At 47.0% G+C, this 230,686-nt stretch carries 210 protein-coding genes, 14 tRNA genes, 7 rRNA genes, 1 pseudogene and 1 other annotated feature (2 of these 233 running past the window's edge); of the genes and pseudogenes, 39 read left to right on the forward strand and 193 right to left on the reverse strand.

What is annotated here, in order from left to right:
- The 4 genes from MHB82_RS25830 to MHB82_RS25845 all read right to left on the reverse strand — a co-directional run.
- On the reverse strand, nt 1–199 hold the 5' end (the start) of the coding sequence (locus MHB82_RS25830; RefSeq protein WP_341176175.1) for an amino acid ABC transporter ATP-binding protein. Its footprint begins 548 nt before the window's first position; the window shows 199 of its 747 coding nt (coding positions 1–199); the start codon lies at nt 197–199; the stop codon falls past the left edge of the window.
- Between the two features lie 16 nt (nt 200–215).
- Entirely contained in the window at nt 216–860 is a 645-nt protein-coding gene (locus MHB82_RS25835) for an amino acid ABC transporter permease (protein WP_095361733.1), read from the reverse strand.
- Between the two features lie 30 nt (nt 861–890).
- On the reverse strand, nt 891–1,718 hold the full coding sequence (locus MHB82_RS25840) for a substrate-binding periplasmic protein (protein WP_371264592.1): 828 nt from the start codon (nt 1,716–1,718) through the stop codon (nt 891–893).
- A gap of 131 nt (nt 1,719–1,849) precedes the next feature.
- Nucleotides 1,850–2,482, reverse strand: a complete 633-nt coding sequence (locus MHB82_RS25845) for a TetR/AcrR family transcriptional regulator (protein WP_127539797.1) — start codon at nt 2,480–2,482, stop codon at nt 1,850–1,852.
- 217 nt (nt 2,483–2,699) lie between these two features.
- Between MHB82_RS25845 and bacA the strand changes: the two genes are divergently transcribed.
- A complete protein-coding gene (bacA, locus tag MHB82_RS25850) occupies nt 2,700–3,512 on the forward strand; it encodes an undecaprenyl-diphosphate phosphatase (RefSeq protein WP_095361731.1) in 813 nt (270 codons plus the stop codon).
- Between the two features lie 66 nt (nt 3,513–3,578).
- Here bacA and MHB82_RS25855 read toward each other — a convergent pair whose 3' ends face one another.
- The 5 genes from MHB82_RS25855 to MHB82_RS25875 all read right to left on the reverse strand — a co-directional run bounded on the left by MHB82_RS25855 (nt 3,579) and on the right by MHB82_RS25875 (nt 6,820).
- On the reverse strand, nt 3,579–3,905 hold the full coding sequence (locus MHB82_RS25855; RefSeq protein WP_341176176.1) for a thioredoxin family protein: 327 nt from the start codon (nt 3,903–3,905) through the stop codon (nt 3,579–3,581).
- An 84-nt stretch (nt 3,906–3,989) separates the two neighbouring features.
- A complete protein-coding gene (locus MHB82_RS25860; protein ID WP_341176177.1) occupies nt 3,990–4,898 on the reverse strand; it encodes an aldo/keto reductase in 909 nt (302 codons plus the stop codon).
- A gap of 150 nt (nt 4,899–5,048) precedes the next feature.
- Nucleotides 5,049–5,216, reverse strand: a complete 168-nt coding sequence (locus MHB82_RS25865; protein WP_341176178.1) for a hypothetical protein — start codon at nt 5,214–5,216, stop codon at nt 5,049–5,051.
- 206 nt (nt 5,217–5,422) lie between these two features.
- Complete coding sequence (gene gpmA / locus MHB82_RS25870; RefSeq protein WP_095361729.1) at nt 5,423–6,166, reverse strand: 2,3-diphosphoglycerate-dependent phosphoglycerate mutase; 744 nt, start codon at nt 6,164–6,166, stop codon at nt 5,423–5,425.
- A gap of 69 nt (nt 6,167–6,235) precedes the next feature.
- Nucleotides 6,236–6,820 (reverse strand): DUF420 domain-containing protein, encoded by a 585-nt coding sequence (locus tag MHB82_RS25875; RefSeq protein WP_176476205.1) that lies wholly within the window; start codon nt 6,818–6,820, stop codon nt 6,236–6,238.
- 375 nt (nt 6,821–7,195) lie between these two features.
- On the opposite strand from MHB82_RS25875, the gene MHB82_RS25880 reads away from it, so the two are divergent.
- On the forward strand, nt 7,196–8,386 hold the full coding sequence (locus MHB82_RS25880) for a cation:proton antiporter (RefSeq protein ID WP_341176179.1): 1,191 nt from the start codon (nt 7,196–7,198) through the stop codon (nt 8,384–8,386).
- Nucleotides 8,387–8,690: 304 nt separating this feature from the next.
- On the opposite strand, the gene MHB82_RS25885 is transcribed toward MHB82_RS25880, so the two are convergent.
- The 10 genes from MHB82_RS25885 to MHB82_RS25930 form a co-directional block, all read right to left on the reverse strand.
- Nucleotides 8,691–9,176, reverse strand: coding sequence for a VTT domain-containing protein (locus tag MHB82_RS25885; RefSeq protein ID WP_183526140.1), 486 nt, complete (start codon nt 9,174–9,176; stop codon nt 8,691–8,693).
- A 14-nt stretch (nt 9,177–9,190) separates the two neighbouring features.
- A complete protein-coding gene (gene pssA / locus MHB82_RS25890; RefSeq protein ID WP_095361727.1) occupies nt 9,191–9,736 on the reverse strand; it encodes a CDP-diacylglycerol--serine O-phosphatidyltransferase in 546 nt (181 codons plus the stop codon).
- A gap of 21 nt (nt 9,737–9,757) precedes the next feature.
- Nucleotides 9,758–11,515 carry a sensor histidine kinase gene (locus MHB82_RS25895; protein WP_095292325.1) on the reverse strand — a complete coding sequence of 586 codons (1,758 nt, stop codon included), beginning with the start codon at nt 11,513–11,515 and terminating at the stop codon, nt 9,758–9,760.
- Nucleotides 11,512–12,192 carry a response regulator transcription factor gene (locus MHB82_RS25900; protein ID WP_095361726.1) on the reverse strand — a complete coding sequence of 227 codons (681 nt, stop codon included), beginning with the start codon at nt 12,190–12,192 and terminating at the stop codon, nt 11,512–11,514. The genes MHB82_RS25895 and MHB82_RS25900 overlap by 4 nt, the downstream gene beginning before the upstream one ends.
- Nucleotides 12,193–12,430: 238 nt before the next feature.
- Nucleotides 12,431–13,243 (reverse strand): bifunctional hydroxymethylpyrimidine kinase/phosphomethylpyrimidine kinase, encoded by an 813-nt coding sequence (gene thiD / locus MHB82_RS25905; protein ID WP_095292321.1) that lies wholly within the window; start codon nt 13,241–13,243, stop codon nt 12,431–12,433.
- A 105-nt stretch (nt 13,244–13,348) separates the two neighbouring features.
- Entirely contained in the window at nt 13,349–14,047 is a 699-nt protein-coding gene (locus tag MHB82_RS25910; RefSeq protein ID WP_341176180.1) for an ABC transporter permease, read from the reverse strand.
- Nucleotides 14,040–14,963: an ABC transporter ATP-binding protein gene (locus MHB82_RS25915; RefSeq protein WP_341176181.1), complete on the reverse strand. Its 924-nt coding sequence runs from the start codon at nt 14,961–14,963 to the stop codon at nt 14,040–14,042. The genes MHB82_RS25910 and MHB82_RS25915 overlap by 8 nt, the downstream gene beginning before the upstream one ends.
- Before the next feature lie 119 nt (nt 14,964–15,082).
- Nucleotides 15,083–15,976 (reverse strand): sensor histidine kinase, encoded by an 894-nt coding sequence (locus tag MHB82_RS25920; protein WP_341176699.1) that lies wholly within the window; start codon nt 15,974–15,976, stop codon nt 15,083–15,085.
- 35 nt (nt 15,977–16,011) lie between these two features.
- On the reverse strand, nt 16,012–16,680 hold the full coding sequence (locus tag MHB82_RS25925) for a response regulator transcription factor (protein WP_426643450.1): 669 nt from the start codon (nt 16,678–16,680) through the stop codon (nt 16,012–16,014).
- Nucleotides 16,681–16,895: 215 nt separating this feature from the next.
- On the reverse strand, nt 16,896–17,738 hold the full coding sequence (locus MHB82_RS25930) for a DegV family protein (RefSeq protein WP_095361722.1): 843 nt from the start codon (nt 17,736–17,738) through the stop codon (nt 16,896–16,898).
- Nucleotides 17,739–18,043: 305 nt separating this feature from the next.
- Here MHB82_RS25930 and MHB82_RS25935 point away from each other — a divergent pair, with 305 nt between their 5' ends.
- The 4 genes from MHB82_RS25935 (at nt 18,044) to MHB82_RS25950 (ending at nt 21,378) form a co-directional block, all read left to right on the forward strand.
- A complete protein-coding gene (locus MHB82_RS25935) occupies nt 18,044–18,820 on the forward strand; it encodes an ABC transporter permease (protein WP_110821689.1) in 777 nt (258 codons plus the stop codon).
- Complete coding sequence (locus MHB82_RS25940) at nt 18,817–19,617, forward strand: ABC transporter permease (RefSeq protein WP_095361720.1); 801 nt, start codon at nt 18,817–18,819, stop codon at nt 19,615–19,617. Before MHB82_RS25935 ends, MHB82_RS25940 begins: the two co-directional genes overlap by 4 nt.
- Nucleotides 19,618–19,637: 20 nt before the next feature.
- Nucleotides 19,638–20,606 (forward strand): ABC transporter ATP-binding protein, encoded by a 969-nt coding sequence (locus MHB82_RS25945; RefSeq protein ID WP_341176700.1) that lies wholly within the window; start codon nt 19,638–19,640, stop codon nt 20,604–20,606.
- A 94-nt stretch (nt 20,607–20,700) separates the two neighbouring features.
- On the forward strand, nt 20,701–21,378 hold the full coding sequence (locus tag MHB82_RS25950) for a succinylglutamate desuccinylase/aspartoacylase family protein (RefSeq protein WP_341176183.1): 678 nt from the start codon (nt 20,701–20,703) through the stop codon (nt 21,376–21,378).
- A gap of 49 nt (nt 21,379–21,427) precedes the next feature.
- On the opposite strand, the gene MHB82_RS25955 is transcribed toward MHB82_RS25950, so the two are convergent.
- The 5 genes from MHB82_RS25955 to MHB82_RS25975 form a co-directional block, all read right to left on the reverse strand.
- A complete protein-coding gene (locus MHB82_RS25955) occupies nt 21,428–21,826 on the reverse strand; it encodes a MerR family transcriptional regulator (RefSeq protein ID WP_341176184.1) in 399 nt (132 codons plus the stop codon).
- 22 nt (nt 21,827–21,848) lie between these two features.
- Complete coding sequence (locus MHB82_RS25960; protein WP_341176185.1) at nt 21,849–23,294, reverse strand: alpha/beta hydrolase family protein; 1,446 nt, start codon at nt 23,292–23,294, stop codon at nt 21,849–21,851.
- Between the two features lie 296 nt (nt 23,295–23,590).
- Nucleotides 23,591–24,049 carry a FixH family protein gene (locus tag MHB82_RS25965; RefSeq protein WP_341176186.1) on the reverse strand — a complete coding sequence of 153 codons (459 nt, stop codon included), beginning with the start codon at nt 24,047–24,049 and terminating at the stop codon, nt 23,591–23,593.
- Nucleotides 24,050–24,066: 17 nt separating this feature from the next.
- Nucleotides 24,067–24,519 carry a disulfide oxidoreductase gene (locus MHB82_RS25970; protein ID WP_341176187.1) on the reverse strand — a complete coding sequence of 151 codons (453 nt, stop codon included), beginning with the start codon at nt 24,517–24,519 and terminating at the stop codon, nt 24,067–24,069.
- A 195-nt stretch (nt 24,520–24,714) separates the two neighbouring features.
- On the reverse strand, nt 24,715–26,355 hold the full coding sequence (locus tag MHB82_RS25975; protein WP_341176188.1) for a copper amine oxidase N-terminal domain-containing protein: 1,641 nt from the start codon (nt 26,353–26,355) through the stop codon (nt 24,715–24,717).
- A gap of 332 nt (nt 26,356–26,687) precedes the next feature.
- Here MHB82_RS25975 and MHB82_RS25980 point away from each other — a divergent pair, with 332 nt between their 5' ends.
- From MHB82_RS25980 to MHB82_RS25990, 3 genes are all read left to right on the forward strand, one after another.
- Complete coding sequence (locus tag MHB82_RS25980; protein ID WP_095292370.1) at nt 26,688–26,894, forward strand: hypothetical protein; 207 nt, start codon at nt 26,688–26,690, stop codon at nt 26,892–26,894.
- A gap of 336 nt (nt 26,895–27,230) precedes the next feature.
- Complete coding sequence (locus MHB82_RS25985; protein WP_341176189.1) at nt 27,231–28,337, forward strand: stalk domain-containing protein; 1,107 nt, start codon at nt 27,231–27,233, stop codon at nt 28,335–28,337.
- 203 nt (nt 28,338–28,540) lie between these two features.
- On the forward strand, nt 28,541–28,816 hold the full coding sequence (locus tag MHB82_RS25990) for a WXG100 family type VII secretion target (RefSeq protein WP_095292300.1): 276 nt from the start codon (nt 28,541–28,543) through the stop codon (nt 28,814–28,816).
- An 88-nt stretch (nt 28,817–28,904) separates the two neighbouring features.
- On the opposite strand, the gene MHB82_RS25995 is transcribed toward MHB82_RS25990, so the two are convergent.
- The 9 genes from MHB82_RS25995 to MHB82_RS26035 form a co-directional block, all read right to left on the reverse strand.
- On the reverse strand, nt 28,905–29,171 hold the full coding sequence (locus MHB82_RS25995; protein WP_095361715.1) for a DUF4176 domain-containing protein: 267 nt from the start codon (nt 29,169–29,171) through the stop codon (nt 28,905–28,907).
- 17 nt (nt 29,172–29,188) lie between these two features.
- Nucleotides 29,189–29,926 (reverse strand): hypothetical protein, encoded by a 738-nt coding sequence (locus MHB82_RS26000; protein ID WP_341176190.1) that lies wholly within the window; start codon nt 29,924–29,926, stop codon nt 29,189–29,191.
- Entirely contained in the window at nt 29,927–30,889 is a 963-nt protein-coding gene (locus MHB82_RS26005; protein ID WP_246058541.1) for a hypothetical protein, read from the reverse strand.
- 38 nt (nt 30,890–30,927) lie between these two features.
- Nucleotides 30,928–31,755, reverse strand: a complete 828-nt coding sequence (locus MHB82_RS26010) for a hypothetical protein (RefSeq protein WP_341176191.1) — start codon at nt 31,753–31,755, stop codon at nt 30,928–30,930.
- A 251-nt stretch (nt 31,756–32,006) separates the two neighbouring features.
- Nucleotides 32,007–33,050: a hypothetical protein gene (locus tag MHB82_RS26015; protein WP_341176192.1), complete on the reverse strand. Its 1,044-nt coding sequence runs from the start codon at nt 33,048–33,050 to the stop codon at nt 32,007–32,009.
- Between the two features lie 48 nt (nt 33,051–33,098).
- The gene (locus MHB82_RS26020; RefSeq protein ID WP_341176193.1) at nt 33,099–34,796 is read right to left on the reverse strand and encodes a DUF6138 family protein; all 1,698 of its coding nucleotides are present in this window, start codon (nt 34,794–34,796) and stop codon (nt 33,099–33,101) included.
- A 427-nt stretch (nt 34,797–35,223) separates the two neighbouring features.
- Nucleotides 35,224–36,876: an extracellular solute-binding protein gene (locus tag MHB82_RS26025; RefSeq protein WP_341176194.1), complete on the reverse strand. Its 1,653-nt coding sequence runs from the start codon at nt 36,874–36,876 to the stop codon at nt 35,224–35,226.
- Between the two features lie 142 nt (nt 36,877–37,018).
- The gene (locus MHB82_RS26030; RefSeq protein ID WP_341176195.1) at nt 37,019–38,611 is read right to left on the reverse strand and encodes a response regulator transcription factor; all 1,593 of its coding nucleotides are present in this window, start codon (nt 38,609–38,611) and stop codon (nt 37,019–37,021) included.
- A complete protein-coding gene (locus tag MHB82_RS26035) occupies nt 38,586–40,346 on the reverse strand; it encodes a sensor histidine kinase (RefSeq protein ID WP_341176196.1) in 1,761 nt (586 codons plus the stop codon). The genes MHB82_RS26030 and MHB82_RS26035 overlap by 26 nt, the downstream gene beginning before the upstream one ends.
- A 356-nt stretch (nt 40,347–40,702) precedes the next feature.
- Between MHB82_RS26035 and MHB82_RS26040 the strand changes: the two genes are divergently transcribed.
- Together MHB82_RS26040 and MHB82_RS26045 are read left to right on the forward strand one after the other, a co-directional pair.
- A complete protein-coding gene (locus tag MHB82_RS26040; protein ID WP_167301747.1) occupies nt 40,703–41,560 on the forward strand; it encodes an ABC transporter permease in 858 nt (285 codons plus the stop codon).
- 34 nt (nt 41,561–41,594) lie between these two features.
- On the forward strand, nt 41,595–42,473 hold the full coding sequence (locus MHB82_RS26045; RefSeq protein ID WP_095292286.1) for a carbohydrate ABC transporter permease: 879 nt from the start codon (nt 41,595–41,597) through the stop codon (nt 42,471–42,473).
- Nucleotides 42,474–42,496: 23 nt separating this feature from the next.
- Here the strand turns inward: MHB82_RS26045 and MHB82_RS26050 are convergent, their stop codons facing one another.
- A complete protein-coding gene (locus MHB82_RS26050; protein WP_095292285.1) occupies nt 42,497–42,700 on the reverse strand; it encodes an aspartyl-phosphate phosphatase Spo0E family protein in 204 nt (67 codons plus the stop codon).
- Between the two features lie 209 nt (nt 42,701–42,909).
- Nucleotides 42,910–43,233, reverse strand: coding sequence for an ArsR/SmtB family transcription factor (locus MHB82_RS26055; protein ID WP_110821673.1), 324 nt, complete (start codon nt 43,231–43,233; stop codon nt 42,910–42,912).
- 212 nt (nt 43,234–43,445) lie between these two features.
- Between MHB82_RS26055 and MHB82_RS26060 the strand changes: the two genes are divergently transcribed.
- Nucleotides 43,446–44,825, forward strand: coding sequence for an MFS transporter (locus MHB82_RS26060; RefSeq protein ID WP_110821672.1), 1,380 nt, complete (start codon nt 43,446–43,448; stop codon nt 44,823–44,825).
- Between the two features lie 136 nt (nt 44,826–44,961).
- Here MHB82_RS26060 and MHB82_RS26065 read toward each other — a convergent pair whose 3' ends face one another.
- The 3 genes from MHB82_RS26065 to MHB82_RS26075 form a co-directional block, all read right to left on the reverse strand.
- Nucleotides 44,962–45,411 (reverse strand): nuclear transport factor 2 family protein, encoded by a 450-nt coding sequence (locus MHB82_RS26065; RefSeq protein WP_095361704.1) that lies wholly within the window; start codon nt 45,409–45,411, stop codon nt 44,962–44,964.
- A 247-nt stretch (nt 45,412–45,658) separates the two neighbouring features.
- Nucleotides 45,659–46,063 carry an Rrf2 family transcriptional regulator gene (locus MHB82_RS26070; RefSeq protein ID WP_095292279.1) on the reverse strand — a complete coding sequence of 135 codons (405 nt, stop codon included), beginning with the start codon at nt 46,061–46,063 and terminating at the stop codon, nt 45,659–45,661.
- A gap of 119 nt (nt 46,064–46,182) precedes the next feature.
- Nucleotides 46,183–47,019 (reverse strand): AraC family transcriptional regulator, encoded by an 837-nt coding sequence (locus MHB82_RS26075; RefSeq protein ID WP_095361703.1) that lies wholly within the window; start codon nt 47,017–47,019, stop codon nt 46,183–46,185.
- Nucleotides 47,020–47,137: 118 nt separating this feature from the next.
- Between MHB82_RS26075 and MHB82_RS26080 the strand changes: the two genes are divergently transcribed.
- Nucleotides 47,138–48,142: a Gfo/Idh/MocA family protein gene (locus tag MHB82_RS26080; RefSeq protein ID WP_341176198.1), complete on the forward strand. Its 1,005-nt coding sequence runs from the start codon at nt 47,138–47,140 to the stop codon at nt 48,140–48,142.
- An 18-nt stretch (nt 48,143–48,160) separates the two neighbouring features.
- Complete coding sequence (locus MHB82_RS26085; RefSeq protein ID WP_341176199.1) at nt 48,161–49,108, forward strand: aldo/keto reductase; 948 nt, start codon at nt 48,161–48,163, stop codon at nt 49,106–49,108.
- Nucleotides 49,109–49,294: 186 nt separating this feature from the next.
- Here MHB82_RS26085 and MHB82_RS26090 read toward each other — a convergent pair whose 3' ends face one another.
- Complete coding sequence (locus MHB82_RS26090) at nt 49,295–50,314, reverse strand: Gfo/Idh/MocA family protein (protein ID WP_095361700.1); 1,020 nt, start codon at nt 50,312–50,314, stop codon at nt 49,295–49,297.
- A gap of 65 nt (nt 50,315–50,379) precedes the next feature.
- Nucleotides 50,380–51,156: a sugar phosphate isomerase/epimerase family protein gene (locus MHB82_RS26095; protein WP_095292272.1), complete on the reverse strand. Its 777-nt coding sequence runs from the start codon at nt 51,154–51,156 to the stop codon at nt 50,380–50,382.
- 207 nt (nt 51,157–51,363) lie between these two features.
- Between MHB82_RS26095 and MHB82_RS26100 the strand changes: the two genes are divergently transcribed.
- From MHB82_RS26100 to MHB82_RS26120, 5 genes are all read left to right on the forward strand, one after another.
- Nucleotides 51,364–52,182, forward strand: a complete 819-nt coding sequence (locus MHB82_RS26100) for an AraC family transcriptional regulator (RefSeq protein WP_095361747.1) — start codon at nt 51,364–51,366, stop codon at nt 52,180–52,182.
- 188 nt (nt 52,183–52,370) lie between these two features.
- Nucleotides 52,371–53,066 (forward strand): response regulator transcription factor, encoded by a 696-nt coding sequence (locus tag MHB82_RS26105; protein ID WP_341176200.1) that lies wholly within the window; start codon nt 52,371–52,373, stop codon nt 53,064–53,066.
- Nucleotides 53,067–53,090: 24 nt separating this feature from the next.
- The gene (locus tag MHB82_RS26110; RefSeq protein WP_341176201.1) at nt 53,091–54,530 is read left to right on the forward strand and encodes a sensor histidine kinase; all 1,440 of its coding nucleotides are present in this window, start codon (nt 53,091–53,093) and stop codon (nt 54,528–54,530) included.
- A gap of 119 nt (nt 54,531–54,649) precedes the next feature.
- Nucleotides 54,650–55,408, forward strand: a complete 759-nt coding sequence (locus MHB82_RS26115; RefSeq protein ID WP_181429899.1) for an ABC transporter ATP-binding protein — start codon at nt 54,650–54,652, stop codon at nt 55,406–55,408.
- Between the two features lie 2 nt (nt 55,409–55,410).
- A complete protein-coding gene (locus tag MHB82_RS26120; RefSeq protein ID WP_341176202.1) occupies nt 55,411–57,813 on the forward strand; it encodes an ABC transporter permease in 2,403 nt (800 codons plus the stop codon).
- A 75-nt stretch (nt 57,814–57,888) separates the two neighbouring features.
- Here MHB82_RS26120 and MHB82_RS26125 read toward each other — a convergent pair whose 3' ends face one another.
- From MHB82_RS26125 to MHB82_RS26150, 6 genes are all read right to left on the reverse strand, one after another.
- Entirely contained in the window at nt 57,889–59,091 is a 1,203-nt protein-coding gene (locus MHB82_RS26125; RefSeq protein WP_341176203.1) for a Ger(x)C family spore germination protein, read from the reverse strand.
- Nucleotides 59,088–60,188 carry a GerAB/ArcD/ProY family transporter gene (locus MHB82_RS26130; protein ID WP_095361744.1) on the reverse strand — a complete coding sequence of 367 codons (1,101 nt, stop codon included), beginning with the start codon at nt 60,186–60,188 and terminating at the stop codon, nt 59,088–59,090. Before MHB82_RS26130 ends, MHB82_RS26125 begins: the two co-directional genes overlap by 4 nt.
- A 46-nt stretch (nt 60,189–60,234) precedes the next feature.
- Nucleotides 60,235–61,950 (reverse strand): spore germination protein, encoded by a 1,716-nt coding sequence (locus MHB82_RS26135; RefSeq protein WP_341176204.1) that lies wholly within the window; start codon nt 61,948–61,950, stop codon nt 60,235–60,237.
- Nucleotides 61,951–62,127: 177 nt separating this feature from the next.
- Entirely contained in the window at nt 62,128–62,988 is an 861-nt protein-coding gene (locus MHB82_RS26140; RefSeq protein ID WP_445671272.1) for a methyl-accepting chemotaxis protein, read from the reverse strand.
- A gap of 413 nt (nt 62,989–63,401) precedes the next feature.
- Nucleotides 63,402–63,935, reverse strand: a complete 534-nt coding sequence (locus MHB82_RS26145) for a VOC family protein (protein WP_341176206.1) — start codon at nt 63,933–63,935, stop codon at nt 63,402–63,404.
- Nucleotides 63,936–64,056: 121 nt separating this feature from the next.
- Nucleotides 64,057–64,890: a MurR/RpiR family transcriptional regulator gene (locus MHB82_RS26150; RefSeq protein ID WP_095361694.1), complete on the reverse strand. Its 834-nt coding sequence runs from the start codon at nt 64,888–64,890 to the stop codon at nt 64,057–64,059.
- A 201-nt stretch (nt 64,891–65,091) separates the two neighbouring features.
- Between MHB82_RS26150 and MHB82_RS26155 the strand changes: the two genes are divergently transcribed.
- From MHB82_RS26155 to MHB82_RS26175, 5 genes are read left to right on the forward strand one after another with little or no spacing between them, the layout of a single operon-like run.
- Nucleotides 65,092–65,979 (forward strand): cell division protein FtsQ, encoded by an 888-nt coding sequence (locus tag MHB82_RS26155; protein WP_341176207.1) that lies wholly within the window; start codon nt 65,092–65,094, stop codon nt 65,977–65,979.
- Nucleotides 65,972–67,843, forward strand: coding sequence for an ABC transporter ATP-binding protein (locus MHB82_RS26160; RefSeq protein WP_341176208.1), 1,872 nt, complete (start codon nt 65,972–65,974; stop codon nt 67,841–67,843). Before MHB82_RS26155 ends, MHB82_RS26160 begins: the two co-directional genes overlap by 8 nt.
- Nucleotides 67,818–68,645: an energy-coupling factor transporter transmembrane component T family protein gene (locus MHB82_RS26165; protein WP_341176209.1), complete on the forward strand. Its 828-nt coding sequence runs from the start codon at nt 67,818–67,820 to the stop codon at nt 68,643–68,645. The genes MHB82_RS26160 and MHB82_RS26165 overlap by 26 nt, the downstream gene beginning before the upstream one ends.
- A 43-nt stretch (nt 68,646–68,688) precedes the next feature.
- Nucleotides 68,689–69,468 carry a PHP domain-containing protein gene (locus MHB82_RS26170; RefSeq protein WP_341176210.1) on the forward strand — a complete coding sequence of 260 codons (780 nt, stop codon included), beginning with the start codon at nt 68,689–68,691 and terminating at the stop codon, nt 69,466–69,468.
- Nucleotides 69,469–69,472: 4 nt separating this feature from the next.
- Nucleotides 69,473–70,393: an FAD-dependent oxidoreductase gene (locus tag MHB82_RS26175; protein WP_341176211.1), complete on the forward strand. Its 921-nt coding sequence runs from the start codon at nt 69,473–69,475 to the stop codon at nt 70,391–70,393.
- 136 nt (nt 70,394–70,529) lie between these two features.
- Here MHB82_RS26175 and MHB82_RS26180 read toward each other — a convergent pair whose 3' ends face one another.
- Both MHB82_RS26180 and MHB82_RS26185 read right to left on the reverse strand, forming a co-directional pair.
- Entirely contained in the window at nt 70,530–71,123 is a 594-nt protein-coding gene (locus tag MHB82_RS26180; protein ID WP_341176212.1) for a TetR/AcrR family transcriptional regulator, read from the reverse strand.
- 138 nt (nt 71,124–71,261) lie between these two features.
- The gene (locus MHB82_RS26185; protein ID WP_341176213.1) at nt 71,262–72,101 is read right to left on the reverse strand and encodes an AraC family transcriptional regulator; all 840 of its coding nucleotides are present in this window, start codon (nt 72,099–72,101) and stop codon (nt 71,262–71,264) included.
- 185 nt (nt 72,102–72,286) lie between these two features.
- Here MHB82_RS26185 and MHB82_RS26190 point away from each other — a divergent pair, with 185 nt between their 5' ends.
- Together MHB82_RS26190 and MHB82_RS26195 are read left to right on the forward strand one after the other, a co-directional pair.
- A complete protein-coding gene (locus MHB82_RS26190; protein WP_239304776.1) occupies nt 72,287–72,721 on the forward strand; it encodes a DMT family transporter in 435 nt (144 codons plus the stop codon).
- A gap of 11 nt (nt 72,722–72,732) precedes the next feature.
- Nucleotides 72,733–73,212, forward strand: coding sequence for a DMT family transporter (locus tag MHB82_RS26195; RefSeq protein WP_341176214.1), 480 nt, complete (start codon nt 72,733–72,735; stop codon nt 73,210–73,212).
- A gap of 186 nt (nt 73,213–73,398) precedes the next feature.
- On the opposite strand, the gene MHB82_RS26200 is transcribed toward MHB82_RS26195, so the two are convergent.
- Entirely contained in the window at nt 73,399–73,842 is a 444-nt protein-coding gene (locus tag MHB82_RS26200) for a VOC family protein (protein ID WP_341176215.1), read from the reverse strand.
- Nucleotides 73,843–73,934: 92 nt separating this feature from the next.
- Between MHB82_RS26200 and MHB82_RS26205 the strand changes: the two genes are divergently transcribed.
- Complete coding sequence (locus tag MHB82_RS26205) at nt 73,935–74,912, forward strand: helix-turn-helix transcriptional regulator (protein WP_341176701.1); 978 nt, start codon at nt 73,935–73,937, stop codon at nt 74,910–74,912.
- 11 nt (nt 74,913–74,923) lie between these two features.
- Here the strand turns inward: MHB82_RS26205 and MHB82_RS26210 are convergent, their stop codons facing one another.
- Entirely contained in the window at nt 74,924–75,349 is a 426-nt protein-coding gene (locus tag MHB82_RS26210) for a MerR family transcriptional regulator (RefSeq protein ID WP_341176216.1), read from the reverse strand.
- A gap of 60 nt (nt 75,350–75,409) precedes the next feature.
- Here MHB82_RS26210 and MHB82_RS26215 point away from each other — a divergent pair, with 60 nt between their 5' ends.
- Nucleotides 75,410–76,060: a nitroreductase family protein gene (locus MHB82_RS26215; protein WP_341176217.1), complete on the forward strand. Its 651-nt coding sequence runs from the start codon at nt 75,410–75,412 to the stop codon at nt 76,058–76,060.
- A gap of 297 nt (nt 76,061–76,357) precedes the next feature.
- Here the strand turns inward: MHB82_RS26215 and MHB82_RS26220 are convergent, their stop codons facing one another.
- The 8 genes from MHB82_RS26220 to ppc form a co-directional block, all read right to left on the reverse strand.
- The gene (locus MHB82_RS26220; RefSeq protein WP_341176218.1) at nt 76,358–76,873 is read right to left on the reverse strand and encodes a cysteine hydrolase family protein; all 516 of its coding nucleotides are present in this window, start codon (nt 76,871–76,873) and stop codon (nt 76,358–76,360) included.
- Between the two features lie 200 nt (nt 76,874–77,073).
- The gene (glmS, locus tag MHB82_RS26225) at nt 77,074–78,906 is read right to left on the reverse strand and encodes a glutamine--fructose-6-phosphate transaminase (isomerizing) (RefSeq protein WP_110821615.1); all 1,833 of its coding nucleotides are present in this window, start codon (nt 78,904–78,906) and stop codon (nt 77,074–77,076) included.
- A gap of 739 nt (nt 78,907–79,645) precedes the next feature.
- Nucleotides 79,646–80,986 carry a phosphoglucosamine mutase gene (gene glmM / locus MHB82_RS26230; RefSeq protein WP_341176219.1) on the reverse strand — a complete coding sequence of 447 codons (1,341 nt, stop codon included), beginning with the start codon at nt 80,984–80,986 and terminating at the stop codon, nt 79,646–79,648.
- A gap of 70 nt (nt 80,987–81,056) precedes the next feature.
- The gene (locus tag MHB82_RS26235; RefSeq protein ID WP_341176220.1) at nt 81,057–82,553 is read right to left on the reverse strand and encodes a CdaR family protein; all 1,497 of its coding nucleotides are present in this window, start codon (nt 82,551–82,553) and stop codon (nt 81,057–81,059) included.
- On the reverse strand, nt 82,553–83,386 hold the full coding sequence (gene cdaA / locus MHB82_RS26240; RefSeq protein ID WP_341176221.1) for a diadenylate cyclase CdaA: 834 nt from the start codon (nt 83,384–83,386) through the stop codon (nt 82,553–82,555). The genes MHB82_RS26235 and cdaA overlap by 1 nt, the downstream gene beginning before the upstream one ends.
- A gap of 426 nt (nt 83,387–83,812) precedes the next feature.
- Nucleotides 83,813–84,427 carry a zf-HC2 domain-containing protein gene (locus MHB82_RS26245; RefSeq protein WP_095361676.1) on the reverse strand — a complete coding sequence of 205 codons (615 nt, stop codon included), beginning with the start codon at nt 84,425–84,427 and terminating at the stop codon, nt 83,813–83,815.
- 133 nt (nt 84,428–84,560) lie between these two features.
- Nucleotides 84,561–85,127 carry an RNA polymerase sigma factor SigW gene (gene sigW, locus MHB82_RS26250; protein ID WP_017692117.1) on the reverse strand — a complete coding sequence of 189 codons (567 nt, stop codon included), beginning with the start codon at nt 85,125–85,127 and terminating at the stop codon, nt 84,561–84,563.
- 259 nt (nt 85,128–85,386) lie between these two features.
- Entirely contained in the window at nt 85,387–88,179 is a 2,793-nt protein-coding gene (gene ppc, locus MHB82_RS26255) for a phosphoenolpyruvate carboxylase (RefSeq protein WP_095361675.1), read from the reverse strand.
- A gap of 764 nt (nt 88,180–88,943) precedes the next feature.
- On the opposite strand from ppc, the gene MHB82_RS26260 reads away from it, so the two are divergent.
- The gene (locus MHB82_RS26260; RefSeq protein WP_095361674.1) at nt 88,944–89,225 is read left to right on the forward strand and encodes a WGxxGxxG family protein; all 282 of its coding nucleotides are present in this window, start codon (nt 88,944–88,946) and stop codon (nt 89,223–89,225) included.
- Nucleotides 89,226–89,446: 221 nt separating this feature from the next.
- On the opposite strand, the gene MHB82_RS26265 is transcribed toward MHB82_RS26260, so the two are convergent.
- The 19 genes from MHB82_RS26265 to MHB82_RS26355 form a co-directional block, all read right to left on the reverse strand.
- A tRNA-Gly gene (locus MHB82_RS26265) sits at nt 89,447–89,517 on the reverse strand.
- A 12-nt stretch (nt 89,518–89,529) separates the two neighbouring features.
- A tRNA-Pro gene (locus tag MHB82_RS26270) sits at nt 89,530–89,603 on the reverse strand.
- A gap of 15 nt (nt 89,604–89,618) precedes the next feature.
- Nucleotides 89,619–89,695: transfer RNA gene (locus MHB82_RS26275), tRNA-Arg, on the reverse strand.
- A gap of 8 nt (nt 89,696–89,703) precedes the next feature.
- Nucleotides 89,704–89,778: transfer RNA gene (locus tag MHB82_RS26280), tRNA-Gly, on the reverse strand.
- A 10-nt stretch (nt 89,779–89,788) separates the two neighbouring features.
- Nucleotides 89,789–89,869: transfer RNA gene (locus MHB82_RS26285), tRNA-Leu, on the reverse strand.
- Nucleotides 89,870–89,879: 10 nt separating this feature from the next.
- Nucleotides 89,880–89,952: transfer RNA gene (locus MHB82_RS26290), tRNA-Lys, on the reverse strand.
- Nucleotides 89,953–89,960: 8 nt separating this feature from the next.
- Nucleotides 89,961–90,035: transfer RNA gene (locus MHB82_RS26295), tRNA-Gln, on the reverse strand.
- 10 nt (nt 90,036–90,045) lie between these two features.
- Nucleotides 90,046–90,121 (reverse strand) — tRNA-Val (locus MHB82_RS26300).
- A gap of 6 nt (nt 90,122–90,127) precedes the next feature.
- Nucleotides 90,128–90,199, reverse strand: a tRNA-Glu gene (locus MHB82_RS26305).
- Between the two features lie 10 nt (nt 90,200–90,209).
- A tRNA-Thr gene (locus MHB82_RS26310) sits at nt 90,210–90,282 on the reverse strand.
- 3 nt (nt 90,283–90,285) lie between these two features.
- Nucleotides 90,286–90,361 (reverse strand) — tRNA-Asn (locus tag MHB82_RS26315).
- Between the two features lie 84 nt (nt 90,362–90,445).
- Nucleotides 90,446–90,562: ribosomal RNA gene (gene rrf, locus MHB82_RS26320) — 5S ribosomal RNA — on the reverse strand.
- Between the two features lie 75 nt (nt 90,563–90,637).
- Nucleotides 90,638–93,565 (reverse strand): 23S ribosomal RNA (locus MHB82_RS26325).
- 195 nt (nt 93,566–93,760) lie between these two features.
- Nucleotides 93,761–93,836 (reverse strand) — tRNA-Ala (locus MHB82_RS26330).
- A 23-nt stretch (nt 93,837–93,859) separates the two neighbouring features.
- Nucleotides 93,860–93,936, reverse strand: a tRNA-Ile gene (locus tag MHB82_RS26335).
- Between the two features lie 32 nt (nt 93,937–93,968).
- A 5S ribosomal RNA gene (gene rrf / locus MHB82_RS26340) occupies nt 93,969–94,085 on the reverse strand.
- 132 nt (nt 94,086–94,217) lie between these two features.
- Nucleotides 94,218–95,769: ribosomal RNA gene (locus MHB82_RS26345) — 16S ribosomal RNA — on the reverse strand.
- The 16S, 23S and 5S rRNA genes sit together here with 13 tRNA genes alongside, the layout of an rRNA operon.
- Before the next feature lie 500 nt (nt 95,770–96,269).
- Nucleotides 96,270–96,500: a hypothetical protein gene (locus tag MHB82_RS26350; RefSeq protein WP_095293396.1), complete on the reverse strand. Its 231-nt coding sequence runs from the start codon at nt 96,498–96,500 to the stop codon at nt 96,270–96,272.
- Nucleotides 96,501–96,707: 207 nt separating this feature from the next.
- Nucleotides 96,708–97,325, reverse strand: a complete 618-nt coding sequence (locus MHB82_RS26355) for a stage II sporulation protein M (RefSeq protein ID WP_110756609.1) — start codon at nt 97,323–97,325, stop codon at nt 96,708–96,710.
- A gap of 121 nt (nt 97,326–97,446) precedes the next feature.
- Here MHB82_RS26355 and pdaB point away from each other — a divergent pair, with 121 nt between their 5' ends.
- Nucleotides 97,447–98,223 (forward strand): polysaccharide deacetylase family sporulation protein PdaB, encoded by a 777-nt coding sequence (gene pdaB / locus MHB82_RS26360; RefSeq protein ID WP_110756607.1) that lies wholly within the window; start codon nt 97,447–97,449, stop codon nt 98,221–98,223.
- A 140-nt stretch (nt 98,224–98,363) separates the two neighbouring features.
- On the opposite strand, the gene MHB82_RS26365 is transcribed toward pdaB, so the two are convergent.
- A complete protein-coding gene (locus MHB82_RS26365; protein ID WP_341176222.1) occupies nt 98,364–98,981 on the reverse strand; it encodes a KinB-signaling pathway activation protein in 618 nt (205 codons plus the stop codon).
- A gap of 125 nt (nt 98,982–99,106) precedes the next feature.
- Between MHB82_RS26365 and gerD the strand changes: the two genes are divergently transcribed.
- Nucleotides 99,107–99,877, forward strand: coding sequence for a spore germination lipoprotein GerD (gerD, locus tag MHB82_RS26370; protein WP_341176223.1), 771 nt, complete (start codon nt 99,107–99,109; stop codon nt 99,875–99,877).
- A gap of 129 nt (nt 99,878–100,006) precedes the next feature.
- On the opposite strand, the gene MHB82_RS26375 is transcribed toward gerD, so the two are convergent.
- The 63 genes from MHB82_RS26375 to MHB82_RS26685 form a co-directional block, all read right to left on the reverse strand.
- Entirely contained in the window at nt 100,007–101,107 is a 1,101-nt protein-coding gene (locus MHB82_RS26375; RefSeq protein ID WP_095362275.1) for an Mrp/NBP35 family ATP-binding protein, read from the reverse strand.
- A gap of 79 nt (nt 101,108–101,186) precedes the next feature.
- Nucleotides 101,187–101,942 carry an N-acetylmuramoyl-L-alanine amidase CwlD gene (gene cwlD / locus MHB82_RS26380; protein ID WP_095293402.1) on the reverse strand — a complete coding sequence of 252 codons (756 nt, stop codon included), beginning with the start codon at nt 101,940–101,942 and terminating at the stop codon, nt 101,187–101,189.
- A 315-nt stretch (nt 101,943–102,257) separates the two neighbouring features.
- Nucleotides 102,258–102,950: a phosphoadenylyl-sulfate reductase gene (locus MHB82_RS26385; protein WP_095362276.1), complete on the reverse strand. Its 693-nt coding sequence runs from the start codon at nt 102,948–102,950 to the stop codon at nt 102,258–102,260.
- Nucleotides 102,951–103,573: 623 nt separating this feature from the next.
- The gene (gene rpsI / locus MHB82_RS26390) at nt 103,574–103,966 is read right to left on the reverse strand and encodes a 30S ribosomal protein S9 (protein ID WP_056697740.1); all 393 of its coding nucleotides are present in this window, start codon (nt 103,964–103,966) and stop codon (nt 103,574–103,576) included.
- 19 nt (nt 103,967–103,985) lie between these two features.
- The gene (gene rplM, locus MHB82_RS26395; RefSeq protein WP_095293404.1) at nt 103,986–104,423 is read right to left on the reverse strand and encodes a 50S ribosomal protein L13; all 438 of its coding nucleotides are present in this window, start codon (nt 104,421–104,423) and stop codon (nt 103,986–103,988) included.
- Nucleotides 104,424–104,627: 204 nt separating this feature from the next.
- Nucleotides 104,628–105,401, reverse strand: coding sequence for a tRNA pseudouridine(38-40) synthase TruA (gene truA, locus MHB82_RS26400; RefSeq protein WP_183527021.1), 774 nt, complete (start codon nt 105,399–105,401; stop codon nt 104,628–104,630).
- 158 nt (nt 105,402–105,559) lie between these two features.
- Nucleotides 105,560–105,925 (reverse strand): 50S ribosomal protein L17, encoded by a 366-nt coding sequence (rplQ, locus tag MHB82_RS26405; protein WP_017692102.1) that lies wholly within the window; start codon nt 105,923–105,925, stop codon nt 105,560–105,562.
- Between the two features lie 34 nt (nt 105,926–105,959).
- Complete coding sequence (locus MHB82_RS26410) at nt 105,960–106,904, reverse strand: DNA-directed RNA polymerase subunit alpha (protein ID WP_341176224.1); 945 nt, start codon at nt 106,902–106,904, stop codon at nt 105,960–105,962.
- Nucleotides 106,905–107,040: 136 nt separating this feature from the next.
- Nucleotides 107,041–107,436, reverse strand: a complete 396-nt coding sequence (gene rpsK / locus MHB82_RS26415; protein ID WP_017692100.1) for a 30S ribosomal protein S11 — start codon at nt 107,434–107,436, stop codon at nt 107,041–107,043.
- A gap of 19 nt (nt 107,437–107,455) precedes the next feature.
- Nucleotides 107,456–107,824 carry a 30S ribosomal protein S13 gene (rpsM, locus tag MHB82_RS26420; RefSeq protein ID WP_095293406.1) on the reverse strand — a complete coding sequence of 123 codons (369 nt, stop codon included), beginning with the start codon at nt 107,822–107,824 and terminating at the stop codon, nt 107,456–107,458.
- Between the two features lie 20 nt (nt 107,825–107,844).
- Nucleotides 107,845–107,958, reverse strand: a complete 114-nt coding sequence (rpmJ, locus tag MHB82_RS26425) for a 50S ribosomal protein L36 (RefSeq protein WP_003333770.1) — start codon at nt 107,956–107,958, stop codon at nt 107,845–107,847.
- A gap of 150 nt (nt 107,959–108,108) precedes the next feature.
- Nucleotides 108,109–108,324, reverse strand: coding sequence for a translation initiation factor IF-1 (gene infA / locus MHB82_RS26430; RefSeq protein WP_017692098.1), 216 nt, complete (start codon nt 108,322–108,324; stop codon nt 108,109–108,111).
- A 3-nt stretch (nt 108,325–108,327) separates the two neighbouring features.
- Nucleotides 108,328–108,636: a KOW domain-containing RNA-binding protein gene (locus tag MHB82_RS26435; RefSeq protein ID WP_095362278.1), complete on the reverse strand. Its 309-nt coding sequence runs from the start codon at nt 108,634–108,636 to the stop codon at nt 108,328–108,330.
- A 10-nt stretch (nt 108,637–108,646) separates the two neighbouring features.
- On the reverse strand, nt 108,647–109,399 hold the full coding sequence (gene map / locus MHB82_RS26440; RefSeq protein ID WP_095293408.1) for a type I methionyl aminopeptidase: 753 nt from the start codon (nt 109,397–109,399) through the stop codon (nt 108,647–108,649).
- A gap of 4 nt (nt 109,400–109,403) precedes the next feature.
- Nucleotides 109,404–110,048, reverse strand: a complete 645-nt coding sequence (locus MHB82_RS26445; protein WP_341176225.1) for an adenylate kinase — start codon at nt 110,046–110,048, stop codon at nt 109,404–109,406.
- Nucleotides 110,049–110,138: 90 nt separating this feature from the next.
- On the reverse strand, nt 110,139–111,437 hold the full coding sequence (gene secY, locus MHB82_RS26450; RefSeq protein ID WP_095293410.1) for a preprotein translocase subunit SecY: 1,299 nt from the start codon (nt 111,435–111,437) through the stop codon (nt 110,139–110,141).
- Nucleotides 111,437–111,877 carry a 50S ribosomal protein L15 gene (gene rplO, locus MHB82_RS26455; RefSeq protein ID WP_095293411.1) on the reverse strand — a complete coding sequence of 147 codons (441 nt, stop codon included), beginning with the start codon at nt 111,875–111,877 and terminating at the stop codon, nt 111,437–111,439. Before rplO ends, secY begins: the two co-directional genes overlap by 1 nt.
- 42 nt (nt 111,878–111,919) lie before the next feature.
- Nucleotides 111,920–112,105, reverse strand: coding sequence for a 50S ribosomal protein L30 (gene rpmD / locus MHB82_RS26460; protein WP_017692092.1), 186 nt, complete (start codon nt 112,103–112,105; stop codon nt 111,920–111,922).
- Nucleotides 112,106–112,117: 12 nt separating this feature from the next.
- Nucleotides 112,118–112,615 (reverse strand): 30S ribosomal protein S5, encoded by a 498-nt coding sequence (gene rpsE / locus MHB82_RS26465; protein ID WP_017692091.1) that lies wholly within the window; start codon nt 112,613–112,615, stop codon nt 112,118–112,120.
- Nucleotides 112,616–112,642: 27 nt separating this feature from the next.
- A complete protein-coding gene (rplR, locus tag MHB82_RS26470; RefSeq protein ID WP_095293412.1) occupies nt 112,643–113,011 on the reverse strand; it encodes a 50S ribosomal protein L18 in 369 nt (122 codons plus the stop codon).
- A gap of 117 nt (nt 113,012–113,128) precedes the next feature.
- Nucleotides 113,129–113,671 (reverse strand): 50S ribosomal protein L6, encoded by a 543-nt coding sequence (rplF, locus tag MHB82_RS26475; RefSeq protein WP_017692089.1) that lies wholly within the window; start codon nt 113,669–113,671, stop codon nt 113,129–113,131.
- Nucleotides 113,672–113,701: 30 nt separating this feature from the next.
- Complete coding sequence (gene rpsH, locus MHB82_RS26480) at nt 113,702–114,100, reverse strand: 30S ribosomal protein S8 (protein ID WP_095293413.1); 399 nt, start codon at nt 114,098–114,100, stop codon at nt 113,702–113,704.
- Nucleotides 114,101–114,132: 32 nt separating this feature from the next.
- On the reverse strand, nt 114,133–114,318 hold the full coding sequence (locus MHB82_RS26485; protein ID WP_095362279.1) for a type Z 30S ribosomal protein S14: 186 nt from the start codon (nt 114,316–114,318) through the stop codon (nt 114,133–114,135).
- A gap of 74 nt (nt 114,319–114,392) precedes the next feature.
- Nucleotides 114,393–114,935: a 50S ribosomal protein L5 gene (rplE, locus tag MHB82_RS26490; protein WP_095293414.1), complete on the reverse strand. Its 543-nt coding sequence runs from the start codon at nt 114,933–114,935 to the stop codon at nt 114,393–114,395.
- Nucleotides 114,936–114,967: 32 nt separating this feature from the next.
- On the reverse strand, nt 114,968–115,321 hold the full coding sequence (rplX, locus tag MHB82_RS26495) for a 50S ribosomal protein L24 (RefSeq protein WP_024633578.1): 354 nt from the start codon (nt 115,319–115,321) through the stop codon (nt 114,968–114,970).
- Between the two features lie 41 nt (nt 115,322–115,362).
- Nucleotides 115,363–115,731: a 50S ribosomal protein L14 gene (gene rplN / locus MHB82_RS26500; protein ID WP_090905289.1), complete on the reverse strand. Its 369-nt coding sequence runs from the start codon at nt 115,729–115,731 to the stop codon at nt 115,363–115,365.
- 35 nt (nt 115,732–115,766) lie between these two features.
- Nucleotides 115,767–116,033 (reverse strand): 30S ribosomal protein S17, encoded by a 267-nt coding sequence (gene rpsQ / locus MHB82_RS26505; RefSeq protein WP_056697701.1) that lies wholly within the window; start codon nt 116,031–116,033, stop codon nt 115,767–115,769.
- Nucleotides 116,034–116,081: 48 nt separating this feature from the next.
- On the reverse strand, nt 116,082–116,279 hold the full coding sequence (rpmC, locus tag MHB82_RS26510) for a 50S ribosomal protein L29 (RefSeq protein WP_017692083.1): 198 nt from the start codon (nt 116,277–116,279) through the stop codon (nt 116,082–116,084).
- Nucleotides 116,269–116,703, reverse strand: a complete 435-nt coding sequence (gene rplP, locus MHB82_RS26515) for a 50S ribosomal protein L16 (RefSeq protein ID WP_017692082.1) — start codon at nt 116,701–116,703, stop codon at nt 116,269–116,271. Before rplP ends, rpmC begins: the two co-directional genes overlap by 11 nt.
- 2 nt (nt 116,704–116,705) lie before the next feature.
- Nucleotides 116,706–117,371 (reverse strand): 30S ribosomal protein S3, encoded by a 666-nt coding sequence (gene rpsC, locus MHB82_RS26520; RefSeq protein ID WP_090924673.1) that lies wholly within the window; start codon nt 117,369–117,371, stop codon nt 116,706–116,708.
- 15 nt (nt 117,372–117,386) lie between these two features.
- On the reverse strand, nt 117,387–117,719 hold the full coding sequence (rplV, locus tag MHB82_RS26525) for a 50S ribosomal protein L22 (RefSeq protein ID WP_095293416.1): 333 nt from the start codon (nt 117,717–117,719) through the stop codon (nt 117,387–117,389).
- A 35-nt stretch (nt 117,720–117,754) separates the two neighbouring features.
- A complete protein-coding gene (rpsS, locus tag MHB82_RS26530) occupies nt 117,755–118,033 on the reverse strand; it encodes a 30S ribosomal protein S19 (protein WP_095293417.1) in 279 nt (92 codons plus the stop codon).
- Between the two features lie 71 nt (nt 118,034–118,104).
- Nucleotides 118,105–118,935: a 50S ribosomal protein L2 gene (gene rplB / locus MHB82_RS26535; RefSeq protein WP_095293418.1), complete on the reverse strand. Its 831-nt coding sequence runs from the start codon at nt 118,933–118,935 to the stop codon at nt 118,105–118,107.
- A gap of 31 nt (nt 118,936–118,966) precedes the next feature.
- Nucleotides 118,967–119,257, reverse strand: coding sequence for a 50S ribosomal protein L23 (gene rplW, locus MHB82_RS26540; RefSeq protein ID WP_024633586.1), 291 nt, complete (start codon nt 119,255–119,257; stop codon nt 118,967–118,969).
- Complete coding sequence (rplD, locus tag MHB82_RS26545) at nt 119,257–119,880, reverse strand: 50S ribosomal protein L4 (RefSeq protein WP_095293419.1); 624 nt, start codon at nt 119,878–119,880, stop codon at nt 119,257–119,259. Before rplD ends, rplW begins: the two co-directional genes overlap by 1 nt.
- Nucleotides 119,881–119,905: 25 nt before the next feature.
- Nucleotides 119,906–120,529: a 50S ribosomal protein L3 gene (gene rplC / locus MHB82_RS26550; protein ID WP_095362280.1), complete on the reverse strand. Its 624-nt coding sequence runs from the start codon at nt 120,527–120,529 to the stop codon at nt 119,906–119,908.
- 43 nt (nt 120,530–120,572) lie between these two features.
- Nucleotides 120,573–120,881, reverse strand: a complete 309-nt coding sequence (gene rpsJ, locus MHB82_RS26555) for a 30S ribosomal protein S10 (protein WP_017692074.1) — start codon at nt 120,879–120,881, stop codon at nt 120,573–120,575.
- A 436-nt stretch (nt 120,882–121,317) separates the two neighbouring features.
- Nucleotides 121,318–122,508, reverse strand: a complete 1,191-nt coding sequence (gene tuf, locus MHB82_RS26560; RefSeq protein ID WP_095362281.1) for an elongation factor Tu — start codon at nt 122,506–122,508, stop codon at nt 121,318–121,320.
- A 99-nt stretch (nt 122,509–122,607) separates the two neighbouring features.
- Nucleotides 122,608–124,686, reverse strand: a complete 2,079-nt coding sequence (gene fusA, locus MHB82_RS26565) for an elongation factor G (protein ID WP_095362282.1) — start codon at nt 124,684–124,686, stop codon at nt 122,608–122,610.
- Between the two features lie 47 nt (nt 124,687–124,733).
- Nucleotides 124,734–125,204: a 30S ribosomal protein S7 gene (rpsG, locus tag MHB82_RS26570; RefSeq protein ID WP_056697679.1), complete on the reverse strand. Its 471-nt coding sequence runs from the start codon at nt 125,202–125,204 to the stop codon at nt 124,734–124,736.
- 87 nt (nt 125,205–125,291) lie between these two features.
- Nucleotides 125,292–125,714: a 30S ribosomal protein S12 gene (gene rpsL / locus MHB82_RS26575; protein WP_017692070.1), complete on the reverse strand. Its 423-nt coding sequence runs from the start codon at nt 125,712–125,714 to the stop codon at nt 125,292–125,294.
- Between the two features lie 154 nt (nt 125,715–125,868).
- The gene (locus MHB82_RS26580; RefSeq protein WP_076292165.1) at nt 125,869–126,117 is read right to left on the reverse strand and encodes a ribosomal L7Ae/L30e/S12e/Gadd45 family protein; all 249 of its coding nucleotides are present in this window, start codon (nt 126,115–126,117) and stop codon (nt 125,869–125,871) included.
- Between the two features lie 203 nt (nt 126,118–126,320).
- Complete coding sequence (gene rpoC, locus MHB82_RS26585; protein ID WP_095362283.1) at nt 126,321–129,935, reverse strand: DNA-directed RNA polymerase subunit beta'; 3,615 nt, start codon at nt 129,933–129,935, stop codon at nt 126,321–126,323.
- A gap of 112 nt (nt 129,936–130,047) precedes the next feature.
- The gene (rpoB, locus tag MHB82_RS26590; protein ID WP_095293424.1) at nt 130,048–133,593 is read right to left on the reverse strand and encodes a DNA-directed RNA polymerase subunit beta; all 3,546 of its coding nucleotides are present in this window, start codon (nt 133,591–133,593) and stop codon (nt 130,048–130,050) included.
- A 393-nt stretch (nt 133,594–133,986) separates the two neighbouring features.
- The gene (locus tag MHB82_RS26595; RefSeq protein ID WP_095293425.1) at nt 133,987–134,604 is read right to left on the reverse strand and encodes a class I SAM-dependent methyltransferase; all 618 of its coding nucleotides are present in this window, start codon (nt 134,602–134,604) and stop codon (nt 133,987–133,989) included.
- A 96-nt stretch (nt 134,605–134,700) separates the two neighbouring features.
- Nucleotides 134,701–135,063 (reverse strand): 50S ribosomal protein L7/L12, encoded by a 363-nt coding sequence (rplL, locus tag MHB82_RS26600; protein ID WP_095362284.1) that lies wholly within the window; start codon nt 135,061–135,063, stop codon nt 134,701–134,703.
- A 72-nt stretch (nt 135,064–135,135) separates the two neighbouring features.
- Nucleotides 135,136–135,639 (reverse strand): 50S ribosomal protein L10, encoded by a 504-nt coding sequence (gene rplJ, locus MHB82_RS26605; protein ID WP_095293427.1) that lies wholly within the window; start codon nt 135,637–135,639, stop codon nt 135,136–135,138.
- A gap of 24 nt (nt 135,640–135,663) precedes the next feature.
- Nucleotides 135,664–135,810: a sequence feature (ribosomal protein L10 leader region), on the reverse strand.
- A 67-nt stretch (nt 135,811–135,877) separates the two neighbouring features.
- A complete protein-coding gene (gene rplA / locus MHB82_RS26610) occupies nt 135,878–136,570 on the reverse strand; it encodes a 50S ribosomal protein L1 (RefSeq protein ID WP_095293428.1) in 693 nt (230 codons plus the stop codon).
- 95 nt (nt 136,571–136,665) lie between these two features.
- Complete coding sequence (gene rplK, locus MHB82_RS26615) at nt 136,666–137,091, reverse strand: 50S ribosomal protein L11 (RefSeq protein ID WP_053779217.1); 426 nt, start codon at nt 137,089–137,091, stop codon at nt 136,666–136,668.
- A 68-nt stretch (nt 137,092–137,159) separates the two neighbouring features.
- The gene (gene nusG, locus MHB82_RS26620) at nt 137,160–137,693 is read right to left on the reverse strand and encodes a transcription termination/antitermination protein NusG (RefSeq protein WP_056697652.1); all 534 of its coding nucleotides are present in this window, start codon (nt 137,691–137,693) and stop codon (nt 137,160–137,162) included.
- A gap of 22 nt (nt 137,694–137,715) precedes the next feature.
- Nucleotides 137,716–137,907, reverse strand: coding sequence for a preprotein translocase subunit SecE (gene secE / locus MHB82_RS26625; RefSeq protein WP_024633600.1), 192 nt, complete (start codon nt 137,905–137,907; stop codon nt 137,716–137,718).
- A gap of 21 nt (nt 137,908–137,928) precedes the next feature.
- Complete coding sequence (rpmG, locus tag MHB82_RS26630; RefSeq protein ID WP_072735843.1) at nt 137,929–138,078, reverse strand: 50S ribosomal protein L33; 150 nt, start codon at nt 138,076–138,078, stop codon at nt 137,929–137,931.
- 307 nt (nt 138,079–138,385) lie between these two features.
- On the reverse strand, nt 138,386–139,030 hold the full coding sequence (sigH, locus tag MHB82_RS26635; protein ID WP_024633601.1) for an RNA polymerase sporulation sigma factor SigH: 645 nt from the start codon (nt 139,028–139,030) through the stop codon (nt 138,386–138,388).
- 170 nt (nt 139,031–139,200) lie between these two features.
- Entirely contained in the window at nt 139,201–139,722 is a 522-nt protein-coding gene (locus tag MHB82_RS26640; RefSeq protein WP_095362285.1) for an NYN domain-containing protein, read from the reverse strand.
- A gap of 5 nt (nt 139,723–139,727) precedes the next feature.
- Nucleotides 139,728–140,474 carry a 23S rRNA (guanosine(2251)-2'-O)-methyltransferase RlmB gene (gene rlmB / locus MHB82_RS26645; RefSeq protein ID WP_095362297.1) on the reverse strand — a complete coding sequence of 249 codons (747 nt, stop codon included), beginning with the start codon at nt 140,472–140,474 and terminating at the stop codon, nt 139,728–139,730.
- 79 nt (nt 140,475–140,553) lie between these two features.
- The gene (locus MHB82_RS26650) at nt 140,554–141,078 is read right to left on the reverse strand and encodes a Mini-ribonuclease 3 (RefSeq protein ID WP_095362286.1); all 525 of its coding nucleotides are present in this window, start codon (nt 141,076–141,078) and stop codon (nt 140,554–140,556) included.
- Nucleotides 141,075–142,475 (reverse strand): cysteine--tRNA ligase, encoded by a 1,401-nt coding sequence (cysS, locus tag MHB82_RS26655; RefSeq protein WP_095362287.1) that lies wholly within the window; start codon nt 142,473–142,475, stop codon nt 141,075–141,077. Before cysS ends, MHB82_RS26650 begins: the two co-directional genes overlap by 4 nt.
- Before the next feature lie 27 nt (nt 142,476–142,502).
- Complete coding sequence (gene cysE, locus MHB82_RS26660; protein ID WP_095362298.1) at nt 142,503–143,171, reverse strand: serine O-acetyltransferase; 669 nt, start codon at nt 143,169–143,171, stop codon at nt 142,503–142,505.
- Nucleotides 143,131–143,310: a hypothetical protein gene (locus tag MHB82_RS26665; protein WP_341176226.1), complete on the reverse strand. Its 180-nt coding sequence runs from the start codon at nt 143,308–143,310 to the stop codon at nt 143,131–143,133. Before MHB82_RS26665 ends, cysE begins: the two co-directional genes overlap by 41 nt.
- A gap of 458 nt (nt 143,311–143,768) precedes the next feature.
- Nucleotides 143,769–145,232 carry a glutamate--tRNA ligase gene (gene gltX / locus MHB82_RS26670; RefSeq protein WP_095293432.1) on the reverse strand — a complete coding sequence of 488 codons (1,464 nt, stop codon included), beginning with the start codon at nt 145,230–145,232 and terminating at the stop codon, nt 143,769–143,771.
- Nucleotides 145,233–145,268: 36 nt separating this feature from the next.
- A complete protein-coding gene (gene ispF, locus MHB82_RS26675; RefSeq protein WP_153980067.1) occupies nt 145,269–145,745 on the reverse strand; it encodes a 2-C-methyl-D-erythritol 2,4-cyclodiphosphate synthase in 477 nt (158 codons plus the stop codon).
- Entirely contained in the window at nt 145,742–146,434 is a 693-nt protein-coding gene (gene ispD, locus MHB82_RS26680; RefSeq protein WP_095293434.1) for a 2-C-methyl-D-erythritol 4-phosphate cytidylyltransferase, read from the reverse strand. Before ispD ends, ispF begins: the two co-directional genes overlap by 4 nt.
- Nucleotides 146,435–146,535: 101 nt before the next feature.
- Nucleotides 146,536–147,621, reverse strand: a complete 1,086-nt coding sequence (locus MHB82_RS26685) for a PIN/TRAM domain-containing protein (protein WP_095362290.1) — start codon at nt 147,619–147,621, stop codon at nt 146,536–146,538.
- A gap of 174 nt (nt 147,622–147,795) precedes the next feature.
- On the opposite strand from MHB82_RS26685, the gene MHB82_RS26690 reads away from it, so the two are divergent.
- On the forward strand, nt 147,796–148,191 hold the full coding sequence (locus tag MHB82_RS26690) for a DUF1573 domain-containing protein (RefSeq protein ID WP_095293446.1): 396 nt from the start codon (nt 147,796–147,798) through the stop codon (nt 148,189–148,191).
- Nucleotides 148,192–148,323: 132 nt separating this feature from the next.
- Here the strand turns inward: MHB82_RS26690 and pssA (MHB82_RS26695) are convergent, their stop codons facing one another.
- The 12 genes from pssA (MHB82_RS26695) to MHB82_RS26750 form a co-directional block, all read right to left on the reverse strand.
- Entirely contained in the window at nt 148,324–149,055 is a 732-nt protein-coding gene (pssA, locus tag MHB82_RS26695) for a CDP-diacylglycerol--serine O-phosphatidyltransferase (protein WP_095293436.1), read from the reverse strand.
- Nucleotides 149,056–149,116: 61 nt separating this feature from the next.
- Nucleotides 149,117–150,193, reverse strand: coding sequence for a DNA integrity scanning diadenylate cyclase DisA (gene disA, locus MHB82_RS26700; protein ID WP_095293437.1), 1,077 nt, complete (start codon nt 150,191–150,193; stop codon nt 149,117–149,119).
- Between the two features lie 13 nt (nt 150,194–150,206).
- A complete protein-coding gene (gene radA / locus MHB82_RS26705; protein WP_095293438.1) occupies nt 150,207–151,574 on the reverse strand; it encodes a DNA repair protein RadA in 1,368 nt (455 codons plus the stop codon).
- Nucleotides 151,575–151,808: 234 nt separating this feature from the next.
- A complete protein-coding gene (gene clpC / locus MHB82_RS26710; protein ID WP_341176227.1) occupies nt 151,809–154,271 on the reverse strand; it encodes an ATP-dependent protease ATP-binding subunit ClpC in 2,463 nt (820 codons plus the stop codon).
- Nucleotides 154,272–154,459: 188 nt separating this feature from the next.
- On the reverse strand, nt 154,460–155,530 hold the full coding sequence (locus MHB82_RS26715; protein ID WP_341176228.1) for a protein arginine kinase: 1,071 nt from the start codon (nt 155,528–155,530) through the stop codon (nt 154,460–154,462).
- A 28-nt stretch (nt 155,531–155,558) separates the two neighbouring features.
- Entirely contained in the window at nt 155,559–156,077 is a 519-nt protein-coding gene (locus MHB82_RS26720) for a UvrB/UvrC motif-containing protein (RefSeq protein WP_095362295.1), read from the reverse strand.
- A gap of 32 nt (nt 156,078–156,109) precedes the next feature.
- Nucleotides 156,110–156,571: a CtsR family transcriptional regulator gene (locus MHB82_RS26725; protein WP_095293442.1), complete on the reverse strand. Its 462-nt coding sequence runs from the start codon at nt 156,569–156,571 to the stop codon at nt 156,110–156,112.
- A 486-nt stretch (nt 156,572–157,057) separates the two neighbouring features.
- Complete coding sequence (locus MHB82_RS26730; protein ID WP_341176229.1) at nt 157,058–158,242, reverse strand: GNAT family N-acetyltransferase; 1,185 nt, start codon at nt 158,240–158,242, stop codon at nt 157,058–157,060.
- A gap of 219 nt (nt 158,243–158,461) precedes the next feature.
- A 5S ribosomal RNA gene (rrf, locus tag MHB82_RS26735) occupies nt 158,462–158,578 on the reverse strand.
- Between the two features lie 135 nt (nt 158,579–158,713).
- Nucleotides 158,714–161,641, reverse strand: a 23S ribosomal RNA gene (locus MHB82_RS26740).
- Nucleotides 161,642–161,891: 250 nt separating this feature from the next.
- Nucleotides 161,892–161,967 (reverse strand) — tRNA-Ala (locus MHB82_RS26745).
- A 108-nt stretch (nt 161,968–162,075) separates the two neighbouring features.
- Nucleotides 162,076–163,627, reverse strand: a 16S ribosomal RNA gene (locus tag MHB82_RS26750).
- A 519-nt stretch (nt 163,628–164,146) separates the two neighbouring features.
- Here MHB82_RS26750 and MHB82_RS26755 point away from each other — a divergent pair.
- Nucleotides 164,147–165,508: a molybdopterin-dependent oxidoreductase gene (locus MHB82_RS26755; RefSeq protein WP_341176230.1), complete on the forward strand. Its 1,362-nt coding sequence runs from the start codon at nt 164,147–164,149 to the stop codon at nt 165,506–165,508.
- 120 nt (nt 165,509–165,628) lie between these two features.
- Here the strand turns inward: MHB82_RS26755 and ligA are convergent, their stop codons facing one another.
- The 20 genes from ligA to MHB82_RS26855 form a co-directional block, all read right to left on the reverse strand.
- Entirely contained in the window at nt 165,629–167,647 is a 2,019-nt protein-coding gene (gene ligA / locus MHB82_RS26760) for an NAD-dependent DNA ligase LigA (RefSeq protein WP_341176231.1), read from the reverse strand.
- Between the two features lie 215 nt (nt 167,648–167,862).
- Complete coding sequence (pcrA, locus tag MHB82_RS26765; protein ID WP_341176232.1) at nt 167,863–170,223, reverse strand: DNA helicase PcrA; 2,361 nt, start codon at nt 170,221–170,223, stop codon at nt 167,863–167,865.
- A 293-nt stretch (nt 170,224–170,516) separates the two neighbouring features.
- Nucleotides 170,517–171,212 (reverse strand): heptaprenylglyceryl phosphate synthase, encoded by a 696-nt coding sequence (locus MHB82_RS26770; RefSeq protein ID WP_341176233.1) that lies wholly within the window; start codon nt 171,210–171,212, stop codon nt 170,517–170,519.
- 347 nt (nt 171,213–171,559) lie between these two features.
- Nucleotides 171,560–172,435, reverse strand: a complete 876-nt coding sequence (locus tag MHB82_RS26775; RefSeq protein WP_154894980.1) for a glycerophosphodiester phosphodiesterase family protein — start codon at nt 172,433–172,435, stop codon at nt 171,560–171,562.
- 181 nt (nt 172,436–172,616) lie between these two features.
- The gene (locus tag MHB82_RS26780; protein WP_341176234.1) at nt 172,617–174,017 is read right to left on the reverse strand and encodes an undecaprenyl-phosphate glucose phosphotransferase; all 1,401 of its coding nucleotides are present in this window, start codon (nt 174,015–174,017) and stop codon (nt 172,617–172,619) included.
- Complete coding sequence (locus MHB82_RS26785) at nt 174,014–174,898, reverse strand: glycosyltransferase family 2 protein (protein ID WP_445671273.1); 885 nt, start codon at nt 174,896–174,898, stop codon at nt 174,014–174,016. The genes MHB82_RS26780 and MHB82_RS26785 overlap by 4 nt, the downstream gene beginning before the upstream one ends.
- A 203-nt stretch (nt 174,899–175,101) precedes the next feature.
- On the reverse strand, nt 175,102–176,037 hold the full coding sequence (locus MHB82_RS26790) for a glycosyltransferase family 2 protein (RefSeq protein ID WP_341176236.1): 936 nt from the start codon (nt 176,035–176,037) through the stop codon (nt 175,102–175,104).
- A 93-nt stretch (nt 176,038–176,130) separates the two neighbouring features.
- A complete protein-coding gene (gene rfbD, locus MHB82_RS26795) occupies nt 176,131–176,997 on the reverse strand; it encodes a dTDP-4-dehydrorhamnose reductase (RefSeq protein ID WP_341176237.1) in 867 nt (288 codons plus the stop codon).
- Nucleotides 176,997–178,019, reverse strand: coding sequence for a dTDP-glucose 4,6-dehydratase (gene rfbB / locus MHB82_RS26800; RefSeq protein WP_341176238.1), 1,023 nt, complete (start codon nt 178,017–178,019; stop codon nt 176,997–176,999). The genes rfbD and rfbB overlap by 1 nt, the downstream gene beginning before the upstream one ends.
- Before the next feature lie 18 nt (nt 178,020–178,037).
- The gene (gene rfbC / locus MHB82_RS26805) at nt 178,038–178,598 is read right to left on the reverse strand and encodes a dTDP-4-dehydrorhamnose 3,5-epimerase (protein ID WP_341176239.1); all 561 of its coding nucleotides are present in this window, start codon (nt 178,596–178,598) and stop codon (nt 178,038–178,040) included.
- Between the two features lie 19 nt (nt 178,599–178,617).
- Nucleotides 178,618–179,361 carry a sugar phosphate nucleotidyltransferase gene (locus tag MHB82_RS26810; protein ID WP_341176702.1) on the reverse strand — a complete coding sequence of 248 codons (744 nt, stop codon included), beginning with the start codon at nt 179,359–179,361 and terminating at the stop codon, nt 178,618–178,620.
- A gap of 426 nt (nt 179,362–179,787) precedes the next feature.
- Entirely contained in the window at nt 179,788–182,163 is a 2,376-nt protein-coding gene (locus MHB82_RS26815) for a glycosyltransferase family 4 protein (RefSeq protein ID WP_341176240.1), read from the reverse strand.
- A gap of 9 nt (nt 182,164–182,172) precedes the next feature.
- Nucleotides 182,173–183,372, reverse strand: a complete 1,200-nt coding sequence (locus MHB82_RS26820) for a glycosyltransferase family 4 protein (protein WP_341176241.1) — start codon at nt 183,370–183,372, stop codon at nt 182,173–182,175.
- A 12-nt stretch (nt 183,373–183,384) separates the two neighbouring features.
- The gene (locus MHB82_RS26825) at nt 183,385–184,923 is read right to left on the reverse strand and encodes a class I SAM-dependent methyltransferase (RefSeq protein ID WP_341176242.1); all 1,539 of its coding nucleotides are present in this window, start codon (nt 184,921–184,923) and stop codon (nt 183,385–183,387) included.
- Nucleotides 184,923–186,179, reverse strand: a complete 1,257-nt coding sequence (locus tag MHB82_RS26830; RefSeq protein WP_341176243.1) for an ABC transporter ATP-binding protein — start codon at nt 186,177–186,179, stop codon at nt 184,923–184,925. The genes MHB82_RS26825 and MHB82_RS26830 overlap by 1 nt, the downstream gene beginning before the upstream one ends.
- An 11-nt stretch (nt 186,180–186,190) precedes the next feature.
- Nucleotides 186,191–186,967: an ABC transporter permease gene (locus MHB82_RS26835; RefSeq protein ID WP_341176244.1), complete on the reverse strand. Its 777-nt coding sequence runs from the start codon at nt 186,965–186,967 to the stop codon at nt 186,191–186,193.
- Between the two features lie 13 nt (nt 186,968–186,980).
- Nucleotides 186,981–187,937, reverse strand: coding sequence for a GDP-mannose 4,6-dehydratase (locus MHB82_RS26840; protein ID WP_341176245.1), 957 nt, complete (start codon nt 187,935–187,937; stop codon nt 186,981–186,983).
- A 33-nt stretch (nt 187,938–187,970) separates the two neighbouring features.
- Nucleotides 187,971–188,939, reverse strand: a complete 969-nt coding sequence (gene gmd, locus MHB82_RS26845; RefSeq protein WP_341176246.1) for a GDP-mannose 4,6-dehydratase — start codon at nt 188,937–188,939, stop codon at nt 187,971–187,973.
- 36 nt (nt 188,940–188,975) lie between these two features.
- Nucleotides 188,976–190,052, reverse strand: a complete 1,077-nt coding sequence (locus MHB82_RS26850) for a mannose-1-phosphate guanylyltransferase (RefSeq protein WP_341176247.1) — start codon at nt 190,050–190,052, stop codon at nt 188,976–188,978.
- Between the two features lies 1 nt (nt 190,053).
- Nucleotides 190,054–191,337, reverse strand: a complete 1,284-nt coding sequence (locus MHB82_RS26855) for a glycosyltransferase (protein ID WP_341176248.1) — start codon at nt 191,335–191,337, stop codon at nt 190,054–190,056.
- Between the two features lie 159 nt (nt 191,338–191,496).
- Between MHB82_RS26855 and MHB82_RS26860 the strand changes: the two genes are divergently transcribed.
- The gene (locus tag MHB82_RS26860; RefSeq protein ID WP_341176249.1) at nt 191,497–193,962 is read left to right on the forward strand and encodes an O-antigen ligase family protein; all 2,466 of its coding nucleotides are present in this window, start codon (nt 191,497–191,499) and stop codon (nt 193,960–193,962) included.
- Nucleotides 193,963–194,061: 99 nt separating this feature from the next.
- Here MHB82_RS26860 and galU read toward each other — a convergent pair whose 3' ends face one another.
- The 9 genes and pseudogenes from galU to uvrB form a co-directional block, all read right to left on the reverse strand.
- On the reverse strand, nt 194,062–194,940 hold the full coding sequence (gene galU, locus MHB82_RS26865) for a UTP--glucose-1-phosphate uridylyltransferase GalU (RefSeq protein WP_341176703.1): 879 nt from the start codon (nt 194,938–194,940) through the stop codon (nt 194,062–194,064).
- Between the two features lie 78 nt (nt 194,941–195,018).
- On the reverse strand, nt 195,019–197,880 hold the full coding sequence (locus MHB82_RS26870) for a DEAD/DEAH box helicase (RefSeq protein WP_445671274.1): 2,862 nt from the start codon (nt 197,878–197,880) through the stop codon (nt 195,019–195,021).
- A 666-nt stretch (nt 197,881–198,546) separates the two neighbouring features.
- Nucleotides 198,547–198,789 (reverse strand): annotated as a pseudogene (locus MHB82_RS32110) (SWIM zinc finger family protein); the annotation flags it as partial.
- 189 nt (nt 198,790–198,978) lie between these two features.
- Nucleotides 198,979–201,492: a U32 family peptidase gene (locus MHB82_RS26875; RefSeq protein WP_341176251.1), complete on the reverse strand. Its 2,514-nt coding sequence runs from the start codon at nt 201,490–201,492 to the stop codon at nt 198,979–198,981.
- A 530-nt stretch (nt 201,493–202,022) separates the two neighbouring features.
- Nucleotides 202,023–203,921 carry a stalk domain-containing protein gene (locus MHB82_RS26880; protein WP_341176252.1) on the reverse strand — a complete coding sequence of 633 codons (1,899 nt, stop codon included), beginning with the start codon at nt 203,919–203,921 and terminating at the stop codon, nt 202,023–202,025.
- Between the two features lie 42 nt (nt 203,922–203,963).
- Nucleotides 203,964–205,130, reverse strand: a complete 1,167-nt coding sequence (locus MHB82_RS26885; protein WP_341176253.1) for a S1C family serine protease — start codon at nt 205,128–205,130, stop codon at nt 203,964–203,966.
- A gap of 277 nt (nt 205,131–205,407) precedes the next feature.
- Nucleotides 205,408–205,617: a DUF2759 family protein gene (locus MHB82_RS26890; RefSeq protein ID WP_095291462.1), complete on the reverse strand. Its 210-nt coding sequence runs from the start codon at nt 205,615–205,617 to the stop codon at nt 205,408–205,410.
- 440 nt (nt 205,618–206,057) lie between these two features.
- Entirely contained in the window at nt 206,058–208,916 is a 2,859-nt protein-coding gene (gene uvrA, locus MHB82_RS26895; RefSeq protein ID WP_095359884.1) for an excinuclease ABC subunit UvrA, read from the reverse strand.
- A gap of 553 nt (nt 208,917–209,469) precedes the next feature.
- Entirely contained in the window at nt 209,470–211,461 is a 1,992-nt protein-coding gene (gene uvrB / locus MHB82_RS26900; RefSeq protein WP_183526829.1) for an excinuclease ABC subunit UvrB, read from the reverse strand.
- Nucleotides 211,462–211,630: 169 nt separating this feature from the next.
- Here uvrB and MHB82_RS26905 point away from each other — a divergent pair, with 169 nt between their 5' ends.
- On the forward strand, nt 211,631–212,428 hold the full coding sequence (locus MHB82_RS26905; protein ID WP_095359886.1) for a flagellar motor protein: 798 nt from the start codon (nt 211,631–211,633) through the stop codon (nt 212,426–212,428).
- Entirely contained in the window at nt 212,412–213,221 is an 810-nt protein-coding gene (locus MHB82_RS26910; protein WP_095291452.1) for a flagellar motor protein MotB, read from the forward strand. Before MHB82_RS26905 ends, MHB82_RS26910 begins: the two co-directional genes overlap by 17 nt.
- Before the next feature lie 92 nt (nt 213,222–213,313).
- On the opposite strand, the gene MHB82_RS26915 is transcribed toward MHB82_RS26910, so the two are convergent.
- The 6 genes from MHB82_RS26915 to MHB82_RS26940 form a co-directional block, all read right to left on the reverse strand.
- The gene (locus MHB82_RS26915) at nt 213,314–214,000 is read right to left on the reverse strand and encodes a DUF1266 domain-containing protein (RefSeq protein ID WP_095359887.1); all 687 of its coding nucleotides are present in this window, start codon (nt 213,998–214,000) and stop codon (nt 213,314–213,316) included.
- Nucleotides 214,001–214,017: 17 nt separating this feature from the next.
- On the reverse strand, nt 214,018–216,651 hold the full coding sequence (locus MHB82_RS26920; RefSeq protein WP_341176254.1) for a tetratricopeptide repeat protein: 2,634 nt from the start codon (nt 216,649–216,651) through the stop codon (nt 214,018–214,020).
- Nucleotides 216,652–216,658: 7 nt separating this feature from the next.
- Nucleotides 216,659–218,356: a molecular chaperone HscC gene (locus MHB82_RS26925; protein ID WP_095359889.1), complete on the reverse strand. Its 1,698-nt coding sequence runs from the start codon at nt 218,354–218,356 to the stop codon at nt 216,659–216,661.
- A 349-nt stretch (nt 218,357–218,705) separates the two neighbouring features.
- Entirely contained in the window at nt 218,706–219,890 is a 1,185-nt protein-coding gene (locus MHB82_RS26930) for an ABC transporter permease (RefSeq protein WP_341176255.1), read from the reverse strand.
- Nucleotides 219,883–221,067, reverse strand: coding sequence for an ABC transporter permease (locus MHB82_RS26935; protein WP_341176256.1), 1,185 nt, complete (start codon nt 221,065–221,067; stop codon nt 219,883–219,885). Before MHB82_RS26935 ends, MHB82_RS26930 begins: the two co-directional genes overlap by 8 nt.
- Nucleotides 221,068–221,079: 12 nt before the next feature.
- Nucleotides 221,080–222,015: an ABC transporter ATP-binding protein gene (locus MHB82_RS26940; RefSeq protein WP_341176257.1), complete on the reverse strand. Its 936-nt coding sequence runs from the start codon at nt 222,013–222,015 to the stop codon at nt 221,080–221,082.
- A 207-nt stretch (nt 222,016–222,222) separates the two neighbouring features.
- Here MHB82_RS26940 and MHB82_RS26945 point away from each other — a divergent pair, with 207 nt between their 5' ends.
- Together MHB82_RS26945 and MHB82_RS26950 are read left to right on the forward strand one after the other, a co-directional pair.
- Complete coding sequence (locus tag MHB82_RS26945) at nt 222,223–223,488, forward strand: sensor histidine kinase (protein ID WP_341176258.1); 1,266 nt, start codon at nt 222,223–222,225, stop codon at nt 223,486–223,488.
- A gap of 32 nt (nt 223,489–223,520) precedes the next feature.
- Nucleotides 223,521–224,204 carry a response regulator gene (locus MHB82_RS26950; protein ID WP_445671275.1) on the forward strand — a complete coding sequence of 228 codons (684 nt, stop codon included), beginning with the start codon at nt 223,521–223,523 and terminating at the stop codon, nt 224,202–224,204.
- Between the two features lie 59 nt (nt 224,205–224,263).
- On the opposite strand, the gene MHB82_RS26955 is transcribed toward MHB82_RS26950, so the two are convergent.
- The 5 genes from MHB82_RS26955 to ftsE form a co-directional block, all read right to left on the reverse strand.
- On the reverse strand, nt 224,264–225,589 hold the full coding sequence (locus MHB82_RS26955; RefSeq protein WP_341176260.1) for a PDZ domain-containing protein: 1,326 nt from the start codon (nt 225,587–225,589) through the stop codon (nt 224,264–224,266).
- An 85-nt stretch (nt 225,590–225,674) separates the two neighbouring features.
- Nucleotides 225,675–227,126, reverse strand: a complete 1,452-nt coding sequence (locus MHB82_RS26960; protein WP_110758674.1) for a S41 family peptidase — start codon at nt 227,124–227,126, stop codon at nt 225,675–225,677.
- 133 nt (nt 227,127–227,259) lie between these two features.
- Entirely contained in the window at nt 227,260–228,537 is a 1,278-nt protein-coding gene (locus MHB82_RS26965; RefSeq protein WP_095359897.1) for a murein hydrolase activator EnvC family protein, read from the reverse strand.
- 186 nt (nt 228,538–228,723) lie between these two features.
- The gene (gene ftsX, locus MHB82_RS26970) at nt 228,724–229,641 is read right to left on the reverse strand and encodes a permease-like cell division protein FtsX (RefSeq protein WP_337033140.1); all 918 of its coding nucleotides are present in this window, start codon (nt 229,639–229,641) and stop codon (nt 228,724–228,726) included.
- Complete coding sequence (gene ftsE / locus MHB82_RS26975; protein ID WP_339238086.1) at nt 229,631–230,317, reverse strand: cell division ATP-binding protein FtsE; 687 nt, start codon at nt 230,315–230,317, stop codon at nt 229,631–229,633. The genes ftsX and ftsE overlap by 11 nt, the downstream gene beginning before the upstream one ends.
- A 253-nt stretch (nt 230,318–230,570) precedes the next feature.
- Between ftsE and MHB82_RS26980 the strand changes: the two genes are divergently transcribed.
- On the forward strand, nt 230,571–230,686 hold the 5' end (the start) of the coding sequence (locus MHB82_RS26980) for a VanW family protein (RefSeq protein WP_341176261.1). 1,315 nt of this gene lie beyond the right edge of the window; the window shows 116 of its 1,431 coding nt (coding positions 1–116); it begins with the start codon at nt 230,571–230,573; its stop codon lies off the right edge, out of view.

Raw genomic sequence — 230,686 nt, forward strand, 5'->3', positions numbered from 1 at the left:
TGTCCACGATAATGCCGTTCACTTCGATCTTTCCGCCGGACAGTTCTTCAAGTCCATTCAAACAGCGAAGCAGCGTGCTTTTGCCGGAACCACTTGGTCCTAGCAGGACTACGATATCTTTTTCATTCACGTGCAGGTCAATATTCGTAAGTACTTCATGATTTCCAAAATGTTTCTTCAGTCCAGTTGTTGTAATCATCGGTTCTCTCCCTCCATCAGTAAGCCCGGGCCAACCGGCGCTCCACTTGTTCCAGAATGGCCGAGAAGCCGATACTCATAATCCAGTACATCACACCGATGGCCAGATAAAACGGCATATTTAACGCATATTGGGATACCAGTAACTGTGCTGAACGCAGCAGCTCTGTTACACCGATGGTTGCCACCAGTGATGTTTCCTTCAGCATACCAATAAACGTGTTGCCCATCGGTGGAATGGCAATGCGTACTGCCTGAGGGAATACAATCCGTCTCATCGTCTGAAAAGGAGTCATTCCCGTTGCATAAGCCGCTTCTGTCTGCCCCTTCGGCACAGCCTGAATGGCGCCCCTGAATGTCTCAGACAGGAACGCACCTGCATTCAAACTCAGCCCCAGACAGGCTGCCGTGAGCGATCCCAAGGTTACGCCATAATCGACCAATCCATAATAGATTACGAATAATTGCACCAACAGCGGGGTTCCCCGCATGATGGATACGTAAAACCGTGCGATCATCCGAAGCCATAGTGGGCCTTTCAGTCGGACAACAGCTACAATCACACCGATCAAAAATGCAAAAAACATTGATATTATGGTCACATAAAGCGTGTAATATGCCCCCTTCAAAAAGAAGGGGATATTCTCAAATACCAGTTCCATGGATCAAACTTCCCTTCGCCTTGCCGGTCATTATTGCGCAGGCTCTTCACCAAACCATTTTTTGAAAATGGTATTGTACGTGCCATCATCCTTCATGCCTTGAAGAGCTTCGTTTAGCGCAGCAACAAGTTCCGGATTATTTTTCCGAACAGCAATACCGGCTTGGTCACTCTTGATCGGTTCACCTACAGCCTTAATCTTGAATCCGTTGGAATCAATAATGGGTTTAAGCGCGTAGAGGTTGTTGATTGTTGCATCAATACGTCCTGCATCCAGATCTTTAAGTGATGTGATGACATCGTCATACGTCTTAATGGTGAAGTCTCCCACTTTTGGCAGCACTTCATTACGCAGATAAGTTTCATCATTTGTGCCCAGACCTACACCAATCGTTTTTCCTTTGAAATCTTCGAGTTTGGTAATATCGTTGTTATCGTTTTTCACAATGATTTTGACTTGATTGGTAATATAGCCTTCACTGAAATCCAGCGCCTGTTTCCGTTCATCGGTGATCGTCATCTGGCTGATAATAGCATCAATCTTTTTCGATTGCAGGCTTGGTGTCAGGCCAGAGAACTCTTGGGAGACAAATTCAACTTCAACCCCGAGGCGTTTGGCAACCTCACGTGCGATATCTGCATCAAAACCATCCATCTCCTTGTTGTCATTCAGGAAGTTGTATGGACGGTATGTACCCATCATACCTACTTTCATGGTGCCCGCTGACTTGATCTGTTCCAGTTCATTACTTGCTTGTGCTCCATTACTGCTGCCATTGTCGGTTGTTTTGCTTCCGCATGCACTTACAACCAGTACAACCATAAGCAGAATTGCCGTCAGCATCCAACTTTTGCGCATCTTTTTGCCGTTACTTGGTGTTCCATTATTCATCATGTTAACTTCCTCTCATTCATGTGGTTAATAGTTGTATCCATTATTCCCTGCTTCTGTCTCAATCATGTAAAAAAGCCCTCGGTACAGGCACATCATTACGTGCCCAGCAAACCGTAAAATTCAAAGCTGGATGCTTCCGCAGCAAGCGATTCAGCTGTCTTAGCCGATATGCCCTCATGCAGCTCCGCAGAGCCAAACAGCCAGCGGGAGATCATGCCTTCGATCATGCTCACCAATAGAGCAGCCCGTACAGGCACATCCATCGAAGGTGGCAGCATGCCAAGTTCAATGGCACGTTCCATGTTATGGCGGAACGCTGACTCCACAGCACCGCGTGTCTCCTCAACCAGACGACGTACTGATTCTTCGGTCACGATACCTTTCAGCAGCAGCTCCATAAAGTAACGGTTGTCTGCGGCAAAAGAGAACAAGCTGATGAACAATCGCTCTGACGCCTTGACCATATCCTCAACCGATCCTGCATCCTTGCGATAACCCTGACCGATAGCTTCAAGCAGTTTCTCTCTGCCTGTTAACACAATCTCTTCAGCGATGGCTTCCTTACTCTTGAAATGCCAATAAAACGTCCCTTGAGCTACACCAGCTTCACGAACGATATCCGATATCTTGGTCTGGTGATACCCATGAGTCGCAAATCGCTGCATCGCAATACGTATAATCTGATCCCGGCGTTCTTCTCCGGGTTCCTTATCATTTACTTTGGACATTTCAATACCCTCCCGATTGATCAGTCAGTCAGTTAACTATATCCTATGGGATAACTAGGTTTTTGTCAATATGGTTTTAAACAATCAATTCAATGCATAAGTTGAAGTTGGACACGTTTCTGATCATAATAGATGATAGCCTTGTTCTGCTGAACAAGCATTGTCAGTCAAGCAGAGCAGACCACCTTCTGCATCTGCATTTCAAGGAGGAAGAGCATTGGACATTTTATCATCCATTATTATGGGCATCATCGAAGGTTTGACTGAGTTTTTGCCCGTGTCCTCAACCGGACACATGATTCTGACCGCCCACTTGCTGGGATTATCGGAGGACAACGAGTCAGTCAAAACGTTTGAAGTGGTTGTTCAACTCGGTGCTGTACTTGCTGTCGTTGTGCTCTACTGGAACAAATTCATTGATATGTTCCGTTTCACCGGAGGCAAAAGGAGCTACTCCCAACGTCTGAACCTTGTGCATATCTTTTTGGCGATGGTACCGGCTGTAGTCATTGGGCTTGTTTTCCGCGACTGGATCAAAGCACATCTATTTGGGCCAGAGACCGTATTGTACAGTTTGGTCATCGGTGGGGTCTTGATGATTGTAGCTGAGCGCTGGAGCCGCCGCAGTCACCGAATCACAACACATGATGTGGACGATATTACGTATACACAGGCATTTGTCGTGGGACTTTTTCAGATTTTGGCATTGTGGCCAGGTTTCTCGCGTTCCGGTTCAACGATTTCTGGTGGATTGTTCGCAGGGGTAAGCCGCGTTGCAGCTGCTGAATTTACCTTCCTGGTGTCCGTTCCCATCATGATTGGAGCCACAGGATACGACCTCTACAAGAGTATCGATCATCTGAACGGTAGCGACTTCCCTATCTTTGCGATTGGATTTATCGCTGCATTTATCGTAGCCATGCTTGCCATTAAGACATTCTTGTCCATTTTGAAAAAGCTCAGCCTGACCGTCTTTGCGATCTATCGCTTTGTGCTGGCAGCTGTATTCTTTTTCATTTTGATGATGTAGTTAAAAAAACAATTTAAAAAGGCGACACGCGTTCCAACCGGAACCGGTGTCGCCTTCTTCATATCCTTATACTTTGGATTCCAGCGTCTCCAGGTACTCGGAGATTTGCGTAGGCGTTTTTGCCCATTTGCTATGCAGGTGGGCTATCTTCTTGCCGTTTTGGAACACGAGCAAACTTGGAATGCCGCGTACCGCATTTTCCTCAGCAAGCGGTTGGAATTCCTCCGCATCCATTGCATAGAAGGTTTTGTCCGAGTGCTGATCGATGACTGCGCCAATAAAACGGTCGAGGTTTTTGCAGTCCGGGCACCAGTTTGTATCGAATTTGATGACGGTCAGCCCGTCTGAATTAATGATATCACGGTATTGTTGTTCACTTTGAATTCTTTCCATATGTCTTCTCTCCCTTGTACAATTCTTAATGGTTGACCTCTATTGTACCTCTAATAGTTACAATTGCAATAGGCAGACTGGATGTCAACGGTGCTGCTTGTACTGATTGGCCGGATAATGTTCCCTTATTTCTTGTATTTCCGCATCCGTTAGGGGTGCAGATGCCGAAGCCTCAATATTGTGCAGCAGCTGTGTTCTGGAGCTTGCTCCAGGGACGACGGCAGCTACCGCCGGATGGGATAAGGCGTATCGAATCGCAGTTTGCGCCATGCTCCGCTCGTCCGTAACGAGGCGGCTCAAGCCTTCACGAATGGCAAGCAGCTGATCGGGCGTATAATCCAGATAACCCTTCTCTACCTTGGAAGCACCGGAATCTGCGAGTACTCCGCTGGCAACAGGTCCGCGGGCAATGACGCTGATCCCTTTTTGTTCAAGCAAAGGCAGCACTTCCTCCTCAGCCCGGCGATCCACGACGCTGTATTGATTCATAATACTGGCTATGGATGATCTCCTTACATATTCCCGAATTACATTAGGGCGTATGGACGATATGCCATAATACCGAATCAGTCCTTCCTGCTTCAGCTCCTCGAAGGCTTCAATCGTCTCTTCAATTGGATCATCCAATGTACCGCCATGCAGCTGATACAGGTCGATATAATCCGTTTGCAGGCGTCTGAGGCTGTCATGGACAGCTTGCTTGATATACGCTTTGGACGGATCCCATGACCAGCCCTCTTTCCCTGGCAATCGGCGGTTGCCCACCTTCGTTGCCAGGATTACCTGCTCGCGGCGTCCCTGGATTGCTTTTCCCACGATTTCCTCATTACGTCCTGCATCATACAGGTCAGCTGTATCCAGCAGATTGACGCCGCGATCCAGTGCCTCATGAATCAGATTTATGGCCGGTTCTACTTCGGTTCCGAGCGACATACAGCCCAGTCCTATTTCTCCGACGTACAGTTCAGATGAGCCCAGACGGTTTTTCTTCATGTGTGTACATCCCCTTTCATACGTTCTGCAAGTATCCATTGTATCATTCTTCCTGGTAAAAATCGCATCCGAGGGGGCAATGGGAATAAACACAGAAAAGCCCGGAACTTGAAGTGCTCCGGGCCTAGCTAATGTACTCACAACGTGAGTCTAATTGATGTCTACTCGCTGTACTTTTTTGCTTCCATTTGAAGAATTTGAGCCTTTCATCATGCCGGAAACCGTTGAAAACAGTTTATTTCTGGCCTGCTTGTTCCTCATCAGATAGGTTACGCCAGCACCAATAGCCGTCATTATAATTCCGCTTTTTTTAGACATGTGTTTCTCCTCCTTAAGGGATTGATGTACATCGTGTCTTGCTTGAAATTTACCCTTTGTGAGGAAAACGAAACGGATATGTCACGCCAGTCATATCTCCTTGGGATGATGCAGGAAACTCTCCTGAATGCGAGCTCCCTAATTATTAACATAAAAAAATGACCCCTAAAAATCAGAGGTCACTTCATTATATCTTTAACTTGAGATCAATCCGATGGAGGTGCTACATGGGTCATTTCTTCATGTTTGTACGTCGAACCATCCGCAGTCAGGTAGAAGTGTCCGATGGGATGCAAATTTTCATCCAGCTCGTAAACAAGAGGAATGCCTGTGGGAATGTTGAGAGCCATGACATCAGCTTCCGACATCTCATCCAAATGCATAACGAGTGAACGAAGTGTATTCCCGTGCGCAGAGATCAGTACCCTTTTTCCAGCTGACACCATGGGTTTGATCTCGCTGTTCCAGTACTCCAGCACCCGCTTGGACGTATCCATCAAGTTCTCGGTACGGGGAATGGTACAGCCAAGACGCTTATACTTGTCCACGTCCTGCACATAACGATCATCCGTCTCATCCAGCGGCGGCGGAGATACGCTAACAGAACGTCTCCACTCCATAACCTGGTCTTCTCCGTATTTGACAGCAGTCTGCTGCTTATTCAAACCCTGCAGAGCACCGTAATGACGTTCATTAAGCTTCCATGTCTTTGTGATCGGAATCCACATCCGGTCCATCTCATCAAGCGCAATGTCCAGTGTTCGAATGGAACGTTTGAGTACCGAAGCATAAGCATAGTCAAAATCAAAACCCTGTTCCTTTAAGATTTTGCCAGCTTTGCGGGCTTCACCGTACCCGTCCTTGGTCAGGTCTACATCAGTCCAGCCTGTAAATCGGTTCTCTACATTCCACATACTCTGTCCATGACGAATTAAAACCACTCTGTACATTGCCGTACCTCCTTCCTCGAAATCATTACCCACATGTTCGGCGAGATATGCCTCAGAAAATGAACTACATTAATAGTATGGAGCCATCATCAGGTAAACGACTACCCCTGTGGAACTAACATACAGCCAAATCGGCATCGTCCAGCGAGCAATTTTGCGGTGTTTCTTCAATTGGTTTGTCCAGCCCCAGACGAGAGTGAACAAAGCCAGCGGCACAATAATGGCTGCAAGAACACTGTGAGTGATCAAAATAAAGAAATAGATGGAGCGAACAATGCCCTCCCCGCCGTATTTGGACGTTTCCGGAGAGAGGTAGTGGAACGACAAATACGTGACAAGAAACAGCAATGTTGTTGAGAACGCAGCAAGAATAAACCGTTTATGGAGCTTTACGTTCTTTTTGATAATAGCAATCAGCGCGGCAAGCAGGAAAATGAAAGTAAAACTGTTAAACACCGCATTGAACCGCGGCAGCACCGTGATATCAAAGGCAACATCCCCTTTGTATCCGATCGAAGGTGCGAAGAACAACAATAAAATAATGACATTGGCAAGAATGGAAATGGTAATAATGATACCTGCAAAATTTTTATTACTTGTCGGGGCGGCCGAATTGGATTGAATATTCGAATCCCCTTTGTTATGTTTGCCCAAAGCAAAATCCTCCTCATATGCTAACTTCTATGTTCTATGTCATTATATCTCGCGGCCTGCCCCCTGTTAAGTGACAACACTCTGAACAAAAAGCACGCATACCCGTTTAAAATGCCCTTAACAGCTCGTTTTCATCCAAATGTCAGCAGTCGCCGGTTTACCCAAAACAGAGTTTATGGTATAATTAAATTAAATAATCACATACGCGTTGAAATCGGAGGAGCCTGTCACCAAGGGCCCCTCTTTGTCTTTTTTATGGCATATTAGGGCTGTTATTCTAGCCTTTCTATGCCATTTTTTTGTGTCAGGACAATGGAATCAAGTGCTCTTGGTGAGGAAATCCTATAGACGCTACTGTTGGGGAGGAGTGCACTTATGGAATTTGTTTTGGTACTTGCATTAATTTTGATTTTCACCAAACTTGCTGGGGACCTGTCCGTTAGACTCGGTCAACCATCCGTATTGGGTAAGCTGATTGTAGGTGTTGTTCTTGGACCTGCCATTCTAGGTTGGGTCCAACAAACTGATTTCGTTCATTATATGGCGGAGATTGGTGTACTTCTATTAATGTTCATTGCCGGACTTGAGACGGACCTCGAGCAACTGAAGAAAAACTGGAAGGCAGCTTTCGCTGTTGCCGTCGGAGGTATTATTCTTCCATTTATCGGAGGATACGGTGCTGCTATAGCTTTTGGAATGTCCCAAACTCATGCACTTTTCTTTGGACTTTTATTCTGTGCCACGTCTGTAAGTATTTCCGTCCAGACACTAAAGGACATGGATCAGCTCAGTTCACGTGAGGGTACTACAATTCTCGGTGCAGCTGTAGTCGATGACGTTCTGGTTGTTGTACTGCTTGCTGTCATGATGAGCTTGCTGGGTACGGGTGCAGGCGACACGTCAATCAGTCTGCTTATTGGTAAAAAGTTATTATTCTTTATTATTATTATCGCTGCCGGCTGGTTCCTTGTTCCTCGAATCATGAAGTGGATGGCACCTCTCAAAGTTACAGAGACTGTTATTACTACAGGATTAATCATCTGTTTCGGATTTTCCTATTTCGCAGAATGGATGGGCGTTGCCGGAATTATTGGTGCATTTGCGGCGGGTATTGCCATTTCTCAAACCACTTTCAAACATGAAGTTGAAAGCAAAGTTGAGCCCATTGCCTATAGTATTTTTGTACCGGTATTCTTCGTAAGTATCGGTCTGAATGTTACTTTTGACGGTGTTGGTTCCCAAATCTGGTTTATCATTGCGATCAGTTTAATTGCTATTGTGACGAAGCTGCTGGGCGGTGGAGCCGGCGCACGGCTTACAGGATTCGATCGCGTTTCGTCCCTGGCCATTGGCTCTGGCATGATTTCTCGGGGTGAGGTTGCACTTATCATTGCCTCAACCGGACTTGCTTCTGGTTTGCTTGACCCCGAATATTTTACCAGCGTTGTCATCATGGTTATCGTAACTACGCTCGTTACTCCTCCTTTGCTCAAAATAACCTTTGCTCGCAAAAAAGGAGAAGCTCGTGTTGAACAAGGGATTGAGGAAGCTCATCTAAATGGATAGTATCACCTTTACCGAATGATGACTATTAATAGATAATTGTTCCTCAATAGAACTTCCGGATGAGACGATACTACAATTTCGAATATTGAAATAGTCCGGGTTTTAACGTTATATTTGTCCTTAGTAAAGAAAATTAGGCCTTGAAGCACACGCCGCTTTGACATATTTTTCACCTTTGATCCAAAATGGTTGGAAATGTTCAGAGCGGCTTTTTGTATTTCTTTCAAGCTTCTAGAAAAACAAAAAAAGACCGCTCCATATACAAGAGGTCTTTATCCTCAACCCGAAAACAGGTTGTCCCATTTTAAGTTAACACACCAACGTAGAAACCGATCGTTATAAACACGACGCACCATATGAATGCCCCGATCCCGGAGATCACTACATATTTTCCGATAGCCATGCGGCTGATGCCGGAGAAGCAGCACATCAGATGGCGAATGCCAGGAATAAAGTAGCCGAGGATAATGGACCAGTACCCATACTTCAGGAACCAGCCCTCCACCCTCCCCAGCCGTTTGGGGTTCACCCCTACCCACTTGCCATACTTTACGACGAGGGGTCTGCCCGCCTTCTTGCCAATCGCGTAGCTGAGCAGTCCTCCCGTAAATGCACCACCAAAGCTGACAATGATCGAAACGGAATAATTCAGGACCGAGATGGAGGCGAGATAACCGACAAAGGTCATCATCACCTCATCCGGAATGGGCATGCCGATGACACCCAGAGCGAGCAATCCGTAGATTGCAAAATATCCATATTGACTAATAAACTCTTTAGCAATTTCCATGACTGACTCGCTCCTTATTTCGGTTCCACGATATCCTTCTCATGAGGCGCCAACACCTGTTTCAGAGATGGGAATCGAATTTGGCTGACCATTAAACCGGATAATACAACGATAACAAGATAGGCTACACCGTGGGTGAAATAAGGACTCCAGAGCGCGAAAAAGGACATCAGTCCGCCTGCAAACGTAATCGGCATTCCGACGAAACCTACACTTGCTGTTTTCTGACAGTTGTAACGGGCCAGACGCAAGGCGCCACATACTGGGAACAATGCCGTCAATGCCATACCAAGCACACTTACTTCGTTCATGGAGTTCAGATACAGAATCAGCACCGGGGCTGTTCCGAAGGAAACGACATCAGCCAGAGAATCCAGCGCCTTGCCGAACTCCCCTTCACAATGCAATTTTCGTGCAGCAAAGCCGTCAAACAGATCAAAGAACATGGCAACCCAAATCATCGTCACGGCCAGTGCAAACTCGCCATGAATGGCCATTATGACGGCGAGCATGCCAGAAGTTAAATTGCCCAATGTTAAAATGGACGGTAAAGATTTCATAAGACTTGACTCCCTTTCGTACTAAGCATTAGGAAAAATAATATAAAAGCGGACTCCGTCCGGCGTGTTCTCCACTCCATAACTGCATCCGTGCAGATCAAGAATCTGCTTCGCGATGGCCAGGCCCAGGCCTGTTCCTCCCATTTTGCGATTACGTGATCGTTCTACCCGATAAAATCTCTCCCAGATATACTGGCGTTCAGCTTCCGAGATCCCTTCGCCTTTATTCTCGATGGAGATTCTTACCTGCCCTTCCAGCCTGCTGATCTCTATCATAATATCGGTCTGCGGCAGCGCATGACGTATAGCATTCATCATCATGTTATAGATCACTTGCTCCAGCTTGCTTCGATCTCCTTCAACGGTCTGCTCTGTGGTGGAGACAAGCACGATTTCGAGCCCTTTTTCCTTCAGCTGCGGGCCGAGACGCCCGGCAATCTCCTCGATCATGTCTCCAAGGACAACTGCACCGGTATTCAGCTTGATCGCCTGTGATTCCAACCGAACGAGATCCAGCATTTCTTCAACCATCGTCTCCATTTTGACCGCTTCATCCGCAATGATCTCAATGTAACGCTCCCGCTTGTTCTCACTGACTCCATCCTTCAGCCCTTCGGAATACCCCTTGATGATACTGATAGGCGTTTTGAGTTCATGCGATGCATCGGCAAAAAATTCACGCTGCCGCTGTTCAATCCGCTGCTTCATCTCCATATCGGTCCGCATTTGACGATTCGCCTGTCTGAGTTCCTCCAGCGTCTGCCCCAATGTGGTGGACAGAGCGTTCAGGCTATCGGACAAACTGCCAATTTCATCATTGCGTTTGATTGGTGATTTCACGGAGAAGTCAAGCGTCGACATCTTTTTGGCCACATGGTTCAAAGCCAGTAAGGGTTTTGTGACAATTCTGGACAATAACAGGGAAAGAAACAGAATCAGCACAAATGCACCCATACCAAAATATGCATAGAACAAACGTGTTGCTTCATTCGCTTCCCTCATCTCCTGCAGAGAAGTCAGGGAAAAAATAAGCTGCTGCTGAGGCCCGTTTTTGTGGACCGGAGCAATGGTAATCACATTCCGAACACCACTCCAGCTATCCGTCCATTCTTCATTAAGCATCTTGCCACTCGCCAAACTGAGCTGGTCTTCCGTTGAGAGAGGGAAGCGGCTGTCCAGGGCCTGCACAAGCAATCCCTGTCTCTGACTCCATGTACCCAGATTGGGAAGCACCACTTCGGTCAATACGCCAGACCATTCCTGAACCGGCTCAGAGAGCTCCTGAAAGTCCTCCGTACCTCGCGCGGCAGAGTTGTTGTCCTGGATTTTCAACGGATAGACCATCGGTTCGTTCAGCCCGCTGGCCGGACCTGTGACAGTGAGCTCCTGACCATATTTCAGATGAGTGGCAATCCATCCCGCGTTCTCACTATTGATGAACAAGGATAGGGAAACCTTCACCTGACTACCATCCTCGCGGAGCAGAGTAATGTGAAACGGATCGTTGACCAGTTTGCCCGTACTTGTCAAAATCACCAGATGCGACTGATTCTGACGCATGAACTTCCCGGTTTCCTTGGCCAGTTGTATACTATCCCAATGCCCTCTGGAATACTGCTGTTCAAATTTCGCCAGTTTTTTCTTCATGCTGCTGATCTTCTGATGCTGGTAAAAGTCCGGGAACCAGACCAACTGGGCAGTCACTGATGTTCCATATAAGAGGAGCAGAAAACCAGCCATAACCAGAAATAGCTTCATCGTTACGCCATTACGTCTCATGCCTCAGCCTCGAATCGATATCCCGTGCCAATCACTGTCCGGATACACTTGGCTTCATCCCCTAGTTTGCTGCGCAGCTTCTTGATGTGCGTATCCACAACGCGGGAATCACCATCAAAGTCATATCCCCAGACCCGATTAAGGATTGCATCCCGGGATAAAACGATCCCCTGATTGCGTGCCAGGTAGAGCAGCAGCTCATACTCTTTGGGAGCAAGCTCTACCTCCAGCCCATTCATCTCCAGTCGTCTCGCCCAAGGATCAAGCAACGCGTGACCAAACCGGATCACACCCTGTTCTCTGCTGATTGCACCTTCGACTCGCTTCATTAATGTCTCTGCACGCGCAACCAGCACACGAGGGCTGAACGGCTTCGTTACATAGTCATCGACACCAAGGTTAAATCCGTGGATCTTATCATCATCTTCAGACCTTGCGGTCAGCATTATAATAGGTACGGTGGATTGAGACCGAATATGCTCACAGAGCGTCCATCCATCCATTTCAGGCATCAGCACATCGAGAATGACCAGATCCACTTCATGCAGATCCAGCAGTTGGAGTGCTTCAATTCCATGCTCCGCCTCGATTACATTCCATTGTTCCTTTATAAAATAATCGGCCACAATTTCACGAATGCGGCTTTCGTCTTCCACGAGAAGCACTGTTCTCACCATGGCCGACTCTCCTTTTATCTTTCTTCTGTTAACATACCGATTCCATGTGTCGTTCATGTGTCCATCCATGTTCTGGAATGAACTCCATGTTATATACGATTAATACCCCATATAAGTTACTCAATTCGCAGCAATCCACACAAAAAGGCGGTTGCCAACGAGCCACCTTCGCCCATTGACAACCACCCTTCAGCTGAATCCAAGTTCTCTTTCCAGGTATCGCTTACCGCATCCGCTATTAGCGTTGTTGCTCCAAGCGGTGTGCCGCGTGCAACGTCGGGCCAACAAAACGATTAAGCGGGAATCCGCCAGCAATCGCTTGAGTAATGAAGGCTTTGCCTTCACGTACAGCCTCTTTTACAGACAGACCGCGCGCCAAACCAGCGGTAATCGCTGCAGAGGTTGTACAACCCGCCCCATGCGTATAACCGGAACCAACAACATCGGCTTCATACCATTCGTAGTTTTTGCCATCATAGAGAAGATCCATCGCTTTACCTGGGGTAATGACGCCTCTGTCCTTGATCAGGACATGCTTCGCCCCATGGTTGTGAATTACAGCAGCTGCTGCTTCCATCTGTTCCTTGGAACGGATCGGTCCGCTCTTGGCCAATTGGGAAGCTTCAAACAGGTTTGGAGTAACCAGATCAGCACCCGGCAGCAAAAATTCAATCATTGCTTCCGTATTTTCAGGCTGCAGCACCTCATCTGTACCTTTGCAAACCATTACCGGATCGATTACGATCTGTGGCAGACCGCTGCGGCGAACATGCTTCGCTACCAGTTCAATAATATCTACGGAACCCAGCATTCCCGTCTTCATCGCATCAAAACCAATTCCGTCCAGAACGGTACGAAGCTGTGCTTCCACTACATCCAGAGCCACAGGGAAAACCTGGTGGTCCCATGTTTCAGGCTCCATCGCCACAACCGTCGTCAGAACGGTCATACCGTACACACCAAGCTCCTGGAATGTTTTCAAATCAGCTTGAATTCCTGCGCCGCCGCTTGTATCTGAGCCGGCTATTGTCAATGTTTTTGGAATCGTCATGGTAGTCGCATTCTCCTTCATGTTTCAGTTGACATTATCCTATCCCTTGTACGAGCGGATGTCAATGGCATCTGAAGCCATACGAAGCATGGTTTTTCGAGCATTTCAGTTCACGTCTTTTGTCTCCAGCCGAACCATGGACAGGGAAGCGATCCAAAGGCCGATAACGCCCAAAGTTAATGGAATCACAATAATGGAATTGATAGAAACACTCGGTCCATTCACGCCGGAACACACTACGAGGACCAGGAAAATGGATGACACCATGGTTGCCGTGACCGAGTGCTTTCGCATGCCGAAAAACAGCGGGATCAATGCCATCGCAGCAGCAGACAGCGAACTAATCGTATACTTGATCAGCAATTGAAGTGCTTGATCACCCGTCAGTTCATCCGCAATAAAGGGATAAAAGTGATCTGTTGTCAGCAGGATTGCTCCCATTAGCAAGTTGGTAAACATAATCATGAAAAAGGTAAAGGCAAACACGATAATCAGCTTGGCTCCAATAATTTTGTGACGTTTAATTGGATAGGTGAACATCACATTCATCGTTTTGTTGCTATATTCGCTAATAATCAGCTTCGATAACAAAGCGCCTCCAAAAATAATAAAGGTCGCACGGGCAATTGTATCAATCAACATAAAGGAGAGAGGATACGTGGTGAAGGCATAATCTTCTGCTCCCCAGTCCACCACACCAATCATGATCAGAAACAACAGAATCCCCACATTGGCGATAGCTGCATATCCGAAATTACGAGCAAACCGGTGTTTTCGCATTTCGAGAAAAATAAGTTTAAGCAACGTCCCCATCCCCCTTCACCAGGTTTAGAAAGTGTTCCTCCAGCGAATGGGACCGCTTGATAATCGACTCAATCTCAACACCATGCTGAACCAGAATGCCTGTTAATTGGGATGGAGATACACCTGGGTCATAAATGCGAACTGTACGATCATCAACCAATTTATAATTTTTCAACTCAAGCTGATGCTCAATAACATAAGTCGCCTTGCGGCCATCCATCACCTGCAGCTCGATATATTCGCTCTGAGTTCCACGAATACTCTCCATGGACACTTCCTCGACCAGACGACCGCCACGAATTACCCCTACCGTATCGGCAATTTGCTCAATCTCACCCAGGATATGACTGGAGATCAGGAGAGTAATTCTGTATTCCGTACTGAGGCGTTTGAACAGATCGCGCATTTCTTTAATTCCAACCGGATCAAGCCCGTTGATGGGTTCATCCAGAATGAGGAACTCCGGTGTTGTAATCAGTGCACGTGCAATACCCAGCCTTTGCTTCATTCCCAGAGAGAAGTCCCGTATCGGTTTCTTGCCGGTATCCTTCAGACCTACACTCTCCATCATATCGACGATAACCTTCTTGTTATGAAACCCCATATATTCGCAGTGAAGCTCCAAGTTATCCATGGCGGACAGTTTATCGTAGAAAAAAGGATATTCAATAATGCTACCTATCCGCTTAAGCACTTCATAAGAGTCAGGGGTAAGTTTCTCCCCGAACATTTCAATCTCCCCAACGGTGGGCTTAACCAGATTGGTCAACATTTTCATTATTGTCGTTTTCCCTGCGCCGTTCGGCCCTAAAAATCCGTATATTTCACCTTGCTTGATATTCATATTGACGTTGGATACGACCTCCGTGCCTGCATAGGTTTTGGTCACACCAATCGTGCGTGCAATATATGTCATCGTTTCCTGTTCTCCTTTACGATCCCTGACGGGTTCTTATATCTGTATTGTAAAGAGAAAAGTCTGCTTTTTTATTAATCAAATCTTACAAAAAACTTAAGTTCCTCACAAAAAGGCAACTAACGAGATTTTAGAGAGATTCTAAATGAAGTCCGCTCATAAGGTACACTGCGCAGTTCAATGCGTCCTCCCATCCGCTCGACAAGCCGCTTCGTGATGGTGAGGCCAAGCCCGCTTCCGTGATAGAGACGGTTACGGGAATCCTCCAGCGTATACATGCGTTCAAAAACACGGTCTTGTTCTTTTTCCGGAATGCCCTTACCCTTATCCCAGATTTGCAGCAAGACCTCTCCATGATTCGTTTGTTCAAGCAGCAGGCCCAATACCTTACCGTCCGCCCCATATTGCATTGCATTCGTAATCAGATTATCCAGTACCCGGTCGAGTGCATCCTCATTGCCGGTCACGAAGAGATCACTCTCAGGAATGGACAGCTCCACCTGCAGACCCTGATTCGTTAACATTTCATAAAAGGAGAGCATCTTCACCCGGCACAATTCACTAAGATTTATTCGAGTCAATGCAAGCTCCGTATCCCCTGACTCCAATTTCGCCAGATCAAAGAAGGAATGGATCAGACGCAGCACCTCCTGCGCTTTATCCTGAATCTTGCTGATCATACCTTCCCGTTCCTGATCGGTTAATGAAGAGCTATGGAGCAGCGTTTCACTATAACCCATCACTACCGTGAGAGGAGTTTTCAAATCGTGGGAGATGTTGGAGAGCATATTGCGGATCTCCTTCTCCTGATTGGCATAACGGGCACCCGTTCGGTGTGCGTAATCCAGCAATTCGTTGATATCCCCCAGCAGGCGGCGGATCTGTGTATCGCTGCTAAAGACCAGCAAACGCTCATATGTCCCCTCTTCCAGAATGCCTCCGAGCTTCTGATGAATATATGCCAATTGCCGGCTGCGCTTATTCAGCCTCACAGCAAGTAAAATGACAACCATGAGGAGAGCAACGGTTAAGATGGCCAATAGAATGATCACTTGGGCTCCACCTCCAGCTTATAACCGATCCCCCACAACGTTTTGATATACTGCGGTTTTGATGGATCTGTCTCGATCTTTTCGCGCAGCCTCCGCATGTGTACATTAATGATATTTTCGTCCCCATAATACGGATCGTTCCAGACAGATGCGTAAATCTGTGCCTTTGTAAACACTCTGCCAGGATGCGTAACAAACAACTTTAGAATGCCAAATTCCTTGGATGTCAGTCTTACAGGGATGCCTTCCCGCTCCACTTCATAGGTCTCCATATCCACCACCAGCCCGCCAATTTCGATCCGTTGATCCTTGGCTGGTGCAGAGGTAACCTGTGGTACCGTATAGTTGGCGCGGCGAATTGCCGCCTTGATTCGCGCGGTCAATTCGATGAGGGAGAACGGCTTGCTCAAATAGTCGTCTGCACCGAAACCAAGCCCCAGTGCCTTGTCCACTTCCCCATCCTTTGCAGATAAAATTAAGACGGGGATAAGACTGGCAGCTCTGATGGTCTGCAGCACGTCCATGCCGCTTCGGTGCGGCAGCATGAGGTCCAGAATGACCAGATCAAACGCAGGCTCCGCTTGTTGAAACTTATGCTCTGCCTCTAATCCGTCATATGCGTACGTGACGCTGTAGCCCTCTTTCTCCAGATATGGTCCAACCATCTCACTAATTGAACGATCGTCTTCCACAAGCAACAAACGGTGACTCGACACGTGATTTCCCCCAACTTCTTTGTTTTCTTTTATTACCTCACAGTTCACCTGAATTGGCAATGCGGAAGCGCCACTTCTTCGAACATCACTTAAAATAGGTACAAAAAAGGCAGGAAGCCACCTATATTCAAGGTGACCCCCTACCTTTTCGATTATTAATCCATCTATGTTGTCTCGCTTCGTATCCAGCAGAGACCAATCGTACCCGCGCCTGCATGAATGCCTACCACAGGGATAAAAGGCATGATTTCCGTCTTCAATCGGGGAAGCAGATCAGCAATTTGCTGCTTGATCGTGATGGCTTCTTCCTGATTATCGGCATGCATGATACACACATGTTTTACTTTCTCCATGTCTACCTTTAGCACCTCTAACATGCGCTGTTTGGCTCGTTTGAAGGTACGAATCTTCTCGTTCACGACGACCTTGCCCTCTTCAAATCGCAAGAGCAGGTGAATTTTCAACAATTGGCTGAGTACTAGCTGTGTGCCTGAGACGCGCCCACTGCGGTGAAGATGCTGCAGACAGGCCGGAATGAGATAAAAGGACATGTTGTCCATCATCTGTTCGATGTGAAGCTTGATTTCAGCTACCGTACATCCCTGTTTCTGCATTTCCACGCCTTGCAAAATCATCTCCCGCAGCGGGTAGGCTCCCGCTCTGGAATCAATTGCCGTTATCGATACTCCAGCAATCTCTGCCGCCTGCATTGAAGTATGCAGCGTTCCGCTAAGTGCAGTTGAGCAGTGAATGGTAATAATCTCATCATACTGACCTTTTAGCGATTCATATAGTTCGATAAACTCACCTATAGGCGGCTGAGAGCTGCTTGCCCTTGCTGCCTCTGCAAGCTTCTCATAGAACTGTTCGGATGAGATTTCCTCGGTTTCCCGATAGCATTCCTCTCCAAATACAACGCGCAGCGGTACAATGTATACGTGATTTTGCTCTGCAAACAGCGGATCGAGTGTGCTGGTACTGTCGGTAACCCATGCAATTTTTTTCATTCCAACCTTCTCTCTTGCCGGATTGTTGAAGCTGTATCCTCCATCGTCAGGCACATGCCCGGCGGATTATTTTAAATTTGAATAACACAGATTGTAAACGTTTACGTCATTACTCCTTCATTATAAAGGACCTGGTGAACCGATGTCTTGTGGCGCATTATTGAACAGCCCCGTTTCTTCCGGGATATCCCAAAAAAATGTCTTGCCTGTGAAGGAATATATTGGTATGCTGTTGTCCTTCTCTCTTTTTCGCCTTGACTGAAGTGAACGGGACCGCCGTTCAATCCACTTATCGGAGGTGTCACATGCTTTATCTCACTTTGGCTTCCAAAGCCTACGCCCGGAATCTGCAATATCGCGGGGCACACATGGTACATAACCTGGCAAGCGCCATGTTCGGTTACATGTATGCCTGCCTCTGGATCGGCATCGGGGCTGATCACTCTCTCGGGGAATACGGGACACAGGGGATGGTCAGTTACATTGCGTTTACGCAATCCTCTCTCTGGATCTCGGGTTTTCTAACCAATGGACTCGGAATTCCTCTTACAGTCAGGACAGGGCAGATCGCGCTGGATCTGATGAGGCCGGTGCATCTGTTTACTCACCTTATGGCACGCGAATGGGGACAGATTGCCTACCAGTTCGTGTACAAGAGCATTCCAATCTACCTGCTATTCTCTATCGTTTTTTCCCTGCAATGGCCTACGGAGGTCTCAACCCTGTTATTTGCAGCGCTAAGTCTTGCCGGCGCATCCTACTTATCCATCTGCATGAATTACATCATTGGGGTTACTGCCATCTGGACGACCGAATCATCCTGGCTACACTGGGGCAATCATGCCATGATGAATTTGCTGGCTGGTTTCTTCATTCCACTCGAATGGCTTCCTGACTGGCTCGAACGTCTGGCCTGGTTATCACCCTATCCCTTTCTGCTCTATGTTCCTACCCGAATCTATCTCGGTTTTGAAGATGGCTCCTTGCTCTGGGGAACCTTGCTTTGGTGTGTGCTCATGACCCTGATCTGTCTGGTCATCACCCGTGTGATGCGCCGCAAAGTGGAGGTGCAGGGCGGATGAAGCGAACTTCCTGGTACCAACTATATAAAATACTGATTCGAACGAGCATCCGCAGCCGGATGCAGTACAAGTTCAATTTTATATTGGCATCCGTTCTGGCCGCACTGATTCAGATCTCCGAATTTCTCATGGTTGCGCTGGTGCTGCATCAGTTTGGTGCGATTAAGGGCTGGTCTCTGCATGAGATCGGATATCTGTTCGCAATCATGACGTTATCCAAAACACTTTACCGTACCTTCGGCAATGAGGTTCATCATCTGGAGAAATATTTAGTCGGCGGCGAACTGGATCAACTGTTAACGAGGCCTATGCCCGTATTACTTGCCCTGCTGCCGCAAAATTTCCGCATCATGGTCGGCGAAGTGCTTCAGGGAGGATTTATTCTCTGCTGGTCTCTGGCAGGCATGATGCACAGCGGGCAGATTGGCTGGACGGTCATTCCCCTCTCTCTGCTGATTATTCTGACTGGAGCCATCATCCTCTTCTCCATTGGACTGGCTACAGCGACGCTGGGATTCTGGACCACACGCATTGAGGAACTGCAGACAATCACAGAAGATGCAGCCCGTACGGCTGCCCAATATCCGCTAACGTTATATCCCAAGTGGATGTCCGGCATTCTGCTGACGGTCATTCCGGTTGGATTCGTCAACTACATCCCCTCCCTGTATCTGCTGCGGGGTCAAGGCGGAGCTTGGGTACTTGCAGCGATTGCGGCTGTAGCTGCTTTGTGTCTGGCTGCGAGTCTGCGCTTCTGGAAATACGGTATCACCAAATATCAAAGCACGGGAAGCTAAGGAGGGATCTTACCATGAACATGATTACAGCGAGGCAGCTGCAAAAAGAATTCAAAACGCCTGTCGTTCGGGAAGGCCGGTTCTCCGGACTTCGGATGTTATTTTCACGCGAATACGTGTCCAAAGAGGCTGTACGTGACATCAGTTTTGACATTCCACAAGGGGAGTTCGTTGGATACATCGGGCCGAATGGTGCCGGCAAGTCGACCACTATTAAAATGTTGACGGGCATCCTCCACCCGACCTCGGGGGAAGTCCTGCTAGCCGGCATGAACCCGCATCAGGAAAGGCTGCAAACCGTAAGACGACTGGGGGTAGTATTTGGTCAACGCAGCCAGCTCTGGTGGGATCTGCCCGTGAAGGATTCGTATGATATTCTGGCTGAAATGTACGGTGTACCTGCTGAACTCAAAAGGAAACGGTTGACCCAGTTCGCTGAACTGCTGGACCTTGAATCCTTCTGGGCCACGCCTGTCCGTAAACTCTCACTTGGACAGCGGATGCGTGCAGATCTCGCAGCTTCCATGCTGCATGATCCGGAACTGCTTTTTCTCGATGAACCCACCATTGGACTGGATGTGAACGCCAAACGGAACATACGCCAGTTTTTGCGGACTTTAAATGAAGAGTTTGGCAAAACGATTTTGCTGACGACGCATGATATGGATGATATCGAGCAGTTATGCAGCCGGGTGATGGTTATCAATCACGGCCAGCTTACATATGACGGTACGATCTCCTCTCTGCGGGATACAATCGGTCTGCCCACGATTATCCGGGTGACTTACCGAGGGGAGTTTCATATTCCGGATGCCATACCTCCTGCCATACAGATTACAGGTGTGGACGAACTGGTCGTTACTGTTCAAGTGAACCGGAAAGAATGGAGTACGATGAATATTCTGAAGCTGCTGGAGCAATGGGGCGAGATTATCGATGTGGAGATGCAGGAACCGGATTTTGAAGATATTATCCACCAGGTATACTGATTGGCCCAATTTGGACAGATCTGGATGAGGGCCTGTTCGGACGCCGTTACATGCAAGAAGGACATGACGTACTGTAGTAACGGAGGTGATGTTCATGCTTGTCACTAAACATGTACTGGCAGCGTCCAGCACATACTCTACTCCCTACTACTTGGTGCGTGGTGCAGCGTCTGGCCCCGTAATGGTTGTCACTTCCGGCGTTCATGGAAACGAAACCGCAAGCATGGCTGCTGCTCAAAAACTCGCCGACGATTGCGCAGCAGGACGACTATCCATTCAGCGCGGTCTTCTCATTATTATTCCACGAGTGAACCAGAAGGCTTATGACAAAAAAATCAGAGGCAATCCCGATCTGAACAGATCATTTCCCCGCCGCTTATCTGCCAAAGCGAAGCATCCTCTTGCTTCTGCCGTCTTTCGTCTGGCACGTGAACATGGGCCGGACTGGTGGATTGACCTGCACGAGGCTAACGGATTGTCTCAGCTCAGCTCCCGTGTATTGGGGCAAACCCTAATCACCAATCCCGGGAGTCGTGCCGTTCCGGCATGCAGAAGAATTATTGAACACATGAATCGTTCCATAGCCATTCGTGATCGGCATTTCAACCTGAAGCAGCATGAGCTTCCCGGATCTGCCCGGACAGCTGCCGCCAGAGTGCTCCAGGCCCGTTCCGTTACCGTTGAAACCTGCTGGAGCCTGAAGCGATCCGTACGGATCAAGTACCAGACGAGAATAGTACACCACTTTTTGCGGGAAGCAGGGTTTATATGAAATAAGTAACCTCCCAATTCCATCGTGATGTGGAAGGGAGGTTATGATATTACTCTTCTTTATGGTTACGGAAGGATTGAATGTAGTTATGGATATCCTTTTCCGATGTCATGAGCAGGGCTTCAAGGAACGTTTGCATACGCTGCAGATTCGTGATGTGACTCTCAATGTCTGTGATTCGGTCACGTACCAGGATTTTCAGCTGCTCACTTTCCATATCCTCCTGGCTAAGCAGCTGCAAGTTTTCCTGGATCTCTTTTAGCGAATATCCCAGTGCCTGTGCATCCTGAATAAATTTGATTTTGACCAGATAATCCTCTGTATATATTCGATATCCGTTAGATGCCCGGCGGGGAGCAGGCAGTATGCCACTGTTCTCGTAATAACGGATGGCTGCCATGCTTATTCCTGTTCGTTTCGCCAATTCGCCTCTCGTCATGGTACCCATAAAGCCTGTCCCACCTTTCCTCTTACTGTTGTTTCATCTGTTTATGACCTATGCTTGTATATTGGGTATCGTACGCTGCCTCCGGGAAGCGGTCTGATGGTCCTTCCAACAGCACCTGCTGCTCTCCTTTGAGATAGCGGTCGAAGAATGCCAGCGTATACGATCTCGTGATATCCACATTATGCTCGGGCGTCATCCCCCTGGCAAACATTCGGGGCGAGATCAACGAGATATCGGTGAAGCTCTGGTGGAAAAAACCATCCACAGTCAGGTAATAGGTATCATTTAAGCTATGTGTCATGACATAATCCAAATCCGGTTCAAATTCCGGATAAAACACGTTGTCTTTTTCGGTGGCGTCCGGTGCAAAACTTTTGGCTGTCTCACCTGACATGATATACATAAACGGTTGTTTTAGAGTAACCTTGGACACTTCACCCCAGAAACCGCCTTCCAGACTAAGCCCTGCGCTAAACCGTTCATCCTGAGCCAGAGCCTCCGCTGTGGTTGCCCCGCCGTAAGAGTGACCAAAAATGCCTACACGATCCAGATCCAGCTTGCCTTCGAGCAGCCCGTTCGGATCATGACTATTCCATAATGTAAGTGTATCCAGCACAAAGCTGGCGTCTGCAGCACGAATGCCTACTCCTTGGACATTATACTTGTACAATTCTTCTGACGTATCGAATTCGGGATTAGCTTCATAAGCCACGACATGTCCGTCCGGAAACGTAACTTGTGCTGATGTGTACGGATGGTCTAGCCCCACAACAATGTACCCATGGCTAACCAGTTCTTCAATAGCGGTCATACTTTGAAAACGGGCAGAACGAACCCCTGGCGAGAACAGCAGCACAGGATAACTGCTCTCTGCGGCCGATACCTTTGCACCTGTGACCACATGTGTGGGAATCGTGTCCAGATAGCTAAACACCTGTGGTGGAATACCGAACACGAGGCTGATGGCTTCACCCAGCTCTGCGGGATAATGCTCCAGCGGAAGTCCCTTGGCAGCTTCGTGATCCACTGGATACCAGACATTGATCATAAGTTCTCGCTTGTCTCCTGGCTCAGGCGAATTCGCCTCTTCGCGGGATTCATCCACGAGCTGCTGTTGGAATGTACCTATGGCATACGGGCCGGTTGGCTCAGGCATTGTAAAAGCAGGAAGTAACCAGGTCAGTGCCACTGAACCTGCACTAAGTACCAATACCATGATAGAAGCCAGCGTGGCTTTGATCCATGATCTGTGATTCTTTCGTCGAACAACGATCATAACCAAAAGAACCAGGACCAGAAGATATGTAGGCAGCATTTGCACTCGAAATTGCTCTATTACACCGTGCAGCGCAGTAAACAACACCAAAGCAGATATCATAGCCATCCTCATCCCCCGCCTCGGGCGAACCAGCATCAATATGGCGACCGCAACCGTTACAAGTACTAAAATCCATTCCAATATTCTCATCGTTTAACCTCCAACAGCTCTGTAATAGAACAAGGATAAACCTTGAAGCATACTTCAAGGTCAAGGTTAAACTTTTTGATCATATCATAAAGGGGCTCCTATGATCTCTTCCAGCTCGGGAACGTGCTGGAGGTCTTACACACAAGCAATATCTAGAATATTTAAGCAGAACATATCAGTAGTCATGAAGCGGCTAACAACAGTCAACATTAGAAAACCCGTCATACGCGGTACAGCAGCCCTGATTGGCTTGTACCTCGTCTGGCGGGTTTTCATGTTCAACTGAGCATTCCTTTTTAATTGCCCGAAGCGCTCTCTACAGTTACCTTGGTTCTCGGCATCGCATGCATGGCTCCAGCGGTTACATGGACCTGTACGACATATACGCCTGTTTCCTCGAACGCATAGTTGGCCTCGTAAATTCCATCCCCTGTGGATTGGGCCGTAATCGCTCCCTGAGCTTCAAGATCCTCAGAATTCATTCCTTGATCTACAGCAGGTGCTGCTGGTTCATCTTTTTCATTCCATACCTGAAATTGCACATGGTCTGCATCATCCACGGGCTGACCTCCCTGCGTCAGTTTAATCTGCAGGGCAACATCATCCTGGATGGACACCTTATCCGGTACCATGAGCTGCACCTTAATCATCTCCAGCGTATCCGTACTCTGGGATTGCTCATCGTTGGAGCAGCCCACAGTCGTAAGGAGCAGAATGATAATTAACGGCATGAACCAACGGACTTGTCCACTCATCCATCATCTGTCCTTTCTTATAAAGAAGATTTTGGTGTTTTGCCAATTCCCCACAACATTACAATAATGATGATAAACGCAATCAGGGCCAGCAATGGAATCGTGATGAAACCAAACCAGTTCAAATAGTCGGTATAGCAAGGAATCTGCCCACAAGCGACGGAGTTGCCAGTAGCCGAATAGATTCGCTGAATCGTAACGTGGTATAACGAGACTCCACCGCCGATGAAACTAAGCGGAAGCACATATTTGGTGATCCCTACATCATCCTTGAAGTAGGCGATCCCAAGCACTATGGTCAGTGGATACATAAAAATACGCTGGAACCAGCATAGATCACAAGGGATATATCCCTTAATCTCACTGAAATATAAACTTCCTCCCGTCGCGATGACGGATACGGCCCAAGCAATAAACAGCCGGGTATCCACGTGTCTCGCCGGCCGCTCAGGTTTTGATGATGCACTCATTCATCTGGCCTCCTCTGCATTTTGAAATATCATAATACCTCATTCATGACGCAAGGGCTATTCAAGCCGTTATGTAGGGTGTTACATGATGATCATTATACCAAATATTTGAATAAATTGGTGAAACACAAAAGAGCTGCCTTGCGGGCAGCCCTCCTGCTTCTTTCTGGTTATTCGTTGGTCGACTTCCTACGATTACATCGATTTGGTCAATGTGATGGAACCATCCTTTTGAGCCCATTTTACGTCCCAGTTCAGAAGTTCAGCAATGAAACGCAGTGGTACTTGGGTACGTCCGTCTTTGTTAACAAACACTGTGGAGCCTACGTTCTTCTTCATACCGTTCACTTCCATGACTTTGTTGTTCACCCAGAATACGAGGGTATCATCACCAGCCATAACCGTAACTTCCTGGGCTTTTTTGTCCCATTTCACCGTTGCACCAATTCCTTCACTCAGGAAGCGAAGTGGAATGTACGTCGTGTTTTTCCAGAGCACCGGAGTAGTGTCCATGTTGGTCGTTTTATCGTTAATTTTCAGCATTTTGCTGTTCAGCTTCATCCAAACAGTGGTCATATCCGGAGCTGGCGTTGGTGTTGGGGCGGGTGTCATCGGCTCCTGAAACTTGTCATTGTTCTGAGTCACGATTGCATTACCCAGGGCTTGACCTACACCAAACATCACTTTGAAACCTTCACGATTCGTTGTATACGAAGCATCATAATTGCCGGCTGCATATTGGTCGAGAACTTTCTGTACTTGCTCTTCGTGTGTAGTCAATGCTTCTTGTCCGGCTGCCTTAGGCAGATTGCCTGCTGTTGCCGAATCCAGGAATGCAGCGAATTCTGTGGTGAAACCATCAATACGCTTCTCTACCGCTGCACGAGCTGCTGCATCATTGTTTTTAACGGCTTTTACATAGTCACTCTGTGCATTAACATGATTGGTTACCCAAATTTTCTCGAAAGCGTTGGCTCCATCATTACCGTAGATCGAAGCAATGGCTGCTTTGAAATCAGCTGTGTTCCCGGCTTCAGCTGTAACCAGAGCATTCGAGGCTGCTGTGCGTCCATCGTATTCCTCTTGCATTTGCAGGGCAGACAGAGCAAAGTGCTCGGAGGCCAGGTGATTCAGAGCGGATCTTAGATCTGCTGCTTTTGTATCGGCTTTGGTGTTCTCGAACTTTTCAGGCATTTGTGTTGTAATTGCCGTGGAGAGTGCCTTACTTACGTCGAACATCTCCTTGAAACCTTCGCGGTACGCCTTGTATGCATCGCTATAATCTCCGGCTACATATTCATCGAATACTTTTTGCACGAGATCTTCATGTACCTTCAGTGCTTCTTTGGCTGCCGCTTTTGGCAATTTGCCTTCCGTTGCGGTGTTCAGGAATGTGGAGAACTCATCGACAAATCCATTGATATGATCCTGTGCTTGTTTGATGCCAGCCTGGTTGCCCACTTTGGTTGCTTTCACCAAGTCGTCGGTGTATTTGTTATGAGCGCGGAAGATGCGTTCGAACTCCTTCGCACCTGCATCACCGTACAGGGAGGCGATGGCCGGCTGCATATCCAGGGCATTTTGGTCGAGTGCTTTGTAAGCTGCGTCTGCGTCTTTTGCTCCGTCATATGCTTTAGCCATAGCTGTTACTGCCAGTGCAAAATGTTCCGAAAGTAGGTGATCCAAGTTGGCTCTAAGGTCAGCGGCAGGTGTGTTCACAGATGCCTTCATCGTAGTCATTGGCGTCTGCTGCGCGGAAGCAGCCCCTGCGATTCCCGGCATCAAGAGCGTCAAGCTTAGCATCGGTGCGATAAACTTCTTCATTTTCATTTTCATTACGTAATCACTCCTCAATCTAATTTTGTATGCTTTGTTTCCTCGTCATCGTTTTCAAAGGGTGTAACGCAGGGATCTCGAATCTGGATCACCCCATAGGCAAAAAAAATTCACCGCCTCCGTTTGGGAGAGCCGCGAATCCGCATCACTATTGGTTTTTTCCATACTCAAAATCATTTGAATGTATTGTGTCTATTGTTGAAATTGAGTTATAACCCCTGTAATTCAGCTGCTTTATTTCCCTTAATTTCACAAATAAAACCTTACACCCCAGGTTATCCTGGGGTACAATAAAGGAGATAAATTATACGCCTTTTGAAGGAGGTTCACTCATGAGTTGGCTGCCTTATATTTTAATTATTGGTATTGCCTTGTTCGGCGGCATTGCAACCCTGATTATCGGAAACTCCAAAGCCAATCAGACCAGCAACCCCGAATATGACCGCCGAACCAAACAAAACTTGAGCCGGTTAACGTATGTATACGTTGGTGCAATCGTGCTTGGCATGGGCGGACTGATCCTTTACCTTGTAAACTAAACGAACTTCCTAGTTCAATTAAGTACGACTTTAAATCTGTTCAACATCTCAATCGTTCGTTCTACATATAAGATGGCTGGGGAATCCATTCCCCTCTTCCTGATTTAAAACATCCCCCATGTACACCACATATTCCAAAACTCAAATCCGAATCACAATGAATGTCAGTCAAGCCCCTCTCTCCTTCCTATTTCTTTTTCTTATAAATACATTTGAAATGTTTACAAGTTGGAGATAATTCAGAATTATTATGGATAACTTCCGGGTTTAATATAAAGCCATAAGGGACAGCGAGCCCTACAAATGACAATCATACAACCAAAAGGAGAGTTATACATGATGAAAAAAAACCTGAAGAAATCTGCTGCAGCGATGATGGTACTTGGCATGACATTAACAGGAGCTGCTGGTGTATTCGCCGGTACTCAACTGGAGAAAATCTCTGCTTATCTAAATCATGGCATCAGCTTCAATGTAGATGGAGCAGCTTATACACCAACGGATGGAAATGGAAATAAACTTGCACCGATTACTTACAACAATTCAACCTACCTGCCTGTACGTGCCATTGCAGATGCGCTGCATGTTCCTGTATCCTATGACGGCAAAAAAGGTCAGGTTACCATCGGCGAAGCAGCGAGCAATCCTTCTGCCCTGTCCAATGTAACCTATAGTGCGGCGCAAAAGGAAGCGATTCAAAAAGCATTTGCACAGTTCGATGGTTTTGAAACAGCCTATGCACCTCAGCAAAGTATCAAAGGTGATACATTTAAAAGCGTAGGCGCCGGGGGCGATGGTGTAAGCTTTATCTTCACCCATATGAAAGTAAGTGTATCTCCACGTGATTACTCGGATGGTTATGACAGCAAAGATGTGAAATTGTCCAATGGCGTTACTGCCAAATGGTACACTCCGGATCAAACGGGCATGCTGACCTTCCCATTGGATGACCGTTATGTAACGCTCAGCTCCCCTGACCATAAGTTGACTCAGGCACAGCTTGCTCAGGTGGCCGTATCCGTCCAAAAGGTAAATAACAACGATCAAGGCATTACCGGGTTTGCCAATATAAATTACACCAAGGAACAAGCAGCTACCATTCGTAAAGCATTTGCGAAATTTGATGGCTTTGAGACGGCTTACGCGCCTCAGCACATGATTGCCGGAGATGCATTCAAACGTGTGAGTGCCGGCGGTGATGGCGTAAACTTTGTATTCAAACATATGAATGTGACGGTATCCCCGAAAGACTATTCGTTCAGCTATGATGGCAAAGAAGTCAAACTGTCTAACGGCGTAAATGCCAAGTGGTATACACCTGACAAAACGGATATGCTGACATTCCAACTGGATGATCGCTATGTTACGCTCAGCTCACCAAATAATGCACTGACACACACGCAGCTGGAACAAATGGCCGTATCCGTGCAAAAACTGAAATAAAACAAAACGAAACACACTAAAACACACATCATACTGTCCCCTTCTAACGGGGGCAGATTTGATGTGTGTTTTGTCCTATTCCAGACAATATGACTGTTATGAAAACAAGGCTTTCGTCCAGCTTCAATTCGCTCAAGATGCGGTTATAATGAATGGTATATGCACATTTAACAGAGGCATGAACAGATAGGGAGGGAAAAACAATGAACCAGCGAATAGATCTTTCGCCTGAGGAGCTGCAGCAGCTGGCAGGTGAATTCAGCAAGGCTTCCCAGAATGGTAATGATATTTTGGCACAGCTGAGAACGATGGTGGATCAAGCCGAAGGCCAGTGGGAAGGTGAACGGCAGCGTGAATTCATGCAGCGGATCAACGACAGTATGACGTCGATCAGCAATTATCTGCTCGGGTTGCAGGAAACCAGCACCAGCCTGCAGCAGACAGCAACCCGCTTTCGTGAAACGGATCAGTCACGTTAGGACTGATCCGTTATCCGTTAAGGTTGTATTTTAACTTTGCATATTTCTGCAAAGTTCATATTTTTTTCCAACTCAAGCCCATTATTTATTATTCATTCAAATTGCCAGCAAATGCTTCTTCTTCCTCATCCACATACCCTCTGAAAATGATCTCTTCGATATCTTCATGATTGAATACATACGTATAATCCGGATTAATATATCCTTCCGGGTACAAACATCCAATGTAATCAAACTGACGAGGCGGTTCTGTCATTAACATCTGCTTGCGTCCATAAATGACGAGCTTTTTGGTTCCTTCCTTCAGCCGGATCACGGAGCCGTTGGGCAGTAAAGTCAATGTATCTTTTTCCATATGGTATGTAACCTCCTTCAACTATTCTGCGCTTTATGTGCGGTAGTTTCCTTCGGGGCATGCAGTACCCGGCGCAGCCAGTAATACCGATGCACATCCATGATAAAGTGAAATACAACAAATGCCAGCATAATATAGACACACATCAGGACCACCGCAACCGTCTGCTGCGTAACAAAGGCCAATGATAGATTGGCCACCAGATAACCGGCTCCAGTTAGCATCGTCAGCGTCGCGACAGGCATACGTGAGCCTGCACCCGCTTTTGGTCGATGTGGAGACTGCTGCAGTTTACGCAGATGGAACCTGGCATACTGATACAAGGCAAAACCGTATACTGCAAACGACCCGATCGCATACCATGGGGTTGTCAGTCCAAGCATGCCATAAGCGAACTTTTGCACGATGATCATGAATCCCAGGGAACAGACGATTCCAAATACGCCGCGGAACAAAACATAATTCAGCTGCAGTCTGCGCGGTGCCACAATCAGGGCTACTGCCCACACATTCATGACTGCCAGAGGAGGCAGCAGAATATAAGCATATAAGGACTGGAATGGAATACTAAAAACCGGGATCAGCAGGAAGACGTTCAAAAAAAAGAGCACCAGCGTACCTGCACTGAAACGAATCCCATCCGATGCATATACCGCAAGATAATTCTCAAACGCGTCCGGGTGGTAGGAGGTACCTTCTACCCTTTTGGCAGCAGATTGGTTCGTCGATGATGTGGAACGTTTCTGACGTGCCATCTATTTGAACCATCCTGATACGGTAGACCAGGCCTTCTTCGCTCCGTGTTTCACCACGTCTTTCACGGAATCATCCTGCCCGTCGCCATCCAGATCCATGTTCATGGTTACCCCTTCTGCGAGATACGTCAGACCTACGGATACGCCCAAACCAACTGCACCAACGGCTAGTACGGGTGCTGCAGCAGGCAGAATCGCAGCGGTCAGCAGGGTTGCTCCTACTGTCGTTGCCCCACCAACCACAACGTTTCCGATGATATCCCCGGCAATTTTGTCAGTGGATGCGTTCTGGCTGATGTTCTCCTGTGTGTCTGTAAACACATCAATGCCGACGCTGGCCCAGCCCAGTTTATCCGTCAATGCGGACCTGACCGCATAACCTGGCTTGATCATCGAGGCGATTTCCTTAATCTGAGGTGTGGCTGTTCCGTTGGCTATTTTGGCTTCAATATCACGAACATAATGAATTTTATAGTCACGGGGTCTGCCATTGACTACTGGATTATTTTTGACGGAGTCATAGCTTTCACGAACCAAAATTCGCGGCGTATTCCGATCAAGCTGCTGCTTCACCATATAACCATTTCTGACTCGGTACCCCAGTTTGGCAACAGCCGCAGCAGCAGTCAGCGTCCCTACCGTGCTGCCAGGCCCATCGAATGGTGCCAGGAGATTAATGCCCGTCAGCCCAAATGTGCCCCCGGATTGATCCTCCTGTTCCATTCGCTCACGAGTGGTTTTCACATATGCAGCCAGCTGCTGCATGCTCTGTCCGGCCGTCTGAAACCGCTGCTGATGCGACTGATACAAGCCGATAATGGTCTGCCGGTTCCCCGACTGCCAAGCCGCTCCCTGAATGGAGCGCTGGAGTACACCATCTACCTGCTGCAGCTGTGCAGTAACCTGTTCAATCTGCTGTGCCAGCGAGTTCAGGTACTCCGATTTCATAATAATCTTGGTCAACTGATTCTCCCCCTTAAGCATACCTGCGTTCTATGGGATTAAACTGCAGGCAAAATGGATAACGAACGCGTCGTTAGCAAAAAAAGGCTCTGGATCAGCTCTTCTTCTGTTATCTTGAATGCTGTAAATAGTTCTTTTCTTTCATTTTCCTTGTCTTCAATGAACAGCCAATTGCCTGCACAACTACCCATAAAATAGATGGTTTGAGGCTTGTTCTGCATTCCGCGGGTGGATACCTCAAACTTCCCTTGTTTCTGGATGTTAACAAACGCTTGGGCCAGTTCGTGAATTGCAGTCGAATGTACATGCAGGTCCTGGCGTAAAGCGTTGGTTACCCTTTCGATGCCTGATTCGTTATCCAGCGTCAGCAACTGCTGCAGTGTGTGCTTCTGAATAGGGGTATGGAGGGATTCCTCGACAGAGTCAGGCAATTCAATCCGATTGCCCATAATACGAAGAAAGTCCTGCAAGCTTTCGAATGAAGTCAGGGTCACCTGATCCCGTTCAGGATCCCAGAGCCATTCAACGATGTTTGTTCCGGAAATGAAGCCATAGGTCAGAGATGATTCACGTTGTTCTGAGCTTGATGTCTTCAGATGAAGTTTCATCACTGCGCTGCTGAGCTTGCAGCTCTGCAGCAGCTGATGGACTTGCGGATGTATGGTAATGACATGATCTTCAGATTCAATAACGCCGTCCTTGATCAGGTCGGTTTTTATTTTTTCGAATGTAGGCTTGGCCCGCTCACCCTGTAATGCAGCATCATTCAGATGTGCGAAGAGCACTTCAGCTTCCGGGATATTCATTAACTGAAACAGAAACAGAGCCTCCCGGCCAGAGCAGGTAAACGAAGTATATGTAGGCACAGTCATTCCTCTTTTCCATGATTTATGCATCAAACTCCAAGGGAAGAGCCTATCTTTTTATTGTAAAAGGATAGGCATTCAGGCTCAATGCGCCCCCACTCCTGTTCTTGGGACGTTCAACCTGATTATATTTACCCACTAAGCCGTGTAACGGCACAGCGTTAAAATCATTTCTGAATCTTGAAATTTAAATGAGAAGCAAACAAAAAAAGCAGCAAGGACCGAATATTCCCTGCTGCTTCTAATCGTCTTCAGGTCAGATCGGTTAAACGAATAACTCTTCTATAATACATGGAATCCATCCAATCTTCCCAATCCAGTTCATTGGCATTGCTGTTACGATAATATGCAGCAGACGCAGGAAGATAACCAACCAAAGGACCCATGCCGCCACAGATCATCTCGCCGCCATCGCCGCCTTTGGGCAGTACTCCTCCAGAACAATCCATCGTCAATTCAACTTTGTACGGATCTCCGGCAAACTGGAGGCCAAAAAAATTGGGCCGCTCCAAATCATACGGCATTTCATCCTCTGCAACGAGCGCCAGGTCCGTCTCGACCGATTCGTCCACGATCTCAGTCAGCCCTTCCAAGCGTCCAAAATGCTTCAACTTCATCGTATAATCAAAACTGTCGCCCCAGGGAAATAACGTACGACAGCCACCCCCGTACAAATACTCCCATTCATCCTCAGTGAGCAAACCAAAACCCGCTTCAGCTTGTCCCTCCAGCAAGGCTTCAAGCGTAAGCTCCTCGTTATATCGTTGTATCCGGACTTCCTCACCCTGACGCTCCAGGCGAAACGCCTGATACTGTTCCAATCCCTTCAGATCAGAATGCTTGAATTGCTCAAGCTCTGCTGCAAACTCAGATCCATGCACTGCGAGTGCTTCTTTCTCGGTAACTTCAATCCAGCCAAGTGATTGTGCATGGCATTCCACCAGCATGGGAGCGATAGCCGCTTCTCTCACCGGTGACATCTGGCTCGCCAGAAAAGAATCCACGTCCTCTACGCCATACTCACTTACCGTCTCAGATAGATCTGCCGAAGTCTGCTCATTCATGCCATCCTGCCACTGACTCCACCCTAAGGTCACATGGTCTCCAGGTACAAACACAAACTCTCGCCCAGCATGCATAAATATCCCCGATTCAGTTCGCTGACCGAACCGTTCAAACGTTCTTACACCGATGTATTCCATACCCGCCGGACATAAGGCAATCATCCCGTGCAGCAGCTCTTCTTTTTCCTGAACAGATAACCCTGCCCATATGGCACGAGTCAATGCTTCCATGGCTATCCACCTTTCCAACTGCTCTTCCACGCCTTGATGGCTAAGCCCCTATTTACCTGCAGCCTGCAGGAGCTCTAGCAGCAGCTCTTTCCGTTTCCCTTCAGCTTTGCGGGCCAGACCTGCAAGCTTCTCCACTTTGCCCCAGATTGGATATATCACACGCTCCACTTCATAGGTTTCCAGACCGCTGATCTGCTGCACCATAAGAGCAAGCTTCTCGTCATTCTCCAGTTCGGGCTGGATCTTCAACTTCAAGCTATCTGTTGAACGTCGTAGGCAGGTAATCAATGCAGGTGCAGAGCTAGCTGTTATACCGTGCTTTTCGGCAAAGGCAGCAGTGAATTTGTCCTGCACTAATTGGTGTTCGTCGTCCACTTCTCCCATATAAAATTCAACCAAAGGAAAATACGCCTCGTCTGCGAGCCCCAATCCAAACGTGGCATAGCTGCCTGGCATACAGTTCTTCTCCCCCTCCGTGTCTCCATACCATTCGAATTCTTCAATGGCTTCACGAGCGTACTCTTCAAGAAGTGGATACAAATTCGGATAATCCAATACACTTGCGAAGAATCGATGAGTATCCGACTTGGCGAGTCCCTTGATCGGCAAATATTGTTTTGCCTTGGATTTGAGCTTGATCTTATAGCTTTTAGGGAAGCCTTTCTTCAGTAACCGAATAATGAATGCCAGTGCCTGCTCATAGGCAGATGATTCTTCCTGACGGATAACGATTGTAATGAGAGAGAACACATCATTGGCTGTGCATTCCACCTGTTCATTTTTTACATGAATGTCTTCCTTGGCATAAGCCCCGCTGCCTTCCGCCATCATTCGAACTGCACGGTCGCTCCCCAGCTGTTTCGCCAGTTCCAGGAAGGTAAGGCCTGTCGGTTTACTGTAGCTGGGCTCAAAACGCAAAATCATGACCGCTGCGTACAGAAGTAGATCGATAGGCTGGGCCTCTTGCTGCCCATGGTTCTCACCTTCTCCATGAGACTCAATCTGTTCCAGAACGGCGCCTGGCTTGAGTGTATATTCGTTCGACCTATACTCCGATAACTGAATATCATAATACTGTGGCAAAAATAGATTCTCTGCCCAATCCTTCAATGCACGAATGATATTGCCGCGATGCTCAACCAGGGCATCCTGACGCCTTTTATTCAATTCCTGAATGCGGTCATATTGAGCTATAATCCAGGCGATATTTGGACTCGGAAACAGCTCTGGATCAAGCAAATGACGCGTCAGAAAAAAGGATTCAAGCGGCTTCGTTGGATATGTACCGTTCTCCAGCTTTTGTTCCACATAGGTATGAATGCGTTCCAGCAGCTGCTCTTTCTTCTCTTCGTTGATGTATTCAAATAGCGTCAATTGCAGCTTCCCTTCGGTCGTTGGAAATTTCCCGCGAAAGGTGAAATGATAGTCGATCAGAGGTGTATCTCCCAACTCATCCAATCTTCTCTGGATCACTTCAGCAAGCTGAGGCTGAATTTCGCTTCGTACCTGCTCTTCCGTAAATGAACCTGCGTTCCTGGATTTCAAGCCATCATCCAAACCAAGATCCAGGCTGTCAACCGTCGTGCGTCCAGGTCTGTAATCCAGTAAAACATCATCCATGATCCCCACCTGCAGCGTGGTTCGCTTCACTACCTCGTCCAAGTCGCTTCGCTTCTCCTGTTCATCAAACCATTCATGAATGGCGCCAATCATCTCTTCCATGGCCTGATCATATAGTGTACTCATCTAATTTCCTGCCTTTCGTAATTAAACTCTATTGAATAACAGCTCATGTTCTATTTCTTCAGGATTGCTCCATAAATCTCGCAAGTGAAAATACGTATTGACGTTCGCATAACATCTATTATTTTACTCTCTCATGCACACCTGGAACAATAAGACTTATGCACGGTTGTTGGCTAAGAAAATAGATGATCTCTTCCTCTATACCTGTCTGCGCATCCTGTACTCATACCAAAAAACACCGGAGTCAGGCGACTTTCCGCCCAAATCCGGTGTATTCACGAAACCCTCATTCTTCTTTTAATACTTTAGTATGATCCCAAGCTATCCGGTGATAAAGGCAACCGCTTCGCTTCTCCAGGTCTTTTCTGTCCTCTCCGTTCTCATGTCAATTTTACATTTCAATTCATACCATAAACCGTTTACCGTATTAATTCACGGTCTTAAACCATTCGTTTACTTCGGCAGTAATGTCGTCGCCACCCATCGACTTCCACTTCGTTACAAACGCATCGAATTCCTCAATGCCAACTTGCCCATAGATGATTTTGCTGAACGTATCCTTCTCCAGTTTGTCGAGCGCATCCTTCTTCATCTTCATTGTATCGGTTGGCGCACCCGTGAATTTGTTCTTGATCGCATCATCCTTATGTGCAACTACAACTTGTGCTGCAGCAAATACTTCCGGTTTGTTGGCAATGCTCGTATTTTTCTCAAAAGGCGTCTCAGGTTCCTTGCCTGTCGCGAGTTCTGCGAGCGTATCCATCATCAGATTCGGAATCCGTGCACCATCATAGGTAATCGTGTATTTCAGCGGCGATACGCCATCTTTCACTTCAGCTTCGCCCACGACTTTGCCGTCCACGATGTCAAAATCATATCCTTGGGCAAACCCATGCTCGAACTCGCTGCCCACCTCCGGATTGGCAAAGTTATCGAACAAATAATTCTGATAGGTGAAGAACACTTCCGGGTTAGCCATATCCTTGTTGATCAACACAACCCCGTTGCTGGCCCCGGAACCATGATGATGACTCTCACCCGTCGGGCCGGTTGGCAGAGCGATGGCTTTATAGGTGGCACCGTCCACATTTTTCTTCACGTCATCAATGGGCCAGTTGGGCATCCAGTGCGGACCCACGATGATCCCGGCCTTACCTGCTGTAAACAGTTCAGCTGCCTTGATCTCATCATATACGCCAGCTTCCTTGGGCAGATAACCTTTGGAGAGCCACTCTTTCATTGTAGCAAGACCTTCCTTCACTCCTGGCTGCACCGAGCCGTATTGCAGCGTTCCGTCTTCAGCCTCGTTCCATTGTCCTGGCATCGTGTTGTACATGCCGAAGATCCAGCCGGATTCCGTCATCCATGTATTCAGCGCATTCTTCATACCGACGGTCAAACCATACGTATCCTTCTTGCCATTACCATCCGGGTCCTGATTCGTAAATGCATCCATGACCGCAACCAGCTCATCGATCGTTTTCGGTTCTTCCAATCCTAGCTTCTTCAGCCAGTCTTCCCGGATAAACATCACCGGATCGCCGTTGTAGGCATAGTCGAAGATCGGAATGCCGTAACGCTGACCCTCATACATGTAGGGATACCATTCCTCTGGTGCCGATTCGGACGCCTGTTTCCACGTGTCAGATGCATATTTATCAAACAGTGCACCTGCATCAGCGAACTTGCCGGACTCAATCAACTCACGCACCAGGTTGTAGTCCCCACGGATGGAGACGATATCCGGCAGCTCCTCGTTGGCAGACAGAGACAGGCGGAGCTTCGTATAAAAGGCGTCATTAGTCACTGACACAGCCCATGGTGTGGTCAGCTCTATGCCAAGACGTTCCTTGGCCCAATTGGTATGCACATTGCTCTGTGCCGTTTCCCCGTTCTTAAACTTCGTGTCATCGTTCCAAGCCCGCAAGTAGCTCATCTGCACCGCTGGTTCGTACTTCCCGTTCTGCATCGCAAGCGGCGCAGCCGCTTCCTTCGCAGGCTCCTCTTTGGCCCCCGAACTGCATGCTGTTACAGCAACCATGGTTAATGCAAGCACTGCCGTCATCATCTTTTTATACATGAACTAACCCCTCCTCAGGTAACTTTGGATACCCTTTGTGCATCTCGCATCACCCATCCATGCTTCATGCACCTTACATGAAAAGGATAGTGCAGCCGGGGAGGCAAACATATATCACAATTTCAATGTTCATATTGATTTGTTAACCGTTCCGAAAATCCTGTGGTGTCAGGCCATAATGCTTGCGAAACACTTGAATGAAGTAAGGGGTATTGTTATAGCCCACTTCCTGGCCAACTTCATAGATCTTCATCCCGGTATGCTTCAGTAGGTGCACGGCGCGTTCCATTCTGGAGCGAATAATGTAATCGCTGATGCCTTCGCCAGTGGACTGTTTGTACATTTTGGACAAATACACCGGATGCAGATGAACCTCTCCCGCAATGACCTGCAGGGACAGATCTTCTCCCAGATGATGGTCAATCCAGTGCTGTACCTGCCGAATCAGGGTGGACCCACTCTCTTGACCCGAGTCTTGGGTACGCTCTGTCCATTGCTGCATGACGTTCCGGGTCCATGCCTCCAGGCTCCGCAGCGATACACCATAACCATCCTTCAGCAGCTGCTGATATTGTTCTCCAAGCACAGCGGATAACTGTTTGCCTTCCCGGTGAGCCATATAAGAGAAAGCGGCCGCCAGATAATGAAAGGCAACGTAGACATGCTCCGGAAATACGCTGCCTGATAGCTCGGCAAAGATCTGATCGATTTTGCGATGTGCATCCTCCATTCTCCCGGCTTCCAGCAGCGTTGTCAGACCAGGTGGTTCATAGAGCGCAGTAAGTGACTTCAAAGAGGCTCCATGCGAGCTGGCTGCAGCATTCAGATGCAATCCTTTCCCTGCTTCACCCTGCTTCCGCAAGGCACTTACAGCCTGATGATACAGCTGCGGTACCTGATGGGGGAAACGGCCTGTTTTGCTGACCGATAGCGAGATTGTTGCATTCAAATACTGCTTCACACTGTGTATCAATCGATCGCCAAGCCGTCCCATCAGCAGTTCCGGTTCAGACTGTGCCTGTTTCGGACTGGCCATGAACACCAGATCATCATACGCATCATCGGTATGGCAGAGATGGTAGCTGCTGCTGAAGATTTCTTCCACCACATTGGATATGGCGTATTTCATTAATCGAAATGCCTTGTGCGTTGGCTGTGGGTCATCATAGCGGATCAGCAGCAGCTGCATTTTATCCTGGGGCCGGAAGCCGATCTCCAATTGTTCCAGCTTACCCTCAAGCTCATCTTCGGCAAACTTGCGCCCGAGCAGCACATCCTTCATTAACTCCGCCCTTTTCTCCGGCAAATGCTCCCTTACCGAATACATCGCACGCTGATGCAGCTGCTGTTTCTCTCCTTCCAGCCGGATCTGCACGGAGGCCTGCTGCACGGCTTCGATCAGTTCTTCATCGCGCACCGGTTTAAGCAGATAACTTACCGTTCCATGTTTAAGGGCCTGTTTTGCGTAATCAAAAGACGCATGTCCTGATAGAATAATGCATTTGGTCTGCTCCCACTTTTGCCGAATATGACTAACGAGATCCAGTCCCGACAGGCCCGGCATACGGATATCCGTAATGATGATATGAACTTGATGGGCAGCCATCTGCTGCAACGCTTCCTTAACCGAATATGCCTTGTATACCTGACCGATGCCATATTCCCTCCATGCGATAGAGGAAGCGATGGATTCCACCGCTGAGTGTTCGTCATCCACGACCATTAGATTCATCATGAGATTGTTCCTCCTCAAACCATCGTATTTCCACACTAAGTCCCCCGTAAGGAATCGCTGCAAAATGAAGCCCCGATGAATGCCCATATCGCGTAACCAGACGCTGATGCACGTTCCAGGTGCCGGTACCGATCTCTTCACCCATAGGCTCGTTCACTTCCCGTTCCAACTCTTCAATCTCTACGGATGTCAGCGTAACCCCATCGTTATCCACGAACAAACTGTAGCGGTTGAAGGATTTCCCTTTGATTTGCTCTTTGGCTGACATTCCGGTCACCACGATATGGCCACTGCCTTCGCTTGGTTCAATGCCATGAATGACCGCATTCTCCACAATCGGCTGAATGAGCAGCCTTGGAATCTGCTGCTGCATCAGCTCCTGCGGTACAGCAATTTCGAAGGATAACCGATTGGTCCGCATCTGCTGTATGGACAAATAATTGTCGAGCAGCCGAATTTCCTCCTCCACCGTTGTCATGTCATTCTCATCCCGGGTGATGTACCGGTAGTAATCTCCCAAACTCAGCGACATCGCAATAACGGCTTCCGAATGACCGAGCTGGGTCATATTTTTAATATAGAACAGGCAGTTGTACAGGAAGTGCGGATTGATCTGTGATTGCAAATGCTTGAGCGTGGCTTCTCTTGAACGAATGCGTTCCTCGTACACCTTTTCGATCAATTCCTGAATTTGTTCCGCCATATGATTGAAGCTCTGGGTCAGGTACGCAAATTCATCGCGTGAATGATCCACCGGAATTCGGGTCGAGAGCTGGCCTTTGCGAATCTGCTGCAGCCCCTGCATCAGGCGATAGATGGGAATCTGTACCTTGCGGTAGAGCAATAATGCCGCCCCGATGCTCAAGGCCAGCAGCAGGAGTATGGATGTAACAAACATGTTCCGGCTCTTATCCATCGGGGTGAGCAGATCATCCAGTACAACGGGATTCACATAGACGCCATGAAGCTGTTTGGAAGGAACATAACTCACCAGATACTGCTTGCCACCGGCCTCCAGCTGATGATTCCCCTCGCTGTCCAGCCCGTTCAACGGCATATTTTCCATAATGGCCTGGACCAGATCAGGGTCAGCACTGCGGTTTAATAAGGGGTCATTGCCTGGCACGTACAGAAAAGGGTCTCCTCCCTGCGCCTCCTTGAAGTCGTCCAGCATGGCGACAATATTCATCGGATCAAAATTAATCTCCATCACGGTCCGAACCCCTGTCGTCGCTGGCTTGGCATTCCACTCATAATTGTCCGTGAAAAAAAACGTGAATCCTCCCTCATCCAATTGCCACTGGCCAGGCTGGGGAAACTTCAGCATGTTCTCATTGAAGACGGTTCGGCTTGCCTTGGTGGATAACACCAGTTCGGCCTGCGGAAGCAGAATTGTAATGTCGTTTTTCCAGCGGCTGGTGGACTGGTACAATGATAATTTGTCGAGAATGTCGAGATAAATGCTGTTCTTCTCATACTGGCTGGTCGTTTCCGTCATGTAACGGTAATGCAGTATGCTGGGATCTCTCAAAAGGGTAAGCCCATAGAGCGAGAGCTGCTCAATATTTTTATCTACCTGGGAGCTGAAATAATTGAATTGGTTCAAGCTCGATTGCTGTTTCTCCTCCACGACCATGTCCACGTTCGCCTGGTTGGCATAGGTATAGAGCAGCAAGATGGGCACCAGCAGGCAGATCAGCAGAATGACCGTTTTTGCAAATACTGTGAATTTCATCGTTTCACCCTGTCTCGAGATATAATCGAACGTATTCGAAGTCCTATTTTATATTGAAAACCCTTTCATATCTATATTGATTTTGAAATCATTAATTGCCTCAACAGGTTAACAAATCAACATTCGCCTTGAAATGTTGGTCTATAGCGCACCCTTTTCCGTTGCTATAATTCAGTTGCTCCACTTTTTGCACGAGGCCGAAATGCCTCACCATGCGGAGGCTGGACGATACATAAGGAGGGACACTGATGGCTATGGAACAACCATTAACAACCAAGACACCGGTACGGCAGGCGATACGCAATCCACGCAAACGTACCCGCTGGAACTTCAAACGCACATGGCCGCTGCACCTGATGCTGCTGCCTGCTGTACTGCTCACATTGCTGTTCGCCTATGTACCCATGGGCGGCATTATTATTGCTTTTCAGGATTTCAAACCGTGGCTTGGATTCACGGGCTCCAAATGGGTGGGATGGGATAACTTCCGGTTCATGTTCGAGTATCCCGACAGTGTACAGGTGATCTGGAACACCGTGCTGATTGCTTCCATGAAAATTGTGGCCGGCCTGGTGGCCCCGGTGGTATTCGCCATTTTGCTGAATGAGGTGCGAAACTCCACGTTCAAACGGTTCTCACAGACACTCGTGTACCTGCCCCACTTCCTGTCCTGGGTTGTACTAGGCGGCATTCTGCTCGACATGCTGTCCCCAGAGGGTGGGCTGGTGAATCAGGTGTTGGCAGCTGCAGGGATTGAACCGATTTTCTTTCTCGGAGATGGTGACTGGTTTCGGGTAACGGTTGTCATCAGTGATGTATGGAAGGAATTCGGATTTGGCACGATCGTATTTCTGGCTGCGCTGGCGGGGATTAATCCGGCTCTCTATGAAGCTTCCGAGGTGGATGGAGCAACACGGCTCAAGCAGACGCTGCACATTACGCTGCCTGCCCTGGTGCCGATGATTATTGTGGTGGGAACGCTGTCCCTTGGCAATATTCTGAATGCAGGATTTGACCAGATTTTCAATCTGTATAACCCGCTCGTGTATGAGAAAGGCGATATTATCGACACGTTTGTGTACCGGATGGGGATCCTGAATGGCAAAATGAGCTTCGCAACAGCGGTAGGACTATTCAAGTCCTTCGTCGCGATGTTCCTGGTCATTACTGCCTACCGGATGGCTTACAAAATCGCCAATTACCGCATTTTCTAAGGGGTTTAGCCTACTGCATTAAGGGGGAATCAAAGTGTATCACAAAACGACCGGGTACCGGATATTCAATGGCTTCAACCTGTTCTTCATTGCGGCCGTTTCACTGCTGTGTGTGCTGCCGCTCGTTCATATTCTGGCGGTTTCTTTCAGCGGCAAGGCGGCAGCCTCCGCCAATCTGGTCACACTCTGGCCGATTGATTTTACCGTAGACGCCTATACCAAAACGTTTGGTAACAGCAACTTTCTCAGTGCACTCTGGATCTCGGTTCAGCGTACCGTTCTTGGCACACTGCTCAGTATGGTACTGGTCATTCTAACGGCATATCCATTATCCAAAGAAAGTCTTCATTTCAAGGGACGCTCTATGTATGCTTGGTTTTTCATCTTCACGATGCTGTTCAGCGGCGGGCTGATCCCGTCTTACATTTTGATTCAAAAGCTGGGGCTAATCAACACGCTGTGGGCACTGATTTTGCCAGGAGCGGTTGCGGTCTGGAATCTGATACTGATGATGAACTTCTTCCGTAATGTTCCGAAAGAGCTGGAAGAGGCGGCTTTTATTGATGGAGCTAACCATATTACAACCTTGTTCCGGATCTATCTGCCAGTGTCCATGCCCGCGATTGCGACGATCTCGCTATTCACCATGGTAGGCCAATGGAACTCCTGGTTTGACGGGCTCATCTATATGAATGATGCTTCCAAATATCCGCTGGCTACGTTGATGCAGACCATTATCGTACAGCAGGACTTCTCCAACATGAATGTGGATGCCACGCAGCTTCAGAACATGTCTCAACGTACGGTCAATGCTGCTCAGATTTTCATTGGCGCGCTGCCGATCCTGCTCGTGTATCCGTTCCTGCAGCGTTTCTTCGTCAAGGGGATTGTGCTTGGGGCGGTAAAAGAATAGAACGAACGCGAATTATTGTCGCATCATCTCATCCCGGGGCTTTTGTCTCGGGGTGTTTTTCCGTTTAGACGAATGGCTTTGTTATATTCATTAATTAACTCATCCAGAATCATCGATTGACGAATGACCTCCGGATGCATTAATTCCGTATGTGAATTTGCGATCTGGTAGAGTCTTTGCCGTGCCTTTTCGATACATTCCTGAATGGTTTCCGGATTATGCACCATACTCCCGCCCCCTGTTGTCCTTCAATATCCATCACCCAAAAAAGACCATCTATTATAATATTCGGAACATGGAGGGCTGCGGATTACCCCAAAATTAAAATTTGTATATTTTTTCTTGTACAGGCTGAAATAAGTAGGTGTATTAAAGGAGCTTCCACCAAGTAGGAATAAAAAAATGCCCCCTCTTCAGCTTGAAGAAAGGACAAGTTTTAGGCCTGATGGGTGGACGCCTGAGCAGCGGCCTGTAACAAAGGCTGCATAAGGCCAGGGAATCGTGTTTCCAGATCCTCCAGCCTAAGTGTAAGAAAATGCTGGGTACCTTGCACCCTCACCCGAATGACGCCAGCTTCCCGCAGCGTGCGAATATGATGGGACATCGTGGATTTCACAACAGGTGCATTAAAATGACTGCAGGGCTGCTCTCCACTCTTGGCTGCTTCCGCAACAATGCCAAGGCGGGTGGGATCGCTTAACGCGTACAACACGGAAGAAAGTTCAATATCCTCCAATTGAGGATGATGTAAAATTTTCATGATGTAGTCTCCTTTTTTCAGACTATCCATTGTATTTTAGCATAATTCCATGATATATTTCTAAAGTTCGATACCAATCGAACTTTAATTTCTAATTTCGTCAATGGTTCCCTTGCTGTCAGGCATGGGATTCACTGTATATCTCATTTTGCAAATGTTACATACCGTTTCTGAAATGTTGCGAAATTACACATTAGATCAAGGAGGTTTTCATGAATAACACCGCTACCGCATCATCCGGGGAAAGAACGACCGGACTACAGGAAGGGTTAATTGTAAGTTTGCTTGGTTTCACGGTAGTTCTCGTCGTCATGAATACGATGATGTTCAACCTGGCCCTGCCCAAAATTGCAGCCGAATTCCAGCTCTCATCCGTTGCTTCCTCGTGGATTGTAACAGGTTATTCCATCGTTTTTGCCATATCGTCGATTACCTTTTCACGCCTGTCGGACTTTGTACCGATTCGGACGCTGTTTACAACCGGTCTCACTTTACTTGGTGCAGCATCGGTTCTGGGATTCTTCAGCAATCACTTCATTATCCTGCTCTGTGCACGTCTGATTCAGGCAGCAGGGGCCGCATCCGTGCCGGGACTGGCCATCGTGCTCATCACGCGTTACGTTCCAAGTGACCGCCGGGGTAAATCCATGGCCGTGATTATGTCTGCGAGTTCCCTCGGTCTTGGACTTGGTCCTGTCATCGGCGGCAGCATTACTCAATTTCTAGGATGGCACGATCTCTTTATCGTTACCGGATTAACGTTATTCCTGATCCCTGTGTTCTTCAAACTGCTTCCGAGTGAAATGCCGCAAAAGGGTTCGTTCGACTTGCTGGGTGCGTTGCTTCTGGCGATCGGAACCACAGGGGTACTTCTGTTCCTCACTTCACGTGAGTGGGTAACTCTTGTCGTTGGTGTCGTAGCACTACTATTGTTCTGGCTACGAATCCGACGTGCGGCCGATCCATTTGTTCAGCCAGCCCTGTTCAAAAACAAAAAATATATGATGCTCAGCTCGCTCGGGATCGTTTCCTACATCAACAACTTCTCGACTCTGTTCCTGCTGCCACAAATTCTGGCCCATCTGTACGCCTTGACACCAGCCCAATCCGGACTGGTTATCTTCCCGGGTGCAGTTGTCTCCATGCTGCTGTCCAACCGGATTGGCCGAATGATTGACAGACATGGCAATACACAGCTGCTTAGGTTTGCACCATGGCTGCTGCTCGCTGCCGCGGGATTGTTCGCTCTGTTTGCAGATAACAGCATCTATGCAATAATGATCATTTATATCCTGTTGAGTGTAGGTTTCTCCGCTCTCACAACGAGCGTTTCCAACGAACTGTCCAATAACCTGACCATGGATCAGGTGGGTGCAGGCATGGGCCTGTTCCAACTTAGCCAGTTCTTCAGCGGTGCATTCAGTGTCGCCGTAACCGGCGTAGCTCTGACTGCGATGCAGCAGCTGTCCTTGTCGTCAGCCTACACGAATATTTTCTGGGGCATGACCGTGGTTGCTCTGGCATCCGTGATGTTCTCTTGGGTATACCTGTCCATGCAGTCCCGCAAAAAGGCTTCTTCCGCTTCGTCCTAATCCAAGCTCTTAAGGAGTGACAGACCAGGTTAGGTTAGGCTAGGCTAGGCTTCTCAATATAAAATAAGCCCCAATGACATGGACCATGTTCTTGGGGCTTTTGCTATTCTGATTTACTTTATATCTCTCATGATTATTATTCAAACATATCCAAACGTAGACGCTTCAGGCTTGTATGCTTGATATACCATTGACCGTCGATCTGAACAAACGTCTCATGGTAGTGTCCAAATCCGTGGAAGGATTTGTTCTCATTGCCTTCGGGGAATGTCACCCAATCCTCCATCGGAGAAATAACCTTGGCTTCGTTCGCGGATACAAATTCAACCTCGGCGCTGTGTACGTGATGCACGGTTACAGCAACATCCACCAGGTCACGGAATACCTGCACGATGGTATCTCGGCCCGTTAATACCGGAATGGGGTTACCTTCCGTACTGAAATCAGCTACTGCATCCGGAGCAAACACATCGCCCAGTGCGTCCCACTGCTTCGTATCAATAAAGCGGCAATAGCGTGCCTTCGTGTTACGGATATTTTCGAGTGCAAGCAATTGTTCCAGTCCTGTGATGGTTGATTGGCTCATCTGTTGTCCCTCCAGAGATGTAATAGGTTTAAAAAATATGTATCTATTAATCTTCCTTATTGTACCATTGCGCTTGTATTAGGCACAACGGCATATTGTATGCTTGGCTACCACCACGAAAAAAGTCCGAAAGTTAGGCATGCTGCTTCATGCCGCTCTCGGACTTTTGGACTTATTTGTATCTATATACAAAAGTAAAGTGGGAAGCCGCACTCAGCTAGAAGCTGATTCGCTCTTCACCCAAACGTTATCTCTGATATGCCTTCATTTGGGCAGCCAGCTCGGACATTTTCTTATTGCTTAGATAGTTCTCCATCTGTTCCTCGGCATGAATCATGACCTGCTGAATCAAACAGCCCTCGTTATGGTTCTGAGAGCATTCGAACAGGGAAGCCTGCCCTTCAATGGCGTGAATAATCTCCAGAAATGAAGGGTCCGGATTTTTGCGACTCAGACGATAGCCACCGTTGGCTCCGGAAGTGGATTCAATCATGCCCGCCTTAACCAGCTTGGTCAATATTTTGGACAGATAGGTTGGGGATACTTTCTGCAAATCAGCCAGTTGATGAACACTAACCAGCTGCTCCGGTTCTGTAATCACAAGGTGAAGCATGGTATGCAAGGCATAGTTGGTTGCTTTTGAATATTTCATGAGGGCACCTCATTGTATACGGATTTAATTTATCCATAATAGACTTGATTGAGCTCGCTGTCAAACCCCAGGAGATCTGAGATTTCGCGGTTAATTGGAACCTCTATATATAGTAGTTATTAATTGTGATAAAGTCCTCGGTACTCCGTAGGTGTCATGCCTTCGTGCGCCATGAACTGGCGGTTGAAATAACTGGCGTTCGGGTATCCCGCCTCCTCGGCAATCTGTCCAATGTTGGCCGTTGGACGTTCGAGCAGCCACTGCTTCGCCATCTGCAGCCGGGAACGGGTTACGAATTCCATCGGCGTCATCTCGACGGCACTCTTGAACAATTTGCAAAAGTAATACGAACTGACACCCGCCAGATCCGCCCAATCCTGAAGCAAAAAGGGCTGACATGCCTCCTGCTGCATCTGCGGGAGCAATCCGAGAATGCGGTTCTCCGCTTGGCTGGTACGTGTGTTTTTCAGAGGTACCGCATGCTGGACAAACTCGGCCAGTACAGCATACGTCAACGTGGACAGCTGAGCCGGACGCAGCATCCGGTTCTGTTCAGCCTCGTGCAGCAAGGCCAGATGAGCCTCTTCCCAAGGGGCTTGCTGCCGCAGCGTCCACAACAGATTGCGATGCAGCCCCCGTTCAATCATGTAGTCATGGAGACGTTCACCGTAAAAATGAACCCAGCGCACATCCCACGGATCATCCTCACTGCTGTAATAATGCTGACGCTGCTGCGGGAAATAGAGTACCGCTTGACCCGCCCGAAGTTCATGGATAATCCCGTCCACTTCCACATACCCCTTACCTGAAGCTACGTAGTGAATATTGAAGTTATTAAGTGCACCAGCCTCCCGCAATACGGAATGCTCGGGGTGATCCACATAATGACCAACGGACTCGGGATAACAAAAATATGGAATATCCTGAAGGGTTAGCAATACAGTCTGTCTCATCATGAATATTTCTCCTTGGCAAGCAATATTGTGTTAATAGATCTCAATATATTATCATTTTCATTCATCGATCTATTCCTTATAATCACAATATACATTCATCCACAGGAGGAAACAACTCATGAATTCAGATCGTAAATTACGCTGGGGCATTCTTGGTAGCGCTAGCATTGCCAAAGGTTCTGTCATTCCTGGTTTGCAGCAATCGGAGTTGAATGAAGTGGCGGCGATCGCGAGTCGGGACGAGGAAAAGGCGAAACAAACCGCTGAACAGCTCGGAATCCCCCAGGCTTACGGCAGTTATGAAGCACTGCTCGAGGATGACTCCATTGACGCTGTATATATTCCCCTTCCCAACCATCTCCACCGGGAGTGGGCAATCCGTGCGGCAGAAGCGGGCAAACATATCCTGTGCGAGAAACCACTCGCATTAACCGAGCAGGAGGCCCGCGAAATGGCGCAAGCCTGTGATGATGCCGGAGTACTGCTCGCCGAAGCGTTTATGTATCGGCATCATCCCCGTTACGACCAGATCAGAGACGTCATTGCCAGCGGTGAAATTGGAGAAATTCGCGGTATTCACAGTACATTTTCGTTCAACAATTCCGGTTCCGCAGGCAATGTCCGGTTCAAACGTGAATGGGGCGGCGGTGCTCTCTATGATATTGGCTGTTATTCCATTAGTGCAGCACGACTGCTGCTCGGCCAGGAACCATCAGCGGTAACGGTCATCGGCATGTTCTCCCCTGAGCACGACCATGTCGACATGATGGCCTCGGGATTACTTGAATTCAATGATCACGTTGGCGTCACGTTTGACAGCAGCATGTGGGCAGCATTCCGCAATACGCTGGAGGTGCTTGGATCGGAAGGCATCATTGAGGTTCCGTCCGCATTTATCAGCAAACCGGACCGCAGCTCGAACTTCTACGTTACGGCGGGCGGTGAACGCAGGGAAATTGAGGTCCCTCAGGTCAACCATTACTCCTTGCAGGGGGATGATATGGCACGTGCCGTACTTCAAGGTAAAGATTTGCGTTTTGCTTCATCAGATGCGGTGGCCAATATGAAAGTACTTGAAGCTTGTCTTCGTTCTGCAGAGGAACGTACACGAATTACACTATAAACGAGGATGGTGTGTACAATGGAATTCATTACGATTAATGGTGCAGGAAAACCGATCTCCCGGTTGATCAAAGGTACGGATTATTTTGTGCATGATGCTTATGAAAAAGCGGCCACGAATATGGATGCCTTTCTGGCGATTGGCGGAAACACCGTGGATACGGCTCATATCTATTGCGGCGGACAGAGTGAAGAAGTGCTCGGACGCTATATGCAAGAACGCGGTAATCGCGATCAGGTTGTCATTCTGACGAAAGGTGCCCACCATGATATGAACGGCCCCCGTGTCAATGCCGATGCCATTCGCAGCGATCTGCTTACCAGCCTGGAACGTCTGCAGACGGATCATGTCGAATTGTATGCATTACACCGGGACGATCCGAATATTCCTGTGGGTGCCATTCTTGAAGCACTGAATGAGCACATTGAGTCTGGTAAAATTGGTGCGATCGGTGCCTCCAACTGGACTTGGCAGCGTTTGGAGGAAGCCAATACGTATGCGGCTGCACATGATCTGAAGGGCTTCACATTCAGCAGCCCGAACCTCAGCCTGGCCAAGGCGAACGAGCCGTTCTGGGCTGGCTGTGTATCGGCAGATGCAGAGACACTGGCATGGCATGAACGGACACAGCTTCCGCTGCTGTCCTGGTCCTCGCAGGCACGCGGCTTCTTCACCGGTCGTTTCACACCTAAGGTACGTGACAATGCCGATCTGGTTCGTGTCTTCTACAGTGACGGCAACTGGGAAAGACTGCGCCGTGCCGGGGAATTGGCCGAAACGAAGAATACAACGGCCATTCAGATTGCATTAGCTTATGTATTGAACCAGTCCTTCCCGACCTGTGCACTGATCGGAGCACAGAATCGTGATGAGCTGTTATCCTGTGACGAAGGCTCACGCCTGACTCTGACTGTTGACGAGATTGCCTGGCTTGATCTTGCGAGCGACGTCAAACCAGTTGTGTAACTGCAAGAACTGATCCAAAGCAGAAACGCTTCAAACGCAGTATGGTTTAAGAGACGGCCCTCCCCACTTTCGATGCGGGAGGCCGTCTCTTTTCCATACTAAAGTAAATAAAAAGAGGGCACCAACCAGAGAAACGCTGGAGGTACCCTCATATGAACATATATAACGACTTTGAACGGGTCCGTCTTACAGTTTAACGATCTGACCTGTCTTCTCGGATTCGAAGGCTGCCAGAATGACCTGCAGGGAACGAAGACCTTCTTCACCGGAGATGCTTGGAGGCGTTTGAGTCACAATGGATTCCACAAATGCGTCGATAACGCCGCTTGGTACCTGCTTCTCATTCGTTGCCATCGCACCAACTTTGTACGTTTCAACCGTACCGTTCGTCAGCTCGACGATTACTTCGTCGCCTTCGACCGTACCGATTTTCATGACGCCATTCTCGCACCACAGAACCGTACTGTTATCTCCTGCTCTGTATTGAGTCCAGCTGGCAACGAGTGTACCAATGGCACCGCTCTTCATGCGAAGCAAGCATGTCGCATTGTCATCCACTTGCGTGCCTTCTTTGTGCAGGGTGCTGATGAACCCAGCCACTTCGGACACTTCATCGTTCAGCAAATAGCGAATGAAGTCAGACTTGTGCACGCCGAGGTCACCCATGGCGCCCATAATTGCTTCTTCCTTACGGAAGAACCAGCTCTCTGCTCCGTCCACACTCCATGCTTCCGGTCCTGGATGACCAAAGGAAGTACGGAAGTTGAGCACTTTACCCAGTTTGCCGGAATCCAGGATTTCTTTTGCTTTGACGTGTGGAGGCATCAGGCGTTGGTTGTGTCCAACCATCAGATACACACCGTTTTTCTTGGCAGCTTCAATCATTTGCTCGCCTTCTTCGGTGGTAACAGCCATCGGCTTCTCAACCAGCACGTGCTTGCCTGCATTCGCAGCAGCAATGGCCATGGAAGCATGCAGATAGTTAGGTGTGCATACGCTAACAGCATCAACGGTTTCGTTTGCAAGCAGCTCTTCGTAGCTGGAGTATGCTTTGCCGCCGTATGTTTCGGCCATTTTCTCTGCACGCTCCACAACTGGATCAGCAAAAGCGACAAGCTCTACGTTTTCGTTAGCAGCGTATTCTGGAATATGTCTGCGTTCAGCAATGGCTCCACAGCCGAATACAGCAACTTTAATTTTACTCATGGATTAATGTCCCCTTTGACAAGTAGATTCAGCATTTGCTTCATTTAATGATTCGAATTGCTAGATTAAAATTGGTTCAGGTAGTTCTGTTTGAGCCAGTTATAACTGTTGGCTACGCTTTCAAGTGGAGGATTCTGACATACATCCTGTTCCACGATCAGCCATTCCACGCCTGCGCTCGTTGATGCTTCAATAACTGCTGGCAGGTCAACCGAACCTTGTCCCAGTTCCAATGTTTTCATCTGACCCTGTTCGTCTTTGCTGAAGTCCTTCAGATGGAGAAGCGGCAGACGGCCTGCATATTGATTAATATACTCGATCGGATTTTGTCCCGCAAATTGGACCCAACATACGTCCATTTCCACTTGTACAGCCTCAGGCGTCGTTTCTGCGAACATGGCATCAAAGGCATTTTTGTCGCCAACTTGGCCATGGAATTCGAAGTCGTGGTTGTGATAACCAAAGATCAAACCTTGTTTCGCTGCTTCCGCACCATATTGCTGCAGTTCAGCGAACAACTTGGTCCAGCCTTCAGCATTGTCAGGACGATCTTCAGGCATGAGGTAAGGACAGATCATATATTGAGCCCCAATGGTTTTGAGGTAATCAATTTGTTTTTGCAAATCTTCGCGCATCGCGTGCAGGGAAACGTGGCTGCTGAATCCTTTGAGGCCCAGCTCATCTAGCAATGCTTTCATCTCTTCGGCAGGAATGTCACCATAACCAGCGAATTCCACACCTTCATAACCAAGCTCTGCTACCTTGCGCAATGTGCCACGGAAATCTGCTGCAGTTTCATCACGGAGGGTGAACAATTGCAAACCAATATTAAGTTTTTTCATGAATGATACACCTCTGCTCTCAAATTTGCTTTCATTGCTCTATCTGGTATCATCCTACCGCAAAACAGGCTAGAATGAACATATACAATATCGTCAGAACATGAACTATTTGACTGATTTTTTATTCCAGTATTTTGCATCACGATGATTTCACCTATAAAAGTGCATGCAGGATACCTATATTGGAGGATTGCATCTTTGGAACCGTTGAAGACTTCAGTATTGATCTGTGACTACTCTTATCACTACAAGGCATTTAACCACAACATGAAGGGCGAGCTTCAGACCTACCTGTTCCGTCTGCAAACCGAAGGCTCTTGCAAGGTATATGTGCAGGATGAAGAATTTACGATGACGAGCGGGGATTTGCTGCTGTTGAAACCAGGAGATGACTATCATCTCGTGGTCGCAGAACCGCATAAGGAAGGCCGATTGTCCAGCGGCGACTATTATTTGTTCTGTGAAGGTTCCTGGATTGATCAGTGGTGGAAGCGAATTCAGCGCCCTACCGTAAATCGGATTGGACTGGATGACAAACTGGTCAGCCTGTGGCGCAATATTTTGCTGGAGCAGCGCCGGGGACCTCTTGAAGAAAATGAGGAGTTAAAAGACGCGTTATTACGCGGACTCTGTCTGTACATCGACCGTGCGATTAGCGAAAGTCTCCAGACGGATCGAAGCGTGTCCTCCACCCTGAAGCTAAAACGATTCATTGAGGAACATGCTACCGTTACGTTCAAACTTGAGGAAGCTGCCCGTTACGCTGGTCTTAGTCTGTCACGCGCCGTACGGCTGTTCAAGGAACACTACGGCAAAACCATGATCCAGTACGCCATTGAAATTCGTTTGAATGTCGCACTGGAACGCATGAAGTACAGTGAAATGACACTGGAGCATATCGCCGAGACTTGTGGATTCGCCAGCTATTCCTATTTCCACCGGGTGTTCCGCGCTCACTTCGGCATGTCCCCTCTGGAATATCTGAAATCCCAGTCCCACCCGTCTTTTGATATGGAGCATGTGTAACATCACATGAAATCCCCAACCCATGACGACCTATACACAGGTCACGTTCATGGGTTCTTTGAACTTTTTACTGCTCCAAATTTATTCATGACTCCTCCCGCATAACCCTGTATAGTTAAAATCATAGTCATTTACAGATTCAACCATCATTAACGAAATTTCCATTACCCTTTATTGGAGCGATACCTATGCCTCATTCACGTAGAATACTCATTATTGAAGACGAGCAGGACATTTCACGCATTGTAAGAGACTATCTGAATAAAAACCAATATGACGCGGCAGTCGCAGCCACTGGACAAGATGGATTGCAACTGATGGACATGCTAAAGCCGGACTATATTATCCTGGATATCATGCTTCCGGATATGGATGGTATTGAGGTATGCCGTGAAATAAGACGAAGAAACAATATTCCGATTCTCATTCTAAGTGCAAGAGGAAGTGATACCGACAAGGTGCTTGGTTTGGGCTTTGGGGCAGATGATTATATGACCAAACCCTTCTCCCTGAGTGAGCTGCTTGCGCGAATCAATGCCCATTTCAGGCGGTATGACAGTCTTGCATCCGAGCGTGAGGAGGAACATCTTCTTCGTCTCTCCAACCTGGTAATCGACAAGAAAGCGTACAAGGTTACGGTAAGCGGAGATGAAGTTTCACTTTCTGCGAAGGAATTCGAACTGCTGTACTACCTGGCGAGCCACAAAAATCAGGTGTTCTCCAAGTCACAATTGCTGGACGCAGTTTGGGGATATGATGCATACGGGGATGAAAATACGGTCACTGTATATATCCGAAGATTGAGAGAGAAAATTGAAGCCACCCCCTCCGAGCCCGTTGTTCTGAAGACAGTCTGGGGCGTCGGCTACAAATTCAACCACTAAGATAGATGGGAGACCACAATCTCGATGTCGTTACTCCAATGGTCCAAACGCTGGCTGATCACCGTACTCATTCTGCTTCATTTTCTCCTTGGATGCAGCCTGACTCTTGCCGTGGATCGGTTAGGTCATCATACAGAGGAGTCCAACTTGTCCATTCATCTGGTCCGGCTCATCATCAATCCGGTGATGCTTGCTTTGGAGCAGAATCTTCATCAACTCACCAGCCCGGAGGTTCAGGAAAACGTTCGTGCCCTCGCTGAAGAGCAAGGCATCCAGTTATCCTATGTCGGCCTGGACGGCACGATCCTATTCTCTTCAGATCCCTCCTCTCAAGGAGAACATATCCATCTGGCATCCGCCTTGCATTATGACCTGGACCATGCAGGGCATGCCAACCATGGAGAGGACGTGGTGAACATGGCTTTCCCTGTCCTCCATGCTGCGGATGGAATTCAGATCGGAAATGCCATCTTTACCATCCCTAAAGCCATGGTTACTGTCCAACCTTCATCCATCCTGCCTTATCTGGTTGCGGGCATATCCATCATAATCATACTTATTCTCTGCATTCTTTTGTTAACCATGCATCGCAAAATACATAAACGCTTACTGTCACCGGTACATATTCTTCAGCATCATGCTGAATCTATTCTCAAGGGACAGTACGATAAGCCCATTCATTATAAACATGCAGACGAAGTAGGCGAATTATATGCCATGTTCGATCTGATGCGCACTGAAATTAAATATTTGAGTGAACAACGCACGAAGCAAGAACAGGCCCAAAAGGAACTCATCACCAATATTTCGCATGATATCAAAACACCCATTACTACGGTTAAAGCTTATATTGAGGCCATTATGGAAGGCATGTGCGAAGATGAGGAAACCCTGATGGAGTATATGCGAATCATGCAGAACCACACGGACAAAACAGTCCAATTGGTTGAAGATCTGCTACTTCATGCGCTGCAGGAACTGGGTCAGATATCCGTAGAGCCGCGTGAAGTTTATAGTGGTCCCTCTTTCGAAGCCATGCTTGGCTCATTTGGACATGCTGTGCGCATGAAAGGTCTAACGTATGAAACGCCCGAATCCGTTCCGAATGTGTTAATCCGCATCGACACCACAAGGATCGAGCAAGTGCTGGCCAATCTCATATCCAATGCACTGAAGAACACCCATCGCGGGGATGCCATCCGTGTTCATACAGAGCTGGAAGCCAATCAGTTCATTGTGACCATCACAGACACAGGTCAGGGAATTCGGGCACAGGATATGCCTTTTGTATTTGAACGTTATTTCCGGGGGCAGGCGTCTCCTGTATCCAGACACGTGCAAGAGGGTACAGGCCTGGGCTTATCCATCTGCAAAAATATCGTTGAAGCACATGGGGGACATATATTCTTTTCAAGCAAAGAAGGGCAAGGAACCAGCTTTCAATTTAGCCTGCCGGTCTGCTGACTCGTTCCAATCCATTCAGGCTGGCATCCAGCCTGTAAGACTTTATTCATAATTTGATAAGACTTCCTCAACATCCCCCCTCTAAAATAAAACGTATACCGCTTTGGGGAGTGATTTTCTTGAGCAAAACAACGATTATTCGTGCGCATAACCTATGCAAAACATACAGCGCAGGCCCGGAACAATACCATGCTATACGCAATATTGATCTGGATATATATCAAGGGGACTTTACCGTGATTATGGGTAACTCGGGTTCGGGTAAATCCACCCTGCTCTATCTGCTGAGTGGTCTGGACCATGTAACTGCGGGTGAAGTCTATTTTCAGGAACAACGCATCGATAATTACAGCGAGCGGGAAATGTCTGATTTTCGCACTCGCCGGATTGGTTATATCTATCAAAGTATTAATCTCGTACCGGATCTCTCTATTCGAGAGAATATTGCACTTCCGGGTTACATCGCCGGGACCAAAAAGAATGAAATTCAGCTGCGGGCAGCCCAATTGATGAAATCCTTGGATATTGACAGTCTGAGCAGCCGTCTTCCCTCCCAGACTTCAGGAGGCCAGCAGCAGCGAGCCGCCATTGCGCGGGCTTTGATCAATACTCCTGACGTCCTTTTCGCTGATGAACCGACTGGAAGTCTGAATGTGGAGCATGGTAAGGCTGTTCTTGACATCCTGACAGACATTCATCAAAAAGGGCAGTCCGTTGTCATGGTCACGCACGATATCAAGGCTGCCTGCCGTGCCGATCGTCTGATCTTAATCCGGGACGGCAAGGTGGGTGGCATTCTTGAATTCGAACCCTATAACGAGCATCAGGTTCATGACCGTGAGGACATGATATTTGCCTTTGTATCGGGGAAGGAATAACGATGGCTGTCATGTTGAAACTTAGCCTCTCCTATCTGGGCAGAAGCAAAATACAAAACTCGTTTATCGCTCTGCTCATTCTTCTGTCCACGCTGCTGTTGTCTACAGCTGTCATGATTCTGGCCAACACAGGTAATCAGTTTAGAGAGATGCATGGCCGCACCAATGGATCTCATCAGATTTTGACTTTTGATAAGGGCCTGAATGATCCAAAGGCTGTTCACTCTTGGTGGGCTTCCCAGGAGGGCGTTGAAGTGTCTGAATTGCTAACGTACCGAACGTTATCGGGCATCTCGTTTCACGGCACGGATATCCCTAATATTTACCTTTACATGATGAATACCCCGTCAACTCCGCGGGTTGTGGATGAGCTTATTTTTTCTAGTGGAACACCAGAAGCGGTTCCCGAGCCAGGTTCGGTCTGGATCCCCACTTCCATGGCCAATGCGTACGGTATCTCGGCCGGAGATACTATTGGCTTCAAAACGGGGAGCACTACCATCGAAATGAACGTATCCGGCAGTGTAGTTGATGTCCCCTATGGGGCCCCCTTCACCAATACAGCACGAGTCTGGATGAACCCTTTCGATTATTCGCAGCATGTTCAGTCCCTTCCGGGAAACGATAATTATATGATGGGCATCCATTTCCACGATTATAGTGCCAATTCAAGCTACTGGGAACGGTACTCGCTCGAGGCAGGCAGTCCGTTTCTGGAAACCAAGATGGAGTTCGAGAGCATCTCTTCTTTCTATCTGATCATTAATCAAATCATCGGATTCATCATGATTTTCCTAGGGGTTGTCATGCTTGCCATCGCTCTGATTACGATCGGATTTACGATTTCGGATGCCATCCTGGCCAACTATAAAACGATCGGCATACTGAAATCAATCGGTCTGACCTCGGCGAAAACCATCGGCACGTATGTCATGCAGTATTCCATGCTTTCCGGTATAGCCATCCTTCCAGGACTTGGGCTTAGTATATGGATATCCAAATTCATCATCAATATCTCCGTGTCTTCTCTTCGCGTGGGAAATCGTGACATCTCGGTCGAGGGGATAGGCTCAGCCTTGCTTGTGGGCATATTCCTGTTCGCCATGATCTTTTTGTTCGTTGTGATGTATGCCAAAAAAGCACGGAATATTCACCCGGTGCAGGCCATCCGTTATGGAATGTCGGAGCTGGACAATAGCCGGATGGCACGGAGAATGAATTCCCCGCTAACCAGTCTCTTCGGGTTCGCTCGCCTTCCAGTAGCTGCAGTTATCGGAGTCCGCCATGTCACCAAAAACATCAAAAGTTCTATTCTGATGCTCTTGCTGACAACAACAGCCTCTTCCGTACTGGTTTTGGGGTATGTTCTGTTAACCAGTATCACCGGAATTGCTCAGACCGCTGCCCAGTGGGGTTATGACAATGCCAACATCGCCGCTGTCGTTGTGAATAAAAGTACTTTTCCCAAAGAGAAGTTCAATCAATGGATACAAGAGGATGCAAGAATCAAAAATGCAGGCTGGCAAGGAAACATTACTGGCATAGTTAGCCCAGCCTCTTCAGGGGATGATAAACTGCAATCTACCAGTGTAGCTCTGAGTGTACTGGAAGGAAGTTATCAGGACCTTGGATTTGAGACATTAGAGGGAAATAACCCACAGCAGGAGAATGAAATTGCCATCGGCGTCGGGGTAGCTAAGTCCTTAAGCAAAAAGCCGGGTGACTTCCTGGAACTTTATATTGAGGGAGAAAAGCGCACATTCCTCGTCACAGGAATTTATCAAGCGATTGCCAATATGTCCATCTCGGGACGAATTACGATGGAGGCCATGAATACGATTCGTTCGAATTACAGTGATTTTGATGCCATATTCATTACTTTGAATGATCCGCTGGAAGCGGAGCTTGTTGCCAGGGAAATGAGTGATCAATTTAAAGATTCCGCTTCAGTTGTAACCCAGCAGACCCTGCTCGATTCGGTCTACGCCGAAGCGGCAGACATTCTAATTTACCCCATGAGCCTGATTGGGCTGCTGTTTATCCTGGTTACATTTATTATTATTTTCAGTACCTGCCGGATTAGTATCCGCAAAGAAAGCAGAACGTATGGTATCTACAAATCACTTGGATTAACCTCGCGCCTCATTCGGCTGTCTATTGCCATGGGAATATCAATCCTATCCGCTATGGGCTCCCTGCTGGGAATCCTGGTTGGCGTGTATGTGCTGCCTATTCTTCTTGAAATGATCCTTGCTGACTATGGTATAGTACAGCTTCCTCTAATTCTGAATGGGGGTGGAATTGTTCTATCCGCTTGTATCGGCATTATTGCAGCAGCTCTCGGCTCCTGGTTCTCCTCCCGTGTAATTCAGGAAACATCCCCACGTATGCTGGTTATTGAATAACTTTACATGGGCATATGAAACAGCCTTCTCGGATCCTTCGTGGGGTCTGAGAAGGCTATATTGTTGGTCCGGGTATCACTCCGTCGAAGATCCCTGATTTTTGATTTTGATTTTGATGTCGTAGGTAATCGGTATTTCACTGAATGTCTTATCCCAGTCCGGTTTAACCTTCTTCCACACTTTCGGATATTTAATGCGCAGTTTCTCGCCAAACCCTCCAACATCCACTTTGTACTTATGCTGCATTTTATCAAGGACCTGTTTCACCTGCTGTTCAGCGACTTTCTTGAATTCGTTCTCCAATTTATGAATGTATTCTTCGTCTCCTTCTACCTCGGGAACGGTCCAATCTTCCATGAACCAACCTTCCGATTCCACCTTAACATGGAACGAGATATCATCCCCATGGACTGTAGGGATAATTTTGCCTTTGGTATGCTTGATCTCATATACAACTGTACTCCCGGTTCGTTCCTCATACGTTTTTATTACGCCTCCCCTAGGCCTTTCCTGAATCCATGACAATCCTTCGAGATCGACCTGGCTTAAGGTTCCTATATGGCGTTTTGTCTTCGAGTCAAATATGCCTGCACCCGAAAATTTATGTTCGCCTTTATATGATATGACATTTTGGAGGAGAAAGCTTCTGCCAGACTGCATGGTTGCGTCCAACTTGGCTAGTGACACAGCGGGCATGATTTTATTCGACAAGTATGAATTGTCCACAAGACCTGTCAAGTAAAATGCAGGGATTTCACTGGGATCATTGGAATGCAATGCATCAATGGCTTTCTCATCACTCACCACAACAAGACAACTTGGACGGATATCGTTATCACGCAACACAAAATCAAGCAATTGCTCCAAGCTGTATTTCCGTGCAATTTCTTGCGATACCACGATCACTTTCAAGTGATGCCCGATAAGGGGACGATCTCTTCTGAGAGCAAACTGACGGAATATTTCTAACAGAGAATCCCCCGTTAATTGTTCGTTGAAATAGGACTTGCCCGCTGACGGAGAACCTTGCTGGCTATTTGGTTTGGATGAATCCTTAGGTACAATCTGCACCGTGGCGGTTATGTTGTTTTCTTTGGGATAATGACCACCATGAGCGTTTACGTCCTTTTCAAATTCCGTTTGCTCAGGCACATCAATTCCAAGAGCCACATAGACACCCAGGTCCTCAATCTCTTTGCTGCTCCAGCAGCCTGTTTGCGTAAACACCATGCATAGCGATACCGAAAACAATATCAGCTTCTTCCAAGGCATCTTCATTTCTGCTGGCCTCCTTTCTTGCGAACAAAACTTAACAGCAACAAAAGGGCTGGAAGGATAGCAAACAAACACACAGATACGATTCCCAAAAAGTCACCTAGTACAAAAGTCTGGTTGACGTCGTTTGGAAGAAAGGCAATAAAATAGATAAGGGAAACTAATACAAACATCGCCCCCAGTATTTCCTTCCGCTTGAACAATTGGGCACTTCCTATGGAAGCACCGTATAACGTAACGGTGAATGTCGAAAAAATTTGCATAATCCAGATGACCAGCAGCAACGATTCAAATCGTTCAAATATCAATCCCTGAATCTCAAAACTTCTCATCAAATCAAGTGTAGGCCAGGTTCGGGTCTTCATGCCATTAATGGACAGGCTGCCCACCACCATAATAACCGTTACCAGATAGATTAACGTAGGGATAGCCGTTCCCCAGATCATCGCCTTATTCCCCTTTTCAGGGTTCTTCATATAAGCCATGATGACAAACATGATCTCATAGCCTGTATATGACAAAAGTGAAGGCTTCAGCCCTTTAATAACAGGCATAAACCCTTCACCGAGCACAGGTCTCAGATTGTTAATCTCAAACACTTTGCTGCTAAGCAGGATCGCTATGACAAAGATAACAATTGTAATCGGCAAAATAATCTCGAACAACCTAACGATCGCATTCAGACCTCCCGATATCAGATAGATCCCAATCCACATAAATCCCATCACAATCGCCCAAGTTGGCGTACGCTCAAGCAGATATAAATTAGTCACTTCCGCCAATACCCTGACTTCAAATGCAGATATTATGACGAAGTACAGGATAATCGCCATACTGATTAACATGGCAATCCACTTGCCTGTAATTTCCGGAACAAACTGGAACACGGTCTTTCCTGGAAATCTCCGGCACAGCTTAACCATGATGAAACCAATGAGCAGGATTATCAAACCCGAAATGATAATGGACATCCAGACATCCGGCGTATTCACTGCTTCCACCGTTGTCCGGGGCAAGGTCAGGATGCCTGCTCCCAACATGTAGTTGATGATCATAATCGCAGCCTGAGTTGTTGTTATGGGCGTGTAGGAAGGCTTCATCGGCTTCATCGGGTTTCACCTCTTCATCAGTTTCATAGCCTTGTCCTCATTTCTTGCGGTCCTGATCTTGGGGTTTCATCATGTAAGGACGTTTCTTCATCATGCTCATTGGTGCCCTGATCAGAAAGTCCTTCCAGTCTGACAATCTATAAGGAACACTTGGGCTGACATATGGAACGCCGAAGCTCTGTAAGCGTGCAAGATGACTGCAGAGTAACAGGATGAACAACACCACTCCGTACAAGCCCAGAATGGCTGCACTAAACATGCCTATGAAGCGCAGAATCCGCAGCGTTATCCCTGCGCTGTACGTCGGAATGGAGAATGACGAGATTGCCGTAACGGCAACGACAATAACAAGGAACGGACTGACGATCCCTGCCTGTACGGCGGCATCTCCGATAATGAGACCGCCGACGATCCCCATCGCTGGTCCAATCGGTTTCGGCAAACGTATGCCTGCTTCACGCAATATCTCAATCGCCGTTTCCATGATGAGCGCTTCGATAATGGAGGGAAAAGGTACCCCTTTTCGCGTCTCAATAATGGTCAATGCCAGTTTGGTCGGAATCAGACCCGGATGAAAGGAAATAAACGAGATATACAAGGCAGGTGCCAGAAGGGCAATCATGGCTGCGAGAAAACGAAGCATGCGGAGAAAAGTACCCGGAATCCATCGTTCATAGTAGTCTTCAGGGGATTGCAGCAGCATGCTGAAGGTGGTCGGCACAATCAAGGCGAAGGGGGTACCGTCCAGCAAAATCGCAACACGCCCTTCAAGCAAAGCACCGATAACCCGGTCCGGTCTTTCGGTATTTTGCACCTGTTGAAAGGGGCTTAGTTGATCATCCTCGATAAGTTGCTCTACATACCCAGATTCCAACATGGCGTCCACATCCAGCTTCTCGATTCGCTTTTGGACTTCAGCTACAATCTCGGGGTTGGCAATATCATAAATGTACGCAATAACCAGATCTTTTTTGATCCGTGTCCCTACTTCATATTTCTGTATGAACAGGCTCTGGTTACTCCCATACCGTCGCAGCACCCCTGTGTTATCACTGAGACTTTCCGTAAAACCAATGCGCGGCCCACGGAGCAGGGCTTCGGACAACGGCTCTTCAATACTGCGTGTTTTTCCTTTGGCTGATCCAATGAGGAGAGCACCAGGCATACCATCAATAATGAGAGCATTTTTCCCAGACAGCACACCCAGAGCAAGTTCCTGTAATGACTCGGTTTCCTCTACTTGACTGACAGGCAGTAAATGATTTTTCAGATATCCCTTGAGCAGATGAGCATTTTCCGGATGAATGAACGCGTCCTGTTTCAGTTCGGGTACCCCTCTTAACATAAGAGGCGTGATCAAATGGTCATCGACCAACTCCTGATCTACCAGACCATCGACATACATGACAGCCGCAGGTGTATCCGTACCATAGATGAAAAACTCCCGTATATGTACGTCAGCATTCTTGCCAAAGGTTTCTCTTGAACTGATCAGATCTGTGGTGTAATGCCCCGTCAGCTTGATGTTGGCATATGCCCCGGTTTCGATTCCCTGCGCTTGATCAGGACCATTCGATGAGGAATCACCGGAGCTTTGCTTCTGCTGTGAATCGAAGTTCGTGAATGCACCTTTTCTAATGGAAGAGCTGATCCATCGAGCTGCTTTTAATATGACGAGTGGAATAATCACAACCAAAAATGCCTGCATCCATAGCGACCATTCAGGTACAAACGATAATATTTTTGACCACATCACCCTCACCCCAACATTTCTCTATGCTGTGAACCTACATGTATTTCTGAGTATTCTTTCCCCGAAGGCTCACAATAATTCCCGTTTTTTTGGCGTAATAAAAAAGCAGGCCCCTGTGTCGGAGACCTGCCACGTTGTTATCATTGTTTAAGTTAATTTATAGAAGAGAGATACATCTTAGACGATCTTGGTGACTTGCTGCGCCTTGGCATCAAGCAGCTGTGCAGATTCCGCAATGGTTGTAAAATCCTTCAACGCTACCGCAATTTTCTGCTGGCTTTGCTGGGCGTACGCTTCAACTTTCTGAGTTCCGCTGGAAATGTTCTTAATCTCTTTGGTTATGCCTTTTACACTATCGCGGATTTCATTAATGGAATCCCCAACCATAGCAGACAACTTTCTGACTTCCTTGGCTACAACATCGAACCCACGACCGTACTCACCTGCATGTGCAGCTTCGATGGCAGCATTTAGTGCGAGCAGCTGTGTCTGCGATGCAATCTGCTGAATGGTTTTGACAACACCTTGGATCGAGCCTGCTTGCTCCTGCAAATCAGTCAAAGTAGCCCGGTTATTAGCCGAAACTTCTGAAATTTCTGTGATACCGGACAGCAGCTCACGACTGCGCTCAATTCCGATATCCGCATGCTCGTTCATCTCATGTGACATCGTTTTCAATTCATGGACCACAGCCGAGATGTTTTTCTGACGATTGGTAATGTTGGTTGCCATTTTGGAGACACCGAGAATTCTCTCATTAGACTCATCATATACAGGCATATATGTTGCTTCAAGCCAGACGGAGTTGCCACTAGCATCCTTACGCTCGATCTTGTCCTGGAAGCTTACGCCGTTAAAGATACTGTTCCAGAACAACTCATAATCCATGCTGTTTGCGAAATCAGCAAAACATAATTGCCGATGATGCATCCCGTACATCTCATCTACCTGATATCCCATCGTACGAGCAAATGTCTCATTGACATAAGTCACCCGCCGATCCAGATCAAAACGAATGATAGCCAGACTTTTTTCCATGGCCTTAATGACCAGCGCATCCGTGACAACGTCTTTTTTCTTGTCCAACTCTACTATCGGCACTTCATTTCCCCCATATTCTCATGCTTATCGCTTATTTTTTCATAGATTATCCATGTGCAAAATTCAAAAATGGAAATCGGTCTTCTCCAATATTTATGTATTCACGTGATCGTTCTGAACGCTTCTACTATTGATACCCCAATTGAGGACATTTGGATCACTTATTTTTGATTTTCCATAAAAAAATTTTACGTGATCTTATTTTGGTCAACTTAATGGACTAATCCTCATTTTATTATCAACGTGTCAGCACGTAAATGGACAAATACGCACAAAAAAGGACCGTTTCATCCGAAACGGTCCTCACAAGGAGCACTCCCAGCACATCACATGGTTTGGCCTTCCAATCTCTAATCCGTCCTTCCTGCCTTAGGTGTCCAACGTTGATCCTCACTATTCTGGGGATAATCTATGCCGGCCGGGTAGGAGATCAGCTCAATCAACATGCCCCACGGTGCACGTCCATATACAAATTGATTGCCTTCCCCGCCCTCGATTGGGCCGGACAATGCACTGGGATCGGAGAGCAGCTCTCCTCCTGCCTCTGTGAATCGTTTCGCCGCATTCTCCATCTGATCCACATATAAGGCTACATGCTGCACACCGAAGTCTGATGCCCTGGCGGGATCATTATGCTCGGTATTTCCAAACTGAAATAGCTCAATACTGGCGCTCTCCCCGACAGATAACATCCGAATATGAGTGGCCTTGGCTCCAGGTCGAAGCCCCAGCTTCCGTTCTACTTCAGGACCTTCCTGCGGCGGATCCTGGGGCGTAATGTTGTCATATACAAGTCTGGCACCAAATGCCTGCTGCAGAAAAACAGTCGCTTGTTCCACATCCGGCACAGTAATCCCTATATGGTCGATTCCTCTTGTTGTCATACGATCTCCTCATTCCCTATGTAATTCAACATGCTGGTGAGCAACAGCAACTGCTCTTATCTATGTTTTTACACCAAATGAGGAGCAGCATAACCATGCCAGTGATCCGCTATATCCGTAATTATCCGCGAGGCAGCTTATCCGCATATTTGCTGCGCAGTTCAGCAAGCCTCTCCAGCTTGGATAACGCCTGCTCCTTCTGCAATAACCCAACAGCGAGCACCAGCTGCTCCATAAGAAGAAGTGGAGTAACCATGGAGTGGAATTCCCCCAGCTCACCGCGACTCACATAGAAAGACAATTCCGTTGAGAGTCCATATAACAGATCCTCCCGGTCTGTCACAAGTACGGCCTTGCTGCTTACTTCCTTGGCATAATCCAGAATAACCTCTGCTTCAGGCAGCAGACGGGTAAAGCTCATCAGTAGGACCATATCCTCCTGCTGCATGTGCATCAGCGACTCCAGTAATTCATGTCCGCTTCCAGCCAGATGGATGACGGTTAGTCCAAATCTTGATAACCGGAAAGACAGCAGTTCTGCCAAACCAGCCGAGGGCCCGGGCGCATAAATATATACTCTTCTGGCTTCAGCAAGAATGGAAGCAGCATGCTCCAGATCTCCCTGCTTCATATGTGATAATGTCTCCTGCAGATGGGATACCGAGGCTTCCAGCAATTGCACAGGCAGGCTGCTCGTGTCCATGCGGGAGATTGTTTTATTTAATTTGAGTGCAGGTGTCGTGTCCTCGGAGGTTCGCAGCCGGATTTTGAATGCTTTGGCATTGTCATATCCAACAGCACGCCAGAAGCGGGAAACGGTGGCTATACTTACTCCGAGCTTGTCGGCAATTTCCTGCTCCGTCATGAATAATATCTCCTCCGGGTTGCGCTCAACAAAATCGGCAATTTTCAGATGACCAGGTGATAGTTGTTCTTTTTGGGCAAATAAATTCATTCCGGATTCACTCCTTTTCTCGCTCTGCCATCAGTATACCAGCTGGCGTGTGATCAAGGGGTTTATCTATGTAATAAATTTTTCATTTATTTTTATATCTGTAATAAATATTACAATCGATTTACAAATCTCTCCTTTTGCGTTAATACTCTGCCCCTAGACTGTGGCTATGATCAACAACATTCAGGGAGGTATGTATCGATGAAGAAGATGACTGAGCGGTATACGCTGACGTCTTCACAGAAAATGATGGTGTTTGTGCTTTCCATGTCACTGTACGGCTTGTCCAACATGTTTACAGAGCTCATTCCCAAGCTGCAGCTTGGACCGATTGAATTGTCGGTTGAATATTTTGCTTTTATTCCACTGACGCTCTGCATCCTGTTCCATCCCATGATTGCCGCACTCGGTGCTGCTCTTGGTGAAGTCATCTTCGGTGAGCTGATGCTGGGCCAATTCGGCGGACTCGGCGAACTGGAGAAATTCATTACCTTTTCCTTCGCGATGTATGTCGCCGGCCGGATGGTAAGTGATCCCCGCAATCGCAGACAAGTTGGCGTCGCTGCCATGACCGGAGTCATCATTCATCAATTTCTCAGTTCATTGGTTGATATCGGTAAAGTATGGATTGGCGTGGAAGAACTCGAAGCCGTTCCCGGACTTGCCGAAAGTGTTGTGCTAATTGAAGGCGTTGGATTCCTGAACGACGTATTATTCTCGGGTATCCTGTTCGCTCTGCTGCCTACGCTTTACCTTGTTCCTCTTCTCTATGGCAAAATCGAACCACTTCTCGGCATTAAACCTCGTAATCCTGGCATGAAATATGAAGGTGTCGGCTTCTTCCGTCCGAAGCTGTCCCTGATTGGTCTGCTTCTGCTCGCACTGGCTTTTGGCGCGGAATCCCTGTCTGAAATGGACATCAACTTCGCCGTATGGGAAACGGACTATGCCGATCAATACGGCTCAGCGTCGATCTGGATCAGTATTGGTGCCGCTGCATTCATCGCGGTCGTTACACTTTGGATCATGCGCGCAAAACGAAGCAAAAACAAAGCCATTTCAGGTACGGAGAATCGCCCTTATGCCTAATACACATTCTTCCCACCCTGCTTCTTCATCCGATACTGCTATTGCCGTTCATGATGTTACCTTCACCTATCCGGGTTCGGAAGAACCTGTTCTGAACGGAGCCTCTCTGGAGCTCTCCCGCGGAAGCTTCACTGCGATTATCGGAGGCAACGGATGTGGCAAGTCAACGATGTGCAAATTGTTTAACGGCCTGATTCCCCAGTTCTATACGGGTGACTTTGCGGGTGAAGTTCATGTACTGGGAGTCTCAGCGGCTGGGCAAAGTGTTGCAGATCTGTCCAGAAAAATTGGATATGTCTATCAGGATTTTGATAATCAGCTGGTGCGCCCGACCGTGCTCGATGAAGCTTGCTTTGCTCCGCTGAATTACGGACTGGCCAACTATAGGGAGCTGGGTGAACGTGCGCTGACGATGTGCGGTCTGGACTCCATCCACAATCGATACATTTGGGAATTGAGCGGCGGACAGAAGCACCTGCTTGCACTCGCTGGGGCACTATCCATGGACCCGGACATTCTCATCGTGGATGAACCCGTTTCCCAGCTGGATCCACAGCATGCCAGACTCATCTATGAATGCCTCTCTCGGTTGAATACAGAGCACGGCAAGACCATTATTGTCATCGAGCATCATACCGAATTTATCGCTGACTTCTGTGCGGATGTGGTCCTGATGGACAAAGGACGTGTGCTGTGGAATCTGCCAGTCCAGGAAGGTTTGAATCGTATCGCAGACCTGGAGCGTCTAAGCATTCAGCCTCCTGAAGTGACCCGTGCAGCCATTCAGGCTGTTCCATTATTGAAACGAGATCACGCAACCCAACCCGAGCAGCTGCATCATCAGCTCTTTCCAATCACAGTGGAGGAAGCCGCGGTTTATTTTCATAAACAGCACACTGCTGCGATATCCGCACTACTGGCCAATCAGGGTAGACAGCCCCATCCTGCGGAGATCAGGGTACAGTCCCGTTCTGAAGAACATGCACATGCTGCTTCTCTGCCGATTGTTCAATTCAAGGATACACGTCTGCGATATAGAGGGCTTGGCAAAAAAGAACACGAGATTATTCGTGGTGTTAACTTTTCACTCCATGAAGGAGAACGGATCGCCCTGGTGGGCAATAACGGCGCAGGCAAGTCTACACTACTCCGGCTCATGGCCGGCATCAGTCTGCCTCAGGAAGGCAGTGTCCGCGTGCTTGGGGATATCACACATCGTTCATCGTTGGAACAGCTGGCTGGCCGAGTCGCTTATATTTTTCAACATTCTGCCGAGATGTTCATCGAAGACAGTGTGCGCAAAGAGGTTTCATATTTCTTGAGAACCCGCCGCATCCAGGGAGCTGATGAACAAATCGCACATGTACTCGATCGTTTTCGGCTCACCCCGTTACAGGAGCGGGATGCCCGTCTCCTTAGCGGTGGACAACAGCGACGCGTTACCCTTGCGATCGGTGCAGCCATGAAACCTTCTCTTATGCTGCTTGATGAGCCTACCGCCAACCTGGATCTGGCTACCCGAGAGGAACTGATCGGCGTATTGGATGAACTGGATCAGCATGTTCGGACAACGGTGATTGCGACTCATGATATGCAGCTGGTTACCCAATGGGCCAATCGTGTCATCGTACTGCATGATGGACGTGTTGAAGCAGATGGGACACCTGCCGAGGTGTTTGCCGACGAGCCGCTTCTACGCCGCTCTGGACTTGCCCTAACTCAGATGATGGAACTGTCGCATCGGTTGGGTCTATCCGCACTCTGTCCGACTCCCGAGACATTTGTGGAGAACCTTTTGAATCATTCGAATCATTCGTTTACCAAGGAGGAAGACATTGATGCAGCTTGTCCGCAACTGGTTTGACAAAATATCCATTGAACGCATTCAGCTGGAGTTGATGAATACCGTATATGGCAGCGGTCATGCAAGTCTGTCCCGAATTGATCCGCGTGTCATGCTCATCTGGTATCTCTTCTTTGCCATCGTTCCCTGGTTCGTTCATAACGGCACGGTGCTGCTCGGCATGTTCTTGCTCATGGTCACCACGACCATTCTGTCCCGCGCTGCTCCCTTCATCATCATCATTCTATGTCTGGGGCTGATCGGTCAGGTGGGCTGGATGTTTATTATCTCGCTGTTCTTCGGGGGGAACCTGGAATCCGCATTTCCGTTATTACTCCTAACTCTGAAGCTGTCGATCGTATCCCTGGCAAGCATCACTGTCTTTTCGGGTATGGACCCGGAACGAATCGGGGATGGCTTGCTGGCACTCGGAATGCCCGCGGCATTCTCGTTCAGCCTATCGTATGCGTACCGCATCTTGCCTGTGTTGTTTGGTGAATTCCGCAACATTATGCTGTCGTACAGATTGCGGGGGCAGGTCCCTTCCAGCCATGGCTGGTTCTATTGGCGGCTTGTTGTCTACTACATGAAACTGTTTGTTGTATCCTTTTTCCCGTTAATGCTGGCAACCGCCAAACGTTCCCGTACCACTGTGGAAGCACTGGAAACCCGTGGGTTCTCTTACGGAATGAAGAATTCGGATTCAAAACGGCTCAAGCTGGCCCATCTGAAGATTTCCCCACGCGATATCAGTTTTCTTGTCGGGTCAGCGATCTATGTTGCTCTCCTGTTCTGGCTCGGCGCACATTACAAAATTTTGTAATTCATATACTTAACCATTCATGGAATAAAAGGAGTGTCTCGACATGCATATTGATCTTCATACTCACGGCAAATTATCCAAAAACTCTGATTTCTCCGTCGATTACTTTACTGAAATGGTCACCGAGGCCAAAGCCAGCGGACTGGATGCCCTCGCGCTTACCGAACATTTCAACACTCGCCACTTCTACGATGTGTATGAGACACTGGATCGTCTCTACCCCTACAACGGAGAATATTATGACGCGGACGGACTGCGCATTTTCCCAGGGATGGAAGTAGACATTCAGGAGACAGGACATATTTTGCTCATTGGTCAGAAGGAACATATCCTTGCCGTTCGTGCCGGGCTGGAAAATTATACTGCTAAGGGGTCATTTATTCCCTTTGCCAACCTGCTGGATCTGGCCGAAGACTGGCCCATGTTCAAAATTGGTGCACATCCTTTCCGGGAATCAACCCCTCTGTATGAGCTGGACCCAGGTCTGCTTGGACGTCTGGATGCCTTCGACTTGAATGCCAAAGATATGTACAAAACCGGTATCCCTACCTGCCGCAGTCAGGTCGAAACATTCGCCCAATCCCTGGGCAAACCCGTAACGGCCGGAAGTGATACGCACCAATGTCTGCAATACGGCAGTGTGTTTAATGTATTGGACCGTCCTTGTGCCTCTGTTGCCGAACTAAAAGAGCTTATCACTACCGGGCACTACACCGTTGAAATCTCTCCCGATCTTCCTCTTCGCGTCAAAGCCTCGGTAATGCTGAAGAAAGTCATGAAACGTCTTGCCAAGCTGGAAGCCGCCAGCTTGCAGGGGGTTTAATCGCATGGATTATAGATTGGGCCTGCAGGAAACATTTCTGCAGGCCTTTTTTTATCCACCGCCTCTTGAGACCATCTGCCCTCGTCCCTCTGATTCATCTAAGCGTTTTGTCATTGAGCCTGCAGAGACACCGAAGAAAATAGTTGTTGTAGGTGGGGGCCCTTCCGGTTTAGAAGTAGCCCGTGTAGCTGCACTCAAAGGTCATGAGGTTACTTTGTATGAGAAAGAGGCAGCGATTGGCGGACAGGTAACCAGTGCGGCTACGCCGGAATTCAAAGGTCAGCTGCGTGCCTTGATTGGCTGGTATGAACGGCAGTTAGAACAGCTTCACGTGCATATTCATCTAAACCATGAGATCACACCGGATGATCCAGCGCTAAAATCGGCCGATCACATTTTCATTGGGGCAGGGGCCATACCTCTTATTCCCCCAATCCCCGGTATTCATCATGATCATGTCATTGGGGCAATTGAAGCACATTTGCAGAAGGAACTTGTTCGCGGCGAACAGATTGTTATAACTGGTGGCGGTTTAACAGGATGTGACCTGGGACTTGAGCTCGCTATGGAAGGTAAAAAAGTGACCATTGTGGAGATGCGCCCGGAAGCGGGCCAGGATGTGATGTACATTAATCGGGCAGCTCTGATGCCCATGCTGGAAAGTCACGGGGTGACCATACTTGGAGGGCACAAAGTCCTTTCCTTTGAAGCCAATGGTTTATATGCGGAGAATGCGGAGGGTACCAAGGTGTTTATTGAGGCAGATACGATGATTAATGCTTTTGGTATGAGAAAAAATTCAACTGTAGCGGAGCAGATTCGAGCTAAGTTCGAAGCCAAAACCAGCCTTATCGGCGATTGCGTCAAAATTGGTAAAGTAGGTACTGCCGTGCGCTCTGGTTTTTATGCTGCGAGCGCAGTCTAACCGTAACTCGAATAGAGCCAGACTTCGATAAATACGGAGTCTGGCTCTTCGTGTTATCGTATTAGGTTAGCATTCCAATGCAAAACAATAACCCAATCAAAAGCCTGGATGTCTGCCTAGCGCATTGAATAGGATTTTAATCCCGATGCTTCGTGTCCAAAATACCGTAGAAAAACAGATCCTGCGTGATCCGAGCAAGCTTGGACGGCGTTTCGTGCCCCGGCAGCAGCTTGATCAGTGTTAAACGCTCCATGATAGCCAGCAAAGCTTCGGCGAAGAATACCGTATCCAGATCATGCCTGTAATACCCGGCTTGTTGTTCTGCAATCAAATTTTGCTCCATCAAACCCGCAATCTCGGCTTTGATTCTCACCGACTCCGCGGACTGATACAGCCCGATCCGGGTCAGCGCCGGATTCTCTCCGAGATAACGGTAAATCTGCCCCAATGATTCCACGACGGCTTCCTTGAGATCGTCCCTGTTCTTCCCTGCCTCGATATGGCTATCCCGAACGACCTGGATAAGTCCATTTCGAAAACCATCAATCAGCTCTGCAAAAGCTGCTTCCTTGCTCTCAAAATAAAGATAAAATGCAGGCTGCGTTACCCCTGCACGGGCAACGATAGAGCTTATTTTCGCCTGATAGAATCCATTTAACGCGAATTCCTGGGTCGCAGCTTCCAATAGTCGCAGTCTGCTCTCTTTCCCGATAACCCCTTGTTTTCGCACTCCAGTCCTCTGCCCCCTCGCTACTTACACTTGCCTGCCTCTGACGTTAGGCCTCCCTCTAATTATACATAACATCACCATGATGAGTTAATGAAGTAGAGCAAGGTATTCACTCTCCCTATGCTTACAGCGTTAAGTTTACGTTTCCGTTAGATCGATGCGTTCTGAACGCTCATTTTTCTTGTATTGGGTAGGCGATTCGCCCATAGTCTTGGTGAAAAGAATGGTGAAATAATTCGCATTCTGATAACCCAAAACATGTGCGATCTCACTCACCTTCATGTCTGTCTTGGTCAGCAGGCATTTCGCTTCTCCCATTCTTCTGTAGACAATGTAACGGATTGGTGAATCATCATACTTGTGCTTAAACACATGGGATAAGTAGTAAGGGTTCATATGAAAATGCGCTGCGATATCCTGCAATTTCAAGTGCTGTAGGTAGTTCTCATCAAGATATTCCTTGATCCGCACAGCCAGATGATCCGAATCTTGCTTTCGTGAAACATTCGGTTGAACCAACCGCTGTATTAAGGCAAGAAGTGCACCCAGCAGTCCTTCACAGATCTTCTCATAACCTGCCTGTTGATTGGACGATTCCTCATACATGAAGTCAAGCAGCTCGCTGACTCTGTCAGCGTACGCTTCAGTTTTAATATACGGAGAAGCGTTTTCCGAAATGATGCGTTCTCGCCTTGACCCGTCTGAATAGATATTGGCTATTCCACAATAATAAAGGCTGAGTGGACAGACCGGAGAGGTACATTGCTCATGAATGACACCTTGGTTATAGATTAACAAATCGCCTTTTTGCACGGCATAGGGATGTTCGTTAATTTTAATAATGCCTTCCCCATCAGATACATAGACAATTTCACTGATATCCTCATGCATGTGGCTTGGAAAATTCCAATTGGGATTACCGTTGACTCTGCCTATGTACAGCAATCGGGAGGACGTTTCTTTTCTTGTCTCGTTCATTGCTGTCTCCTCCTGCGTCCATGCTTGATCACTCTCTAGCTGTATTACTATACCCTGTTTGCCACAGCAAGATCTATAATTTTTCAGAAAAACAAAGCAAGATCTTTCATTGTCTTCGCCTCTACAATTCCTTATGATGGGTCATGCACCTGCAAATTAATCACATTTCAAGGAGTCGAGATCAATTGAAAAAGCTGATTTTTTATATCATCGCTATTGCGACAGGAGCTCTTCTAAGTTTTGAGGGAGCACTGTATGGAAAACTTGGGGAACAAGTCGGCACGCTGGAAGCTGATTTTTATAATTTCTTCATGGGTGCGATCATCTCACTGATTTTGTTGATTTTCTTCGGCAAAGGAAACCTCTCTGCCATCACCAAATTCCCGAAGTGGAACCTCCTTGGGGGTTTGCTCGGGGTTATCTACTTGCTGGCCTTGGTCATTGGTGTTCCAATTGTGGGCGTAGGAATCTCCATGATTGCCATTGTTGTCGGACAGATGGTGACCAGCATTCTGATTGATCATTACGGATGGCTGGGGAGCAACCGTAAACCGGTTGGGAGCAAACGAATTGCTGCCTTGGTATTGATGCTGGGCGCACTGGCTCTAACTTTATTCTAAGGAGGATCACCATGGGCATAGGTTTATTGATTGTTATCGTTACTTTGATCGGTGGAGCAGTGCTTAGTGCACAGTCCTCCATTAATGGTACCATTAGCCGTAATATCGGCCTGCTGGAGACCGTATTTTTCACTTTTGCGTCAGGTACATTGATTCTGGCCGTACTGATTAATTTTTTTGGTAGTGGACACCTGTTCGACTTGCTTCATGCACCCAAGTTACAGCTCTCTGCTGTATTCATGGGTTTTGGATACCTGTTCCTATCGACTTTTGCTGTAAATAAATTAGGTGTAACACCTGCCAACCTTACGGCAATCGTGGGTCAGATTGTTGCTGGTTTTATTATCGATGCAACGGGACTGTTCGGCAGTGAGCTCATTGAGTTCTCCTGGCAGCGGGCTGTCTCCCTCGTCTTGATGCTCGCTGCACTAGCTCTGATTTTCAGTGAAAAAAATGATGAAGCTCAGGCGTCACAGTTACAAAGGAAATGAGTAAAAAGAAGGATAGGCTCCTGTATTTCTCGATGATCAGGCATCTTTAGATTGTGGGAACATTCCTATACGGGAAAACAAAGAAAGAAGAGCACATTGGTACGGTTACCAGTGGTTCTTCTTTTTTTGTTGCTTTTGATGATATTCTATTGAACCGGGCGAGCAGCCCCCATCCTTAATTTTATGTTAGAAATCGTGCACCGTCACACAGAGCTGAATCGCAATTCCGAACGGATCACGCACAATCCCATAACCTGGGCTAAATTCATTTTGTTCGTAAGGCACCAGCACTTTCACGTTCTCATGTTGTACAAGAGAGGTATACAGTTGATCCATCGTACTTTTATCCTTGGATTGAATACATAGCGATGTACTGTTTCCGAGCTGCCAAGGTCTCTCCGGATCCATTGCCTCCTCTGCAATCATGATCTTGTTTACCCCAATCTCCAGCACCGAATGTGTAATATACTCATCTTGGCCAGCAGGGTATTCGAAGCCCGGGTTCATTTGCTTCATCTCTTTATAACTTTTCTTAAAAAGCACTTTGGCCCCCAAAACCTTCTCATAAAATGCTATGGCTGCTGCCGCATCCCCGTTCATCGACAAAAATGGGATCACTTCAAAATTCATTATCGTTTGCCTCCTTGGTTCGATTGGATTACACTTATCATCATAACAACAAAAGGTGCCAATACATGGCACCATTGAAAGGTTTCTTTATAATGAAAAAATCAGAACGCATGAACCAGATGCTGCGCTTTATCAATCAAAAACAGCAGTTTACCCTGCAGGATCTCATGCAGGAGTTTCAGATCTCCAAACGAACCGCGATAAGAGATATCGCCTCACTCGAAGAACTCGGTGCACCCATCTATGCCGAATACGGGAGGTACGGCGGGTATCGTCTGCTTCAACAGATGCAGCTGCCCCCCATATCGTTTAATACGGGAGAGCTTCATGCCCTTTATTTTGCCATACAGGCCCTTCGAAGCTTCTCTAACCTGCCCTTTCAGGCTACCTTCCGTTCGATTCATGAGAAATTCATAAGCGCGTTATCCGATAAGCAGCGTCTGGAAATCCAGAACATACAGCATCGGGTTTTGTTCAAACATACGGAGCAAATTAAGGATAGTGAGAACCTGGAGTTTCTATTGATGTCCGCTGTACAGAATACAGTGATACAAATTGTTTATCAAAACGCTCGCACGAGCAGACATACCGAGGGCTCGTCTTCAAACGTAACCAGCTCCAATGTCCGTACCATCCAGCCCATTGCCCTGTATGCGATGAGAGGCTATTGGTATTGCCAGGCATATGACCTGCACAAACAAGCATACCGCGTATTCCGATGCGACCGAATCACATCACCCCAACTAACAGATATCGAGCCCTTGGACCATATCAAGGAGGTTTCGCTCCAGGATGCCCATTCGCTCTGGAAGCCAACCGAACAAGCTATTCCCTTTCAATGCCGAATCAATGAAGCGGGAATGGAGCTATTTCAGCAGGAACACTTCCCATCCATGAAACTCGAAGTGTATGCGGAACAGACCTATCTTGTTGGTTCGTATGAACCTCATGAGCTTGAATTTATCATTCGTTATCTTGCGGGCTATGGCAAATCCATTCAGATCATAAAGCCAGCCAGCTTGAAGGGAGCACTGAGACAATATTATCTGGATTTACTGGAGCATGTTTGATTTGAAGTGATTTAATGCTTTCCAAATCCATCCTCGCAAGTAATATCCGTCTGAAGGATGTCGTACAGATTTTGTTTAGCATGTTCCAGCTTCTTCTGAATTTCTTCAATTTCGGATATCTTATCCTGAATAATGCTTCTCTGTTCATTTCGTGTAAATCCGGCTTTGGAGATCATGGATTGAATATCCTGAATCGTAAAGCCAACAGCCAAGCTTTGTTTCACCACATCCAGATGCTGCACGATGCCTGAATCATATACCCGGTAGTTATTTGGGTCTCTCAGAACATGCTCATCCGTGATGATACCTATCTGTTCATAGTAACGGATCGTTGATATAGGAAGGTTTACTCGTTTCGCTACTTCACTAATTTTGATATGGATCGCCCCTCTTCGTGCTCTTGCTATAAAGTATACTTCATAGTTTACACTCCTCATAGTGAGTCGGATGAAAGCCTGAATCCAATCACACAAATATGATCAAGGAGAGATAACCATATGGATACAACCACTGGCCAATCTAACAGAACAAATGATTTCGATAACATCGTCCTGGAACGTCGTTCCGTTAAAGTTTACAATCCCGAGGTGAAAATCAGCCGTGAGGAATTGAGTGAGATATTGGCGAAGGCTTCCCGGGCCCCCTCTGCCATTAACATGCAACCCTGGCGTTTCCTTGTTATTGACAGTGCTGAAGGAAAAGAGAAGCTTGCCCCCCTGGCCTCATTCAACCAAACACAGGCTCTTACCTCATCAGCAGTTATTGCTGTATTTTACGATGCCGAGAACATAGAGTATATGGACGAGATTTTCAGTAAATCAGTCGAATTGGGATACATGCCGCAGGACATCAAGGAAATGCAGGTGCAGCAGGCAAAACCTTATTATGCAAGCATGGGCCCATCCGATCTGCGTGACATGAATCTCATTGACTCTAGCCTTATTAGTATGCAGCTCATGCTTGTTGCCCGTGCCCACGGATATGATACCAATCCCATGGCCGGTTATGATAAAGACCGAATCGCAGAGGTCTTTGGCCTGGACAAAGAGCGATTCCAACCCGTGATGCTGATTTCTATAGGCAAGGCTGTCAAAGAAGGATATCCTTCCTATCGCCTCCCGGTTGATACGATTACTACTTGGGCATAATCAAAAGCTGTTCACAAGAGTGACAGGAGGACGGCCTCCGTATGATAGTACGTTTGTCTCAAAGCTTAATTAGTAACTTACCTGCCAAACCTTAAAGACTTAACAGCATGTACTGACATTCAACCAGAGAAAAACGTTCTATTGTTAGATAACAAAAAGGGTCCTATGACAGTATTTAATGCCATCAGGACCCTTTACTACAGTACAATTACTTTAAATTATCGCTATTAACTTTTACAGATATTTACACTCGGCTGATCAATGCACATGTGTTGATTATATATTATGCGCGTTCTTTTACGACTCATCATCTATCCAATTCAAAAATCTATCTCCCCATATGTGTTCATAAAAGGAAATGGTCTCTTTCGCAGACATCCAGTGATTATCAAAAGTAGAGGTTGCATTACGTATCATGTAATTTTCGTATCCCAGCCCATGAGCAAATTTAATCGTAGCATCCATACAATATTCGGTTTGCGCTCCGCAAAACTCAATACGGTTTACAGTGAATTGGTCCAGGAGGCTTTTCAGGTTTGTGTTATAAAATGAATTCGCATGTATTTTGCGCACAAAAAAGTCTTGCTCTTGAACATCCAGATCGGAATGAATAGCCCATGGTTCCTCTTCAGGTACTAATTCTTCATCACCGTGCTGAACAAAAATGATGGGTTTATCTAATTCTCTATACATAGCAATTCTCCGATTGACTCTATCGAGTAAATTCGGCAACTCATATAAATGATTCTCACCACTGTAACATACGCCATTTTGTAGATCGATCACGATTAATACATCTGCACAAGTCGTCATCATTTTACCTCTTTCATCTTGGAATATGTTTATTTAAATTTGATCGGATGATGAAAAAACTTATGTTCAGTATACTGGATAACAAAAAAAGATGATATGACCAAGTCATATCATCTTTTTTACTTACTATTACATTATATTAGGATTTCATGAATACCATTCACTACTCTTCTCCATTATCAAAACGAGCGATTTACCTCTTACTCAACCGTTACGCTTTTCGCCAGGTTACGTGGTTTATCCACATCGTGACCCAGTGCCAGGGAAGCGTAGTATGCCAGCAATTGCAAAGCAACTACGGACAACGCCGGGCTGAGTAGTGGAAGTGTCTTAGGAATCGCAAACGCTTGGTCTACGGATTTCAGCAAGCTTGCAACGTGCTCTTCGTACGTAATTGCCAGTACATCCGCGCCACGTGCTTTTACTTCCTTGATGTTGCTCACTGTTTTCTCGAGTACGTTCTCTTGTGTTGCCAAGGCAATAACAGGAATACCGTCTTCGATCAATGCCAGTGTACCGTGTTTCAACTCACCTGCAGCGTATGCCTCAGAGTGGATGTAAGAGATCTCTTTCAGTTTCAACGATCCTTCTTGAGCTACCGCATAATCGAGACCACGGCCAATGAAGAAGAGATGTTGATGTTTGGAGATTTGCTCTGCGTATCCTTTGATCGCATCCGCTTGCTCCAGCATGGACTCCACTTGCTCTGGCAATGCCTGCATTGCTGCCAGGGTGTGTGCAATCTCTTCTGCTGTTTGTGTACCGCGCACTTGTGCAAGGTACAGACCAAGCAAGTTAAATGCAATCAACTGTGATGTATATGCTTTGGTGGAAGCAACCGCGATTTCCGGTCCTGCCAATGTTGCAATCACATCGTCTGCATCACGTGCAATGGAGCTGCCCACTACGTTCGTGATTGCCAGTACATGTGCACCATTGGATTGTGCTTCGCGCAATGCAGCAAGCGTATCGGCAGTTTCACCAGATTGGCTCACTACGATTACGAGTGTATCTTTGCCCACGATTGGGGAACGATAGCGGTACTCTGAAGCAACATCTGTTTCAACTGGAATACGCACCAATTGCTCAATCACTGTACGTCCAACGAGACCTGCATGGTACGCAGTACCACATGCAATGATTTGAACGTTACGAATATTTTTGATTTGTTCTTCAGTCATTTTCAACTCAGGAAGTTGAACCTTTTTGCTTTCATTATCAATGCGACCCAGCATAGTATCACGGTATGCTTTTGGTTGCTCATGAATTTCTTTCAACATGAAGTGCTCGAATCCGCCTTTTTCTGCAGTTACAGCATCCCAATCGACACGAATCATTTCCCGAGAAATAAAGTTGCCTTCAATCGTCATCAATTCGACAGCATCATGTGTCAATACAGCCATTTCACCATCATTCAGAATGTACACGTTACGTGTATGTTCCAGAATTGCAGGGATGTCGGAACCAATGAAGTTCTCGCCTTCACCAATACCAATAATCAATGGGCTTGCTTGACGCACAGCTACGAGTTTCTCCGGCTCATGCTCTGTCAATACACCCAGTGCGAATGCACCACGCAACAACGTGATCACTTTTTGCACTGTTTTAACGATATCACCATTGTATTCACGTGCAATCAGGTGAGAGATAACTTCAGTATCTGTCTCGGAAGTGAAAGTATGACCTTGAGCCATCAATTCGTCCTTCAGTTCCAGATAGTTCTCGATGATACCGTTGTGAACCACAGAAAATTTCTGGCTTCCATCCGTGTGTGGATGGGAGTTTTCATCCGATGGTTTACCATGAGTTGCCCAACGTGTGTGTCCGATTCCGGCATTACCTACCAGTGGTGCACCATCCAGCTTGGCTTCAAGGTTCGCAAGACGACCGAGAGCTTTCGTGATTTGCAGACCCTCCGGTGTGAATACCGCGATACCTGCAGAATCATAACCACGATACTCGAGCTTTTTCAATCCTTCGACCAATACCGATTGAGTGTTCTTATTACCAATATATCCAACAATACCGCACATAGTTTAGTTCCTCCGTTTGTATATGAATACTGCGTCACGAAGAAAAACGGCTGTCGCGGCATATCGAAAAAATGAATGATTGCCTAAATGTATCATGAATACCTGTTACCTATTCAATTATCAATGATCAGACCGGCCTCTTGCCGCTCTTCAGTCATCATAAGATGTTATGAATGCAATCATGAATGTACATCATTTTTCCGTCCGCGCACCTATTTAGCTCTTCGCGCACATTCATTTGAATTTTAGTTTATTCTTGCACCTACCGGCGCGTTGTGTGGACAGTCACCCATCCATTTTCCGCAATCCGGTTTACGGCTATGGTGCATCACCGGGAGGTCCCCGCCGAACAATCCGAACACCTCCACCTCGTCAGCTTGATTGCCGTCGATCCTGATCAGTGAATCTCGAGTTCCGAGATCCATACCGTTCAAAATCCTTCCCGCGCAACTTCAAGCTCTGGCGCTTGTGTAACTAATACCTTACGATCCTCACTTTCTGTGTCTGAATGACGACTCCACTCATTATATGCACGTCAGGTTCATTTTGCAATGGAGCAAAGTACCTGTGACCAAATCAGCATATTTACCCACAATCCCGACCTGATTATCAGACCTTTGGCCTTGCCAGTCGGGACGCGGGATTTCTGTTCTTGCTTCAAGCATATACCCTTTATTATAACATTCTATGATGGCAATCCCACAGTGGGAATGTGTACACAAAATGTATATCTAAGGTGTTAAACCAGTTCCTTTTTCACCACGTCTGCAATCTGGGATACAAACTGCTCCAGTTCACCTTTATCTGGTCCTTCTGCCATAACACGAATCAGAGATTCTGTACCAGACGCCCGAACAAGAACACGTCCATTATCGCCTAGCTGTTGTTCTACTGTAGCAATGGCCTGCTCGATGGCAGCATTACCTTCGTATTTGCTCTTGTCTTCCACACGTACGTTGACCAGAACTTGTGGGTATTGAGTCATTAGTGATTTCAGAACGCTCAGCTTCTTGCCCGATGCCTTGAGGGTATCCACGAGTTGAATAGCTGTCAGCATGCCATCTCCGGTTGTATTGTAATCCAGGAAAATAACATGGCCAGACTGCTCACCACCCAGATTATACCCACCGCGGCGCATCTCCTCCATCACATAGCGGTCGCCCACAGCCGTTTTAGCTGTTTTCAGTGCAAGTTTCTCCGTCGCTTTATAAAATCCGATATTACTCATGACGGTGGATACCACTGTACTGTCTTTTAGCTTGCCTGCACGATTCATCGCATCACCACAGATGCACAGAATGAAGTCTCCATCAACCTCTGCACCCGTTTCATCAATGGCAATCAGACGATCCGCATCTCCATCAAAAGCCAGACCCAGATCTGCTTTATGTTTAAGCACTTCTTGTTTCAGATGCTCCGGGTGTGTGGAACCACATTGCTCATTGATATTCAGGCCGTTAGGCTCAGCACCAATTGCAATGACTTCCGCCCCAAGCTCTGCAAACAGTTTTGGTGCAAGCTCATAAGCTGCTCCGTTTGCACAGTCGAGTACAATTTTAAGTCCAGAGAACGACTCGGTTACGGTTGTTTTCAGGTATTCGAGATAACTGTAGCGCGATTGCTCATCCACTGTTACGGTACCCAATCCGCCGCCAACAGGACGTGGCAATTGATCCGTTTCAGCATCCATCAGTTCTTCGATCCGGTTCTCCGTCTCGTCAGATAATTTGAAGCCGTCCCCGCCAAAAAACTTGATTCCGTTATCTTCTACCGGATTATGGGAAGCCGAAATCATGACTCCTGCATCGGCTTTAAGCAGACGTGTAATATAGGCCACTCCCGGAGTGGATACAACGCCCAGACGGATGACATCTGCACCGATGGATAATAGACCTGCAACCAGCGCAGATTCCAGCATCAGTCCCGAGATCCGGGTATCCATACCGATAACCACTTTGGGTCTCTCTACGCCGCCAGCAAGCACGTAACCACCACATCGACCGATGCTGTAAGCCAGCTCCGCCGTTAATTCTTTATTGGCAACACCTCTTACACCGTCTGTACCAAAATATTTCCCCATGATCTAACTCCTTTTATTCGCATCATATAAGAGCATCAAATATTTATTTTTATCAAATCAATCTGAATCATTACGGATTTGAGCCATTGGTGCCGCTGCTACCGCTGCTGTTACCCGAGTTCCCTTTATTCGTTGCATTGCCTTGCTGGGTTTGCTGCTCCTGATTATCCGTATTCGATTCTGTCGTTTCCCCTTCATCAGGTGCAGGATCCGTTTCCCCATTCTCCACTTCTGCAGGTGAAGGCTCCGGTCCGGCATTGCCTTCATCCGTGGGTTCTTCGCTTGGGGGAACCGTCGTATCCTCTGCTTTTTCACTGATCTTGACTGTAGCGCTCAATGGAGCAGAGGTACCATCCAGCTCAGCAAAACGGGGCAATTCAGCATCCAGCTGCACATCATGTGTCCCGGCGGCAAGCCCCTGAAGATCTGCCGTCAGCTTGATATCCTCGCCACTCAGACCTTCAAGCATACTCGGAGAACCCTTCAGTGTAAGATTTATACCGCCGCTCTTTGGCGTGACCAGTGCAGCTTCCAAACCATTCCCCACACCCGTAAGGGTTATGGGGACATTGGGAAAGACCTTTGTTGTCTCCTCTGTCTCATCATAAGGTGACACAGTAACCTTGATCTGAATCGAACTAGGCTCGATTTTCTCAAAACCCGGAGGCGGCGTCAAGTCCACGTTAACTGTCGATGTTCCTGCCTCTTCAAATTGTGTCAGATCCAAGGTAACTTGGTCGTAGGCCTGTATACCCGCAAGCGCCTCATCCGTACCGTAAACCGAGACTTCTTTCACGTTTGGTTCCACACTGGACAGTACCAATCCCTCCGGCAGCTGTCCTGAATATTTGATTCTTAAGGGTACTGATTTATAGGGCTGATTAACCGGAATGCGAACTTCAACGGTCTGCGGCGTAATGACTGCATTTTCAAGTACTTTGCCTTCTGCATCATATGCCTGCAGTTTCACCCTTTTTTGCGTTACATCATCCTTTGCATCCTTCACACTCACACTGCCCTGTACCTTCGCTACGGCGTCCAACTGCCCTTCGGGAAGAGTTACCTTCACCGGACCTGTTGGCTCAACGACAGGCGTCCCAAGGCTGTAACCAGCGGATGGATCTCCTTCGGGTACAATATTCACATTGAAGGATTTGGTGCCCAATTTTTCAACATTGACTGTAACCATGGAAGGCTCCATGCTAACCACCTCGACGCCAGAAGGCAGATCGGGAACGAGCGGCAGCGTATTGGAGCCATCTTTGACCTGACTCAGGTCAACGAGTACCTTATAATCGTCATTTGTAAATATGGAAGTTAACATGGAACGCTGTCCTTTGATCTCCAGTCGTACCTCATCCGTACTTAATGAAGTGAGCACATACGAGTTGCTGTCAAGGCCATAAGGCTGAACGGGTACGGTACGCTCTACCACCTTGTTGGTTGTACCTGTAGCAATCGTTGGCGTGGTAGGAACTTCATCCAGATGAATCATAAACCAGAGCAGCAAACTGACTGCAAGCGCAAGAACCTTGGCAAAGTTATTATTGTTGAACCATTTATCCATTACTTCGTTCCCCCCTTCCGTTTCCAGAAAGAAGTCCAGTTATTCTTTTTGTTTAGATTGGATGTTGGACGAAGCTCTTCATATAGCTTGGCGATCAGCGACTCTTCCTTAATGTCACGAACGACCTGTCCATTCATCGCCAGCGATACTTGTCCAGTCTCCTCCGAGACAACCAGACAGATCGCATCGGCTACCTCCGTAATACCAATTGCAGCACGGTGGCGTGTTCCAAGTTCCTTGCTAATAAACGGATTCTCGGATAAAGGCAAATAACATGCCGCTGCAGAGATCTGTTTGCCTTGGATAATAACAGCCCCATCATGGAGCGGTGTATTTGGGATAAAGATATTGATCATCAGTTCCGAGCTAACCAACGATTGCATCTGAATCCCGGATTCCGTGTAATCGTTCAGGCCCGTTTCCCGTTCGAAGACAACAAGAGCACCGATTTTACGACGGGACAAATAATTCACAGACTTAATAATCTCGCCAATTAACACCGTTAATTCTTCATCGCTGGCTGCTGCGGAGCGTCCGAACAATTTACCACGTCCCAGTTGCTCCAGACCTCGGCGCAGTTCCGGTTGAAATATAATAAAGACGGCTACCACACCAAATGTAAACATCTGGTTCATGAGCCATTTGAGCGTATACAGGTTTAGCCACGTACTTAGTGCCCAGATCACCACAAGGAACAGAATGCCCTTAAGCAGCTGTACTGCACGTGTACCCCGTACAAGCAAAATCAGTTTGTACATAATATAGGTAACAATCAATATATCGATAACGTCCTTAATGGACTCTTTCCACGTTAAGTCAGCAAAATAGTTCATAAGCTAGCCCCCGCTATCCCCATTGATGAGTAAACCCTGATCTCATATTAACCCATTAGGATTTTATATAATCCATGGTCTTAGCTTTTGCACATCCGACACAGACAAGCTTCCGGCCGTATAGTTGGAGGGGAAGAAAGTTCCCCGGTACAACAATGTATAGATGAATATAACCATTTCATTCTATTCTTGCCGCTTGGAAGACGGTCTTTGGATAGATGCAAAATGCTTATCTATATGTAGTAGTATGTTCTCTTTAGTATCTAGGTTATAACGATAACGTTCAGGTTGCAAGTTACGGCAGTCACAAACTGCGCAGAAACAACACAAATACCATAAATTACAATGTCGACAATAAAAAAAGAGTACCCCATGCAAACTGGAGGTACCCTGCTTGGTATATACCATTGAAGAATTCACCCTGTCCTAGCGGTAAGCCACTTCATTCACCATATTGGTTATTTTGTACCAGAACCAGTCCAGCGCCTGATCAATGCTTTTCACCTGACCGGAAATATGCGCCGTCGAAGCTTGATACAGTTGTCCGTCGATCACCGTCAGATTGCCATCTACATCACCATATACCTGGGCGGTACCATTCTCTATCGTAAGATCGCCCGCAATTGACTTGCCTTGAGGAACAATTACCGTGTTTCCTTCAATGACGATCTGGTCCAGATTATTCCCCTTAACGACCATTTCGTTATTCTGATCCCAGAAGCTCCAAGCGCTAAAGAGCATCACGACCAAAAAGAAGGCTGCCGCCGTCAGCGCGGGATGTCCTTTGACCCATTTGAGCCATACCTGTTGTCTCTTGGGCTGGGGCAGAGCATTCATAATACGATTGGTCAGCTCATCCGAGGCAGACGGTGAATAATGTTTCATGGCAAAGAGCAGCATTTCCGTCTGTTCCAACTCTTTAAAGCGCATGCGACACTCCGGACAGGTAACAAGGTGACCTTTCAGTTCTACCTTCTGGGCCGGGGACAACGACTCATCCAAACATTCATGCATTAAAGAGACGGCCGAGTTGCAATCCATATGAGAGCCAATCCTTTCTTAGATCACTTAGTCCATGCATCTTCAAATACCACGCATAAGACTTGCATACATTACATACGCATCCGTTCCGGATATGTTTCAAATAATTTCGCCTAAAAAAATTGAAATAGATTTAAAGCTTATATTCCAGTTTTTTACGCAAAAAGTCACGGCCCCGGTGCACACGTGTTTTGATCGTTGTTACGGGCATACCTGTGACATCACTGATTTCCTGCAGCGACAAGTCCTGTAAATATCTCAAAATCATGACGGACTTATACTTGGCCGGCAGACTGTCAATAGCCTCACGAATGAGCGTCTGTGTTTCTGACAAAAGTGCTTCGCTCTCTGGTGTACGATCATCACTCGGAAGCATGGCATAACCATCGGATCCTTCCTGATCGTTCAACTCGGCATCCAAAGAGTAAGATGGTTTCTTTCTCCGTAAACGATCGATACACAAGTTGGTCGCAATCCGATAAATCCAGGTTGAAAACTTCTGGTTCGGATCATATTTCTCCATATTACGAAACACACGCAAAAACGTCTCCTGTACAACGTCTTCAGCTTCATGACGATTGTTCAGCATCCGGTATGCCAAATGAAATAGCTTGTCCTTGTATAGTTCTACGATTTCTGCAAAGGCCCGCTGATCACCCTTTAGGACCAGCTTAACCAGCCTGTTCTCCAAATTGTCCACCTTTATTCCCCCAGACATGCTGATGGGTCTTCCGCCTTCTGATACCCGTCCACACTTGTAATTCACCAATCAAATCGTAAATCAACTTTGGTCAAAAATCAAGACTGTGCCGGAAAATATCCACCAAAAACAGTAAAAACGGGAACTCCTACTGGAGTCCCGTTTCATCTCTCACACAAGACTGCGGAGAGAACCTTGCATTTTATTGTCCAATTCCATTAACTATTCACTACATGAATCATATGGGCCAGGTAATGCATCAGCCTGTATTGCGGAGTCCTGCAGCAATACCATTAATCGTCAGCAGCACTTCACGCAGTAATTCGGTATCATCTTCCCCACGTTCACGCATGTCTCTCAGCTCGCTAAGCAGCTGCACCTGCATATAGGACAATGGATCAACGTAAGGATTACGCAAACGAATGGATTCCTGGATTACCGGTACATCATCCAAAATTTCTGCTTCTCCGGTAATTTTCAAAATCAGCTCTTTTGTCAGTTTGAATTCAGACTCAATCTGACCATAGATACGATCACGTGCTTCCTTGTTGGAGGCCATCGCGGAATATTCTTTGGCAATTACAAGATCTGCCTTAGCAATAGCCATCTGCACCGTATCAATAAGTGTACGGAAGAATGGGAAGTTGGCATACATGTCTTTGAGGACAGCCAAATTTTCCTCTTTATTCTGGTAGTAGCTTTGCAATCCTGTTCCAGCTGCATACCATGCAGGGAGAAGATAGCGGCTTTGAGTCCAGGCAAATACCCATGGAATTGCTCTCAGGTCTTCAAATTTATCACTGTTTTTCCGTTTGGATGGTCTTGAACCAATGTTGAGCTCTCCGACCTCCGGAAGCGGTGTTGATTCCTTGAAGAAGTTGAAGAAGTCCGGATCACGGAAGATCAAGTCTTGATACTTCGTGAGAGATACCTCGGAAATATCCTTGATGATGCTATCCCAATGTTGTTCCGATACTGATTCTTGTGGCTCCATTCCGTTCAGTGCAGCCGTGAGTAATGCCGACGTCGCTTGCTCCAGACTGCGGTAAGCAATACCTTGAAGGGAATAGCGGGATGAGATGACTTCGCCCTGCTCCGTAATCTTGATTCCCCCACCAATCGTATGAGGTGGTTGTGCAAGAATACTGCGGTTAAGCGGCATGCCTCCACGTCCCAATGCACCGCCACGGCCATGGAAGAACTTCAGCTTAACGCCATGCTTATTACCGACAGCAGTAATGGCGTTCATAGCTACCCGAAGTTCCCAGTTAGCCGTTACCACTCCGCCATCCTTGTTACTATCTGAATAACCAAGCATGATTTCATGCAGCTCGTTCCGGGCAGCTACGCTTGCGCGATATACCGGAAGATTGAAGAGCTTTTGCATGATGTCAGAAGCTGCATGAAGGTCATCAATAGTTTCAAACAGCGGCACAGCCTGAAGTGTCGAAATAAACTCGCCACCCTGTCCTTTACGGAACAATCCTACTTCCTTGGCAAATACCATGACTTCCAGCAAATCACTTGCTCCCTGCGTCATACTGATCAGATAACTTGTAATACATCCTGTACCAAACTCACTCTGTGCACGTTTGATTGTACGGAATACATCAAGACATTCTTTTGTTCCCTCACTGTACTGGTGATATGGAGAAGTCAATGGACGTGGATCCTCAAGCAGGCGAGCCAGCAAATCAATTTTACCGTCCTCTGTCAGGCGAGCATAATCTTCAACAATGTTCATCTTGGCCAAAATTTCGGCCATCGCATTCTCATGTTCCTGACTATGCTGACGAACATCCAGCGCAGCGGTGTGGAATCCGAAAAGCTCCACTTGGCGAATCATTTTGCGAACCGTCGTATCCGCTACATAATCTGCAAAATGATGGCGCAGGCTGCGGTCAATAATCATCAGATCATCGATCAATTCCTGAGCACTGTCATAACGGTCCGGCTGTCCGACTTTATTTTCATCAAGTACATTATTCATTTTGGCAATCATGTAAGCCAGTTTGATCCGATAAGGTTCTTTCTCATTGCGCCAAATGTCTACTTTCTTCAAAGTGACACAGCTGCGGTCTTGCTCAATGGATTGAGCCAATTCATCCGACACGTGGATGATGTTCGTACTGAAGCTGAGATGCCCCATGAGCTCAATCATAATCCGCTGATATTCACGCAAAGCGAGCTTGCGCTGCATCAACAGCGTCTGCCACGTTACATCTGAAGTTACCGAAGGATTTCCGTCCCGGTCTCCACCGATCCAGGAACCGAAGCGCAAATACGTCGGCACATGCCAGTCGTGGTCAGGATAAAATTTATTCAGGCAGCGTTCAAGCTCCTGATATACATCCGGAAGTACGTGGAACAACGTTTCGTGAAAATAATACATTCCGTTCCGTACCTCATCGAGTACAGTCGGTTTGCGGTCGCGAAGTTCATCTGTTTGCCAGAGTGTAATAACTTCGTTCAGCAGCTTCTCCCGCAATTGTTCACGTTCACGCAACGTCAGCGTAGGATTATCAAGCAGCATGACATCTTCAGATATCCGTTTGTGGATATCCAGAATAACCCGGCGCATAGCCTCGGTTGGATGAGCTGTCATAACCAGTTCCAGTGACAATTCGTCCAGAATCTGCTCTACTTCGGTATGAGACAATCCGCGTTCCTTCAGATCCTGTACGGCCTTCTCGATCGAACCAGGCTGTACTGCATCTCCTGCAGATCGTTCATAATCCCGTTTACGCCGGATCCGATGGTTTTGTTCAGCAATATTAACTAATTGAAAATAAATTGCAAAAGCTCGAATGACCTGGTGACGATTTTCAGAATCTAATTCCTGGATCATCGTTTTGAACTCTGTATACAGTTCAGGCAAAAATTCTGCACGCAACGATTTGCTCGTTTCCCGAATTTTCTCAACGATATCGAGAAGCTCCGTGCCCCCTTGATGGACAAGAACTTCTCCGAGTATATTGCCCAGGAACCGCACGTCTCGCCGGAGCAGGTTGTTAGATTGGCTTTTGCTGGCGGTTACCATAGTTTCAGTCATGCTTATCCTCCCATCTGATCGTTCACATTCGTACACGTAAATTTGACACCTTCATAACATCATACAATAAAATGGTACGAAAATCTTTATTTTTCTATTAGTAAAAAAGGGGATTATCCCCGATTTTCCGCACAAAAAGACACTTTATTATTCATTTTCTTGATTTGCTTCATTTAATGAGCGAAAGCTTGTCGCTTGATACCTTTTTCACATGCTATATATAAACAAACATCTTATACATATTCGTTTTAATTTATAAATATACAGCAGCGTTAAATATACTCATACAGAAGAGTATAATATCATTTCCATGATTTAAGCAGTTCAATCTCCATGCAAAAACATGACCGGCAAAGCAAGCTTTTGTATACTTTACCACAGTGATGTAATAAATTAAAGTATCAATTTAAAAATTATTATCATTTGCTACCTCCTCTTATGGAAATGACAAGTTAGAGGCTTTAAGCGAGGATGATTTATGATGTAACCAAGCTAGAATGGATGCCTCATTATGCGTTAAAATGCGTTTCAATGATCAAAATAGTTTCTTTTAGCTGTTTTAAAGGATTCTCCATTAAAGTTCATCCGGTTTCCTGCAGATTTAATGGTGAACAATTTCTTGGATAACTAATATTAATGGGCTTTTTTTTTATGTATCATGATTACTTATGTCAGAGGGATATTTTAACGCAAGAACAATTACATAATTTCATTTAGTAAAAGGCAGATTAGATATAGTTCAAACAAAAAGGAGGCGACATCTGATGAAGAAAAAGGTATCTACACTTATTGCTTCTACACTTTTAGTGGCAGCATTGGCTGGTCCTGCCGCGGCGAATGGTTCTGCAACCCAAGGTATGGATCAAAACCGTGGAACACAAATGAACAGCACAAACTACAACACAGGTGACTACCGTACGAACAATGTTCGGGCAAATGCTGCAACTGACCGAGACAATGATATGGACTGGGGCTGGCTCGGTTTGCTCGGACTTCTTGGCTTAGCAGGTATGCGTAGAAAAGTTTCTGACCGTCACGAACGTTAATAGCTATTCGTAGGTCCCTAAACGCAACTGAAGTGTTTAGAAGCCCTTCTAGGCTGTCTCGTTGGATGTACTAAATGATGCTCAGACCACAAGAAGCCAAGACCCTCTAACATGGAGGCCTTGGCTTCTTACGTTTTGTTTTTTTATACGTTTCCCTAAACGGTGTCGTATAGAAAAAAGCAGCCTCTACTTGATGTAGAGACTGCTCTTAAAATCATATAAGCGGGTGATGGGAATCGAACCCACGCTATTAGCTTGGAAGGCTAAAGTTCTACCATTGAACTACACCCGCGTAATTACAAAATCGGGATGACACGATTTGAACATGCGACCCCCTGGTCCCAAACCAGGTGCTCTACCAAGCTGAGCTACATCCCGATATTGATGAAATAATGGCGCGCCCTGAGAGATTCGAACTCCCGGCCTTTTGATTCGTAGTCAAACGCTCTATCCAGCTGAGCTAAGGGCGCATATATATTGGAGCGGACGACGGGAATCGAACCCGCGACCCTCGCCTTGGCAAGGCGATGCTCTACCGCTGAGCCACGTCCGCTTATAAAGGATGCGCGTGGAGGGACTTGAACCCCCACGTCAAAGACGCTAGATCCTAAGTCTAGTGCGTCTGCCAATTCCGCCACACGCGCATATAACAAGTGAGCCATGAAGGGCTCGAACCTTCGACACCCTGATTAAAAGTCAGGTGCTCTACCAACTGAGCTAATGGCTCTTAATAAATGGCTGGGGATATAGGATTTGAACCTATGCATGACGGAGTCAAAGTCCGTTGCCTTACCGCTTGGCTAATCCCCAATAATCAAGATGGTGGAGGCTGAGGGGCTCGAACCCCCGACCCTCTGCTTGTAAGGCAGATGCTCTCCCAGCTGAGCTAAGCCTCCATCCTATGACCCGTAGGGGATTCGAACCCCTGTTACCTCCGTGAAAGGGAGGTGTCTTAACCCCTTGACCAACGGGCCCCATTTCCAAAGCTCTCAACCGGGATCGAACCGGTGACCTCATCCTTACCATGGATGCACTCTACCTACTGAGCTATGAGAGCAAATGGCTCCCCGAACAGGACTCGAACCTGTGACAACTCGATTAACAGTCGAGTGCTCTACCAACTGAGCTATCAGGGAATAATATGCATTTGCAGAGCAAATGCAATTCATCGTACAACGCTAACATGCAGAGCCTGTTTTCTATGTATGATGAAAGAGTTCGCTTGGCAGCGTCCTACTCTCCCAGGACCCTTCGGTCCAAGTACCATCGGCGCTAGAGGGCTTAACGGTCGTGTTCGGGATGGGTACGTGTGGAACCCCTCCGCTATCGCCACCAAACGATGCTGCTATACACTCAGAGATCATTCTCTGAAAACTAGATCCGAAACGAAATTTGCGACTAGAACCTGCAATTTGGATAAGCCCTCGACCGATTAGTACTGGTCAGCTCCATGCATTACTGCACTTCCACCCCCAGCCTATCTACCTCGTCGTCTTCAAGGGGTCTTACATACTGGGAAATCTCATCTTGAGGGGGGCTTCACGCTTAGATGCTTTCAGCGCTTATCCCGTCCGTACATAGCTACCCAGCGGTGCTCCTGGCGGAACAACTGGTACACCAGCGGTACGTCCATCCCGGTCCTCTCGTACTAAGGACAGCTCCTCTCAAATTTCCTACGCCCACGACAGATAGGGACCGAACTGTCTCACGACGTTCTGAACCCAGCTCGCGTACCGCTTTAATGGGCGAACAGCCCAACCCTTGGGACCTACTTCAGCCCCAGGATGCGATGAGCCGACATCGAGGTGCCAAACCTCCCCGTCGATGTGGACTCTTGGGGGAGATAAGCCTGTTATCCCCAGGGTAGCTTTTATCCGTTGAGCGATGGCCCTTCCATGCGGTACCACCGGATCACTAAGCCCGACTTTCGTCCCTGCTCGACTTGTAGGTCTCGCAGTCAAGCTCCCTTATGCCTTTGCACTCTTCGAATGATTTCCAACCATTCTGAGGGAACCTTTGGGCGCCTCCGTTACTCTTTAGGAGGCGACCGCCCCAGTCAAACTGCCCACCTGACACTGTCCCCGTACCCGCTAAGGGCACCAGGTTAGAACCTAGATACGATCAGGGTGGTATCCCAACGGTGCCTCCACACAAGCTGGCGCTCATGCTTCAAAGGCTCCCACCTATCCTGTACAGATCGTACCCAAATTCAATATCAAGCTGCAGTAAAGCTCCATGGGGTCTTTCCGTCTTGTCGCGGGTAACCTGCATCTTCACAGGTATTAAAATTTCACCGGATCTCTCGTTGAGACAGCGCCCAAGTCGTTACGCCATTCGTGCGGGTCAGAATTTACCTGACAAGGAATTTCGCTACCTTAGGACCGTTATAGTTACGGCCGCCGTTTACTGGGGCTTCGGTTCACAGCTTCGGGATTACTCCCTAACCGCTCCCCTTAACCTTCCAGCACCGGGCAGGCGTCAGCCCGTATACTTCGCCTTACGGCTTCGCACAGACCTGTGTTTTTGCTAAACAGTCGCTTGGGCCTTTTCACTGCGGCCCCCTCGTGCTATTCACACTACCGGGGCACCCCTTCTCCCGAAGTTACGGGGTCATTTTGCCGAGTTCCTTAACGAGAGTTCTTCCGCGCGCCTTAGAATTCTCTTCTCGCCTACCTGTGTCGGTTTGCGGTACGGGCACCTTCATCTGGCTAGAGGCTTTTCTTGGCAGTGTGAGATCATGACCTTCGCTACTGTAATTTTCACTCCCCATCACAGCTCAGCCTGTCGATGTGCGGATTTGCCTACACATCAGCCTCACTGCTTGGACAGACATCCATCAGTCTGCGTCACTACCCTACTGCGTCCCCCCATCGCTCGTAACGATTTACGGTGGTACAGGAATTTCGACCTGTTGTCCTTCGACTACGCCTTTCGGCCTCGCCTTAGGTCCCGACTTACCCTGAGCGGACGAGCCTTCCTCAGGAACCCTTAGGCTTTCGGCGGATCAGATTCTCACTGATCTTTTCGTTACTCATACCGGCATTCTCACTTGTATAATGTCCAGCGCTCCTTACGGTACACCTTCAACCCTTATACAACGCTCCCCTACCCCTGATGCAAAGCATCAAGCCATAGCTTCGGTGGTGTGTTTAGCCCCGTTACATTTTCGGCGCAGAGTCACTCGACCAGTGAGCTATTACGCACTCTTTCAATGGTGGCTGCTTCTAAGCCAACATCCTGGTTGTCTGTGCAACTCCACATCCTTTCCCACTTAACACACACTTGGGGACCTTAGCTGATGGTCTGGGCTGTTTCCCTTTTGACAATGGATCTTAGCACTCACTGTCTGACTCCCGGAAGTAAGTCTATGGCATTCGGAGTTTGACTGAGCTTGGTAACCCTTGCGGGCCCCGCACCCAATCAGTGCTCTACCTCCACGACTCTGTTTTCCGAGGCTAGCCCTAAAGCTATTTCGGGGAGAACCAGCTATCTCCGAGTTCGATTGGAATTTCTCCGCTACCCCCACCTCATCCCCGCACTTTTCAACGTGCGTGGGTTCGGGCCTCCAGTGCGTGTTACCGCACCTTCACCCTGGACAGGGGTAGATCACCCGGTTTCGGGTCTACGTCCACGTACTAACTCGCCCTATTCAGACTCGCTTTCGCTGCGGCTCCGGCTCTTCACCTTAACCTTGCACGGGAACGTAACTCGCCGGTTCATTCTACAAAAGGCACGCCATCACCCCTAAAACGGGCTCTGACTTCTTGTAAGCACACGGTTTCAGGTTCTATTTCACTCCCCTTCCGGGGTGCTTTTCACCTTTCCCTCACGGTACTGCTTCACTATCGGTCGCTAGGAAGTATTTAGCCTTGGCAGATGGTCCTGCCGGATTCATACGGGGTTTCACGTGCCCCGCACTACTCGGGATCCGTCTCGGAGAGAGCAGACTTTCAATTACAGGGCTTTTACCTTCTTTGGCGGGCCTTTCCAGACCTCTTCGTTTAACCGGCTCCTTTGTAACTCCATGTGAGACGTCCCACAACCCCAGAGAGCAAGCTCTCTGGTTTGGGCTTCTCCGCGTTCGCTCGCCGCTACTGACGGAATCACTATTGTTTTCTCTTCCTCAAGGTACTTAGATGTTTCAGTTCCCCTGGTATGCCTCTACACAACCTATGTATTCAGTTGTGAGTAACTGGAAATTACCCCAGCTGGGTTTCCCCATTCGGACATCCCCGGATCAAAGCTTGCTTACAGCTCCCCGAGGCAGTTTCGTTGTTCGCCACGTCCTTCATCGGCTCCTAGCGCCTAGGCATCCTCCGTGTGCTCTTAGTAGCTTAACCAATTCGCTCGTGTTCGAACTGTCTCTTCCCTTGGTTTGCTTGCGCAAATCCAAAAGTCGTTCCATTCGATCACTTGCTCATACAGTATCACTAATATTTGAAACTTGTTTAACACAAGTTCAGCTAAAAGGAATGTTCTAATTCGCAATTTTCGTTTCGATATCTAGTTTTCAAAGAACAAGCTTGAAATCTTGTTGGTGGAGCCAAGCGGGATCGAACCGCTGACCTCCTGCTTGCAAGGCAGGCGCTCTCCCAGCTGAGCTATGGCCCCATATCAAATTATGAAAGTGTAAATGGTGGGCCCTGGTGGACTCGAACCACCGACCTCACCCTTATCAGAGGTGCGCTCTAACCAACTGAGCTAAGGGCCCGTATATTATTATTGAAACCCAATAGGGTTTACGCTTGGCGGCGTTCTACTCTCCCAGGACCCTGCGGTCCAAGTACCATCGACGCTGAAGGGCTTAACGGTCGTGTTCGGGATGGGAACGTGTGGAACCCCTTCGCTATCGCCACCAAACGTTCGAGAGTTTGAGCTCTCAAAACTGAGCAACGAGTGAGTTAAAAGCTTTACGAAGTAAAGCTCGCTTCGGAAGCAATGCTTCCTGAAGACTTTTTGAATGTTTCCGCTACGGGAAACGATTCTCCATAGAAAGGAGGTGATCCAGCCGCACCTTCCGATACGGCTACCTTGTTACGACTTCACCCCAATCATCTATCCCACCTTCGGCGGCTGGCTCCTTGCGGTTACCCCACCGACTTCGGGTGTTATAAACTCTCGTGGTGTGACGGGCGGTGTGTACAAGACCCGGGAACGTATTCACCGCGGCATGCTGATCCGCGATTACTAGCAATTCCGACTTCATGCAGGCGAGTTGCAGCCTGCAATCCGAACTGAGACCGGCTTTTTAGGATTCGTTCCACCTCGCGGCTTCACAGCCCGTTGTACCGGCCATTGTAGTACGTGTGTAGCCCAGGTCATAAGGGGCATGATGATTTGACGTCATCCCCACCTTCCTCCGGTTTGTCACCGGCAGTCACCTTAGAGTGCCCACCCGAAGTGCTGGCAACTAAGATCAAGGGTTGCGCTCGTTGCGGGACTTAACCCAACATCTCACGACACGAGCTGACGACAACCATGCACCACCTGTCTCCTCTGTCCCGAAGGAAAGCCCTATCTCTAGGACGGTCAGAGGGATGTCAAGACCTGGTAAGGTTCTTCGCGTTGCTTCGAATTAAACCACATACTCCACTGCTTGTGCGGGTCCCCGTCAATTCCTTTGAGTTTCAGTCTTGCGACCGTACTCCCCAGGCGGAATGCTTAATGTGTTAACTTCGGCACCAAGGGTATCGAAACCCCTAACACCTAGCATTCATCGTTTACGGCGTGGACTACCAGGGTATCTAATCCTGTTTGCTCCCCACGCTTTCGCGCCTCAGCGTCAGTTACAGCCCAGAGAGTCGCCTTCGCCACTGGTGTTCCTCCACATCTCTACGCATTTCACCGCTACACGTGGAATTCCACTCTCCTCTTCTGCACTCAAGTCATCCAGTTTCCAGTGCGATCCGGGGTTGAGCCCCGGGATTAAACACCAGACTTAAATGACCGCCTGCGCGCGCTTTACGCCCAATAATTCCGGACAACGCTTGCCCCCTACGTATTACCGCGGCTGCTGGCACGTAGTTAGCCGGGGCTTTCTTCTCAGGTACCGTCACTCCTTGAGCAGTTACTCTCAAGGACGTTCTTCCCTGGCAACAGAGCTTTACGATCCGAAAACCTTCATCACTCACGCGGCATTGCTCCGTCAGGCTTTCGCCCATTGCGGAAGATTCCCTACTGCTGCCTCCCGTAGGAGTCTGGGCCGTGTCTCAGTCCCAGTGTGGCCGATCACCCTCTCAGGTCGGCTACGCATCGTCGCCTTGGTGAGCCGTTACCTCACCAACTAGCTAATGCGCCGCAGGCCCATCCTCAAGTGACAGATTGCTCCGTCTTTCCAGCTTCCTTCAGGCGAAGGAAGCAAGTATTCGGTATTAGCTACCGTTTCCGGTAGTTGTCCCAAGCTTGAGGGCAGGTTGCCTACGTGTTACTCACCCGTCCGCCGCTAACCATCAGAGAAGCAAGCTTCTCTTCAAGTCCGCTCGACTTGCATGTATTAGGCATGCCGCCAGCGTTCGTCCTGAGCCAGGATCAAACTCTCCAATAAAGTATTGAAAAGAGCGATTAGCTCATTTTGAATCTGACGAGATTAAAAATCTCATTTGTTGTTCCAGTTTTCATACAGCCCAATTGGCATGTACCAAAAACCTTCACGTTCATCCTGCAAGCAGGATGATTACTCACTCGTTGTTCAGTTTTCAAAGATCAAACATTCAATTTGTTACTGCTTTTCATGTTGTCGTCGTTTTCAGCGGCGACTTTTATAATATATCATGTTCAGTTCCACTTTGCAAGCACTTTTTTTCAGGAATGTTTTTCATTCATCTTGCTGCAGGTACTTGTTTTAGTGGTTTGTCCTAAAAAGGAACGAAAATTAATTTATCATATCTAAACCAATAGGTCAACCCTTTTTCGACAATTTGATATCATCATTTATTCCATCCATAGATTCGTCCTAGATAGTTATAGAGGTACAGCGCTGGCTGCAGCGGTCCGCACCTCGCTCATCAATTAATACTGCATGTTTGAAGCTCTGTACCATGCTTCTTACGGTTTAGACTTTTTGAGTTTGCCACTTCTTGCGTATTTGGACAGCTCCTTCGGCGGAGCGAATCGAGCATACATACGGAATACTGTTTTGTATCTACTCGCTATAGCGTATTTGATCTCCTGGTCGAGGCGATTATCACTGAGGTCAAACAACATCTCATCTAGCTCTTTACGTAACACATAATCGAGTTCTTTACATTCCTTCTCGTTAAACAGCATACCCAGCATTAAGAGTTCTCCTTTTTCTGCATATGGATAAGGCGCGCCTTTATATTGCTATATTGAATCCCACCCTCTCTAGAGTCAGGGCTATATTAGACGCGCCGATTTCAGCTCCTATGGGTTATAAAATTCTCTTACCTAAGGGATTGCTGAAACCCGTTTTATTGTTATGGTCAACTTTCTGAAAATTTATGAATGTCATTCCATACAAATTTATCCACGCACAATACTGAAAGTAATCGTACTTTCGATAATGGCTGCAATAAACAGCAGGATAATAACCCAGCACGATGCAGTTAATGTCCTCCTCATAAAAGTCTCCCACTGTTTTCCTAACCCCTGACGTTTGGCACTTCCAACTTCAATGAGGCTTCTGGACGCCAGTCCCCCAAACTTGAGACCAAAAGCACAGGCAATGATAATGACGGGAATTTCTATAATTCCGTGCGGTAAAAGTCCCTTTACCACGATATCAAAAAGGCTGGCTCCATTATCTGTGGTGATATGCACTAGAAAACCGATAACCATTCCGTTAATTACTAAAAATATAACAGGCAATATTCCAAAGAAAATTCCTGCATAGATCACGAGCACACTTTTGATGGCATTATTAAAAAAGATAAAGATAAAGAAATTCCATTGCACATTTCCGCTCTGTTCGAGCTGTCTGCTTACCTCTTGTAGTCCGCCTATCTGGTTCAATAATATGTCCTGCAGTGGTCCTGTACTTACCCATCCAGCTCCTATACCTGCAACAAACAATATGACTGACCAGATTAATGCATTACGAATGGATCCCAGATCCCTTAGAAATGTACTGAATTTTAACATGGTAACCTCCTAATGACTGAAGTTGATGGACAAACAAATTTCTCATGCGAATAACTGCGCTGTACGAGCATACATTGGAGAGTAAACAAGCATTTCTTATGGGAGAGGGGCGCTTATTGAAATGAACTCGTTCTATGTATTTAGCGGCAAAAAGATTAAACGTTTCCTGATTGTGCTGGCTGCTGCCGTCTTTGCTATCGGGATTATTTATCTGGAAAGCGGCAATGTTTCAGTATTCTCGGAGGATGCACCGTCGGCTGTCTACAACGTACCAACAGAGAAAAAAGTAATTGCTCTCACATTTGATATTAGCTGGGGCGATAAGCGTACGGAACCAATCCTTAAAGTGCTGCAGGATAACAAAGTAGAGAAGGCTACCTTCTTCTTATCCTCCCCTTGGAGCAAGACACACCCCGAGATTGTAACCTCCATCAAGGAAGCGGGATACGAAATTGGAAGCCACGGACATAAGCACGATAATTACAGCAGCATGACCGAAGAAGAAATTCGCAAGGAAATTTCGACAGCTCATAGCATTTTAACCGATTTAACGGGAAAAGAACCGAATCTGCTTCGTCTGCCCAATGGGGATTTTGACAAACGCGTACTTCAAGTAGCCAGCAGTCTTAACTACCAGGTCGTTCAATGGGATACCGACTCACAGGATTGGAAGAATCCAGGTGTACAAACCATCGTAGATCGGGTAGTCAGCAAAGCGCACCCTGGAGATATCGTACTTCTACATGCGAGTGATTCTTCCAAACAAACTCATGAAGCACTGCCAGTCATTATCGATAAATTAAGAAACCAGGGGTATGAATTCGTAACAGTCTCCGAACTGCTGAATCATTCCAGTGCCAAAGGTACAGAAGTCCGGGATCAAGCCAGTGCTCAATAACACTCAGAAGATTTACGTTAAACTATACCTTATATTCCATTCTGAAGGTTTGGCATCACATTGACAGCATAAATGAAAAGAGCTAACCAGGTTAGCTCTTTTTTCGCGTTTTATTAAAAAATTCTCAATAGCGGTCTTCCTTATGCTTGCTCCGTTCTCCCACTCACTGCCTTCTCTGCAGATCCATCCACCAGCTTATGTAATATTAGCATTTGGTATGCATTACATGCCAGCAACGGGACCACAATAAAGGTGGTAGCAGCATTTACATCGATTCGGAGCACACCGATCGTCTCCACCACGGTTACTGCAATCATGAAAAAGAGCGTTGGGATCATTGCCGAAATATGTGTCTTTTTCACTTTCACGTAAGCGGTAACAATTGCAGCTGCCAAAATGATGATTCCAAGTACGATGTCGGATAAACGTTCTCGTCCGCCTCCGACAAACAAACGCAAAAACATGACGTCAAGTAAAGCGAGCACGGTCAAAACAAGCTGAACGATCTGCCATCCGCGTTTCGGAAATACACCTTTACCCATATAATTCAGTATCAAGTAAGCGAAAAAACCCATCTGAGAATACACACTAATCATCACCCCTGATCCAAATAAAATCAGGAGATACAGCAGAAAATCGATAATTCCGTTCGTTCTCTCCCCGTTCAACAGCATCATAATGAGACCTGTTACTAGCGATCCGGCTGCTCCGATAAGTAAGGCTGTCCAAAATAGGAAAAACCATTTACGTAAATTCAAATGTTTTCCACCCCCGAGAGTTTATTTTACCAACCTTCTCAGCAAAAAACCATCACCATTCAACATATTTAGTGCTTGCCCATCACATACTACATGCAGTATCTAATCAAGGAGGGGTTATGCACATGAAACGGCCTTTGTGGCAGCTAAGCTGCGCTGTATTGGGGCTATCCGTCATGCTTGCCGGCTGCGGTTCAGATCAGAATTCTTCGCCTCCTCAGGGCAGTTATAAAGAGATGAAAACGATGGTCGTGGATATTCTGAAAAGTGATGAGGGCAAGAAGGCTGTCGAAGAAGCTCTAACTGGCCAAAGTTCCTCCGGGGGTGGCGGCGAAGGTGGAGATTCCGAACAAAGTGGCGGCGGATCGGGTGGCGGGTCTGGAACCATCGGTATGAAAATGTTAATGCCCATGCAATCTTCAGAACAAATACGTATTGCTGTTAAAGATACCATCACGGCTCCCGAGTACCAAAAGGAATTCGAGAAAATCATGACAGATCCACAATTTGCAAGTGAATTTGCCAAAGCCATTAACTCGCAAAGCAAGCAGCTTCATATGCAGTTAATCAAAGATCCCACTTATCAGAAATCGGTTGGGGATATCATGAAATCACCGGAAGTGTCCAAAATGTTTATGGACATGACCAAAACCCCAGAGTATCGTAAACAGACCATGACCGTCATGCAGGAAGTCATGCAGAATCCGCTGTTTCGGATGGAAGTACTGACTTTGCTCAAAAAAGTAGTACAGGAAGAACTACAGCCCAAAGTTGAATCTGGTGGGCAGGAACAAGGTGGACAGCAAGAAGGCGGCGGCCAAGAAGGTGGAAGTGGCGGCGGCGACAGCGGCGATGGGGGTAGTGGTGGTGACTCCGGAAGTGGCGGAGGATCATAATCCCTGTCGAGGGATATAGTTGATATACAGTTAATCCTGATTTCAGGAACAGAACCATGTTATACGTTATAAAAGCCCGCATCCGATGGATGCAGGCTTTTTGATGTTGTGGTGATTTTGTTCAATATGCTAAAACTTAGTCTCAATTGCCTGCGCTACTTCATCGTATATGGCACCGATGCGTGTATCAGCCTTATATACAGATGGCGAGAAATCAGGCTCTGATGGATGATTGTCCGGTGAACCGAGAGGAATCTGTGCGAGCAGCTCTGTGTGCAGACTTTCCGCAAGACGTCCACCGCCCCCACGACCAAAGACATAGTCTTTCTCTCCACATTTGCCACATTCGTAATAAGCCATGTTCTCTACCACACCCAGCAGCTCATGCTCGGTCTGAATCGCCATTGCACCCGCTCTCGCGGCTACAAATGCTGCTGTTGCGTGAGGCGTTGTCACAATGATCTCCTTACTCTGTGGCAGCATTTGATGCACGTCCAGGGCTACGTCACCTGTGCCTGGAGGCAAATCAAGCAGCATGTAGTCCAGTTCTCCCCAATTTACATCTGTAAAGAACTGACGCAGCATGCGACCCAACATGGGACCACGCCAGATCACAGGGTTATTTTCACGAATGAAAAATCCCATCGACATCACTTTCACACCAAAACGCTCGACCGGCTGAATGATTCCATCCTCTACAACAGGGTATTCTTCAATCCCCATCATATCAGGTACACTGAAACCATAGATGTCCGCATCAATTAATCCAACCTTTTTACCTTGCCGAGCGAGGGCAGCAGCCAGATTCACTGTGACTGTAGATTTACCTACCCCACCTTTGCCACTTGCTACTGCAATATAGCGAACACCCGATTCAGGGCTTAATAACTCATGACCATCCAGACCTGCTGCGTGGCCTTTTACAAGCACTTCTTCGTCATTCTGCTCATTCCCAGGTTGTCCTGCATTCACACTCTCTCGTTCATGTTCTGATGCTGCACGCAGGCGTATATGTACATCCTGAATCCCATGTTGAGACAATAGGTTACGTGCAGCGTCACTAAGAGCAGTTGTATCCTCAGTCTGATTGTCCAATGTAACAATGGTCAGTGCCACATGATTTTCTTTTACCATGACATCACGAATCCATTGAAGCTCGGTCAGACTCACTCCCAATTGTGGTTCCTGTAAAGGTTGCAATAGTTCAAGTATCTGTTCTTTTGATATCATCAGACAGCACCTCAGCTTTATCTATTGGCATGTAATTAGGTATGCTGTGTTAATTATAACATTCTCCTTCCCTTTGTAACTAACTTTTGGGACGTTCCCCCGAGGAATACCTCAAGATTCCATTATAGATGGAAGCGGCTACTTTACGCTGATATGCTTCATCCGCAAGAAGACGTGCCTCATCCGGATGAGATAAGAAACCGACTTCTACGAGCGCAGACGGGATTTTCAATGCTTGAAGCAGATATACGGTATTTACCGTTTTCGCAATTCGATCTGTATTTTCAAGATTACGGATCATTTCTTGCTGCAACAGATTGGCTAATCCTTCATTGTCCGGGTGGTTGGGTGTATAAAAGACCTGTGCACCACTCCAGCGGTTCGAAGGGACACTGTTCATGTGAATGCTGATAAACAGATCTGCCTGCTTGTCTTCAATTCGTCTTACTCTCTGCTTGAGATCTTCTGTCTTCCGTTTGGAATATCCTCTGGTATCTGCCTCTGCAAGATCTGTATCAATCTCTCGTGTCATGACCACCAGTGCTCCAGCTTGCTGCAGATAGTCCCGTACATACAAAGCAATCGACAAATTGATATCCTTCTCAATGACCCCCTGCTTGCTCACAGCCCCCCCGTCTGGTCCACCATGCCCTGCATCGATCGCGATGACTTTGCCCGCTAGCGGCAGCCCCCAATATCCGGACGTCTTGGATGAAGGGAGTTCATACGTCACCACAGCCACCAACATCGCAAGTAGACAGAGGCTTAGCAGCACACGCTTTACTGTACGCAACCGGATCCATACCACAAAATGCTTCCCCATATTTTTACGCATAAAAAAACCACCTCGTCCCTATAAATGACTCTAATCATCTATATGGGACAAGATGGACAAATATACCGTTAGGAGCGGACTTGCTCCGCCATTCCCTCAATCAGCACCACAGCTGCCTCAGAACGAGTGAATTATGGTCACAGGCACTCTCCATCACGGAGCAGACCACGCACTTTTGCACCGGATAACGTCATAGAGGCAGAAGCGATGTCGTTTTGTCAGCTCCCTAATTTCTCTTCATAGTGGTGGTTCGATAGAGATATGCTCAAAGCTATGATGTAAGGTCTAAAGGATGTTCCCGCTATTTTGAATACTTTATTTATGAAGTCCACATTCTGTTTTATCATTACCGGACCATCGTCCTGCGCGCGGATCTTCACCTGGCATAACTTGACGGGTGCAATGTTCACAACCAATGCTCGGATAGTTCTGATCATGGAGAGGGTTATATACAACGTTATTCGCCCGAATATAGTCCCACACGTCCTCAGAAGTCCAATGAGCGATCGGATTAAATTTCATAAGTCCAAACTTCGTATCGTATTCCACCTTCTTCGCATTAGCACGAGTCGGTGCTTGATCTCTGCGTATTCCCGTGATCCATGCATCATACTTGGAAAGAATACGTGTCAGCGGCTCAACCTTGCGAATATTACAGCAAGCATTAGGATCCGATTTCCACAATTCCTCTCCATGTTGGGCCGCCTGCTCTTCTGGTGTAATTTTAGGAGAGACACGCACAAAATCCAAATTGTATTTCTCTTTCATAAGATCACGTGTCTCATACGTTTCCTTGAAATGAAAATCAGTGTCGAGATAAAAAACATCCGTAGATGGACTGATCTTCTGCAGCATATCTACAAGTACAACATCTTCCGCACCAAAGCTGCATGCAAAAGTGATATTTGGGAATGTCTCAACAGCGTAACGGATAATATCCTCAGGGCTTGCGTTTTCCAATTCTTCTGCTTTCACCCGAGCAAGTTCTTCTTTTTCCAACAAGTTCATTCTGAATTTCCCCCATTCTGCTTTTCCCGAAAACTTTAATGCCGACCAATCTAATATGAATTATGTATAGTATAAATCTTTCAGGGGGGATGTCAATGGCCTGCCACATGGTAAAATGATTCATTTGCAGCCCATTTTTGTGAGTGGATTACCAATCATTTTGTGAACACTTAGATTCTCTTTAGATTCTCTTCAAATGAATCCATTGCAATTAACTTAAGCAGGCTAGAAGGTGTTAGAGTCCAATTCGCTATGCTAATCGTGGAATCCTTTATCCCTACTGGGTTATTTGGATTAAACTGTACTACACTTCGTAATGATAATACTCAAGCTAAAAACCAAATATGAGATGCATAGAGTATCAGCAGAGCATGAAAAATCTTTAATTCTTCGTGCTTATATGTAAGTGACTTTTATTGAATTCATAAGGAAAACTGATGATTGTGATCTCGCTTAACCTGTCCGGAATGATCTATCTTCAGCCAAATTTAAAATGAGAAATAAGCCATGTTAGATCACATACATATGACAATCTATCCGCGCCATCCTATTGGAATAACTAATCCATGTTTTATAGAAAACAAAAAGCCTCTGGCGCCGAGGCCAGAGGCTTGTAATACATATTAACGTTTGGAGAACTGAGGAGCGCGACGAGCGGCTTTGAGACCGTATTTTTTACGTTCTTTCATCCGTGGGTCACGAGTCAGGAATCCTGCTTTTTTCAGGGAAGCACGGTATTCCGGATCTGCTTTGAGCAGTGCGCGGGAGATACCATGACGGATTGCTCCAGCTTGACCGGAGATTCCGCCACCATGAGCGATAACCAAAACGTCATAGTTGCTAAGCGTTTCTGTCAAAGTCAGTGGTTGTTTTACGATCAGTTTGAGTGTTTCCAAACCGAAGTATTCATTAATATCACGTTTGTTGATGACAATGCGTCCTTCACCCGGTACAAGGCGAACACGAGCTACCGAATGTTTACGACGACCTGTCCCATAGTATTGTACTTGTGCCATGAAACTGTCCTCCTTTTAATTAACCGCGAAGTTCGTAAACTTCTGGTTTTTGTGCTGCATGTGGATGCTCAGTGCCTCTGTACGCTTTAAGTCTCAGCTTCATTTTTTCGCCCATGCGAGTTTTAGGAAGCATACCGCGAACAGCCAATTCCAACATACGTTCCGGTTTGTTTTTAACCATATCTTCTGCAGTAGTTACTTTCAAACCACCTGGGTGCATCGAGTGACGGTAGTATTTCTTATCTTGCATTTTTTTACCAGTCAATACGATTTTCTCCGCATTGATGATAACTACGAAATCGCCAGTGTCCACATGTGGAGTAAATTGTGGCTTGTGTTTGCCGCGGATCAAAGCAGCTGCTTCGCTCGCCAAACGTCCGAGCGTTTTGCCTTCGGCATCAATGATGTGCCATTGGCGCTCAACTTCGTTAGGCTTCGCCATGTACGTTGTACGCATGAAAAGTTCCTCCTTAAAATGTTCAAAATCTCATTTTCATTTATCTTCGTTCATTAAGTGATAACTTTAGGTGTTGATGGATAGTTGTTGCGATGTGACCCTCTTAATTGGGGCTGTGGGAAAGCCATTAAGAAAACACAACTTTTATATTACATGATAGGAGGTTAAATCGCAAGTGTTAATTAAACTTTTCACTCACCAAATTTAATCTTTTTTGTATTCAAGATCCCAGAGCATTAAACCGCAACTTACCGCAGTTGGTCCTGCAGCAGAGCGATTACATGCGGCAATCATATTCGGTACATCAGAGGCTTTCCGTTTGCCCTCTCCGATCTCCAGCAGTGTACCTACAATAATGCGAACCATATGCTGCAAAAAGCCGTTGCCGCTCACATAAATATGAATGACTCCCTGATCGCGCGGATGATCTCTGCACATTGAACGGTCAACCTCTATCCATGCGTCGTATACCGAACGTATATGATTGTCTTTCTGAGACTTGCGAGAAGCAAAGGAGGTGAAATCATACGTACCAATAAAATGACGAAGCCCCTCCTGCATTGCAGTTATGTCCAACCTGGCATGATGATGATATTGCAGTCTTCTGTTGAATACATCCGGAAATTGATTTGCATTGATCGTATAGCGGTACGTCTTCGTTTTCGCTGCATAGCGAGAATGAAACTCAAGCGGTACCTCTATCGCATCAATAACAACAATATCAGAGGGTAATCTAGAATTAAGTGCTATACACCATCGTTCAATCGGGATTTGAGATTCGGTAGCAAAGTTGAAGATCTGCCTGCGAGCATGAACACCCGCATCAGTTCTACCTGACCCCGTTATCTTTACCGTCTCACCTGTCAATGCACGAATGGCATCTTCAAGATGATCCTGAATGGTATTCCCCCCCGGCTGTACCTGGAAGCCATAATAAGCAGTGCCATCATAAGCAAGCGTCATGCACAAGTTGCGCATCATTACCACACCTTTGTTCCATACTATACATACCCTACCCCGAACAGCAAAAGAAGCCCCTTCCGGAGCTTCTATTACAGCACGAATTCCGAAATGAAGTGAAAAAAAGGGTTAATCCAGAATCAACGACTCTGTCCCCTTTCCTCATCTCATCTGTTTTACGCGCGGTCAACCAGTTCCAAGTAAACCATAGGCGCTGCGTCACCACGACGAGGTCCCAGTTTAAGGATACGAGTGTATCCACCTGGACGCTCAGCGTAACGACCGGACAATTCGCTAAACAGTTTTTGGATTGCATCTTGCTCACCATCGATAGTTTCGCGGCGAACATAAGCTGCCACTTGGCGACGGGCATGAAGATCTCCCTTTTTCGCTTTAGTGATCAGTTTTTCAGCAATAGAGCGAACCTCTTTTGCTTTCGCTTCAGTTGTCTGAATGCGCTCGTACAAGAACAGGTCGGTTACCAGGTCACGGAACAAAGCTTTACGCGCGCTGGAATTACGGCCCAACTTTTGGTATGCCATTGTTTTCCCTCCTTCACTTCAAGCACTCAGCTGTCTATTCTTCTGTACGGAGTCCCAGACCCAATTCTTCGAGCTTCTCTTGAACTTCTTCCAAAGACTTGCGTCCGAGGTTACGGACTTTCATCATGTCTTCTTCCGTTTTCGTAGTCAGCTCTTGCACGGTATTAATACCGGCACGTTTCAGGCAGTTGTAGGAACGAACAGAGAGATCCAGCTCTTCAATCGTCATTTCGAGTACTTTTTCTTTTTTGTCTTCTTCTTTTTCGACCATGATCTCAGCATCTTTCGCTTCGTCTGTAAGACCCACGAAGAGCATCAAATGCTCGGTCAAAATTTTAGCGCCGAGGCTTACAGCCTCTTCAGGACGAATACTTCCGTCTGTCCAAATTTCCAACGTGAGCTTGTCATAGTTGGTTACTTGGCCAACACGCGTATTTTCCACAGCGTAGTTAACGCGGCTGATCGGGGTGAAGATGGAATCGACTGGGATGACGCCGATCGGCTGGTCATCGCGTTTATTCCGATCTGCCTGGACGTAGCCGCGACCGCGATTGGCAAAAATACGCATGTGAAGTCTCGAACCTGGTCCGAGCGTAGCGATGTGCAGATCCGGGTTAAGGATTTCCACATCGGAATCAGCACGGATATCTCCAGCCGTGATTGCTCCTTCGCCTTCAGCATCAATCTCGAGCACTTTCTCCTCATCAGAATGAATTTTAAGCGACAAAGCTTTCAGGTTAAGAATAACCTCCGTTACATCTTCCATTACGCCAGGAACTGTAGCAAATTCATGCAGAACGCCATCGATTTGAACCGAAGACACTGCCGCACCCGGCAGTGACGAGAGCAAGATTCGGCGAAGCGAGTTTCCAAGCGTCGTTCCGTATCCGCGCTCCAGCGGTTCTACTACGAATTTCCCATAGGTGCCATCATCGTTGACGTCTACCGTCTCAATTTTCGGCTTTTCGATTTCAATCACTGCAATACCCCTCCTTCAAAACGTCGGTCCTCTATGAAACATTTACCTTCTCTTGCGAAAACATGTAGTAGTATGCCTAAACAACCATTATTAGCAGATTGTGCTGGATTTATACCACACGCAGGGGCAAATCTCATTAGACACGACGACGTTTTGGAGGACGGCATCCGTTGTGCGGGACTGGAGTTACGTCTTTGATCAGGTTAACTTCCAGACCTGCAGCTTGCAAAGAGCGGATCGCTGCTTCACGGCCTGCGCCTGGTCCTTTAACCATAACCTCAACGGCTTTCATCCCATGTTCCATTGCAGCTTTGGCAGCAGTCTCAGCAGCCATTTGTGCAGCAAACGGAGTCGATTTACGGGAACCTCTGAATCCGAGGCCGCCGGAGCTTGCCCACGAAATTGCGTTTCCGTGAGGATCCGTAATGGTAACGATAGTGTTATTGAAAGTGGAACGGATATGTGCCACGCCAGATTCAATATTTTTACGGTCACGACGTTTAGTACGTACGACTTTTTTCGGTTTAGCCATTTTCTCTTATCCCCCCTTATTATTTCTTCTTGTTCGCTACTGTACGACGAGGACCTTTACGAGTACGAGCATTCGTTTTCGTACGTTGTCCACGAACAGGCAGACCACGACGATGACGAACTCCACGGTAACAACCGATCTCCGTCAAACGTTTAATATTCAAAGAGATTTCACGACGCAGGTCACCTTCAACTTTGACCTCTTTGTCGATACTTTCACGCAATTTGCTGACTTCATCTTCCGTCAAATCACGAACACGAGTGTCCGGATTGATGCCTGTAGAGCTCAGAATTTTCTGGGAAGTCGTTTTACCGATTCCGAAAATATAAGTCAAGGCGATCTCAACGCGCTTATCACGTGGCAAATCCACACCAGCTATACGTGCCATTTTACGCTACACCCCCTTCATTAACCTTGTTTTTGTTTGTGTTTCGGATTTTCACAGATAACCATAACATTCCCTTTGCGGCGAATGACTTTGCATTTTTCGCAAATCGGTTTGACCGAAGGTCTTACCTTCATGTGAATTACCTCCTCAAAGTTCTGCTTAGCAAAACTCTCTTCGTAAGCATTGACCTCGTTTTACCATTGTAAAACCGGCTTCGAAGCTTTCGCAAGTTTTGCCGGGCAAAACCCGCTTCAAGCTTCACAGTTCATTGCAACTGTCTACTACTATTTACGGTAAGTTATACGTCCTTTTGTCAGATCATAAGGCGATAACTGAACAACTACTTTGTCACCAGTCAGGATACGGATAAAGTGCATCCGCAGCTTTCCGGAAACGTGAGCGAGAATTTGATGACCGTTCTCAAGCTCAACCTTGAATGTTGCATTCGGCAGCGGTTCAAGAACCGTGCCTTCCACTTCAATGACATCTTCCTTGGCCATTAGTCAGTCTCCTTTCTCTTCAGTTTGAATGTTGGTGGATTCCAGAAACGAATGAACCGCATAGCGGAGCTTTCCGTTTGTCACCCGACCACTCTCGTTTAAACTGTTTACAACCTCGCTGCTGATCATCGGCTGGAGCTCCAGATGAAGAATATTCTTCTTCTTGGGTTGATCAAACTTACGTTTGTCTCCATCCGCTATATACACGAACCTACTGTCCGCTATAGCAACAATTACCGCGGCTTGGTCCGCATTGCGGCCTTTACGGATCTTCACAAGTTGACCGAGCTGCGGATTAGACTGATTATTCATGCCTCATCACCTACGCATTCAGTTTTGTGAAAATTTCCATGCCATCTGGTGTAACTGCTACGGTGTGTTCAAAGTGGGCACATAACGATCCGTCAACAGTAACGACAGTCCAGTTATCTTCCAACGTTTTCACATACCGGCTACCTACGTTAACCATCGGCTCTATGGCCAGCACCATGCCCGCTTTAAGCCGTGGTCCCCGATCAGGAAGACCATAGTTCGGAATTTGGGGTTCTTCGTGCAGATCCGCTCCTATGCCGTGACCGACATATTCCCGAACTACCGAAAAACCTGCATCCTCAATATATTTCTGAATCGCATGAGATATAGTAAACAAGCGAATGTCCGGTTTAACCAGCGCCAGACCTGCGTATAACGAAGCCTCGGTAACGTCCAGAAGACGACGGGCTTCTTCGGAAATACGGCCGACCGGATAAGTCCAGGCAGAATCCCCATGATACCCCTGGTACTGCGCGCCAATGTCAAACGTAACGATATCGCCCTCGTTCAACTTGCGTTTGCCGGGAAATCCATGCACCAACTCTTCATTTACTGAAGCGCACACACTGGCAGGAAAACCGTTATAACCTTTGAAAGACGGCACAGCTCCTTGACTGCGGATATATTGATCGGCCATATGGTCAAGTTCTCCAGTCGTAATACCGGGAGCGATATGCTCTGCCAGGAGACGATGCGTTTCCGCAACTATTCTCCCTGCTTCCCTCATCAAGCCCAGTTCCGTTTCGGACTTACCAATGATCATTCAATTAACCTCGCAGTAAGGACACGATCTCTTGAGAGACTTGATCAATATCCTGTTCTCCGTTCATTTGACGAAGAAGATCTTTGTTCTCATAAAACGTGAGGAGTGGTGCTGTTTTGTTGATATATTCGTCGAGACGGGTTCCTACGCTCTCTTCGTTATCATCAGAACGTTGGTACAACTCGCCGCCGCATTTATCACAAATACCTTCCTGCTTAGGCGGATTGAATACGACATGATAAGTGGCGCCACAGTTTTTGCAAATGCGACGACCCGTCAAACGAGCCAGCAATTTGTCGCGGTCCACTTTCAGGTTGATTACATGATCGAGACCTGAGTTCAGTCGGTCCAGGATGCCATCAAGCGCTTCTGCTTGAGACAGGGTTCTTGGAAAGCCATCCAAGAGGAATCCTTCTCTGCAGTCAGGCTGCTGCAACCGTTCTTCAACGATGCCGATGGTTACATCATCTGGTACAAGCAATCCTTGATCCATATATTCCTTGGCTTTCAGGCCAATGGGAGTTCCCTGCTTAATCGCCAGACGAAATGCATCGCCTGTTGAAATGTGGGGAATACCGAACTCTTTCACGATGACGTCTGCTTGCGTTCCTTTTCCTGCCCCCGGAGGGCCCATGAATAGGATGTTCACGTTATGTCACTCCCTCCAAGACTACCCTACATCAACAAACAGCACAATAGGTGCCGGCAAGTAAATCTTAGCTTGACCGGTACCTATTGCCTATTTATTGATAAAACCTTTGTAGTGGCGTTTGATCAATTGGCTTTCGATTTGCTTCATGGTATCGAGCGCAACACCGATAACGATCAGGAGAGACGTTCCTCCAATTTGCGCCGATTGAGGCAAACCAGAAAGTGCCCCTAAGAATACAGGCAGAACGGAAATGACTGCCAAGAAGATGGCGCCGGCCATTGTCAAACGAGTCATGACACGGGTCAGATATTTCTCGGTTGCTTTACCCGGGCGAATGCCTGGGATGTAACCGCCGTTCTTTTTCATATTATCAGCCATCTGCTGTGGATTCATCTGTACGAAAGTATAGAAGAAAGTGAAACCGAAGATCATCACGACATACAATAACATACCCAGAGGTTTGTGAGTAGTCAGATTTTGTCCGATCCACTGTGCCCATAAACGATCAGCCCAGAAGTTGGCGATAATCGTTGGGAACATCAACAGAGATGAAGCAAAGATGACAGGGATAACACCTGCTGCGTTAATCTTCAGCGGGATATGTGTATTCTGTCCACCGTACATTTTGTTACCTACGACGCGTTTCGCGTACTGTACAGGAATTTTCCGAATCGCCTGCTGAATGTAAATGACACCGATGATAATCAACACAATAACAATTGCGACGATTACACCTTTAAGGATGTTCATGAACAACTGATCAGGTTGAATGAAGTCGGACTCGATTGTCTGTTTGATAATGTTAGGCACCGTTGAGAGGATACCCGCAAAGATCAAAATCGAAATTCCGTTTCCTATGCCCTTCTCGGTGATCTGCTCACCAAGCCACATCAGGAATGAAGTACCGGCCGTAAGTACAATCGCGATCAAGATATAGTCAGCAAAAGTGGCGTTAGGCACCATCTCTGTATTGTACAAGCGGTTGAATCCGATCGACGTACCAAACGCTTGAATCAATGCCAGACCGATCGTTAAATAACGAGTCAGCTGAGCTGATTTTTTCTTACCTTGTTCACCTTGCTTAGCCCATTCCGCTAACTTAGGGATAACGTCCATGGAAAGCAACTGTACTATGATAGACGCAGTGATGTAAGGTACGATCCCGAGTGCAAAGATCGAGAACTGGAACAGTGCTCCACCCGAGAACGTATTGAGAAGTCCAAAAACTTCTTTACCCGCAGAATTTGTCGCTTCGAAAACCTCTTTGTTTACTCCAGGTACTGGAACGAAGGATCCGATGCGGTAAATGATCAGTACAAAAAGGGTAAATAATACCCTTTTGCGCAGATCTTCAACCCGCCAGATATTCTTTAGGGTCTTGAACATTAAATCACCTCGGTTGTACCGCCGGCAGCTTCAATTTTCTCCACCGCAGATTGAGAAAACTTGTTAGCTTTAACAGTCAGCTTCACAGTGACTTCACCGTTACCCAGGATCTTGATTCCGGATTTAGCGTTTTTAACTACGCCGTTCGTCATCAAGAATTCTGGAGTTACTTCAGTACCCGCAGCAAAACTGTTCAGGTCTTCAATATTCACAACCGCATATTCCTTGCGAGTTGGGTTTACGAAACCACGTTTTGGCAAGCGACGATACAATGGATTTTGTCCACCTTCGAAGCCCGGACGTACACCACCGCCGGAACGAGCGTTTTGTCCTTTGTGACCGCGACCTGATGTTTTACCCGTACCACTACTTGGACCGCGACCAAGACGTTTACGCTCTTTGCGGGATCCAGGAGCTGGGGAAAGCTCATGTAACTTCATCGTTCGTTGCACCTCCTTAAAGATTTATGGGAATATCCCGTATTAAGCTTCTACTTCTTTAACAGCAACCAAGTGACTTACTTTGTTAATCATACCACGAATGGCTGGATTATCGTTTTGAACCACTTTGCTGTTGATTTTGCGCAAGCCCAATGTTTTCACAGTTGTTCTTTGCGTCTCCGGACGTCCGATCAAGCTGCGGACGAGGGTAATTTCCAATTTAGCCATGAGATTCCCTCCTTAACCCAGAAGCTCTTCGACGGATTTTCCGCGCAGTTTAGCCACGTCTTCAGCACGCTTCAAACGGGACAAACCTTCCAAAGTCGCATTGACCATGTTCATGGAATTCGAAGAACCCAGAGATTTTGTCAAAATGTCACCTACACCAGCAAGTTCAAGAACCGCACGTACAGGACCACCAGCGATAACACCAGTACCTTCAGATGCTGGTTTCAACAGAACGCGTCCTGCGCCGAACTTACCTGTTACCAAGTGAGGAATCGATGTTCCTACGAGTGGAACGTGTACAAGGTTTTTCTTAGCATCTTCAATACCTTTGCGAATTGCATCAGGTACTTCGCCCGCTTTACCGATACCAGCTCCAACCCAGCCGTTGCCGTCGCCGACTACAACCAGTGCGCTAAAGCTGAAACGGCGTCCGCCTTTTACTACTTTAGCTACGCGATTAATATTTACAACTCTTTCAGTCAGTTCCAAAGTATTCGGATCTACACGCAAGTCGTTAACCTCCTTTTGAAAAATATCTTAAAACTCAAGTCCTGCTTCACGAGCCGCTTCAGCCAATGCTGCGATACGACCATGGTACAGATATCCGCTACGGTCAAATACGATGTTAGAAACGCCTTTGTCTTTCGCACGTTTTGCAACGAGTTCGCCAACTTTACGAGCTGACTCAACAGAAGCACCGTTTTTGATGTCGCTGCTCAGTTCTTTGTCTACAGTAGACGCGGAAGCGATCGTTACACCAGCTACGTCATCGATAATTTGAGCGTACATATGTTTACCAGAACGGAATACGTTCAAACGAGGACGTGCTGCCGTTCCTTGGATTTTCTTACGAACACGCAGGTGTCTTTTCAGACGAGCCTTGTTTTTATCTTGTTTCGTAATCATCTCAGGGATTCACTCCTTTCAGGTTACCTCGCTGGCTTCAAACCGGAAGCCACGGGGTATATTAGAAACACACGAAGCAAGCAAGCCGAAAGCCGCGCAAAGGCGGTAAGAGAAATCTTATTTCTTCTTACCGGCTTTACCTTCCTTACGGATGATACGCTCGCCTTCATATTTAATACCTTTACCTTTGTACGGCTCAGGTTCACGAACGGAACGGATTTTAGCAGCGTAAGCACCTACGCGCTCTTTGTCGATCCCGCGAACGATGATTTTTGTATTCGAAGGTACTTCGAATTCAATTCCCGCTTCCGGTGTAATTTCAACCGGGTGAGAGTATCCAACGTTCAGAACGATTTTATCTCCGGATTTGCTTGCACGATATCCGACCCCAACCAACTCCAGAGATTTTGCGAATCCTTCAGTAACGCCGCTCACCATGTTGTTTACAACGCTACGCGTTGTGCCGTGCAAAGAACGGTGAGTTTTGTTATCGGAAGGACGCACAACTGTAATTTCGTTGTTCTCAACTGTAACCTTCATGTCTTTATGAAGTTCACGAGTCAGAGTTCCTTTTGGTCCTTTTACCGTAATAACGGTGTTGTCCAGTGTGATGTCCACACCACTTGGTACTGTAATTGGTTTGCGACCAATACGAGACATATGTTGCACCTCCTATCTTGTGACGTTATATTACCAAACGTAGCAAACGACTTCTCCGCCGGATTTCGATTGACGAGCTTCTTTGTCCGTCATAACACCTTTGGATGTCGAGATGATCGCGATACCCAGGCCACCAAGTACACGAGGTACTTCGTTGCTTTTCGTGTAAACACGAAGACCCGGTTTACTGATTCTTTTCAGACCAGTGATAACGCGCTCGTTATTTTGACCGTATTTCAGGAAAACACGGATAATCCCTTGTTTGTTATCATCGATAACTTCAGCGTCACGGATGAAACCTTCACGCTTCAGGATATCGGCGATTTGTTTTTTCATTGTCGAAGCAGGCATTTCTACTGTTTCGTGACGAACAGTGTTCGCGTTACGAATACGAGTAAGCATATCTGCAATTGGATCAGACATAGTCATTGTGAGTTAACCTCCTTCCCGTTCAGGACTTTTTACCAGCTTGCTTTTTTCACGCCAGGAATCTGGCCTTTATAAGCTAATTCACGGAAGCAAATTCTGCAAATTTTGAACTTTTGCAGCACCGAATGTGGACGTCCGCAACGCTCACAGCGTGTATAAGAACGCACTTTAAACTTTGGTGTACGTTGTTGTTTAACTTTCATCGAAGTTTTTGCCACTTTAGCCTGACACCTCCTAAATAATTTCGGAGAAAAGGGAGTCCTTCCAGACACCCGGAAACGTTATGCCAACTTTATTTTACGAAAGGCATTCCCAGTTGCGTGAGCAACTCACGGGACTCTTCGTCTGTTTTCGCCGTTGTTACAATAACAATGTCCATACCGCGGACTTTGTCTACTTTATCGTACTCGATCTCTGGGAAGATCAATTGTTCTTTCAGACCCAGTGTGTAGTTACCACGTCCGTCGAACGCTTTGCTCGATACACCGCGGAAGTCGCGGACACGAGGCAATGTAACGTTGAACAATTTATCGAGGAAGTAGTACATACGCTCGCCGCGCAATGTAACTTTCACACCGATAGGCATGTTCTCACGCAGTTTGAAACCTGCGATAGATTTCTTAGCACGAGTGATTACAGGTTTTTGACCCGCGATCAGTTGCAAATCGTTTACTGCGGAATCCAACACTTTGGAGTTTTGGACAGCGTCGCCCACACCCATGTTGATAACGATTTTCTCGATTTTAGGCACTTGCATTACCGTTGTATAGTTAAACTTCTGCATCAAACCAGGAGCGATTTCTTGCAGGTAACGTTCTTTCATTCTTGATGCCATGAATCATAGCCCTCCTTTCTCATTCGGTTCAATTAGTCGATAATTTCTCCGGAACGTTTAGCAACGCGCACTTTCTTTCCGTTATCCAACACTTTGTAACCAACACGGGTTACTTTTCCGCTCTTTGGATCGATGTGCATCACGTTGGAAACGTGAATCGGAGCTTCCTTCTCGATAATGCCGCCTTGCGGATTTTGCTGGTTAGGCTTCTGGTGTTTTTTAATCATGTTAACACCTTCCACAAGGACGCGGTTCTCACGAGGATAAGCAGCGATGACACGGCCTTTTTTACCTTTGTCTTTACCGCTGATCACCATAACCGTATCTTCCTTTTTAACGTGAAGTTTGTTGTTATGGGATTCCAGAACTTTTTTCACTCTTGGCATTTCGTACACCTCCTGTTTCTAAACATCACGAGCTTAATCTATTAGATAACCTCTGGGGCCAAGGAAACGATTTTCATGAAGTCTTTCTCGCGAAGTTCACGAGCAACAGGTCCGAAAATACGTGTTCCACGTGGGCTTCTGTCGTCTTTTACAACAACAGCTGCATTTTCATCAAAACCGATGTAGGAACCGTCTTTACGACGTACAGAACGTTTCGTACGAACGACAACCGCTCTAACTACATCACCTTTTTTGACAACGCCGCCTGGTGTTGCTTGTTTTACAGAACAAACGATCAGATCACCGATTTGTGCTGTACGACGTCCCGTACCGCCGAGTACGCGGATACACATCAGTTCCTTCGCACCGGAGTTGTCGGCTACAGCCAAACGTGTAAATGGTTGAATCATTTAGTATTCCTCCTTCCAGCTATGCTGATAATGCATTAGATGATAACCGCTTTTTCTACGACTTCAGTAAGTCTCCAGCGTTTATCTTTCGAAAGCGGACGAGTCTCCATGATTTTCACCGTGTCACCGATTTTCGCAGTGTTTTCTTCGTCATGCGCTTTGAACTTTTTAGTAACCTTGATGCGTTTATGGTACAACTTATGGTTTTTGTAAGTTTCTACAGCAACAACAATCGTTTTATCCATTTTATCGCTAACAACTTTACCAGTTTGCACTTTACGTGCGTTACGTTCTTCGCTCATTGTTGGCCTCCTTCCTGATTACGGACGGAATGTATATCCGACCTCTAATTAACCGATACCCAGTTCTCTTTCACGAATGATGGTTTTAGCACGAGCTATTTCTTTCCGCACATCACGGATTCGAGTCGGGTTATCCAGCTGACCGGTAGCGAGTTGAAAGCGGAGGTTAAAGAGTTCTTCTTTAAATCCGGCAATCTTTTGCTCGATTTCAGCAGAGGTTAGGTTGCGAAATTCACTAGCTTTCATTTGCTTCACCACCCAATTCTTCACGTTTCACGAACTTCGTTTTGATTGGCAGTTTGTGAGCGGCAAGACGCATTGCTTCGCGTGCAATCTCCTCCGGTACACCAGCAAGTTCAAACATGATCTTACCTGGTTTCACAACTGCAACCCATTTTTCTACGTTACCTTTACCGCTACCCATCCGAACCTCGAGAGGCTTTTGAGTGATTGGTTTGTCAGGGAAAATTTTGATCCAGACTTTACCACCACGTTTGATGTAACGAGTCATCGCAATACGAGCCGCTTCAATTTGACGGTTCGTAATCCAAGCCGGTTCCGTAGCTTGCAGACCGTATTCGCCAAAGTTCAGCGTAGTTCCGCCTTTTGCTTGGCCTTTCATATGTCCACGTTGTTGCTTACGGTGTTTTACACGTTTTGGTACCAACATGATTAGTTGCCTCCTTCCTTAGCAGCTTGTTTCTTAGCCGTAGGAAGAACCTCTCCACGATAGATCCATACTTTTACGCCGATACGGCCGTAAGTTGTATGAGCCTCTGCTGTACCGTAGTCGATGTCGGCACGAAGCGTGTGCAGTGGAACAGTTCCTTCGCTGTAGCCTTCCGAACGTGCGATCTCAGCTCCGCCAAGACGTCCGCCCACTTGAGTTTTAATACCTTTTGCACCAGAGCGCATAGTTCTTTGAATAGCTTGTTTCAGAGCACGACGGAAAGAAACGCGACGTTCCAGTTGTTGTGCAATGCTTTCTGCTACCAGGATTGCGTCCAGGTCTTGGTTCTTAATTTCAGAGATGTTGATGTGTACTTTTTTACCGCCAGCAATTTTCGTAATTTGGTTACGAAGATTCTCAACTTCAGATCCACCTTTACCGATTACCATACCTGGTTTCGCTGTGTGAATCGTTACGTTCACGCGGTTAGCCGCTCTCTCGATTTCAACACGAGACATAGCGGAGTCTTTCAATTTATTTTTCAGGAATTCACGAATTTTCACGTCTTCCATCAAAAGATCACCGAAGTCTTTGCCTGCATACCATTTAGATTCCCAGTCACGGATAACTCCGACACGGAGTCCGACTGGATTTACCTTTTGGCCCACACGTTTTCCCTCCTTCTACTTTTCAGATACCACCAAAGTGATGTGGCTAGTACGTTTGTTAATACGACTTGCACGTCCCATTGCACGAGGGCGGAAACGTTTCATTGTCGGTCCTTGGTTCACGTAAGCTTGCGAAATGACCAAGTTATTAACATCCATAGAATAGTTATGTTCCGCATTCGCAATAGCGGAGTTAAGCAACTTCTCAACGATTGGAGAAGCAGATTTCGGAGTGTGACGGAGAATGGCAACCGCCTCACCAACTTGCTTGCCGCGAATCAAGTCAACAACGAGTTGAACTTTACGAGGAGCAATCCGGATAAACTTAGCATGTGCTTTTGCTTCCATTGTGTAACCTCCTCTCAAACATTAAAGATGTTCATTTATCTTCTTGTTTTCTTGTCATCATCAGTATGGCCTTTGTACGTACGGGTTGGAGCGAACTCACCCAATTTGTGTCCGACCATGTCCTCAGTCACGTATACTGGCACGTGTTTACGTCCGTCATATACGCCGAATGTGTGTCCGATGAATTGTGGGAAAATTGTAGAGCGACGGGACCAGGTTTTGATAACGTTCTTTTTACCGGAAGCGTCCATCTCTTCTACCTTTTTCAGCATGTAGCCATCAATGAATGGCCCTTTTTTCAAACTGCGACCCATGTGGAGATCCTCCCTTCAAACATAGCGTTTATGCATCCGCAGATGCCTCACGAAGTTATGCACAGTGTGTATTACTTCGTGCGGCGGCGAATGATGTATTTATCAGAAGCTTTATTTTTCTTACGCGTTTTGTAACCAAGAGTAGGTTTACCCCATGGTGACATTGGCGATTTACGTCCGATTGGAGCACGACCTTCACCACCACCGTGAGGGTGATCGTTAGGGTTCATTACTACACCACGAACTTCAGGACGTTGTCCCAACCAACGGCTACGACCGGCTTTACCGATTTTGATGAGCTCGTGGTCTTGGTTACCAACAGAACCGATTGTTGCGCGGCAAACTTTCAGAATACGACGAACTTCTCCGGAAGAGAGACGAACGGAAACGTATTTTTCTTCTTTACCAAGCAATTGAGCTTCTGTACCAGCAGCACGAACCAATTGTCCGCCTTTACCTGGTTTCAACTCGATGTTGTGGATAACGGTACCTACTGGAATGTTTTCGAGTGGCAGTGCGTTACCGATTTTGATGTCGGATTCAGGACCGGAGAAGATTTGATCTCCAACTTTCAATCCTTTAGGAGCGATGATGTAACGTTTCTCACCATCAGCATAGTGGATCAGGGCGATGTTCGATGTACGGTTCGGGTCATACTCGATCGTAGCAACGCGGCCCGGTATTCCATCTTTAGTACGTTTGAAGTCGATGATACGGTATTTACGTTTGTGTCCACCACCGTGGTGACGAACTGTAATTTTACCTTGGTTGTTGCGGCCTGCTTTTTTGCTCAGTGGGGCCAACAACGATTTCTCCGGCTGATCTGTGGTGATTTCCTCAAATGTAGATACGGACATGTTCCGTCTTGCCGGGGATGTCGGTTTATACTTTTTGATTGGCACTGGGTTTCCCTCCTTACTTCAACAATTTCAATTATACAGTTTCAAAGAACTCAAGCGTTTTGCTGTCTTGTGTCAGTGTTACAAACGCTTTTTTCCATTCGCTAGTATATCCGGAATAACGTCCGTACCGTTTAGGCTTAGCTGGAACACGAAGAGTGTTCACGTTTTTCACTTTTACGTTGAAAATAGCTTCCACGGCTTTTTTGATCTCGGTTTTGTTTGCACGGATATCGACTTCAAATACATATTTCAAGTCATTCATCATGTCAGCAGTACGTTCCGTAATAATCGGACGTTTAACAATATCACGAGGATCCTTCATTACGCGAGCACCTCCTCTACCTTCTGAACTGCTTCTTTCGTAATGATCAGTTTGTCGTGCGCAAGCACGTCAAGAACATTAATGCCGTCAGCTGCTACGAATTTCACGCCAGGAATATTCCGTGCGGAAAGAGCCACATTATCATCATAGCTAGGAGCTACGATCAAAGCTTTGCGTCCAACTTTCAAGTTGTTCAAGATGGCTGCAAATTCTTTTGTTTTAGGTGTGCTCAGCGAAAGAGCGTCCAAAACGATAATGTCGTTGTCGAGCACTTTGGATGAAAGAGCTGATTTGATCGCCAAACGGCGAACTTTCTTAGGCAGTTTGTACGCATAGCTCCGTGGTGTCGGACCAAATACGATACCGCCGCCTTTCCATTGTGGAGAACGAATCGAACCTTGACGAGCGCGACCTGTACCTTTTTGTTTCCAAGGCTTACGTCCACCGCCACGTACTTCAGAACGTCCTTTTACTTTGTGGGTACCTTGACGAAGGGAAGCGCGTTGCATAAGCACTGCATCGTACAGAACGGAAGTGTTCGGCTCTACTCCGAATACTGCATCGTTCAGTTCAACTTCGCCCACTTGGCTACCATCTACATTGTAAACTGATACTTTTGGCATTTTGTGTTCCTCCTTTCTTCAGTGGTTATTTTTTCACCGTTTCTTTAACTTTTACAAGACTGTTTTTCGGTCCAGGAATGGAACCCTTCACGAGCAACACGTTACGTTCAGCGTCTACTTTAACAACTTCAAGACGTTGGATTGTAACAGTCTCATGACCCATGTGTCCTGGCAAGTGCTTGCCTTTAGGAACGCGGTTAGCTTGGATCGAACCCATCGAACCCGGGCCACGGTGATAACGAGAACCGTGAGACATAGGTCCAGTGCTTTGTCCCCAACGTTTGATTACGCCGGCAAAACCTTTACCTTTAGAAATACCCGTTACGTCAACGAATTCGCCTTCTGCGAAAATGTCAGCTTTCAACTCTTGGCCAACTTCATATTCCGCGATGTTGATGCCGCGAAGTTCACGAACGTAGCGCTTAGGGGCAGTATTCGCTTTTTTAGCGTGTCCTGCTTCTGGCTTGTTGGCATTTTTCTCTTTCTTATCGGAATAACCGATTTGAACTGCTTCGTAGCCATCGTTCTCAAGATCTTTCTTTTGCAAAACAACACAAGGTCCTGCTTCGATAACTGTTACTGGTACTACGTTACCTTCAGCGGTAAACACTTGAGTCATTCCAAGTTTTTTTCCTAAGATACCTTTCATGTTGACACCTCTTTTCCTTTATACATGGTCTTGTTGATTTATATTACAATTTGATTTCGATATCTACACCGGACGGCAGATCCAAGCGCATCAAGGCATCCACAGTTTGTGGAGTCGGGTTAACGATATCGATCAAACGCTTATGTGTGCGTTGCTCGAATTGCTCCCGAGAATCCTTGTACTTGTGTACCGCACGAAGAATAGTAATGATTTGTTTTTCAGTTGGAAGCGGAATCGGACCGGATACACCAGCACCCGAACGTTTTGCTGTTTCAACAATTTTCTCCGCGGATTGATCAAGAATTCTGTGGTCGTAAGCTTTCAAACGAATACGAATTTTTTGCTTTGCCATTTTAGTCCCTCCTTCTATCGCCCAATTTATTATCGGACATACTCCGTGAAAATTTTCCAACAACCCTCCCATGGCAAAGGGGCCGGGTGTGCCAGTAACCTCTCACATCATCGCAACGTCTCAGAACAACATTCATTATTATATAGAAAAAATGGGCGTATTGCAAGCATATTTAAGAAAAACATTTAAACTAATCTTTTCATATCGAAATGACGTTGTTTAATGTGTTGTTTCATTGTTATGCAAGCTGCCTTAACCGATCTTTTATATACATCTGAATGCTATTCACATTATGACGCAGGTTCCGAATCTCTTATACATAATAAAAGAGTTCTTTATCCGATGTCGGATAAAGAACTCTTCCGAAGCTTCGTTACAGTACAATGTTACTCGTTCCAGTACACTGTTGCATATGCTTACTCAGCGGAAAGCTGAATTATTTTTGGATGGATGCTACCGCACCGGCACCAACTGTACGTCCACCTTCGCGGATCGCGAAGCGTGTACCTTCTTCAATCGCAATTGGATTGATCAGTTGTACAGTTACTGTGATGTTGTCGCCTGGCATTACCATTTCAGTACCTTCTGGCAGGTTGATGATACCTGTTACGTCAGTTGTACGGAAATAGAATTGTGGACGGTATCCTGTGAAGAAAGGTTTGTGACGTCCACCCTCTTCTTTAGTCAGAACGTATACTTGAGCTGTAAATTCTGTGTGTGGCTTAACAGAACCTGGTTTAGCCAGTACTTGTCCACGCTCGATGCTTTCACGGTCAACACCACGCAGCAATGCGCCGATGTTGTCACCCGCTTGAGCGGAATCCAGCAATTTACGGAACATTTCAACGCCCGTAACTACGGATTTTTTAGTTTCTTCGTGGATACCCACGATTTCGATCTCTTCACCGACTTTAACAGTACCACGCTCTACACGACCTGTAGCTACTGTACCACGACCAGTGATGGAGAATACGTCCTCAACTGGCATCAAGAAAGGTTTGTCAGTGTCGCGCTCTGGAGTTGGGATGTAAGTATCGATTTCTTTGAACATCTCAACGATTTTTTGAGCCCACTCACCATCAGGGTTTTGCAGAGCTTCACGAGCGGAACCACGAGTGATTGGAGTATCGTCACCTGGGAACTCATATTCGTTGAGCAAGTCGCGAACTTCCATTTCAACCAGTTCCAACAACTCTTCGTCTTCAACCATGTCGCATTTGTTCAAGAATACAACGATGTAAGGTACGCCTACTTGACGGGAGAGCAAGATGTGCTCACGAGTTTGTGGCATTGGGCCGTCAGCTGCGGATACTACCAAGATAGCTCCGTCCATTTGTGCCGCGCCAGTGATCATGTTTTTAACATAGTCGGCGTGACCTGGGCAGTCAACGTGAGCGTAGTGACGAGCGTCAGTTTCGTACTCAACGTGAGCTGTGGAGATTGTGATACCGCGTTCGCGCTCTTCTGGAGCTTTATCGATTTGATCGAAAGCGATTGCTGCGCCACCGTAAGTTTTGGACAATACAGTAGTGATTGCAGCAGTCAGAGTTGTTTTACCATGGTCGACGTGACCGATAGTACCAATGTTAACGTGTGGTTTATTACGTTCGTATTTAGCCTTTGCCATTTGAACGTGGCCTCCTTAAAATGTTAAATTTTATGTTTTCACTGGACCCTAGCATCTAGAAGATTAACTCCCTATGCACTAGCGTCCAGTGTGAGAAAACTACTCGGTGCCTTTTGTTTTGGCAACGATCTCTTCAGCGATGCTCTTAGGAACTTCTTCATAGTGAGAAAGCTCCATGGAGAATACGCCGCGTCCTTGAGTACCGGAACGAAGAGTTGTAGAGTATCCGAACATTTCGGACAAAGGTACTTTAGCACGAATGATTTGAGCTCCACTACGGGAATCCATACCTTCGATGCGGCCACGACGGGAGTTAAGCATACCCATAACGTCACCCATGTACTCTTCCGGAACGGTTACTTCTACTTTCATGATTGGCTCAAGCAGAACTGGACTACATTTGTCTTTCGCTGCTTTCAGCGCCATAGATCCGGCAATTTTAAATGCCATCTCGTTGGAATCGACATCATGGTAAGATCCGTCTACAATTGTAGCCTTAACGTCAACAAGCGGGAAGCCTGCAATAACGCCGTTTTTCATTTGCTCTTCAATCCCTGACAGTGCTGGTTGAATGTATTCTCTAGGAACGGAACCACCGACAACCTTACTTTCAAACTGGCTGCCTGTACCCGGCTCGAGAGGTTCGAATTCAACCCATACGTGACCGTATTGACCACGACCACCGGATTGACGTACGAATTTACCTTCAACGCGCGCTGGAGCACGGAAAGTTTCACGGTAAGCTACTTGTGGTTTACCCACAGTAGTTTCAACCTTGAACTCACGACGCATACGGTCGATGATGATATCAAGGTGAAGCTCACCCATACCTGCCAAGATTGTTTGGCCTGTTTCTTCGTCAGTATGAGCACGAAGAGTTGGATCCTCTTCTGTCAACTTACCGAGAGCAACACCCATTTTATCTTGGTCAGCTTTGGTTTTAGGTTCAACGGCGATTTCGATAACCGGATCAGGGAAGTTCATGGATTCCAAGATAACCGGGTTTTTCTCATCACATAGTGTATCACCTGTACCCGTATCTTTCAAACCTACGGCAGCTGCAATGTCACCGGAGTAAACTTCAGTGATCTCTTGACGGCTGTTCGCGTGCATTTGAAGGATACGACCGATACGCTCACGTTTGTTTTTAGTGGCATTCAATACATAAGAACCGGATTGAAGAACACCGGAGTATACGCGGAAGAATGTCAATTTACCAACGTAAGGGTCAGTCATGATTTTGAAGGCCAATGCGGAGAATGGCTCTTCATCAGAAGACTTGCGAACCGCTTCGGTTCCATCTTCAAGGAGACCCTTGATCGCTGGAACGTCAATTGGAGCTGGCAAGTAGTCGATAACAGCGTCCAACATAAGTTGAACACCTTTGTTACGATAAGAGGATCCACAGATTACTGGGAAGATCTTAACTTCTACTACACCTTTACGGAGAGCGGATTTGATCTCTTCAACAGTGATCTCTTCGCCTTCCAGGTATTTCATAGTCAATTCTTCGTCGAGTTCTGCAACCCGCTCAATCAATTCGTTGCGGAGTTCTTCAACTTGATCTGCAAATTCCGCAGGAATTTCGGTTTCTTCGATATCTTGACCAAGGTCATCTTTGTACATATGAGCTCTTTGTGCAACGATATCAATGATACCTTTAAAATCATTTTCAGCGCCGATTGGCAGTTGAATCGCAACTGCGTTCGCTTGAAGGCGATCACGCATGTCGGAAACAACATTCAAGAAGTCAGCACCGATGATATCCATTTTATTTACGTATGCGATACGAGGTACGCCGTACTTGTCAGCCTGTCTCCATACAGTTTCAGACTGAGGCTCAACGCCTTCTTTCGCACTGAATACACCAACTGCTCCGTCCAATACACGAAGGGAACGTTCAACTTCAACAGTGAAGTCAACGTGTCCCGGGGTATCAATGATATTAACGCGGTGGCCTTTCCAAGCAGCGGTAGTCGCAGCGGAAGTAATCGTAATTCCGCGCTCCTGTTCCTGTTCCATCCAGTCCATTGTCGCAGCGCCTTCGTGAACTTCACCGATTTTGTGCGTACGGCCTGTGTAGAACAAGATCCGCTCAGTTGTCGTGGTTTTACCCGCATCAATATGAGCCATGATCCCGATATTACGTGTATTTTTCAAGGAGAACTCTCTTGCCATGAAATGGGTCTCCCTTCAAAATTGAAGTTTTTATTGTGAACTGAATCCTACCAACGGTAGTGAGCAAACGCTTTGTTCGCTTCAGCCATTTTGTGCGTATCTTCACGTTTCTTAACGGAAGCGCCTGTGTTGTTGGAAGCGTCGATGATCTCAGCCGCCAAACGCTCTTCCATTGTTTTCTCACCGCGGTTGCGGGAGTAGTTCACGAGCCAACGTAAACCCAAAGCAGTACGTCTCTCTGGTTTTACCTCGATTGGTACTTGGTAGTTGGCACCGCCGACACGGCGAGCTTTAACTTCCAGGACTGGCATGATATTCTTGATTGCTGTCTCAAATACTTCCATCGGGTCATTACCCGTGCGTTCTTGGATCAACTTGAACGCATTATACAGAATGCTTTGAGCAACACCGCGTTTTCCGTCGAGCATGATGCGGTTGATCAAACGAGTAACCAACTTGCTGTTGTATACCGGATCTGGCAACACGTCTCTTTTCGTAACTGGACCTTTGCGTGGCATGGATATCCCCCTTTCTTTCTTGTTAAGCTAACCCTTGTCCTCTGGACATTAAGCCAGAAGATATTCAGGATCGCTTCTTATAATGTGTTAGGCTTTTTTAGCTTTAGGACGTTTAGCACCGTATTTAGAACGAGCTTGCATACGGTTGTTCACGCCTGCAGTATCGAGTGCTCCACGAACGATGTGGTAACGAACCCCTGCAAGGTCCTTAACTTTACCTCCGCGAATCAATACAACACTGTGCTCTTGCAAGTTATGTCCGATACCCGGGATATAAGCAGTTACCTCGAGACGGTTCGTCAAACGAACACGGGCATATTTACGAAGTGCAGAGTTCGGTTTACGTGGAGTCATTGTACCTACACGAGTGCAGACACCACGTTTTTGTGGGGCACTGATGTTAGTAGATTCACGTTTCAAAGCGTTGAACCCTTTTTGCAATGCTGGTGATTTGGACTTTTCAACTTTAGCTTGACGTCCTTTGCGTACCAGTTGGTTAATAGTTGGCATGTGATTGCCACCCCCTTCCTCAATTGTTCATGTTTCTTTATAAACCTCTTATCGCTAAGTCCACAGACCCAGGCGGTTCATAAAAAGACAAATGAAAAGTTTTTGCCTTGGAGAATCCCTAAAAAGTTCTCGGACAAAAACGTTCCTTACCGTATCATTTTGCGACAGCAGCCATTGCTGCTCCCACTCCAATCCCGCAAGCCTTGCCGAGATTTTTCATTGTGTCCACTTTCGTGTACTTCACATTGTGTTGTTCACACAAGGCAATGATTTTGGAAGTGAGCTGCGGATCGCTATCTTCGGCCACATAGACCTCAGCAGCCATTCCTGACTGGACCATCCGCATGGTCTGTTTTGTACCTATTTTGACATGAGCATCTTGCAGGCCTTTTTCATTAGACATTGTTCATTCCTCCGAATAGGACATATACAATCAGCTGCTCACGCACCTTTGATATATTAGCATCTAGCGCAAGCAATGTCAATGCTAATCGTGAAAGATTTATTCAAAGTTTTCGCACATCAGGAAATGTCCGTCTGTATTAAACACACGTCCATCCCCTGACATACAAAACTTTATCTTCACCCTAAATAGGGGGAATCTATCTAATCAACGGAGACTGGCTCAAGTTCTTCGACTGAAGATTGGCCATCTTCCGGCTCAGCAAACTTGATGCTGCGGTAACGGTTCATACCTGTACCTGCAGGGATCAGTTTACCGATGATTACATTTTCCTTCAGACCAAGCAACTGATCGACTTTACCTTTGATCGCTGCATCTGTCAGTACACGTGTAGTCTCTTGGAACGATGCCGCAGAGAGGAAGGAGTCTGTTTCGAGAGATGCTTTTGTGATACCAAGCAGGATTGGTTTCGCAACCGCTGGCTCTTTATCACTAAGAATCGCTGTTTTGTTAGCTCTTTCGTACTCATGCGTATCTACGAACGATCCTGGAAGCAGCGTTGTATCTCCTGCATCGACGATGCGGATTTTACGTAGCATTTGACGGATCATAACTTCAACGTGTTTATCATTAATTTCTACGCCCTGGTTACGGTATACGCGTTGTACTTCCTGCAGAATGTAGTTCTGTACACCACGTACGCCTTTGATGCGCAGCATTTCTTTTGGATCGATGGAACCATCTGTCAGCTCGTCGCCTGCTTCGATCTCCATGCCTTCGCTTACGCGAACACGGGAGCCGTAAGTAACGGAGTAAACTTTGGATTCCGCTTCACCTTGAATTTCGATTTCGCGACGATCTTTCGCTTCACGAATCTCTTTGACAATACCGTCAATCTCACTGATCGTTGCTTGACCCTTAGGATTACGTGCCTCAAACAACTCCTGGATACGCGGCAAACCTTGCGTGATATCGTCCCCGGCTACACCACCGGTGTGGAATGTACGCATTGTCAGCTGTGTTCCTGGCTCACCAATGGATTGCGCAGCGATAATACCAACCGCTTCACCGATCTCCACGTGTTTACCAGTCGCCAGGTTGCGACCGTAACATTTTTTGCAGACACCATGACGAGCACGGCAGCTGAGTACAGAGCGGATTTGCAATTTGGTTACACCTGCTTTGATAATTGCCTCTGCTTTGTCGGAGTCAATCAATTCATTGCGGTGTGCAATAATTTCTTTTGTTTCCGGATGACGAACAGTTTCGAAGCAGTATCTTCCTTCGATACGGTCGTAGAGATCTTCAATAACCTCTTTACCATCCTGGATACGGCTAACCGTGAACCCTTTATCTGTACCACAATCATCTTCACGCACGATTACATCTTGTGCCACGTCTACGAGACGACGAGTCAGGTAACCTGAGTCGGCTGTACGCAAGGCTGTATCGGCCAAGCCTTTACGCGCACCGTGTGTCGAGATGAAGTACTCGAGTACCGTCAGACCTTCACGGAAGTTCGATTTGATTGGGAGTTCGATGATACGACCGGACGGGTTGGCCATCAGACCACGCATACCGCCCAATTGGGTGATTTGCGATTTATTACCCCGTGCTTTGGAGTCAACCATCATCATGATAGAGTTGTAACGATCCATCGACTTCATCAGAATCTCGGTGATATCATCTTTCGATTTAGACCAGATATCAATGATGCGGTCATAGCGCTCTTCGTTCGTAATCAGACCACGACGGTACTGGTTTGTAACGATTTGTGCTTTTTCTTCGGATTGTCTGAGAATTTCGAATTTCTCAGGTGGTACGACGACATCAGACACGGCTACAGTAATACCTGCACGCGTCGAGTACGTGAATCCGAGTTGTTTGATTTTATCCAAGATAACCGCTGTTTCCGTTGTATGGTAAATTTCAAAACAACGAGCGATGATTGTACCCAGATATTCCTTACCAACACCACCTGCTAGAGGTGCGTTCATGATTGCTTCTCTCAGGTCAGTCCCCTTTTCATACACAAAGAAATGCTCTGCAGTACCTTGATAAAGGTTTGCGCGAGTTGCATCGTTGATGTAAGGGAAACTTGCTGGGAAGATTTCATTAAAGATGATTTTACCGACAGTTGTCAGCAACATTGCATCCTGTTGTTTTTCAGTAAAGCTAGTTTTACCCAGAGCTTTAACCGGAATCGCTACGCGTGCATGCAAGCCGGCAGTACCGCGTTGATACGCAGATACAGCCTCGTTCACTGTACGCAGGATCATGCCAGTACCCTTTTCTTCCTTGTTGTCCATAGTCAGGTAGTATGAACCTAGGACCATATCCTGGGAAGGGGTAACAACTGGCTTACCGTCTTTCGGGTTCAAAATGTTACCAGATGCAAGCATCAGGATACGTGCTTCCGCTTGTGCCTCAGCAGACAACGGAACGTGCACGGCCATTTGGTCACCGTCAAAGTCGGCATTGTATGCCGTACACACGAGTGGGTGAAGACGAATGGCTTTTCCTTCAACCAGAATTGGTTCAAATGCTTGAATACCGAGACGGTGAAGCGTAGGGGCACGGTTGAGTAGAACCGGATGCTCCTTGATTACTTCCTCAAGAACATCCCATACTTCAGGACTTACACGCTCAACTTTACGTTTAGCGCTCTTGATATTGTGGGCAAGCCCTTTATTCACAAGTTCTTTCATTACGAAAGGCTTGAACAGTTCTAGTGCCATATCTTTTGGCAGACCACACTGATACATCTTCAGGTAAGGTCCGACAACGATAACGGAACGACCAGAATAGTCAACACGTTTACCGAGCAAGTTTTGACGGAAACGTCCTTGTTTACCTTTCAGCATGTGGCTGAGAGATTTCAATGGACGGTTACCAGGACCCGTTACCGGGCGTCCGCGACGGCCGTTGTCGATCAATGCGTCAACAGCTTCCTGCAGCATCCGTTTTTCGTTTTGCACGATGATGTCTGGTGCGCCCAGATCAAGCAAGCGTTTCAGACGGTTGTTCCGGTTAATTACACGGCGGTACAGATCATTCAGGTCAGACGTTGCAAAACGTCCACCATCCAATTGTACCATTGGACGAAGTTCCGGCGGGATAACAGGAAGTACATCCATGATCATCCACTCAGGTTTGTTACCCGAGTTGCGGAAAGCTTCAATAACTTCCAAACGTTTGATGGCACGGTTACGACGTTGTCCTTGTGCAGTGCGGAGCTCTTCCTTCAGGAATTCAAGCTCTTTGTCCACATCAAGGTCTTGAAGCAGTTTTTTAACCGCTTCTGCACCCATGCCTGCTTGGAATCCATATCCGTATTTTTCACGGTAGCTGCGGTATTCTTTCTCGGACAACAGCTGTTTTTTCTCCAGTGGAGTTTCTCCTGGATCAGTTACTACATAAGATGCAAAATAGATAATCTCCTCAAGTGATCTTGGAGACATATCCAAAGCGAGACCCATGCGGCTCGGAATACCTTTGAAGTACCAGATGTGCGATACCGGAGCAGCGAGCTCAATATGGCCCATCCGTTCACGGCGTACTTTGGCACGTGTTACTTCAACACCACAGCGGTCACAGACAACGCCTTTATAACGAACGCGTTTGTATTTACCACAGTGACATTCCCAGTCTTTCGTAGGGCCAAAAATCTTTTCGCAGAACAGCCCTTCTTTTTCCGGTTTCAACGTACGATAGTTGATCGTTTCCGGTTTTTTCACTTCTCCGCGGGACCAAGAACGAATTTTTTCTGGGGAAGCAAGCCCGATCTTCATGTATTCGAAATTGTTGACGTCCAACAAGGAGCAACCCTCCTTAACCAATTCCTGTATTCTAGGTTACGCCTTCTCCGGCCGAAGCCGGAGCAAGACGCGAGCCTGATGAAAAACGCCGGTCATCATGCGCCCGAAGCGGTTACTCCACTCCGACCTCTGAACCCTCAAGGTTGAGGCTGAGCTTATCGCTCGCAGCGTCATCTTCATCGTCCATTTCTTTCATTTCAATCTCTTGTTCATCTTCACTCAAAATCTTAACGTCCATACCCAAGCTTTGCAGCTCTTTGATCAATACTTTGAACGATTCAGGAACACCCGGCTCCGGAACATTCTCACCTTTGACAATGGACTCATATGTTTTCACCCGACCAACAACATCATCGGACTTAACAGTCAAGATTTCTTGTAGAGTATAGGCAGCGCCGTATGCTTCAAGCGCCCAAACCTCCATCTCCCCGAAACGCTGTCCACCGAATTGGGCTTTACCACCCAGCGGCTGTTGCGTAACGAGTGAGTAAGGACCTGTGGAACGGGCATGGATTTTATCATCAACCATGTGCGCCAGCTTGATCATATGCATGACGCCGACAGTTACTTCACGTTCAAACTCTTCACCCGTACGGCCATCGTACAGAACGGTTTTACCATTACGCTGCATGCCTGCTTCTTCCATCGTATCGAAGACGTCATACTCTTTCGCTCCGTCGAATACAGGGGTAGCTACGTGGATACCGAGCTGCATAGCAGCCATACCTAAGTGAACTTCGAGCACTTGACCAATGTTCATCCGGGAAGGTACGCCCAGCGGGTTAAGAACGATTTGAACCGGTGTTCCGTCCGGCAGGAAAGGCATATCTTCTTCCGGCAGGATACGAGCCACGACCCCTTTGTTACCGTGACGTCCGGCCATTTTATCACCCTCGGAGATTTTCCGTTTTTGAGCGATATAGACACGAACGAGCTGGTTAACACCCGGAGGCAGTTCATCACCGTTTTCACGGGTAAATACTTTCACGTCTACGACGATCCCGTCAGTACCGTGAGGCACACGCAAGGACGTATCACGAACTTCGCGTGCTTTCTCACCGAAGATTGCATGCAGGAGACGTTCTTCCGCAGTCAGTTCAGTTACACCTTTAGGCGTTACTTTACCCACCAGGATATCGCCAGCAGCAATTTCAGCACCGATCCGGATAATACCACGCTCATCGAGGTTACGCAGCGCTTCTTCCCCTACGTTAGGGATGTCACGTGTGATCTCTTCAGGTCCGAGCTTGGTATCGCGCGCTTCTGACTCATACTCCTCGATGTGGATGGATGTGTAGACATCTTCCTTCACGAGTTTTTCACTAAGCAGAATCGCATCCTCGTAGTTGTAACCTTCCCAAGTCATGAAGGCAACAACGACGTTGCGTCCCAAAGCCAATTCGCCCATTTCCGTCGAAGGACCGTCAGCGAGGATGTCGCCAGCTTTGACAACAGCACCACGTTTAACAATCGGACGTTGGTTAATGCATGTTCCTTGGTTCGAACGCATAAATTTGTGTAATTTATATTTAACGATATCGCCTTTAACTTCTTGGCCATCTACCTCTTCCACACGACGGAGCCAGATTTCATTCGCAGAAGAACGTTCAATAATCCCGTCATATTTGGAGACAATACATACACCGGAATCTTTTGCAGCTTTGTGTTCCATACCTGTTCCTACGAGCGGAGCTTTAGGAATCAAGAGAGGAACCGCCTGCCGCTGCATGTTGGATCCCATCAGTGCGCGGTTGGAGTCATCGTTCTCAAGGAACGGAATGAGCGCCGTAGCGACAGATACAACTTGTTTAGGAGATACGTCCATGTAGTCAACGCGCTCGCTCGGCATCGTAAGGATGTTATCCGATTGTTTGTTGTAACGTACAATGATCGCTTCTTCTGCAAAAGTTCCATCTTCATTCAGTTTTGCGTTCGCTTGAGCGACAACGTAGTTGTCCTCTTCGTCTGCTGTCAGATAATCGATTTGCTCGGTTACGACACCAGTCTTCGGATCTACCCAGCGATATGGAGCTTCGATGAAACCATATTCGTTCACACGGGCAAATGTAGACAACGAGTTGATCAAACCAATGTTTGGTCCCTCTGGAGTCTCGATTGGACACATCCGGCCATAGTGGGATGGATGGACGTCACGGACTTCCATGCCTGCACGCTCACGTGTCAAACCGCCTGGTCCGAGTGCGGACAGACGACGTTTATGCGTCAACTCACCCAGAGGGTTCGTTTGATCCATAAACTGTGACAATTGGGAGCTACCGAAGAACTCTTTAATGGATGCAATTACAGGACGTATGTTAATCAATGCCTGTGGCGTGATCACGTTAGCGTCCTGAATGGACATTCTCTCACGAACAACACGTTCCATACGGGACAAACCGATACGGAACTGGTTCTGCAAGAGTTCACCAACCGAACGCAGACGACGGTTACCCAGGTGATCGATATCATCTGTACTTCCGATGCCGTGCAGAAGGTTAATGAAATAACTGATTGAAGAAATGATATCTGCCGGTGTTACGTTTTTCACTGATTTATCAATGTTAGCATTGGCAATCAGCTTAACGACTTTACCATCTTCAATCGGTGAGAATACGTCAATTGTTTGCATTGGAATATCATTCGCATCCAGAACTCCGTTAGCTACGTGATACGTACGGAAGCCAACACTTTTCTCCAGATAAGGCATGATTTCATCGAGCAAACGACGGTCAACCATTTGACCTGCTTCGGCGATAATTTCGCCAGTTTCAGTATCAACGAGAGACTCAGCCAAACGTTGATTGAACAAACGGTTTTTAATGTGGAGCTTTTTGTTGATTTTGTAACGACCTACGTTAGCCAGGTCATAGCGTTTTGGATCAAAGAAACGAGCTACGAGCAAGCTTTTCGCGTTATCCAGCGTTGGTGGCTCGCCCGGGCGAAGACGCTCATAAATTTCAATCAGCGCTTTCTCCGTGGAATCCGTATTGTCTTTGTCCAGCGTGTTGCGAATATATTCGTCATTACCCAGCAGATCCAGAATCTCAGCGTCTGTGCCAAAACCAAGAGCACGCAGGAGAACCGTAACTGGAATTTTACGTGTACGGTCGATCCGGACGTATACAACATCCTTCGCGTCCATCTCCAGTTCGAGCCAAGCGCCGCGGTTAGGAATAACTGTAGCGGTATACGTTTTTTTGGCGTTCTTATCTACTTTTGTACTGAAGTAAACGCTAGGAGAGCGAACCAACTGGCTGACAATAACCCGTTCCGCACCATTAATAATAAATGTGCCGGTTTCGGTCATCAGCGGGAAATCTCCCATGAATACTTCCTGCTCTTTGACTTCGCCGGTTTCCTTATTAATGAGCCGGACTTTGACCCGAAGCGGTGCTGCATAAGTAACGTCACGCTCTTTCGCGTCGTCTACTGTATACTTCGGTTCACCGAGACTGTAATCGATAAATTCCAAAATCAAGTTGCCTGTAAAATCCTGGATCGGCGAGATATCCTGGAACATTTCGCGCAACCCTTCCTCCAAAAACCAATCGTAAGATTTTTGTTGGATCTCAATCAGGTTCGGAACTTCGAGTATCTCGTTAATTCGTGCATAACTGCGCCGAGTGCGTCGACCATATTGAACAAGATGTCCTGCCAACTTAAACTCACCCCTCAATGTCTACTCACTTTAAAAATTTCGTTGCGAACCTCTGTTTGTAACCTTATAATGGTACACATACAGAGCAAAGCAATGCATCCACAAATAAAGAAAAGCCCTTACTCGAATGTCGTTCGAAAAAAGAGCAACTTTGATCGGCGGATGTCTTCCAAAATCATACTTATCCCCAGTTTGCCCAAAATGTACATATTATACGCCAAACGTAGGCATAATAAGCCCGTTCGGCGTAAAAAAAGATTGACATTTTTAGTTAGCTAAAGCCAAGTAGGGCATCTTAATACTGACATTTTACAATAATACCACGACCTGAATTTCAAGTCAATAGTCCTATTGCAAAAAAAATGCTCCCCTGCTTACTTTACAAATCGGAAACTAGCCTTCGGACGAGTCCTCCGTTTTCACCGCTTTGAAAATCCGGTAGCCTTTATCTTTCGTTACTTCTTCCACTCTGCCAAACAAGGATTCCAGCTTCGCTTTTGCCGAAGGAGCCCCTTGCTTTTTCTGAATGACAATCCACAACGAACCACCTACCTTCAGATGCTGATGCGCCTGCTCAAAAATGGTATGAACGGTTTCCTTCCCTGCTCGAATGGGCGGGTTGGTTAGAACTGCATCAAAGTCCCTCTGGTTCACTTCAGAAAGTAGATTACTTTGCATTACCGTTACATTCGTGATTCCATTTGCTTTTGCATTTTCTCTGGAAAGCTCAACTGCTCTCTCGTTGATATCGATCATGGTGACATGTCCTTCGGGTACAAGCTTGGCTGCCGTAAGACCAATCGGTCCATACCCGCAACCCACATCCAGAACATGAGCCCCAGCAGTTAACTCTATAGCATCAATCAGTACTCTGCTGCCGTAATCGATTCCGCTCTTGGAAAATACACCTGCATCGGTAACGAATCGCAATTTCCATCCACGAAGCTCCGCTTCCGTTGCCCGTCTGTCATGTGCGACCTGCGGTTTGTCCGAATAATAATGATTGGACATGTCCTCACTCACTTTCCATATACAATTACAGCAACAAACCCCTTGATATAAGTCAAGGGGTTTGTTGTTTTGTTCATTTAGCTTGTAAAAGCCAAATTATTTAACTTCGATTGTAGCGCCTGCTTCTTCCAATTTAGCTTTGATGGATTCAGCTTCTTCTTTGCTAACTTTTTCTTTCAATGCTTTTGGAGCATTGTCAACTACTTCTTTAGCTTCTTTCAGGCCAAGACCTGTGATTTCACGAACTGCTTTGATAACGTTGATTTTGGAAGCGCCAGCGCTTGCCAAGATTACGTCGAACTCGGATTGCTCAGCTTCTGCAGAAGCAGCTGCGCCACCTGCAACAGCTACTGGAGCTGCAGCAGTTACACCGAATTCTTCTTCGATTGCTTTAACAAGATCGTTCAGTTCCAGTACAGTCATGCCTTTGATTGCTTCCAAGATTTGCTCTTTACTCATGATTGAACCTCCATATATAATTTTATTTTTTTGTCATTCAATGCCGCCTAAGCAGCTATCAGATCAAGTAGCTTACGCGCCTTGTTCTTCTTTTTCCGCAACAGCTTTAACCGCAAGCGCGAAGTTGCGCACTGGCGCTTGAAGCACGCTGAGGAGCATGGAGAGGAGACCTTCGCGGGATGGCAGTTCTGCCAACGCCTTAACTTCTTCTACTCCGATTACACGACCTTCAACAACTGCACCTTTCAATTCCAGTGCGTCGTTCTTTTTAGCGAAGTCGTTCAGAATTTTGGCTGGAGCCACAGCATCTTCGGCGCTGAATGCAATTGCAGTAGGACCTGTAAGAACGCTATCGAGTTCTGTCAGTTCTGCTGCAGCAGTCGCACGGCGAAGCAATGTGTTTTTCAGCACTTGGAATTCGATTCCGGCTTCACGAAGCTGCTTACGCAGCTCAGTTACTTGGGCAACGTTCAGACCGCGATAGTCAACAACAACTGTCGTAGCGCTCTCGCGCAATTTCGCTGTTACTGCATCAACGGACTCTTGTTTTGCTTGAATCACTTTTGCGTTTGCCAAACTGTACACCTCCTGATCAAATTTATCCCATTAAGAAAAGCCTCCGTAGAATCACGAAGGCTTGATATATACTCATAATCGATTTACATCGTTCTAAGTTCTATAATCATACCTCGGTAGGAAATTAAGCCTGATGGCACCTACTGTCTACGGCAAGCATATTCAAATGTCAACGGTCAGTCACTCGGACTCACAACTTTTATATCATATCAAAACAGAACGAGTCTGTCAACAGATATTATCTAAAAGATGCTGCGTTCACGCGTGCGCCAGGGCCCATCGTGGAAGAAAGAGAAACATTCTTCAGATAAACACCTTTTGCTGCCGCCGGTTTAGCACGGTTCAGAGCGTCCATGAGAGCTTTCAAGTTCTCGTTCAGTTGCTCTGCAGAGAAAGATGCTTTACCGATCGGTGCATGAATTTGACCTGCACGATCCAGACGATATTCGATTTTACCGGCTTTGATTTCTTGAACAGCCTTGGATACATCGAAAGTTACCGTTCCGGCTTTAGGGTTAGGCATCAGACCTTTACCGCCGAGCAGTCGGCCCAATTTACCTACTTCACTCATCATATCTGGTGTCGCTACGCAGACGTCGAATTCGAACCAGCCTTGTTGGATTTTGTTGATCATGTCTGCATCACCAACATAGTCCGCGCCAGCCGCTTCCGCTTCTTTCGCTTTGTCACCTTTTGCAAATACCAATACGCGTTGTGTTTTACCTGTGCCGTGTGGCAAGACAACTACACCACGTACAGCCTGGTCTTGCTTACGTGGGTCAACGCCCAAGCGTACTGCTGCTTCGATAGTTTCATCGAATTTTGCAGTGGCTGCCTTTTTCACAAGCTCTACAGCTTCTGAAGGCTCGTAAGTTGCTTCGCTGTCGATCAGCTTAGCAGCTTCCAGGTATTTTTTACCGTGTTTAGCCATGTTATATTCCTCCTTTGTGGTTTTAGCGGATATACCTCCCACATCAACCGGCCGCGAATCGGCCGGCTTTACGAAGCCATGTTTCAGATGAAAAATTAGTCTTCGATGGTGATACCCATGCTACGGGCAGTACCTTCGACCATACGCATTGCGGACTCAACGTTCGCTGCATTCAGGTCAGGCATTTTTTGTTCTGCGATTTGACGTACCGCATCACGTTTAACAGTAGCAACTTTTTTCTTGTTCGGTTCGCCGGATCCTTTTTCCACTTTAGCTGCCACTTTCAACAGAACTGCTGCTGGTGGAGTTTTAGTGATGAAAGTAAAGGAACGGTCCTCGAATACTGTAATTTCAACAGGAATAATCAATCCCGCTTGATCGGCTGTACGAGCGTTGAACTCTTTACAGAATGCCATGATGTTGACACCTGCTTGACCCAAAGCTGGACCTACCGGAGGCGCTGGATTCGCTTTACCTGCTGGAATTTGCAGTTTTACCATTTTGATTACCTTTTTTGCCATGATTGACACCTCCTTGCAAAATAGTGGTTAACGAACCTTTCGGTCCTCCCACAAGAAACTTGAAGAGACTATATCTTCTCCACTTGTGTATATTCCAACTCAAGCGGTGTTTCCCGTCCAAACATGTTCACATGCACTTTCAACTTGCTTTTGTCTACCAAAATTTCTTCCACGGAGCCCACAAAATTCGCAAAAGGACCAACTTTAATTCGTACGGATTCCTTAATGTCGAATTCAATTTTCGGCTTCGGCTCAACCATGCCCATATGCTTCAGAATTTGTTCCACTTCTTCAGGCAACAGAGCAGTTGGTTTGGACCCGGAACCTGTCGAACCGACAAATCCCGTAACACCCGGTGTATTGCGAACAACATACCAAGAGTCATCCGTTTGGATCATTTCCACCAAGACATAGCCGGGGTAAACTTTACGCATAACGGTCTTTTTCTTACCGTCCTTGTTTACCACTTCTTCTTCCATAGGAACAAGAACGCGGAATATCTTGTCTTCCATGCCCATGGACTCTACGCGTTTTTCCAAATTGGCTTTGACCTTATTCTCATACCCTGAGTAGGTATGAACGACGTACCATCTTTTTTCCATATCAAGCCACCTGGGACCCTTCTTAAATAATCGCTTCGATCACAGCGGAGATGCCGATATCAACGACCCAAAAAAACAGCGTCATAACCACAACAGTACCAAGAACGATCAATGTGTAGTTGGTCAGCTCTTTACGATTAGGCCAGCGAACTTTTTTAAGTTCAGCCCAGCTTTCTGAGAAAAAGGAAATCAGAGATTTGAAACTACGTTTCACGCCGACTACACCTCCCAAAAACTATCTGGTTTCGCGATGAGAAGTCTGCTCGTTACAAAACTTGCAAAATTTCTTCATCTCCATGCGGTCGGGGTGATTACGCTTGTTTTTTGTCGTAGTGTAATTTCTTTGTTTGCAGTTTGTACAAGCCAAAGTAATAATTACCCGCATGATGTACACCTCCCGAAGACTTCCACTTTAAAGGAGAGTCTCTAAATTGATCCTAAAAAAAAGCCGCGAATTTAGGCCTACCTAAAACACTTTATCATAAGGGTATAACCATGTCAATGAAAGAATAGCCTTTCACCACTGGTAAAAGTTCCGTACAAAATGGGAGGGCAGTTCGGGCATCTCTGATTTTTTCTCTTCTCCTGCTGGGACCAAGCGATTACTAGTATTATCAATCTTTTGACTTATAAACTTAAAGCAGCAAAAAAAGACTCAAACTCCGAGCCTTTTCCGTCAACAGCAACATTGTTCAATTATCTCGTACTTCCAGGTACTTTTCAAGTTTGCGCTTAACACGCTGCAGTGCATTATCAATGGACTTCACATGCCGGTCCAAATCTACTGCAATCTCTTGATAAGATCTCCCGTCCAGATACAACATCAATACTTTTCGTTCCAAGTCACTTAGAATCTCCGACATCTTATCTTCCAGACCCACAAACTCTTCCTGGTTAATGATAAGCTCTTCTGGATCACTGACCTGGGTTCCACAAATCACATCGAGTAACGTACGATCGGATTCTTCATCATAGATTGGCTTGTCCAACGATACATAGGAATTAAGCGGAATATGTTTCTGACGTGTTGCCGTCTTAATTGCCGTAATAATCTGTCTGGTGATACACAGCTCGGCAAAAGCTTTGAACGAAGCCAGCTTGTCTCCTTTGAAATCCCGAATGGATTTGTAGAGACCAATCATTCCTTCCTGAATGATATCTTCCCGGTCTGCCCCAATCAGAAAATAAGATCTTGCCTTGGCGCGTACAAAGTTGCGATATTTGTTAATCAAAAACTCCAGCGCTTCGCTCTCACCTTCACGGACCGCTTCGACAATGTCTTCGTCACTTTGGTAATCATACTTTGATAACATGATATCTTTGAGGTCGACACTCACAGACAATCCCTCCGGCTGCAACGCAAGGTACACCGTTACTCTACTCTATGAAATATACGAACAGTATATATGATGGCACCTCACACCGTCAACCACGCTATCCCTAAAAAAGAACATCAATAACATAATTGTCAAGACTTTCAAGATTGAAATATTTGTAAAACAGTTCCCTATCCACGTCGCCAGCGCTCGAATTGCTTCAACACATCCGGGCTAAGCTTGGCCCCGAGTGTATTGCGTGTGGACTTGGCCTGATCCTCCTCCAGACGTTTCTGCAACTCTTTCTCATTCTGCTCCACTTCGATCAGCAGTTCCCTGGCAGACACACGTAATGCTCCCTGTCCAAAAATGACATGCTGTTCTACCATATCGCTTGTGGCTACATAGATTTGGCGTCTCCGCGAGGTTAGTTCCCGTACGAGTCTCTCAATGCATTCGTCAGCCGTCTCTTTTTCCTTGGTAAAATAGATCTGTACCTTGCTCTGTGTGTATGTTTTACCAAGTCCGGGTACGAGATAGGCATCAAAAACAACGATGACCTTGCGACCGGAGAACGCCTGATAGTCGGCAAGACGGAAGAGAAGACGATTCCGCGCCTCCTCAAGCCCACTCTCTGCCAATCTGGACAGTTCCGGCCAGTCACCAATCATGTTATACCCGTCCACCAGAAGCACATCCCGGGAATCTGCCATACCATCTATCCCTGTGCTTGGCGCGAACGAAGCACTTCGTACATGACAACACCCGCCGCCACGGAAGCATTCAGGGAGTTAATCTGCCCCTGCATCGGCAATTTGACCAGTACATCACACTTCTCACGAATTAGTCGGCCCATACCTTTGTTTTCGTTCCCGATAACCAGGGCTACCGGTCCTGTGAATACGCCATTGCCAAATACCGCCTCTTGTGCGGTCACATCTGTACCCACAACCCACACGCCCTCTTCCTTGAGACGATCAATCGTCTGAGCCAGGTTGCTAACTCTGGCAACCGGTACATATTCAGCCGCGCCTGCTGAAGTTTTTGATACCGTTGCAGTCACTGATGCTGAACGCCGCTTAGGGACAATGACACCGTGAGCTCCCGTGCAGTCAGCTGTCCGCAGAATGGAACCCAGGTTATGCGGATCTTCAATTTCGTCCAGCAAAATCAAAAACGGATGCTCATTCTTCGATTTTGCCGCTTCCAAAATATCCTCTACCTCAGCATAAGCATAAGGGGCCGCTTGCGCGACAACACCCTGATGCTGAATGCCCGGCACGGTTTGATCCAATTTGCGCTTGTCCACATGCTGAATTACGATACCGAGTTTTTTGGCTTCCGCGATAATTGGTTGGGTCAAGTGTTTCTGTGCTGTATCAGCGATCCATATTTTGTTGATGGTACGTCCTGAACGCAGCGCCTCCGTCACGGAGTGCTTACCAGCAATCCATTCTTCTTCCATATTGCTTCGGTCCTCTCTATTACGTCCTGCATATACCTCCTGATTGGCTTGTACCACAGGAACGACTAAGTTGTTATTTTTATTTTTGGTTTGGTGACGATGACTGCTGCTCTGCATGCTCAATTCCCTGCGTAATCAGTTGGATCATGCGCTCATGCCGACCACTACTGTACAGGTAACCCACAAGGCATTCTAGAGCAGTGGCATGTCTGTATTCCAGCACATCGGCATTCTTGGGGATACTGCCCGACTTGGCATTCCGCCCCTGTCTTACAACGTCGCGCTCTTCTTCGGTCAATTGTTCCTCGATCCCTGTAAGGATTCGACTCTGTGCCTTGGCTGATACGAGCCCCGTTGCACTGCGGTGTAAGTGATTCGGACGCATATTGGCTTTCGACAACAGATACTGCCTGACCGCTACCTCATACACTGCATCACCGATATAGGCGAGTGCAATCGGAGGAATCAATCTTGCAGGCCGGGAAGGCGGGTACGGAAACCACCCTCCCTGTGCCACAGCCTCTGTCTGCTCTTCAGTAGGCCGTTCCCCCTGCTCCGAATGATCGACAGAATCAGACAGATTTTTCAATTCGTCCTCGTTCATTTGCGCCGCCATCTCATCCCTTGAGCCGTATCTTCAAGCAGGATGCCCTGCGCTGACAATTCGTCTCTGATTTCATCAGCCCGTGCCCAGTTCTTGGACTTGCGCGCTTCCGTACGCTCTTCAATCAGGCGTTCAATCTCTTCATCCAGGAGCTCCGGCTCTGCTTCCGTATAAATGCGAAGCACCGCATTCAACTCACCAAACAGCTCAAGCAATGCACGAATTTCTGCAGCGTTTACGACTTCCTTTTGCAGCAGCTGGTTTGCTTCCGCAGCCCATTCGAACAATGCTGTAATGGCATCCGGAGTATTGAAATCATCCTGCATTTTCTCGTGATACTGCTGGCGAATCTGCTCCAGTTTAGCAGCGAACTCCGCTGTAATATCCTGATCTACCGTTACCGCCTGCAAACGATGCTTCAGATTGCCAACGGCATTCGCAATCCGATCCACACTGTTTTGCGCTTGCTCCATTGTATCTTCGGTAAAGTTAAGCGGATTGCGGTAATGTGTCGACAACATAAAATAACGAATGGCTTCACGTTTGTACTGGGTTCGAAGGTCTTTTACAAGCACTCCGTTACCGAGTGATTTCGACATTTTTTCGTTATCAATACGGATAAATCCGTTATGCATCCAGTAGTTGGCGAGCGGTTTGCCTGTCAGCACCTCGGATTGTGCACATTCGCACTCATGGTGAGGGAACTGCAGATCCTGTCCGCCTCCATGGATATCGAGCGTATCTCCCAGGTATTCACGCGCCATAGCAGAGCATTCGATATGCCAGCCCGGACGACCATTGCCCCAAGGACTGGACCAGTAGATTTCACCCGGTTTAGCCGCTTTCCAGAGCACGAAGTCTTCGGGATGTTCTTTGCGTTCATCTACACCAATCCGGATACCGAACTGAAGTTCCTGCAGGTTCTGCTTCGACAGCTTGCCGTACTCCTCGAATTTGCCTGTTCGGTAATATACGTCGCCACCATTTTCGTAGGCAACGTCCTTTTCAACCAACTCACGGATAAAATCGATAATGAGCGGCATATTCTCCGTAACTCTCGGGTTGCTGCTGGCTTTGGGAATCCCCAATCCCTCAAGATCCTCGTAGTAAGCAGCAATAAACTTCTCGGCAACATGAGGAACGTCAGTACCCAGCTGTTCGGCTTTGCGAATCAATTTATCATCAACATCCGTGAAGTTTACAACGTAGTTCACTTCATGTCCTGTCTGTTCCAAGTAGCCGCGAACGGTGTCGAAAAAAATAACCGGACGTGCATTCCCGATATGAATGTAATCATACACTGTCGGTCCGCACACATACATTTTTACCTTCCCCGGTTCTTGGGGAACGAAATTCTCTTTGGTACGACTCATCGTATTGTAAATTTGAAGCGTCATGGTCACTTTCCTTTCATTCATACTTCCCTATTTATTTATTGTATCACGCGAAGTCTCATTCTTACGGCTATCCTGTAGTGTACGCACTTCTTCACGCAACCGTTCGATCTCTTGCTGCATACTGCGCAGAGAGTCAATGACCGGATCGGGCAGCTGCTGATTCAGACGATCCACCCGCCGTCCGTCCTGCTTGACGATTCTTCCCGGTATGCCTACAACTGTACTGTTGGATGGTACTTCTTTCAATACGACCGAGTTAGCTCCAATGTTACTTTGATCACCAACGCTGAATGAACCGAGCACTTTGGCTCCCGATGAGATAACCACATTATTGCCAATCGTCGGATGCCTCTTTCCTTTTTCTTTCCCTGTTCCGCCAAGTGTAACCCCCTGGTAAATAACAACATCATCGCCAATCTCACAGGTTTCACCAATAACTACACCCATTCCGTGGTCAATAAACAGCCGATTCCCGATGGTCGCTCCAGGGTGAATCTCAATTCCTGTCATAAAACGGCTGAACTGCGAGATGAACCGGGCAACCGAGAACCATTTGCGTTTATAGAAAAAGTGCGCGATCCGATGAGCCCATATTGCATGCAGCCCCGAATAGGTAAATACAACCTCGAACCATCCCCGGGCAGCCGGATCGTTTTCAAACACCGCCTGGATATCTGATCTGATCTTCTTGAACATGCTCGTTCCCCTCTTGTTCAGGTCTTCGTCCTCCGGCATACCGGACGGCGCAGCCCTCTTGGTAGTGTACTGCTGACTCGCCCCAAACAAAAAACGCCCCTGCAGCATTATGCTGCAGAGGCGTTAATCGCGGTCCCACTCTGCTCGGCCCAGACTTACGTATCAGAATTAGACAGTCAGCGTATGGCTGCCACCTGTTTCGACAAATAAGAATGAACCCTCAAGCGGTTCGGTAACGGAAACCAACCGTCACAACCTATCCTGACGTTTTCCTCTCCTACACGTACAAGAGGCGGGGCCGGATTCGGCTATGCAGCTCACGGGCGCATTTCGACCGATGGACAGCGGATGGCTCACAGCCACCGCAGCCAAAGAAATTCATTCTTCGCTGCGGGACCATCCTCTCTGGAACTGTCCGGTTCGGTTTACTCCTCCCGGTCTTTGCTGTTCTATGATGAATGCTGAAACATGTCATTTAACCTTTGTGTTGCTATTATAGCGAAAAGGTACTGGACTGACAACAACCTTGCAATAACTTCATCCCAAGCGATACTGACCCTCATCGGCGGCAGTAGCAGGATCTACAGCGTCCCTGGATTACGCGCCTTTTACCTGTGCATGCAGACGCTCAATAACCGTATCCCGGCCGAGCAGTACAATCGTCTGATTTAGGTCACGTCCATGGGTCTGTCCAGTCAGTGCTACACGGATAGGCATAAAGAGCTGCTTGCCTTTAAATCCGGTTTCCTTCTGCACTTCCTTGATCAATGCGGCCATTTTACTAGGGGTAAACTCTTCACTAGCCTGAACTTTGTCGGCAAAGGCCTTCAGAACAGTTGGCACCTGCTCTTCCCCAAGCACGGCAGTTGCTTCTGCATCCAGCTCCAGATGGGAGCGGAAGAATACTTCAGACAGTTCCACAATGTCGGAGGCTGCAGTCATTTGCTCCTGGTACAGATGAACGAGTGTATACGCCCATTCCTTCTGCTCAGGTGACAGCTCAGCTGCGATACGTCCTGCCTTTTGCAGATGCGGAATCGCCATTTCAGCAATACGATCCGGGTCTGCATGTTTAATATAGTGATTGTTCAAGTGCGCCAGCTTATGCGTATCAAATACAGCCGGGCTCTTGGACAAACGTTTGGTATCAAAGATGGAGATCAACTGTTCCTGCGAGAAGATCTCTTCTTCCCCTTCCGGCGACCAGCCAAGCAGGGAAATGAAGTTGAACATCGCCTCTGGCAAGTAGCCGAGCTGATCATATTGTTCGATAAACTGAATGACGGACTCATCCCGTTTACTCAGCTTCTTGTGATTTTCATTCACAATCAGGGTCATATGACCGAATTGCGGCGGCTCCCAGCCAAGCGCTTCATAGATCATCAGCTGACGCGGCGTGTTGGAGATGTGATCTTCCCCGCGAAGAACGTGGGAGATTTTCATCAGGTGATCATCCACTGCAACGGCATAGTTGTATGTGGGAATGCCGTCTTTTTTCACAATGACGAAGTCCCCGGACTCCTTGCTGTTAAATGAAATGGTGCCTTTAACCATGTCATCGAACGTATACGTGCGCTCTTCCGGTACACGGAAACGAATGCTCGCCACGCGGCCTTCCGCTTCAAAAGCACTGATCTGCTCTGGCGTCAGGTCCCGGTGTTTGCCCGAATAACGCGGCGTTTCTCCACGTGCCGTTTGCTCCTCGCGCTCTTGCTCCAGCTCTTCTTCCGTGCAGAAGCAGCGGTAAGCCAGACCTTTGTCCAGCAGCTCCTGGGTGTATTTGCGGTAAATATCCAGACGTTCCGTCTGACGGTAAGGTCCGTATTCCCCGCCTACATCAATGCTCTCATCCCACTCGATTCCGAGCCATTTCAAATATTTAAGCTGGCTTTCCTCGCCACCCGCAATGTTCCGTTTTACGTCAGTATCCTCAATACGAATGATAAATTTCCCGTTATTATGCTTGGCATACAAGTAGTTAAAGAGCGCCGTACGGGCATTCCCGATATGCAGGTGTCCCGTTGGACTCGGCGCGTAACGCACACGAACTTCTGTGCTCATAAAATATCCCCTCCGTATACTAGTTGGTTGATAATATCACACACGAACAAGGCAAACAACCGATTGGGCCGCAATCCCCTCTCCCCGTCCAGGGAATCCGAGCTGCTCCGTAGTCGTTGCTTTGACATTGACCTGATCAACATCCGCTTCCAGTGCCTTGGCAATAACCTCGGCCATCTGTGGAATGTAAGGTGCCATTTTCGGTTTCTGCGCAATAATGGTGGAATCGATGTTGCCCAAACGATATCCGCGCTCTTTCACGAGCTGCCATACATGCTCCAGCAGTTTGAGGCTATCAGCGTCCTTGAATTCCGGATCGGTGTCCGGGAAATGTTTGCCGATGTCTCCAAGTGCAAGTGCACCCAGAATGGCATCACTGATGGCATGCAGCAGCACATCTGCATCTGAGTGACCAAGCAGTCCTTTTTCATAAGGAATCGTTACCCCGCCAATGATGCACGGACGTCCCTCTACCAACTGGTGTACATCAAATCCCTGTCCTACACGTATCATCGCTTCTTCTCTCCCCCAAGCAAAAACGCGGCATATTCCAAATCTTCCGGCGTCGTTAATTTGATGTTGGTATAACTTCCTTCCACAACCTGGACGGACATCCCCTGGCGCTCAGCCAGCATGGCGTCATCCGTCCCCAGAAATCCGTCCCTTGCGGCCGACTCGTAAGCAAGCAGCAATGAAGAAAGACGAAAAGCCTGCGGGGTTTGAATACTCCACAGACTGCTGCGGTCAGGCGTCGCCGTAACGATTCCCTCCGCATTCACTTGTTTAATCGTATCTTTAACGGGAACGGCAAGTACAGCAGCTCCCCCCGACATCGCGGCCTCCATGCAACCTGTAATCTGCTTACGGTCAACAAAAGGACGTACCCCGTCGTGAACGAGAACCCAATCCGTCTGTAAGGCCTTCAGGCCTTCTTGAACAGAATGCTGTCTCTCTTTCCCTCCGGGGATGACACGGACACGCGACTCCAGTCGGTATTCTTTTACCCAATCCAGGCAGCGTTCAACATCTGCGGCTCCGGTTACCAGCACGATCTCGCTGATCTCATCCAGAGCGGCAAACACTTCAAGCGTATGTATGAAAACGGGCTTGTCCTGCAGCAGCAGAAACTGCTTGCTCTCGGTTGTTCCCATTCGGGTTCCCCGACCTGCTGCCACAATGACGACACCCCACCCTTTATCCATGCCGTAATCCCTGCCTTGTCTGTCAGTTTATCGTTCTACGATACTGAATATCTTCAAGCGATATAAATATCGGTGAACGATACACTACCCATCATACCCCTTTATTGGGCTTTTTCCAACAGTTTCGGCTTGGCAAAAATCATTCGTCCCGCGGAAGTCTGCAGCACACTGGTCACCAGCACTTCCATCATCATGCCGATATACTCGCGTCCGCCTTCCACGACAATCATTGTACCGTCATCCAGATAAGCTACACCTTGGCCATGCTCCTTGCCATCCTTGATGATTTGCACCATGATCTCTTCACCAGGCAGCACCACTGGCTTCACCGCATTCGCCAGATCGTTGATGTTCAGTACAGATACACCCTGGAGCTCACAAACCTTGTTCAGGTTAAAGTCATTGGTAACCACCTTGCCCTGAAGCACTTTGGCGAGTTTGACCAGCTTGCTGTCCACTTCTGATATTTCTTCAAAATCCCCTTCGTAAATGAGCACCTTCACGTCGAGTTCTTTTTGGATTTTATTCAAAATGTCGAGTCCACGCCGTCCTCTGTTTCGCTTCAGCAGATCCGAGGAATCTGCAATATGCTGAAGTTCTTCCAGGACGAATTCCGGAATCACGATTGTACCTTCGATAAACCCGGTCTTGCATATATCTGCAATACGGCCATCAATAATGACACTGGTATCCAAAATCTTGTGTTCTTCCATCCGTCTGTCTTCATCCAGCTCGGGGTGACCCCATCGCCCAGACATCCAGAATGCAGCGAGGTCCTCTTTCTTCGCCATGGCTAGCATGTACCCTGTATATCCGCTAACGGCCGTCAGCGCCACCTGAAGCACCTCTCCTGCTGTTCCCAGCCAAGTCAGACATGGATAGAGCAGCAAAGCTACCAGTAACCCTGCAACGGTACCTGCTGCACCAGCAGCCAGTTCGTTCATCGGTACTTTAGCCAAAGCATCAATCCCATTTTGCAGCCTGCTTGCCAGCAAGGTTCCACCAATATTACACACAGCCATAAACAATACAGCGCCCAGTGCCGTTGCTACTCCTGCCCCCAGCAGCCCTGCTGACTGAATCCATTCAGCCATCCACGGGACGGATTTTCCTGCCAGATGATATGCCGTGTAGCCAAACCATGCACCGCACAATCCTGTAAAAGTTAAAATGCCTTTTTTCCACATATGTCCCTGCACCTCCTTTAATTGTCCTTCATCTTCATATCCAGTATGATCCAATTGTTGGATTGCTAATCCCGGTTGCAAGAACTTTTTGGAAATGTTTGCAATCGTCAGTTGAAAGAAGGTAAATTATTGGCATATAATGAATTCAATTCATATCCCGAGGTGAGTAGCAAAATGAGTACGCTAAGTTTACAGGCTTTTCAGGATCAGGTTTCCGAGCTGTTGCTGCGTCATCGCAGTCTGATTGATGTACTGTCCAAAACAGGACAAGCCGGAGCTTCTGTCAATCGTGCCGTGTCCAAGGCCATTACCGAATGCGGCTGCATTGAGCTGCACGCCACCAAGCAGAAATATGCCCCCGAGAGCGGTATTGCTCAAACCAAGGGCCTGCTGGAAACGCATGTGGAAGGTGAATTGTGTGAGAATTGCAAAGAGGTCATCAGCTCCGAACTGGGGCGGAACCTGTTTTATATGTCAGCTCTCTGCAATCTGCTGGATATCAACATGGAAGAAGTCGTGAATCACGAGTCACAGAAATGTTCGACGTTAGGGATGTTCAATTTGTCGTAAATGATTGGCGAAGTTGCCGTACAAAAGTAGGTACCGTATAGATTCGAATCAACAAAAAAAGCACGTACGCTCCTGAAGGAGAATGCGTGCTTTTTCTTATTCATCCAAAGCAGTATGCCAATCAGTAAACCATTACCGATCGGAAGGACGAGAAGACTTCTCTTCCTTGCGCTTCTTCGCCCGATTGCGGGAGGCTGCCGTCCGCATATTATGCTTCATTCCATATAGAGCGTACAGCACCAATGGTATAAAGATCAGCTTCGACAACTGTTCCGGAAAAATGACGGCAACCGCTACAGCGAATACGACCACCCAAGGGGCGATCCAGATCGCTTTTCGCGGCAAACCGACCTTTTTGAAATTCGGATATTTAAGCGAGCTGACCATCAGATAGGATAATAACAATGTAGCTATCATCATGCTCACGGGACCAATATCCTTGTTAAACAACGTCAGCGTTGCAAGCACACCTCCAGCTGCCGGAATGGGCAGGCCGGTAAAGTATCCGGGAATTCCCGGTCTTACATTAAAGCGCGCAAGCCGAATGGCTCCACAAATGGGGAAGCTTGCCGTAGCGATCCAGGCGAGAACCGGTGATGCATCCTGGAAGGAAACCATAAACATAATGAGTGCCGGGGCTGCACCAAACGAAACCATGTCAGACAGGGAGTCTAGCTCCTTGCCAAATTCACTTTGGGCATTAAGTGCACGCGCTACCCGGCCATCCAACCCATCCAGCAGCATCGCCACGATCACCATAATTGCAGCCAGGCTGTAATTCCCATCAATTGCAAGCAGTATCGCCATCATTCCAAGAAACAGATTACCCAAGGTAAAGAGGTTCGGAATGAATCTGGTTAACATTGTTGTTTCACCTCATCATCTTCAGGGCCGTTATAGGCAAACCTATACTGATAGCTCTGGATTACATTTGTCTGTCGATAAACATTTGCTCCTGCAGACGCTTCAGCCCTTCCTTAATGGTCCGGGCGCGTACCTCACCAATACCGTCGACTTCATCCAGCTCTTCAATCGTTGCCATAATCACATGCGGCAATTGTTCAAATTGGTCAACCAGGTTATGAATAATGACATTCGGAAGGCGTGGTATCTTATTCAATACCCGATATCCGCGTGGTGCAACCGAATCTTCCGATGTAGCAGCCGATGAAGGGTAGCCGAGCAGACGGACGATGTGATGTGCATCCAGCAATTCATCATCCGACAGGCGCTTGAGGCCCACGATAATTTCGCGGATCTTCTCGTCACTATCGTCTCGTGCATAGTCCTTGTACAGCAACCACGCTTCTTCTTCCGTTGTACCAACCAATTCCTCCATTTGCATGGAGATGAGTCGTCCTTCATTCCCAAGTTCATGGATGTAGCGCTTGATTTCCGTTTTGATGCGCATCACCATTTCCGTACGCTGAATGACATTTACCACTTCAGGGATGGTGACAAGTTCTTCGAACTCCGAGGCACTTAGATTCGTAAGGGATTGGGTAAGTACAGCTTTGTACTTCTCCAGCGTTTGAATCGCCTGGTTGGCCTTCGTCAAAATAACTCCAATTTCCTTGAGCGAATATCTAAGCGTTCCCTGATATAAGGTAATAATATTCCGGCGCTGCGAGATGGATACGACCAATTTGCCTGTTTGCTTGGCTACACGTTCTGCTGTCCGGTGACGAATCCCTGTCTCAGAGGAAGAGATGGAGGAATCCGGAATAAGCTGGGTGTTGGCATATAGAATACGCTTTAAATCCTCGCTAAGAATGATGGCACCGTCCATCTTGGCGAGTTCATAGAGATAGTTGGGGGAAAAATCGCAATTGATCGAGAAGCCCCCGTCGACCACTTCCATTACTTCAGGGCTGTATCCTACAACAAGCAGTGCCCCCGTCTTGGCGCGCAGCACGTTCTCCAGACCTTCGCGGAAAGGTGTACCTGGTGCGATCAGCCTCAACAATTCATTCATTTTATCCAGTTGGCTCGAATCTTTCATCTTGTTATGCCCCCTAATCTAAAGCAACCGCTAGTGCATCTGCCACGGTATTCACACCGATCAGTTGTATCCCGCGAGGATGTTTCCAGCCCTTTAAGCTTTTCTCCGGTAAAATGACTCGTTTGAAGCCCAGTTTCTCGGCTTCCTTCACACGTTGTTCAGCCCGTGATACGGCCCGAACTTCACCTGTCAAACCAATTTCGCCAAATATTACATCATCTGGCTTGGTCGGCACATCCCTCAAACTGGATGCAATGCTGACGGCAACCGCCAAATCCACCGCCGGTTCATCGAGCCGTACTCCCCCAGCCACATTCAGGTACGCATCCTGCGTTTGCAAAAACATGCCCATCCGCTTCTCAAGCACCGCAATAATCAAGTTCAGCCTATGATGATCTATACCTGTTGCCATACGGCGGGGAGACGGGAAATGTGTCGCAGAGATGAGCGCCTGCAGCTCAACCAGCATCGGTCTTGTGCCTTCCATACTTGCAACTACCGTAGAACCTGCTACACCGAGTGGTCGTTCCGATAAAAAGAGTTCGGAAGGATTGCCCACTTCACGCAAGCCGTCTTCGCCCATTTCGAAAATACCGATCTCATTCGTTGAACCGAAACGATTTTTAACCGCACGTAGCAGTCTATACGTATGATGACGTTCACCTTCAAAGTAAAGAACACAGTCCACCATATGTTCAAGCATACGCGGACCAGCGATAGCCCCTTCTTTCGTAACATGCCCCACAAGCACGGTTGCAATGCCTCGGCCTTTGGCGATCCGCATAAACCGGGAAGTACATTCCCTTACCTGTGCTACGCTACCGGGTGCACTGGTGACTTCTGGAAGGTATACTGTCTGAATGGAGTCGATGACAAGAAAATGCGGCTGGATCTGCTCCACCGCTTCCTCTACACGTTCCATATTCGTTTCACACAGCACATACAGTTCAGGAGAGAGTGCATCCAGACGATCAGCCCGCAATTTGGTCTGTTTGACCGATTCCTCACCCGAAACATATAACACACGCAAACCCGAATGCGTTAGAGCGTGCGAGGTTTGCAGCATCAGCGTTGATTTTCCGATTCCCGGATCTCCGCCTACCAACACGAGAGAACCCGGAACAATTCCGCCACCCAATACCCGGTTCAGCTCTCCGATTCCAGTCTGCACACGCGGTTCCTGACCGCTATCTATATCTATGATGGGAAGCGGTTTATCTTTACTGTCAAAGAGGGGGGAATTTCTCCCTTGTGTTTTGACAACCGTTTCCGTTTCTTCCACCATGGAATTCCATGACTGACACCCCGGACATTTGCCGTACCATTTGGGGGCTTCATAACCACATTCCGTACATTGAAACTTGGTTTTAACTTTGGCCACTTCAGCACTCCTAGGATTTATTTTATAACAGCATTTTGCATTTTTCGACGAATTTTGCCCTGAATTTCTGACGTACAGGGTTAATAAAAGTTTACCATTGTTTGAGATTTTTCGTAAAGGATTATCGTAAACTTTACAGATGTTCCTGTTAAACAAAAACAACAATAAAATAAAAAATCCTCTCCGGCCGAAGCCGGAAAGGATCATAAACCATTTCTCAGGTTTGAAAATTGCTTATTTGGTTTCGATTTCTTCATTGGAAGGAACAACAGCTTCCTTTTTGGTTACGGACAGTGCACCATTCTCTTCGTCGATCAACAACGAATCGCCTTTGGTTACCGTACCTGTAAGCAATTCTTCAGACAATTTGTCTTCGATATGCTTCTGGATTGCCCGGCGAAGCGGACGAGCACCGTAAGCCGGATCAAAGCCAGCTTTGGCCAGGAAGGCCTTGGCGTTGTCTGTGAGCTCGAAGTCGACCTCATATTCACGCAGACGTTTCCGAAGCTCCTCGCTCATGAGGGTGACAATCTCTGCAATGTGTTTCTCTTCAAGAGAGTGGAATACGATGATCTCATCAATCCGGTTAAGGAACTCTGGACGGAAGCTTTTCTTCAGCTCATCCATGACTTTACCCTTCATGTTATCGTAATCCGCACCTGCATCCACAACAGCTGTGAAGCCGAGTGTAGAGTTACGCTTAATCGCTTCGGCACCCACGTTGGATGTCAGAATGATCAATGTGTTGCGGAAGTCCACGACACGACCTTTTGAATCTGTCAGACGACCATCCTCAAGCACTTGCAGCAAGATGTTGAATACTTCCGGGTGTGCTTTCTCGATCTCATCGAGCAGGACTACGGAATACGGTTTGCGACGAACTTTCTCTGTCAACTGACCGCCTTCTTCGTAACCAACATATCCTGGAGGCGCTCCAACGAGTCTTGAAGTCGAGTGCTTCTCACCATACTCGGACATGTCGATCCGGATCACTGCATTTTCATCGCCGAACATAGCTTCGGCAAGCGCACGAGCCAGCTCGGTTTTACCTACCCCAGTAGGACCGAGGAAGATGAAGGATCCCATTGGACGTTTTGGATCTTTCAATCCAGCACGAGCACGGCGAACCGCACGGCTGACTGATTTCACGGCTTCATCCTGACCGATGACACGTTCATGCAGGATGGATTCCAGATTCATCAGGCGTTGTGTCTCTTCTTCTTTCAGCTTGTTCACCGGGATTCCCGTCCAGTTGGCTACCACTTGTGCGATATCCTCAGGCGTTACTTCGGAATCGGTACGACCTTGTTTTTCTTTCCATTGGTTCTTCGTTACATCCAGCTCTTCACGGATTTTTTGTTCCGTATCACGCAGAGCTGCTGCTTTTTCGAACTCCTGGCTTTGAACCGCTGCGTCTTTTTCCTTACGGATATCTTCAAGACGGCTTTCCAGTTGTTTCAGGTTCGGCGGAATGGTGTATGAGTTCAATCTTACTTTGGAACCCGCTTCATCAATCAGGTCAATCGCTTTGTCTGGCAGGAAACGATCTGTGATGTAACGGTCAGACAATTTAACCGCCTGTACAATAGCTTCGTCCGTAATTTTCACACGGTGGTGAGCTTCATAACGATCACGCAATCCGTGCAAAATTTGAATGGCTTCTTCTGGAGAAGGCTGGTCTACAGTAATCGGTTGGAAACGACGCTCAAGCGCTGCATCCTTCTCGATATATTTGCGGTATTCATCCAGGGTTGTTGCACCAATGCATTGCAATTCTCCACGAGCCAGAGCCGGTTTCAAAATGTTCGAAGCATCGATGGCGCCCTCAGCTCCGCCTGCACCGATCAGGGTGTGCAATTCGTCGATGAACAGGACAATGTTACCTGCCTGACGAATCTCATCCATTATTTTTTTCAAGCGATCCTCAAATTCACCACGGTACTTCGTTCCGGCAACAACAGAACCCATATCCAGGGTCATGACACGTTTGTCGCGCAATGTTTCCGGAATTTCGTTGGCGATGATTTTCTGTGCAAGACCTTCAGCAATTGCTGTTTTACCTACACCAGGTTCACCGATCAATACAGGGTTGTTCTTGGTACGACGGCTCAATACTTGGATGACACGCTCAATTTCTTTGCTGCGGCCGATAACCGGATCCAGGTTGTTCTCCTTCGCATAAGCGGTAAGATCACGTGCCAGACTGTCCAGTGTTGGTGTGCTTACATTAGCAGGCGTTCCATTATGACTGGATACAGCCTCACTGCTGCCAAGCAATTGCAGCACTTGTTGACGTGCTTTGTTCAAACTAATACCAAGGTTGTTCAGCACGCGTGCCGCAACGCCCTCGCCTTCACGAATCAATCCGAGCAAGATATGCTCTGTTCCTACATAGGTGTGGCCCAATTTGCGAGCCTCATCCATGGACAATTCAATTACTTTTTTCGCACGAGGCGTATATGCAATGTTCGTAGGTTGCTCTTGGCCGCGGCCAATCAGCGTTTCTACTTCATCTTGAATTTTTTCCAATCCGAGTCCCAGGCCGATCAGCGCTTTGGCTGCGATGCCTTCGCCTTCACGAATGAGGCCGAGCAAAATGTGCTCTGTACCGATGTTATTATGACCGAGACGGACAGCTTCTTCCTGCGCGAGTGCGAGCACCTTTTGGGCCCGTTCCGTAAATCTTCCAAACATCATATCTCCTGCACCTCCATGGTTTTGGATAAAACGGGGGCCTTGATCATGATCCCGCCGTATAATTCATATCATTTTTGTTTGCAGCCATGCTGCGAATAAAGTCATTCAGCACTTAGGTAAATGCCTCTTTTATATAAAGCCGCAGATGCGGCATGAAACCTTAATATTAAATCTGACGAAAACAATTACTAGGGTTGATTGGCTGCATTGATCGTATCACGAATCAACTGAGCCCGGTAGATGTCACGCTCATCTGTGCGCATATCTTCTCCGAATGTTTTCTGCAAAAAGCCTGGTTGTGTCATCACGTTTAACTCGTTCATTACCGTAATGGACAATCCGTTTAACAGCCCCAGATCTACACCTAAGCGAACATCCGAGAGACGCTGTGCGGCTTCCTTGGAATCCATAATGGCTGCGTGGGACAAAATCCCATATGAACGCATCACTCTATCAGTAATTCGCAGCCTGGAGTCGGTAATCAACCGCTCTCTAGCCGTACGTTCATGCCCAATCATCTGCAGCACAACGCTATGCAGATTATCGATGACCTCTTGTTCCGTCTGTCCAAGCGTAATTTGATTGGAAATCTGGAAGAGGTTACCCATCGCCTCACTGCCTTCGCCGTAAATTCCTCGTACCGTCAGTCCCACTTGGGATACAGCCGTCAGAATGCGGCCAATCTGCTGTGTCATCACCAGAGCAGGCAGATGCATCATTACAGATGCTCTCACCCCTGTACCTACATTGGTAGGACAGCTGGTCAGGTATCCTCTCCGATCATCAAAAGCATAATCCACATGCGCTTCAAAAGCATCATCTATGGCGGAAGCTTTCTCCCAGGCTTCTTTCACCTGGAACCCCGGATAGAGGCATTGGATACGAAGGTGATCTTCTTCATTAATCATGATACTGACGGATTCATCCTCGCTGAGAATCACCGCACCATTCCTGGACTCATTGGCAAGACTAGGGCTGATCAAATGCTTCTCCACCAGTACCCGTTTATCGAGATCATCGATATCCATCAGATCCAATGTGTGGAAATCTCCAAAGGCATGAACGTCATCATATTGAAGTACTTCGCTCAGCTTATTCAGCACTTCTTCCGATTGCTCATGGGAAGCAAGCATTGGAAATGGGTAATGCTGAAGATTACGTGCGATCCGGACACGGCTGCTAATGACAATTTCGGAATCAGCCGCTTCACTGCGCATCCAGTCGCTGAGCGCCTTCTCTGTAAAGCGCAGATTAGGCATTACGCGTCCCTCCTACTCATGACAAACTCTACTCCTGAGCTATTTCTTTTTCAAGTTCCCTGATCTGGTCACGGATTTGAGCTGCCTCTTCAAATTCCTCCTGGGCGATACTCTCCTGAAGGTCACGTTTCAGGTCGGCAATTTGCCGCTTCACTTTAATGCGACCACCAGCTCGTGCAGGCACTTTGCCCACATGGGTTGTGCTGCCATGGACCCTTTTAAAGAGCGGATCCAGACGACTGTCAAAATATTTATAACAAGAACTGCAGCCGAATCGGCCTATTTTGCTAAACTGTGAGTAAGTCATGCCGCACTCTTCACAGCGAAGAGTCTGAGCAGGGGGAGCCCCGGCATTTCCATTCTTAGGTTCGAAATCAAGCAACCCGGACAACAGATTGTGAATGGAAAATCCATTCGATGTTCCCGGAATCATTTCTCCCTTTTCACGGGCACATGACTCACAAATATGGAATTCCGTCTTTTCTCCATTCACGATTTTGGTGAAATGAAGAGTTGCCGGACGTTTGTCGCATTCTTGGCACAGCATTTAGGATGTACCTCCTTGATCCCGATAGGTTTTCATTTACCGAGCAAAGATATTAACATCGCCTTTAACATTCTGGCACGAATTTGATCCCGGTAAGGAAGTTTGACCAATAAAATTTCTCTTGAAACAGCCGCACGCATCAACCCGGCTTCCCTTTTACTCAGGAAACGTGCTTCTTCCAGTTGATAAATCAAGCCTTCGGCAGCTGTCTGTCCAATTTCATCCCCGATGCTATGGTGCAGATGATTATGCAAAGCTGAGTGGGCCGGCAATTCGATCCGCTGTATACGGACATAACCGCCACCACCACGTTTACTCTCGACCAAATATCCCTTTTCAAGAGTAAAGCGTGTGCTTATTACGTAGTTGATCTGGGATGGTACGCATGAGAATTGATCTGCAAGATCATTGCGCTGAATTTCAACCATTCCTTCGGGACTTTCATGCAAAATACTCTTCAGATATTGTTCGATAATATCAGAGATATTACGCATCCACTCATCCTCCACTGTCTGAAACGTTAAGTCAATAAGGACCCACACGCCCCCACAGAGTACACCTTCTCAACCCATTTAACCAAACGGGGAAACGACGAATCTTGATTTCCGCTGACTTATTCGGGAGAGCAAGGACGCACGAAGGTCCTCTTGGTACTACCTCTTTCCGATGATATCCATCGTTCATAAAATGTGTCTCATCACCGGAATGTAGAAAGAAAGCTACGTAAGTATTTAACCTTCAGTTGACTTTGACTTTCTTTGACTTTATATACATTATAGCATATTTTGTGGTTTTGCCAAGTGGGGTCACTATTCATTTTTTACGATTTTACACGAAATATTCCCCGGACACAAAAAAACCTCTCCAAAAAAGCCGGAGAAGTTCATCTGTCTCACTGTAGCACTGTTTTTCTATTAATATGAAAAGGGAAGGCTCCCAGATGAATTGACTTTGGATATACTCATAAACCATTTGAAAAATCAGAAGAAATCCATCAGGTAGGTTTGGCGAACAGGTATCGCTTTTTCCAAAGCCTGAATATCCTCTTCCGAGCCTTGAATCCTATCGATTCGGGCCATCTCAGCGGGTCTGCGATACCCCATCAACACTGCCGTGAGCGATTGGATGTTAAGTCTGATATGCTGAGCAGGCTGATCTTCCGTAGTAAGCTCCCCTTTTTTCCAGATGGAAGCTGTTCCGTTCATAGCCACGTTCAATTCCCATACCCCTTCATTCCAAGGTGCATGTGTATCTTCTACCTCAAGCTGTATCTGTACCGGAGAGTCTTGGCTTGAAAAAGGATACTGTGAAATAAACTGCTCCACACTAACAATTCTCGCCATAAAGTATGGGGTAACCTCCTGCTGAATCCGTGGATTATCCAGTTGAAAAGCCAGTGTATCGTTCGCAGGCGCTTTTAACGTCACCTCATCAATCATCGAATCATGATTGGCGATAAACGTCCATAACCCTTGTCTTGCCTCTTCATTAAGGTGCACCATCTCACCGATGGTAAATTTTCTTTCCTTCACCTCGTAAAGCACGTAGCCTTGAGGTAGTCCTGCTTCGTTATAGTAAACAGCCCGCTGGCTCCCCTTTTTGGCATAAACTGAATTTTCCCACCAGGCATCGTCTCTGCTTAAGGTACCGTTATAACTTTCTGCATACGTGTCATATACCTTTTTCAGCACCGATAGCTCTGGATTGCCCCGCCGGAGAGTACCTGGAGTTGGCTTCTTCGCAGGTAATTGATCGGTAGACAGCTTATAATTTTTGAACTCAACATAGGTTTCCCATCCATATTTCCGATAAAAAGCAAACGAGAACGGATGCAGGAAGGAAATGCTCTGTTTATTCCGATTCATCTCTTCCAGTGCAAATTTAAGCAGCCCCGCTACCCAGCCTTTACGCCGGTATTCTGGCCAAGTTGCCACACCCGCAATACCGCCCATCGCAAATAATCGACCTTGAATATAAGTTTGAAAAGGAATGATCTGAAGCTTGGCTCCAACTTGGCCATCCTCATACACTCCCAACACATTGTGAGAGGCGAACTCCTCTCGGCGCTTTTCAAGCTGTTCCTCGTTTAATACAAACTGAAAAGCGTACTCCGAAAGCGTCATACACGCTTCGAAATCATCAGTCGTTAGTTTACGAATATCCATAACATCCTGCACCCCATTCTTCAGAATTGTAAGCGACTCAATTTGTGCCCTTAAATGTGATGTATGTATCTTCTATGAGTGTGTCAGAGGCGTCGTACAAAGTCAAATAAGAGATGCAAACGCATCTCCCGGGGATTCATATATGTATAGTTAATCAAAAGTACAAAGAAAAATAAACAAAGAAAAACCACCACCGAGAATCTTCGGCAGTGGTTCTTTGCTTGGCAACGTCCTACTCTCCCAGGACCCTTCGGTCCAAGTACCATCGGCGCTAGAGGGCTTAACGGTCGTGTTCGGGATGGGTACGTGTGGAACCCCTCCGCTATCGCCACCAAACGAGCATTTGTGTAACAAATGCATTTTGTGGAACTGAAAATCATACACACATTGGAGTGATGTACCGATTTCCATTTCAGAGATTATTCTCTGAAAACTAGATCCGAAACGAAACTTGCGACTAGAACCTGCAATTTGGATAAGCCCTCGACCGATTAGTACTGGTCAGCTCCATGCATTACTGCACTTCCACCCCCAGCCTATCTACCTCGTCGTCTTCAAGGGGTCTTACATACTGGGAAATCTCATCTTGAGGGGGGCTTCACGCTTAGATGCTTTCAGCGCTTATCCCGTCCGTACATAGCTACCCAGCGGTGCTCCTGGCGGAACAACTGGTACACCAGCGGTACGTCCATCCCGGTCCTCTCGTACTAAGGACAGCTCCTCTCAAATTTCCTACGCCCACGACAGATAGGGACCGAACTGTCTCACGACGTTCTGAACCCAGCTCGCGTACCGCTTTAATGGGCGAACAGCCCAACCCTTGGGACCTACTTCAGCCCCAGGATGCGATGAGCCGACATCGAGGTGCCAAACCTCCCCGTCGATGTGGACTCTTGGGGGAGATAAGCCTGTTATCCCCAGGGTAGCTTTTATCCGTTGAGCGATGGCCCTTCCATGCGGTACCACCGGATCACTAAGCCCGACTTTCGTCCCTGCTCGACTTGTAGGTCTCGCAGTCAAGCTCCCTTATGCCTTTGCACTCTTCGAATGATTTCCAACCATTCTGAGGGAACCTTTGGGCGCCTCCGTTACTCTTTAGGAGGCGACCGCCCCAGTCAAACTGCCCACCTGACACTGTCCCCGTACCCGCTAAGGGCACCAGGTTAGAACCTAGATACGATCAGGGTGGTATCCCAACGGTGCCTCCACACAAGCTGGCGCTCATGCTTCAAAGGCTCCCACCTATCCTGTACAGATCGTACCCAAATTCAATATCAAGCTGCAGTAAAGCTCCATGGGGTCTTTCCGTCTTGTCGCGGGTAACCTGCATCTTCACAGGTATTAAAATTTCACCGGATCTCTCGTTGAGACAGCGCCCAAGTCGTTACGCCATTCGTGCGGGTCAGAATTTACCTGACAAGGAATTTCGCTACCTTAGGACCGTTATAGTTACGGCCGCCGTTTACTGGGGCTTCGGTTCACAGCTTCGGGATTACTCCCTAACCGCTCCCCTTAACCTTCCAGCACCGGGCAGGCGTCAGCCCGTATACTTCGCCTTACGGCTTCGCACAGACCTGTGTTTTTGCTAAACAGTCGCTTGGGCCTTTTCACTGCGGCCCCCTCGTGCTATTCACACTACCGGGGCACCCCTTCTCCCGAAGTTACGGGGTCATTTTGCCGAGTTCCTTAACGAGAGTTCTTCCGCGCGCCTTAGAATTCTCTTCTCGCCTACCTGTGTCGGTTTGCGGTACGGGCACCTTCATCTGGCTAGAGGCTTTTCTTGGCAGTGTGAGATCATGACCTTCGCTACTGTAATTTTCACTCCCCATCACAGCTCAGCCTTAGGATGTGCGGATTTGCCTACACATCAGCCTTACTGCTTGGACAGACATCCATCAGTCTGCGTCACTACCCTACTGCGTCCCCCCATCGCTCGTAACGATTTACGGTGGTACAGGAATTTCGACCTGTTGTCCTTCGACTACGCCTTTCGGCCTCGCCTTAGGTCCCGACTTACCCTGAGCGGACGAGCCTTCCTCAGGAACCCTTAGGCTTTCGGCGGATCAGATTCTCACTGATCTTTTCGTTACTCATACCGGCATTCTCACTTGTATAATGTCCAGCGCTCCTTACGGTACACCTTCAACCCTTATACAACGCTCCCCTACCCCTGATGCAAAGCATCAAGCCATAGCTTCGGTGGTGTGTTTAGCCCCGTTACATTTTCGGCGCAGAGTCACTCGACCAGTGAGCTATTACGCACTCTTTCAATGGTGGCTGCTTCTAAGCCAACATCCTGGTTGTCTGTGCAACTCCACATCCTTTCCCACTTAACACACACTTGGGGACCTTAGCTGATGGTCTGGGCTGTTTCCCTTTTGACAATGGATCTTAGCACTCACTGTCTGACTCCCGGAAGTAAGTCTATGGCATTCGGAGTTTGACTGAGCTTGGTAACCCTTGCGGGCCCCGCACCCAATCAGTGCTCTACCTCCACGACTCTGTTTTCCGAGGCTAGCCCTAAAGCTATTTCGGGGAGAACCAGCTATCTCCGAGTTCGATTGGAATTTCTCCGCTACCCCCACCTCATCCCCGCACTTTTCAACGTGCGTGGGTTCGGGCCTCCAGTGCGTGTTACCGCACCTTCACCCTGGACAGGGGTAGATCACCCGGTTTCGGGTCTACGTCCACGTACTATGTCGCCCTATTCAGACTCGCTTTCGCTGCGGCTCCGGCTCTTCACCTTAACCTTGCACGGGAACGTAACTCGCCGGTTCATTCTACAAAAGGCACGCCATCACCCCTAAAATGGGCTCTGACTTCTTGTAAGCACACGGTTTCAGGTTCTATTTCACTCCCCTTCCGGGGTGCTTTTCACCTTTCCCTCACGGTACTGCTTCACTATCGGTCGCTAGGAAGTATTTAGCCTTGGCAGATGGTCCTGCCGGATTCATACGGGGTTTCACGTGCCCCGCACTACTCGGGATCCGTCTCGGAGAGAGCAGACTTTCAATTACAGGGCTTTTACCTTCTTTGGCGGGCCTTTCCAGACCTCTTCGTTTAACCGGCTCCTTTGTAACTCCATGTGAGACGTCCCACAACCCCAGAGAGCAAGCTCTCTGGTTTGGGCTGTTCCGCGTTCGCTCGCCGCTACTGACGGAATCACTATTGTTTTCTCTTCCTCAAGGTACTTAGATGTTTCAGTTCCCCTGGTATGCCTCTACATAACCTATGTATTCAGTTATGAGTAACTGGATATTACCCCAGCTGGGTTTCCCCATTCGGACATCCCCGGATCAAAGCTTGCTTACAGCTCCCCGAGGCAGTATCGTTGTTCGCCACGTCCTTCATCGGCTCCTAGCGCCTAGGCATCCTCCGTGTGCTCTTAGTAGCTTAACCATATGCTCCGGTTTCGACTTCTCACTTCCCTTGGTTTGCTTACGCAAATCCAAAAGTCGTTCCAATTCGATACCATCGCAAAGCAGTTTTCGCTAATATTTGAAACTTGTTTAACACAAGTTCAGCTAGGATGATTGTTGATCGGTCACTTGAACCGAACAAGCATTCATCCCTAAAAGGAATGTTCTAATTCGCAATTTTCGTTTCGATATCTAGTTTTCAAAGAACAAGCCAAATAGACGAAATTCTTTGGTGGAGCCAAGCGGGATCGAACCGCTGACCTCCTGCTTGCAAGGCAGGCGCTCTCCCAGCTGAGCTATGGCCCCTCAAATTCCATCAAAACTGAACAAATGGATAAGTAACGATGTTGCTGTCGCAGGTTCAGCGAACCTGCGTATTTGAATGTTTCCGCTACGGGAAACGATTCTCCATAGAAAGGAGGTGATCCAGCCGCACCTTCCGATACGGCTACCTTGTTACGACTTCACCCCAATCATCTATCCCACCTTCGGCGGCTGGCTCCTTGCGGTTACCCCACCGACTTCGGGTGTTATAAACTCTCGTGGTGTGACGGGCGGTGTGTACAAGACCCGGGAACGTATTCACCGCGGCATGCTGATCCGCGATTACTAGCAATTCCGACTTCATGCAGGCGAGTTGCAGCCTGCAATCCGAACTGAGACCGGCTTTTTAGGATTCGTTCCACCTCGCGGCTTCACAGCCCGTTGTACCGGCCATTGTAGTACGTGTGTAGCCCAGGTCATAAGGGGCATGATGATTTGACGTCATCCCCACCTTCCTCCGGTTTGTCACCGGCAGTCACCTTAGAGTGCCCACCCGAAGTGCTGGCAACTAAGATCAAGGGTTGCGCTCGTTGCGGGACTTAACCCAACATCTCACGACACGAGCTGACGACAACCATGCACCACCTGTCTCCTCTGTCCCGAAGGAAAGCCCTATCTCTAGGACGGTCAGAGGGATGTCAAGACCTGGTAAGGTTCTTCGCGTTGCTTCGAATTAAACCACATACTCCACTGCTTGTGCGGGTCCCCGTCAATTCCTTTGAGTTTCAGTCTTGCGACCGTACTCCCCAGGCGGAATGCTTAATGTGTTAACTTCGGCACCAAGGGTATCGAAACCCCTAACACCTAGCATTCATCGTTTACGGCGTGGACTACCAGGGTATCTAATCCTGTTTGCTCCCCACGCTTTCGCGCCTCAGCGTCAGTTACAGCCCAGAGAGTCGCCTTCGCCACTGGTGTTCCTCCACATCTCTACGCATTTCACCGCTACACGTGGAATTCCACTCTCCTCTTCTGCACTCAAGTCACCCAGTTTCCAGTGCGATCCGGGGTTGAGCCCCGGGATTAAACACCAGACTTAAATGACCGCCTGCGCGCGCTTTACGCCCAATAATTCCGGACAACGCTTGCCCCCTACGTATTACCGCGGCTGCTGGCACGTAGTTAGCCGGGGCTTTCTTCTCAGGTACCGTCACTCCTTGAGCAGTTACTCTCAAGGACGTTCTTCCCTGGCAACAGAGCTTTACGATCCGAAAACCTTCATCACTCACGCGGCATTGCTCCGTCAGGCTTTCGCCCATTGCGGAAGATTCCCTACTGCTGCCTCCCGTAGGAGTCTGGGCCGTGTCTCAGTCCCAGTGTGGCCGATCACCCTCTCAGGTCGGCTACGCATCGTCGCCTTGGTGAGCCGTTACCTCACCAACTAGCTAATGCGCCGCAGGCCCATCCTCAAGTGACAGATTGCTCCGTCTTTCCAGCTCCCTTCAGGCGAAGGAAGCAAGTATTCGGTATTAGCTACCGTTTCCGGTAGTTGTCCCAAGCTTGAGGGCAGGTTGCCTACGTGTTACTCACCCGTCCGCCGCTAACCATCAGAGAAGCAAGCTTCTCATCAAGTCCGCTCGACTTGCATGTATTAGGCATGCCGCCAGCGTTCGTCCTGAGCCAGGATCAAACTCTCCAATAAAGTATTGAAAAGAGCGATTAGCTCATTTTGAATCTGACGATTCATTGTAAATCATAAGTTACTTTCCATTTGTTCAGTTTTCAAGGAACTTGTTGTCCGTTTTTGTTGATCGATGTCAACCGGACAGGATATTTATTTTATCATGTTAACCAACTAACTGTCAACACTCTTTTTCGTCATCATTCAAACTCTTTCGACAATCACTCGTTTGAAGCGACAAGAAATAATATATCATGTCTGAATTTAGATAGCAAGCATTTTTAATCTTTTTTTTAAAAAGATCATTAAATGATATACGAGCAGTCCTAAGTCGATCTTCTCAATTCCAATAAGTCTAACTTCACTTTAAAATCATGCTCTAATGTAACGGTTTGATGTGAGTGATCCAAAGCTTCTATAATGAGGTATATACAATAAAGAGAAAACAATGACATAGCATCATTTAATACGTTCTTTATTTTCACCGCTTACTACATAAGGAAGATTTACTGCTTATAACTTTATTTGAGGTGATCACTCTTGGAACAGTGGCTAAAAAAACTTCGCAAAGGGTACGGCAAGAAACTCGTGTCTCTCCACTTCTGGAATGCCTGGATTGTAGTGATCCTCGCCGTAACGGGACTTATGCTAGTCGGTGGCTTCTGGCGTGAACTACTCGGGATTGGGCGCGTATGGCTAAAATGGCTGCATATAATTGTCGGGTTGGCTATGCTAGCCCCTGTTGTTTATTACTTGATCCTGGCGAGTAAACACTGGAAACAGCTCCGGAACAGGCCTTGGCAAAAAGTGAATACAATCATCGTGCTTGTTCTGCTGGTTGGCTGGTTAATCTCAGGCATTGTGTTGTGGCAATTTAAACTCGCAGGACCAAAGTGGTCCAATGCAGCGTTACTAACTCATGATTTGTTAACTTGGTTGGGTCTGCCCTATATTATCTACCACTCCATTACCCGTACCAAATGGTTGAAAGATTCGACACGCCGCACGGTGATTGCCACCACATCGACGAAAGACATCCATGGCACTGCGGATTCATTGGGTACATCTGGAGAAAATACTGCTGCTGCAATTTCAGCTCCTAGTTCGGATCGTACTGCTGCAACAAAATCGCCCGACCAACCCCAGAAACCCGAACCCGTGTATACACGGCGTGCGTTTATTCGGTCTGCTGTAGGTGTGGGGTTAGCCGTTACCCTTGGCCCTACCTTTGTCTCCTGGGTTGGACGTAATCTCAGTATCGATAACAGCATCGACAGTATGCTGGAGAATGACCCCAATCGGATGAGTCCGTTGCCGCAACCTGCGGCTGCCTCTTCCCCTCCCATTGGAGGAGGAGCTGAAGGTCATTTCCGAGTATACACGGTTACGCCTATCCCTTCCTTTTCAAATGAGAATTGGTCCTTCCGGATTGATGGGCTTGTCGAACGGGCACAGGTCTGGAATTGGGAACAATTCGTTAAGCTTGCTCGTACTGTACAGGTTAGTGATTTCCATTGTGTAACTGGTTGGTCCGTATACAAAAATACCTGGGAAGGCATTCCCCTTAAACATCTACTAACCCAAGCCGGAGTTAAGCCCGGTGCACACAGTGTCAAGTTTTACTCTGGAGATGGGGTATACACGGATGCCATTACGCTGGATCAAGCACAGATGGAGGATATCATGGTCGCTGTCATGCATGATGGCAAACCCATCCCGGCAGATCTCGGGGGTCCGGTACGACTTGTCATTCCCCAGATGTATGCCTATAAGTCGGTAAAATGGTTGAATCGCATTGAACTCATCGACAGCGAACATATCGGTTACTGGGAAGAACGAGGTTATGATAAGGATGCATGGCTTACAGGCGCAGCTCAGCGCATTCCCAATATCAGTTCCTAACGTTTCACCTCCAACTATGTAGAGTCTATGAATTGAAAAACATCCTACAGATGCATAGCAAAAACCCCCGATCCACCTAATGTGGCTAATCGGGGGTTTCTTCATTTCCTAGCTTATAGGTTAGCCCTGCTGATTCAAAAGACGAACGAGTTCATCCTCATCCTCAATGGTTGGGATGCCCAGATCATGCGCTTTGGCCAACTTGCTGCCCGCCTTCTCTCCGGCAATGACAAGATCAGTCTTTTTCGAGACACTGCCTGTGACTTTCGCTCCGAGCGCTTCCAGTCTTTGCGTTGCCTCGTCACGTGTCAGTTGATGCAGTGTTCCGGTCAGCACGACCGTTTTACCACTAAAGAAGGAGTCTTCGACTATCACTGCTGGTGACTCAGGTGCCTGTGCTTTCACGCCCAAGTCCAGCATCTTTTCAATCGCAGCCTGGGTAAACGGATCTGCGAAGAACGTGACAATACTCTCTGCTACAATACTGCCTACGTCTGGAAGTTCAACTAGTTCCTCCACAGTTGCATTCATAATAGCATGCAGATCACGATAATGGTCGGCCAGCATACGTGTCGTTGATTTACCTGTATTCGGAATGCCCAGCGCGTACAGGAACGATGCAAGGTCACGATCCTTACTATGCTCCAGTGCAGTGAGAAGGTTGCTCGCTTTCTTTTCACCAAACCGCTCCAGCTTCACCAGATCATCAAATTGCAATGTATACAGATCAGCCGGCTCACGCACACTGAGCTCATCATACAGCTGAATCGCTGTCTTCTCACTGAATGTCTCAATATCCATGGCATCACGGGAAGCAAAATGAGAAATTCGAGCAACGGTCTGCGGTTTACATGCCAATTTGTTATTACAGAACAGATGCGCTCCGCGCTGCTCCAGTGGGAATCCGCAAGCCGGACACTGCTCAGGATATACGATCTCCTCGCCATCGCTCTCTTCCGTCACTTTGCCCAGGATTTCAGGGATGACGTCATTGGAGCGGCGGATAAAGACACGCGTGCCCAAGGCAAACTTCAGATTTTTACGCTCAATATCGCCCACATTGTTCAATGTACAGTTTGAAACCGTTACTCCCGCCAGTTCGACCGGTTCTACACGTGCCAGCGGAGTTACTTTACCGGTACGGCCCACATTCCAATCAACGGATTTGAGTACCGTTGTGGTCTCTTCTGCTTCGAACTTATAGGCTACAGCCCAGCGTGGGAACTTGTCCGTATAACCCAGCACTTCACGTGTGCGCATGTCGGTGATTTTGATAACGGCCCCATCAATCAGGTAGTCCAGCTGTCCCCGATTCTCCTGAATGGCGGCAAGCTGTTCCATCACATCATCAAATTCATGGAAGTACGTAATCGACGGGTTAACTTTGAAACGGTTCTCACGCAGAAAATCCATCATCTCTTGATGATTGGCAAATCCAATGTCATCCGAGTACCCTACATTGTAGAAATAGGCATTGAGCCTGCGCTCGGCCGTCGTCTTCGGATTCAGGTTGCGCAGTGCTCCGGCAGCTGCGTTACGGGCGTTTTTGAGCGGCTCTGCTGCTGTTTCATTGTACCGGTTCAGGACGGACAGATTCATGATGCCTTCGCCTTGTACTTCGATCGTACCGTCAGTATACGGAATTCGGAGCGGGACTGATTTGATTGTTCTAACCTGAGCCAGAATCCCTTCGCCAACCGTTCCGTTCCCGCGTGTAGAAGCCTGTACCAATTCACCATTGGTGTATGTCAGGTTCAGGGTGAGCCCATCAAACTTCAACTCAATAACGTAGCCGGGTTCCGGTAAAGGGTTGCCTGGATTTTTGCTGTTGTAGTCATTCACGAGCTTCAGTACACGAGTATTCCAGCTCCGCAGCTGTTCGATGTTTTGGGCTTTGTCCAAGCTCCACAACGGAGACAAATGGCGATGCGGGGTAAACCCCTTCAGCAGTTCGCCACCGACACGCTGTGTTGGAGAATCAGGCAAAACCATCCCGCTCTCCTGTTCCAGGGAAACCAGTTCGTCATACAGGAGATCATATTCCTTGTCACTGATCTGCGGCTGATCCATCGTGTAGTACTGATAATTATGCTGGTTCAGCTCGGTAACGAGTTGCTCCATCCGGTGCATCGGGTCCATACAGGGCCATCCCTCCGTTTATTTAATCTATGTAGAACGAACACTCAAATTGCACTTGAACTAAGCTGACAGAACAACTTTCCGATCGCTGTTATCCCCGGATTTCTTCAATTACTTTTAAAGGTGGAAACCCGGGGATAAAGGCGAACGTTTCACTTCTTCAAGTTATTTCTGCCCTCTTCGTTATTATGCAATATTGAAGTTTCATTCTTAATCTATTCTACTTTGGTTATAGGAGCAAAACCGGCGAGCAGGCGTTTCACACCGACCGGAGCCGGGAAGGCAATTTGCAGTTCTGTGTCATTGCCGGTCCCTTTTACCGCAACAATGGTACCTGTACCCCATTTGCCATGCTGCACTTTATCTCCTGCTTTGAAGCCTGCTTCACTATTAGAAGCTGCAGGCTTGGAGGCAGATGAAGGCGTAGCATATGTTGGACGCGAAGTACTTGTGGTCACACGAGAAGTTGGCGTGGACGAAGTAGCCGAGGACCCACCTCTGCTCTGCTGTTCAAAGAGCTTGGCCGCACTTCCACCACCAAAGTTGCTTCCGCCACTGGAGCCCAGTCCACGTCCACCATAGGATCCTCCTGCATTGGCACCACGACGGTAACGGTCACGGGCAATGGAAGTATCTTCTTTTAGCTCATCCGGAATCTCATCCAGGAAGCGAGAAGGCGGGTTCGCCGTTGTACGTCCAAACAAAGTACGCATCTGGGCACAAGACAGGAAGAGCTGTTCTTCTGCACGCGTAATCCCTACATAAGCAAGTCTGCGTTCTTCCTCCAGCTCCTCATTATCCATAAAGGCCCGGCTGTGCGGGAAGACGCCTTCCTCCATACCCACGATGAATACGACAGGGAATTCCAGACCTTTGGCACTGTGCATGGTCATCAGGGTAACCGCGTCGCTCTGATCCTCTTCATCATCGTTCATGCTGTCGATATCTGCAATGAGTGCCAGATCGGTGAGGAACGAGACGAGCGTTTTGTCTTCATTATTTTTCTCAAATTCCATGGTCACCGAAAGGAACTCTTCAATGTTTTCCAGACGCGCACGGGATTCGAGTGTATTTTCGTTCTGCATCTCAAGCCGATATTGACTCATCTCCAGAATCTTCTCGGTCAGTTCGGTTACAGACAGGTACTCTACCATCTGATGCAGTGCAGCGATCATGTCGTAGAACTCCACCAGCGCGTTCCGCGTGCGGCCCGCAAAGCCGAGATCGTCCACCACCTGAAGCACACGGAATATGGAAATCCCCCGCTCTCCTGCTGCAGCTGCCAACTTCGCCACGGTTGTATCACCGATGCTGCGTTTAGGCACATTAATGATTCGAGTGAGGCTGATATCGTCGTCAGGGTTAGACAGCAGGCGCAGATACGCCAGAATGTCCTTGATCTCTTTACGATCATAGAACTTGATGCCGCCGACAATCTGATATGGAATATCGGACTTGATCAGAATTTCCTCTATAACCCGGGACTGGGCGTTCGTACGGTACAAAATCGCATGGTTTTGATAGGATTTGCCGTTCTTCACATTTTTACTAATCTCAGAGGTAACAAAATACCCCTCATCATGCTCGGAGTCCGCGCGGTATACCTTGATCTTCGAGCCGCCTTCCTTGTCTGTCCACAGCTTCTTCGGCTTACGTCCAGAGTTCAGGCCAATGACCTCATTCGCTGCATTCAAGATGGTTGAAGTTGAACGGTAATTCTGCTCCAGCATAATGGTCTGTGCCTCTGGATAGTCTTTCTCAAAGTTCAGGATGTTGCTGATATCCGCACCACGCCAGCGATAGATCGACTGGTCACTATCCCCAACGACGCAGATCCGGTGATGACTGTCAGCCAGCATGCGGCACAGCATATACTGCGCACGGTTCGTATCCTGATACTCATCGACGTGGATGTACTGGAATTTCTTTTGGTAAAAATCGAGGACTTCCGGCACTTCTTTGAACAGTTGAATGGTTGCCATAATGAGATCGTCGAAGTCGAGCGAATTGTTGGCTCTCAGACGTTTCTGGTACATTTTATATACCTTCGCCACAATGCCTTCAAAATAGTCGCCAGCCTGCTTCTCATACTGGTCAGGACCGATCAGTTCATTTTTCGCGGTACTCATCATGGCCTGAACAGCTTTTGGTTCAAATTTTTTGGTGTCAATATTCTGGTCTTTCATACAGCTGCGAATAACGGATAACTGGTCGGATGAGTCCAAGATACTGAAGTTCGAAGTAAAACCAATGCGTTCAATGTCACGTCGCAGGATGCGCACGCACATGGAGTGGAACGTGGATACCCAAATGTCGCGGCCTTGGGAGCCACCAACGAGCTGGGATACCCGGTCCTGCATCTCACGAGCGGCTTTGTTCGTAAACGTAATCGCCAAAATGCCCCATGGAGGTGTCTTGCGTGTTGCGATAAGGTAAGCAATCCGGTGTGTCAGCACCCGGGTCTTACCACTGCCCGCTCCGGCCATAATCAGTAACGGTCCATCAGTTGCCTCGACGGCTTGCCGCTGAGGGGTGTTAAGCCGTGCCACGGCATCATGTATATTTACAGGTTGCATGCATGCATGCTCCTTTCGTTGGTTGATCAATTAAACAAAATCAGAAGGTTACACTTGTGACTCCGAGGACAGAAAAAGCTTCCGATCGCTGTTATTCCCGAATTTTTTTGAATCAATTTTATAAGGTGAAAATACGGGAATAAAGGCGAGCGCTCCGCTTCTCCAGCTTACTTCTGTCCTCTACGCTTTGCGTGTAAACGTAATTGTGCTTAATATAAATTTTATATTAGTAGGGCAAAGTTCTATTTTAACAGATCGTAAGGGGAAATTGGGGGAATGGTAAACTAAACCGATTAAACGGTTCCTTTTACAGCTTGTACCGTCTCAAGTGCCTTCTTCAAATCGCTGTACACAATGTTACCCACGACGACGGTGTCTGCAACTTTGGAAGCTTGTGCTGCTTTCTCGGAATTGTCGATTCCCCCGCCATAAACGAGGTGTGCGCGATCCAGTTGTCTATGTGTCTCGCCAACCAGCTCCATATCGCCAAACGTTCCGCTGTACTCCATATATACAATAGGAAGATTGAGCAGCCGCTCTGCAGCTTGGGCATAGGCCACCGCCGCACCAGTTGTCAGCTCTGTATCTGCTCCAGTCAAACGCGCTACGGTGGAGTCAGCATTCAGCACGATATACCCCTCGGCAATTAGCAGATCCCACGGTATGAGGTAACCAAAACGTTCGATGGCCTGTTGGTGGTGCCCAATCATCCATTTGCTATCCGTGGCATTCAGCACCATCGGGATCAGATATCCGTCAAAACCAGGGACAACCGCCTCCAGATCGGATACTTCCAGCACACAGGGCAGCTCGTAGCGACGCACGCGGGACATCAGGTCTACCGTGTTATCATAGGTGATTCCCGAAGACCCTCCAACGATAATAGCATCGGTCCCTGACATACATACCAGATCGAGTGCTTCATCCGTGATTTCCCGGTCCGGGTCGAGCTTAAATACGTGTCTCCACTGCTTAATCATGTCTATCAACGAACATTCCTCCAGAGGTTCTTCTGCATCCTAAAAAGCTTGTAAACTAAGTCTAAGTCAGCAGGCAGTGAGTGTCAATGTTCGCATAAAAAGGGGAACAAAAAATCACAGACTTTTCCCTGTAAAGTGCAGGAATCAGTCTGTAATTTAAAGGGATAGATGTTATCTCGCTATTGATCAAAAATGTTGGAGTAATAATGAAGGGCTACATTTCTAAGGTGATTGAAATGAGACGGCTTAGGTTTAGGTTAGGCTTGGGTTGTACTTTGTATCATGATTATTACTTAGACGGCTACGTGGAATGCATAGGAAATGCAGTGTAAGTGTTGATTTGCTACATACAAATGTTAAGGCTTCCAGGCAAAACGAGTATTCATCTGATCCAGCTCTTCTTCCGTCAATACATCTGAATAGACGCCGTATACGCCCCACTTTTCATAGTTCGCCACCTGGTCAGTGTCATTAATTGTATGCACGTAAGTAACAGCGCCCGCCTTCTTCAGCTTGGCGACAAAATTCTGATTCACTTTATATTCCGGCATGGTCACGGCATCAATGTCATTGTTCTCCACAAAATCAACGACCTGTGCTTCAGTATCCTGCGTTGCATAGAGGGTATAGATAATGGACGGAAACGCATAGATTTCTTTCACGGTTTCCAGCATGGGCTCATTATAAATCTGCACGACGATGCGACTCAGTACAGATGGGTCTTTCTTTTTGGCAGCGTTGACGAGAGAAGATAGCACCTGCTGAATATCCTCATCTTTCTGCTCCTTCGTATCCGTTACGATATACATATCGGGGTATTGCGACAGCACATTAATGATGCCATCAGCGTCCATGGGTTGGTAGATGCCCAAAATTGGGGTGTTCATAAATTCATCGTGCGTAAGTGCCCCAGCCTGTTTGTCTTCAGGAAGCTCCTCTTCCTGTCCCAGCAGTTTGCTCATATTGGCAGTCCATTCATGTCTGGCTACGGCTACACGATCCGAGGTGAGCATGAAGTCGATCTCAAACACTCTTGTGCCTTTCTCATAATTGGCGATCATCGCCTCATAAGCGTTGGTATAAGGCTGATCACGGATACTGCCCATAGCGTGAGCAATCAGTCGGTAGGCTGTAAATCCATCGCGCTGTTCCTCACTTTGACTCTCATAGGCAAAAAACAGGGTCCCCACGGTAACAATCAGTAGTGTAATGACGGCAGCGATTCGTTTCATATGATGTTCACATCCTTTAGGAGTGATATTGGAGGTAGGAAGTGTATAGCTATTAGATATGACAGCGTATGTGCGGGATTTCCTTTTTGATAGCTAACTACCCGAAATGATGAGGGGTAAAACAAAAAAGCTGCCCGGAGGCAGCTGTTAAATGGTGGTATGATTGATTAATTTGTTGAATCTAATACGCATTCTTGAGACCGTTTCGAATGGTTTCCCATATGATTTTGATATCGAATAATAAAGACCAGTTTTCAATATAAAAGATGTCCTGTTCAATCCGATCCTCGATGGAGGTATCTCCTCTTAACCCTTTACTCTGCGCCAATCCCGTAATTCCTGGGCGGACGTGATGCTTAATCATATACTTCGGAATTTCATCCCGGAATTGATTCACGTAGTACGGACGTTCCGGCCTTGGGCCAACCACACTCATATGACCCAGAAGCACGTTGAAGAATTGAGGCAACTCATCCAGGCTAGTGCGTCTTATAAATGTACCGAATGCCGTTCGACGCGGATCATCCTTCGTGGACCAACCCGTGTCAACTACACCTTCAGGAATGACTTTCATGGAGCGGAATTTAAACATCATGAAGTTGCGTCGGTTGAGCCCCACACGTTCTTGTTTGAAGATGACCGGTCCAGGTGACGTCAATCGTACGCCCAGTGCCACGATGACCATTACTGGGGAGGTCAGGATGATAGCGACGAGAGAGAACAGTATGTCAAACGCACGCTTCATTAATCGGTTTACGGCCATATCCAGCGGGATATCACGCACGTTAATCATCGGCATGCCAGCAAAGTTATCGAAATGCGGACGGGCCGGAAGATAATCGAAGAAGTCTGGAATAATCAGCGTCCGTACGCCGGCTTTTTCACAAACCTCAATGATGTGTGGATACTTGTCATGGGCATCCAAAGGAAGCGCAAGAATGACTTCGTCAATCATATGAGTGAACAGGATTTCTTCCAACTGATCAATGTGTCCCATAATCGGCCTGTATTGCTGTTGCTCCTCATCATCCCAATGACGATGATCGTCAAGGAAACCATATACCTCGTACCCGAGGTCAGGATAACTTCGGAGGTTATTATAGAACCGTTTGCCTAAAGAACCTGCTCCAAGGATCAATACAAATTGACGGTTGAAGCCCTTTTTGCGGAGTCTTCTAAGTTGAAGTTTGACTATATAACGGTAGATTAGGGTGAAGACAACATTGCCGATCATGTACATGGCCAGATAAGCACGAGAGATATCGACTTCCTTGAAGAAAAACATTAAGCTCATCAGCATAAAGAAGGCGATCCCATGGACCTGAATCAGTTTCATGAATTCATCTACAAAACGTTTCTTCCGCTTTGGCATATAAAGGGAAGACATCACACCCGCAATGACGGAAAGTCCCCCGTATACTAAGCTCCATGCAAAGTACTTCTCAATTGGCAACGAACCATGGTTGATTAGCAGTTCACTTTCAAACTTCATCCACCAAGCCACTAAAAAGGAAAACTGTATCACCATGAAGTCAGCCGCAATGTACAGTTGAGTCAAAAATTGCTGATTACGACGAATCATGTTTTCACCTCGGAAGATGTCTCATGAACTGCTGCCTTGTGGCCGGATGCTGATTTTTTTTGTGGACCCGACCGAAATAGTTTGTTGCTGATCAGAGACAATGAGAATTTCAGTGCAATGCCTAGCCATACGGCTGTATTGGTAAAAATGCCATACCGTTTGGCATAATGTTTACGGTGGAAAACCCACATTGCCCTATGAAACTCATAAATAATTTTCATAGGTTTACGCCGCGCACTTGCACCCTTGTAATGCACAATATATGTACGCGGATAATAATAAATACCCCAGCCCGCTTCTTTGATGCGGTAACACCAGTCAATATCTTCACCGTACATAAAGAAGGTCTCATCTAACCCTCCTACTTGGTCGATGGTCTCCCGGCGCACCAGCATGAATGCTCCGACAAGACAATCTACCGGATACTCATCATCCGGGCTGAGATGTCCGAGCTGGTACTGATTAAACTTCGGACGATCAGGGAACATCTGCGAGATGCCAAACGCATAATAAAATGATGCCGATGGTGTGGGGAATCCCCGCTTGCACGCTTTATCCAAAGAACCATCAGGAAGGATGACCTTGCAGCCGGATGCCCCCATCTCTGGATGGCGGTCCATGAATCCGATCATGACTTCCAGTATATCCGTCTGCACGACCGTGTCTGAATTGAGCAATAAAATGTAACGACCCTTGGCAATGTCCATACCTTGGTTATTTGCAACAGCAAAACCTGTATTATCTCTGTTAGCAATTAATCGAACATCTGGATATCCCCCTCGGATCGCTTCCACAGATCCATCATGCGACGCATTGTCAACAACAATTATTTCATATTGAAAGGAAGTGAGAGATTTATACACTGATGCGAGACAGTCCATTGTCAGCTGGCGTGTATTGTAGTTTACAATGATGATGCTGACATCAGGACCATAGTTGTTATTATTTTTCGATCCCCCTCTTAAGGGGACATCTGCTGTTTCGACCATTTTGTAAAACTCCTGACTTTGTAATGCTGTGTTTATCTATTGAAAGTATAGCATATTATGGACAATGGGGTGGAAAGCAAAACCAATCTATAAAGTTATACCTTCTTCAAGACGTATATGAGCTTAAGAACCAGGTTATCAAGAGATGCTTGACGGTAAAAAGGCATTTTGAACGCATATCTGATACGTTTAACCCAAGAGCTGTCCAGGTGGCTTAAAAACCCCTGTATATCGTTTTTTTGCTGAGCAGATAAATATTCTCCGTAAGTTACAAGAAATAAAGATGCTTGTTTACTAAGACTAAAACTTCCTTCACTGAAGAAACGCTTCAATCTATTTTTCCATTTCATGAGCCAACCTTCGCTGCCCCCGCCAAGAACGTTCCCTTGGTGTTGTCGGTACAAAATCATTGGCTCTTTATCAAAAATCACTTCTCCAAACGCACTAACATACAGATAAATCCATCGATCATGCATAATAACCTGCTTCAAATCGCTAGGAATACTCCCTCTTATTTGTTCAAACGTGATTGGATTTAGAACTACAGTGCAACCCACGCAGCAGTTTTCGATCATGGCATTATACATGCTTAACGGCTTAGGAGGGAGGGTTGGCCACACATTCAGATTGTTCAGATCCTGATCTACCATCTGTGTCGAAGAACAATACATAAGAGGTACATTCGAGTGCCCCAATTGTAGTTTAGTTACTGCCCTACTAAGTTTCTCCGGCTTCCACACATCATCCTGATCACAAAATGCGTAATAATCATACACAGGCTCAGTTTGGCACATCAGTTCAAAAAAACTCCCGACCACGCCCAAATTTTCACCTTTAACAACTCGGATTTGGTCCGGATGAGACTTAGCATATTCGTTTAATTTTTGCACAGTTCCATCAGATGAGCCATCATCCCTGATATTAATCTGGACGTCAACTTCAAGTTGTGCCAGAAGGCTTTCCATCTGCTCATCAATGTACTTTACTCCGTTATATGTAGAAAGCATAATACATACTTTAGGCTTATTCACGTGTCACCTCATGTTCTGACTTTTCTTCATTATATACGAAAACTCCCGCCCAAAAGTAAGAGCGAGAGTTACATAGTGCTACTATGGCCGTTCCTATTTCGACGACAATAAACTAATAAATTCACGCAGGCCCTCCCGCCATGGGCGAATATCCGCCAAACCATTCGTTCGAATGGATAGATGGTCCATTACCGAATTACGCGGCCTGGGAGCTGGTCTGGGGAACTGCTCTGTCGTACAAGGCTCCAATTGTGCTTGGATGGTAAACCCTTCAACATTTTGAGCTTCCGCAAAGATCGCTTCTGTGAATTCATACCATGTACAAGTGCCACTGTTGGAGGCATGATATACCCCATACATTTCTGTTTGCATAAGCTCTAGGATAAATCCTGCCAAATCAACGGTAAACGTAGGTGACCCTTTTTGGTCATGTACTACCTGTAGCTTTGGTTTTTCCTGACCCAATTTCAGCATCGTTTTGACAAAATTATTCCCGTACAGTCCATAAACCCAAGAAGTACGCACAACAAACCATTTGGAGGACAACGACTGTACTATTAATTCTCCCGCCCGTTTGGACTTGCCATACACACTTTGCGGATTCGTGTTATCATATTCCTGATAGGGAGATGACGAGTTGCCATCAAATACATAGTCCGTACTAATATAAATTAATTTAGCTCCTGCTCTTTCTGCCGCTACAGCAACATTGCGTGTTCCTACAGTATTCACCTTATATGCACCATCGATATCTGTTTCCGCTGCATCTACGGCAGTATAAGCTGCACAATGAATGACCGCTTCAGGATGATAGGAGGAGATGACTTCGTTACACTGTGCCTGATTGGTAATATCCATCCGATCCCGATCACAAGCTAGAAAAGAATGTCCCTCCTTCTCCAAAAGAAGAGCGACATCCCGTCCCAGTTGTCCGTTTGCTCCTGTAACCAAAACCTTCATTACTTCACGTCTCCCAAACGAGAGCCATATTGCTTGGCATAATACTGTTGATACACGCCGGACTGAATACGGGTCCACCATTCTTTGTTGCCCAGGTACCATTGAATAGTCTCCTTAATTCCGGTTTCAAACGAGTGCTTTGGCTTCCAGCCCAGTTCGGACATTGTCTTCGTCGGATCAATGCCGTATCTGCGGTCGTGTCCTGGACGGTCCTGAACATATTTGATTAGAGATTCTGGCTTGGCGAGTTGCTCCAGAATGGTTTTCACGATGTGCACGTTAGTTCGCTCATTATTGCCACCGATGTTGTAGACCTCACCGTTACGTCCTTGATGGATCACCAGGTCGATAGCACTGCAATGGTCTTCAACATAAAGCCAGTCCCGGATGTTCAATCCATCTCCGTAAACAGGCAATGCTTCATCAGCAAGGGCACGGGAGATCATGAGTGGGATCAGTTTCTCCGGAAACTGATAAGGGCCGTAATTGTTGGAACAACGGGTGATATTTACTGGAAGACCAAAGGTCTCATGATACGCACGCACTAGCAAATCCCCACCTGCTTTGGACGCCGAATATGGGCTGTTGGGTTGCAATGGTGTCTCTTCCGTAAACAGGCCTGTTGGACCCAGCGAACCATATACCTCATCCGTCGATACCTGAACGAACTTGGTGACATTGTGTTTTTTAGCCGCTTCAAGCAATACCTGGGTACCATTCACATTGGTTCTTACAAACACATCCGGCTCCAAAATGCTGCGATCCACATGAGATTCGGCCGCAAAGTTAACGACAATGTCCACCCCTTGACTGACTAGGCGATCCATCTCAGCAGCATCTGTAATGTCTGCTTTGACAAAAGTATGGTTTGTGTTGCTTTCAAGTGACTTTAAGTTTTCCAAGTTGCCTGCATACGTCAACGCATCCACATTGATAATTTTATAATCAGGATGCTGCTCCAGCATATACATTACAAAATTACTTCCAATAAAACCGGCCCCGCCGGTAACGAGCAGTTTCATAGTGTTGGAACCTCCTAATTACTTCACTTCGAAATTGAAATTAATCTCCGCATCTTGAAGTAAAGGATGCCTTTGGTCCTTATCTGACAAAATCGGACTAGATGTAGGCCAGTCAATTCCAAGAGCCGGGTCACTCCATAATATGCCACGGTCGTTCTCTGGGGAATAGTATTCGTCCACTTTGTACATGACTTGGGTGTTTGGTACCAAAGTACAAAAGCCATGAGCGAATCCTTTGGGGACCAGTAGTTGGCGATGATTATACTCACTCAAGATTAATCCTTCCCATTGACCAAAGGTTGGAGAGTTCCTACGAATATCTATAATCACATCGTATATAGCCCCAGAAATTACACGGACTAATTTAGTTTGAGCTCTAGGGTTCATTTGGTAATGCAATCCACGCAGTACTCCAACCTCAGTAGACAATGAATGATTATCTTGAAAAAAATTTTGAGTGATTCCCAACTTAGATAGCTTCTCCCGATTGTAACTCTCCATAAAAAAACCCCGGCTGTCTGCGTGGACGACCGGTTCAATTAGGCATACACCTTGTAAATTTAAAGGAGTAACATTCATCTCTGGATCCTCCTCTTATCTAAAACTCCATCTTACTAAACTCTTCCTCGAGCAAAATATCTTTAGCCAATTCATTCGCTCTGGCTAAAGAAGAGTGCGTCCCTGCATCAGTCCACCATCCGCCTAAAACATCAAATGTTAGTTCGTTTCTTTTAATATATGCATTGTTAACATCGGTTATTTCAAGTTCTCCACGGTTTGAGGGAATAAGTTTTTTAATAATATGAAAAACATCGCTATCGAACATGTATATGCCAGTTACAGCATATTCACTTTTGGGCTTAACTGGCTTTTCTTCAATTGAAATGATCTTATCTCCCTCTAATTCAGCCACACCGAACCTTTGGGGATCAGGTACTTTATGAATAAGGATTTTTGCTCCATTTCCTTGGAGCTTGAACTTCTCAATATATTCAGTAATATCCTCCTCAAATACATTGTCACCAAGTAATACAACACTTTGATCTTGGCCCACAAATTGCTCAGCTAAACCAAGTGCCTGTGCTATACCCCCAGCTTCTTCCTGAACTTTATAAGTGAAGGACACATCTAAAGAGGTACCACTACCGAGAAGGTTAACCACATCACCCATATGTTCTTTTCCTGTTACTACCAGGATATTCTGTATTCCAGCCTGTTTGAGTCTATGGATTGCGTGAAATATCATAGGATACTTGCCCACAGGAAGTAAATGCTTATTAGTTACTTTGGTTAATGGATAAAGACGTGAACCAGTACCTCCAGCTAAGATTATACCTTTCATTGAAGAGTTCTCACCTCCCGTATCATTTTCCATATTTAACGAATAACGTAGTCTCACAAAAACAAAGCTATATAATTTTTCCACTGCCGTCCTTTAAAACAAAACTTCTAATTCTTCAGACTAATTTCGACTCTCTGAACAATCTTCTGGTCAACACATCCAAATTAGATTCACACCACGACAGTAAAATCTCTGGATTGGAGCTTATCAGTATATCTTTGCGAAGACCGTGAAAAATCAAGTTAGTAAGTCTTTGAGAATTGATAAATACATAAGCAATTCAAGAAATGATGTACATAAAACATTGAAATTAGGATCATTTCTACAACAGAAACTCAAGCTACTTCTTTTTGCTCAAACTTTCACATTTCCCAGTTTAGAATAATGTTTTTTGGAGAATTTCAGTAAATTATCTGTAAAGTTTTATTACAAAACATCTCTTATCATCTTCGATATTTCGTTCCAGGAATAGTTGACTCTGATATATTGATAAGCTTTTTTTGAATAGTTTTGTTTTTTTTCTTCATTTTCAATCAATTCCTTTATCATACTAATAAAACCACTCAGTTCTGTGATTACTAAAGTATTCTCGTCAAAACCATATCCTCTAGCTCCCACCTCTGTTGAAATAACAGGGACACCATTAGCCATATACTCAGCAATCTTCAAATTAGTCCCAGAGCCATTAACCATCGGATTTATTGCTATATCAGCTACAGAGTAAATCAAGCTTTTCATTTCCTCGCTAACTATACCAGTAAATGCTACATTTGAAGGAGGAGTTATCCCCTTAAAAGCTTCGCATTGTCCCCCCATAATAACAAAATGGTATGATGGCAAAATCGGGGCAATCTCCAATATATACTCAACTGCTTCCAGGTTTGGTTTATGCCAGCTACCAATAAACACTATTATTTTTTCATCGACTAACCCCATCTTCTCTTTCTGTATCTTTTTCTCTTGAGGACTAGTATATTTATTACTGGTAAGGTCAACACCATTAGGTACTAGCAAAAATTTATCATCATTAAACCCGGTATATATCTCTTTAAATTTAGTTATGTCCTCTTTAGAACAGGCCAGTACGTAATCGCTATGGCAAACTGCTCTTTGTTCAAGCTCATATAGATTCTTCAGAAGATTGTTTTTCATTTTCCCATCTGGCAACATGGATTTTTTAAGTTCATATTCAACATTTTGAGCATCATATATTACTTTTTTAGTATTCTTATAAGGTTCAATGAGATGAAAAAGATACGGCTGTGAAGCAATTAGGATATCACTATTTTCTAAATACTTACTAGCGATCTCATGGTACTCAGGAGTATAATATGATAGATTTTCCATAGCTATATCAGTAATAGGAATACCCACATTACGTTCAATTTCCCATTCCTTATCTTGATGTTTTTGAGTTTTTGGAATACTAATTTCCATAAATCCATCTTGATCCACTTTATAATATTGTCCATTATCGTTAAAACTAACAATACATACATCATATTCATCTTTTAAGTTAGAATATAAATGGTAAGCTCTTAACTGTCCGCCATGCTGCTTTGGGTACACCGGGTAGGTAGAGAGAATCACTACTTTTTGTTTCTGCTTTGGAGGTATAATAGTAGATTCAACTGATTTTTCAGTCTTAAGTAGTCGTGTTATTGTATTTGACCAAGTTATTTCTTTTACCACACTGTAAGCATTTTCCCCTAGTTCCATAGCGAGCGGTATATTATTAATGAGTTTCTCCAATTGATCTGACAAACTTTTTGAATTATTTTCAGCTACTAATCCTGTAATACCATGTTTTACGAATTCTGTTGTACCACCAGAATCTCTGCATGTTATCACTGGCTTTTTACACTGCATGGCTTCTATAGTTGCTAATCCATAATCCTCATCATACGGAACATATACTACAGCCAATGCTTGCTTATATAAAGCGACTAACTTCTCATTGTTAATGTAACCCAAAAATTCAATCCTCGGATCGTTACCTGCAATCTTCTTTAATCTAAACTCTTCTGGTCCTGAGCCAGCAATTAATAGTCTAGCTTTCGAATCTTTAACCATTTTCATGGCATTAATAACTAAGTCAACTCTTTTTGCTCCATCCAGTCTTCCTACTATGAGGAAATAATCATATGCTCCAGTACCTAAACCCTCAAGAGACGTTGGGGGATGAATGACTTCAACGGTTGCATTTCGAGGAAAGTAATTTTCCCTACTCTTAACAGTATTCGAAATTGAAGTGTATCTCTTTATTCTGGACTGATGCAATGCCCATTCATCAAAGAAATGAACGATAGCTCTGATGAAAGGGCCTGGAAATGAAAACAAGGATTCCGGGTATGAATCCTTATTCATATATAGTTGATCTAATAATTTAAAAAAAGAACCCAGATCTCTATTTAAGTTTGATTTGGTAATTGTATATTGTACTATCTCATTAATAAGCTCATATTTAGTCTTTGTCATTTTTTCTGTCATATTCATAAAATGATAAGTATCAAATAAACCCCTGAGATGATGAGCCATATATATAACATGGTTATTATGACTAACCATCCATGCCGGATACTTGAAGCTTATTACCATATCAAAATGACTTAGATCTAAATAATAGAAATTTTTATAGCTATTGATAATCGGCCAGAATCCATTTTCCTCAGTTGGAATTTTAAATAGCTCCACCCTGTGGTCAGTAATCTTATCTATATGATAGTATAGCCCTAACATCAGCTTTTCAATACCACCTACCGCGAATGGTTTAGGACTAGGAGAGATAATGGCAATATTCATAAAAGCCTCCTATTTTATAATTGTTTCCAATATCGTTTTCATCGCATTATTCCAAGAGTAGAATCTGCTTGTTTCATAAGCGTTAGCACCCATTTGTTTAGCCAAATCAGGGTTGCTTGCCAGTTTATTTATTGCTTCAGCAAGAGCTTCAGAACTAGGTTCTACGAGGAATCCGTTCACACCATCTTTAATTAATTCAGCATATCCACCGCCATCAGTACATGCAATAACAGGTTTTCTAAAGGACATGGCTTCAATCGCGGTTAATCCATAATCTTCTTCATACGCAGGACAGACTACACATAACGCATTTGCATATTCTCTAAACAACTCCTGCTTTGATATTCTTCCTGTAAAAACAATATTGGATTTCAAATTGGATTTTTGAGCTTTATTAAAAGTCTCTAATTGTTCCTTTTGAAAAAATCCATTTGAAAGTTTTTTCCAAACGATATCATCAGAGACTTCAATCTTGTGGTTAGTAGCGTATGTTAGGAGTTGATCGATTTTCTTTAGGTCGTTTGTCCGTCCACCCTCACCTATAATTCTACCACGTATCGTCGGTATTTTTTTCATGGCCTTCACGAATAGCTCTGGACGTTTTGGAAACTCATGTCTTCCAACTACTATAGGAGCTTGATATGAGATTTCCCCATTATAATTATAAATCTCGTTATCAATACCAGCATAAAACAAATCTACATTTTTACTCAAGTTATTATACTTAGCAATCCTGTTTTTTATGGTTTTGCTTCCTGCTAAAATAGTGGATACCTTTGAAAGACTTATTGAGTCAATTATTCTAATCACTTCTTGAGCTTTTTTATGAAAAGGTTTATCTAAGCCAACCTCTTGAATAAGATCAGAAAGGTCGTAATGTATTTTACTATGGTGATAGAAGAGTGCTATATGTTTAGGGTGCTGAATAGCAAAGGATGGGGGCTGTGTGCTGATAATAGCATCGTAATTAGATAGATCCATTCTCAAATATCCCCAAAAATAATTAATGTAATTGAAGAATTCCGTGTTCTGTTTATAATCAGATAATCCTACAGAAAATGGAATATTTTTAATACTGCTCTCGGTCGCGTCCACATATACGATATCTACCTGGTGCCCAGCTCTCTCTAATTCTTCCCTTATATGATTGATGACTACTTCAAACCCACCATTAATTTTATAATCCGGTTTAACTATTCCAATTTTCATAGTACCAGCCCTCTATTTTCGCGCTATTAGAGCGTAATCTTGATCTCCGAACAAAAGATCATTTAATCTGTCAATTGAGTTATTAATCTCTTCTAAATTGAGAATAACATCTTCAGAAGCCTTGACATGTGGCATTGCCATTTCCTTTTCAACTCGCCCAGAATATACGATATGTGACTCTCTGAACCCTACAGATTCAGTCAAAAATTGAACAGTAAGCGGATGCACCGGTTTAACATGTGTAGGATCCATATAGAATGAGCGATTAAAGATAGCAAGTGTCTGAGGATTTGGTGTCTCCATAATTAAATAGGATCCTGGCATTAGCTTTTTCCAAGCTAATTCAACAAGCTTAATAATACTATCGAAAGGGATATGTTCTATCACCTGTCCAAGGAAGATACCTCCAATTGAATTATCTTTCTGTAGTTGAAGATAGTTAATAGCTTCTTGATTCACTACTGGCAACCCCAAGTCTTGACAATATTCTACCATTTCATCAGTAATATCAATGCCTTTGACAGATATATTATTGCTTAACAACAGTTCTAAAAATTCGCCCCGTCCACAACCTATATCCAGAACATTTTGTTTATTTTCGAAATAAGGCAAGTATTTCATCTGTCTGTTTCGGATGTCCTCGTTTGTCCCTCTAAACCTGTTTTCAAAAAGAAGGTAGTCAAACTGTGTTTCTTCCATCAGGGTTTCGGTCTGTTTCAGATTTGAGTCAGAATCCATAGAAGAAATTTCCTCAACACTCAAACTTCCTTTTATAGTTTTCCTAATTCTATAGTTTATAAAATTCAACTCTGACCTAAGTTGCTGCTCATTGTAATGAATTCTTCCATTAATCTCATCAAGTTTTGGAAAAACAAAATTTTTCAGAGCGTCCTTTTGTTCATATACTGTAACACCAACATTATCAAGTTCAACTTGAATAGTTTTTATCTTCTGATTTATATCGCTAAACGTTTCCCCGTTATCAGACAAACGCTCTAAATCGTTCTTTAAATATTGAAATTCACTCTTCAAATTTTCATATTTAGTATTCAAATATTCAGAACCAGTATGCATTTCATTTTTATAGCTTAGAATATTATTATTTTGTTCACCAAGGGTTCCCTCTATTAAGTTCACTTTATTTAGCAAGTCATGGTGTGAGGCCATTAACTGGTCAATAGTATTCTTTGCTACCACCAATAAATTGGTCGCTTCGTTAAGAGATCGTGTTACTGAACCATTAAACTCTGCTTGGGCTTTAAAAGGAGTTTCTATATACCATCTAAGAAACTTTCGAACAATTTTTTTACCAAAGACAATAAATTTACCTGACTTTTTGCGATGTGATGTAATTGGTCGTTCAGCACTCACATTCCATAATAGATTATTTCTTTCGACCTCTTGTTTAAGCAGTGTTAAATCTAAATCATCAGTTGTTGTTCGTGCATTAGAATTATTTTCAAACGCAATCTCTTCACCATTAGAGTACTGAACAATTTGTTTCTTCAAATGCTCCATCAATTCTTCGGTATTCATAAATTTGTTACTCATTAATTATCTTGGCCTCCTTTATGGAACCACTGATGCGGCAAATAGGCTACACCTATCTCTTCTTCGTAAGACTTAACATTAAATATAAGCGCTCTAGTGATATAGTCATATGGTGTTCCATTCTCATGATGGCAAGCAACGTCCAAATAATATTCTCCAGCAACCAGGTTAAGGTTTTCGATAGCCACTTCTATACTACCTGTATTCTCCAATTTAATCTTCTCGTTATCAATGTGAGTATTAGTACCATAACAACAGTACCCATCCATTTTATAAATCCCAATTCCGAAGACGGGTTTATCGATCTTATCCTTAGAAGCTACATAATTAATAAGAATAGTAACCAAATTACCTTTTTCAAAAAAATGCTTTTCTTCTCCAGCAGCATCTACCATCTTGACCCCAGTGATCTCAGCTAACTTATTCCCCCAACGTTTGTCATCTGTTGCAGTTTCTTTTGTTTCAGCATCCTCATTAGGAACCGCTGCTACTACAGATTCTTCCGTTAAACGTTTTTCTTCACTCTCGTTCAAGAAGTCCATATAATTCCGTATCACTTTCCGAGGTTCTCCATGCTCAATTAAGCATGAATCATGTATCCAGTACAGCTCATCACACAATCTTTCCATAACTCCATTATCATGAGAAACAAAAACAATAGTTTTCCCTTGACTTTTAAAACTTTCTATTCGACTAATACATTTTTTTTGAAAAGCATTGTCTCCCACAGCCAGTATTTCATCGATTAGTAAAATGTCCGGATCAACATGCACTGCAATAGAGAAGGCGAGTCTCATATACATACCAGAAGAATATGTTCTAACAGGATTTTCAATAAACTGACCCAGTTCTGCAAAACGGATAATTTCGTCGATCTTACCATCGATTTCTTTTCGTGACAAACCAAAAATGGACGCATTCATATAAATATTCTCACGTCCAGTAAAATCCATATGAAAGCCTGCCCCCAACTCAAGTAAGCTGGAGACACGCCCTACAATTTCTACTTTTCCTTGATCCGGCTGCAAAATTCGAGTAAGAATCTTTAGCAATGTGCTTTTCCCTGAGCCATTCCGCCCAATTAGACCAATCATTTTCCCATGCGATACCTCAAACGAGATATCCCGTAACACCCATTTCTCTTGAAAAACCCCCTTGCTCCTGTAAATAATACGGTCCTTTAGAGTTGCAGGTTTATCCTCAAATATTTTAAATTTCTTTGAGACATCTGAAACCCTAATTGCTATATTAGACATCATATCCACCTCTATATTTCCTCAATAAATCTAAACTTCAGTTTTGCAAAAATACGTTGTGCAACTATAAGTGACATTAAAGAAAAAACCCCTATTATCGACAGAGAGATCATATTAGGCATCTGATTGTAGTAGAATACATCACGGTATGAGTTCATTAACATTGCAATAGGATTGTAATAAAACAGCCATCTGGCCTCTTCTGGTACTGTCGTAAGCGGAAATAACACTCCCGACAAATAGAATAGTGCATTCACTATTATAACAAGCATATGTTCTAAGTCCCTAAAGAACACAGTTAATGAAGATACTAAGAATGTGATAGCAAGTGTTAATACGACCTGTATTAACAGAATTAAAGGTATATATATATAGTTTATATTTGGATAATATCCGTATAGGCAAAGAGCTGGAATCAGGATAACCAATCCATAAATATAGTTAACCAAGCCCCCCATAACTATAGAAATCGGTAAAATTTCATGCGGAAAGTAAATCTTCTTAATCAAACTCCCTGATCCTACAACAATTGATGAACCACTTAAAATGGAACTTGAAAAGAAATTCCAAGAAAGCAAAGTACTAAATAAAAACAAAGGATAGTTGTCCACTTGCATTCTAACTACAATGGAAAAGAGAACAGAATAAACTACAAGCATCAATAAAGGATTCAGGAACGTCCACAAAAAACCAAATATCGATCCTCTGTAACGTGTTCTCAGATCCTTCGAAACAGAGTTTTTTAGAAATTCCCTATATTTATAAATATCAATCCAGTCATTTATCATCTGGTTTCTCACCTTAACTTTTATCTCTATAAAATTTTAAAACATCACTAAGCGTTTGTTCCAAACTAATGATTGGCTTCCATCCCGTTAAATCTATTAATTTAGTGTTATCCCCCATAAACACCGGAATGTCTACAGGTCTCATTTTATTACTATCGATAGTAACCTCAATGGAACAATCAGCTAGAGAGAGAAGAGTTTCTAATATGCTCTGTATAGATGTTGCCTTACCAGAACACACATTAACACTCTCCCCCCAAGCTGAGTCTACTTTTTCATTTAAGAGAAAATAATATGCTTTAACTATATCACGGACATCGGTAAAGTCTCTCTGTGCGCTAAGGTTACCTACAGATATTACCTTCCTTTTTTTCCCTTTTTCTATCTGAGCAATTTGATTAGAGAAATCAGAGACTACAAAGCCCAAGCGTTGCCCAGGCCCTATGTGATTAAAGGGTCTAGTGTGAATAATTTTTAAGTTGTAGACGGTATGATAGTGTCTCACCAACATACTAACCGTAGCCTTAGATATTCCGTAAGGAGATATAGGCTTTAAGGGGGTATTTTCCGAAACAGGATTATTTCCGGTGTCAAAACCACCATACTCTTCTGAAGATCCAACTGTTAGAACACTAACTTTTTCTTTGATTTCACATTGTACTATAGCCTCTAAAAGATTCATTGTAAGACTTATGTTACTATTAAAAGTACCAACTTTATCAGACCAAGATTCCAGGACAGAGCTTTGCCCTGCAAGATGATAAATATGATCTGGTTGTATAAAATTCAGCATGTCTACAATACTGGTAATGTTATCAAAATCAACATGTACTTGATTTACACCATCAATATTATTTACTTCCCCAGAGTTATTTCGTGTTGTTCCCCAAACCTGATATCCTCTAATCTTTAAGTAGCTTGCCAAATGTTGCCCAACAAAACCTGTTACTCCTGTTATCAAAGCCTTCATTAGTAAGCTCCTTTAAAATAAATATTTCGGTAACTATCTTAGTTTGGAGGACTTTTCAAGATCACTATCCACCATCATCTTAACAAGCTGCTCAAATCCTACCTCAAGCTCCCAACCTAACTGTTCTTTTGCTTTCGTGCAATCTCCAAGTAACAGGTCAACTTCAGCCGGTCTCACAAATTTTTGATCAACTACAACATAATCTCTCCAATTCAGTCCAACGTGACTGAAAGCAATCTCAACAAGTTCTTCAATGGTATGAGTTTCGCCAGTAGATATTACATAATCATCTGCTTCATCTTGCTGTAGCATCAACCACATAGCCTTTACGTAGTCACCAGCGAATCCCCAATCTCTTTTAGCATCTAGGTTGCCCATACGTAATTCATTCTGTAAGCCAAGTTTGATTCTTGCTACCGCATCTGTCACCTTACGGGTTACAAACTCAATACCTCGGCGTGGCGACTCATGATTAAACAAGATTCCTGAACAAGCATACATATTATAGCTTTCTCTATAGTTTACCGTAATCCAGTGACCGTATACTTTAGCAACCCCATAAGGACTCCTTGGGTAAAAAGGTGTCGTTTCCTTTTGAGGTGTTTCTACTACTTTACCAAACATTTCACTACTGGAAGCTTGATAAAATCTAGCTTCAGGTTTCGTTAATCTCACAGCTTCAAGCATATTAGTTACACCAATGCCCGTTGCTTCTCCTGTTGCTACAGGTTGAATCCAAGAAGTTGCAACGAATGATTGAGCTGCTAAATTGTAGACTTCATCTGGATTAGAGATGCGCACAGCATTAATAAGAGAACCCAAATCAAGAAGATCTCCGTCAATAAATTCAATATCATTTTTCAAATGTTCAATGTTCTCTAGAATGGGTACACTCGTTCTCCGACGCAAGCCAAAAACTTTATAACCTTTTGAAAGCAAAAGTTCTGCCAAATATGAACCGTCTTGTCCTGTAATTCCTGTGATTAATGCATGTTTTGTCATTTTAGTAGTTCCCCTTTAAATAAATTTGAATTGTAGTTATAGATATTGCTCTAGTTTCTGCATGCGCAGTTCTTTTAGCAACAACTTAACTTCCTGGGCCTTTTCTTTGGTACAGATTAACGTTACATCTTCAGTATCAACGATAATTAAATCTTCAATGCCTAAAGTTGCTATGAGTTTACCATTGCTCTCTATTATGCAACGTTTCGTATCCAAATTTAGAATATTTCCTTTGATAACATTACCATTCTCGTCAAGATCATTGATCCGTTCCAAAGCTGTCCAGCTTCCGACATCATCCCAACCAAATACACATGGAATAACATAAATGTTATTGACTTTCTCCATTATCCCATAATCGATTGACTGATCAGGCATTTTTAAAAACTCTGACCGTATTATTGCATCACGATCTTTGGATTTAAAAGCACTTTTCATAGTTTCAAGAACATCATCCAATTCAGGCATAAGTTCTTTGATGTACCCCCTGATTGTAGATGTCTTCCAGACAAATATCCCACTATTCCAAAGAAAATTTCCCGATTCCAAATATGCCTGCGCTGTGGTTAAATCTGGTTTTTCGACAAATTTATTAACTTTGTGAACATTCAAATCATTTATTATACGTGGTTGACCAACACTTTCTATGTATCCATAGCCAGTTTCGGGGTATGTCGGTTGAATGCCTAACGTAACCAAATTGCTATTATCTTGAGCAACCTCAACACCAGTTTTCAATATATTAATAAACCCTTCTTCATTCTCAATGATATGATCAGAAGGAATTACAATCATTGTGCTATCGGGAAAACGCTCTTCAATAATTAATGATGCCAATCCAATACAAGGAGCTGTATTCCGTCCTACTGGCTCTATAATAATATTCTGATGTGGCAAATGTGGAATTTGAGCTTTAATCAATTCAGCGTACAGCTCATTAGTCACAATAAAAACCTGACTAATTTCAACAAGCTTCTCCAAACGAGAAATAGACTGTTGAATCATTGATTTGTTCCCAGATATGTTCAAAAATTGCTTAGGCAGATTAGTTCGACTTTTGGGCCAGAAGCGTTCCCCTTTACCTCCTGCCATTATTACACATGTAATTGTCATTTCAACCTCCAAATTTCCATAGCGAAATATAGTCTAGTCTCTTTTGGATTAAAGCCCCTACAACCTGAGGAGAGAGATTCCTTTTTACAAACTGTTCACCCTCGAACGAGATTTCTCCATAGTAGATTTTGTCATTACATAATCTACACATAAACTGACTTGCTTGCTCAATGTCTGGATCAGCCCAATATTGATACGATTTGTAGGGCCCATAATCCTGTTTAAGTTGGATTAATTCATAATCCACTAAACAAGAGTTACTTTTATTCATGAAATCAATATTTGAAGACCACCCCGTTGCAATCACGGGTTTGCCCATATACATAGCTTCAGCTAAGCCTAACCCAAACCCTTCACTCCGATGTAACGATACAAAGCTATCCACTACACCGAGTAACGCATTGATATCATTGCGGGATAATGTTTCATTTATCAAATATATATTTTGATATTCACCAATAAGTTGATGAAGCTCCTTTAGTTCATAATTACCACTTCGCCCACCATTTACCTTAATAACTAAACCAACATTAAAATCATGTGGTTTAAAAGCTTTTTGGAACGCCCTAATAGAAGCCTGAGGATTCTTCCTTTCCTGGTAACTCTTTAAATCATACATTGATAAAAAGAGGAATGAGTTCTCAGGTAATTTAAAGTAACCACGATCCCTTTCATCTGTAATTTCAACCTTAATACTATGAGGAATTTTAACTACCGGGACAGGGCTTTTTATAGAGATAGAGTCTGCAATAAAAGTAGATGGAACCCAAATTTCATCTACGAGACTAAAGCTCTCTTTCCACTCATCTGGAAAGTCAGGGAGCTCCCAATGCCAATACCCAATATTGTATCGATCCTTAAATATTGAGTTACCATAATGCGCATAAACCTCCATCATTTGTTCAGCGTTAATATGAAAAATATTAAGGTTAAAATTAGGCTCCGATATTTCTTTATGAAGCCATGTCAAATCATTCATTCTAGCGGAATTGGTCCCCGTAAAATTAATTATGCCAAACGAAAGCTCTGTTGCATCTAAACTTCTGGCTGCTATCCTACAAGATTCTCCAATGCCCATTTCAGCTCTAGCGTATCCTATGAGATTGACACCATCCAAACAATTACCTAGCTTAGTATCCTTTTTAGCACTAATAGGAAATGCTTTTTTTAGCAAAAATTGTTTAATTCTTTGCCTATATGAAAAAGGAAAAAGCGCTACCCCTAGTGGTTTTAAAATGACCGCAACCTTATAAATCTGTTTTGAGGTAAATGACTTCAAACTCATGTGTATCCTCTTTCAGTATTAAGTACCATTTGGAAACTTCCTTTCTCTAACCCCTAAAACTCTTTTAACCTCAAGAGGTTTCTTATGACATCTGGTAGCTCTTCCAGTAGTTATTATGCTAAAATATTGTCGTATCTACAAGAAAAGGAGACTCAAACCTTGTCGAATCCAGTATACGGTAAACAAAAGAAGACGTCGAGTAAAGGATCAATCGACTCAGCATCATCGCTCCTATGGACACTGACCATAGGACTTATCTTATTTTTACTCTGGTCCTCTTTCCAAGTTGCGTTATTTAATGGACAATTGCTCCAATACGAGGGCCCCATTTATTGGGCAGTTGCAATTTCAACCCTCCTATTCGTTATTTGGGCAGCTGCTTCTTTCAAGCAAATCAAACTAGAAACGCAGCAAGATTGGCTTAAGATTGCGGTAATATTACTTCCACTTACCTACGTACTTTCACTTGTAAGTGCAGCATCAAAGTATTTGGCAGTTAACATGATCCTTATCCAATGTATCTATGCCATGATCTTTGTAATGACTATGTATCTGCTCAAAAACAACAAAACCAATCATATCATACAATCTTCCTTAATAGGAATTGCATATGTAATTGTCGGATTTGGAATGCTAAATTGGTTTGGTGCTTTTAGTTTAACGGGCAAGCTAGTTGAGTGGTTCTCATCCGGAGTTGTGAATGGCGTTTATAATCAAACCATCTGGAACGACTCAAACGGCCCACGACTTGCATCGGTATTTCAGTATCCTAATACATACGCCGCATTTTTGATGGCTTTCTTGTTTATTACCGTTTTTAGTATGATTCGCGCGAAAAAAGTTTACACCCAAATACTACATGGATTCATGCTTGTACCGATCATTCTGTCCCTACTATTGACACTCTCTCGGACCGGGCTTGTAATGCTCCCTATTGTATTTGTTATTCTGCTATTGATGTTGAAACCTGCTAAGCAAATTCTGTGGTTTATCTATTGTGGAATAGCTGCAATCGGTACACTGGTTGTGTTGAATCCAATAAATACAGCAGGACTTGAATTGCAACAACAATTTTCCAACTCACTTGCAGTTAAAGGTTGGTTGTATTTAATTGCTGCATCCATAATTGTGGCTCTCGTATGTTGGGTTATCCAGCGTTGGATCGCACCGCGACTGGAGAACGGGCTTCAATCCTGGTCAGCTCGAAAGGGCTCCAGTTTATGGATTCCTCTAGGGTCTGTTATTTTGACAGTCATTGTTGCTGTGCTTCTGCTTGGTACGAGTGTGCGGAACGTTTTGCCGGATAGCATTAGCACACGACTTGAAAACATCAATTTTCAACAGCACAGTGTGCTCGAACGGATTACGTTTTATAAAGATGCCACAAAACTATTTGCGGACTATCCAATCATAGGTGCCGGGGGTGGAGCTTGGACCACCTTGTATGAAAAATATCAGAACAATCCTTATGTCAGCGCTCAAGCTCACAACTTCTTCATGCAGTACCTCGTTGAGGTTGGAATCGTAGGATTTATTATTTTTATGGCATTTATACTCTTTGTTTTCTATCAATATGTGCGTAGCTATGTCAAAAGGAGTGAGGAAGAACGCGAATCTCATTTTGTGTACTTTATCCTGTCCATGTCCATTCTGGTACTGAGTATCCTTGATTTCAATATGAGTTATGTTTTTATTGGAATTCTTGTTTTCCTTGGTCTCGGTGGAATGGCTGCTGCAATGGATCCTAAGCCGATGCGTCGATTAAAGCTTAGTGACTCCACAGCACGTGGAATGTACAGCGCGATTGCTGGAGTAGCTGTAATCATCCTGCTCATTATATCTGTTCGCTTCCTGCAAGCTAACCATTACGCTTACGAGGCAAAAGAGGTAGCTCAAACTAGTCAGGACTTCCAGGAGATCAAAGCGCCACTCGATAAAGATCTGTCGATTCGCAGCACACATACAGATTCGTTGCTGATGCTTTCTTCCCTTTATCAACAGGGCTATCAGCAGACACAAGATGACCAGTTCTATACATTCTCTGTAGAGTTGCTCCAACGTGGTCTTGAAGCAGAGCCATTTAATAAGGGCATGGTTAAGCAACTCATGGGTCTATACGAATTGAAGGGTGAATCAGACCAAGCCTATACTCTCCAAAAAGAATATGCCAACAACTATATCTGGGATATGGATTGGTATGAACAGCTAATTAGTCGTTCGTTTGATCTCGGATATCAGGCACTAGGACAAGGCGATACGACTAAGAAAGAATCCTACTTCACTTCGGGTTTGGATGCTTACCAACATGTTGTTGATGGAGTAGAACATCTGAAGACTCTCCCTGAAGGGCAGCTTCAAGGAAACCCATTCGAGCTTACTCCAACAATGATTCTGAATGCAGGAAAAATGAAATACATGTCAAATGATTCTGCCGGAGCTGTAACAATTCTTAAGGGTGGAATTGCAGAGGATTTGAGCGATGCTACCAACCGTGAAATTGCTCGTTGGTATCTAGCGGCTCTGACGAAAGACGGACAACAAGATCAAGCGGTCTATGATAAGCTCATTGCTGTTGCACCTAATGAAGCTGACGAGATTAAACAGATTGCTGAACTGAACTTCTAACAAAAAAAGTGTCCTAGTGAGTCTATTAATAATATTTCACACTAAAAAAGGTTTGCCCTAGATGGGCAAACCTTTTTTCTCTAATCCTTTAGAAGCAAGCTAATTCGACGAAACGATCTTCTTCAAGTAATCAAGCAAATCATCCCTAAGATCCGGGCGCTGAAGCGCATAATGAATGGTCGTCTCAATAAAGCCCAGCTTCTCCCCAACGTCATGACGTAAACCATCAAAATGATAGGCGAGGATCTGCCGCTGGTCGTTCAAGCGGGACAAGGCATCCGTTAACTGGATCTCTCCTCCGACACCGGCAGACTGCCGACCTAGAATATCGAAAATATCGGGTGTAAGAATATAACGTCCCATGATGGCTAGGTTTGAAGGTGCGTCTTCTGTCTTCGGTTTCTCGATTAAACGACGTGCACGGAATACACGATCATCGGTTGGAGAAACAACCTCTCCGTCCACAATTCCGTAACGGGATACTTCGCCCCAGTCAACAGGTTGTACCCCTACAATTGGAGATTGCAGCTCATCATAGACTTCCATCATTTGCCCCAAACAAGGTTGCTTGGATTCCACGATGTCATCCCCAAGAAGGACAGCAAACGGTTCGTTCCCAATAAACTTGCGGGCGCACCAGATGGCATGGCCGAGGCCCTTCGGTTCTTTTTGCCGGATATAGTGGATATCTGCCATATCCGAAGGTTTGCGAACTTCGTTCAGCAAGTCCCATTTCTGTTTGCCTGCCAGATTCTGTTCCAGTTCAAACGAATAATCGAAATGGTCCTCGATGGCCCGCTTCCCTTTACCAGTAACGATAATGATATCTTCAATACCTGAAGCTACCGCTTCTTCGATAATGTACTGAATTGTCGGCTTGTCAACGATGGGCAGCATTTCCTTCGGCATGGCCTTGGTTGCAGGCAGAAACCGGGTACCCAGCCCGGCAGCTGGAATAATGGCTTTGCGGATTCGCAGCTGAACCCACTCCTTTGCTAGATAGAGTTATATTTTAATATATTTAATGATGGCAAACTCCAATGTGATTGGACTTCATTATACCATCAACAGCTCCCGAATATCCTGCTCGGATAATGTCGTTGATCCCCCATCTCCCGGTTCAATCACTTCGGCAATCAGATCCTTCTTCCGCTGCTGCAGTTCCAGTATCTTCTCTTCGATCGTGCCTTCCGTAATCAAACGGATAACCTGCACGACTTGCTTCTGCCCCATTCGATGGGCGCGGCCAATGGCTTGTTCTTCGACTGCGGGGTTCCACCACAGATCATATAATATTACGGTATCTGCACCGGTTAAGTTCAGTCCAGTACCGCCAGCTTTCATTGAGATCAGGAATAGCTCGCCTTCCCCCTCGTTGAATCTGCGGCACATGTCTACGCGGCTCTGAGACGGTGTTTGGCCATCCAGATAGAACAGATCCCTTCCCTGTGCAGCCAGCGTCTGCCGGATCAAGTTCAGCATACTTGCAAACTGGGAGAAGATCAGGATCCGCTTGCCTGCCGCGAGACAATCCTGAACCGTTTCAAGCAGCTGCTCCATTTTGCCTGAGTCTCCCTGGTACCCTTCCACAAACAGAGCCGGGTGACAGCACAGCTGGCGTAAACGGGTGATGCCTGCGAGTATTTTGATCCGATTCTTCTGAAAACCGTTCTCTTCCATATCCTTGGAGGTCTCATCCTGAAGCTGGGAGAGATAGGCGGCATACAGTTTCTTCTGCTCCACAGTTAACTCAGAGCGCTGCACCGTCTCAATGCGATCCGGCAGCTCTTCCAGCACGTCCTTCTTCAGGCGGCGGAGAATGAACGGACGAACCATCCGGGCAATGCGCTCAGGCGGCAGATCCCGGAATCTTCGATAGCTTGGGAAAAGACCAGGGAATATCGCTTCGAAGATGGACCACAGCTCATCCAGCGAGTTCTCTACAGGCGTCCCTGTGAGCGCAAAGCGCCGCGGAGCTTGAATCTGCTTGACGGCCTGAGCCGTCTGGGAGGAAGAATTTTTGATCGCCTGAGCCTCGTCCAGGATAAGCGTATGGAATGTTCTTCCCAAATACATGTCTAGATCTCGACGCAGCAATGGATATGACGTTACGATGACATCCGCCTGATTCATGTCTGCGAGCATGTTGGCACGCTCTTCCTTTTGTCCTGCAGCGATCAAGACTCGCAAATGCGGGGCAAAACGCGCAAATTCATTCGCCCAGTTGTAGGTCAACGAAGCAGGTGCGACGACAAGCACAGGGGGATGGGTCGCATGGCTTCTAATCGTTAATCCATCCTGCGTTGCTCCCGATGCACCGAAATTACCCTCTAGCCCCACCAGAGACGCCTCATCCCATGGCAATCCGGTTGCAGGGTCAATCCCTGAATAGGCGGCCTCTGAAGCACCCTCTCGCAGTATTCCATTTTTCCCGTAACGATCTGATCCTCCAATATCTCCGTCTAAAATCGGGTTCTCACTTAGTTCAGCCGTGATATACGCGATACTTTGCAACGTTTTGCCAAGTCCCATATCATCTGCCAGGATCCCGCCAAAACGATAAAAGGCAAGTGTGCGCAGCCACTGATATCCACTGGCCTGATAATCCCGCAGCACGGGAGTGAGTCCATTTGGCAATGCAAAATCCATCCGCTCAGGATCACGAAGGTCATCCAGGAAACGCTTCAGCGAACCTCCCCACTTCACATGACCGGAAACCTCATCCCGGCCCGGAAGCTGTAACGCTCGAACGGCTGGCAGCCGAATGTGGCTGCCTTTGATATCGCCCGTTCCAATGCCCAGCGAGTCCGCCATGTGGGCGAAGCTGTCAGCTCCTTCATTTTCAAGCGAAAGAAAGACACCGCTCCGCAAGCGGAAATACGGTTTCTTTTCCACAATGCTGCGCATAATCTCTTGAAGTTCCTGCTCGTTCACGCCTTCCATTTCAAACGAAATCTCCAGCCAGTCCAGTCCTTTCCCGAGATCTGCCCGGACTTTGGGAGGTGTCGGATAGGATTGCATCAAGGCCTTCACTGCATTCGGGACATAGATGTCCACCTGTTTCTCCAATTCTGGCACCAAATGATACATCACATCATAGATCGCATCTTCACGCTCGCTCGCCCACACACTGCCTTCACGTTCCAGGAAGGAACGATCCAGTCGCTCAATCAGATTCCGCTCGGCATGACGATCACGCACCAGGATAACCTTTTTCTCTTCTTCGTCGATCAGATACTCAGCCAGCGGGTTAATCACCATTACACCATAATCAAACTCCAGACGCGCAGTGATCCGCTCCCGGTAAAAATCAATGTAGAGCTTCGGCGCAAGCTCCGGCTCGGCAATTCGTTCACGTACCTGGGAGTCGATCGACAGATGCCCAAGTGTACGCAGTTCCGGCACCACATGCTGTACAAACTCATCAACTTGCTGAGATGAAATATCGATGCTTTCCTTAATGCCATAGGAGGTGAGTGCTCTGCTCAAGTCTTCCAGACTGCGCATCTGCATCGGCTCCAGCATATGAAGTTGTCCTTCGACCACAGCAGCATCATAAGCCGGAAGTAGAATCAACTCACGCAAACCCGAGATCTCGAGCTGGTACCCCTCATTGTCCCCCTGGGCAATCCGGTAAAACAGAGGCAGTGCACCTTCACCCAACGTGAGCGGTCCGTTCGCAAGTCCCGTACCTTCCATCCGGCTGTCGGCATGGAGCAGCAATTCCAGCAGCGGTTTCCACACCAGCGGCGCAATCAATATATCCCGTCCATCCGAAGCACCCAGATAACCGGAGATGGATTCACGATACGCTTCCTCGCTCTGCCTCATACGAATCAGCATCGATAGAATCTCCTGATCCTGAGGGCTGAAATAATGCATCGAAGGATCATAGAAAAACAATTTGGTGAACGACATCGGCTCGCCCTTTTCGACGCAGTTCAGGAATTGCTTCACCTTTTGCACCACGTATAGCCGCTTACTTCCGACCTTAAGCTCCAGTGCGAGCTTGGCCCCCCCTTTGTGAACCTGAACGAGCTTGCATATAAACTGAACCTGAAGCTCTTCCCGCAGCGATGAGCGGGTGACAGGTGCTGTAAATTTACGTTCACCGGCATGTAAGGGACTGCGTTCCTTGGCAAAGATGGACAGAATCTGGTCGGCTGTGCGATACGAAGGCTTGTCTGCTGAACGTCCCCAGCCTGGGGCTGAACTTGGGCGGCCTGCCTGGGCAAAATGGGCAACCGGTTGATGATCCACATCAGCAACGGAATTAAGCCCGAAAGCCGAAGACCCATTCTTTTGTGCAAAAGAATGAGATGTTGTACTCGTACTGGACTCTGTATACCGTTTTGAATCTGAACCTTCGTGTCGTTCCAGATTGTCATTCCTAGCCGAGTCTAAAGTTGAAGAAGAGTTAGGACGCTCCCACTCCTTCTCTTCCACCAGCGTACCTACTCTGGAACCGGAGCCTATACCAGAGCTAGAAGAATTCCCTGAGGAAGGTTTGGATGACTCCTGAGATATGCCGGTACCGGCAGCTTTAAGCTCCTGCTGCTCACCCCATTCATGAATCGCCAGCAGAACTGCAGCGACATGTTTGCAATAGTCATAATACCGGCCATCGCCTGGACAAGTGCATGTTGCCTCAACTTCCCCTTTTTCGTCCAAATCCACCTTTACCTGATATCGTTCCGTGCCACGCACCATGGCTTCATAATGACGCTGATTGTCACTGACAACCAGATTGCTCACCCTGCCGGACTGGTTATAGGCTTCCCCTCGTATGAATGCCGTGACCCCGCACAGCAATTTGATATCCATCATGGTGAATGGCGCCACGTATTTCGCCTCCTTATGCGTTCTGGCGGGTATGAATATTCTCTCAATCCACCTGTCCCTTTTACAGAAAAAACCCCAAGAGCTCCGTAAAGCAGAGATTGGGGTTGCTTCATGCTTGTAACCTGTTGCTTGCTACAATACTTATCGTCCTAATAGATGTAACCTACGATCCGTTTATTTCACCAATTGACCACGCGTAACGCCCAGTTGGTTGGTTGCTTTCAATGTTTTCCATACTTGTGTACCGCTAATCTCACCGCGAAGTGCACGGTTGTACAGATCAATAACCTCCATAACCTGCTCCGGCGTCTCTTCCAGGAACTCGACGCGGTAACGGGATACACCCAGGTCCATGAAGTTGGTCAGGTACTCGGCACCCGACTGTTCCACTGCGTTATAAACGGTATTACGGCAGCCTTCATCCACACGTACCGGGTGGGACATGCCGATCCGGTCTTGCAGGGATGCACGCTGTTCTTCACAAGGGCGTCCACAGTTCGTATAATCCGTTCCTTCACTCATAAACGTACAGTACACACAGTGCTCCGTATGGAACATCGGCAGATGCTGATGAATAACCACTTCGGTCTGGCTTGTACGGGAGTTACCCAGCAGATCAACCATTTGTTGAATGTTCAGGTCATAGGATGGCGTAATCCAGTCACATCCTGCTTCCAGGAACAGTTCAACAGCCTTATGGTTGGCGATGTTCAATGAGAAGTCACCGATCAGTTCCGGGTGCTTCGCATCCGGGTTCTCCATCCGATGACGCAGGTAGAAGTACAGCGCACCTGTATTACGTACCAGCACAGCGTCCGGCTTCAGACGCAGGATGTTGTTGTGATATCCGTTCTCGCCAGGCATGTGAATACGCGGTGTTGCCAAGGCAATCTTGCGGCCAGCGGCGTGTACGGCTTCTACGGCTGCCGGGAACTGCTTGATAAACTCGAAGTCGGCGTAGATCATGCCGACACCCGCTTCCAGCGCTGCCTCCACTTGAGGCAGGCTGCGGCAGAGCGCGGTCAGCTCTGCTTGACCGCGAGCCACTGGCGATGCCGGTTTAACCGCATCGCCGTAAACTTCTACCGCCCGTTTCACGTAGACGGGCGGTTTAGGGCGCTCGCCCGCGAGCTGTTCCACCGCCTGACGGCGAATGTTATTCAGCTCGCGCATCGGGATGATGACGTCACCATGCAGGTTGACGTCAAGCTCTTCCAGCTGGAACACGGTGCCGCCCAGACGTCCGAATTGCTCCTCGAGCAATTCATAGGTCATTGGACGCTTCTGGGCAATGTCCAGTTCCATCTCGGAATCGATCCGGACGGTCGTGCCCTTCTGCACGTCTGTCCACCAAGTGCTGAGCGGCTGCCCAGGGCTGCCGATGACTTTTACTTTTACCGGGAATACACGGTACGGCTTCTCGGTCTCGAAGCTCTGACGCAGACGTTTGTCTAGCGCAGGGTCATTCGTTTTCCACACTTTGTCGCCAACCTTCACGCGGCGCAGATCCACGTCACTGCGACCTGGCACGATGTCCACGATCCAGCCTTCACCGGCTTCGCCTTCAATTTTCACGCCTTTACGACGTACATCGTATACCCGTCCGCCTTCTTCCTTCTGCGTTGGGTCACCAGCGTCAAACACGATGCCGTCTCCACGCTTCACAGGTGCGTCCAGCTTCAACACAACACCGTCACGCAAAACTTGATCCACGCGTCCGAGGTAGACACCACGGCTTTTCGGGAACGTACCATCAACCAGCTGTTTGTTGTTCGTACCGTCCAGGAAACCATGTGTGAAGCCACGGGAGAAGCTTTGCTGCAGCTCACGGATTTCTTCCTTGCTTGGTGGCGTATTGTCACCGTCGAAGTAACGGTCAATTGCTTTGCGGTATTTGCTAACCACGTTCGCCACGTATTCCGGGGTTTTGAGACGACCTTCGATCTTGAAGGACGTTACGCCTGCTTCGATCAGTTCCGGCATCAAGTCAATGGCAGCCAGATCCTTCGGAGACAGCAGGTATGCGACATCACCCATCGGCTTATGTTCTCCATCGATCATCAAGTCATATGGCAGTCGGCATGCCTGTGCACATTCACCGCGGTTCGCAGAACGTCCGCCCCACATCTCGGAGGTCAGACACTGTCCCGAATACGATACACACAGCGCACCATGCACGAATACTTCCATTGGAAGTTTCGCCTGTTCACCAATTTTCTGAATTTGCTTCAGGTTGTTCTCCCGGCCAAGAACGACACGCTCCATATCAAACGGCTTCGTAAACTCAACCGCTTCCGGTGATGTAATCGTCATCTGAGTGGAACCGTGAATCGGGAAATCCGGTGAGATCTCACGAATCAGTTTCACCAAGCCCAAATCCTGTACGATCACGGCATCTACGCCAGCATCGACACATGCGTCGATCAGTTCCTTGGCATCCGTCAATTCATTTTCAAAAATCAATATATTAAAGGTCAAAAACCCTTTTACGCCATAACTGTGCAAAAACGCCATAATCTCCGGCAGTTCTTCCATGCGGAAATTGTTCGCGCGTGCCCGTGCATTAAACTTTTCGACTCCGAAGAAAATCGCATCCGCGCCATTGGCCACCGCCGAACGCATACAATCCCAATCACCTGCGGGTGCCAGAAGCTCGACGTCTTCTCTTCGTAATGTTGCTGTTTTCATGTAGATCCTCCCCATAACCGGCCGTAGCCGGATTTCATCCCTGTATCCTCATACGCTGAGCCTGTACCTTCATCCCGTTGCCTGCATTGTCACTGTATCGCTATATCTATACATTATGTCTGTATTGCCTGATTCCCAAGCCTACAGTCATCTTAATTTATCAGATCAGCAGTCATAACTCCTGAACTAAGATATTGTACCACTTCTGCACTCACTCTTCTACGCTTTCCTGAAAAAACCGTTTACCATTTTCATTTCCATCTGCTGACTTATAATTTTACACTTTACCACTCCGATTGCAGTACCATCTTCCGATCGCTGTTATCCCCGGATTTTTTTGATTCCCTTTATAAAGGGGAAAATCCGGGGATAAACGCGGGGCTTATGCTTCCGATGCAGCTTTCTTTCAGAAAGCTTTCAGCTTCGCTTCTTCAGATTGGTTCTGCACTCTTCGTTCCGTGTAATATTGGATTCATTTGATTTGATATAGAAAAAACCGGAAGGTCTCAGACCCTCCGGCATAAACTTTATTATTTTGTAAAAGTAAATGATTTCACGGCTTTCTCCAGCGCTGCGTTCTGCACATCCGTTTTGTTGGCATCATTCAGTCCTGTCGTAATCGTATACGTCATTCCATTCTGTTCAAAGACGATCTGCTGCCCAGTATACGGCACGCCATTGTCCAGTTCATGATACGTGAAGGAGAACGCTGGAACACCAGCAATGGTCGTCTCCCCGCTGTTCAGCAGCTTGAAGTTTTTCCGCGTTTTCGCGGCTTCCTCATAAGCTTCTCTCAGCTGGCTGACCGTCATTTCGACCGATTGATCCTCGTTCACGCCAATGGAGAATTGACCGCCTGTGAACGTATAAACAACGGGAGAATACTCGAATCGGTCATTATACGCCGTCCAGTAACGCGGAATGTCGACGCTGTAATGGTATCGTTTGGAGGTACGCGTTAAAGTTTTCGTTTTATCGGTCAAATACGGATCTTCATCCAGTTGTCCGAAGTTATCGGAGACGGTATCAAAATCAATCACCACACTATTCATCACCCGCTCAAACCATTCCCGATCCTGAGTCTGCTCCTCAGGGAATGTGTATTCGGCGTAATAGCGATAGCCGTTTTTCTGCAAAAGTACATCGAACTCCGTCTGCCATCCGTCACCGAAGTTATAACGGAACTCATTGACCTCCGCCGTTTCGCCGGAAACATCAATGGTATACGAACGAATCGGTTCATAACTTTCAGGTGTGAACGTTTCTCGCATCCACTTGTCCAGTTGACCGCTCCAGTCTTTTACGGTTGCCCCCGCTGGTGCTGAAGTAACCCGCAATTGCAGAAACGCGCCATCTTTGGACTCATAAGTCATCTGAGTATTATCCATGGACCAACCAGCCGGGACACTCAGTTCGATGCCATAATCGTCATTCCATGCGGAACGCATGCCATTATCGACGGTGGACAGATCCTTAATGGTCCGGTCCGATTGCACGTAGGTAGGCTGGAATGAGTTGAGGAACGCAGCACGTTTGTTCAGATCCTTGTAGTTCAGTGCATCGTAATCTGCCAGGTAAACGTCATATTGACGTCCATTATTAATGTACTGGCGCATCTCCCATAACATGCCGTCCATATCTTTAACTACGATTCGGGCATAAGGCGTTTTGCCTTTGGCAACGGATTCCCGGTCCAGCACCGTATCCCCTGACTGCTTGGCCTCCTGAACCAGCTGCTGCAGCATGTCATCCGAATCCAGAGCCACATCCTGATCGCTAACATACACCTCAAGGTAGTAACTGCTGTCCGCCGAGCCAAACGTCATCATCCGCTCCTGCTCACCTGTTTGCAAAACCATCAGATCTGCCGGGTAATTGATGGACCAGCCGTAATAGCTGTTGCCGATTCTCGTTTTGCCTGCGTCGAGATCGATGCCGCCCTCATCTTCATCCACGGAATCATCTGTTTGCAATAATCGAATGACCACTTCTCCCGAACTGCTTGGAGCGAGTGTTGCTCCAATGCCGGCAGCTACCGGACGAAGGGGGACCATAAGCACGCCATTTACCATTTTGGGAGCGGTACCCATTTCCTTTTTGACCCCATCCACCCAGGCAATGGAGCTGCCAATCGTTAAGGTGACCGTATGCGGGCCTTCCTTCACTTTGACGACATCATTATTCTCCAGCCGAATTTCGCTGCCAAACGCCTTCTTGAACACACCGACAGGCACCATCGTCACACCCTTAACCTTATACGGTTTGGCGATCGCTTGCTTGCTGCCGTTGATGTAGGCGCTCGTGCTTCCGGCTTGGATCCGCAGCTCGTTCGTCGTATATTCAGCTGCCCATACAGGCATTACAGCACCCATGGTCAGCATCCCGGTTAACACCCCTGTGCTCAGCACACGTAAAAATGACTTCTTCATTCCGTTCCATCGTCCTCTCTGATCCGGGTCGTTCACCGGGCTTTATTGTTCTTCATCTACCGGAAACGGCTCTTCATCCTCATCTTGGATATCCGCACGATCCGCAAGCACCAATGTACGTGTGACGATATCACCATCGGATTGCATCAGCAGTTTCACCTTTTGCCCGGGTACATATTTCTTGAGCAGCTCATTAATATCCACAACGGAAGAGACACGCGTACCTGCTACGCTGTATAACACGTCTCCTTCCTGGATTTTGGCTTTCTTCGCTTCACTGGACAGCACACCCGTGATTGTGAGTGGATCGTCCGTAGGCAGACCTACAATCGCAGACCAGCTCTCTTCGAGCTGCAGACCAAGGCTTGCCCGTTTGATTTTGCCGTATTCAAAAAACTGATTGATAATATATTGAACGGTATCCACAGGAATCGAAAATCCCATATTCTCGACACCCACCGCTGAAAACTTCATGGAATTAATGCCAACAACCTCCCCCTTGAGGTTAACGAGCGGTCCTCCGCTGTTCCCCGGGTTAATGGCTGTATCCGTCTGAATCAAACGATAGGTTGCCTCCACTCCGCGATTCAGGCCACTAATGACACCCACAGTTGCCGAATTTCGCAGGGAGAAGGAGATGGGTGTACCAATAGCAACAACCGTCTCGCCGACTGAAGTTTGGGAAGCTTTGGCGAACGTCGCCGGTTTAAGCGATTTGGCATTAATTTTGATGAGCGCCAGATCACTCAGTGGATCGCTGTATGTTTTCGTAATTTTATATGTATTACCATCGGTCGTCACAACCAAGGCGTTGCTTAATCCATCCACCACATGTGCGTTGGTCACAATCCAGCCATTGGAGCGTATAATTACGCCGGTCCCATGAGCTAAGTTATAGCGGTCTGTCGTGACCCCTTCCTGCCCTGCATCCGCTTTGCCAATGATACCAACAACAGATGGTGACACCTTCTCGATTACTTTAGGAATGGCTTCATTCCCCTTGTACTGATAGGTTCCCGTTTTCGCATCATACTGGCCATTCCCACCGATGGACTTCACCAAATCAGCTGCACTGACATACACCTGTCCGTCGACGACTTTGGCCTTCATGTCAGCTGCCTGCTCTGCTGCCCCAGCCGTAGACGCAACACTCACCCCGAGTACAGCAGCTATACACACCGCCACGCATTTTTTCCCCAACGATCTCATCTTTTCACCTAGCCCTCTCCATATATCCTCCGTTATGCAACCATCCTAGCATCCAACTCTATGGATTTCTTGTCTCTATCATCTGCTATACCGGTATCCTCCAATTTATCATACATATTCTTCCTGTACAAATGTTTTCAGTCCTACTTTTACTCGTAAAAACATGGCTTCACACATACCCACCAGCACACAAAAAAAACACCCTCCGCCATTACCCAGGAAAGTGTTTTGTCTGTTTCCGTTTGCTATTTTCTGAATCCCCCAGAAGGGTCTTCCTTTAACTAAACCAGTTCTTAATCATTGCATAGTCCGTCATTAGGAAGACAAGCAGACTGACTACTGCAAATCCGATCGCAAACAGATTCTTCTTCGGTGCTCGAAGAAGACGAACCACACCAATAAAAATAATGATTGTAAACAGAATGACAAAAATATCAAATGCATTAAAATTGGATGTACTCGCCGTGGCAGCTTCTGCAAACAGCATGGATAGACAGACCCCCCTCACCATAGTTGAACAGCTAACGCATACCCTAATATCTTCCTCTATGTTATCTGTCCCCTGCTAGTAATGCAAGCCCTATCATCCAGAAAAATGAAAAAAATCCAGTTCGAACTCGGGTTGCTGTAATGCCTGCCCTACCTCATATGTAAACACTTTCAATGAAATAACTATTATGCTAACTTCAGTGAAAAAGGAATAACCCCTCTTTTGAATAGAGCAAGGCACTCATCGGAAAATAAATACCTTGCCCTTCATCAAAAGAAGGGTTATTGATTATAGAGATAATCACCCTAGTTAGCTAGTCAACAATTTACGTTCCGGCTCGGCTTGTCGCCAAGACACCGATAAGTAAAGGTACTTGAATCAAGTAGGGTGGATGGTCACTAATTTTCATTTCATTTTAACGAACAATATGGTCTTGCCTATTCCGTCAATTGCAGCGTTTTGCTTCGTTCCGTGTCACGCTCCAATACCGGTTTAAGGTACCTGCCTGTATAAGAAGCTTCCACCTTAATAATATCCTCTGGTGTCCCTGTCGCCACGATCGTTCCGCCGCCACTACCACCTTCAGGACCCAAATCCACGATATAATCAGCGGTTTTGATAACGTCGAGATTATGCTCGATAACGAGTACCGATTCACCGGAATCCACCAGACGGTGGAGCACATTAAGCAGACGATCAATATCATCGACATGCAGACCTGTTGTAGGCTCGTCCAAAATGTAGATTGTTTTACCTGTACTGCGACGATACAGTTCGGAAGCAAGCTTCACACGCTGGGCTTCACCACCAGACAATGTCGTTGCAGGTTGTCCAAGGTTAATATAACCCAGACCTACATCAAGCAATGTCTGCATTTTGCGATGAATCTTCGGAATGTTCTCGAAAAATTGTGTAGCATCTTCAACTGTCATTTCGAGTACATCCGCAATATTTTTGTTTTTATATTTAACTTCTAGGGTTTCCCGGTTGTACCGTTTCCCTTTGCAGACTTCACAAGGGACGTAGACATCGGGCAGGAAGTGCATCTCGATCTTGATAATTCCATCTCCGCGGCAAGCTTCACAGCGTCCGCCCTTGATATTGAAGCTGAACCGGCCTTTTTTGTAACCACGAACTTTGGCTTCATTCGTCTGTGCAAACAGATCCCGAATATCATCAAAGACACCGGTGTACGTAGCTGGGTTGGAACGCGGTGTACGGCCGATTGGCGACTGGTCGATATCGATGACTTTATCAATATGTTCCAGACCCCGGATCTCTTTGTGCTGGCCGGGACGCACACGTGCACGGTTCAGATCCCGTGCGAGCGTTTTGTACAGAATCTCATTAATCAGTGTTGATTTACCTGAGCCGGATACCCCTGTGACTGCAGTAAATACACCCACCGGAATTTTAACATTCAGGTTCTTCAGGTTATTTTCCTTCGCCCCGCGCACTTCCAGCCAGCGATCTCCTACACTGCGGCGTTCCGTCCGTACAGGAATAAACTTGCGTCCGCTCAGATACTGCCCCGTCAGCGAGTTCTCGTCATTCATGATCTCTTCCGGTGTACCCTGTGACATGACGGTACCGCCGTGAATACCTGCGCCTGGGCCGATGTCGATAATGTAGTCGGCTGCCAGCATCGTGTCTTCATCATGCTCCACGACAATTAGCGTGTTACCGATATCCCGCATGTGAGCAAGTGTGGAAATCAGACGATCATTATCCCGTTGATGCAGACCGATACTCGGCTCATCGAGAATGTACAGCACGCCCATCAGACTGGAACCAATCTGGGTAGCGAGACGAATCCGCTGCGCTTCACCACCGGACAATGTTCCGGCAGCACGGCTCAGGGTCAGGTAATCCAGACCGACATTGACCAGGAAGCCAAGACGGCTGTTAATTTCCTTCAGAATCAGTTTGGCAATGGCTTGTTCCTTCTCGCTAAGCTGCAGCGATTCGAAGAAACGTCCTGCTTCCCCGATGGACAGGCCAGTCACATATGCCATGTTGTGGTCGTTGATGGTAACAGCCAAGCTTTCCCGTTTCAATCGGTTTCCTTTGCAGGTACCACAAGGCTTCGCACTCATGTAACCTTCAATAAACTCCCGGATCCCCTCGGATGCCGTCTCACGATAACGACGTTCCAGATTGTTAACGATCCCTTCAAAGGTCACCATAGCTTCCTTGCGCTGGCCAAAATCATTCTCGTAACGGAAACGGACCTTCTCCGAACCTGTACCATTCAACAGCTTGTTCATCTGATCCGCTGGCAGATCCTCTACAGGTACATCCTGTGGAATATTAAAGTGCTCGCACACCGATTTCAGGAACTGCGGATAGTACGTGGATGTACCGCCTGTCCAGGCATCAAACGCGCCTTCTTCAATCGTTTTGCTTCGATCCGGAACGAGCAGATCCGGGTCTACGATCATTTTTACGCCGAGTCCATCACAATCAGGGCAAGCTCCGAATGGACTGTTGAAGGAAAACATCCGTGGCGCGAGCTCTTCAATACTGAACCCGCACACCGGGCAGGCAAAGTTAGAACTGAAGCGTAGCTCTTCTTCACCCATTATATCTACCAGCAGTTGTCCTCCGGACAGATTAAGTGCCGTTTCAATGGAATCCGCCAGACGTGCTTGCACATCTTCCTTGACTACAATCCGGTCTACGACCACTTCAATGGTATGCTTTTTATTTTTCTCCAACTGAATATCTTCAGACAAATCACGCAGTTCTCCGTTCACCCGCACACGGACGAAGCCTTGCTTGGATACATCGGCAAATACACTTTTGTGCTCGCCCTTACGGCCGGAGATAATCGGTGCCAAGATCTGCAGCCGGGTACGTTCCGGGTACTGCATTACGCGGTCTACCATCTGCTCTACGGTCTGGGATGTAATCTCTACACCATGATCCGGACAGTGAGGATGACCCACACGTGCAAACAGCAAACGCAGGTAGTCGTAGATCTCCGTAACCGTTCCAACCGTGGAACGCGGGTTGCGGCTTGTTGTTTTTTGGTCTATGGAAATGGCCGGTGACAGGCCCTCGATAGAGTCGACATCCGGTTTTTCCATCTGTCCGAGAAACTGGCGTGCATAAGCAGATAATGATTCCACATAACGTCGCTGTCCTTCGGCATATATCGTATCAAAAGCCAGCGAGGACTTGCCTGAGCCACTCAGACCGGTTAATACGACAAAACGGTCACGCGGGATGGTAATATCAATGTTCTTTAGGTTGTGCGCTCGCGCACCTTTAATGACAATGTTCTCGCTCGCCAATGGTTATCCATCCTCTCAATGTTGTGATCTTATCCAACCTTATTTAAGGCTTTCCAAGCGTTTCGATCCCACCCAAACCCTCCCTTCCAAGGGAGGGCCCCATAGGGCGCAGCCCTCTGGACACCCGAAACAGGCTGTGCTTGGTGTGGGGTCGGGTCTTGCTATGTGAAGGTATGTCGTGTGCCCGCAGCTTCCCCCAAGATCCCGGCCTGCTGCCAGTCTCTTGGAAGGCTGCTCTACTACGAGAGGGCGCTCACGGCTTTGCCTCGCTCGCGGTATGTCGCCATTGCCTTTGGCTCGGCTCCACTGAACACCAAGTCGCTCACGGCCTGCCTCGTTCGCGGTAAGTCGCCATCGCCTTTGGCTCGGCTCCCCTCTACACGACTTCCAAATGCTTTCCTATAAACCTTTTAACCAATTTCAACATTTCTATCAGTATAGACCTGATTCCAGATTTTCAACATGACTAATTATCGGTCATTCCTTGCCAGTTCTTTACTCAACAAGAGAACGGCCAACTGGCCGTTCTCTTGTTGCATATCTATTTATCAATTTACTCCGCACGCAGCTCCAGCAACGCATCACGAAGCTCTGCTGCACGCTCAAACTGCAGGTTCTTCGCGGCGTCTTTCATCTCAGCCTCAAGACGCTGAATAAGCGACTGACGCTCCTTCTTCGACATCTTCTCGGCAGCGCCTGTAAGATACTCGTTCTTGGATTCGGCAACCTTGGTGGCCTCGATCACATCACGCACTTTTTTGCGGATCGTCTGTGGTGTAATTCCGTGCTTTTCGTTATATGCTATTTGGATTTCACGACGGCGTTCCGTTTCCTTCATCGCTTTGTCCATCGAATCGGTCACTTTGTCACCATACAGAATAACTCGGCCATCGCTGTTCCGCGCGGCCCGACCGATCGTTTGGATCAGTGAACGTTCAGAGCGAAGGAACCCTTCCTTGTCGGCATCCAAAATGGCAACAAGTGAAACCTCCGGCAAATCAAGACCTTCTCTGAGCAAGTTGATCCCGATCAGCACATGGAATGTGCCTAGCCTCAGATCACGCAGGATCGCCATACGTTCCAATGTCTTGATCTCAGAGTGCAAATAGCGCACCTTGATTCCAATCTCCTTCAGGTAATCCGTCAGGTCCTCGGACATCTTCTTCGTCAGCGTTGTAATAAGCACACGTTCGTCCTTGGCAATCCGGTTGTTAATCTCGCCGATCAAGTCATCAATCTGTCCCTTCGTTGGACGAAGTTCAATGATTGGATCAAGCAGACCGGTTGGACGAATAATCTGCTGTACCATCGTATCCGTATGCTCAATCTCATACGGTCCTGGCGTTGCTGATACATAGATGATCTGGTTCATCTTCTCTTCAAACTCTTCGAATTTCAGCGGACGGTTATCCAGTGCAGACGGCAGACGGAATCCGTGATCCACCAGAACAGTCTTCCGTGCCTGGTCACCGTTGTACATGGCTCGGATCTGCGGCAGGGTCACGTGGGACTCATCGACCACGATCAACATGTCATCCGGGAAGTAATCCAGCAGCGTGTAAGGCGTATCACCGCGTTCACGGAAAGTCAGCGGGCCGGAATAGTTCTCAATCCCCGAACAGAATCCAACTTCCTTCATCATCTCAATATCATAACGTGTACGCTGTTCCAATCGCTGCGCCTCCAGCAATTTGCCTTGTTCGCGCAGTACTTCAAGCCGCTCTTCCAGTTCCCGCTCAATGTTGACAAGTGCAACCCGCATCGTTTCTTCCTGGGTTACGAAGTGAGATGCCGGGAAGATCGCAATATGATCGCGCTCACCGATCAGTTCTCCGGTTAACACATCAATTTCCGTAATTTTCTCAATCTCGTCTCCGAAGAGCTCTACCCGAATCGCATGTTCACCCTTGGATGCCGGGAAAATCTCCACGACGTCGCCACGTACACGGAATGTTCCCCGTACGAAGTTGATGTCATTCCGTTGATATTGAATCTCGACCAATCGGGACAAGATCTGATTACGCGGCTTCTCCATGCCTACGCGCAGTGACAGAAGCATGCTGGAGTAGTCATGCGGCGATCCCAAACCGTAGATACAGGACACACTCGCTACAATAATGACATCACGGCGTTCAAACAGCGAACTGGTCGCGGCGTGACGCAGCTTGTCAATTTCCTCGTTGATGCTGGAGTCCTTCTCGATATACGTATCGGAAGACGGAATATATGCTTCTGGCTGATAGTAATCGTAGTAACTGACAAAATACTCAACCATGTTGTTTGGAAAGAATTCTTTGAATTCACTCGCAAGCTGTGCTGCCAGCGTTTTATTGTGGGCAATAATCAGCGTGGGACGTTGCAGCTTGGCAATCGTCTGCGCAATTGTGAAGGTTTTACCCGTTCCCGTTGCACCCAGCAGCGTCTGATATCTTTTCCCTTCCTGAACACCCTGCACCAGTTCTTCAATGGCAGCAGGCTGGTCACCTTGGGGAGAAAACTCGGACTCGATCTCGAACGTTTTGTCGCTCATTATAATATCGCTCATTGCCGTATCTCACCCTATCGTCTAAAATAATAGTCACTATATATTGTCGAAGTTCCCCGAATTTTCATATGGGAAAACTTATAGTAATAGGAATATTTGTTCCCGTATAATTATACCTCGTTCGTACATGTGATGCAAACGTGAAGTAAAGACAGGAGTGGGTTAATTTATGGATATTGCGACACTTATCGGCATCATAGCCGGGATTGCCGCAGTGATCAGCGGTTTTTTGTGGGAAGGCGGCCAATTGTCCGGCCTCGTGCAAAAAACGGCTGCTCTAATTGTGTTCGGTGGAACAATTGCTGCAGTGGTTGCCAGCTTTCCGTCTCATCGGCTGCGTACCATTCCGGCAGCACTGCGCATGGCTTTTGGTCGTAATGATAATGATCCACGCAAGTGGATGGAAGAATTGGTGGACATGTCCTCCATTGCCCGCCGTTCAGGCGTGCTTGCACTGGAACGCCAGGTGATGGATCATCCGCATCCATTTCTGAAAGACGGTATCCAGATGGTTGTCGATGGCACCGATCAGGATGTGATCCGTCAGATCATGGAGCTGGAGATTGATTCGGTAGAACAGAAGCATGAGGGCTATGCCAAAATCTTCGAGTCCGCCGGAGGATACGCTCCAACCATGGGTATTATCGGTACGGTCATGGGACTGATTCAGGTTTTAGGCAGCCTGACGGATCCTACCGGACTGGGCCCTGCCATCGCGGTTGCCTTTACCGCAACCTTATACGGGGTAGCCAGTGCCAATCTTATCTTTTTGCCCATTGCCTCCAAAATTAAGTCCCGGGGTGCGGAAGATATTCAGATGATGGAGATGCTGCTTGAAGGTGTGCTCGCCATTCAGAATGGGGAGAATCCTCATCTTGTACGGAAACGGCTTGAGTCCTTTACCCTCACTCATCGTCAAATCTCACGTCCTGTAATGAAGGAGGGATTGGATGAGTCGGCGCAGTAGAAGGCGCGGAAAACGTGAACCTGGTGACCATCGGGATCGATGGATGATTACCTATGCCGATCTCATTACGTTGCTGCTGATCTTTTTTGTCATCATGTACGCCATGAGCAATCTGGACTCAGGCAAATACGACGTGGTAACCCAATCACTGCAAAATACATTTAATCAATCCGATTCCATTCTTGACCTTGGCAATGGAATCGATGAAACCGCAGGCCATACCATCACTGAAGTCCCTCCAACCGAGGTCCAGGGTGAGGATACAACATCTCCCGAAGAAGGTCAGCCACTGACCGAGCGGGAAGAACAGTTTCGATCCCAGGAAGAGGAGCTGCAGAATCTGTTCAATGTGATTACCCAGTATATCGAAGATAATAAACTGGAAAATCAGATTTTTGTAGCAGATAATCCGCAGGGGATCTCCATCACCCTGAGTGACCGCTTTCTGTTCGATCAGGGACAGGCCGCCCTCAAAAGTGATGCTGCACCTACACTCAGCAAGCTCGCAAGCCTGTTTCGTGACCTGAGCACTGTCGTCAGCATCGAAGGACACACCGACAACGTGCCTGTCGGCGCGAATTCCACATACAAAGACAACTGGGAGCTTTCCGGTGAACGTGCACTGTCTGTGCTACGGTTTTTCTTGGACAAAGAAAATCTGGACCCTGACGGATTTCAGTACGCAGGCTATGCAGACACACGTCCCACAGGTGATAATTCCACCGCAGCCGGCAGGCAAAAAAACCGCCGGGTCGAAATCACCGTACTGCGTCAGCTGCAACCCCAAACCTAAGTTCCAATCGGACGAAGCATCCCGTCACTTCACCAAAAAAAGCACGTTCCTGCTGAACCGAATTCAGTAGAACGTGCTTTTGTTTTTCTATTTTACTGTAGGGACAAATTCAAATTCCAGTCCACTTTGTTATAAATGCTGTTTGATTGCACGAACAAATTACGCACATAATTGACCTGACGCTGAACCAGCGGCTCGGCCGTTTGCTCCAACCAGTACAATCTGCCCGCCAGGAAAGCAAACGCGTACTCTTTCCACGAAGAATAAGCCGATTGCGCTTCAAGGGCTGCCTCCAAAATCAATTGTTCTGCCTCCACTTCAGTGATAAACCCGACATATGCACTCTTCCGGCACAGGTTGGCGTATCTTCCCCAATCCCAGGCTGCGATGCCGGCAGGGGGCAGTTTGTACATATACGTTTTGACCACCAGATATTCATGATATCGGCCCGTTTCCGGATTAAGGGAGTGAATGCACTTCCATTGATCAGCTTCCGATAATGCATTCATAAAAGTCCTCATTTGTTCAAACGCAACCCGATGTCCGCCTTCCCGGATCCATTCCAAAGCCGACAGAAGCTCTTCCCTGTTATGAATACGCCATTCTTCCTCCAAAGAGGTACGGAATCGTTCTTTTTCCTCTTCATTCTCATCATGCTCGTAATCGTTGCGTATATCCAGTCCATTCATCTCATCCATGATGGCGCTCATGCCCCGAAACCACAGCTGTTTGTCCGTAACACCCTGCAGAGCCTGAGCTGCTCCTCTGTCCTGTCCCATGATCCTTGCCCTCCTTCCTATGTAAAATGTAAGTCCATGACTTCATCTGGCTCCAGATGTTGAAGGGGTACAGTCGAAGGCCACAGTTCATATGCCGGCTTGGATTTGCGAAGCTTTTTCAAAAAGGAAAATCCCCGTTCTGCAGCACGAGCAGCAATAGCGTTACGACGCACAACATAATCCGGGTGGTCTGGCTGACTGTGAATAGCCTCTTCGGCATAGGCGAGCGCCTGATCCCAATCATGTTTATCGTAATACACCATGCTCAGAGCACTGCATACATCGCCCCGCAGACCTGCGCCGTAGGCTTTACCCAGTTCAAGAATGGCTTGGTCCATCTCCCCCGCATGATAGGCTGCAATCCCGGAATACAACCAGATATGAGGATCAATATCCTCCGGTTCTTCTCCGTCTATATAAGCTTCCACATATGCTCGGACACTTGCCCAGTCTTGGACTTCTACCAGATATCGTGTAATGAACAGCAATCCCCACGTTTCGACGGTCTCCATGTTAGACATTATGTCCGCAAGCTTGTTCAAATGTGGATCCTTGTCCTGCATATCAGACTCCATCACGCAAACGACCGCCATTTTAGCAAGTTCATATACGTTCGGATGTTCATTTAACCCGTTGACGTATGTATCGTGTGCCGGCATAAGCTGCCCCTGTAAACGCAGGATATCTCCTTCAATCAGAGGGCCATCCTGGTCCCCCGGATTCTCGCTCCGGAATTGCCGGATGTCCTGCAAGGCATATTCCATCTCCCCCAGCTTCGTTCGCGCAATGGCCAGATAATAATAAATGACCGCTTCATGCTCATGGACCAAAGAAGTTTCAAGGGATTGTATGGCATCGGCATACTGCCCCAGTTTCAGATGCGCGAACCCTTTCCGGTACCAGGCGTTTGCAAAATCATGCTCCTTAACTACAACGATCTCATAATCGGCAAGTGCCTCTTCATAACGTCCCATTCTAAAATAACAAAGCGCCCGCAGCGAATAATATTCATAGGGCTCGGAATTCAGCTCAATCGCCTGACCGGATAGTTCAATGGCAGGCTCAAGCTGATCTTCTCTCTGGTAAGCACTCGCCAGCAAATGCCTGACCTCCGCATGGGATGGATCCATTTCTGCTGCTCTGCCCAGATCCTCTATGGCAGCCGTATTATTGTCCATGCGCAAATGCAGTTGCCCGCGTTCAAGCAATATCGGAAAGCTGCTGATTCCTTCCCTGCTCGCAGCAGCCTCAGCGTACTGAAGAGCTTCAATCCCTTCCTCGCCTTTGCCTATTCGAACAAAGCCCTGGGCCCAGAGCAGATATAATGCCGCATCCAACTCCTCGTTTACATTAATTTCGCCCAGATATTGAACAAGCTGCTCATCGTTCCACAGTTCAGCATACCCCTCGGCAGCTTCACGCTGCAGCTTGCGACGAACGTCCGCATCCGCTTCCTGCTCAGCCGCTCTAATCTTTTGCTCAACCCGTTTCTGTTTCAGTTCCAGCAGCGTAATCTGCATCTCCAGATCATGAGGATACTGAGCGACGATCTGCTCAACCATGAGGAGTGCTGTCCCCAATTCACCCTGCTCCTGATAGAACAAGGCCAGTCCATTCAATGCATCCAGTTGATGAGGTTCGCGTTCCAGCACCTTGCGGTACAGCTGCTCAGCCTGCTCCCTCTGCCCGGCGGCATGCAGCAGTCTTGCGCTATGCAGCAGCCCGTCCACTGCATCTGGTTCGAGTGCAGCCAGCCTTTCAAACAATACTAGAGCTGCGTCTTCCTCCTTGTTCCACAGGCGGAATTTGGCGGCCAGCCGGATCAGGTCCGGGTCATCCGGATACAGTGCCATACCTGCATCAATGTGTGATGCGGCTTCTGCAATATCACCTCGAAGCATCAGTTGGAATGCCGTTTCACGCAGACGAATGAAGGTTTCATAGTCTACGTCTCTTCCCGGATCAAACGTGTCATAACGAAGCTCCCACGGACGCCCTAGTTCCATACCCGGATACTCTGCGATTTCCTCTGAAAGCACCTCTTTCAGCTCTTCTCGCTGTTCCGTCCAGCTGAAGAAGTCATCCAACCGCCCCCAGATGGCTTTCGGCAAAAAAGGACGTTCATACAGCATCCGCAGCAATTCCGTTCCCGTATAAAATTTCACGTCCAGCTGCCATAGTTCCTCGCTCTGCAGCCAGTCCTCCCATACAGCCAAATCTGCCCGTTTGAATACATCCTCTACAATATAACGCGCTCGTTCCAGCAACTGGACCGTATCATCCACTGCCGCTGTATCTTGAAGCGAAGTCGCTGCCGTCTCAACAGGAGCATCCCAGTGATCCACGGTAAAGTAGACGGGACCTTCTTCGGATTCGGAAGCCGCTTCTTGCAGAGGGCCTTCCGCCTGAACAGAGCGGAGCTGCATATCGGACTGATTCTGTACTTGCGGGCTGGCCTGCGCCGCAAGCAGCTCCTGATCCGGCATCGGTTCTTTCGCAGCCATCAGGGCCTGCTCGTAAGCTGACCGCAATTCCTGGAACCCCTCCGGATCGTCTTCCGGATGTGTACTTCGCAGCTGCTTCGCATACGCACGTCTAATGGCTCCCGTATCCTGCGTAGGCTCAAGCCCCAATCTTGTCCAGATGTCCATTCACATATCACTCCCGCACTCGTTCAATTTGATCCAGCACTTCCTTCAACTTTTCTGCTTCTTTCCTGATTTCACGGTCGTCCTGGCGTTTGAGCGTCTCTTCGAACTGCAGCATGGCCTCGGCTATGATCGTACGGTACTCGGCCAGTGATTCTTCATACATCCGTTCACCGCGAGCCAGGAGCAATCGGTTCTCCATCCGATCCCGCGGATGGATCTTGATCGCTTCCAGCGCTTTGAATCGCTCGGCAATTTCCTCTTTTGACAGGTCACTTTCTTTGCCCTGTATTATCGCTACCTTTTTCTCCCCTGTCTCCACCGAAGACACTTCCACTTCCAGGATGCCGTTAATATCGTACGTGAAACGGATATCTACGGCCTGTTGCCCCGCGGGTGCCGGTGGTACCGAGATCGTCAGTTCCCCCAGCTTGACATTGTTCTTCGCCAGCCGGCTCTCTCCCTGATATATATCCGCAGTAATGGATGCCTGATTGTTGTGCATTGTATAGTACCGCTCGACCTTACTAACGGGGATGACTGTATTCCGTTCAATGATCGGCGCAAACATACCTGATTCGAATCGGCCATTGCCAAGCGACATCGACACAGAGGTACCCAGTGTATACGGGCATACATCCGTCAGAATCACTTCCTCCAGGTCGGCATGGCGTTCCTTCATTGCGGCCTGGATTCCCACACCAAGGGCTACAGCCTCATCCGGATGCAGATGGTTCGCAGGCAGTCTGCCAAACAATTTGCCTGTAAACGAATAAATAAGCGGCATACGCGTAGCCCCGCCTACCAGGATTACGGCATCCAGCTCATTGAGTTTGACTGAAGCATCGCGCAAAGCACGCTCGACCGGTTTTTGCAATCGTGCCAGTAACGGTTTAGCCGCTTGATCAAATCTTGCACGGTCAACACGAAGTTCCCTTACTCCCTCTTCCAGCGTTAAGGACATCGTACCTTCTCGTCCATCAACAAGCGCACGTTTGCAAGATTCGGCCTGCTTCCAAAGGGCTGACTGTGCCTTGCCTGACAACGTATCCTGCTCAATCTGATGCTGCTCGGCAAACATGTCCGCCAGTAGTCTTGTGAAATCCTCGCCCCCCAGGAAGTTATCTCCGGCAACCGACTTCACTTCCATTATCTGATCAAACAGTTCCAGGACGGATACATCAAATGTACCGCCGCCCAGATCGAATACCAGGAATTTCGTTTCCGGCTGCTGCTGATGCAGACCGTACGCTATGGCCGCTGCTGTGGGCTCGCTGAGCAAGCGCTCGACCTTGAGACCGGCCAGTTCTCCTGCCCGCTGTGTGGCCTTGCGCTGGGCATCGTTGAAATACGCGGGCACGCTAATAACCGCTTCAGTCACGGATTCCCCCAGGTAGGCTTCAGCATCCGCCTTCAGCGATTTCAATATAAAAGCCGATAATTCTTCCGGCAAAAAATGATATGTACCCAAATGGAATGTTCGCCCGGTCCCCATATACCTTTTGAAGACAGAAGCTGTCCGCTCGGGATGTGTTATCAGCCGCTCTTTGGCCACTTCACCGACGAGCATCTCCCCGTTGTCGTCGACACTAACGACGGAAGGCGTAAGGCGGTTGCCGAGTGCATTTGGAATAATAACGGGTTCTCCGCCAGCCCAGCAGGATACCAGGCTGTTCGTTGTTCCCAGATCAATACCGATGATTGTCATGGAGTACTTACCCTCTTTCTGTTCAACATCTATAAAATGTACAGGACAGTCCCGTAGGCCTTGTTATATGCTGGCATATACAAGTCCAGCATACCGAATGGACCCTGTCTAATTCATTCCTTAACGAACAATTTATCATAGATTAACAACCTGAGGACATAGGTATAACTTCACTGATTTACCCAAAAGCAGGCACCACGAATCAGACCCTTGGCACCTCCCCTACCTGATTACAGCCCAAAAACCGGATACACAAATGTGCACCCGGCCGTTCGAATTTATGAAAGTCTTTCTAGTGATTAAATGAACTATGAACCTATCCTGAATTATCGTAGCACATTTCCATAGGTTATGCGTCCACACCTGGCTGATTGGGACGAAGAATAACCGATCCAACCGTCAGCAATATCGCAGCCATGCCACACAGAATAAGCAGCGGCAGTTTGATGTCGGACAACGTGCCGCCTGCAGAGATCGTTTCAACCGCTTGGATCGTCCATTTTTGCGGGACAAAGTTGGCCAGCTTTTGCATATAGTCCGGCATAATCGACAGCGGCCAGAAGCACCCTCCGATCATGCAGGTTGGTGTGATAATAAGCGAATTCAGGACGTTTGCGTTTTTGGATTCGCGGATCAACCCGGCCACCGTACTCGCTATCCCCATGGATACCAGCATAAACGCAGCCAAGATGAGGAAATGTACGCCAAATGGAATACCTGCGTCATAGTGCAGCACCCACCTGCTGATCCCCAGCACCAGCACAATCTGAATCATGCCGATGGCAAAGCTGCCCATGAAATTGCCAAGAGCAATTTCATATGCACGGACAGGAGCGGTGTACACTCTGGCCATCGTCCGCTGCCTGCGGTCTTCCATAATGACAGCTACTGCGCTGGTCAGCAGCCCCATCATGAACATGATTGTAAATCCGGTCACATTGTTCAGTCCTGGTTTGGGGTACATCTGCAGGTCGGTAGCTTCGCCGGAGATCTGATGTTCCGCCGTTTTCTGCAGCAGCTGTTCGAATGGCTCTTGAGTTGCTGCCGATTCTGCAATCTGTTCTTGACTTGAAGCTGCACTCGTTGCCGCCATCACAACCTGGGCCGACTGATGGAGGCCGGCAGCCATCCCTTCAACTGCAGCCCGCAGCGTGTAGGAACTCTCACTGACACGGAGTTCAACCAGCTCGATCGATACCTGCTTCCCTTGCAGCAAGTCATCCGTATAATGAGCAGGTATGATGATCCCCGCATTCCCCTTTTGCCGGGTTATAGCTTCTCGCAGTTCTGCCTCCGTGTTCATTGGCTTGAGCAGATATTCTTCCTTGCTCGCAAGTTCGTTCACAATCCATGCACCGGCTGCCCCTTGATCCTCGTTTACATAAGGAATAACGGCCCGCGTAGCTTGCTCGCTCCCAAATAACGCAACTGCTCCTGTGACAACAAGGCAGGGAAGCAGCAGGAATGCCATAAACCCCCGTTTGCGTCCTATAGTACGTTTGATCATTAACCAGGCAATATTCAGACTATTCATAGCGATATCCCACCTTCCCGTAGATCACAGCTGCAATGGCAAGCAAGACGGCACTCACAACACCGAGCATGAGGATATTATGCATAATCTCGCTCATTGAAGCGTTCAGCATCATTCGCAGGAAACTTTGCAAAGCCCAGTGATTTACCGTAAATTCACCAATCCGCTGTACAAAATCAATGGCAATCGGGGTAAAACCGCCGCTAATAAACGTCATGGCAATGATGATGCCCTGCATTAACGCACTTGCAGATGCTGCACTTTTGCTCACGAGTGCCACAATTACACCAATCATCATTGAAGATATGGTGATCAGAACGCAGATCAGAACAATCAGCCAAGGATGTGTCCCCCAATTCACACCGTATAACCAGTAGGTCATCAGAACAATGATCAGCGCCTGCATGAAAGCCAGGAGGCTGTTGCCCGCAATTTTCCCTGCAAAAATAACACCATTACCTACGGGAGCGGCCTGTAGGCGGGTTAGGGTTTTCTTGTCCCGCTCACTAAAAAGGCTGTTGCTCGTCGTCATGCCTGCGTATAACATGAACATGGCCAGCATCGATGCAGCATAATATTGAGAAGCGCTGTATGAGGTACCTTCGGTTCCAGGGTTGCTGACGTTAACATATGAGATATTGGCTGCGCCCTCACCAACCATGGATGCCACAGCCATACTCCCTTCCAGTCCCAACACTTCCACTGTTGCCATATTCCTGTTCAGTTCATCCGTGAAGCGGGTAAACAACGTCTCACCTACGATGTTCAATGTGCCGTCTTTCCCGAGAATCCATTGCAGTTTCACCTCTTCCCCCTTCACCATCCGTTCCTCCAGATCGGGCGGGATCAAGACTGCAAAATCGAGTTCACCTTGCCGGAGATTACGCTCTGCTTCCTCCTCCGACGTAAAGTGCTGTACTTTCATCATTTCAGCTACAGCTGGAGCCGCTACAAATGCATTCAAGGCTTCTGTGACTGAACCTGAATTCGAACCTGTCTGAATCACTCCCACGCGTACCTGTCCAGGCACGTTGTCCTTCCCCGTATCCATCGTACTTGATAACGCAGCTCCCAAAATAAAGATCAGCAGCAGCGGTAGAACAAACAGATTCAGGAGAACAGATCGGATTCTCAGAATCCGCCTTATTTCAAACATGCAAATATGCCAAATGTTCATCCATGCCACCTCCTAATCCCGCAGCGTTCGACCGGTCAGATTGAGGAACAACGTCTCCAGATCGGGCTCTTCAACCTGGAGCGACTGAATGGCAATCTCGTGTTTGCTGCAGATGAAAAGGATATCCTGCAGATCCTGCTGAGCCGAAGGCAGCGTAATAGTCAGGGTGTCTCCTACCACTTCTACTGCACGTACACGCGGATGAAGCCTCAGTTCCTCGACGGCACCGGGGCCAATCCCCGAAGCGCTCAGCACGATTTTCTCCTCGGACGCTACCCGCTCTCTCAGTTCCGCTTCGGTGCCACAGGCAATGATGTGCCCCTGATCCATGATTGCCACCCGGTTACTGATTGCCGCGACTTCCTCCATGTAATGGCTTGTATAGATAATAGTTGATCCCATCTTGTTAAGCGTGCGCACAGATTCCAAAATATGATTTCTCGACTGGGGATCAATTCCTACCGTGGGCTCATCCATAATAATCAGATCCGGTCGGTGCATAATGGCACATGCGATGTTCAGCCTGCGTTTCATCCCGCCAGAGAAAGTGGATGGGGCATCCTTCGCTTTATCCTGCAGCCCGACAAATTCGAGCGATTCTTGCACCCTTTCCTTCAACAGTTTCCCGCGCAGTCCGTATAACCTGGCAAAAAAAGTGACATTCTCCGCAGCAGTCATCGCTTCATACAGCGCCAGATCCTGAGGCACAAGTCCAATCTTGCGTTTGACTTCAAGCGGTCGCTCCTTCACTGAAATGCCATTCAGCCGGATTTCGCCCTGATCGATGCTGAGCAGACCTGCAATCATACTGATGGTGGTGCTTTTGCCTGCTCCGTTCGGTCCCAAGAGTCCAAATATCTCCCCCCGCTCCACACTCAGGTTCAAGTGATCCACCGAAAGTTTGCTGCCGTACCGTTTTACCACATGTTCCATTTCAAGAATAGCCATCGCTCATACACTCCCCTTCCACTCCAGCATCCCGCCGCCAGATTTCATATCTGTATTGTACCGAATCCCATGGACCTCCGAAGGTACGAAAGGTCATAAGATGAAGGTGACTTAAGTCATCTCCTGCATAAGAAGCAGGCTGTGCTATAATCAGGGATGCATTACCCGTAATTTCCCATTCTATTTTAAAAAGGATGTTTCTTACCTATGCCGATGCGCATACTGCAATACGGTTTAATTCTCGTTCCTGCTGTCCTGTACCTCTTGATGCAGCCCTTGGACCGAGATGATTTATATACGCTGTATATCATCATTGCCCTGGGACTCTCTGTCTGCAAAGACTTTGCCCGTTCTCGTGCTCGGTATATGCTGCTCATCCTGGCCGAAATGCTCTGGAGCTGCTGGCTGATTGCTGTATACGGACCCTTCATGTTGTTTTTGTCCTTATCCATACTCTATGTGTATATGTATCGACCTGAAGGGACATCCCGCTGGTTGATGTTGGGGGCTCAGCTTGTCGCCACAAATATAGCGTTACATTGGCAATACACTCCGCCTCAAGAGCTGCTTCCTTGGTTTGCCTCGGTTCCTACCGAGCCAAAATTCCCCTTCCTGGAGGAGACAGCGGGAAGAATGGTGGGAAACCTGATTCTTGTCCTTACCGCCGCACTCTCCTGGCAGGGTTCCAGAATGGCAAGCAGTCGCGGACAACTGGAACAGGTATATGACGAGCTTCGCAGTAAACATTACGAGCTTCAAGACGCTCGTGCACAGCTGCTGCTGTTTACGAAGCAGCTTGAGGGAGTGGCACAGGAGGAAGAACGGACCCGGATTTCAAGGCAGCTTCATGACGATATCGGCCACCGCCTCATTCGTACGAAAATGATGTCCGAGGCTGCCCTGTTAACCCTTCCTCTGGATACCGAACAAGGTACGGAAATGGTGAAACAAATACGCGATCAATTGGCGGCAAGCATGGATGACATGCGTTCTACGCTTCACAAACTGCGTTCCAGTTCGTATGTATCCGAAGCCTATGCACTGGATCTTCTTCTGGAAGAGGTAGGCAGGGAGACGGGGGTGAAGACGAGTTATGAAGTCCGCGGCTCATCCCGTGAGCTGTATCCAAGCATGCAGATCGTACTATATAAAAATGCCAAAGAAGCGCTGACCAATGCCCTGAGACATGGAAACGCCAGCACAATTACGGTGGAAGTGGAGTTCGGGGAACGTGAGGTTTGCATGTCCGTCAGCAATGATGGAGTAATCAAAACGGAGCAGTCGGCAAGAGCCCAGCCTGAGGGCATGCAATCGAACCGCAGCACAGAAGCAGATTTGGGCCCACCGGGAATGGGGCTTGAAGGAATGCGACTCCGCACAGAATCCATTGGAGGCCGGCTTGAGATCCGGCAGGCTTATCCTTACACCGTAACTACACGTTTGCCCATGATGAAGAAGGCTGATTTGATCTAAGAAAGGAAGTGATGGTGCCCATGTCTGAACGAATGGAACCAAGTAACCATAAGGAAGCTGAACAAATCCAGCCTATTCGGCTGATTCTCACGGATGATGACTCTTTTATTCGCGAGAGCCTGAAGGTCCTGCTCGGACTTGATCCTGGCATTATCGTCACGGGCACGGCATCCAATGGACGTGAGGCACTTGAACTGCTGGAGTCAGGAACCGCTGCCGACGTTGTATTGATGGATATCCGCATGCCGGACTGTAATGGCGTGGAGGGTACCCGTATCATCAAGTCCCGCTTCCCTGACATGCGTGTACTGATGCTGACGACATTTGATGACGACGAATACATTATCCAGGCTCTGCAGAACGGTGCTAGCGGTTATTTACTCAAAAATGTACCCCCCGACCGAATTATTCAAGGCATCAAAACAGTACATAACGGTGATATGCTGATTCACCCCGATATTGCCCGCAAGCTTGCGGGGCTGCTTCGTCCGGCTGCGGCTCCCCAAACACATTCACATCAACCTCTTGATGCTTACGGTCTGACACGAATGGAACTGGCCGTTGCGGAAGCGATATCGGAGGGGCTGTCCAACAAGGAAATTGCGGCTAAAATATTCCTAAGTGAAGGTACCGTCAAAAACTATGTCACCGAAATTCTTGGAAAACTAAGCCTGCGTGATCGGACACAGATCGCCATCTTTATGTTGAAGAATTAGCTTCACATAGCAAAAAGGGTACTCCCTCGCTTTCCATGCGGTGAAGTACCCTTTATTTATTACATTTCTACCGATCCTTGTTCATTCACGCCCGGAGCCGGCAGAGCCAGCGGAGCTTCATCATTATGATTATTTTTGCGACGGGCAAATAATTTGAGTGTGATGATATGGAACAACGTCAGCGGACGCAGCTGCACTGCCCAAGCTTCATGGTTGTCCGGAGCCATAAGCACACCTAGCTGATGATGTTCACCTTCATAGATGGCCCGCTGCATAAATTTGCTCTCCCCCTGATGGTTACGAACTTCCAGTTTGCAAAAGGCCGGATTCATCCTCAGTGCACGATGCAGTTCTTCCGGTGAGTCTACCATCACACCGTTCACCTTATAGAGTGTCTCTCCTGCTTCGATGCCCAGCTCTGCAGCAGGGCTATCCGGAATAATGCCAAGCACCTTCAAGCCATGGACCGGATGAACAAACACCGGACTGCGGTGCTGTTCCTCGAACCCACTGTACCACACCAGAAATTCATGGCCGATAAATGCCGCCAGAGCGGCAACCACCATAAGTGGTGACCACCACGCCGCCAAGAGACTGAGCACAAGCAGGCCTGTCCCGTAGAGCAAGAGCCGCTTGGCGGATATCTGTACCTTTTGCCCAGGAAGCATACTCTGCGTAACTTCGCCGAATCCAAGCAGGATCGGAAGTGCCATCAACATATAGCCACCTCCTGCATTCAAGAGAGGACTCCAAGCGAGTTCTGCTCCACTCCCCGTTACGGGTACCATGATCAGCATCGGGATCGGCCAGAAATGCTGCAGCTGGTATCCTCCGACCAGCTTGCCGCGCTTGCCTTCAAAGAGCAATGGCGAAGCCATGGATACCCCTTGCAAGCGAACCAGCATCGCTTCACCTAGATGCAGTAAGGCAGCCAGTACTAGTAAAGCAGGCATGTCCAGCGCACGCAATGCCTCCGTGACACTGCCAATCCATCCCGCCGGCTGCCAGCCTGAGGCCAGGTTCAGCCCAAACTGCACTACGCCAAGCAGCCCTGCCGCGTAGGCGAAGCACAGATAGCGAATACGGAACAATGCCAGAATTAACGTTGCGGCCCATATGCAAATGATACTGGCAAGTGTAAGGTGCGCCCCTAGGAAGATGGATACCACCGAGACGATGACACCAATGACGATCCCTCCAAGTAAGGCACGGATCGTCTGGGTGATGGAGCTTTGCAGACGAACATGAAACAACCTACGTTCCTGTAATAATTGACGATGATAGATCAGTGCAATCAAAATGACCGCAATATAATAAAACGGCTGAGTAAACAACTGCAGCACTGCTTCTCCTAATGTTGTTAACCATGGCCAAGCCCATTCCATGATGGCCCGTCACCCCTCTCCTTCAGCCGGTTCAGAAAAAAAGAAGGCTGATAATCAGCCTTCTTAATGGCTTCGACACGACGGTCTAAATATCCTTTGAGACATTTTCGATCGCGCGCTTCAGCTGTGCATCATATTGAGGATTGGCAATACGTTCAATCAGAGCCGCTTCCAGTGATTCAGCGGTTTTCTCGTCGATCTCGCCGGTCGCCTCAATGCCTTTCTGCTTCTGGAATGCTTTGACCGCTTCTTGCGTCTTCTGGTCATAGTATCCATCTACACGATCCGGCTTGAAGTCGAGTCCTCTCAGCATCGTCTGCGCACTTTTCACATCCGTGCTATTGCTGTCATATTTCAAAGGTAATTTCTCTTTGTTAATCGGTGCCACCGAGAAGTAATCCGGCTGGTTCACCGCAATATCCGGTTTGATGCCTTTTTCATGAATCCAGTCTCCATTCGGAGTCAGCCATTTTGCAATGGTGATCTTCAGCAGGCTGCCATCACCCATTTGCTTATCATAGCTCGTCTGTACCGTGCCTTTACCAAAGGAGTTTTCGCCAACCAGCGTTGCGCCGGCAGACTGCTGCAATGCACCGGCCAAAATTTCTGACGCACTCGCGCTTCCTTTGTTCATCAGTACCGTAATCGGGTACGACTTGCTGGAACCATTCGATTTGCTTTGCTCACGTTTGCCGTTTTTGTCCTCGACCTGCACGATCACTTTGCCTTTTGGAACAAACTGCTCGGCAATGTCGATAACGACTTGCAGTACGCCGCCCGGATCATTACGAACGTCAATGACCAGACCCTTCATGTTCTGTTTCTCCAGATTGGCCAGTTCTTCCTTGAAGCGTTCTCCGGTATTCAGCGAGAATTGGGTGATGGTAATGACACCTACACCGTTATCCTCCATGTGGGCATATACAGTCTCGAGATCAATGTCATCGCGCACAATTGTAAATTCAATCAATTCTGTAGAACCGGCACGCTTCACTTGTACCTTGGCTTCACTGCCCTTTGGACCTCTGATTTTGTTAACAGCCTTGTTTAATTCAAGGCCTTGCAGAGATTCACCGTTCACAGACATGATCATGTCTTTCGCCCGAATGCCTGCTTTCTCGGCAGGTGATCCTTTGATCGGGGAAACGACAACGACGTTTCCATCCTGCGAGGATACCTCGGCCCCAATTCCTGTAAAGGATCCTTCAATGGATTCCTCGAACTGGGCAGCCGTTTCCTGTCCCATGTAGTTGGAGTATGGATCGCCAAGAGATTCCATCATGCCGTTGATCGCACCATCGATCAGCTTGGTCTTATCGACATCTTTATAGTAGTTGCTTGAGATCAAATCCATTGCGGTTTCAATCTTCTTCAAATCGTTCTTCTGCTGCGTATTGCCGGTTACACTGGCCAGCAGGCCTTCACCCGAAGTGGTCTGATTGGCCACACCGGGATAACTCATCAGTACCAGCGTAAGCAGGCTCCCTCCAAGGAGGGCTACAATGGCAAGCAGCAGCGCCGATCTTTTCTTCATCATCCGTTTGCTCACCGCCTTTAGTTTTGAAGCGTGTCAGATTCCATTTGCCCGAATCCATTCCCTGAACATGCCAGCTTAGTATATGTCTAGCTTGTACGGAATATGTCTTTTCCATTCCTTCACAGTCAATCCATTACAGGTAATTCATCGGATTCACTGGCGTACCATTTTCACGAACTTCAAAGTGCAAGTGAGGTCCGGTTGAATTACCTGTGTTGCCTGACTCGGCAATAAGGTCGCCTTTGCTCACCGTATCTCCCTTACTTACCTTAAATCCGCCTTCACGCAGGTGACCATACAATGTCCAGAGTCCGCCACCATGGTCTACGATAACAGTATAGCCGTATCCACTGTACCACTCCGCCATGATGACGATACCGCCTGATGCTGCATGAACCGAGGTTCCCACAGGTACAGCAAAATCGGTACCATTGTGCATCTTGCCTACTTCACCCGTAATTGGGTGTGTACGACGACCGAATGGCGAGGAAATGCGTCCGCCGGATACCGGTTTGGAGAAGATACCATTTCCCGCTGTATACGTGGTTTCACTACTGCCTGTGCTGACTTTCGTTGGCGCCTTCGCTGCGGCTGCAGCCCGAGCTGCTGCGGCTGCTTTTGCTTTGGCAGCGGCGGCTGCCTGCTGCTCACGAAGTTTGTTTTTTTCCTGAAGCAATGCTGAACGCTTGCTGGCGATCTGAACCAACATATCTTCCTGCTCCTGCGTCAGTTCTTCCGACTCTTCAATTTTAGCATCATAGGAAGCCAGAAGCACCTGCTTCTCCTGTTCCTTTTCATTTAACTGGGCTTTACGTTGTTTCTTTTGTGCATAAAGGCTTTTGGCTTCCGCATACTGCTTGTCCAGTTCAGCCTTTTTGTCGACAACGAGCTGCTTGTCCTTTTTGTGCTCATCCAGCAGATGCTGGTCCTGATCCACAATGGTTTTCAGCGAATCTGCACGGGTCAGGAAATCCGAGAAACTTGTTGAAGATAACAACACATCCAGATAGGATACTGCTCCATCGGTATACATCAGACGTACACGCGATTCCAGCAGTTTCTCCCTTGCAACAATGCGCTCCTCTGCAGCCTGGAGATCTTTTTTCGTCGTGCGAAGATTTTCTTCCGTATTCTCAATTTCCAGGGAAACGTTCGCCAGTTCATCACTGACAACATTAATCTGCTCCATGACAACCTTCAGATAAGCATTGGTTTTGTTCTTGTAATGCTGGGCTTCCTTCTTGTTGGCAGCAGCCTTTTTCTGTTCCTGTTTAGCCGCTGCCGCCTTGCTCTCCAGCTGGCTAATCTGTTGATCTATGTCGCTAATGCTACTCTTGGCATATCCGTCCGAAGGTTGAAGCGTCAATCCGGCCAATAACGTAAAGGCCAGCAGCGAAGCTGTTTTTTTCAAAATGGTGATCCCCCATCCTATGAATTCACAAGAAAGCAACCTGCACAGGTGGTGAACATCATGTTCTTATGCTTTCTTCCATCTAATTAAGAGTGCGTCTTCCCTACATATCGTCAAACAGCGTCCAATTGTGAACCTGCTTTGTCATTCTATTTCGACAATTTCTGCAATTTCAGTAATAAAGCATTAAACCTTAAGCGACTTGCGAATGGACAGAGTACTTCCCAAAATACCTACCAGCATACCGAGTCCGATCAAAAGGGTTCCAAACAGCAACCAAATGTCGCTGAGCGGGATCAGGTTAAGCATCTGCATGAATACATCCTGACCAATGGTAGCCAGTAGGCGGCTGTAACCGAAGAACAGGACGGCTACCGTAATCACCGAACCGATGAATCCAATCAGTGCACCCTCGATAAAGAAAGGCCAGCGAATGAATGTATTCGTTGCACCGACGAGCTTCATGATGCCGATCTCCCGGCGGCGGGCAAGAATCGTTACGCGAATCGTATTCGAGATCAGGAACATGGACATAAGAGCCAGTCCCCCGACAAAAATAAATCCGATATTCCGCACAAGGCGTGTAAATTTGAACAGCACGTCCACCGTTTCCTTGCCGTAGTTCACTTTCATGATCGGCTTCTCCGGGTGCTTTTCGTTCAGGGCTTCAATTTTTTGCGCCACAAAAGTGACGGTTTCCGGTTCAATGACCTCAACTTCAATGGTCTCCGGCAGCGGATTATTATCCACGTCAAAACCGTCCAGCACGTTATTCGCACTGTCACCAAGACGTTCGCGGAACTCCTTGAGCCCCTCTTCCTTGGAGACAAAACGAATCTCACTTACTTCCGGCATTGCACTGATCTCCTGCTGCAGCGTATTGCGCAGACTCTCATCCACATTCAGCTCCAGAAACGTACTGATCTCCACCTGACTGTCCACCTGGTTAGCCATGGAGTTCACATTCAGCACGAGCAGCATGAATACTCCGAGAATGAGCAGTGACACAATGATCGACATGATGGATGCCACAGACATCCAGCCGTTGCGGAATACGTTTTTGAATCCCTCCCGCAAATGGCGCAAGAGAGTACTAAAATTCATAACCGTATTCCCCTCTCATCTGATCCCGTACAATCTGGCCGCGCTCAATGGCAATAACCCGTTTACGCATCGTGTTCACGATATCCTTGTTATGGGTTGCCATGACAATCGTCGTTCCTCTGAAATTGATCTCGTCCAGCAGCTGCATAATGCCCCATGACGTCTCCGGATCAAGGTTACCCGTAGGCTCGTCCGCGATAATCACTGACGGATTGTTTACAATCGCCCTTGCGATGGCAATACGCTGCTGTTCCCCTCCGGACAATTGCGAAGGTTCACGATTCGCCTTGCTGCGCAGTCCCACCAGATCGAGCACTTCCATAACTCGTTTCTTGATATGACGCTTTGGTGCTTCAATAACTTCCATGGCAAACGCCACATTCTCAAATGCTGTCATTCGTGGCAGCAGACGAAAATCCTGGAACACAACGCCGATGTTACGGCGTACATAAGGAATCTTGCGTGGTTTCAACTTGCCGATATTAAATCCATTGATGGATATTTGTCCTTTGGTCGGAATTTCTTCTCTGTACATCAGTTTCATAAATGTTGATTTACCTGCGCCGGACGGACCGACGATATACACAAATTCATTGCGGTCGATCTTCACCGACACCCCTTGTAATGCGTGGGTCCCATTGGCATAGGTCTTCCACACGTCCTGCATTTCTATCACATCATCACTTCCTGCTCACATAGTTAGCCATTATCATTTCGACACAATCCCGGCAATTCCTTTAAAAAGACCTGAATTTCATCAGGAGCAATCCATTTTACCCTTATTTCGATCCTCTGGGATGGAAACATATAAAATATATTGTAACAAATTTGTTACCTATTGAGTACCCGAAAGTTTTCCTGCATTGGATCATATATATAGAAAGTGTTACGAAATGCGGAACATCAGAAGTAAAAAGGAGCGTACGGATATGAAAAAAATACATTTGGCCGTCATTGTTGTGTTTTCCATTCTCTTTATCGGCTCCGCTTCCTACGGATTGTTGTATATGTATGTGAATCAGCCCGCTTTGCCGGGTAAGGTGCA

It is taken from the genome of Paenibacillus sp. FSL K6-2862 (assembly GCF_038005125.1).
Taxonomy (GTDB): Bacteria; Bacillota; Bacilli; order Paenibacillales; family Paenibacillaceae; genus Paenibacillus; species Paenibacillus illinoisensis_A.

Coding starts and splice junctions, on each gene's coding strand:
- MHB82_RS25835 (WP_095361733.1), bottom strand. CDS start 860: ATGGAACTGGTATTTGAGAATATCCCCTTCTTTTTGAAGGGGGCATAT.
- MHB82_RS25840 (WP_371264592.1), bottom strand. CDS start 1,718: ATGCGCAAAAGTTGGATGCTGACGGCAATTCTGCTTATGGTTGTACTG.
- MHB82_RS25845 (WP_127539797.1), bottom strand. CDS start 2,482: ATGTCCAAAGTAAATGATAAGGAACCCGGAGAAGAACGCCGGGATCAG.
- MHB82_RS25855 (WP_341176176.1), bottom strand. CDS start 3,905: ATGGAAAGAATTCAAAGTGAACAACAATACCGTGATATCATTAATTCA.
- MHB82_RS25860 (WP_341176177.1), bottom strand. CDS start 4,898: ATGAAGAAAAACCGTCTGGGCTCATCTGAACTGTACGTCGGAGAAATA.
- MHB82_RS25865 (WP_341176178.1), bottom strand. CDS start 5,216: ATGTCTAAAAAAAGCGGAATTATAATGACGGCTATTGGTGCTGGCGTA.
- gpmA (WP_095361729.1), bottom strand. CDS start 6,166: ATGTACAGAGTGGTTTTAATTCGTCATGGACAGAGTATGTGGAATGTA.
- MHB82_RS25880 (WP_341176179.1), top strand. CDS start 7,196: ATGGAATTTGTTTTGGTACTTGCATTAATTTTGATTTTCACCAAACTT.
- MHB82_RS25885 (WP_183526140.1), bottom strand. CDS start 9,176: ATGGAAATTGCTAAAGAGTTTATTAGTCAATATGGATATTTTGCAATC.
- pssA (WP_095361727.1), bottom strand. CDS start 9,736: ATGAAATCTTTACCGTCCATTTTAACATTGGGCAATTTAACTTCTGGC.
- MHB82_RS25895 (WP_095292325.1), bottom strand. CDS start 11,515: ATGAGACGTAATGGCGTAACGATGAAGCTATTTCTGGTTATGGCTGGT.
- MHB82_RS25900 (WP_095361726.1), bottom strand. CDS start 12,192: ATGGTGAGAACAGTGCTTCTCGTGGAAGACGAAAGCCGCATTCGTGAA.
- thiD (WP_095292321.1), bottom strand. CDS start 13,243: ATGACGATTCCAAAAACATTGACAATAGCCGGCTCAGATACAAGCGGC.
- MHB82_RS25915 (WP_341176181.1), bottom strand. CDS start 14,963: ATGACATATATTGCACGCACGATTGGTGTGACCAAAACCTATGCAGGC.
- MHB82_RS25920 (WP_341176699.1), bottom strand. CDS start 15,976: ATGGTTGTCATTTTACTTGCTGTGAGGCTGAATAAGCGCAGCCGGCAA.
- MHB82_RS25925 (WP_426643450.1), bottom strand. CDS start 16,680: ATGGTTGGACCATATCTGGAGAAAGAGGGCTACAGCGTCACGTACGCA.
- MHB82_RS25930 (WP_095361722.1), bottom strand. CDS start 17,738: ATGAAAAAAATTGCATGGGTTACCGACAGTACCAGCACACTCGATCCG.
- MHB82_RS25935 (WP_110821689.1), top strand. CDS start 18,044: ATGCTTTATCTCACTTTGGCTTCCAAAGCCTACGCCCGGAATCTGCAA.
- MHB82_RS25940 (WP_095361720.1), top strand. CDS start 18,817: ATGAAGCGAACTTCCTGGTACCAACTATATAAAATACTGATTCGAACG.
- MHB82_RS25945 (WP_341176700.1), top strand. CDS start 19,638: ATGATTACAGCGAGGCAGCTGCAAAAAGAATTCAAAACGCCTGTCGTT.
- MHB82_RS25950 (WP_341176183.1), top strand. CDS start 20,701: ATGCTTGTCACTAAACATGTACTGGCAGCGTCCAGCACATACTCTACT.
- MHB82_RS25955 (WP_341176184.1), bottom strand. CDS start 21,826: ATGGGTACCATGACGAGAGGCGAATTGGCGAAACGAACAGGAATAAGC.
- MHB82_RS25960 (WP_341176185.1), bottom strand. CDS start 23,294: ATGAGAATATTGGAATGGATTTTAGTACTTGTAACGGTTGCGGTCGCC.
- MHB82_RS25965 (WP_341176186.1), bottom strand. CDS start 24,049: ATGAGTGGACAAGTCCGTTGGTTCATGCCGTTAATTATCATTCTGCTC.
- MHB82_RS25970 (WP_341176187.1), bottom strand. CDS start 24,519: ATGAGTGCATCATCAAAACCTGAGCGGCCGGCGAGACACGTGGATACC.
- MHB82_RS25975 (WP_341176188.1), bottom strand. CDS start 26,355: ATGAAAATGAAAATGAAGAAGTTTATCGCACCGATGCTAAGCTTGACG.
- MHB82_RS25980 (WP_095292370.1), top strand. CDS start 26,688: ATGAGTTGGCTGCCTTATATTTTAATTATTGGTATTGCCTTGTTCGGC.
- MHB82_RS25985 (WP_341176189.1), top strand. CDS start 27,231: ATGATGAAAAAAAACCTGAAGAAATCTGCTGCAGCGATGATGGTACTT.
- MHB82_RS25990 (WP_095292300.1), top strand. CDS start 28,541: ATGAACCAGCGAATAGATCTTTCGCCTGAGGAGCTGCAGCAGCTGGCA.
- MHB82_RS25995 (WP_095361715.1), bottom strand. CDS start 29,171: ATGGAAAAAGATACATTGACTTTACTGCCCAACGGCTCCGTGATCCGG.
- MHB82_RS26000 (WP_341176190.1), bottom strand. CDS start 29,926: ATGGCACGTCAGAAACGTTCCACATCATCGACGAACCAATCTGCTGCC.
- MHB82_RS26015 (WP_341176192.1), bottom strand. CDS start 33,050: ATGGAAGCATTGACTCGTGCCATATGGGCAGGGTTATCTGTTCAGGAA.
- MHB82_RS26020 (WP_341176193.1), bottom strand. CDS start 34,796: ATGAGTACACTATATGATCAGGCCATGGAAGAGATGATTGGCGCCATT.
- MHB82_RS26025 (WP_341176194.1), bottom strand. CDS start 36,876: ATGTATAAAAAGATGATGACGGCAGTGCTTGCATTAACCATGGTTGCT.
- MHB82_RS26030 (WP_341176195.1), bottom strand. CDS start 38,611: ATGATGAATCTAATGGTCGTGGATGACGAACACTCAGCGGTGGAATCC.
- MHB82_RS26035 (WP_341176196.1), bottom strand. CDS start 40,346: ATGAAATTCACAGTATTTGCAAAAACGGTCATTCTGCTGATCTGCCTG.
- MHB82_RS26040 (WP_167301747.1), top strand. CDS start 40,703: ATGCTGCTGCCTGCTGTACTGCTCACATTGCTGTTCGCCTATGTACCC.
- MHB82_RS26050 (WP_095292285.1), bottom strand. CDS start 42,700: ATGGTGCATAATCCGGAAACCATTCAGGAATGTATCGAAAAGGCACGG.
- MHB82_RS26055 (WP_110821673.1), bottom strand. CDS start 43,233: ATGAAAATTTTACATCATCCTCAATTGGAGGATATTGAACTTTCTTCC.
- MHB82_RS26060 (WP_110821672.1), top strand. CDS start 43,446: ATGAATAACACCGCTACCGCATCATCCGGGGAAAGAACGACCGGACTA.
- MHB82_RS26065 (WP_095361704.1), bottom strand. CDS start 45,411: ATGAGCCAATCAACCATCACAGGACTGGAACAATTGCTTGCACTCGAA.
- MHB82_RS26070 (WP_095292279.1), bottom strand. CDS start 46,063: ATGAAATATTCAAAAGCAACCAACTATGCCTTGCATACCATGCTTCAC.
- MHB82_RS26075 (WP_095361703.1), bottom strand. CDS start 47,019: ATGATGAGACAGACTGTATTGCTAACCCTTCAGGATATTCCATATTTT.
- MHB82_RS26080 (WP_341176198.1), top strand. CDS start 47,138: ATGAATTCAGATCGTAAATTACGCTGGGGCATTCTTGGTAGCGCTAGC.
- MHB82_RS26085 (WP_341176199.1), top strand. CDS start 48,161: ATGGAATTCATTACGATTAATGGTGCAGGAAAACCGATCTCCCGGTTG.
- MHB82_RS26090 (WP_095361700.1), bottom strand. CDS start 50,314: ATGAGTAAAATTAAAGTTGCTGTATTCGGCTGTGGAGCCATTGCTGAA.
- MHB82_RS26095 (WP_095292272.1), bottom strand. CDS start 51,156: ATGAAAAAACTTAATATTGGTTTGCAATTGTTCACCCTCCGTGATGAA.
- MHB82_RS26105 (WP_341176200.1), top strand. CDS start 52,371: ATGCCTCATTCACGTAGAATACTCATTATTGAAGACGAGCAGGACATT.
- MHB82_RS26110 (WP_341176201.1), top strand. CDS start 53,091: ATGTCGTTACTCCAATGGTCCAAACGCTGGCTGATCACCGTACTCATT.
- MHB82_RS26120 (WP_341176202.1), top strand. CDS start 55,411: ATGGCTGTCATGTTGAAACTTAGCCTCTCCTATCTGGGCAGAAGCAAA.
- MHB82_RS26125 (WP_341176203.1), bottom strand. CDS start 59,091: ATGAAGATGCCTTGGAAGAAGCTGATATTGTTTTCGGTATCGCTATGC.
- MHB82_RS26130 (WP_095361744.1), bottom strand. CDS start 60,188: ATGAAGCCTTCCTACACGCCCATAACAACAACTCAGGCTGCGATTATG.
- MHB82_RS26135 (WP_341176204.1), bottom strand. CDS start 61,950: ATGTGGTCAAAAATATTATCGTTTGTACCTGAATGGTCGCTATGGATG.
- MHB82_RS26140 (WP_445671272.1), bottom strand. CDS start 62,988: ATGGAAAAAAGTCTGGCTATCATTCGTTTTGATCTGGATCGGCGGGTG.
- MHB82_RS26145 (WP_341176206.1), bottom strand. CDS start 63,935: ATGACAACAAGAGGAATCGACCATATAGGGATTACTGTGCCGGATGTG.
- MHB82_RS26150 (WP_095361694.1), bottom strand. CDS start 64,890: ATGAATTTATTTGCCCAAAAAGAACAACTATCACCTGGTCATCTGAAA.
- MHB82_RS26155 (WP_341176207.1), top strand. CDS start 65,092: ATGAAGAAGATGACTGAGCGGTATACGCTGACGTCTTCACAGAAAATG.
- MHB82_RS26160 (WP_341176208.1), top strand. CDS start 65,972: ATGCCTAATACACATTCTTCCCACCCTGCTTCTTCATCCGATACTGCT.
- MHB82_RS26165 (WP_341176209.1), top strand. CDS start 67,818: ATGCAGCTTGTCCGCAACTGGTTTGACAAAATATCCATTGAACGCATT.
- MHB82_RS26170 (WP_341176210.1), top strand. CDS start 68,689: ATGCATATTGATCTTCATACTCACGGCAAATTATCCAAAAACTCTGAT.
- MHB82_RS26175 (WP_341176211.1), top strand. CDS start 69,473: ATGGATTATAGATTGGGCCTGCAGGAAACATTTCTGCAGGCCTTTTTT.
- MHB82_RS26185 (WP_341176213.1), bottom strand. CDS start 72,101: ATGAACGAGACAAGAAAAGAAACGTCCTCCCGATTGCTGTACATAGGC.
- MHB82_RS26195 (WP_341176214.1), top strand. CDS start 72,733: ATGGGCATAGGTTTATTGATTGTTATCGTTACTTTGATCGGTGGAGCA.
- MHB82_RS26200 (WP_341176215.1), bottom strand. CDS start 73,842: ATGAATTTTGAAGTGATCCCATTTTTGTCGATGAACGGGGATGCGGCA.
- MHB82_RS26205 (WP_341176701.1), top strand. CDS start 73,935: ATGAAAAAATCAGAACGCATGAACCAGATGCTGCGCTTTATCAATCAA.
- MHB82_RS26210 (WP_341176216.1), bottom strand. CDS start 75,349: ATGAGGAGTGTAAACTATGAAGTATACTTTATAGCAAGAGCACGAAGA.
- MHB82_RS26215 (WP_341176217.1), top strand. CDS start 75,410: ATGGATACAACCACTGGCCAATCTAACAGAACAAATGATTTCGATAAC.
- MHB82_RS26220 (WP_341176218.1), bottom strand. CDS start 76,873: ATGACGACTTGTGCAGATGTATTAATCGTGATCGATCTACAAAATGGC.
- glmS (WP_110821615.1), bottom strand. CDS start 78,906: ATGTGCGGTATTGTTGGATATATTGGTAATAAGAACACTCAATCGGTA.
- glmM (WP_341176219.1), bottom strand. CDS start 80,986: ATGGGGAAATATTTTGGTACAGACGGTGTAAGAGGTGTTGCCAATAAA.
- MHB82_RS26235 (WP_341176220.1), bottom strand. CDS start 82,553: ATGGATAAATGGTTCAACAATAATAACTTTGCCAAGGTTCTTGCGCTT.
- cdaA (WP_341176221.1), bottom strand. CDS start 83,386: ATGAACTATTTTGCTGACTTAACGTGGAAAGAGTCCATTAAGGACGTT.
- MHB82_RS26245 (WP_095361676.1), bottom strand. CDS start 84,427: ATGGATTGCAACTCGGCCGTCTCTTTAATGCATGAATGTTTGGATGAG.
- ppc (WP_095361675.1), bottom strand. CDS start 88,179: ATGACTGAAACTATGGTAACCGCCAGCAAAAGCCAATCTAACAACCTG.
- MHB82_RS26260 (WP_095361674.1), top strand. CDS start 88,944: ATGAAGAAAAAGGTATCTACACTTATTGCTTCTACACTTTTAGTGGCA.
- MHB82_RS26350 (WP_095293396.1), bottom strand. CDS start 96,500: ATGCTGGGTATGCTGTTTAACGAGAAGGAATGTAAAGAACTCGATTAT.
- MHB82_RS26355 (WP_110756609.1), bottom strand. CDS start 97,325: ATGTTAAAATTCAGTACATTTCTAAGGGATCTGGGATCCATTCGTAAT.
- pdaB (WP_110756607.1), top strand. CDS start 97,447: ATGAACTCGTTCTATGTATTTAGCGGCAAAAAGATTAAACGTTTCCTG.
- gerD (WP_341176223.1), top strand. CDS start 99,107: ATGAAACGGCCTTTGTGGCAGCTAAGCTGCGCTGTATTGGGGCTATCC.
- MHB82_RS26375 (WP_095362275.1), bottom strand. CDS start 101,107: ATGATATCAAAAGAACAGATACTTGAACTATTGCAACCTTTACAGGAA.
- cwlD (WP_095293402.1), bottom strand. CDS start 101,942: ATGCGTAAAAATATGGGGAAGCATTTTGTGGTATGGATCCGGTTGCGT.
- MHB82_RS26385 (WP_095362276.1), bottom strand. CDS start 102,950: ATGAACTTGTTGGAAAAAGAAGAACTTGCTCGGGTGAAAGCAGAAGAA.
- rpsI (WP_056697740.1), bottom strand. CDS start 103,966: ATGGCACAAGTACAATACTATGGGACAGGTCGTCGTAAACATTCGGTA.
- rplM (WP_095293404.1), bottom strand. CDS start 104,423: ATGCGTACAACGTACATGGCGAAGCCTAACGAAGTTGAGCGCCAATGG.
- truA (WP_183527021.1), bottom strand. CDS start 105,401: ATGCGCAACTTGTGCATGACGCTTGCTTATGATGGCACTGCTTATTAT.
- rplQ (WP_017692102.1), bottom strand. CDS start 105,925: ATGGCATACCAAAAGTTGGGCCGTAATTCCAGCGCGCGTAAAGCTTTG.
- rpsK (WP_017692100.1), bottom strand. CDS start 107,436: ATGGCTAAACCGAAAAAAGTCGTACGTACTAAACGTCGTGACCGTAAA.
- rpsM (WP_095293406.1), bottom strand. CDS start 107,824: ATGGCACGTATAGCTGGTGTGGATTTGCCACGTGATAAGCGCGTTGAG.
- rpmJ (WP_003333770.1), bottom strand. CDS start 107,958: ATGAAGGTAAGACCTTCGGTCAAACCGATTTGCGAAAAATGCAAAGTC.
- infA (WP_017692098.1), bottom strand. CDS start 108,324: ATGGCCAAGGAAGATGTCATTGAAGTGGAAGGCACGGTTCTTGAACCG.
- MHB82_RS26435 (WP_095362278.1), bottom strand. CDS start 108,636: ATGAATAATCAGTCTAATCCGCAGCTCGGTCAACTTGTGAAGATCCGT.
- map (WP_095293408.1), bottom strand. CDS start 109,399: ATGATCATTGGTAAGTCCGAAACGGAACTGGGCTTGATGAGGGAAGCA.
- secY (WP_095293410.1), bottom strand. CDS start 111,437: ATGTTCAAGACCCTAAAGAATATCTGGCGGGTTGAAGATCTGCGCAAA.
- rplO (WP_095293411.1), bottom strand. CDS start 111,877: ATGAAGTTACATGAGCTTTCCCCAGCTCCTGGATCCCGCAAAGAGCGT.
- rpmD (WP_017692092.1), bottom strand. CDS start 112,105: ATGGCTAAATTGGAAATTACCCTCGTCCGCAGCTTGATCGGACGTCCG.
- rplR (WP_095293412.1), bottom strand. CDS start 113,011: ATGATTACGAAACAAGATAAAAACAAGGCTCGTCTGAAAAGACACCTG.
- rplF (WP_017692089.1), bottom strand. CDS start 113,671: ATGTCTCGTATTGGTCGCAAACCAATTACAGTACCAAGTGGTGTGGAC.
- rpsH (WP_095293413.1), bottom strand. CDS start 114,100: ATGACTATGTCTGATCCAATTGCAGATATGCTTACTCGTATTCGTAAC.
- rplE (WP_095293414.1), bottom strand. CDS start 114,935: ATGGCATCAAGAATGAAAGAACGTTACCTGCAAGAAATCGCTCCTGGT.
- rplX (WP_024633578.1), bottom strand. CDS start 115,321: ATGCCAAGAGTGAAAAAAGTTCTGGAATCCCATAACAACAAACTTCAC.
- rplN (WP_090905289.1), bottom strand. CDS start 115,731: ATGATTCAACCATTTACACGTTTGGCTGTAGCCGACAACTCCGGTGCG.
- rpsQ (WP_056697701.1), bottom strand. CDS start 116,033: ATGAGCGAAGAACGTAACGCACGTAAAGTGCAAACTGGTAAAGTTGTT.
- rpmC (WP_017692083.1), bottom strand. CDS start 116,279: ATGAAAGCTAGTGAATTTCGCAACCTAACCTCTGCTGAAATCGAGCAA.
- rplP (WP_017692082.1), bottom strand. CDS start 116,703: ATGTTGGTACCAAAACGTGTAAAACACCGTAAGCAACAACGTGGACAT.
- rplV (WP_095293416.1), bottom strand. CDS start 117,719: ATGGAAGCAAAAGCACATGCTAAGTTTATCCGGATTGCTCCTCGTAAA.
- rpsS (WP_095293417.1), bottom strand. CDS start 118,033: ATGGGTCGCAGTTTGAAAAAAGGGCCATTCATTGATGGCTACATGCTG.
- rplW (WP_024633586.1), bottom strand. CDS start 119,257: ATGAAGGATCCTCGTGATATTGTTAAACGTCCGATTATTACGGAACGT.
- rplD (WP_095293419.1), bottom strand. CDS start 119,880: ATGCCAAAAGTATCAGTTTACAATGTAGATGGTAGCCAAGTGGGCGAA.
- rplC (WP_095362280.1), bottom strand. CDS start 120,529: ATGAAAGGTATCTTAGGAAAAAAACTTGGAATGACTCAAGTGTTTACC.
- rpsJ (WP_017692074.1), bottom strand. CDS start 120,881: ATGGCAAAGCAAAAAATTCGTATTCGTTTGAAAGCTTACGACCACAGA.
- tuf (WP_095362281.1), bottom strand. CDS start 122,508: ATGGCAAAGGCTAAATACGAACGTAATAAACCACACGTTAACATTGGT.
- fusA (WP_095362282.1), bottom strand. CDS start 124,686: ATGGCAAGAGAGTTCTCCTTGAAAAATACACGTAATATCGGGATCATG.
- rpsG (WP_056697679.1), bottom strand. CDS start 125,204: ATGCCACGCAAAGGTCCAGTTACGAAAAGAGACGTGTTGCCAGATCCG.
- rpsL (WP_017692070.1), bottom strand. CDS start 125,714: ATGCCAACTATTAACCAACTGGTACGCAAAGGACGTCAAGCTAAAGTT.
- MHB82_RS26580 (WP_076292165.1), bottom strand. CDS start 126,117: ATGTCTAATGAAAAAGGCCTGCAAGATGCTCATGTCAAAATAGGTACA.
- MHB82_RS26595 (WP_095293425.1), bottom strand. CDS start 134,604: ATGTCCAATCATTATTATTCGGACAAACCGCAGGTCGCACATGACAGA.
- rplL (WP_095362284.1), bottom strand. CDS start 135,063: ATGAGTAAAGAGCAAATCTTGGAAGCAATCAAAGGCATGACTGTACTG.
- rplA (WP_095293428.1), bottom strand. CDS start 136,570: ATGGCTAAACACGGTAAAAAATACCTGGAAGCTGCTAAGCTGATCGAC.
- rplK (WP_053779217.1), bottom strand. CDS start 137,091: ATGGCAAAAAAGGTAATCAAAATGGTAAAACTGCAAATTCCAGCAGGT.
- nusG (WP_056697652.1), bottom strand. CDS start 137,693: ATGGAAAAAAGATGGTACGTCGTTCATACCTACTCAGGGTATGAGAAT.
- rpmG (WP_072735843.1), bottom strand. CDS start 138,078: ATGCGGGTAATTATTACTTTGGCTTGTACAAACTGCAAACAAAGAAAT.
- MHB82_RS26640 (WP_095362285.1), bottom strand. CDS start 139,722: ATGGCAGATTCCCGGGATGTGCTTCTGGTGGACGGGTATAACATGATT.
- rlmB (WP_095362297.1), bottom strand. CDS start 140,474: ATGGAAGAAGAATGGATTGCTGGTAAGCACTCCGTGACGGAGGCGCTG.
- MHB82_RS26650 (WP_095362286.1), bottom strand. CDS start 141,078: ATGAACGAGGACGAATTGAAAAATCTGTCTGATTCTGTCGATCATTCG.
- cysS (WP_095362287.1), bottom strand. CDS start 142,475: ATGACGCTTCAAATTTACAATACGATGAGTCGTACCAAAGAGAATTTC.
- cysE (WP_095362298.1), bottom strand. CDS start 143,171: ATGTTCAAGAAGATCAGATCAGATATCCAGGCGGTGTTTGAAAACGAT.
- gltX (WP_095293432.1), bottom strand. CDS start 145,232: ATGAGCACAGAAGTTCGTGTGCGTTACGCGCCGAGTCCAACGGGACAC.
- ispF (WP_153980067.1), bottom strand. CDS start 145,745: ATGATACGTGTAGGACAGGGATTTGATGTACACCAGTTGGTAGAGGGA.
- ispD (WP_095293434.1), bottom strand. CDS start 146,434: ATGGATAAAGGGTGGGGTGTCGTCATTGTGGCAGCAGGTCGGGGAACC.
- MHB82_RS26685 (WP_095362290.1), bottom strand. CDS start 147,621: ATGTGGAAAAAAGGCATTTTAACTTTTACAGGATTGTGCGGTGCATGG.
- MHB82_RS26690 (WP_095293446.1), top strand. CDS start 147,796: ATGAGTACGCTAAGTTTACAGGCTTTTCAGGATCAGGTTTCCGAGCTG.
- pssA (WP_095293436.1), bottom strand. CDS start 149,055: ATGTTAACCAGATTCATTCCGAACCTCTTTACCTTGGGTAATCTGTTT.
- disA (WP_095293437.1), bottom strand. CDS start 150,193: ATGAAAGATTCGAGCCAACTGGATAAAATGAATGAATTGTTGAGGCTG.
- clpC (WP_341176227.1), bottom strand. CDS start 154,271: ATGATGTTTGGAAGATTTACGGAACGGGCCCAAAAGGTGCTCGCACTC.
- MHB82_RS26715 (WP_341176228.1), bottom strand. CDS start 155,530: ATGCCTAATCTGCGCTTTACAGAGAAGGCGCTCAGCGACTGGATGCGC.
- MHB82_RS26720 (WP_095362295.1), bottom strand. CDS start 156,077: ATGCTGTGCCAAGAATGCGACAAACGTCCGGCAACTCTTCATTTCACC.
- MHB82_RS26725 (WP_095293442.1), bottom strand. CDS start 156,571: ATGCGTAATATCTCTGATATTATCGAACAATATCTGAAGAGTATTTTG.
- MHB82_RS26730 (WP_341176229.1), bottom strand. CDS start 158,242: ATGGATATTCGTAAACTAACGACTGATGATTTCGAAGCGTGTATGACG.
- ligA (WP_341176231.1), bottom strand. CDS start 167,647: ATGGACCCGATGCACCGGATGGAGCAACTCGTTACCGAGCTGAACCAG.
- pcrA (WP_341176232.1), bottom strand. CDS start 170,223: ATGCAACCTGTAAATATACATGATGCCGTGGCACGGCTTAACACCCCT.
- MHB82_RS26775 (WP_154894980.1), bottom strand. CDS start 172,435: ATGAAACGAATCGCTGCCGTCATTACACTACTGATTGTTACCGTGGGG.
- MHB82_RS26780 (WP_341176234.1), bottom strand. CDS start 174,017: ATGATTCGTCGTAATCAGCAATTTTTGACTCAACTGTACATTGCGGCT.
- MHB82_RS26785 (WP_445671273.1), bottom strand. CDS start 174,898: ATGGACTGTCTCGCATCAGTGTATAAATCTCTCACTTCCTTTCAATAT.
- rfbD (WP_341176237.1), bottom strand. CDS start 176,997: ATGAAGGTTTTGGTTACAGGAGCAAACGGACAACTGGGACGGGATGTC.
- rfbB (WP_341176238.1), bottom strand. CDS start 178,019: ATGAAACTGCTCGTTACCGGCGGGGCCGGTTTTATTGGAAGTAATTTT.
- rfbC (WP_341176239.1), bottom strand. CDS start 178,598: ATGAATGTTACTCCTTTAAATTTACAAGGTGTATGCCTAATTGAACCG.
- MHB82_RS26810 (WP_341176702.1), bottom strand. CDS start 179,361: ATGAAAGGTATAATCTTAGCTGGAGGTACTGGTTCACGTCTTTATCCA.
- MHB82_RS26815 (WP_341176240.1), bottom strand. CDS start 182,163: ATGAATATTGCCATTATCTCTCCTAGTCCTAAACCATTCGCGGTAGGT.
- MHB82_RS26820 (WP_341176241.1), bottom strand. CDS start 183,372: ATGAAAATTGGAATAGTTAAACCGGATTATAAAATTAATGGTGGGTTT.
- MHB82_RS26825 (WP_341176242.1), bottom strand. CDS start 184,923: ATGAGTAACAAATTTATGAATACCGAAGAATTGATGGAGCATTTGAAG.
- MHB82_RS26830 (WP_341176243.1), bottom strand. CDS start 186,179: ATGTCTAATATAGCAATTAGGGTTTCAGATGTCTCAAAGAAATTTAAA.
- MHB82_RS26835 (WP_341176244.1), bottom strand. CDS start 186,967: ATGATAAATGACTGGATTGATATTTATAAATATAGGGAATTTCTAAAA.
- MHB82_RS26840 (WP_341176245.1), bottom strand. CDS start 187,937: ATGAAGGCTTTGATAACAGGAGTAACAGGTTTTGTTGGGCAACATTTG.
- gmd (WP_341176246.1), bottom strand. CDS start 188,939: ATGACAAAACATGCATTAATCACAGGAATTACAGGACAAGACGGTTCA.
- MHB82_RS26850 (WP_341176247.1), bottom strand. CDS start 190,052: ATGACAATTACATGTGTAATAATGGCAGGAGGTAAAGGGGAACGCTTC.
- MHB82_RS26855 (WP_341176248.1), bottom strand. CDS start 191,337: ATGAGTTTGAAGTCATTTACCTCAAAACAGATTTATAAGGTTGCGGTC.
- MHB82_RS26870 (WP_445671274.1), bottom strand. CDS start 197,880: ATGTCGTTCACCAAATTGTTTTTCTATGATCCTTCGATGCATTATTTC.
- MHB82_RS26875 (WP_341176251.1), bottom strand. CDS start 201,492: ATGAAAACAGCAACATTACGAAGAGAAGACGTCGAGCTTCTGGCACCC.
- MHB82_RS26880 (WP_341176252.1), bottom strand. CDS start 203,921: ATGAAGAAGTCATTTTTACGTGTGCTGAGCACAGGGGTGTTAACCGGG.
- MHB82_RS26885 (WP_341176253.1), bottom strand. CDS start 205,130: ATGAGATCGTTGGGGAAAAAATGCGTGGCGGTGTGTATAGCTGCTGTA.
- MHB82_RS26890 (WP_095291462.1), bottom strand. CDS start 205,617: ATGCTGTTTGCAGAAGCTGCCACGGCGAGTACATCCAATTTTAATGCA.
- uvrB (WP_183526829.1), bottom strand. CDS start 211,461: ATGAGCGATATTATAATGAGCGACAAAACGTTCGAGATCGAGTCCGAG.
- MHB82_RS26905 (WP_095359886.1), top strand. CDS start 211,631: ATGGATATTGCGACACTTATCGGCATCATAGCCGGGATTGCCGCAGTG.
- MHB82_RS26910 (WP_095291452.1), top strand. CDS start 212,412: ATGAGTCGGCGCAGTAGAAGGCGCGGAAAACGTGAACCTGGTGACCAT.
- MHB82_RS26915 (WP_095359887.1), bottom strand. CDS start 214,000: ATGGGACAGGACAGAGGAGCAGCTCAGGCTCTGCAGGGTGTTACGGAC.
- MHB82_RS26920 (WP_341176254.1), bottom strand. CDS start 216,651: ATGGACATCTGGACAAGATTGGGGCTTGAGCCTACGCAGGATACGGGA.
- MHB82_RS26925 (WP_095359889.1), bottom strand. CDS start 218,356: ATGACAATCATCGGTATTGATCTGGGAACAACGAACAGCCTGGTATCC.
- MHB82_RS26930 (WP_341176255.1), bottom strand. CDS start 219,890: ATGAATAGTCTGAATATTGCCTGGTTAATGATCAAACGTACTATAGGA.
- MHB82_RS26935 (WP_341176256.1), bottom strand. CDS start 221,067: ATGAACATTTGGCATATTTGCATGTTTGAAATAAGGCGGATTCTGAGA.
- MHB82_RS26940 (WP_341176257.1), bottom strand. CDS start 222,015: ATGGCTATTCTTGAAATGGAACATGTGGTAAAACGGTACGGCAGCAAA.
- MHB82_RS26945 (WP_341176258.1), top strand. CDS start 222,223: ATGCCGATGCGCATACTGCAATACGGTTTAATTCTCGTTCCTGCTGTC.
- MHB82_RS26950 (WP_445671275.1), top strand. CDS start 223,521: ATGGAACCAAGTAACCATAAGGAAGCTGAACAAATCCAGCCTATTCGG.
- MHB82_RS26955 (WP_341176260.1), bottom strand. CDS start 225,589: ATGGAATGGGCTTGGCCATGGTTAACAACATTAGGAGAAGCAGTGCTG.
- MHB82_RS26960 (WP_110758674.1), bottom strand. CDS start 227,126: ATGATGAAGAAAAGATCGGCGCTGCTGCTTGCCATTGTAGCCCTCCTT.
- ftsX (WP_337033140.1), bottom strand. CDS start 229,641: ATGAATTTTAGTACTCTCTTGCGCCATTTGCGGGAGGGATTCAAAAAC.